The sequence below is a fragment of the Pelagibius litoralis genome, from assembly GCF_011683915.1.
Taxonomy (GTDB): domain Bacteria; phylum Pseudomonadota; class Alphaproteobacteria; order Kiloniellales; family Kiloniellaceae; genus Pelagibius; species Pelagibius litoralis.
In genome coordinates, this window is sequence record NZ_JAAQPH010000010.1 from 57,672 (window position 1) to 229,969 (window position 172,298).

Consider the following 172,298-nt stretch of genomic DNA (forward strand, 5'->3'; position numbering starts at 1 on the left):
GCGCCCCGGCGGTGCAGCTCGTCCGTTGGGCGCAGTCTGCCTTTCCGGCCCTGCTGCCCGGCGGCGTGGTAGACAGCCGTCCGCTCATGCGGCCGGTCGAGATCCCGGTTCCGGATTGGGAGATCGATAATGACGGATAAACCTGCCCTCACCCTTGAGAAGGTCTGCAAACGCTACGGCAAAGCCGAAATTCTGAAGGGCATAAGCCTGACCGTGAAGCCCGGCGAGCGCGTGGCCCTGTTGGGCCACAATGGTGCCGGCAAGACCACCTTGATGAAGCTCATCCTGGGGCTGACGAAGCTGACCGCCGGGCGCATCACCGTTGCCGGTGCCGAACCGGGCAGCGCCGCGGCGCGCAGAGCCTCAACCTATCTGCCGGAGGCGGTCGCCTTTCACAAACTGCTGAGCGGGCGCGAACAACTACGGCTCTTTGCCCGCCTGGCCGGCGAATCGCCGCGTTGTGTCGAGCCGCTGCTGGAACGCGTCGGCCTCGGCGAAGCGGCCGGGCGGCGCATCGGGACCTGGTCGAAGGGCATGCGTCAGCGCCTCGGTCTCGCCCAGGCCCTGCTGGGGCAGCCACGCGTCGCCCTCCTCGACGAGCCGACCAGCGGACTCGACCCGATATCGCGCCATGACCTCTATGCCGTGATCGACGAGATCGCGGCGCGCGGTGCGGCCGTGCTGATCGCCTCCCACGCGCTGACCGAGGTTGAAGCGCGGACCGACCGCATCGCCATCCTGCGCCAGGGCCGCCTGGTCGCCGACGACACCTTGGAGCAGCTGAGGGCACAGGCAGGCCTGCCGATCCGGCTGCGGCTGACGGCGCAACGCGATGGTGCGGAGGAACTGCAAACACGCCTTGGCGGACTCCGGGTGAACGGCACCGCTGTCGAGCTTCACTGCCGGCCGGAAGAGAAAATGGATCGCCTGGCGCGGATTACTGCACTGGGCGGACTGGTCGCCGATGTCGAGATGGCACCGCCGAGCCTGGAGGATCTCTATCGCCACTATTCGGGGGAGGATCGCCGATGATGTCCCGTATTCTGGCTGTTTCGGCCTCGGAGTTCGCTATCGCCCGTCGCAATCGCTGGGTCTTCATGGCAACCGGGATCATGACCCTTTTTGCCCTGGCGCTCACCTTCGCCGGGGCCGCGCCGACCGGTTCGCTCGGCGTCGATCTGCTCACTGTCTCCGTCGCTTCGATGACCACGCTCTCGGTTTACCTGACGCCCCTTCTGGCCTTGTTGATGGCCTTCGACGCGATCGCGGGTGAGGCGGAACGGGGCGGGCTGGCGTTGCTCATGACCTATCCGGTCTCGCGCGGCGAGCTTCTTCTCGGCAAGTTCGCGGCGCAGCTTGGCGTGCTGGCCTTCGCGGTGATGGTCGGTTTCGGCGCCGCGGGCGCGACGGCGGCTCTCGCCGGGGGCGCCGGGGCGGAGAGCCTGGCCGCACTGGCCCGCCTGATCGGCACCTCGATCCTGCTCGGCGGCGCTTTCCTCGCCCTCGGCTACGCGGTCTCCGCCGTCGGCGGCAGCAGCACCGGGGCCGCAGGGCTGGCCGCCGGTCTCTGGCTGGTCTTTGTCGTGCTCTACGATCTCGGGCTGCTGGGCGCGGTCGTCTTCGACGACGGCGGCACCTTTACCCGCACGGTCTTCCCCTGGCTGCTGACCGTAAACCCCGCCGATGCCTTTCGGCTGTGGAATGTGGCCGCCGCCGAGGGGGTCGCGCTGGCGACCGGCATGACCGGCGCCGCCAGCGCCCTGCCCGCCTGGGCCGCCCCGGCGGCGCTCATCCTCTGGCCGCTGCTGGCGCTGGGCCTCGCACGGATCGCCTTTGGAAGGATCGAGCCATGAAACGCGCGCTGCTTGCTTTGCTGATGCTGGCTGCCTGCAACGACGAGGTTGCGGTGGCCCCGGACCCGGTTCCGCTCACCGACACCGCCCTCAGCCATTTCTGTCAGATGTGGATCGCCGATCACGACGGGCCGAAAGCCCAGATCCATCTGGAAGGCATGCCCCAGCCGATCTTCTTCGCCCAGGTGCGCGATGCCCTGGCCTATCTGATCAGTCCGGAGCGCGATGCCTCGATCACTGCCGTCTACGTCAGCGACATGGCGCAAGCCATAAGCTGGGAGGAACCCGGGAATGCCAACTGGGTTGCCGCCGATAGCGCCACCTTTGTGGTTGGTGCCGACGTTACCGGCGGAATGGGCGCGCCGGAAGTTGCGCCCTTCGGCACGCCAGAGGCCGCCGCAGCCTTCGCGGCCCGCCATGGCGGCAGCGTCATGGCGCTCGACCAGATCCCGGCCGAGGCCGTTCTCGGTGCCATCGACATCGGCCTGCCAGGGGAGGATGGGCAATGAAAAACGGCCTGAGCCGGCGGCGCTTCCTCACCATCTCGGCAGCCGCTGCGGCCCTGCCCGGCCGGGCCTGGGCGCAGACCCCCGTGACGCGCTGGCGCGGCGCGGCCCTCGGCGCCGGCGCTTCGATGACCCTGGTCGGCATGACCGGCAGTGCCGCCGGCGATGTTTTTACCGCGGTCGAGGCGGAAGTCGCCCGCCTGGAGGCGATCTTCAGCCTGCATCATCCCGGTTCGGCCCTGAACCGTCTGAACAGGACCGGGCGGCTGGTCTCGCCGCCCACCGAGTTGTTGGAACTGCTCGTTCTGTCGGGCGCCCTCCACCGGATCACCGACGGCGCCTTCGACCCGACAGTCCAACCGCTCTGGGAACTGCACGCTATCAGCGCCGCCAGAGGAGAGCAGCCCACGGCAGAAGCACTCGCCAAGGCTGGCGCGCGCTGCGGCTGGAGCCACCTGCGCTATGACGCCGGGCGCGTATCTTTCGCCCGGAAGGGCATGGCCCTGACCTTCAACGGCATCGCCCAGGGCTTCATCGCCGACCGGGTCGCGGCCCTGCTGCGCACCCGTGGGCTGCGCGACGTTCTGATCGACATGGGCGAGATCGCCGCGCTCGGCAGACGACCGGACGGCGGTCGCTGGCGGGCCGGGGTTGCCACGCCCGACGGTGTGATCGTGCGAGAAGTGAAACTCGCCGAGCGCGCGCTCGCCACCTCGGCCCCGCGCGGCACACTGCTCGATCCCGACGGCCGGGTCGGCCACATCTTCGATCCGCGCAGCGGCCAGCCGGCGGGGCGATGGAGTCTTGTTTCGGTTGCCGCCGGACGCGCTGCGCTGGCCGACGGCCTGTCAACGGCCTTCTGCCTGATGGACCGCAGCGCCATTGCGGCAGCGCTCGCCCAGTATCCGGGCGCATCGCTCGAAGTTCTTCTTTAACCACAGAGACCCAAAGGGGGGAAACAGCATGAAAGCCTTTAGAATCCTTGCTCTCGCCGGCCTTGCCGCCTGCCTTTCAAGCCCGGCGCTGGCCGAGGGCGATCCGGCCAAGGGCGAGAAGGTCTTCAGAAAATGCAAAGCCTGCCATACCGTCGGCGAGGACGCGAAGAACAAGGTCGGCCCGCACCTGAACGGCATCATCGATGCCGAGATCGCCTCGGTCGAGGGCTTCAAGTATTCCAAGGCCTTTCTCGCAAAGAAGACCGAAGGCTTGGTGTGGAGTGAGGCCGAGATCGACGCCTATCTAACCAAGCCGAAAAAGCATCTTCCCGGCACAAAGATGAGCTTTGCCGGCCTGCGTAAAGAACAGGACCGTGCGGATGTGATCGCCTACCTCAAAAATTTCGATTAGGCCGCTTTCGCTGAAAGACCGCGAACCGGGCACCCGGGGCACTGCTTGACTTTCGTTAAGGCCCCGGGACGCGGCGGCGGTCATTCTCGCCTCCATTGGAAAAGACTCCTCGCGGGAGAGCGTAATGCGCGAAGTTATGACGAAATCCATGGCCCGAAACGTCTTCTACGGCGGGTCGTTGTTCTTCATCGTCATCTTCCTCGGCCTGTCGATACACAGCCACATCTACATCGTTAACGTATCGACCGATAAGGCGGGCCTGACGGAGACCGTGGCGCAAGGCAAGCGCATTTGGGAACGCAAGGCCTGCGTTAACTGCCACACCATTCTGGGTGAAGGGGCCTATTTCGCCCCCGAGGTCGGCAACGTCATGGAACGCTGGGGCGTCACCGACGATCCGGAAGCCGCCTTCGAGGTGATGAAAGCCTGGATGGACTCCCAGCCCTCCGGCATCGAAGGGCGGCGCCAGATGCCGCAATTCAACCTGACGGACGACGAGGTCCGCGCCCTTACCCAATTCCTGCTCTGGACGAACACAATCGACACGCAGGGTTGGCCACCGAACGATGCCGGTTGAGGAGATCAAGCGATGAAATACCAAACACAGAAGATCGCACAGATCTATTTCCTGGTCGCCATGGCGCTCTTTGCGATCCAGGTCAGCGGCGGGCTCCTCGCAGGCTGGATTTATGTGGCGCCGAACACGTTGAGCGAGCTTCTCCCCTTCAACATCGTGCGCATGCTGCACACCAACAGCCTGATCGTCTGGCTGATCGTCGGCTTCATGGGGGCAGCCTATTTCCTGATCCCTGAAGAATCGGAGCGAGAGATCCACTCGCCGATGCTGGCCTACCTGCAACTGGCCATTCTTGTCATCGGCACACTGGGTGCGGTCGTGACCTATATCTTCAATCTGTTTGAAGGGAATGTGCTGCTCGGACAGGAAGGGCGTGAGTTTCTGGAGCAACCGCTCTGGGTCAAGATCGGCATCGTCGTGGCGGCACTCATCTTCCTCTACAACATCACCATAACGGTGCTGAAGGGTCGCAAGACCGCCATTTCCAACGTCCTGCTGCTCGGTCTTTGGGGCTTGGCGCTGCTGTTCCTTTTCGCCTTCTACAATCCGGAGAACCTCAGCCTCGACAAGCAGTACTGGTGGTACGTGGTCCATCTTTGGGTGGAAGGTGTCTGGGAGCTGATCATGGCCGCCATCCTCGCCTTCCTGATGCTGAAGCTCACCGGCGTCGACCGGGAGATCGTCGAGAAATGGCTCTACGTCATCGTCGCCACGGCGCTCTTCTCCGGCATCCTCGGCACGGGACACCACTACTACTGGATTGGCACGCCCGCCTATTGGCAGTGGATCGGATCGATCTTCTCATCGCTTGAAGTGATTCCCTTCTTCGCCATGATGGCCTTCGCCTTTGTGATGGTCTGGAAGGGGCGGCGCGATCATCCGAACAAGGCCGCACTTCTCTGGTCGCTCGGCTGTGCGACCCTGGCCTTCTTCGGTGCCGGCGTCTGGGGCTTCATGCACACGCTGCACAGCATAAATTTCTTCACCCACGGCACCCAGATCACCGCCGCCCACGGGCACCTCGCCTTCTTCGGCGCCTATGTCTGCCTGAACCTGGCGATCTTCACCTACGCCTTCCCGATCCTGAAGAACCGGGATCCCTATAACCAGGTTTTGAACATGGTGTCGTTCTGGCTGATGGCCGGCGGCATGACCTTCATGACCTTCGTCCTTACCTTCGCCGGCATCATACAGACACACCTGCAAAGGGTCTTGGGCGAGTACTACATGGATGTGCAGGATCAGGTCAGCCTCTTCTACATCATGCGCTTCGGCGCCGGGGTTGCCGTTGTCCTGGGTGCCTTGATCTTCATCTACGCCGTGCTGATGCCGCGTAAGGAGATCATCGAGCCCGGCCATAGCCGGCCGGTTGCCGCGGAGTGACGACTATGCAGGCACATCGGACACAGGAGGGGGCGACAGCCCCCTTCTACTTTCCACAGGGCGATGAACGCGAGGTCTTTGCCGCTGCCCAGGCAAATGGCCTGCCCCTGCTGCTGAAGGGCCCGACCGGTTGCGGAAAGACCCGCTTTGTCGCCCATATGGCGGCACAGCTTGAGCGGCGGCTTTACACCGTCGCCTGCCATGACGATCTCTCGGCCACCGACCTGATCGGACGCTATCTGCTGAAGGGCGGCGAGACCGTCTGGGTCGACGGCCCCCTCACCCGCGCGGTCCGTGAAGGCGCAATCTGCTATCTCGACGAGGTGGTCGAGGCCCGCAAGGACGTGACCGTGGTGCTCCATCCGCTGACCGACGACCGGCGCATCCTGCCGATCGACCGCACCGGCGAGGAACTGGAGGCCGCCAGCGGTTTCATGCTCGTCGCCTCCTATAATCCCGGCTACCAGAACATCCTGAAAACCCTGAAGCCCTCGACGCGCCAGCGCTTCCTGGCCATCGAGTTCGATTTCCCGAACCCCGAGCAGGAAACCGAGATCGTCGCGGTGGAGAGCGGCCTGCCGGCGCAGCGGGTGGCGCCGCTGGTGCGCCTGGCCGGCAAGCTGCGTGGACTCAAGGGACAGGATCTGGAAGAAGGCGTCTCGACGCGCTTGCTCGTCTACTGCGCCACCCTGATCCGACAGGGCATGCCTGTCGAACGGGCCATCCGGGCCGCCATGATCGAGCCGCTCACCGACGATGAAGACGTAAAACGCGGGCTGCTCGACCTGGTGACCGCCGTCTTCGGATAGGCTTTCCGGTGCCGGACCACAGCTTCGAACCCTGGGAGCCCGAGGAAACCGTCGGCAAACTTTGGCATGCCATCGCGAGCCGGCTGGACGTTGCTGAGATCCATGAGGAAGCCGCGGTCGACCTGCAGGACATCGGCGCGCGCCTGGCGGTGTTTTTTCGCGCCCTCGGCGGAAAGCATTCGGTCGAGATCAAACCCGCCGTGCCGGAGACCAGCGGCCATCGCCTCTCCTGGCGCCGCCGTCTGGGAACCGCCGAAGAGCAGGTTGCGAAAGCCTCCTTTGATGGCGAGGCCCTGCGCCTTCCCGCCCGGATCGCCTATTTTCCGCAACCCGCCGCAAATGCATCGCTGTACTTCTGGCTGGCCGCCGTAACGGCCCATGCGCCGGAGCCGATCATGGAAGAAGATCCGCTGCGCGCCGATCTGCGCGCGCTGGCGGCGGCACGGCAGATGACCAGGGCAACACTGGAAAACTATCCGGGCTTGAACGGCCTCTACAGCAAGCTTGCCCTGGCCTGCCGGTCAGCGCGCCGGCCCCGCAACCTGCCGCGCTGGGAAGCGGCGGTGGAACGAACGGTTCTCACTATTCTCGACAACGACACCCCCCCCGATCCCCCGGCAGCAGATACCCAGAACACTGATTTTCTGACGGCCGCTCTGGTCGACCTTGTCGCGGAACCTGACGCCGACTTCGGCGCGCTTCGGGCGCCCCGCGGATACCGGCCCTTCCTGCCGGTTCCGCTCTGGCCGGACCTGCAGCCGCTTGCACGCAGTGCCGGCGCCACCTTCGACCCACCGGAGACCGGCGGCCCGGTCCAGGACAGCAAGGACGGGGTCCATCGCGCGCGCCGCCAAAAGGCCGATCAGGCCGAACGCCGCGACAGTCTGATCCTGCACAGGTTCGAGGCGATCCTTTCCTGGGCTGAATTTCTCAACCTCAACCGCCGGGTGGACGATGACGATCCGGACAGCGCGAAGAAAGCCGCCGACGATCAGGATGAGATCGCCCTGGGACAGATCACCAAGGCACCCGCCACACGCTTGAAACTGCACCTAGACCTCGCACCTGAGGATGTTAGCCGTGAGCGTCTTTCCGGCGTCCATCTCTATCCTGAATGGGATGTGCGAAGCGGGCTTTACCTGCCCGATCACTGCCGCGTTCTGGCAAGCGACGCAGAATCCGCCGAAGAACCCGCCGCCTTTGCGACCGACCCGCGCGCGCAACGCCGTATCCGCGCGGTCAAACGCCAGTTCGAGGCCTTGAGACCGCGCCGAGTCGTTCTGCCCGGCCAAGCGGATGGCGACGACCTGGACCTGGAGGCCGCCGTGCGCTCACACGTGGAGCTGCGCGCCACGGGGCGGGGGTCAAACCGCATCTGGCGGGCGACGCGCACGCAGGCGCGCGACCTTGCCGTATCGATCCTGCTGGATGCCTCGCGATCGACCGAGAGCGCCGTCACCGGACGCGCCGTCATCGATATCGAGCGCGAAGCATTGACCGCGCTGGCCTGGGGGCTGTCAGCCTGCGGCGACGACTGTGCCATCAACGCCTTTTCCTCGCTGCGCCGCGACCGGGTCTACCTGCTTCGCTGCAAAGCCTTCGACGATCCGATGAGCGCCGCCGTGGAAGCGCGCATTGCCGGCCTTCGCCCGGGCTTCTACACCCGTTTGGGGGCCGCCATCCGCCACGTTTCGGGTGAACTCTGCCAACAGGCGCAACAACGCCGTTTGCTGCTCGTCATCACCGACGGCAAGCCCAACGACCTCGATCACTACGAAGGCCGCCACGGCATCGAGGACAGCCGCATGGCGATCCGCGAGGCCCGCCGCGCGGGACAGGCGGTCTTCGGCGTGACCATCGACGCAACAGGAAAGTCGTGGTTCTCCCGCATCTTCGGGCGTGGCGGCTACGCCGTCATTGCCCACCCCGACCGGCTGTCGGCCGCCCTGCCGGACATCTACCGCCACCTGGTGGGGGCATGAGCGAAGGCGCGACGGAAAGCCGACTGTCGGAATTGCCCGGCGATCTCATGATGTGGGTGCTGATCGTCAGCGAACTCCTGGTGTTCGGCGCGGGCCTCGCCGCCTTCCTGGCCGTGAGAACCACAGACACCGGCGGCTTTGCCGAAGCGCAGGATCTGCTCGACCGGACCGCAGGGGGCATCAACACCGCCGTGCTGGTGACCAGCGGGCTCTGTGCGGCCCTGGCCGTGCGGTGGCGCAGGGCGCACCGTCGCCTGGGCGCAAGGCTCTGGCTCGGCGCGGCGGCCCTTCTCGGCGGCCTTTTCCTCTGGGTAAAGGCGGTCGAATACGGCGACAAGATAGCCGCCGGGATCGGAACCGAGACCCATCCCTTCTTCACTTTTTACTATCTGCTGACCGGATTCCACGCCGCCCATGTCGCTGCGGGCATCATCATTCTTGGCCTGATCGCCTGGCGTGACAGCTTGAACAATCTGGAAACCGGAACCGCTTTTTGGCACATGGTGGACCTGGTTTGGGTCCTGCTGTTCCCCGTAATCTATCTTCTGCGATGATCGGATTGATCGGCGACAGCCTTTGGCGCGGATGGGCCGGGTTGCTCATCCTCAGCCTTGCCAGCACCCTTGCGGCGCAGTGGGTGGGTGCCGGGATTGCCACCCCCCTCATCGGGGCCCTTATCCTTGCCCTGGCTTACTTCAAGGCGCGCCTGATCCTGTCGCGTTATCTTGGATTGGCCGCCACACCCTTCTGGAACCGCGGCTTCGGCATGGTTCTCGGCGGCTACATGGCCGGTTTGCTGGTTCTCTACCTGATTCCGCTCCGGTAACGGGCCTCACACGGCAAGCGCCGGCAGCAGTTTGTCGGGCAGATCGAACTCGGCAGCGACCCGGGCCCGCCCTGCCGGTGACATCTTGCGCGCTGTCTTGGCGACGATGCTTAGAACATGGTCCGGATCACGGCCTTCGGCAAATCCGGCGAAGTACCAGCGCAGAAAGACGAGACAGATGATGTCCTCCAGCATCTGCACATCCGCATCGCGCTTAATCCCTTCCTTGCGCAGCATCTGTGCGACCCGCTCGCCATCGTCCGGCGCATAGCCGGCCTCGATCATCAGGGCCGCAACCCGCTCGCCATGAAAAGCCGCCTGATCCCTGCGCCAGGTGAGGTATCCTTTGCGGCCCTCGGGATAGGAGCTGCGCGGCATCTTCCAACGCTCTATGTGCTGGCCCCTGGCCGCGATCTTCAGATGCTCCGAGGCTTCAGGACACACGCGGCCCAGTTCCGCCGACATCCGCTGCCCATAGAGAAAAGCGGCAGGCCTTTCGTTCTCGCCGTCCCGCTCAAGGGACGGATCGGCCGCGTTGGCCGTATCGATTGCCGCAAGTACCGTCTCAAGCCGGCTGCTCATTGAACCCGGCTCCAGGCCGCGGCGCGGTCCTCGTCGACATAGCCGCGCAGGCGCGCCACGTCAGAGATAGCCGCGTGGTTCTGGCTGACCTTCACGCCGACGTCCTTCAGCCGGGCGAAAGACCGCGACAGGCTCTCGGGTTGCATGCCGAGCCGACCGGCGATCAACACTTTGTCGTAAGGCAAGGTCACGGCACAGGCGCCTTCCGCAATCGGGCAGAGATCGAGCAGGAACTCAGCCACACGCTGGGCGCCGGTATGCGCTTTCAGCTGTTCGACCTGGGCGACCAAAGCGTGGAGATGCCTGAAGGTCGACGCGAGCATCGCCGTGCAAAGCTCCGGCCGCGACTTCATGAGGCCAAGGATGAGACCGGCGCGCACCGGCATCACGCGGCAGTCGGTAACGGCCTCGGCCGCCACCGGATAGACATCGTTTTGAAATGCCGCCGCCTCGCCGAAGCTTCGGCCCTTGGTAAAGACACCAACCACCGCCTCGGCTCCGTTTTGCGAAATTCGGAACAATTTCACCCAACCATCGAGCACTATATAGACACTCTCGGCGATTTCTCCCTGAAGAAAGATCGTCGTGCCTCGGTCGAAGGCCCGGGTTTCTGTATGTGACAGGATGGTTTCGACCAGGTCCTCAGGCACACTTGCCAAGAGCACGGACTGCCTGGCGACATGCCGGTCATCGTTCTTTCGCATGGTGTTCCCCAGTACTGCTTTGGGCAGAAAGGTACCGGAGGTGTGGCAATGCAACATTGAGGTGTGTCAACCAGGCATGGTAACCGCTCAGGGCTCATGCTATGGCAGCGGCCCTGCCATAAACTGACAAAGTCTCTCCTTTAAGATAGAGGTACGGTCGCGGAAACCCGCGGCCGCCGAGACGGACATTCGCTCGCCGAGCCAAGTCATCTACCGCTCAATTTGGGACCAGGTTGCCCAGCTCGCCAACGTTGAGGAAGTGGCGGATCTCATCGGTCTTGAAGCCGAGCGCCATGGGGCGGACGGCACCGGGCAAGGTCACGACGTCATAAAGTTCCTCGACCACGCCCTCGATGCGCAGCCAGTGAACGATATCGCCGCCCTTCAGATCGGTCACCATCAGACCGCAGCGCGCATCGCTGTCGGCCTTGGCCAGGTTGTCGTCCAGCGCCAAGCCGCTGAAGGTGCAATTGCCGCGCGGCCGCGACAGCCCAACCACGGCAAAGTCGCCGATGAAGCTCAGCCCGCGCAGATAGCCGGGGCAGAAGGCCACCCGCTCGAACTGTCCCTTCTTGGGATCGACATAGGCGAAGTATCCGGTACGGGAGTCCAGCAGCCAGTGATCCCTTTGACGCTCGATCTAAGAGGCGCGAACCTTGGCCAGGAAACCACGCATCTCAGACTGCAGTTGGGCGGCCTGCTCGTTGAGCGTGCCCGAGGCCGAGACGACCTCCGTAACCGCCTGGCTCGTCTCGCCCGTGTCCTGACGGACCAAGCCGATGCTCTCCGAGACCGCCGTGGTGCGGTTGGCTGCATTTTGCGTATTCCTGGCAATTTCCTGGGTCGCCGAAGACTGCTCTTCGATGGCAGCGGCGATGGAGGCGGTCACCTCGCCGATGCTCTGAATACGGCAGCTGATGGAAGCGATTGCCTCCACCGCGCCACCGGTCACCGACTGCATAGCGTCAATCTGGCCGGAAATCTCCTCCGTCGCCTTGGCGGTCTGGGTGGCCAGGCTCTTGACCTCGTTGGCGACCACGGCAAAGCCCTTCCCGGCGTCGCCTGCCCGTGCCGCCTCGATGGTGGCGTTGAGAGCCAGCAGATTGGTCTGCTCGGCAATGTCCTGAATCAGTTTTACCACATCGCCGATCTTCTCGGCCGCTTCGGCCATACTCTTGACCGTGCTGTCGGTTGCCGTGGCTTCCTGCACCGCTTGATCGGAAACCTCGTTCGCCTGGGTCACCTGCTTTGAAATCTCGGCAATCGATGCACTGAGTTCCTCAGCTGCCGTCGCGACGGTCTGAACGCTTTGGTTCGCCTCTTCGCAGGTAGCGGTGACCTCCATCGTGCGCTCGTCGGTACGCTTGGTAACTTCAATCATGTGCTGGGCGGTCGATTCCATCTGCCCGGCGCCGCTCGACACGCGACCGGCAATCTGCCCGACCGTAGCCTCAAAGCCGTCAGCCAGTTCACCCAGCGCCCGCTGTTTTTCTTCTGTCGCCCGGCGTTCCGACGCGCGCTGCGCATCCTCCAGGCGATTCTTTTCGATCGCATTGTCTTTGAAGACCTGGACGGTTTCAGCCATGGCGCCCAGTTCGTCACGACGCCCTATGCCGGGAATCTCGACTTCGGTCTCGCCGTCGGCCAGGCATCGCATGACCCCGGTAATGGCCGAGATCGGCCGGGCAATGGAACGATTCATCCCCCAGGCAATGGTCAGCGATGCAAGGAGAACCGCCAAACCGATACCGAAGGAGGTGATCCGGCCCGATGTCAGCGCTGCGTCGGCGGCGCTGCGGTCGAAGCCGATGACGGCAACGCCGATCACATCGCCGCTAAAGTCGGTAATGGGGGTCAGCAGGGTCGCGTGGGCCAGGCCATCGATGACGACCCTTGGCAGAATTGTCGGGTGTTCCGAGGCCGCGGCGGCACGCAGCAACGACTCGTCGAAAGCAACGCCCGCCGGAAAGGTCGTGGCAAAAGTCTCCACAGCCTCGTCGCGCAGCACATAAAGCGCGGCCAAAGCCGCGGAACGCTCCGTAAAACGGTCGAAAAAAGCCTGACCGAAGGAAAGACCGAACTCCACCGAGCCGACCTGGGCGCCGTCATTCAGCACCGGAACGACGCCACGCATGCCAAGGCCGGCGACACCACGCTCAAGACCGGAAACCGGATCACCCAGCGCGTTCACATCGACCACCGTCAAACGGAAGGAGGAAAGGTCGTCGCCGAACTTCTGCGGCTTGTGCACGCGCAGGAAAGAAGTCGCCGGCGCCAGATGGAACTGAAACTGACGAACCCCCTGCTCTTCCTTCATCTTCTTGAAACCAGGCACGAAAATACCGGCCAGGCCGTCGCGGTCCCGGGCCGCAAAGAGCTGCTGGACCTGCGTGTTCTCTGAGACGGTTGTCGCCATGGAAACCGCCCGATTGGCCTCTGCCTCGATGGCGTCGACCAACTGGCTGCGCAAACCGGACAGCTTCTCCTCGAAGGCCTCTTCGCTCATGCCCGCGGCAAGCCAGAGGTTCGCAGCGGTCGTAACCGCAACAGCCAGAAGAGCCGTCAGCGCCAGTGCCATAGCCAGGCGTACACCGATTTTTCGGCTCCGCAGTTTCCGTAGCATGATCTGCCCTTCCCCAACTATCGAAGTGAGTAGCCAGAGTCGGATTTACATATTATTTCTTTTGAATGTATTAAGCGCCCTACATATAGGATCAAGAGCTTATGCTTGCGATCAAAACCAATCGTAATGATTATACAGTCACTCAAGGCAAGTGGTTCTGGAGGCCTCAGCCGAAAGGCTCGCGGCCGGTAAAGTACAAAGCCGAGATCGCCTCACGGACGCCACCGCTTACCAGATAGTGCAGACCGAAGGCCGCACCCAGGAAGATCGAGCCGAGCGCAAGCGGCGCGCTCATGGAAAGAGTCGCCATCCCGGAAATACCCTGCCCGACAGTACAGCCAAGCGCCGTCACGCCGCCGAAACCCATCAGAAAAGCCCCCAGAAGATGACGCCGCATTTCCCGAGCGTCATCGAAAGCCTCAAGCCGCAGTTCGCCTTTGGCCGCCGCCGTCAGGAAAGCGCCGGCAATGGTTCCCAGCACCAATCCGACGCCGAAGTCGATGCTTGCCCCTGAGAAAGTCAGCAGATAGACGATGGTTTCGCCCGGCGGCAGAACATAGCTCAGCGATTCAACCTGCTGTGGTTCGAAGGGATCGGCGCCGACAATCCCCGTCGCGGCGAAGCCGGATGCCACCACGATACCGATGACGACACCCGCGGCAATATCCCGCCGTGCCGAACGAAACCCGGCGCTTCGGAAACACCACCAGAAGATCACCAGAGAGACCGCACCGCCAATCACAAGGCCGGCCAGCGAACGGTCGATCTCCAGGACGTCCGACAGCAGATGGGAAAAGCCCTGCCCGCCGATACCCTTTAAATCCCAATTCAAAGGTTCAATCAGGGATTCGCGCAGGATGCCGGTGAGGCCCCGTGCCGTCATGTAAGCCGTCAGGCCCAGGACCAGGAAGACGACGAAGGCCCGCAGATCACCGCCGCCCAGGCGGACCAAGGTCCCGTAACCGCAGGTTCCGACCATCGCCATGCCAAAGCCGAAGAGCAGCCCGCCGACGATTGCACCGGCCCAGCCGAAGTCGCTGGAGAGATAAAAGCTTTGATCGATGCGGGCGACTCCCCAGGCGTCGAGAAACTGGACGATGATCATGGCGACTGCGATCGCAAGCGCCCAACTGCGCAGTCGCCGGGTATCCTCGGCAAGGATCCAGTCCTCGATTGCCCCGAAGGTACAAAACCGCGCCCCGCGGGCGACCGCACCGACGACAAGCCCGGCCAGCAGGCCGCAACCGGCCAGCAACAGAGATGTCGATATGTCACCCATGGATCAGACCTCGCGGCGGCGATCCCTCACCAGACATCCGCGGACTTACCTTCGGCCTCCAGCCGGGCAAACTTGTCCTGAAGGTAGCGCTGAAACGACTGGACCTGGTGTTGGCCGTCGCGGACATATTCAAACATGGTGGCAAAGTGAAAGGGTTTGAAGTAGCCGGGCATACGGGCCACCTCGCTCGACCGCCCCGGTTTGCCCGCAACGGCCTGCGGATCGTTTGGAAAGAAAACGATGGTCGGCGTGAAATTGATCTGCCATTTGCGCGCCAGCGCGCGCTCTTCAAGCTCTTCGCCATCGAAATCGGTCACCGCCCGACTGCCCCAGAGATCAAGCTGCAGGATATCGAAATTCTGCTGCAGATAGGAAACGATCTTCGGCCGGCTGAGATTGACCGCATGAAGCTCGCGGCAATAGGGGCAGCCGCGCTGCTCCCACAAAATGGCGAAGTGCCGGCCATTGTCCGCCGCGTCGGTCAGGTCTTCCTGCAGATCCAGAAAAGACTCAACGAACCAATCCTGGACATGAAGGCCGTTGTCGCCCACCTCGGGCTCTGACGCCCGCGCCCTGAGCGGGATTGAAAGACAGGTAGCAGCGGCCATAGCGGCCAGCATCAGGGTTCTTCGATCACTCTCCATGACTGTCCTCCCCATCATGAGTTCGTGTCATCGGCTTGAACGCCGGCGCGGCATCTGTCGGCAATCAGACGGTTTCGTCTCTGCGCAGGGCAGTCTTTTCAGACCGAGCGATGACTTATTCTTTTATATTCAAATTATTATATATATAGTGCCTCGGTGACAACAACAAAGCTCTGGGGGAAGCCGGCATCTGCGGAGCACCACAGGGAATACGACGCCTGTTTTACGGCGGCGAGACCATCGATGACCCGGTTGACGCACTGCGTAAAGTCGGACGCGCGCTTGGCAACAGGGGCCCGGGGTCACGGCACCAGCGCTTCGCCGCCAACCGCTTCAATCGCTTAGCAATCGGGAGAACTCTCATGATCCGTTATCCTAGTCTGTGTCTTGCCGCCGCCGCCGCCGCCGGCTTTTCCATCACAACAGCCGCTGCGCAGGATGCGATCGTGACCTTCAAGTCCCTCACCCCAGACGTGGCTGTGGAAGCGGCACAGGCCGCTCTGGAAAGCTGCCGGGCAGAGGGCTATCAGGTCGCCGTCTCGGTGGTCGACCGCGCCGGCAATCTGCAGACCACGATCCGGGACCGCTTCGCCGGCCCGCATACCCCCGACACCTCCTACCGCAAGGCCTGGACCTCGGTCAGCTTCCGTACCGATACCCTGGAACTCGCCAACCTCAGCGAAAAGGGCGAAGCCTGGGGAATCCGCAATGTCTCCATGGCCCTGCCGCTTGGCGGCGGCGTGCAGATCCTGGCCGGCGACGGCAGCATGCTGGGTGCGATCGGCATCTCCGGCGCCCCCACCGGTACGGCCGATGCAACCTGTGCCCGCGCCGGCATCGAGGCCATCGAGGAGAAGCTCATCTTCTGATCCGCCGCAGGGTCACCCGGAACGCACACAACGACAATCGGCAAAAGCCGGATACCGGAGGAAAACAAGTGACCAGATCACTCACCCCCTTCGCCCTTGGTCTCGTGTTGAGCGGATGGCTGTTCTCAGGGCTCGGCCTGGGAAGCCTGTCAGCCGCCGCCAGCGAGCAGATTCCCGATCAATATCCGCAATCAGTGCTCTACGCCAAACCGGTGGAGGTGATCCCCTACGTCTGGTCGGCCATCGGCGCCACCGCACCGCCGGGCTACGAGAATTCCGGGCACAACAACAATCTCTCCTTCATCGTCACCGGCGACGGGGTCATCGTCGTCAACGGCGGTGCCAGCTATCAGCTCGCCAAGGCGCTGCATGAAGAAATCAAACAGATTACCGATGAACCGGTGAAGCTGGTGGTCAACGAAAACGGCCAGGGGCACGCCATGCTCGGCAATGCATACTGGGCCGAGCAGCAGGTGCCGATCCTGGCCCATGTCGAGGCGGCGGAAGAGTTCGAGGACCGCGGTCCGCAGATCCTGTCGCGGATGCAGACCTATAACAAAGAAAAATCGGCGGGCACCGTCCTTCAGGGGCCCACGGAAACCTTCGAGGACGAGAAGGTCATCGAGATGGGCCGCTTCACAGTCGAAGTGAAGAACCTCGGCCCGGCCCATTCCCCGGGCGACATCGTGGTCTGGTTGCCCGACGTGAGCCTGGTGATCTCCGGCGACATGGCCTTTCACGAGCGGATGCTGCCGATTTTCGACGACACGGATACGGCAGGTTGGCTGGAAAGCTGGGAGACCTTCGAAGCCCTGCAGGCGACCTACGTCATCCCCGGTCACGGTCACCCCACGAACATGGATCAGGTGCGGCGCTATACGAAGGACTATCTGGTCTACCTGCGCGGCCTTGTCGGCAAGCTAATCGAAGAAGGCGGCACCCTTGAACAGGCCTACTACGTCGATCAGACGCCCTATGCCCACCTCGATACCTACGAGCAGTTGGCGAAGCGCAACGCCGGACGGGTATTCGAGCAGATGGAGTTCGAGTAGGCGACGGCCTGAAACCGGCCGACTCCCGTTCAGTGAGACAGGTTTGGCAAGACAGGTCGCGCTCTATCTTCGAACGAAATCGGCAACGAGGTCGGCGGCGTCTTCCAGGTAGAAGTCGAGAAAGAAATGATCGGCGTCCTCGACGACGGCCAACCGGACTTCGTTCCCATCGACAAGGGAGCCGAACCGCTCAGGCACCTCGGGTACGACCTGATCAACCGAACCGGCAATGATGAGAACCGGCACCCCGATCGACGGAATTAACGACGGCGTCAAACGCCGCGGCTCCGGACCGTAGTGGGACAGGACGCTGTCCGCCGTCGCCTCGGTATCCTCGCAGTAGGCGAAGCCGGGTAAAGACATCAAGGTCGCGCCCTTCCCCTCGGCGGCCAGCATTGCCGCTTCTTCCAGGACCGGGCCGAGCCCCACGCCAAAGCGCGCACGATACTGCGCCGCGACAGCTTTTTGCCCGCTGCCGACAGAAGGCGCCAGAAGGACGACTCCCGCCATCGCGGGATCGCTTTTCTCCACGGCGAACCAAGCGACCTGATTGCCGCCCCGGCTGTGTCCCAACACGGTCACCTTGGACGCCCCCTCCTTGCGGAGCCACGCCAGCCAAGCGGCGATCTCCTCAACGGCATCGCGATGCAGGTAACGATGCGGCTGCGCACAGTCGTACATGCCGCGCCGCCGGTCGATGCCCAACGAAAGACTATGGGCGAGGCTCGCAATGCCCCGCTCGGCGAGTGCCGCCTGAAGCCCCTCGATGATCTCCATATCCTTGTGCGCCAGGGTTCCATGGGTGAGCAGCACCGCGTCACTATCCAGTGAACCGTTTTCCGGAAGCACCAGATCGCCCAGCAGGACGGTCCCGCGGAAAGACAGCTCGACCTCCCGCACGGCCTGCGCCTGCGCGCCCGCGCTTGCAAGCAGCATCAGGGTCAATACGAGCGACGTGGTGAAACGAGCCATGGGACGGTTCCTTCTATCTGCTGCCTATCTGCTGCGGCGTGACGACCGACCGAAGGCTCACACCCAGGGCGCGCGGCGCCGAGCGAGAAACCTGCGATGTCATCGACAGGATCGAGACTTGGACCGCCGCGGTGTCCTGAACAGAAAAGTCGCGCCGGAGCCCTGCCCCGGCGCAAAGTCTGCGGGGGCAGGATTCAACCGAACATGTCGGCCGTGATTCCGGCATACCAGCCAATCGACTCTTCATAGGTCCGCTTGCGAAGACCGGCCGCCTCGCCGGTCTGAGAGATAAAGCCGTCGACTTTGGCGATTTTCTCCTCGGTAGGCTTATAGGTGGCCCCCACCTTTACGCCGTCGTCAGTCTCGATCAACGACCAGCAGGTATTGGAGAACTTGGCCGGGAAGACCTTCGACCCGGTCAAGGCCGCACGGACCGCCATGGCACAGACCTTGGCCTGGCTGTTGGCCGCGAAACCCGACTTCGGCATATCGCCCTGCTGGGCGGCATCGCCCAGGACATGAATGTTCTCGTCCATGCGGCTCTGCATACTCGCCGGCACCACGGGCGCCCAGCCGGCCTCGTCGGTCACCCCTGCCAGCGCGGCGATGTGTCCGGCCTTCATGGCCGGAATCACATTACAGACATCGACCTTCTCGACCGTGCCGTCGATCACGACTTCCATACTATCGGGTCGGACTTCCACGACATCGCCGCCGAAATCGGGGCCAATCCGGTCGACCATGCCCGCATAATGGTCTTGCCAGCCTTCCTCGAACAGGGCCTGCTTCGAAAACTTGGGTTTGGGATCGACAATCAGGATCTTCGCCGTGGGGTTTCGTGCCTTCAGGACGTGAGCGACCATGGAGACCCTCTCATAGGGCCCCGGCGGGCAGCGGTAGGGATTCGGGGGTGCGACCATGCAGAAGACGCCTCCTTCAGGCATGGCTTCGACCTGCGCCTTCAGGAGTTCAGCCTGCGTACCACCCTTGTAGGCATGGGGCATGGCGTTCTGAGAGGTGAGATCCCAGCCGGGAACGGACCCTTCCTTGAAGTCGATGCCGGGCGAGAGAATCAGACGGTCGTAGGGCACCGAACCGCCACCGGCAAGCGCAACGGTCTTCGCCCCCCGATCCACGCCGATGGCGTAGTCATGCAACACGTTAACGCCGTAGTCGCTCGCCAGCTTGCCGTAGCCGTGGCCGAGCGCGGCCATCTCATGGAAACCGCCGATGTAGAGGTTGGAGAAAAAGCAGGTGTAATACCTGCGGGTCGGTTCGATCAGAGTGACGTCGATCGCCCCTTTGCTATCCTTGGCGACATAGCGGGCCGCCGTTGCACCGCCGGCGCCGCCGCCGATCACGACCACCCTGGGCCTAGCCTGACCGAGGACGGCCGGTGCCGACAACGCCGCCGCCGCACCAACCGTCGTTCCGATGAACTGTCTTCTGCCGAACTTCATTTTTTCCTCCCTTGAACGATTCCGGTTATTCGAGCCCTCCGAAGTATGCCGCCAAGGCGGCAATCTCCTCGTCCGATAAGCGGCCGGCAACCATCCGCATGACGGGATGGGGCCTGAGCTGCTGCTTATAGGCGTGCATGGCCACGACGAAGTTTTCGTGCGGCCAGTTTGTGATCGGTGGAATGCCCTGGTTCGAGCCGTCCGCCTGATGGCAGGTCGTGCATTCGCTGGAGAGATATTCGCCGTAGTCCGGGTCTCCTTCCAGCGTGAGCACCGCAGGGTCCAGGTTAGGGTCGTCCAAACGAAGGGTCGGCTCACTTTCCGGAATGTCCCGCGGATTGTCGGAGAAGCGGCGCAGGTAGGCGAGAACGTCCGCCCGGTCCTGCGCTTTCTTCAAGCCTTGGAAATTCATGCGCGTCGCCGACACCATGGACTTCGGGTTTTCCAGAAAGGCATCCAGTGTTTCGTAAGTCCAGACCAAGCCGTCGGCGCTGGCACGCTGCATGTGTTTCGAGTACTTGAAGCGTTCGACTGTCCCGGCCGTTCGGCCGAACACACCGTTCAGGTGCGGGCCGACGCGGTTTATCGCCGACTTGCCGACCTGATGGCAGGCGCTACATTTGCGAAAGACATCGACGCCGCGTTCCGCATCACCGACGGTTTCTGCGGCGGCACCTGCCGCAACGGCAAGGGTGAAGGCCATGGCCGCCGCAAGGCTTCTCACGAGACGGCTCCATAGATCTGCTGCAGCATCATGGCGGGCCAGGCCGCTGCCTCCCGCGCATTGCTGCACCGCGTCGTCTCGTCCTCTTCGACATCGCTCACGAAGCGCTCGACCGAGGCGAAATGCCGGCCCTCGGGCCGATAGCGCCCGCCCAGCGTCACGGCGTCATCGGGTGTCAGGAAAGTCCAGCACTGGTCCGCAAGATCGATCGACGCCTCGGCAGGATGCCCGGCGACCCGCTCGACAAGGTGAGCGACGGCAAGCCCGGCCTGGGCAATCGCCGAGCCGGCGGATTTGGACATTTCGCCGGCGGCGGCCACGTCACCAACCAGGTAGACATCCGGATCAGTGGCGGATTGCATGCTGATCGCTTCGACGGGGCAGTAGCCGGTTGCATCGGCAAGGCCCGCCCGGATGAGAAAATCGGGCGCCGACTGCGGCGGCACCGCATGGACCAGATCGACCTCAAAAGCCTCGAAGTCGGTTTCGATCAGGCCTTGGCGGAAATCGATCCGTTTGACGCCGCCATGAAACTCTCTTGGAATCCATTCGACGGCATCATCGTAGTAGTCCGCATAGGCCGCTTCAAAGAGCGCCTGCATCGGATAACCGTCTTTCTCGTCGACGATGAGGATCTTCGCCGACGGGTCTCTGCCCTGCAGGCGGTGGGCCAGCAGGCAGGCCCGTTCGTATACCGCCGGCGGGCAGCGATAGGGCTGCGGCGGCGCCACGATCCCCAGGGTGCCGCCCTCCGGAAACCCGGCCAGGCCCGGCAAGCCGGCCGAGCAAGCGGAGCCCGCCGTCCAACAGGGATCCGGCTCGCCGCCTGCTGTTTCGCCATACCTGCCCAGAGAGACACCCGGCGCCGCGATCAACAGATCGTAAGGCAGCTGCGTCCGTGTCTCATTCCTTTGAACCGTCACCTGCTTCCGCCGCCGGTCCAGGGCAATAACACTGCCGGCCATCGTGGCGACGCCGCTTTCGCCCAATCGCAATCCGAGATCCACCGTTGGCGCGGCCTCGCCGAGCAGGCGGCCGGTTTGCAGGAAGGGAGGATAATAGGTCTTGGACGGCCCGGTCAGGACCAGGATATCGGCCTTGTCGCCAAGCTGCTGCACCAGAAGCCGCGCCGCCGTCCCACCGCCGGCACCGGCGCCGATAATCACGATGCGAACACCGCGGGCAAAGGAAAGCGACGGCATCGCCAGAACTGCGGTCGCTGCCGACCCGGCAGTCAGCACCTGGCGTCTCGTCAGTGCCGCAATCCGACCGCTGTTCTTCATTATCGAGACTTCCCGTCTAGAAAAAGAGCGGCTGCAACCGAAAAGGCTGCGTTTGCCCCTGCCTCAGTCGATCCCGCCGTCGCCCTCGCCTTCCGGGGTCACATCCAGGATACGGGCGCGACTGACGATCGTCACCTCGGCTTTGCAGTCCGTCATGCAAGGCTCCGTCTTTGAAACGGTCGCCGTGTCCGGGCGGCCATCATCGATGAAACCCGCCTCGTTGGGCAAGCGGATCGATGCGAAGTTCTGCTTCGACAGCTCGAAATCCTCTTCTTCGACGACATCGTTCATGTAAAGCAAGTAGGCCGTGATGGCATAGGTCTCATCCGGGGTGAGCGACTGAGCCTCGCCGAAGGGCATGGCCCGATAGATGTAGTCGTAGACCGTGGACAGATGGGGCCAGTACGAGCCGATGGTCTTCACCGGGTCTTCGGAGTTGAGGGTGTCCTCCCCGCCGGCCAGCACCGGCCAGCGCCCGGTTCCCTCGCCGAACTCGCCGTGGCAGACGGCACAGAGCTCCTGAAACACGACCTCACCCTCGGCAACCGTTCCGCGTCCTTCGGGCAGGCCCTGCCCGTCCGGCCGCACGTCGATATCCCAGGCGGCAACCTCCGCGGGCTTGGCCTCACGCCCAAGCCCGAGGGGGCCGGCTATCGCCGGGGAAGCGGCGCCGGCAAGGCCGGCCAGCAGCAGCAGGAGCTTAGCTGATCTCGACATTCTCGACCTCGCCGTTTTGCTGCACATGCCAGGTTTGGATACCGTTGTTGTGGTAGATCGAGTTGGTGCCGCGCACGGCACGCAGTTCGTCTTTTGTCGGCTGCACATAGCCGGTCGAATCTACAGCGCGAGATTGCAGCAACAGCGGCTCGCCATTCCAGTCAAACTCGAAATAGAAACGATGCACGGCCTTATCCAGGCTCAGCCCGTCGATCCGCGCGGTGCGCCAGTTCTTGCCACCGTCCAGGGTCACGTCGACACGCTCGACGGTGCCGCGGCCCGACCAGGCAAGGCCGGTCAGGATGTTGTGACCCTTGTGCAGCAAAGGCGCCTGCGGGCTTGGATTGGTAATCACCGACTTGCAGTCCATGTACCAAGTGAAGCGGCGGGAGCGGCCGTCCTCCATCAGGTCGGTATACTTCGACGTTTCCTCGCGGGTGTGCCAGGGCTGGTCGCCGACCTCGATCCGGCGCAGCCACTTCACCCACATGTTGCCTTCCCAGCCCGGTACCACCAGGCGCAGGGGATAGCCCTGTTCCGGGCGCAGGGCCTCGCCGTTCATCTTGAAAGCGACGAGGCAATCGTCGAGCGCCTTCTCCAAGGGGACCGAACGGTTCATGCCGGCGGCATCGCCGCCTTCGGGCATGATCCACTTGGCATTGGTTTTCAACCCCGCCTCTTCCAGGATGAGCCGCAGCGGCACCCCGGTGTACATGACACAGTGGACCATCCCATGGGTGAACTGACAGCCGTTCAACTGCGCCCCGCGCCACTCCATGCCCGTGTTGGCCGCGCACTCCAGGAAATAGACCTTGTTGGTGCGCGGGAAGCGCATGATGTCTTCCATGGTGAAAATCAACGGCTTGTCCACCAGGCCGTTGATCATCAGACGATGATCCGCGGGATCGATCTCGGCGATACCGCTATGGTGCCTCTCGAAACAGAGCCCGTTCGGCGTGAGGATGCCGTCGATTTCGTGCAGAGGGGTAAAGTTCACCGAGCTTTCGGTCGAGGCCGTGAGCCAGGCCACGTTGCGGCGCACGACATGGGCCTCATACTCCGACGGCACGCCATAAGGCCGGGCGTCGACGCCCTCACCCAGGTAGCGCGACCAATCCGGCACATTCGGCGGCAGGTTTTCAGGATTGGCACCGGCAGCCGGCCCGGTCAGACCGCCGATCGCCGCGGCCCCGCCTGCGGCGGCTGCGCCGGAAAGGAATCCGCGGCGGCCCATTACCTGTCCGGGCTTTGGCGATTGGCTCATGGAAAATCCTTCCGAGAAAGGCGATATCGTTGGTTTTATAATATTCAATTCATTGAATATGTAAACTGTAAGCTTCGCCGCTGCCTGCCGCGAATTGCCGCAGCTGCAATCCCATCAAACGCCAACCACCTTCACCGCGTCGTTCGGCGTTACGCTGACCGTGGTGTGGTTGGTGATATAGCCTTCGACGACATCCCAGATCGGCGGGCCTTCTGTACCTTCATTCACGCTGGCCCAACCGGCGACGGTGTAGTTCTTTTCAGCTTCGATGGGCGCGCCCGTGGCCAGGAAGGTCATGTTCGATATGCGCTTGCCGATCTCTTCGCCCGGATCGATGGTGTAGCCCAGGCCGCCGACTCGGACCATATCGCCGCCCTGCTGATAGTAAGGATCCGGATTGAAAAGGTTGTCCGCCACGTCTTCCAACACCGTTTTCAGGAAAGCACCGGTCATTTCGCTGCGATAGGCCGCCGGATAGGTGATCGAGGTGACGTTGTGGACATCTTCCACGGTGATGTCCTGGCCCGGCAGCAGAGAGGCCCCCCAGCGGAAGCCCGGCGAGAGAGCGATTTCCGCATCGCGCTCCTCAAGAAGAGCCTGACAGATCAGATCATCGAAGGTGCCGTTGAAATTGCCCCGGCGGTACAGCAGCGACTCGGTCTTGCCGAGCACGCGGTTCAGCTCTGCTTTGTGGGGCGCACGCACTTCCTCGACAAGCGCCGCGATCTCCGGGTCGGGGGTGACGATGTCGGAGAAGACCGGCATCAGCTTATACCGGTATCCCTTCACCGCGCCGTCACGGACGTCGAGATCGAGCCGCGACAGGAACTTGCCGTGAGAGCCGCTGGCAATCAGCAACGTCTTACCCACGGTGACGGCATCGGGCAGCGCATCATGGGTGTGACCGGTCAGGATCACATCGATCCCCTGCACCCGGCCGGCAAGCTTACGGTCGACATCGAACCCGTTGTGCGACAGCAGAACAACCAGCTCGGCGCCTTCCGCGCGCGCCTTGTCGACCTGCGCCTGAACCGCCTCTTCTCGGATGCCGAAGGACCAGGTCGGGATCTTGTAGCGGGGGTTGGCCACCGGCGTATAGGGAAAGGCCTGGCCGATCACCGCGATCTTGGTGCCGCCCCGCTCGAAGGTGGCGATCCCGTCGAACACGGGTTCTTCCCAATCCGTATCCCGGACGTTGTTGGCGAGGAAGGGAAAGGCGAGCTGTTCCAGCAACTCCGTCACCCTTTCGGTGCCGTAGGTGAACTCCCAGTGCGCGGTCATGGCATCGGTCCCCAGGGCGTTCATCACCCGGACCATATCTTCACCCTGCGTCTGGTAGGATGTGTAAGAACCCTGCCAGGTATCGCCGCCGTCGAGAAACAGGGTGTTGTCCGGCCGCTCCGCGCGCACCGCCTTGATCATCGTAGCCAGGCGGTCGACACCGCCGACCCGGCCGTACTCCCGGGCCAGGGTCGAAAAACCCTGATCGCTCAGGGCATAGGCCTGGGCGCCGCCGGCCTCGAGGCCATACTTCGCCAAAAAGGCCTTCCCGGTGATATGCGGCGGCAGCCCTTTGGACTCACCCACCCCGACATTGATAGACGGCTCCCGGAAGTACAGCGGCACCAATTGGGCGTGAATGTCGGTGATATGCAGCAGCGTCACATTGCCCAGGGGCTCAAAGGCCAGCAGCTCGGCCTCGGTGAGCATGGTGCCGGCAGCAAAAGACGGCCAGGCATTCCCGGCCCCCGACAACGCACCGGTTGCGAGGGCAACCTGCAGAAAATCCCTTCGGGAAAGCATAGTCAGCCTCCTGCCAAATCAGGCGGAAGACCATCCGAAACAAGGTCTCTCCGCGAAAGCCAATCGATAAGCCGCGTACTCAGCGGCAGCGGACGCGCTGCCGGCCAAGGCCCTGGTCACTGCCGTACGGCGGGCGTCTCCACCGGCAGGCCCTGCCCGCGCCAGTTGACGTAGAGTTCAAGCGCCAGAAACTCATCCGATCCAACCTTGTAGGGCTCGGCCCGGACCTGGCTCATACAGCCCTTGAAACGGCGATGGAGCGAACCGAGCTTCTGCCACTTCAGGCGATAGGTCGGAAAACCGTTGGACTGCCCCTGGCTCAAGCGGTCGGCCCGGATGCTCTGTCCGTAGTAGTTCTGATGGCAGCTCGAACAGGCCAGATCCAACTGCCCGACGCGGGTGTTGTAGAGCGTCTCACCCTTTTCGAACCAGGGCTTCATCGGTCCGTCGACCTGCACGTCGACCGGTTTGCCGCGCGACTGGTTGCGCACGAAGGCCGTCATCGACAAAAGCTCGCTGGATTCCCATTTCCAGGGCTTGGCACCCATGCGTTCGCTGCGGCAGAGGTTGATCTGCTGCTCCATGTTCACGGGCTTACCGAGCGCTTCGTTCCACTTCGGCATGGCCGCCCCGGCCTCCGCCATCGACTCCGCCGCGTCGCCATGACAGGACGCACAGGACTTCCCCTCACTGCCGTCGGCCGTTTCCCAAAGATCGACGCCCTGCTCGACCCAGAGGAAACCCGGGTTCTCGAAGTCGTCTTCCTGCAAGGCCTGGGTTTCCGGCGTGCGGAAATGCCAGCCCGAGTAAAGCTCGTCGAGCGGATGGTCCTTCGATGCGGCCTTGACCTGGATCGTATCGACACCCTCCGGCAGGGCGAAGGCATAGCCGCTCACCACCAACCCGGCTGCGACCGCACTCAACAGCGCAATCCTCGTTCTTGTCATCGTCATCCACTTCCCTCCCAGACCCTTTGCACGGCTTCCGGCGCGGCAGGGCAAGGCCTGCCGCGCATCCGGCCGTACTTATGTAACGTCGAGCTTTTGCTTCTTCGTGTAAACAGAGCCGTCATCATCTTCCCAGATGAACTCGAACTCTCCGGCTTCTTCGACGCGCATGTTGAACTGCAGATAGGGGTTGGCGGAAATCGCCGGTTCGATATCGACCTCAAAAACCGACTCGCCGTTAAACTTCGCCGTGAAGCGATTGATGATCTGACGTGGAATCAGATCGCCCTTCTTGTCCTTGCGCTGGCCAGATTCCATCTTGTGAGAGATCAGGGTCTTGATTGCTATGACCTCTCCCTTATCCGCTTTCTTAGGCGCCTTCACGCGGGGCTTGGACTTTGCCATTGCCGGATTCTCCTTTTCTGCTGATCAGCCGCCGCAGCCGCCGATCGTCACCTTGACCATGGACTTCGCCATGTGGAACGAGCCGTCCGACAGCTCGGCGACGGCAATGACGTTCTGCGTCCTGGCAAGGCGCATCCGCGTCGAAGCCTCCGCAACGCCGCTCTTCGGCGAGAAATGGAATGTGGCCACACCCGGGCGCGGATTTGCGTCCGCGACAATCAGAACACGTTTCACATAGTCATCAGCGGTCATCGGGCTGTCGACCATAACAGTCAGAGGCACGGTATTGCCGTTCTCGGCAATCTCCGGCGTCTCCAGCGTCACCCGGCCACTTTCCGCAGCTTCGCCGCCACCGACGAACTTGTTGATTTCGTCCATCGCCGTTTCCTCCGCCGCCAGAACCGGCAGGGGCAGGACGGTGATTGCAACCAGTCCGGCCGCGAACGCCAAGGCATCGCGACGCGTCATGTCCTCCATGGTCTTTCCTTTCAATCCAAGGGCCTTCATCCGGTGTCCTATTCCTTAAGGGTATTCAGGTAGGCGATGACATCTTCGACCTGCTCGGCCGTCAGGATCGGCTTACCCTGAAAGTCTTTAAGCACCCGCTGCCCCTCCAGCACACGGTAGAAACCGGGCATGATCGTCTCCGGCCCGAAAACATCCTTTGAGTTCACCACAATCGCACGCAGCTCTGCTTCCGAGTAACGGTCGGCGACGCCATCAAGAGGCGGGCCGATCTCACCGTGGAAAGGTTCGCTCGCCAGGTCCTTGTTGCCGTGGCAGGCAAGGCAGTTTCCAAGCTTGCGGCTCTTGAACCACTTTGCGCCCTGAACCGGATCGCCCGGCGCGCCGGTCAGCGATGAGCCAAGCTCCGCATCGGTGATCCGCACTTCTTGCGGCTGAAGGCTCGCCGCGTCGGCACCAGCGACGAAAGCGATCAGGGATAATGCCAGACAGAGTCCGGCCGCATGTTTAAGGCCCACCATTTCCTCCCGCTTTCGCGTGGTTTTTTGTTCGGCGCCTTGGTCTTCGCTTGATTCTTTGCGGCGCCGCGTCCCTCACGCCGATAATGAAGAGACATAGCGGCCAAATCAAGAGACATATTGCAATATTTGAATGCGAAATACCTAAGGCCTTGTTATCCAATAGTTCCAAGTGCCGGAAAAGCGTCGAGCAGCCAGTAGGAGAGCGTAGACATAGAGCCGGTTATGAAGAGGACTCCGGTCACCACCAACAGGCCGCCCATGACCTTCTCCACTGTCGCGACGTGACGGCGGAACCGCGCCGCGAAGCGCATGAAAGAACCGGCGAAAAGAGCCGCCAGCAGAAACGGGATACCGATCCCCAGGCCATACAACGCCAGCAGGCCGGCGCCGCGTGCAACGGTCTCCTCACTGCCCGCCATGAAGAGGATCGCCGCCAGAATCGGCCCGACACAAGGTGTCCATCCAAAGGCAAAGGCCAGGCCGATGACATAGGCCCCGGCCAGACCGGCGGGCCGGGAGGCCGGATGGAACCGAGCCTCGCGATAGAGCAGCGGAATGCGGATGACACCGAGAAAGTGAAGCCCCATGACGATGATGACGGCGCCGGCCAGATAGCTGAGCAGTGCCAGGTGTTCGGCCACCAGTTGGCCGGCAAAGCTGGCGCTTGCGCCGAGGGCGACGAAGACCGTCATAAAGCCGAGAACGAAAAACAAGGCGGCAAAAGCGACCCGCCGCCCGGCGTCGGGTCGTGTCTCCTCAGCCATCTCTTCCATGGTCATGCCGGCCACGAAGCAGAGATAAGGCGGCACCAACGGCAGCACGCAAGGCGACAGGAAAGAGAGCAGGCCGGCAACGAAAGCACCGCCAAAACTGACGTCAAAGCCCATGAATCCTCTCTCACCTGGAAATCATATTCGATTCATGATATATGTTTTTCGATGAACTGGGCCATGAAAATGATGCGCTTGGCTTTGGTCGGCGCGGTCATGATTGTTGCGTTGCTCGATCTGCCGAGCCGCGGCGCGGCAGCCGAACTGGTGATGTTCGAAGAAGACGGCTGCCCCTGGTGCGCGGTCTGGAACCGGGAAATCGCACCGATCTACCCGAAGACGGCCGAAGGCCAAAGGGCGCCGCTGCGGCGCGTCGATCTGCATGGCACCTGGCCGGCGGACCTGCCCGAACTCAAGGCCGTCCGTTACACGCCGACCTTCGTGCTGATCGAGGGCGGCAGGGAAATCGGCCGCATCCAGGGATATCCGGGGGAGGATTTCTTCTGGGGCCTGCTTGCCGGACTAATCGAGCAGATGGATCCTTTGGTCGCACCGCAACCGGCATCCAGCGGTGGACAGTAGGCATCGGCGGCGCTATGTCAGAGCTACGAGTATCGTGTTTTGATTAGCAAGAGCAGCGCCATGGCAATAGCCAAGAAACTCCCGGACGCCGGAACCTCGGAAGTCAGCCCCTCGGACATCGGCCCCATGGAGGACATGATGACGAACGCCCGGGAAGCAAGCGACTTCTTGAAGGCGATCGCACACGAGAATCGCCTCTTGATTCTCTGTATGCTTGTGGACGGCGAAAAATCGGTCAGGGATCTCGAGGTCCTGCTCGAATTGCGTCAGCCAAGCGTGTCCCAGCAGCTTGCACGCCTGAGAGCCGACAGTCTCGTCGCCACCCGGCGGGAGGGGAAAACCATTTACTACTCCCTGGCCAGCGAAGAGGCGCGCGAACTCGTCTCGGTGCTCTACAACATGTTCTGCAAGCCCAGGCGCTGAAAAATCACGCCCTCATCGGCCGGCCCTGGGTCCGACACCTGTCGTCGGGACTGACGATAGGAATCAGGTAATCGGGTTTTTTTGTCACGACACCTCGTCAGTTCGCCCATAATCGCATCTGTTCGGATGTTCGGCGCTGGATAGCGGAACACGTCTTGAGACGGGACGCATGACAGCGCAGAGGCGTTTAGACGGTCATTTGAGCAGTATGCGCCGCGCCACAGGCCAAAGAAGCACCAGCGCCGTTAACGCCAGAAGCACAGCGGAAATCGGGTGGCCTGACACAAAGGCCAGGATAGACCCGTCGGTAAGGATCAACCCTTGACGCAGGCTGAGCTCGAAGGCCGGCCCCAGGACCATACCAATGATGAGAGGCGCCATCGGATAGTCCGCGCGGCGCAGAAAAAAGCCCGCAACGCCAGCGCCGAACATCACCAGAAGATCAAAGGGGTTGCCGCGCACGTAGTAAACCCCAAGCACACAAAGGACACCGATGGCGCCCAGCATCAACGGCTCGCGGATGCGCAGGATCGGTGCTGAAATTTTTGAAACGACCATCCCCAGAGGCAACAGCAACAGGTTGATCAGAAAGAACCCCAGAAAAATCGCTGCCATAAGCGTGGGGTTGTCCTCCATCAGCCGCACGCCCGGCGTGATCCCGTGCAGGGTAAACGTCGCCAGCATCACCGCGGTGATCACATCGCCCGGAATACCCAGTGCCAGCGTAGGCACCAGCGCGCCGCCCGTAACGGCATTGTTGGCGCTTTCGGCGGCAATGATGCCGTCCGGCTCGCCCTTGCCAAAACTCTCACCGCGCGGCGAGGAGCGTTTCGCTTCAGCGTAGGATATGAAGGCCGCCGTGGCCGAACCGGTTCCCGGCAGCACGCCCACGCCGCAGCCGATCAAGGTGGACTTCACCAAGCCCGCCAAACGCCCCTTCCAGGCCGCAAACTTCGGTAGCACAAGCCCATCGAACTCTACCTTGTTGCCCCCCCCGTCCGCCCCGTCGGCGATGCGAATGAGGATCTCCGAGAAGGCGAAGATTCCAATCACCACAGCCAGCAGATTGAATCCGGCGATCAGCTGATACTGATCGAAGGTAAAACGCACTTCGCCGGTGATCGGATCGCCCCCCACAGAACTGAGGAAGATACCGAGCGCACCGGCGACCAGCCCTTTGATGACGGAGCCTTTTGAGACAGTCACGATGCAGGTCAGTCCCAGGCAGATCAGTGCAAATGTCTCGATGGGACCAAAGCGTAGAGCGAAGGCCGCCAACTGCGGTGCCGCCATCAAAAGCAGTACGGCCGAAGAGAGCCCGCCGATCACCGAGGCGATGGTCGCCCATCCCAGTGCCTCACCGGCGCGCCCCGCACGCGCCATGGGGGTGCCATCCAGAACCGTCGCGGCCCCTGCCGGCGTGCCGGGCGTATTGATCAGGATAGCCGAGATCGATCCGCCGTAGACCGAGCCGGCGTAGATCGCGAGCAGCAGGATAATGGCGGGCGCCTGCTCCATCGTCAGTGTGAACGGCAGCACAAGAGCGACCGCCACTGTAGACCCGATCCCCGGCATGGCCCCGAGAACGATGCCCAGCGCCGTACCGAGGACCAGCGTGGCGATGCCCTGGGGCGTAAGCAGCAACGCCAAAGCGGCGGGAATCGCTTCCAGCATCAGAAGAGGTAGGAAAAAGGCGAGGTCGGCAACGGCAGACCCAGGCCATAATGAAACAGCAGAAAGATCGCCAGCGGCAAGGCGATTGAATAGCAGAGGACCAAGGTCACGCTACGGATTCCGAGAACCACCAGCACTGTCGCGACGAAGGCCACAGCGGACAAAAGAAATCCCAGCCGCGTCACGGCGTAGACGAAGCCCGCCATGGCAAATGTCACGAGCACGATCTGAAACCAGGACCTGCGCGGCATGCCGCCCGGGACCATACCGCCGGAGATCAGCCCCGAACGCCGCAGGTCGATCGCGAGCGATATACCAGCGACCCCGGCCCAAAACCACAGAACGGTTAACGGAAAAAACAGGGGAGAGAACGCCCCGCCCAGTTCGGCAAACTCCGCACCGACCGACAAAGCGATCAGTATCATCGGCGCGGCAAAAAGCGCCGCGCCGATGATAATGCGTTCGTTCAGGTATTGCCTCAAACGCCCGGACCTTTCACCAGAACGCCCAGCCGGATCAGAGACCCGCAGCCTCGATCAGAGTCTTGTTGGCGTCCCACTGTTGGCGAAAGAAGGCGTCGAAGTCTTCCGGTCCGCGGTAATTGATGACCGTTCCCGTTTTTCCTGCAAACTCTTGAAAAGCATCGGACTTTACCGCTTCGTCACAGGCCGCAGCCAGCTTGGCCGTAACCGCGTCGTCCAGGCCTGCAGGCGCAAAAAGACCACCCCAGAGATAGAGCTCATTCAGGGGCGCCTTGATACCTGCCTCAGTAGCCGTCGGCACGTCGGGCAGCGACGGCAGGCGTTGGTCGGCAAAGACCGCGAGCGGCTTCAGGTCGTACCGCGACATCATCACCTCGGTATCGCCGAAGAACTGAATGATTCCACCCGCCATGGACTTCATCGCCGGGCCTGAGCCCTTGTGCGGCAGATGCTTGACGTTGTCCATGATGCCCAGGCCGTTCATCGCCGCAACCATCGTAAGATGGGTAATCGCGCCGGGGCCGGAGCTGCCGAAGATAAGTGCGTTGGGGTTCGCCTCGGCGGCGCCCTTCACGTCTTCCAGGCTGTTGTACTCGCTGTCGGAGCGCACGTAGAAGAGCGTCGGGGAAGCTGCAACGGAGCAGATCGGCGTCCAACTCTCTTTGTCATAGGGCACGTTCTTGATCTGCGGCTGGATCGTGGACACGGTGATGGACAGATAGCCGAGCGTATAGCCATCCGGCTTCAGCCCAGCGAGGTGCGATGCCGCGACGGTACCGGAGCCTCCCGCCATGTTGGTCACAACGGCGTTGCCGCCAAGCGCCGCGGCGAAGGGTTCCTGGAATCCGCGCAATAACAGATCGGTGCCCCCACCCGCATTGAAAGGAGCGATCAGTGTCACCGGCTTCTCGGGAAATTCCGCCAGCGCAGGACCCGCAATTGCGGCGGTCAAACCAAAGGCCAGGGTTCTCATGAATGCGTTCAATTTCTTATCCTCCCAGATAGTCACTCTGTCATTTTGTTGTTCGTGTCGGCTCTGCAGCCTTCCTAAGCAAACACCTTCTCTCGCGCGCTGGCCGCGACTGTAAAACTTGGTGCGGTGGCGTGTTTCTGAAAGCTGTGGTCCTTCGTTGATAGCGCCTGCCCTCGGTCCGTTCATCGCACGGGAGTCACAGAAAATCACAATAATAGACAATGATGATGCCACAAGTGATCATATCAGTTTAAATGATCTTAGCTGTCAAGCATCACTCGCAAAAGCGCGCGCCAGTGAGCTAAGGTGTCTATCAAAGTATTTGCTAATCCTAATATGTGATTGAATCGCGGAGCTGCTTTCCAAAGATGAGTCTCTCCTCTCCGGAACTAAAACTCATCATATCTGTTGATCTATCACATCTGCAGGGGGTTTGTGAGCGGAGGTGCGGAAACCAAGGTGCTGCCCGGGCATTTCGATGGGCGCTATGGCGCCATTTCAATACAGCGGAGCCGGCCTTCGAGATGGCAGGCCATGTGTGCACGCTCGGACGAGGAGGTGCGTAAAGGCAGGAGCGGAACCTCTCCACGCGTTTGCGCCCAATCGTCACTCGCCCCACAGAGAATATTCTCGATCGGCTTGCGCCGGCCGTCACCGCTGCGCACGAAGAGCGAGCCATCCGCGTTGTCACCCTCAAGGGCAATCATCAGCCGTTCGCCCGGTGCGATCTCGCCAAGCTCATCCGACATGAAGTGAGCGATCACCATGGAACAGCGCAGCGTTCGCTCCCCCGCATTGTCCAGACTGAGGTCGAGGCTGCGCGGCTCCGCGCCGGCAGGCATTGCTGCCGAAAGAGAGCCAACCGCTGCAACCGCCACAATGAAAAGCCTGACAGACATCATCAACCTCTTGGCTCAGAAGGGTTAAACATCGACATGAGCCGGCGCCAGCAGCTCCCGTCCGGCGATGAGATCGCTCGCCCGCTCGGCCAAGGCGATGATGGCCGCGTTCGGCGGCCCGGTCGTGATGCTCGGCATGACGGAGGCATCGACGACATAAAGCCCCTCCAGCCCCCTCACCTTTAGATCAGGGCCGACCACAGCCTCGGCGTCGTCGCCCATGCGGCAGGTGCCGACCGGGTGATGATGGGTAAAGGCCGCCTGTTCCAGGAAGCGCAGGCGTTGGGCCCTGGTTTCGCAGGCCGCCCCCGGCAGCAACTCGCGGTCCCGCCAATCGGCGAGGGCCGAGGTTGAACCAACCGCCTGCGCCAGATCCAGCGCATCGAGATAGGCCTGCCGGTCCGCCTCTTCCGCAAGATAGTTCGGATCGATAAGCGGCCGCTCGCGCGGGTCCGCGGAGGCGAGCCTCAAGGCCCCCCGGCTCCGCGGTTGGGTGAAACCGAACATGATCGTATAGGCCTGGCCCAGCGGCGGCGCCTCGAACATCTCGGTCACCACCGGCGCGACCACACAGGCGAGTACCAGTTCCGGCGGCACATCGGTTTTTCCATCCCGTTCGACGTAGAGCAACGATTCCGAATGCTGATAGCGCGACGGCGGCACAGGGCGGCGGGCGCGGTAAAGATTGCCACCGGACAGCAGATGGTCGTGCAGATTGCGGCCTACCCCGGGCAAATCGAGCCGGGGCGCGATGCCGAGCGGCTGCAATTCGGCAGCCGCGCCAATGCCGGAGAGCATCAGCAGGCCGGGCGAACCGATGGCGCCGGCGCAAAGGATGACACCGCGCTCGGCCAGGATCTGTCGGACCTCGCCATCGGACTCGACCTCGACACCGGAACAGCGTCCGGCGGAATCGAAGAGCAGACGCAGGACAAGGCTGTCGGTCTGCAGCACCAGATTGTCGCGCCCGAGGGCGGGCAGCAGATAGGCGTCTGCGACAGATTGCCGTTTTCCGTCCTTGATCGTCAGCGTGTTGAGGGTCGGCCCGACCATGTGCGGTCCGTTATGTTCCTCAATGCGCTCGAAACCCAACTCCTCCCCCGCCGCCATGTAGGCCTCGACGACGGGATGCGGTTGCGTGGGCGTGAGAAGCGCGATCGGGCCGCTGTCGCCGTGATAAGGCGACGGCCCAAAGGGCGAGCTTTCCGAGCGGATGAAGTAGGGCAGAAGGTCGTGATAACCCCAACCTTCACAGCCTGCCGCCACCCAGGCATCGAAGTCAGCCGGATGTCCACGAACATGAGCCATGGCATGCAGGCAACTGGAGCCGCCGACGACTTTTCCGCGCGGCCAGGCATGCACCCTCTCTGCGCTTTGAGACTGCGGAACGGTCGCAAACTGCCAGTCGATCGACGATCCCTGCAAGGCGATCCATGCAGCCGGATCGGCAACGCGCGGGTCGGACGCAAAGGTCCCGGCCTCAACCAGTCCAACGCGAATTTCCGGCGCCTCGCTCAAGCGGGCCGAGAGCACACTGCCGGCTGAACCGGCGCCGATGACGAGGTAGTCGAACACTTCCATAAAATCGGCCTAGACACCTATAAAATCGACGAAAATTCAGTATAACAACTCCCGTAAAAGAACTGCAGGGGTTATCATTCCAGACAACAAAAAAGCTGGAGGAGGCCATGCAAAATCTTTTCCCGAAACAGCCGGTGATTACCTTGTCGGCGGGCCCGGTTGCCGCCTACCCGCGGGTGCTGCAGGCCATGTCCGGCCCGGTCCATTATGACTACGACACCTACTTCCAAACCTTCTATGAGGCGGTCAGCCGCAAGCTTGCCCGGGCACTGAAAACCGACCAGATACCACTGATCCTGCACTACGAACCGGCGGTCGGATTGGAAGCGGCTTCGGCGTCGCTGATCGGCGCGGACGATGTTGTCCTCAACCTGGCATCGGGGGTTTACGGCAAGGGCTTCGGGTACTGGGCGGCGCGTACCGCCAAAGCGGTGCATGAGGTCGAAGTGCCGTACAACGATTCCATCACCGCCGATCAGGTGGCGGAAGCCCTGCGTAACCGCCCCGAGACGACCGTGGTTTCGATGGTTCACCACGACACGCCGTCCGGCACCATCAATTCGGCGCGCGAAATCGGCAAGGTCGTGCGCGACCACGGTGCGCTGCTGCTGATCGACGCGGTCTCATCCTTCGGCGGCATGGACATTCATCCGGGCGACTGCTTCGCCGACATCTTCGTGACCGGCCCCAGCAAATGCCTGGGCGGGTCACCGGGCTTGACCACCATCGCCGTCAGCGAACGTGCCTGGCAACACATCGAAGCCAATCCCGCTACGCCGCGGGCGTCGGTACTCAGTCTGCTTGATTGGAAGAACGCCTGGCGCAAGGAAGAAGGCTTTCCCTACACGCCCTCGGTCTCGGAAGTGAACGGCCTGGACGCGGTTCTCGATCAGTACCTCGATGAAGGGCCCGAGAAAGTCTGGCAGCGCCACGCCCTGACATCCTCCGCCTGCCGCGCCGGCATCAAGGCGATGGGCCTTTCGCTCTGGGCGGCGCGCGAGGAAATCGCCTCTCCGACAACGACCGCCGTTGCGGTACCGGAGGGCATGAGCGACGAAGAAATCCTGGCCGTCACCCGGAAAAGGTTCGGTGTCGTTTTCTCCCGCGGACGCGGCGATACCCTGGAGAAGTTGATCCGGATCGGACACATGGGTCCGGTTGCCGAGCCGAGTTACGCGATCATCGCAGTCACCGCCCTTGGCGGCGCCCTGCGGGAAATGGGCCACAAGGCCGATGTCGCCGCCGGTGTCGAGGCCTGCATGGCGGTGATCGCGGCCCAGGCCGACTGACCCGCGAAGGGGAACGGCGGCAAAGACACACCGCAAGAAATCATAACAAGCAAGACAGACAGAGGAGACGGGGAATGAAGAATTTCGAAGGGCGCGTGGCCATCGTAACGGGCGCCGCCCAGGGAATCGGCAGGGCCATCGCCGATCGTCTCGCCGCCGAAGGGGCGACCCTGGCCGTTGTGGACATCAACGATGAGGCGGCTCAGGCGGCAGCGGTGGAAATCGGCGGTGATGCCTTTTCCGTCGCCTGCGATATCGGCGATCCGGCATCGGTCACCGCCCTCCACGAGACCATCGTCCAACGGGCCGGCAAGTTGGATGTTCTGGTGAATGCCGCGGCCATCGTGCCCTTCGTCCCCTGGGACGAACTGACCTTTGAGGAGTGGCGCCGGGTGATGCGCGTCAACCTCGACGGCATCTATCTGATGTGCCGGGCCGGCTCTGACCTGATGCGCAAGAACGGCTACGGGCGGATCGTCAACATCGCCTCCAACTCGATCTTCGCCGGCACGCCGAACATGGCACACTATGTCGCCTCCAAGGGTGGCATCCTGGCCTTCACCCGTGCGCTGGCGACCGAGCTCGGGCCCCATCAGATTACCGCCAACTCGGTCTGCCCCGGCCTGACCGACACCGAAGGCGTACAGCAGACACCGCACAAGGAGGCCTTCGAGTTCGTCGAGATGCTGCAGGCCATCAAGGGCCGCGGCAAACCCCAGGACATCGCGCCGGCCGTTGCTTTCCTGGCCTCCGAAGACGCGCACTGGATTACCGGGCAGGCTCTCGCGGTCGATGCCGGGATGATCCGCTGGTAGCGAAAGCTACCTGCCCGACAAGAGAAAGGCCTATCCCCGGGGATAGGCCTTTTTTCTGCCGAAGCTCGGTCGAACTTACTGTTTTATCGACTTACGTCGAAACGGTTCCGGCCCGCTCCCCCTCCCGGCCACCCACCAGGAAAATCGCATTGGGTGGCCGGGAGAGGGAGCGGGCCGGTGCCGCCTAAACCGACAAGAGCTTCAGCTGTAGTACGCCGCACCCGTCTTGTAGTTCGGGAAAGTCTCCCAGTCGTGGGAATAGAACAATTCGGCATCGTGCTTTTCCGCAAGTGCCTTGAGGCGCTCCATCGACTGAATGCTCGCCGTTGGATCGAGGTGGAAACCTGAAACGCACATCAGGTCCATGCTCTTCTGGCTGTAACAGGCATCGGCCGTGAAAAGCATCGGCCGCCGACCGGCGAGTTCGACCATCAGGCTGTAGTGACCGGCGGTATGACCCGGCGTCTCGAACAGCCAGATACCCTTGGCGATTTCCTGATCGCCGCTGACCGTTTCAAACTTCGGGGTGTAGATATCAAGTTCCGGTTCCGACGGCAGTTCGATGCCCCGCTCCTTGGCGTGGTCCGGCGAGAAATTGTAATCGGAATAGCCGAGCCGTTCGAAGGGTTGCGGGCAACCGCAGGCCTCCAGCTCCTTGGTATGACAGACCGTGCAGGCCTCGCTCAGGTACTTGTTCCCGCCGCAGTGATCGAAATGGTAGTGCGAATTGATAACGTAATCGATGTCGCTGGGCTTGAGACCGACCTTGGCGAGCGCCCCGGGGATCGTCTGTTCCGGCGTCTGCAGCGGTTTTTCAAAAGGCAGAACGCGCATCACATGATCGTGGTCGTAGCCGGTATCGAAGATGTAACGGCCGTCCTTGTGCTCGATCAACACCGAATAGCAAGGAAAGCGAACCTCGCCGCCCGGACCGCGATTCCAAAACACCTGGAATCCGTCGACCAGCAAGGTGCCGCCATCGAGTAGGTAAACCTTGGTTTCAGACATGAAAGCCTCCTCAGTTTTCTTTTTCTTTGCGCCGCTTGTTACCGTTCGCCGCGAACGTAGGGGTGACCCAGCGCCGGCGGCAGATAGCTGTGTCGACCGAAGATGACGAGCACCAGCATGACCATAGCAAAGGGCAGCATCTGCACAACATCGGTCGGAATGTTGAGACCGGCCACCTGTAAGGCGGTCGTCAAGGCGAGACTGGCACCGAACAGCAGCGCGCCAAAAAGCACCCACAGCGGCCGCCCCCGCGCCAGCATGGCCAGTACGATACCGATGAAACCGGCGCCGCCGGTCATGAAAGGGATGAAAAGGCCGGCGCCGACGTTGGCCATGTAAGCCCCCCCGATTCCGGCAAGAAAGCCGGTCGACAGCACGGCATAGACCCGCGTCGCGATGACGCTGACGCCTGCCGCATCCAGGGCCGATGGTTTGTTACCCGCCGCTTCAAGGTTGAAGCCGATGAAGGTCGAGCGAAACACCCAACCCAGGGCGAAGACGACCGCGACCGCCAGGTAGACGAGCGGGTGGTGGGCAAAAAGCGCAGAACCCAGAACCGGTATGTCGCTCAGCAGTGGAATCCGCAGGGCGCCGGACTCGCCCAGCCTCGGGTAGGTCCTGCTGAATTGGAAGAAGTGCAGCAGCGCGGTCAAGCCTTCGACGCCCAGGGTGAGAGCGATGCCGATGACGATCTGGTTCATGCCGAAACGCACGCAGAAGACGGCCATCAGAACCGCCACCGCCGCGCCACCCAGGCCGCCGAACAAAAACCCGGCCCAAAAGGATCCGGAATAGTAGGCCGCTGCAAAGCCACAGTAAGCGCCCATCAGCATCATGCCCTCGATGCCGATGTTGAGGACGCCGGACTTTTCCGAAATCTGTTCGCCCAGGCCGGCCAGCAGCAGCGGTACCCCCGCGGTAATGGCGCCGAACACCAGCGACGTGATGAAGGCTTCGGTCAGAAGTGCGCCCATGGCCTCTAAGCCCTCGCCTGCTTGCGCCAACGCTGGTCAAGATATTCGACCAGGGCGAAAAAGATCAGCAGCAGGGAAACCAGCACCAGGACATAGTACTGCGGCACACCGAGGCGCCGCGAGGCGCTCTCGCCACCGATCATAAGAACGGCGAAAAACAGCACAAAGCCGATGGTTGCCGCGCCGTGAAAGCGCGCGAGAAACACCAGCGGAATCACGAGGAGACCATAGGCGGGATTCCAATCGGCGCGCATGGTGCCCCAGACCCCGAGGATCTCCACCGAACCGGCAAGCCCGGCAAGCCCGGCGCTGATGGCGAAGGTGGCATAGGTCAGTTTCCCGACGGCCAGACCTGTGTGAACCGCAGCGCGCGGGTTGGCGCCGACGACCTGGAGCTTCAGGCCGAAGGCGGTCCGCGTCATCATCAAATGCACAAGCAGCAACGCAACCAGCGCAATGAGAACGCCGCTGTGAATCGTGGTGTCGAACAGGCGCGGCAGGCGCTCGTCGACCGGAAGCGTCGCCGTCTGAGGCACCGTGGTCGACGGGTCGTTGAAGGCGATCTTGACCAGTACGTTGGAGAGGCTGATGCCCAGGAAGCTCATCATCAGCGTCGTGATGATCTCGTTGATCCCGTAGCGGACTTTGAGAAAAGCGGGCAGCAACGACCAGGCGGCGGCCACGGCCGTGGAAACCGCAAAGCAGGTCACGATGGTCAAGCCGCGCGGCATGGAGTCCATCAACACAGGCGCCAAGGCCGCGGTGACGACCGATGCCAGCAGGAACTGGCCGTCAACGCCCAGATTCCAGATTCCAGCCCGAAAAGCGACGATCAGGCCGGCGGCGATCAAAAGCAGCGGCGCGATTCGCGTGATGGTCGCTTCCAGACCGCTCGGCGAGAACAAGCCCCGGCTGATGACGTAACCATAGTAGGTCAGGGGATCCTTGCCGAACGACAGCAGGATGAGGGCGCCGACGAAAAGGGCCAGAAAGACCGGCACCAGAACCCGCACGACAGCAAGCAGACTGTCGCGGATCTGTGTCGTGTCGGCGTCCGATCGCTCGCTACCCGTCGTCATGCCGCCGCGGCCCCGGTCATGAGCAGGCCGATTTCTCTCTCGACCCCTTCCCCGTTTTCAACGATACCCGCCAATCGGCCCTGAAACATCACGGCAATTCTGTCGGAAAGCTCAATCAACTCGTCCAACTCGGTGGAAATCAAGATCGTTGCCAGGCCGGACTCCGCACCGCGGCGGATACGGTCGCGCGCGAAGCGCGTGCTCTGAAGATCCAGACCATAGGTCGGCTTGTTGAAAACCACGACCTTTGCCTCGCCGACAAGATCGTCGGCAAGCTCGCGGGCAAGCAGCACTTTCTGAATATTGCCGCCCGACAGCCGGCCGATCGGCGTGCGCTCGGACGGCGTGCGCACGTCATGCTCGCGGATCTGCCCGCGCGCATGGGCAAAGATTCTGTCCCAGAGGCTGATGCCATGGCGCCACAGCGGGGGCTGCCCGATCTCCTTCATGACCACGTTGTGGGCGACGGAGAAAGCGCCGACCGTCCCCTCCCCCAGCCGTTCGTCGGTGATGTAGCGTATGCCCAGTTTGCGGCGGTCGGGAACCCCAAGCCGCTCGATCTTCGCGCCTTCCAGAAAAATCTCGCCCTGCGCCGCCAGCCGCTGGCCGGCCACGGCCTCGGCGAGATGTTTCTGGCCGTTCCCATCGACACCGGCAATGCCGAGGATCTCGCCCGGGAACAACGAAAAGGAAACGTCCTGCAGAGGGCATTCCCCGACGTCGCCCTGCGTCGAAACCGCCCTGAGATTCAGGCAAGGCTCCTCCGCCTGCCGCTCCGCCGACAAATGAGGCCGGCGATGACCGAGACCGGAGAGGGTCTCGGCGTCCTGGTCGTGGCCTTCCGTCGAGCCGAACATGAGCCGTATCACTTCATCGGTCACGGCCTGCTCGTCCATGCCCGAAAGGCGTTCCTTATCTATCGAACCGACCAGCTTTCCCAACCGCAACACGGAGATGCGATCCCCGAAGGCATAGGCCTCCTGCAGTTTGTGGGTAATGAAGACGATGGCCACCCCTTCGTCGCGCAGCCGAACCATGACCTGGCCCAATTCACGCACGCCTTCCGGGGTCAACATCGAGGTCGGCTCATCGAGCACGAGGACGCCTTCGCCGCGCCAAAGCGCCCGAACGATCTCCACCTGCTGTTGCTGGCCGAGCGACAGACGGCCGACCAGGGCATCCGGTGAAATCTCCAGGGCCAGGAGTTCGGAGAGTTCGCGAAAACGTTTCAGCGCCGCGTCCCGGTCGATCCGCCGCCACCAGGCGCCGCCGAGCATCAGGTTCTCCAGGACCGTCAGGCTCTGAACCAGCAGGACGTGCTGGAAGACCGTTCCAATTCCCAACTCCAGGCTCTCGCGTGGCGATCCGATCCGCACGCTCGCCCCGCGAACCCGGATCTCGCCGGCGTCGGGTTGCTGCATACCGGCCAGAATCCCGATCAGGGTCGACTTGCCGGCGCCATTCTCGCCGAGCAGCACATGGATCTCCCCGGGCCTGAAGTCCAGGGAGATATCATCGTTCGCGAGAACGCCGGGAAAGCGCTTGGTTATACCGCGCAGTTCGACAAAGCCTTCGCCGCCCCCACTATGGGCGGCTGTGGCCGCGGCTGCGGGATCTGTGGAACCTGTGTTCATAAACTGAGAGGCCGCCGGCCCGAAAGGATGCCTTTCCAGCGCTTCCGGGCCGGCAGGAACCCTTACTCCCCGGCCTCGACAGAGCTCATGAGTTTGCGCACTGCCTGGGCGTCCGAGACCTGATCAACGGCGATCTTACCGTCGATGATATCCTGGCGCAGAGTCGTCATATCACCCCAGATATCGTCTGGGATATGCGCCGTCTTGAGCAGTTGAACGGAGTTGTCCGCCAAGCCGATTTTATAATGCTTGGTACCGAATTTCCCCGCTTTCAGGTCTTCGACCATGGCGCTGTAGACCGGCACCATGTTCCACATGACCGAGGAAAGCAGATGGCCTTTGTCGATCGACGACTTGTCGCCGATGACATCGATGAACCAGACATTTCCGCCATCAACGGCTTTCGTGGTCTCAACAGCGCCGATCATGCCAAAGCTGGACCCGTTACCCTGACCGAAGACGATATCGGCACCGGCCGAGATCACCGATTCAGTGACACGACGGCCGCCGGCGGCATCCGCATAGGCGGCCGGACCGATCACCGCATAGATGATCTTGATGTCCGACTTCTCGGCCTTGGCGCCGATCGCAAAACCGGCCGATTGGGAATTCCAGGACGGCGGCTCGCCCGACACCACGACGCCGAGGGTACCCGACCGCGACATCCGCGCGGCCATACGGCCTGCGAGATAGGCGCCTTCGTGGCCGCTCAGGGTATAGTCAGTGACCAGGCCTTTCTCCAATGCATCCGGCTGGTCGACGATGGCCACCGGCACGCCGGTTTCCTTGGCGATTTCCGGCGCGGCGGTGTTGTAGCCGCTGGCATGGCCAATCATCAGGCTGGCCCCCTCTTCCGCCAGCTCCCGCAGGGTCGGCCGGACATCGCCATAGCCCAGTCCTTCGGCGGGCAGGAATTCGAGGCCATATTTCTCTGCCACGATACGGGCGGCATCGACACCCTGCTGGTTCCAGCCGAAATCGGTGCCCTGCTCGGGCACGAGAATCGCCAGCTTCTTCACTTCCGCAGCTGACGTCATCGAGGCCATGCTGAAAATCGCCACCGCCATCAAAGCGCCGGAAGCGAAAAGCTTTTTGCTTACCATTTTCCTATTCATCGTCTGCAAGCTCCCCTTGTTGGTCTTTTTTTACGGCCGCCGTTCTTGTTATTCAAAGACTGACCCGTCGCCCCGCGGCTCCTCGACAACGGTGAAATTCATCGCTTCTGCTCGATCACCTCGAGCAGCAGATCGTATTCCTCGGCAATGGACGGCTCTGCGCGCAGCACAGCACCGCCCACCTCGGCAAAGCGCGCCATCATACGCGCCCGGTCATCGGCCGGCAGGTCGATGATCTGGCCGCCGTTTTCCACCCAGGCCTTATTGGAACGCTCAACGTTTGCAATACCCCAGGGCAGGACCGCCTGCTCCGCCGCGCGACCGGCAGCGCGGATCGCCTCGCGAACCTCCGGCGTCTGGGCCTGGAACCAGGCCTCACCGACCACATTCACCGATACGATCTGCTGCGACTGCAGGTTGGTCACATCGGTGGCAACGTCATAGAACTTGAACGCTGTCAGGATCGGCATCCCCGCCAGCATACCGTCGATGTTGCCCGACTGCAGCGCCGGAACCACTTCGCTGAGTGCCAACGGCAAGGGACTGGCCCCCAGATCCTTCAGCGGATCGATCTGCAGGGGCGAAGCGAAGGTACGTATCTTCAGCCCCTTCAGGTCATCCAGGGTTCGAACCGGTTGACGCGACAGCAGCAGCATCGGGCTGTTGAATACCGCGCCGATGACCCGGATACCTTTGTCGAGCGCCAGCGTTTCCAGGTGGTCGCGGTAGGCCGGGTCATGGATTACCCGCGCCACGTGCTCCGGCGAGTCGAAAACGCCGGGGGCGTCGTAAATCTGAAAGCGCGGATCGGTTCCGGGCAGGAAGGCCGTCGGTGTGATGAAGCTCTCCACGGTGCCGAGAAGAACCCCCTCGACCATCCGGGGGATGGTGCCCAGCTGACTGGCCGGATAAATCTCCACCTTGACCTTGTCGCCGACCCTGGCGGCCAGCTCTTCGGCAAAGACTTTCTGCCATTCATGCTGGACGTCGTTGATCGTGGCGCTGGCCAGCTTCATGACGACTTCGGCACGGCCCTCGCGGGCCGGCAGGAACGCCAACGAAGCGAGAATGAGGAGGGCGAAAGCTGCCTTGTAAGTCTTTTTCATTGTTCCTCCACTTGAACGTCGTCCTACAGGGTTCGGGCCAACAGCAACGAAAGCTGGGGCACGAAGGTGATGGCGCCGAGGGCAACCAACTGCACGCAAAAGAAGGGCAGGATACCGCGATATATATCCGCAAGCTGCGCACCCAAGACTGACTGGGATACGAAGATGTTGAGGCCGAAAGGCGGCGTGAACATGCCAAGCGAAAGATTGACCGTCATGATGATCCCGAAATGGATCGGGTCAATTCCCAGGTGCTGGATAATGGGCATGAGAATAGGTGTCAGCACCAGGATCGCCGAGGTCGGGTCCAGAACACAACCCAGCAGAAGCAGAAAGGCGTTGATGACCAGCAGGAAGCCGACCGGCGTCAGATCAAGATCGGCAATCCAACCCAGCGTCGCCTGCGGCACACCCTGCACCGAGAGAACCCAGGAGAACACACTGGCACTGGCGACGATGATCAGAACCTGAGCGGTCAGATAGGCGGAATGGGTCGCCGACTCGAGAATTTCCCCCCAACTGAGGCTTCTGAAGAGAAAGCGCGCTACCAGCAGAACGTAGAGGCAGGCAAAGCCGCCGGCCTCGGTGGGGGAGAACAGCCCGAGGTAAATCCCGCCGAGAACCAGAACCGGCATGAAAAGCGCCGCCGCCGCATCGCCGGACGCACCGGCGAGACGCTCGCCTTCGGGCCGGGGCGAGGTCTGCAGTTGCCGGCGCTGTGCCCACCAGAGAATGTAGACCGCCATGACAAGAGCCAGGAGCAACCCGGGGATGATACCGGCCAGGAAAAGCCGGGGGATGGATTGCTCGGCAGTGGCGCCGTAAAGGATCATCGCAATGCTGGGCGGCACGATGATGGCGATTGAGCCGCTCGATGTGACCAGACCCAGGGAGAAGCGTTCGCCATAACCGGCGCGCTTCAGGTCCGGGTAGAGCGTCTGCCCCAAAGCGGCCACGGTCGCCGGGCTGGAGCCGGAGACGGCGCCCAGCAGGGTGGCGGTCCCGACAGTCGCCAGCCCCAGGCTGCCGCGCAGGTGGCCGACCATCGCCAGAACCCAATGGGTCAGGCGTTCGGCGATGCCGCTGCGCGCCATAAGGTCGCCGGCAAAGATGAAAAACGGCACTGCGAGCAGGGCATAATTATCGACACCGCCGAACATGACCTGGTGCAGCGCAATCGGCGGCACACTCATGAACAGCAGCAGGGCCGTGGCCGCGCCGGCAAGAAGCACGATGTAGATCGGCAGCCCGGCAACGAAGAGCGCCGTCGGTATGGCCAGGAGCGCCCAGGTCATGGCCCTTCCCCCCCTTGACCAGGCTCATCCCGGCCGGCAGGCGCAGTCCGTAGCGTCGCCGCCTGCCTTAGCAGCGCCAGCAGCAACACCAGAGACGACAAGCCAAAACCGACGAGGATCGCAGAGTGCGGGATATAGGTCGGGATTGCGGCTGCCATCGAGCGCTGCCCCAGGGCCGCCAGGCGCCCGACCACCTCAAACGACTGCAGGGCAACGAAGCCGAGCAGGACGATCATGATCAGATCGCCCGCCACCCGGACGAAGCCGCGCAGGCGCGGGCGCAGGGCCCGGCTGACCACATCGAAACTGAGATGCCGCCGGTCGAGCGTGACGAAAGCCGCCCCCAGAAAGACAACCCAGACCATCCCGAAAACCAGCAACTCGTCGGAACCCTCGATCGCCTGGCCCAGAACATAGCGGGACAGGGCGTTCGCCACGTTGAGAAGCACCATGGCGATCAGGAGGACGCCCAAAGCCCTGCGCGCCCAGCGCCCCACCAGCGCGGCGGGGGCCGCGGGATTCCGGTTGGAACCGGGTGGTGTTCCAGGCATCGACGACACGGGCTTTGCGATCTCCCTTCTAGGTTTCCAGGGCTCGGCGGACGGCGACCAGCTTCTTCGCCCGCGCCGCGCGCAGCTCACCGACCTGTTCCGGCGTGTAGTCGAACATCCCGCCGCCGGTCTTCATGCCCAGGTCGCCGCGGCCGGTCTTCTCGGCGATCAGGGCGCTCACATCCTTGCGCGCGCAGAGATCCTCGTTGAGATAACTGCCAACCGCCTGATAGATGTCGAGGCCCGCCATATCGAGCAGCGCCATCGGGCCAACCACGGCCAGCTTGTAACCGATACCCCAGGACACGCAGGTGTCCAGGCTCTCGGCATCGATAACGCCCTTCTCGACCAGATCGACGGCCTCGCGCATGATGGCATAGAGAATCCGGTTCTCGACGAAACCCGGAACGTCCTTTTTCACCAGTACGGGCAGCATGTTGAGCCCGGTAACCGTCTCAACCATCCAGGAAACCGTCTCCGGGCTGGTCTGGGCCCCGGCAACCACCTCTATGATGGGGATGATGTGCGGCGGATTGGACCAATGCATGCCGATGACACGCCCCGGCGCCGAAACGTCGGCCTGCAGCTTGGTAATCGGGATGCCGGAGGTGTCCGAGGCCAGCACACAGGACCCGCTCACCAGAGCATCGATCTGATGCAGCACCTCAACCTTCAGGTCGAGTTTTTCCGGCACGTTCTCAATCACCAGGTCGGCATCGGCGACACAGTCGGCCAGGCTGTCGACAATACGCGGGGCCACATCCCCACCCTTGTCCGGCATCCCCAGGGCATTCAGAACCTGGTTAGCCGCCGATATCGCCGGTAAGGCATTGGCGCGCTGATCCGCGCTCACATCATAGGCCGACACCGCCATGCCGGCGCGTGCCAGGGTCGCCACCATTCCGGTGCCCATTGTGCCCAAACCGATAACGGCGGTCCTGATCATCGTGCCATTCTCCGTTTCGCGCCCGGCCAGTGGGCGCGGCCCACAGTCATGCGGTTGCCTTTTTGAAAGCGTCCCGCTCGGCAACGCGCGCATGCCAGGCCCGCAACCTGGGCAAGGCCGACAGTTCGACCGGGAAATTCAGACAGCGCTCGACGATCGGGCCGAGGCAGATGTCGGCAAGCGACATCTCCGCCCCCGCCAGCCAGCCCCCATCGTCCAGAGCACCGTCCAGAATCCGGAGTTGCTGGTCCAGTTCCTTCCCATGATTGGCAAGGTCCGGCGAACGTTCCTCGGGCGCCTTCTTCGATTCACGAAAGATCGCCATGTAGGGATTGTTCAACGTGGCGAGCTGCCAGTCCATCCAGCGGTCGACTCGGCTGCGGACCGCCGGATCGCCCGGATAGAGCGCGTCGCCGGCCTGTTTGCTGAGATAACGGAGAATGGTGTTCGATTCCCACACGGCAATATCGCCGTCCAGCAGGGTCGGCACCTTGCCGTTCGGGTTCAAGGCAAGATAGGCGGCGTCCTGGGTGTTCCCGAACTGCCGGCCATAGTCCTCGCGTTCATAGGGCTGCCCCGTCTCCTCCAGCAGCCAGATAACCTTTTGAACGTTCCCCGACGTCTTGCGTCCCAAAAGTTTCAGCATCTTTTTTTCTTCTCGTTGCGGACCGCGGCCCCGCAGCGCGGGAACGGCCCAGGTTGGCCTCAAGCCATCAGTCGAGTGGCTTATAGGCAATGGCATCCATTTCGATCTTGGTATCGATGACGGCCCGCGCCTCCACCGTGGTGCGGGCGATGCATCCATCCGGAAAATACTCGGCAAAGACCCGGTTGTAGCGACCGAAGTCCCGAGTATCTTCAAGGTAGGTGGTGACCCTGACGATATCGCCCAGATCGGCACCCGCCTCGGCGAGGATCCGCCGCAGGCATTCGACGGTCCAGCGCGTCTGTTCCTCAATATTGCCGGCACACATGTTGCCGTTCTCGTCCTTGGCGACCTGACCGGAGATGAAAATGAAGTCGCCGGCCCGCACGGCGGGGTGAAACGGCAGGTTCGGGTTCTTCTTACCGATCGCCTCTATGGCCGATCCACTTTTCTTCGCCATTTTCTTCCCCCCCTGTACCCGGTCGGACCTTAAAGGACCGAGGTTTCGATGATGTCGACGCCGTAGTTACGGTCGATCAGATAGAGCAGCCCGCGCGAGTCCATGGTGACGTCGTTCGACGAAGCCAGCTCGAAGCCTTCTGGTGCCTCGACTTCGTAGAAGCCGACTTCCTTGGGTTGATAAGGATCGGCGATGTCGACCAGACGCAGCCCCTGTGCGAACCAGGCGAAGGGAATGATCGTGCCGCTGAAGCGCTCCGAAGGCTGGTGGCAGCCCATCATCGGTGGCTGCGGCGAGCCATCCCGGTCGAGCCCTTCGACCTGAAATGTCGAAATCGGAACCGGGCAGACCTCGTTGGTGATGTCGTAGATCCAGGTGAACGACGGCGCGGCCGGCCACAGCTTGGCGACGTCCTCGTCGGCCACCACCATGATTTTCCGCCCCTTCAAGGGTTCGGGAATCGGCAGGCAGGTATGGGTGGGGTGCGGAAAAGTCGGCGAGGTATTGCCGCCGGAGACCATCTTTGGCCGCGACATGTCGCTGATGTCGAGAATGTAGTAACCATGGTGCCAGTAGCTGACATAGAGCCGGTCGCCCATGCGAAGCGGATGATGGCAGCGCGGCGTCACCCAGTCGTGCCAGGGATATTCCTCACCGCCGGCTTCCCACTGCCCGGGAATCCACCAACGCCCAACCTCCTCCGGCTTTGCCGGGTCCTTGAGGTCGAGGATCATCGTGATATTACCGATGTAGCCCTCTGCCGTCGGCGAGATGTAGGCATAGCGCCCATCGAAGTCATAGCGGTGGACGCCTTTGCCGTGGGTGCGCCACTTGTTGATCAGTTTCGGATTTGCCGGGTCGGCCACGTCGTAGATTCCGAGACCACCGCCGAACGTGGGGTCGCCGTCCTGTCCCAGGCGTTCATGATTGACCACCATGATGCCGTCGGCGGCCCGCACCTTGTGGGAATGCCAACCGGTCGGCAGGTCGATCCGGCTCAGAATCTTGGGATTCCTCGGATCGGCGACATCGACGATGGTCGTGCCGCTGGGATTGCGCATATGACCGATGTAAAGGGTGGTGCCGTCGACCCAGACCTGACCGCCGCCGGGACAGTCGATGTGGGCGAGGTGCGTGGTATTCCAGGTCTTTGCCATAAATCCTATCTCCGCCGCCGGTCGATCAGACCAGCCGGACGACTTCGCCCGATTCCAGGCGGCCATGTTTCTGGTAAAGCGACAGCGCCTTCAACGTCGGCTCGTCGCTGGCAACGAAGAGGATGGCGGGCTCGCTATCTGACTCGTTCACATGCTCGCACCAACTGCCGCCGGGCACCGCAAGGGTGTCGAAGACGCCCCAGTCAAGCTTCTTTCCATCGATAAGACTGTGGCCGCGCCCTTCAAAAGGCGCGCAGAGCAGGCTTGCGTTCTGTTTCAGCGGGCGGGTGCGTTCGCCCGGCCGCAGCATCTGCATGAAGAACGTGATGGTCTTGAAGACCGGCTTGCCGTTGGTCGGATCGACATATTCGACCAACAGGGCCTCGTAGGGATCGCCGTCCCAGTCCCTGAACTTCTCCAGCAGCTCGCGCATCATCTCCCAACGATAGACGTACATGGGCGCGGCATTGCCGGTACCGCGGTGATGCGACACGAAGCGCGGCATCAGTCCGCCGCTACCGTAGACCCGCTGCGAATAGTCGGAAGGGAAGCGCTCGGACTGTACGGCCTTGCGGACCCGCTCGCCCTCTTCGACCTCCGTGTAGTCATGCTCGAAGTAGGTGGCGTTCAAGGTTTCGACGAGGGGCACGTCAAGCACGCTCAGATTGACCGCCGGCTCGTCGCCCTGGTTGCCATGATTGTGCCATGTGTCGTGCGGCGTCAGCACCATGTCGCCGGGACCGAAGGTGATGTTCTCGCCCTCCACGCCGGTGAAATTCTGCGTTCCCGTCAACCCGAGCCTGATGGCATTCGGTGAATGGCGGTGCGGCGGCATGATCTCGCGCGGATCGTTCAGGCGATAAGCGGTGTACATGGTACTGACCGAGGCGCGGCGCGGCGCCAGGCCGGGGTTGACCAGGATCAAGGAGCGCCGCTCGGAGGATTCGGTCGTGATCAGTTCCGCCGAGCGCTGGAGCAGCGGCTCGATATCGCGGTCATACTTCCAGACGAAGGGTATGGCCTTCTTCTTGTCCATGACCTGGCGGTCTTCATCGTGGTCGGCCGTCGTATCGACCGCCCAGAAAGGCGCCATATCCGCGCTGTGAACATCCTCGTGCAGCTTGTCGAGAGCGGCTTTCAGATTGTGATCGGCGGTTTTTTCGATTTCCGGCATCCCATCCACCCTGCGTTTTTTATTGGCCCGGAGCCCTGCCGGACCGATCCGGGATAACCCTATGCCGTCTCACTTGTGCTTCGGCAGCATCCCTGTTTGGTGACAACACGGTAACCAATATCGAAACCAAGCGTCAAGAAACATCTCTCTTTTGGTACCGGTGTTGAGTCATGGCTTGGCAGAACAACCAGACGATGCGCTTAACGAGGTTGCCATCTCCTGGCTCATTCGCTAGATTTTCGAGATTAAAACAGCCAGTATTCAATACCTTTGGCGACAGCTTTCCGGCAACACAAAGCCCTTGCTTTAAACGTAACCATTATGGTACCAATTATATAGTGCTTTCCGCCTTCTACCCCAGGTGACCATATAGGTTCCATTTCGACTTCCCGGCGAGTATTGAGACCAATGATCATCAACACCACAAAGCGACGAGCCTGATGGAACGCTACGAGCATACTCTGGCCAAGCTGCGCGAACTTCTGAACGAAGGCGTTCTGACCAGCGGCGAGCGGCTGCCGCCGGAACGCATCCTGGCAAGCGAACTTCATGTCGGCCGGCGATCGCTGCGCCGGGCGCTTGGCGTGCTGGAGGAAGAAGGACATATCTCGCGCCAGCAAGGGCGCGGCACTTTCGTCAACGACTCGATCAAGGTGCCCAGCCTTGGCATCGACAGCATTCTCGAACACACCAATCCGCTGGAAGTCATAGAGGTCCGGCTGTCGTCGGAACCCGTGATGGCGCGGCTTGCCGCCTTGCGGGCGTCACGCTGCGATATCGAGCGGCTTAACCGGCTGGCGGAGGATACCGAAAAGGCCGAAGGCCCGGTCGAATATGAAACCGCCGACGGGGCTTTCCACCGCCGCATCGCCGAGGCATCGCGCAACGCCCTTTTCCTGTCGCTCTACGATACCCTTAGCGCAAGCCGAAACGACGACGCCTGGCGCCGTCTGGGCGAGAACGCCCATTGCTACAAAAGACAGGCCGTCTATGCCGGCTTCCACCGCCAGATCGCCGAAGCGATCGGCGCGCGCGATGGCGAAAAAGCCGAGGCGCTGATGTACGAGCACCTGAGCGACGTACAACAGCACATCTACCGGCACATCTTTCCACAACGCTCTTAGAACAACGACGAAACCGGGCCGGCTCGCAGGGGGAGACTATCATGGTGAGGGAGTCGGCGTTCGACTACGTAATCGTTGGTGCCGGCTCGGCGGGCTGCACCCTGGCCAACCGCCTGTCGGAAGACCCCGACACCACCGTGCTGCTGCTCGAGGCCGGCGGGTGGGACCGCGATCCCTGGATCCACATCCCGCTCGGCTGGGGCAAGATCCTGCAAGGCCGGTTGCACGACTGGATGTATTTCTACGAGCCGGACGAAACCGTCGACGGACGCCGGGTGGAATGCGCCCGCGGCAAGGTCGTCGGCGGTTCCTCGTCGACCAACGCGATGGCCTACGTCCGGGGCAACCCCGGCGACTACGACCGCTGGGCTGCAGCGGGGCTGAGCGACTGGTCCTTTGACAAGGTCCTGCCGTACTTTCGCAAACAGGAGACCTGGGGCGGCGGTGCGGACGCCTATCGCGGCGGCGACGGCCCGCTTTCAACCCAGTACTGCCGCTTCGAGGATCCTCTTGTCGACGCCTTCGGCGAGGCCGGCGTCTCCGCAGGCTTCGGCTGGACCGATGACTATAACGGCGAGCGGCAGGAGGGCTTCGGCCGCCTCCAGATGACGATCCGCGAGGGACGCCGTTGCAGCGGCGCCTCCGCTTATCTTCGCCCGGTCCTGAAAAGAACGAACCTGCAGATCGAAACGAAGGCGCTGGCAACACGCGTGGTCCTGGAGGGCGGGCGCGCGGTCGGGATCGCCTACCAGCAAGACGGACAACAACTCATTGCGCGGGCGAAGCGCGAGGTGATCCTGGCCGGGGGCGTCATAAACTCCCCGCAGCTTCTCCTGCTTTCCGGCATCGGCGATCCCGACGATCTGCAAAAGATGAACATCCCGGTGCAGGCCGCTTTATCCGGCGTCGGCCGGAACCTGCAGGATCATGTCTCGGTCATCCTGATGTCTCAGCGCAAACAGCCCGGCCCCTTTCTCCGCATGATGCGCGCCGACCGGATCGCGCGTGAGCTGGCGAAGGCCTATCTGTTCGGCAAGGGTTTTGCCGCCGACGTGCCGGGCGGGATCACCGCGTTTCTGAAAAGCCGCGCCGAGATCGAGCTGCCCGATATCCAGTTCCTCTTTACCGCGGCTTCGCTCGGCGCCTGGCCCTACTTTCCGCTTTTCAAGAAGCCCTTTCCCGATTCCTTTGCCTGTCGGATCGTCATGCTGCGCCCTGAAGGCCGGGGCCGCGTCTCCCTGCGCTCCGCAAACCCGGAAGACCCGCCGCTCATTCATCAGAATTTCATGTCGAGCGAAGCCGATTGGGAAACCATGCGCGCCGGCGTGCGCATGGCGCGCAGGGTTCTCGCCCAGCCGGAGATGGCGCCTTTTTCCGGCCCCGAGATTGCGCCAGGTGCGGATAAGACCAGCGATGCCGAGATCGATGCCTACATCCGGGCCAGCTCGATCACCGTGCATCATCCCCTGGGCACCTGCCGCATGGGTATCGAATCCGATCCCCTCTGCGTCGTCGACCCTGATCTGCGCGTCCGGGGCATCGAGGCCCTGCGCGTCGTCGATGCCTCGGTGATGCCGGACCTCGTAAGCGGCAATATCAACGCCGCCGTTGTCATGATCGCAGAAAAGGCGGCCGATCTGATCAAAGCGCCGGCATCAAGCCCGGCAATGGCCGCATCGGCCTGATTGGGCGGACCGTCCACGCGCGAGAGCGACGCGATAGCCGGACCATAGCCGTTAGCCGCTCAAGCCTTTTCCATCCCCGGGTTCCTTCTGTCGGGCAAGTTCGTCGATCACCGTCCCCTTCCATAGCGGTACGCCGGTGCGGTAGGCGGCGCGGCCGATCATGTGAGCGGCAACCGGCGCGGTCAGCAGCAGAAAGACAATAGCCGCCAGGGCGCGCGCGATGATGCCGACCTCACCAAAATGCACCGCCACCGCCACCAGGATCAGGCCGCAGCCCAGCGTTCCTGCCTTGGTGGAGGCATGCATGCGGATCAGCACGTCCGGCAGGCGCAACACGCCGAGCCCTGCCGCCAACGAGAAGAGACCGCCGGCAACCACGAGAAATGCGGTTACGATTTCGGTCATGAGGACTCGCCTCCACTGCCATCCGGCGGCACAGGCCCCCGCGCCTTGCGCCTCTCGGCGAAGCGGGCAAAAGCGATTGTGGCGAGGAAGGCCACCAGCGCCAGGGCGATCGCCACATCGAGGAACGCCGCCTGGCCCGAGGAGACAGCGAAAAGCGCGCAGAAAGCGACCGCCAGGACGGTTATGAGATCGAGCGCGACAACGCGGTCAGGCAGGCTGGGGCCCCGGGCAAGGCGCAGAAAGGCGAGTACCATCGCCGCCATGATCAGGATAAAGGCGATGTCCACCGCCACGGCGAGGATGGAGCCGTCTTCAGGGATCATTGCAGGGCCTCCATGACCCGGCGTTCGATGCCGGATTTCAGTCCCCGGCGCAGGGTCACCGGGTCGTCGACGAACATGGCGTGGACGTAGAGTGTCTTGCGGTCCGGCGAGAGATCCAGGCTCAGCGAACCGGGCGTGAGCGATATCAGGTTGGCGATCAGCAGGATTTCCCCCTCGCCCTCCGCATCCAGCGGCAGGGCGACGATGCCGGGCCGGCTGAGATGGGTCGGGGTGATCACGTCCCACACCACCTGCAGGCTGGAGACGATCAGATCATAGACGAACAGCACAAGCAGACGGAAAACCCGCCAGACCCGCAGGAAATAGCCGCTCTTGCCGAACAAGGGGCTGGCGATCCAGAGCGCCAGGTAACCCGTGCCGTAGCCGATCAGCAGATTGGCCAGCGTAAAACTGCCGACCAGGGCGGCCCAGCTCACCGCCAGGAAGACGTTCAGTACGAAGATGTTCACGGCAGTCCTCCCAAAACAGCGCGGACATAGTCCGTTGGGTCCAACAGTTGTCCGGCCGAGCGTTCGGCGAAGGCGACAAAGGGCTGTGGGAAAAGACCGATAACCACGGTCAGCCCCGCCAGGAAGACCACCGGCAGCAGGAGGGCTGCCAGTTCGGACCGTCCGAGATCTGCCAGTGCCGGCGCGGTGCCGGCAGGGTGAGGCTTCCAAAAGGCCTCGGCCCAGATCTTCGTCATCGAGAAAATTGTCAACAGACCAACCACCAGGGCGGCCGCCGCAACCAGATAGGCCTCGATTTCCAGGCTCGCCTTCACCAGCAGGAACTTTGCCCAGAAACCCGACAGCGGCGGAAAGCCCGCCAGGGAAAAGGCCGGCACCAGGAACAGAACGGCCAACAAGGGGCTCGACTTGTAAAGACCGCCGATGGCCGACAGTTCGAAGGACCCGGTGAGCCGCCTGGCGATGCCGCTGATCAGGAACAGGTTCGCTTTCACGATGATGTGGTGGACAAGATAGAAGACCGCACCGACCAGGGCCAGCGGCGTATAGAGCGCCAAACCCAGGATCATATAGCCGATCTGACTGACGATATGGAACGAGAGGATCTTGCGAAAGTCGCTCTGCGCCGCAGCACCGAGCACCCCGGTGATCATGGTCAGCACCGCCACCCCCAGCAGCAGGCCGTGGGTGTAGTCCGTGTCGTTGGTAAAGACCAGGGTGAACATGCGGATCAACGCATAGACACCGACCTTGGTCAGCAAACCGGCAAAGACGGCGGAGACCGCCACCGGCGGCGTGTGATAGGAGGCCGGCAACCAGAAGAACAGCGGAAAGACCGCCGCCTTGACCCCGAAAGCGACCATGAAGAGAACCGCCACCACCGTCAGCAGGCCTTGGTTCTCCACTTCGCGCACCGCCAGGTGAAGGTCGGCCATGTTCAGCGTGCCGGTGAGCCCGTAAAGCAGGCCGATGCCCGATAGGAACAAGACGGTGGAAACCAGGTTAAGCGTTACGTACTTGATGCCGCCGTCGATCTGCGCCTTGTCGCCGCCCAGCACCAGCAGGCCGAAAGAGGCGATCAACATCACCTCGAACCAGACATAGAGGTTGAAGATGTCGCCGGTCAGGAAAGCACCGCAGACACCGGCCAACAGCACCTGAAACAGGGCGTGATAGCCCAGAACCTCACGCCGGACATCAATGTCGGACAAGGCATAGACGGCAACGGCCAGGCCGGTGATCGTGGTGATGACGACCATGACGGCGCTCAGCAGATCGGCGACCAGCGTTATTCCAAAGGGCGCCGGCCAAGCGCCCATCTGGGCGGCAATCACGCCTTCGTCCAGGACCGCGACCATCAGAGCGGCTGAGGCGAAGAGCAACAACAGGCAACCGCCGATACTGAGCCAACCGCCGACAGAGCCTCTGCCGCGCAGCAGGAACACCAGAACCGCCGTTATAAAGGGCAGGATGATCGGCAGCGCCAGAAGCCAGCTCACGAAGCCTCCCCTTTCGGCTTCGCCGATGCCGCGTCGGGTGCAGTGAGCTTCGGCTCGGCATGACGCATCGCGTCGCTGTCGAGGGTCCCCAATGACTGATAGCCGCGATAGACCAGCACCAGGGCGAAGGCAAAGAGGCCGAAGCCGATGACAATCGCCGTCAGCACCAGAGCCTGCGGCAAAGCGTTTGCCACAACACCGACCGGGCCGGCCATGCCTTCCGGGACCAGAGGCGGAGCGGCCGGCGTCAGGCGCCCGGCGGTAAAGATCGTCAGGTTGGCGGCGTTGCTCAAGAGTACCAGGCCGAACAGGAACCTGAGGACATTGCGGGCCAGCATCAGGTAGACGCTGGCTGCCACCATCACGCCGATCAGCAGCGCCAGAACCGACTCCATGGTCAGACTTCCTCTTCCAGAGCCAGAACCAGAGTCAACACCGAGCCGACGACGACCAGATAGACCCCGATGTCGAACAGCAGCACCGTGCTGATCGGCAGACCTTTGTCGCCTTCCCCCGCGCCGATAAACCACCACTGACCGGTAAACAGGGGGTCCCCGGCAAAGCCCGCCACAAGACCGGACAGCAGGGCAATACCAAGACCGATCATGGCGATGGCGGCAGGGTCGAAGCGCAGGGCTCTGCGCGTTGCGGCGGCACCCTCGGCAATGGCATAGAGTATGAAACCAATGCCGGCGATGAGCCCGCCGATGAAGCCACCGCCCGGCTCGTTGTGGCCGCGCAGCAGCATGTAGACCGAGAAGACCAGCATCAGCGCGACCAGCAGCCGCGTCGCAGCGCTCAGGATCGGTGAGTTCATGGCCGCCCACCTGATTTTTCCCGGGTTCGCCTTGTACCGCGGATCAGGGCATAGGCCCCAAGGGCGGCCACAACAACCACGGCAACCTCGCCGAACGTATCGAGGGCACGGAAATCCACCAGGATCACGTTCACGATGTTATGGCCGAAAGCCTCGGGAACGCTTGCCCCCTCGAAATAGGTCGTGATCGAGCGGTCCATCGGCCCGGCAACGACGGCCAGCAGGGTTGCCGAGACGGCCGCCCCGACGCAAAGCGCCAGAACGGCATCCAAACCGCGGAACCCGGGCGCCGGGTCCCGGCGCAGGTCCGGTAAGCGCAGCATCGCCACAGCCACCAGGACGACCACCAGGGTCTCGACCAGAAGCTGGGTGATCGCCACATCCGGCGCCCCGAACATGACAAACAGCATCGCCACCCCGACGCCCACAACACCAAGCGCGCAGATAGCGGCAAGCCGGGAGTTGACGACAGCCGTCATCATGGCGCCCGCTGCAATCAGCGCGACGACGGCCCAGTGCTTCAGCATCAGGTCCGACCAGGCGAACGAGAAACGCCAGGCATCGGTTACAATCAGCGTCGTCCCAACCGCCAAAGCCAGACTGGCGAAAACAACGAAGAGATAGCGCCGCAGAATGCCGCTCTGCAGCAGTCGCGTCTGCGCGGCGGCCAGCGCTTTCAGCCCGGTCAGCAGACCGTCCCAGGTCCGATCGCCGGTGGTCGGCAGCCGGGCTTCGAGACTGATCAGGATTCGGCGCAGGGGTTGATGGAAGAAGTACACCGACAAGCCAAGCGCAAAAGTAACAACACTGAGCAGCAGCGGCAGATTGATGCCATGCCAAAGCGCCAGCTTCACCGCCTCCGGGCGGCCAAGGATCGCCGTCACTGCCGGCTGGACCAGGTTGTCAGCAATCAGCGAGGGCGTCAGGCCGAAGGTCAAGCCAAGGGCGGCCAGCACCAGCGGCCCGATCCATAAACGAACGGGTGCCTCTTTCGGGGCTTTCGGCGTCACCAGCCGAGCCCCGTAGAACGGCCGCAAAGCAACAATGCCGGCGACAGCGACCATCAAGGCATTGGCCAGAACCGCCGCGCCGGCCACGAACATCGGCTCTGAGGCGATGGCCAGCGCGCCTTCATACTTCAGTTCCTTGCCGATGAACCCAAGGAAGGGCGGAAAACCCGCCATCGACAATGCGGCAGCAGCAGCGGCAACAGCGGTTACCGGCATAACGCCGGCGAGGCCCCGCAACTGCGCCACCTCGCGTGTGCCGGTCCGGTAATCGATGATGCCGACGACCATAAACAGCGCTGCTTTGTAGAACGAATGCACCATCAGAAAGGTGACCGCGGCAGCCACGGCAACGCTCGCCTCCGAGCCTAAAAACATCGTGAGCGTGCCGAGCGCCATGACGGTCGTATAAGCCAGTGCGAGCTTGAGGTCGGTCTGCCGCAAGGCAAGCACCGAAGCCGTCACCGCCGTCACCGCGCCAAAGATCGTGAGACTCCAGATCCACACCTCTGTGCCGCTCAGCGCCGGGTGCATCCGGGCCAGAAGGTAGATCCCCGCCTTCACCATGGTCGCCGAGTGAAGGTAAGCGCTCACCGGTGTCGGTGCCGCCATGGCATTCGGCAGCCAGAAATGGAATGGCACCTGGGCCGACTTGGTGAATGCGCCGAGAAGCACCAGGACGAGGATGGGCAGATAGAGCGCGTCGGCCCGGATCAAATCGCCCTGTGTCAGGATCACCGAAAGCTCGAAACTGCCGGCCGCGAAACCAAGCAGGATCAGACCGGCCAGCAGGGCGAGGCCGCCCGCGCCGGTCACAAGCAGCGCCTGCAGGGCGGAGCGCCGGGCCTTGGCCGAGGCATGGTCGAAGCCGATTAGCAGATAGGAAGCCACCGTGGTGAGTTCCCAGAACACAAAGAGCGTGATCACGTTGTCGGCAAGCACCAGGCCGAGCATCGCCGCCATAAAGAAAAACAGATAGAAAAAGAAACGACCGAGATGCAGATGGCCGGCCAGATAGACGCTTGAATAGAGGGCGACGAAAGCACCGATACCGCTGATCAACAAAGCGAAGGTCAGGCTGAGACCGTCGAGAAGAAAGGAAATGCGAATACCGAGGCTGGGCACCCAGTCATAGGCGATGCGGATCGCCTCGCCGCCGGCGATCGTCGGCAGACAAGCCAGAAAGGCAAGTGCCAGGGCCGCCGGGGGCAGAGCCGAAAGCCAACCAAGTTTGCTTGGCCGGTCAGCAACCATGTTGGGGGACATATGAAACAGCGACTTTCTGTAGGCCGATATCAACGACCCGAATCCGGGCAACTGAACAGATATATCGGGGCTTCAGCTGATTGTTCTAATCATACTTAAAGTTTATTTTGATAGTTTTTTCCTATTAACACTTTCAGCGGCTTCACCGTTGCCGGCCAACCCCGCTATCCACCCTTTGCGCGTAACAACTTCCCGCTCGAGGCGCCTTGATCGCACTCGGGCTCCAGCCGGACGGGCGTTTTGAAGCCGGGCGGCTTAACCGCCAAAACCGAACAGTCGACCTGGTTCAGGATAGCTTCGGCCGTATTACCGACGAAAAGGCCGCGAATGCCGGTGCGCCCGACCGTTCCCATAACGATCAGCTCGACTTTTTTGCCGGCCGCGAACTCCGGGATCACTTGCCGCGCCTCGCCTTTCAGCAAATGCACCTGGCGGCGTCCGCCGGTTTCAGGATAGTCGAACAACAGGCTCTTCAGCTTCCGTTCACTCTGCCGTCGCTTCTCCTCGGTCATCTTTTCAACGGTCTCTTTGGGAACCCTTGTAAAGGCACTGTGGCGCAGGCTGTTTTCACCCTGCAGCCGCCAGACGTTGACGACATGCAGCTCGCTTCTCTCGGCCGCCGACAACGATGTCGCAAGGTCCATGACAAGTGCGTCCAGAGCGGATCGCTGCTCATCCATGGGTTCGGGGTCGACAGCGGCCAGGATCCGGGCGTATTGGGTTTGGCTGCTCTTCTTCATGATCCATACCGGGCAGGGGCACTTGCGCAGAATGTGCAGGTCCGTGCTGGCAAAAAACAGCGGCCCGCCGTCGCCCTCACCAGCCGCCCCCTTTATGACCAGGTCATGCTGGTCACGAAGAACTTTCCGAATGATCTCTATGAAGGCGATTCCCTGAAGAACTACCTCGCTGGTCTCTATGCCTTCGGATTTGATCGGTGCGCCGATCTGCGCAAGCCGGCTGCGGTGGAACGCCAGCACCTCGAGCTCGATGTCCTGCGCGACGTTGCCCGGAAGGGCGCCGTACAGGCTGGCAAGTTCGCCGGGGGCCGCTTCGACAACATCGACCAGGGTAATGCGCGCGTCATTCGATTTCGCCAACCAAATCGCCCGACCGAGCAACGCGTCATGGATGCCGTTTTCATCGCAAATCAAAAGAATGTTCTTGAATCTTTTCATCTCAGAAACGCTCCCACTCCGCGACGCAATCCCACTTATCCGGTTCACCGTCGAACAGCCACTACAGCCAAATCGACTGCCCTGGATGGAAATGGGCTTGAAAAGCTCATTGGCCCAATCGAAGTTAAGGGGCAGTTCGATAGGTTTTATCTTTTGAGTTTTCCGCGCCGAAGGGAAGGACCCGCGCCGTGCCGACTTTGCAGCAACTCCGTTATCTCGTCGCTGTTGGCGAAACGCTACATTTCCGCCGGGCGGCGGAAAGGACGCACGTAACACAGCCGACGTTGAGCGGCCAACTCCGCGAACTGGAAGAAAAGCTCGGCGTTCAACTGGTCGAACGCAGCCGCGCAAAGGTCATCCTGACACCCATCGGCAAGGAGATCGTTGCCCGCGCCAGAACCGTGATACGCGACGTTCAGGACATCGTCGAACTCGCCAGGCAGGGCAAGAGCTTGCTCGGCGGCACCATCCGGGTCGGCGTGCTGCAAACCCTCGGGCCCTATCTGCTGCCGCATATCCTGCCGGAGCTGCATCGCAGCTTCCCCGACCTGAAACTCTATGTCCGCGAAGGAATGCCGCAGGCCCTGCTCACGGCGATCGACGACGGCAATCTCGATCTCCTGTTCTTTCCGGTACCGGTAAAGGGCGCGGATCTGCAGAGCGCCCGCCTTTTTCGCGAGCCTCTCAGCCTTGTGGCGCCGAGCGACCATCGCCTCGCGGCGAAGGAAAAGATCGATCAGGCGGACCTCAAGAACGAGACGATCCTGACGCTGGAGCGCGGCTATCGCCTGCACGATCAGGTACGCGATCTCTGTGAGCAGTATGGCGCCTCCCTGTCGCTGGACTACGAGGGCACCAGCCTCGATACCCTGCGCCAGATGGTCGGCATGGGAATGGGGCTGTCGTTGCTGCCGGCTCTCTACGTCCGCTCCGAAGTCCTTCAGGACGAGCAGGTCGTCGCCCGGCAGATCCGCAGCAAGGCGCCCTTTCGCATGATCGGCATGATCTGGCGCCGCCATTCGGCACGGCAGCACGAATTCCTGGCCTTGGCCGAGATGATCCGCGGCATCCTGAAAGACCGCGTGCCTGAAATCACGGTCATGCAGTAGCCCGGCGCGCCGGCCAGATCGAACAGTTCTATCAAAGCAGGGCGGCCTAACGACTGGCGAACCCTCATGAAAAGGCCACATCGGAAGGTGTCGGCCCCCGCCTTTTCGTCTCGAACGGCGGCGGCCCACAGGAAACCCGAGGACTTGGCAAATGCTGAACAGCTTGATCGCCGCCACCCTGTTGACCGCAGCAGCAAGCCTGCCGGGCTTTGCAGCCGATGCGGAGGTATCGAACTGCTTCGACGATGCCGGATCCTGGCTGCCGGGCACATTGCAAATCTTTGATGCAGGGCAAATCCATGGGGCGGCAGGAACCGCCGGGCCCGCAGAAGCGCTGCAGCCGATGAAACGGCAGCCGGCGGTGCCGGAGTGTGCCCTGGTTTAACGCTTGCGGTCGATCATTGAAAACCGGCACGCCGAAAGGGAGGCCTGCACGAACAACCCATAGGGAATTCCAATCACGGGGCGCGTTGTATCCGTGCCCCCGCACCAGCACATGTGTCGCGAAGGACCGCGGCGGCTGCTGACATCTGCGGGGGAGAAAAGTCATGGCTTCCTATGAGCCGCAAGTGCCATACGCGATCACACAGTTCGAGTTCGATGTCCTCGTGCCGATTCAAATCTTCGGCATCGACGTATCATTCACGACTTCGGCCCAGGCGATGGTGACGACCACTATCCTGGTGGCTTTCTTCATGATTTTCGGCATGCGCAAGCAGGCAATGGTACCCGGGCGTCTGCAATCTGCTGTCGAGTCGGTTTATGTCTTCGTCGCGCGCACAGTCATAAAAACAGCTGGGCCGGAAGCGCAGCACACGATCCCCTTCGTCTTCACGCTCTTCGTGTTCATTCTCTTCGGCAGCCTGCTGGGGCTGACCCCGGTGAAGTTCACTTTGACCAGTCACCTGGTGGTCACCCTGGCGCTTTCGCTGACTGTCTTCATCTACGTGAACACCCTTGCGGTGCGACGGCAGGGCATGGGCTTCTTCAACATCTTCCTGCCGGCGGGCACGCCCCTCTACCTGGCGCCGCTGCTGATCGTGATTGAGGTCATTTCCTATCTCTTCCGGCCGATCACGCTGGGGGTACGGATATTCGCGAACATCCTCGCCGGCCACATCATGATCAAGCTCTTCGCAGATTTCAGCGTGATGATGACCGAGGCGCTCGGCGCTGTGGGTGTCGGCATCTCGCTTCTTCCGGTCACCATGATGGTCGTCCTCTATGGTTTCGAGGTCATGATCTTCCTGGTCCAGGCTTACATCTTCATTCTGATCACTTCGCTCTACATCCGCGACGCGTTGCACGGTCACTAGCGCGCGCCCTCTCTCCAATCTCCCCCTAAAACCAACAAGGAAAACATGACATGACTGATGATGGCATCAGACTCCTGGCAGCGGCGATCGCGCTGCTGCCGCTGCTCGGTGTCGCCCTGGCCCTTGGCAAGATTTTCTCCGACTGGATATCCTCCGTTGCCCGCAACCCCGGCGCCGCGGAAGTAGTGCAGCCGGTCGGGCTGCTCGGCTTTGCCCTCACCGAGGCAATCGCGCTCTTCGCGCTGATCGTCGCCTTCATCATTCTCTTTGTCGGATGATCACTCATCTTTGGATACCGCGCCGGGGACAATCCGGCGCGGCTTTCGACAGAGCGACTGTCAGGCGAGCCGCGCCGGCGTCAGGTCGCTCTCGGCGACACCTGCCTCACACACATCCGCTGGAAGGCGGCCTGAGACAATGAGCTTAGCTGCGGCCCGGCCAACCGAGAAGCCGGATCATCCGCTCCGTTTCGGCCTGCACCGCCGGCATGGCACGCTTCATCAGATCCAGGCGGTCATAGACCGCCGGATCGTCGGTAAAAGCCTGGCGCAGTGACTTGCCGAAAGCCTGGCGCAGGACGGTGCCGATGTTGAACTTGCAGACCCGTGTCCCGGCCAGCCTGAGAATATCCTCTTCGTACAGACCCGACGTGCCGTGAATGACGAGAGGCAGTTGCACCAGCGCCTCGATCTCGGCCAGCCGGTCGTAGGCGACGGTCGCGCCGGGCGCGGAGAGCCGGTGGACATTGCCGACGGAAACGGCCAGGGCGTCCAGTCCCCCCTCCTCCGCCAGGCGGCAGGCTTCGGCGGGATCTGTCAGCTCGGACTTGATGTGATCGCGGCCCTCCGCATAGGGCACCGAGCCGATCTCCGCCTCCACCGAAGCGCCCGCCCCATGGGCATGGGCCACCACCCGCTTCACCGCCGCGATGTTTTCCGCCAGCGGCAGCTGGGAGCCGTCGATCATGACCGAGCTGAAGCCGAGATCCACGGCCTCCAGCACGTCGTCGATCTCATAGGTATGGTCGAGATGGGCGCAGACCGGGACATCAGCCGTCTCGGCGAGGCCGCGAAACAGGCCCGCCACCATCTTCACCGGCATGAACTGGCGCAGGTCCAGGTTGGCCGAGAGAATGACCGGCGCACCCAGCTTTTCCGCCGCGTCGACCACGGCGCGCGCGTCCTCATAGCCGAAGACGTTGAAGCAGCCGACTGCGTAGCCGCCATCAAGGGCCGGCTGCAGGACTTCCGAGAGGTTGACCAGCATCTATTTGAACTTGGCGATCATGTCCTTGATCCCCGGGATCGTCTCGACCTGATAGGCATGTTCCGGCTGGAAGTTCTGCACCAGCGGGCGCTGCGACAGGCCACCTAGGACCGTGAAATAGTACATTTCGTAACCCGGCGCGGCGACGGAAGGATGATAGCCGCCGTCGATGACGAAGGTGGAGCCGTTCTTTACATGGTAGCACTGGCCGAATTCTTCGTCTTCGCGCTGATGAAACTGCGCGCCGAAACCCCAGTCCGGATTGAAACGGAAGTTATAGACCTCGTCGTGGCGGGTTTCGCCCGGCAGATCGTCCGTATCGTGTTTGTGGGAGGGAAAACCCGACCAGCCGCCGGCCCCGACGGTGAAAAGCTCGCTGACCAGCAGACGCCCGACCTTCCCCGCCTGCTTCTGGCCGAGGATGTGCTTGATCTTGCGGTGGGTCTTGGTGTCGTCGGAGCCATACTGGACCGGATCGATCTCCTCCGGCCTGACCACAAAGGGCTCCAGCACCTCGTCGAACTTGGCGCCGGCAACGAAGACCTCGGTGTCGTCGGAAACGCAGGTAAAAGAAGCATCCTTTCCGCTCGGCACGTAGACGCCTGAGGGGTTGCCCTCCCAAAGCGATGGCCGGTCGCCCACGGCCTCGAAAGCCTGATTGCCGACCGTCACGTCGATGGTGCCGTGCGCTGGCACGCAACAGGTCTCGTAGCCCTCTTCGGCATAGCTGAAGGTCTCGCCCTGCTTCAGCTTCACGATGTTCATGTAGACCAGAGGCACCCGCGCATCATTGGCGCCGACGATCGGCTCATTGTGGTTGTCGTAAGGCTTGATGTGCATGGATCATACCCTCGTCGGATTAGAGGTCATCGTCTGCGATGACAGGAAAGTGGTGAGTTCGGCGCTGTCGGGCATGGCCGAGGCGCAGCCGCGGCGGGAGACGACCATCGCGGCAGCCGCGGAGCCGCGCCGGATCGCTTCTTCCAGCGCCGCGCCTTTCAGCAATGCGGCAACCAGGCCGCCCATGAAGGCATCGCCGGCGCCGTAGGGTTTGAGCGCGGTCACCGGAAAGACGCCGCTGTCGATCCGCCAACCGGGCCCAAGGACGCTCGCGCCCTCGCCGCCGCGCTTCAGGATGGCGAGTCGGTCCTCCTCCGCCGCCAGGGCCGAGGCAGCAGCCTCGCCGTTACCGTCGTTCGCAAAAACCGCAAACTCCTCGCTGTTGCCGACGATGAGATCGCTCAGCCCGGCGGCCTGGCCGTAGACTGCGGAAGTTTCCTCCCGCGACGTCCAGGCATAGGCGCGGTAATCCAGGTCGAAGACCGTCACCGTCCCCGCCGCGCGGGCCGCCTCCAGGAGGGCAAGGGTCGCCGCCCGCGACGGATTGGCCACCAGGGCCGTGCCGGTCACGATCAGGGCGCCCGCCGCCGCTACGCCGGCAAGCAGTTCCTCGTCCGCCGTCAGCTGCAGATCGGCGGCATTGTTGCGATAGATGGTGACCTCGCAGTCGTCATCGCGCACCTCGGCAAGGGCCAGACTGGTCCGCGGGTCACCGGCAACGCTGCGGACGTAACGGGTGTCGACCTCGAAAGCCTCCAGGCGTTGGCGCACGAAACGGCCGACAGGGTCGTCCGACAGCGCCGTAAGCAGGCCGGTCTTCACCCCCTGCCGGGCCAGGGCGACCGCGATGTTACCGGCGGAGCCACCGAGATCGCTGGTAAAGGCAGCCGCCTCTGCGATCTTGCCGCCGTCCTCTGCCGGGTAGAGGTCCAGGCCCGCGCGCCCCAACACCAGAGCGCCGAAAGGGCGGCTCCGGTCGAGGCGGTCTATGGCGAGGGGGGCTGCCAAGAGTCAGATACCCCGCCGCTGGTGCCGGCGGCCTTCATCCCAGAGGCGTCCGGCTTCCAGCACGCTCTCGCGCTTGGAAACCTCGGGGATGCCAACCTCCCACCAGGCATCGCCTTCGGTCCAGGCGTGCTTGTCGACCTTCACGGTGATGACGCAGGTGCCCGCCGCCGCCCGCGCGCGCTGAAGGGCCGCCTCCAACTCGGCGATGGAGGAAACCGCTTCGGCCTCGGCCCCCATGGCCCGGGCATGGCCGGCGAAGTCGACATTCACGAACTTCTCGATGCGGCAGTCTTCCAGCAGGTTGTTGAAGGATTCGTTGCCGCTGTTGTTCTGCAGCTTGTTGATCACCGCGAAACCCTGGTTGTCGCAGATCACCACGATCATCTTGTGCCCGGTCAACACCGAGGAATAGACGTCGGAATTCATGATGAGATAGGAACCGTCGCCGACCAGCACGTAGGTTTCGCCGGGCGCACCGGAATCGGCGCTGGCCATAGCCGCACCCCAGCCGCCTGCCACTTCGTAGCCCATGCAGGAAAAGCCGAACTCGATGTCGACGGAGGCAAGGCCCTTGGCCTTCCAGTTGGTATTCAATTCAGCCGGCATCCCACCAGCGGCGGTCAGCACCCGGTCATCCGGCCCGCTCGCCCGGTTCACCGCGCCGATCACCTGGGCATAGGACGGCAGGCTGTTGGTTGCTGCGGTGCGCGCTTCCAGCGCTTTGTTCCAGTCGCCATAGAGTTCCCGCGCCCTGCCGGTCCAGTCCGGCGGCGAGACCCAGTCGCCCAGCAGCGTGTCGAGTTCCGCCAGAGCGACCTTCGCGTCGCCGACAACCCCCTGGCCCCGGTGCTTGGCCGCATCGAAGCGCGCCGCATTGATCGAAACCAGGCGCATGTCCGGATTCTGGAAAGCCGACCAGGAAGCCGTCACAAAGTCCTGCAGCCGGGTGCCGACGGCCAGCACCAAATCGGCTTCCCTGGCCAGGGCATTGGCGGAGTGGGCGCCGGTCGGGCCGATCGGCCCGGCGTTCATCGGGTGATCGTGGGGCAGCAGCGCCCGGCCCGCCAGGGTTTCGACGACAGGGATACCGCGGCTTTCGGCAAAAGCCGCCAGTTCCCGGGCCGCCCCCGAGTAGTGCAGGCCGCCGCCGGCGACAATCAGCGGCTTGCGCGCCGCCCTGACGATCTCAGCCGCCCGCGCCAGATCGTCACTATCCGGCCGGGGCCGCCGGATACGGTGAAGGCGGGGCTCAAAAAACGCCTCGGGGTAGTCATAGGCCCGGGCCTGGATGTCCTGAGGCAGGCCCAGAAAGGCGGGGCCGCAGTCCGCCGGATCGAGTAGGGTTTCGACCATCTGCGGCAGGGATTGCAGAAGCTGCTCCGGCGCCGTGATCCGATCCCAATAGCGGGTCACGGACCGAAAGGCGTCATTCACCGAGATCGAGGGATTGTGGAAATGCTCGACCTGCTGCAACACCGGATCGGGCAGACGGCTGGTGAAGGTATCGCCGGAGAGAATGAGCAGCGGCAGGCGGTTGGCATGGGCCAGCGCCGCGGCGGTCACCATGTTGGTCGCACCGGGCCCCGCCGAGGAGGTCGCGATGCAGATCTGCCGGCGCAGCCGCGCCTTGGCATAAGCCACCCCGGCCAGGGCCATGGACTGCTCGTTCTGGCCGCGCCAGGTCGGCAGATCGTCGCGCACCTCATAGAGGGCTTCACCCAGACAGGTGACGTTGCCGTGGCCGAAGATCGCAAAAACGGCGGCAAAAAGCGGCCATTCAGCGCCATCTATCTCAATGCGCTGGGCCACGAGATAGCGCACCAGCGCCTGTGCCATCGTCAGGGTCAGCGTTTCATCGCCTCTCACCATCGCCGCGGAACCTCCATCGCATGCAACGATCCGCCCTCTTTCCCGAAGACGGAGTGAAGGACGATACTTGACGGACGATCCTATATATCCGATAGAGAGTTTGCAACCGGTTGCAGAAAGAGAACGGTCATGAAGAGCATCGGCGTCGGGGTTATTGGGACCGGCTATATGGGAAAGGCGCACAGCGTCGCGCTGAAGGCTGTCGGCACCGTTTTCGAGACGGCGCTGAAGCCGGTCTGCGAGATGATCTGCGCCACCAGCGAGGCCGGCGCGGCCGAGAAGGCCGCCGCCTACGGTTTCAAGCGCTCCACCGCCGACTGGCGTGTGCTTGTTGCTGACCCCGCGGTCGAGGCCGTGATCATCGCCTCGCCGCAGCGCACCCACCGCGATATCGCCCTGGCCGCCATCGCGGCGGACAAACCGGTGTTCTGCGAAAAACCCCTCGGCGAAACGCTGCAGGATTCCGAGGTCATGACCGCTGCCGCCGAGGCGGCCGGCGTGGTCAACATGGTCGGCTTCAACTATATCCGGACGCCGGCCAGCCAGTTGGCCCGGCAGATCATCGAAGCCGGCGAGATCGGGCGCCTCGTACACGTCCGCGCCGAACACACCGAGGACTTCCTGGCCGATCCGGAAACACCGGCGAACTGGCGCACCCGCGAAGCATCCTCCGGCGCCCTGGGCGATCTCTCGCCGCACATCATCAACGCGGTGCTGCGCCTGATCGGGCCCATCGAGTCTCTCGTTGCCGACATTCAGACGGTGCATGAGACCCGCCCAGGCCCCGACGGACCGGAAAAGGTGGAGAACGACGACCAGGGCCACTTTCTCTGCCGCTTCGCAAACGGTGCCATGGGCTCCCTCACCTTCAGCCGCGTGGCCAGCGGGCGTAAGATGGGCTACGCCTACGAAATCTATGGAACCAAGGGGGCCCTGCGTTTCGACCAGGAAGACCAGAATGCCCTCTGGCTCTGCGACAGCGATGCCGCGCCGGGACGGGAAGGATACCGCAAGATCCTGACCGGCCCGGAGCATCCGGACTATCAGGCCTTCTGCCTCGGCCCGGGGCATGGCACCGGCTACAACGACCAGATCATCATCGAAGCGCGCGATTTCCTAAAGGCTATCGAAACCGGCAGACCGCGCTGGCCCACCTTCCGCGACGGCTGTGACGTTAACCGCGTCGTTGCCGCCGTGGCCCGCTCAAACCAGACACGCAACTGGGTGACGGTCGGCGACCTGCACGCCTGAACCCAGCCCCGACATCGATTTCGACAAGGAACACAAGATGCCCCTCTCCATCGGCAATGCCCCCTGCTCCTGGGGCGTCGAATTTGCGGACGACCCCCGGAACCCGGACTGGCAGCAGGTGCTGGATGACGCCGCAGCTGCGGGTTATGGCGGCCTTGAACTCGGCCCCATCGGCTACATGCCGGAAGACCCGGCGGTTCTGCGCAGGAACCTGGCGGAGCGCCGGCTTTCGTTGATCGGCGGTGTCGTCTTCCGTCCCTTTCACGATCCTGCAAAGTGGGACGAGGTCCAGGCCGCCAGCCGGCGCACCTGCCAGGCCCTGAGCGCCCATGGCGCCAAGCATCTGGTGCTGATCGATTCCATCGCCGCCAGGCGGGCGCCCACCGCCGGGCGCGCGGCCGAGGCCGAACGCATGAGCGAGACGGATTGGCGCGCCTTCATCGACCGCATCCGCAGCGTCGCCCGCATGGGGGCCGAAGAGTACGGCCTCTCGGTCGCTCTCCATGCCCATGCGGCCGGTTACATGGAGTTCGAGGATGAGCTGGAGCGTGCGCTGGGCGAGATCGACGTCGAGCTGCTCTCGGTCTGCCTGGACACCGGGCATTGCGTCTATGCCGGTTTCGACCCGGTTGACTTTTATCGCCGCCACGCCGATCGGGTGAGCTACATCCATTTCAAGGATGTCGATCCCGACGTGAAGGCACGGGTGGTCGAGGAACGCATCGGCTTTTACGATGCCTGCGCCCAGGGTCTGTTCTGCACTCTGGGCCAGGGTGCGGTCGACTTCGAGGCCATGCGCGACGCGCTGACGGAGAAAGGCTTCGACGGCTGGGCGACGGTGGAGCAGGACTGCGATCCCGCCGGCGACACCGCGCCTTTGGCCGACGCCAAGGCAAACCTCACCTACCTGCGCAGCATCGGCCTCGCAGCGTGAGTTGGAGAACGCCATGAGCAAACTTTCCTGGGGAATGATCGGCGGCGGCGAAGGCAGCCAGATCGGCGGCGCCCACCGCGTCGCGGCCACGCTGGACGGCGCCTTCACCTTCGCGGCCGGCGCGCTGGACATCGATCCCGAAAAGGGGCGCGACTTCGCGGTTCGGCTCGGCGCCGGGCAAGACCGCGCCTATGGCGACTGGCGTGAGATGCTAGACGGCGAATCAAGCCGTCCGGACCGTGTTGACCTGGTTACCGTGGCAACGCCGAACAACACCCACTTTGAGATTACCAAGGCCTTCCTGCAGGCCGGCTTCAACGTTCTCTGCGAAAAACCGATGACCACGACCATCGCGGAGGCTGAGGAGATCGTTGCCATCGCGCGGGAGAGCGGTCGCCTCTGCGCCGTCAACTACGGCTACTCCGGCTATCCCCTGGTGCGCCAGATGCAGGCCATGGTGGCGGGCGGCGAGCTTGGCCGCGTCAGACTGGTCGTCGCCGAGTTCGCCCACGGCTTTCACGCCGATGCCGCCGACGCCGACAACCCGCGCGTCCGCTGGCGCTACGATCCGGCCCAGGCCGGCATTTCCTCAGTGGTGGCCGACTGCGGCAGCCACGCACTCCACATGGCCTGTTTCGTCATCGGCCAGGAGGTCACGACACTCTCCGCCGACTTCGCCTCCTGCATCGAAGGACGCAAGCTGGAGGACGACGCGCTCATCGCCTTTCGCATGAACGGCGGCACCGTAGGGCGGCTCTGGACCAGCGCCGTCGCGGTCGGCCGCATGCATGGGCTGACCCTGCAGGTCTTCGGCGAGAAAGGCGGTCTGCGTTGGGCGCAGGAGCAGCCGAACCAGCTGATCTGGACGCCGTTGAACGAAGCCAGCCGGATACTGGAGCGCGGCAGCAGCGAACTTCTGCCGGCGGCACAGCGCGCCTCGCGCCTCGCCATCGGTCACACCGAGGGCATGTTCGGCGCCTTCGGCAACCTCTATGCCAATCTGGCCGAGGCCATCCACGCACAGAAGGAAGGTGGCCGTCCGGACAAGCAGAACCTCTCCTTTCCGACAGCAGAAGAGGGACTTCATAGCATCGCCGCCATTCACGCCGCGGTCGCCTCGGCAAAAGCCGGCGGCACCTGGGTCGCGGTAGAACGCTAGGCTCTTGTCGGATTAGACGGCACCGGCCCGCTCCCCCACCCGGCCACCCAACGCCAGTATCTTAGTGGGTGGCCGGGTGGGGGAGCGGGCTGGAACCCTTCGACGTAAGTCGAAAACGTCCTAGAGCGGCCGGAGCGTGCCACGCTCCACCGCCCGGCAGGGAAAGATCCGGGCCTCGGCACTGCGGCCCGGCTCCTCGACCAGGCGCACGACCAGTTCCACCGCGGCAATGATGATATCGCGAATCGGCTGACGGATCGTCGTCAGGTCGTAGGCCGTCCAATCCGCCATGGCGATGTCGTTGAAGCCGATCAGGCCGATCTCTTCCGGCACCCTCAGGCCGCGCTCGCGGCAGACATCGCGGGCGCCCATGCAGAGAATATCGTCACCGCAGAACACCGCCTCGACGGGGCTCTGATCGAGCAGCGCGGTCATTGCCTGGCGGCCCGCACCATAGCTGTAGGTCTCCGCAAAGCGTGTCTGCGCAAGGCCGATACCAGCCAGGCCGAGCCTTCGTTCGAATCCGGCCAGCCGGTCTTCCGTAGAGGTCGCCGTGCGCGGTCCGCCGAGAAAGGCGACCGAGCGATAACCGCGCTCGATCAACAGGTCCGCCGCCAGCTCGCCGCCATGGACATTGTCGATCCCCACCACGTTCACCTTGAAAGGCGGCGACGGCTTGCCGAAGGCATGCACCACCGGAAGGCGGGTCTCGGCCAGGGCCTTTGAGAACTGCGGCGGCAAGGTCGACGAGGCCACGATCAGGCCGTCCACGCTGTACTGCATCAACATTTCAAGCGAGGCCTGGGGATCGTCCTCGTCGGACTGATTCACCAGCAAGGGCCTCAACCCGCGCTCCTGCAGGCCGGCGGTAAAGAGATCGAAGACCTCCATAAAAGCCGGATTCTGGAAGTTATTGGACAGCAGACCGATCAGCGCGGTGCGTTTGGTGGTCAGGCTGCGCGCCAGGAAGTTGGGGCGATAGCCCAATTCGCGGGCCGCCTTCTCCACCTTCTTGCGCGTCCTCGGCGAGACGCTGGCCCCCTCGGTGAAGGTGCGCGACACTGCGGAGCGCGAAACCCCCGCAGCCTCGGCGACTTCTCTCAAGGTCACCGGCGCATCGCTCCGACCGCCACGATCCCCGCCCCTGTCCAAAACCAATCTTCCCTATCCCTAGATCGGATCATGTTTTGTCGGAACCACTTCGTGGTTCCGACAAAACATGTGAATCCGATCGACATCAAAAGGTTAGAGCAGATTCACCTGGTCGATGGATCGCCTCTGGCGATTCCATTCGACCAGGATCTGCTCTAGGCCCTGCCGATTCTCTCGTCAGGGGCCGAAACGCCAGCGCGCATTTTCTGCCATCGCACGGCCGGCCACAACTCTCCGTCCATCCAGCTATTTTTGCAACCGGTTGCATGACTGATCTGCTCGGGCTAGAGTGCATTAGGCGCCAATCATATGCCTGAAAACATCACGAAGGCGGCTGGGAAATCCCCATACCGTCCCTTGGCCCACGCCGTCCCTTGGGGAGGAACGAATGAAGTCTTTGATGAAGGCCGCCCTTGCGGCCGCCGCCTTGCTAGGCGCAGTTTCCACCGGCACGGCCACCACGGTATCGGCAGCAGAGGTCAAGATCATCGCCGTCGTCCACGGTCAGGCGTCGGACCCCTGGTGGTCGGTCGTGAAGAACGGCATCTCGGAAGCCGCTGAAGCCAACGGTGTCACCGTCGACTACCGGGCGCCCGAGACCTTTGACATGGTCGCCATGGCACAGCTGATCGACGCCGCCGTGAACCAGGAACCGGACGGCATCATAGTTTCCATACCTGACGCCGACGCCCTCGGTCCGTCGATCCAAAAGGCCGTCGCCGCCGGCATTCCGGTGATCTCCATGAACTCGGGCGCCGACGTCTACGAAAAGCTGGGCGCCCTGCTGCATGTCGGTCAGGAAGAATACGCCGCCGGCCTTGCCGCCGGAAAAGCCCTGAAGGCTGCCGGGGGCACAAAGGGCCTTTGCATCAACCACGAGGTCGGCAACGTCGCCCTGGATACCCGTTGTCAGGGTTTTGCCGACGGGTTTGAAGGCCAGGTCGTCGTCCTGCCGACCACCAACGACCCCTCGGAGGTGAAAGCGAAGGTCAAAGCCTCCCTGGAATCCGACGCTGATCTGGATACCGCTTTGGGTCTCAACGCGTCTCTCGCCGGCGAGCAGATCGTCGCAGCGGTCGAGGAACTCGGCCGGGCCGGCGAAATCAAGATCGGCTCCTTCGACCTCTCCGGCGGGTATCTGGAATCGGTGCGCGACGGCGACGCGCTCTTTGCCATCGACCAGCAGCCCTACCTGCAGGGCTTCCTGCCGGTGCAGCTTCTGGCCTTGAACGCCAAGTACGGGGTTATGCCGGCCACGGCCATCGGCTCCGGCCCGAACCTGATCACCAAGGACAAGGCCGCGCAGGTCATCGACCTGGCTTCAAAAGGTATTCGCTAGACAGGGTATTGGGCGGCGCAGGGTTGCGCCGCCCGGCCCTCACACGGGCCGGATCAGAATCTTGCCGCGCTCTTTGCCGCCGGCGACGCCCAGGATGGAGCGTTCCAGGTCGTCCAGTCCCCTGACATCCATGACCAGCCGGTCGAAGGCGATGTCGCCGGCCCGCACCGCCTCGGTCAACAGCTGCACGGTTTCGCTGAATTCCTCGCGCGGATAAACGCGGCTGCCGATGAAGCTTAGTTCCTTCATGATTCCGAAGGCGACGTTGTAGCGCGCAAACCGCTCCGCCGGAAAACCGAGCGAGACGATACGGGCGCGCGGAGCCGCCGCCTCCACCGCCGCATTGATCCCGGCATCGACACCGGAGGTTTCGATGACAATGTCAAAGCCCTCGCCGCCGCTGTGGGCCGCGAGGTCCGAAAGACAGGATTCCCGCAGAGGGTCGAAGGCCGCAAATCCATGGCTCTCCGCGAAATCGCGCCGGGCCGCCACGGGTTCGGTCAGGCCGATGTCGACGGCGCCAAGGCGGCGCGCAACGATCGCGGCAAAAAGCCCGATGGGGCCGCCGCCGATGACGAGCACGCGCTCGCCGGGGCACAGCCCGGCGCGCCGGCAGGCGTGATAGCCGACGGCAAAGGGCTCGGCCAGCGCGGCGACTTCGTCGGGCAGGTCGTCGTCCAGCGGGATCAGACGCTCGGCAGGAACGCTGACGTATTCGGCGAAAGCGCCGTCACGGTTCACGCCGATCACCACCAACTTGGCACAGACGTGCGGCTGCCCCCGCTTGCAGGCCACGCAGGCGCCGCAGGAAACCAGGGGATGGACCGCCACCCGCTGGCCCACCGCCAGGCCCGCCGCATTTTCATCCCGCAGGCCGGCGATGGTTCCCATGAACTCATGGCCGGGGATCACCGGCGTCCTGGCAATCGGAAGATCGCCGTTGAAGATATGCACATCCGAGCCGCAGATGCCGGTCAGGCCCACCTGAATCAGGGCTTCGCCCGCAGCCGGTTCCGGGTCGCTGACCTGGCGCACCGAAAGGCTCTTCCATTGCTCCAAGACCGCCGCCTTCATGCCGTTGCTACCCTTCGGTTCAAAATCAAAACTCTTCCGCCGTCCACCTTAGTGGCTTCATGCTCATAAAACGTTCCCCTGGCCGGCGGCCTTCCGTTTCTCGTCAATCAGCCTTCTGATCTTCTCCCAATCCTTGCTGTAGGACCGCTTCAGCGGGTTGAGCCGCCATGGCAGCCGCCAGCGCTTTCGATAGGTCTTCAATACCCGCTCTTTCACAAAGGTATCGTCCCAGCCGGCCCATTCGCCAGCCGGCGCGTAGAGATTTGCGGAAAAGGCCGGCCAGACTTCGTTGAACATGATCCGATCCAATTCCGTTCCGGCATAGGGAGACAGCGCGCAGACCCGCGCAATATGGTCAAACCTGGAATCGTCCAACTCGGTATCGAGATAGAATCCGCTGCAGGCCAGCCAGACCGGGAGTCTGTTTTCCATGTCGTCCAACGGTTGAGAAAGCATCATCCGTTCGCCCGTATCATGCAGTCAACGGCCGCAAAACAGTTTGAATTCCACGATCGAATGATATCCGAATGGGGAAGACTGCAAAACGGCAGAATCGTTCACTGTGGCCTCTGGCATGACCCTTGGCGAACGGCGAAATCGAACGGCAGGATGCGCCGCTTGTCGAGGTGTAAGCAATCTTATCCAGGCTAAAGAACACGTCACGACTGTGGTTACTCGGAATCATCCGTCTCGACGAAGCAGAGCCGCGGCGCTAGGCTCAAAGAAACGGGGGATAACAAACACTCGTCCCTCCCGGTGAAGAGCATCGAAGCGATGCACCTGACCATAGCGCGCGCAGGCTGCCTAGTTTGTAGCCTGTTTCGGGAGCGCGTACGCGGTCGAAGGCCTCTGAATCAGCGGTCTTTGGCTGCTGGCACAGGAATTGCGGTTTGCGCCGGGATGGGTTCGCTCAACGAGAACGGGGAGATATCAGAGGCATGTTTAAGTTCAAGATCCTGCGCAGCGCCGCGCTTGCAGCCGTCCTTTCACTGGCGGTCACCCAGGCCCCCAATAGCGCCTGGGCCGAGGTGGACATCAAATTCACGCTGGATTGGAAGTTCCAGGGCCCGACGGCGGCCTTCCTGGTCGCCGCCGACAAGGGTTTCTATGCCGAAGAAGGCCTGGACGTCTCAATCGACAGCGGCAACGGCTCGGCCGGCGCCGTCACCCGGGTCGCCGGTGGCGCCTACCAGATGGGTTTTGCCGATATCAACGCACTGGTCGACTTCAACGCCCAGAACCCCGGCCAATCGGTGAAAGCCGTCATGATGGCCTACGACGCGCCGCCCTTCTCGCTGTTCACCCTGAAGAAGAACAACATCAAAACCGCCGAAGACCTGGTCGGCCGCAAGCTCGGCGCGCCGGTTTTCGATGCCTCCTACAAGCTGTTCCCCGCCTTTGCCCATGAAACCGGCATCGACGAGGCAGCGGTGGAGCGGGTTAACATGGACCCGGCGCTGCGCGAAACCATGCTGGTGCAGGGCCAGGTCGACTTCATTTCCGGCCACTACTTTTCTTCCATGCTGGACCTGAAGTCCAAAGGCGTGGCGGAGGAGGATATCCAGTTTTTTCTCTACGCCGACTTCGGCATGGATTTCTATGGCAACGCGGTGATCGCTTCGGGCGATTTCATCAAGGAGAACCCAGAGGCCATTGCCGGGTTCATCCGCGCCACCGTGCGCGGCTGGAAAGACATCATCGCCGATCCTGAGGGTGCCATCACCATCGTTGCCAAGAGCGATCCCCTGATCGACAAGGGGCTGGAGCTGGAGCGGCTGCAACTCGCCCTCGACGTCAACGTCTTGACCGACCATGTAAAGGCGAACGGCATCGGCGACGTCGATGAGGCCCGGCTGCGCAGTTCCATCGCCCAGCTTGCGATCGCCTATGGCCTGACGTCGACGCCCGAACCGGCTGATGTCTGGACCTCGGCTTTTCTGCCCGTGGCGCAGGACCGTATGCTGACGCCCTGAACCCGGCCCCCGCACCAAAAAACAAGCAAAAAGCAAGAGAGTACCGATTCAAACGTGACCAGCTTTGTTGAGCTCGACCGGGTTACCATGACCTATGGCGGCGCCGGCAACGGAACGCCTGCGGTCGCCGAGGCGTCGTTGAAGATCGATCGCGGCGAGTTCGTCGCCATGGTCGGGCCCTCCGGCTGCGGGAAGTCCTCCATTCTGAAGATCGTCTCGGGATTGATGCCCATCGATTCCGGCGCCGCCCGGGTCGACGGCCAGGCCGTTAACGGGCCGCTGACCATGGTCGGCATGGCCTTCCAGAACGCAACCCTGCTGCCCTGGCGAACGACCCTGGAGAATGTCCTGCTGCCGCTCGAGGTCAGCAAGACCCACCGTCGCTCCTTCCGGCGCAAGAAGGCCGCGCACATTGCCGCCGCCCACGATCTGCTGAAAATCGTCGGGCTGGAAGGTTATGAGGGTCATGCCCCGCACGAGCTTTCCGGCGGCATGCAGCAACGTGCTTCGCTCTGCCGGGCGCTGATCCATGCCCCCGACCTCCTCCTGCTCGACGAACCCTTTGCGGCCCTGGACGCTTTCACCCGCGAAGAACTCTGGGGTGTTCTGCAGGAACTCTGGATGCGCAAGAAGTTCACGGTCGTCCTGGTCACCCACGACCTGCGCGAGGCCGTCTATCTCGCCGACCGTGTCTACGTCGTGAGCAAGCGGCCGGGACGCATTGTCTATGAGCGTCCGATCGCTTTGCCACGTCCGCGCACGTTGGAGTCCACCTTCGACGGGAATTTCGTCGACCTGGTACACGGGCTGCGCGACCATATCGGCGAGGTGCGGGCCGCATGATCTCCGCCATCAAGCTCGCGCCCTGGCTGGCCACCATCGGCCTTTTTGTAATCTGGGAACTGGCCTGCCGAGCCTTTGCCATCCCCGAGTTTATCCTGCCGGCGCCGAGCCAGGCCATAGCGGCGCTGATCGAGTATTGGCCGGCGATCTGGCAGAACGCTTTCTATACTTTCTGGGTCACGCTTTTCGGCTTCGGCCTGGCCGTCGTCTTCGGCCTGGCGCTGGGGCTCGTCACCGGCGCTTCCGCCCTGGTCTATGCGGCGGTCTATCCGATGCTGGTGGGCTTCAACAGCATCCCCAAGGTGGCGATCGTGCCCGTGCTGGTGGTCTGGTTCGGCATCGGAACGGTCCCCGCCGTGCTGACCGCCTTTACGATTTCCTTCTTTCCCATCGTGGTGAACGTTGCCACCGGGCTCGCGACCCTGGAGCCGGAGCTGAGGGACGTTCTGCGCTCTCTGGGCGCGCGTAAGATCGATATCCTGCTGAAGGTCGGCCTGCCCCGCTCGATGCCCTACTTCTTTGCCTCTCTCAAGGTGGCGGTCACCCTTGCCTTTGTCGGCACCGTCATCTCCGAGACCGTGGCCGGCAATGCCGGGATGGGTCATCTCATGCTGACCGCCTCCTCCAGCTTCCGGGTGCCGCTGGTCTTCGCCGGGCTTCTCGTCATCGCGGCAATGGGGGTCGGCATGTATGCGATCTTCGCGGTCATCGAACGGCGCTTCGTGGGCTGGGCCTTTCGTGGCGGCGAGGGCGTCTAAAAGCCGGTCAGACTTGTCGGGTTCGACAGTCTCGAGTCGTCGGCAAGCCGCTACGCCCAAGGTGTTATCCCGGGGCGTAGCGCTAGCTTAGGTTAGGATCTGCCTGCTAGAACTGGGCGGCCAACTCTGCCATGCAGGCGCTCGCTACCGAGCGATCCGGATCGCTTGAACCCGGCATGGTCGCCCAGCCGGCCTTCATGAGCATGTCGCTGCGCTTATAGCTGCTGGCTTCCTTTAGCAGGGCCATTGTCTCAACGACCTGCGGATCCTGTTGGGAATTCTGGACGCAGATCGGCACCAAGGCCGCAACGACCTGGAGCTTCGCCTGATCCGAGGCCATGCGATCGGCGGTACCGCCGGTCACCCATCCGCCCCATGAGAAGCCGACAATCGCCAGCGCGACCGCCCCGACCGCTGCACCATAAATTCCGGGTTTCAGCCATTCTGGAACATTCATGTGTGTTTCCTTTATTTAGGGAAACCCATTTTCCCTGTATTCCTCTCAGCATAGCGAAGCACACAGAAATAACACGTGCATTATTTATAAATATTTTTTCTGGAATTTTATTCTGCTTATATTACCTGATTATCTGCTTTTATTCTCATCTCTCAGAAAAATATTTACATTCCGGTCAAAAGGTTAGCTAAAAATCGGCCGCTGACAGAAGGCAAACTCCGTCGCGCGTTCTCGCATAAACCTTGCGGGCGGTGTCATAGATCCGGTCGCGCGCGGCATCGAATGCCTCCAGGTACACGGCTTCCAGGTCGCCGGCCAGGGGATCGGGCTTGCTGAGGGCATTCACCTCCACAAGGAACGAAACCTCCAAAGCACTGTCATATCCCCAAAAACGGATGACGTTTCTTCTCGCGTCATAGCTTCGGCTCTCGTTTGGAAAATTCAGCGTCATGATCGGATGTCCTGCGGAATGGGATCGAATACGACACACCTGTGTCTCAGACAGGTCGCCGGCCATGCGACGCAACATTGACTAATCGGGCCCACAAAGCCGGCCTGCAGGGATTCACCTGCTCAAGGGTATCGACGGTACGGCATGCCTCCCGTCTTCTTGGCCAGCCGTGTCCCTCTCGGCATTTTCGGGGCCGCCTGCTTTGCACCGCATTTCGGACAGTTCGCATCCTTTTTTCCCAGATCATAGTACTTGCAAGCACAATCCGGGCAGGCGTGCTTTCGCCCACGGTCTAGCCTATTCATGTTAGTCGGCTCCTTACTTCTCTCTGACAGCTTAATCGTCTGGCGACGGGTATCGGCACGGTAAGGCACCGACCTGATCCTCGCCCTGTCGGACACAACCTCCGAACTGAGAGTCTAGCGCCTGCTGACGGATGGACTGGACCTTGACGGCACACCACTCCGCCACGCATTCGTACTCTTACAGCGGGAACAGATCCGCTCGCCGGACCAAGTGCTTGAAAATGAACTCTTGCACCTGAGACATTGACGAACCTTGGGGGCGTCCTCGGGGGGAACATCCTCGGGCAGCCGAATGCGGGGTGTATCCGATGCCGGGGCGTAGGTCATGGGTCCTCCTTCGCACGCTCGCAGAGCCGGTTAAGATCGTCGAGCGCATGGTCGATGAGCGCCTTGCGACGCGGGTCCTGGGCCTCCGGCGTGCCGGCAAAGATCCGAATGAGGTACTGCGCCTTGGCTGCCGCCTCGGGCCAGGTCTCCGCCGGCGCGGCCAGAAGAAGTTTCTCGAGTTCTTCCTGACGCTGCCGCAGCGCAGTCTGGTCGGCGTGGAAATCATGCAGCCGCTGTCGGCGCGTCTCCGTCGCCTTTTGGGCGGCCATGCCGCGATGTTCGTCGAGGTCGACCGGATCGTCGTTCATCGTGTCCCAATCCCTCCTCTTCCAATTCTCACGCACACTTCCTTCACCGGGAGCCGCTCCGGGGTCCATAACGACCCGATCGGCCGCGCGGAGCGGCCTTGAATAGATGCGGGCGTCAAGGCAGAAAGCATCTGTCACCTTTCTTGCGATAAGGCCGATCGCAATCCCAATCGGCGCCGGAATAGTCGAGATGAGCGTTTTCCGGCACCCTCACGGCGATGCAAGCTTCCTCAACCGCCCGATGCCCGCGCTCGCAGGTCCAACCCGATCCGAAGGTCGACTCCGTCAGGTATCCGTTCGCCGGAACCTTGATGGCCACGCAGGCCGAGTCAGCCTCGCGGTAGCCCCGTTCGCACTGCCACCAGTCGCCGGAGGAATTCAGGAAGGCATTGCGCGGTACTGCGATTGCGGTACAGCGCTTATCGACCTCCTGATAGCCTCGGCGGCATTCCCAACCCTGTCCGTAAGACGTGTCGGTCGCATAGGCATTCGCGGGCAGCCTGACGGCCACGCAGGCGCCACCGACCTCCCGGTAACCTCGATCGCAGACCCATCCATTGCCATAGCTCTTGGCACTGGCATGAGCTGGTATCCCGGCAGCACTGCTCTGCGCAGAGACAGCACCGGGGACGGCCGCCAGCAGCACCGAAAGAATCAAGGAACGGATGGTCAAAACGGGCAATGGCCGCAGTCTGGGCATGCATCTTTTCCTTCTGACAGGGCCCTTTCACCGGCTCCTGTGGAGTACGCCGGCTGACCAACGTCACCCCTACCAACGTCGCCGGTGAGCCTATCCGTAGAGTTGCAATCCATTCGAACCGAACGGCAACGGCGGAGGGCGCGTGCCCTTTCGACCGCCGGCGGCACGAAGGTTAGGACTTAGAGGCCGGCGCAGCCGCTGCAGATGGCTTCTCGGGCTCTCCCGCAGGGCGCTTGGCCGCCGGCGCGTTTTGCGCCTTGGCGTCAGGGCCGAGTTTGTTCGGCGAGTCTTGTGCGGTGGAAAAATCCTTAAAGGACATTTGCAATGCCTTTCATCAAGGCGGCAATGATTTGCCACATCCCAATATATAGTTATCGCAAGGAAATTTACAATAGTTATTAAAGAAATATCTTATTATTACTCTATTCTTTGATAAAAACATGTTTTCACAGTGAATATAAATAAATAAATCGAGCAATATTATATGAATGATTATTTATTGTATAATTTGAGAATGCGTCTTGTCTGCAAATGAAGTCTCAAGGCAGCACATGCAAAGGCAGCCTCGGCCCAATTCTCCCGCTAAAAGTGGGGCGATCGAACTGCAGGCCGAACATCAGCGCGATTGCGTCGTGGCCTCGCAAATACTGTTCAGTGGACAGTTGCCGCAACACGGGAGCCCGTGGCTGCAGATCTGCTGACCCAGAACTTTCATGAGTTGGTGGTGAACGTCCATGTCCTCGGCACCCCACGCCGCCGGGAGATAGGGCAGGATGCGATCATAGGCCTCGCGCGCGTCGGCTCGCCGGCCGGCGAGCCCCAGACGCCGCAGAACACGCAGATGATGGGTGTCGATCACCAGGGCCTTCATCCGCAGGGTACTGAGATTCAGCGTTGCCGCCGCCGTCTTCCGGCCGACACCGGGCAGACGCTCCAGCCAGGCGAGCGCCTGATCCACACGCCAGTACTGAAGAAAATCGAGCGTCAAGGCGCCGCGCGCCTCGGTGATCATCCGAAGGGATGCCTTGATCCGCCCGGCTTTCACATCGGCAAAGGTTACCGCCGCTATCGTCTCATAAAGCGAGGCCTCCGGCGCATCGCGAACCTGCTCCCACGACGCGAAACGGTCCGCCAAGGCCTCGAAGGCCCCCAGCGAGACGGCCCCATAGGTGCGGCCGCCGACCAAGCCAAGCACCAACTGGCTCATCGGGTCGAGCAGCCGCCAGGGGCCCGGCCGGCCAAACCGCAGCCTTAGCCGTCGATGGATCTCCTCAAGAACCCGGTGCCGCCCGTCTATATCGAGGGCAAGTTGCATCGCCGGACAAATGTCGCGCAAGCATCAGAACAAATCAAGAACATTGATTCAACCCGGGGCGCGACGCCAAGTCACCGGTCGTTACAACAGACGACCGCTGGAATACTCAGATTGCGTGCACGACCTGGCGACCCTCGCCTGCGGTCCGCATTGCCTCCAGCAGGCGCTGGATCGCCTCCAATTCGTCTTTAATCGTCAACTTGCGACGCTTGAGCCGGCGCAACGTCGCCGTATCCGGCAGCGGCCGCTTCAATTCCGTCTCCAGCTTTTCTTCCAGGCTTCGATGGGTCAGCAACAAGGCCCGGAAACGGCTGGCAACACCTGAACCGGGATAGGTCTTCCTGCGCGGGCTCACACCTTGTGGCATTGTGTCTGATCTCCTCATCTGCCGACGGTAACAATCGTATGGCAGACAGTTGGGGGCATCCCAAAACGCGATCCAATCACCGATGGGATGGATTTTGATAGAAAACCTCTATCAAAATCCATCCCTGTTAACGGCAACCAGATAAGGCCAACACTGGCCGACCCTAGAGAGTGACGGGCCGGCCTTCGGCAATCGACTGCTCGGCGGCAGCGCCCATTGCGACGGCTTTCAGCCCATCCTCCAGGGTCACCTCCACCGGGCCATTGCCGAGCGCCGCCTCGCGAAACCGCAGATGCTGGAAGTAGGTCGATCCGTGATGATCGCCGGCCCGCAGCAGGGCTGGATCGACCGGCACGGCTTTGCGCTGCGGGTCAGCCGGGTCGCGCGGCGAGATTTCGATCATGGCCTCGCGTTCCGCACCGCCGCGCAGGCGCAGCGGACCGGGGATCGAGCAGGCAACGCGGCCCTGCTCACCCGTCGCCGTGATCTCCTCCTGAAACCAGGCACCCTCGGCAAACATGCAGAGCTCCAGCATCGCCCGGGCGCCCCCGGCAAAGTCGACCACGGCATAGGCATTGTCGAGGATGTCGGGCCGGCGCCCATTGTATAGCTCGTCCCGATGGTTCACATCCGCCCCACCTGAGGCAAAAACGCGAACCGGTTCGTCCTGCAGGACAAGGCGCATGAGGTCGAAGAAGTGACAGCACTTCTCGACCATGGTGCCGCCGGTATTGGCGTTGAAGCGGTTCCAGTCGCCGACCTTTTCAAGGAAGGGGTAACGGTGCTCGCGGATCGTCAACATACGCAGGCGTCCGGCAGTACCGCCGCGCAGTTCCTCCAACAGCGCGGCCACCGGCGGCATGTAGCGGTACTCCATCGCGACCCAGAGAGGCGCCGGCCAGGTCGCCGCAAGCGCCGCCAGTTGCCGGCCCTGCGCCGGATCGATCACCACCGGCTTTTCCACCAGCAAAGGGCGCGGTCGCCCCGCGAAAACCCGCTGCAGCACATCAAAGTGCGTGTGATTGGGACTGACCACGACGATCGCATCGATATCGTTGCGGGCAACCAGCGCATCGGCATCGCCCAGCAGCGCCGCGCCAGGTGCTGCCTGGGCATTCAGCGCCTGCTGGACCGGATCGGGATCGGCAATCGCTGTCACCGCCGAGCCGGGAATCAACGCCAGATTGGCGATATGCTCGCGCGCCATCATGCCGCCGCCGATGAGGCCGTAGCGCAGAGTCTCTGTCGTCATCGCGCTTCGTCGAGATCGAGCAGCGGCAGTGCGGCGGCGGCGGCGGCCGCTTCCACCCCCGCCTTCACGTCGCCGTAAACGACCGAGACGTGGTGTTCGAGCTGACCGTCGATCAGGGCCCGCCGCGCCGCCCCTGCCCCGCAATCGAAGCGGATCACGCCGGAAGTGCCGGTGAAGGACATCGGCCGGCGCAGGATTTCCCCGCGGCCGACGACCATCTTCAGCTCGGCGCGGGACTGGCTGATCCGCGCCACCGTCACCCGGCCGGGCTTCAGCGGAAACTCGTGCAGCAGGGGCATCTGACGGTTGGTATGGATGGTCGCGCGCGGCGCAAATTCCGGGTCGCAGAAATCGAGCGGCGCAAGGCCGCAGTGCCAGAGCACGGCGCTGTCGTCAGCCGCATCGAAGTCGACGACATCGGTCAGCATCGCCGGGCTGTCGGCTAGGTCCTGCAACAGGTGGGAACCCACGGTGCCCAGCATGTCGGCCTCGCAGGACGCCGGAATGCGCTCGCCGTTCAAGGTCGCCATGGCGCCGCAGACCGCGCAGCCGTAGTCGGTGAAGGTTTCGGGCCAGCAGCGCACGGCAAAACCATCGAGTTTTTGGCTGTCGGCCATATCGCGCAGCGCCGTGTAGCAGCGCAGCGAGCGTTCGACCTGCTCGGCATCCAATGTCGCCACACCCTCAAGACGTTCGGCCGCCTCGGCCTGCAGCCTGCCGATACGTTGGCTGTCCGCTGCCTTGGCCGCGCCGAAGAGAGTTGTCAGATCGATACGCTCCACATCGACCCCGAAGCGCGTCTTCAACTCCGCTTCGTCGAAGGCGCAGGTATCGAAACCGGCGGGATGCTCGCCCACCAGGCCGACACGGCAGGCAAAAGACCGCGCCGCGCCCGGCCTTGCCGGCCGGCTGGCCGGCGCGGCGTCTTCCGACGCGAAAAGCGCGGCAAGATCCGGCGGTGTCGTGGCCGGCGCGTGCAGCCATCCGCAGCGCCGGTCGATCTTGCCCAGGGCGTGGGCGGCCAGGCTGAGGCCGCAGAAGGAATTCAGCCTTAGGCGGCCACCGTCGCGCGGTTCCGGAAAAGCCCAGATGGCAAGGGGCGCCGCCAGAGTCTTGCCGATCGCCGCCGTCATCGCGGCATCACAGAAGGTCGCCTGGATAATGAGCGTGCCATCCAGTTGCTGGGTGGCCAGGGTCGCCAGCCGCTCTTCGACCATCGCCGCATCCATCAGCAGCGTCGCGTCACCCAGAACGTCGGCGCCGCTGACCCTGAGCGAGGCAACGGCCGCCTCGGCAGTCTGCGCCGCCAGTTCGACGTCGAAGGTCGGGCGCGCCAGGCAGAAAACCGCGATGCGCATCATAGCCTGCCTTCCAGGTCGGGGTAGTCGCCCTGCATCCATTCGCTGTCCCAGCCCTCGGGCCGCGCATCATCGAACCAGTTGGTCCAGGGCTGCGCCTTGGCATCCGCAAAGGCATTCAACTCGGCCATATAGGCGGCGGCGGGCCCCTGCAGTTCGGCGGCCATGCGGTCCATATCCGGGAAATGCTGGAAGGCGTCCCACCAGATCGCCCGGCCGGCCAGGAAGCCGCTCGCCCCTGCCTCAAAGGCATAGTGCAGCACATTGCGGAAGGCCGCCTGGGTGGCGCCCGCCGAGAGCATCACCCAGGGCCGTCCGGCAAGGCGCCCCATCTCCTCAAAGAGCGCCGCGGTCTCGCGGTCGCCCGGTGGCGGCACTTCCTTTGCCGGGATCGGGCTTTCCAGCTTGAAGACATCGACGCCATAGTCCGGCGCCGCCATCACCTCGACCGTCTTCAGCACATGATCGGCGCGTTTGCCGGCCTGCTCCACATAGTCCTTGGTCTGCCCGGCATCGCCGGCCAGGGGGTAGAGCAGCATCTCCAGCAGAAAGGCGATGTCGTAGCGCGCGCAGGCCTCGCCCACCCGCTTGGTGAAGTCCAGCTGCGCCTGGCGCGAGGCCGCGTCCTGTTCCGGATGATACCAGGTCAACACTTTTACCGAGTCTGCGCCGGCACGCTTGATCTTGGAGACCGACCAATCATCGATTCCCTTCGACAGCCGCCCGTCCGCGCCTTCGCCAAAGACTGAGTCTTCCAGCGTCACCACAAGACCATGGTGGGGCAAGAGCAGCGACATCGCATCGCAGAGCGCATAGGTCGGATCGGCCAGCACGGCAGAAGCCTGAGGCGCCAGGGCCTCCATCAAGGCCCGCTTCACCGCACGCACATCGCCATAGCGGGATTGATCTTCGCCCCGCGCCGCCGCCGTTTTTGTCTTGATCGGCGGGCGCTGGTCTACGGCCAGCATCTTGAACCGGCCAGCCTCGTCGGCCATGCGTCTGAAGCCCCAGAACTTGCCGGGCGTCATGGTCTGCTCTCCATTATCTGCTCTACCTCTGATCTTGTCGGAAAAGCGTCCAACCCACTTGGCTGCGACACCTTGAGCGCCGCGGCGGCGCTGGCAAAACGCAAGGCCTCGGGAAAGGACAGACCCTCGGCAAGGCCAAGGGCTGCCGCCCCGTGAAATACATCGCCGGCCCCCAGGGTATCGACGGCCCGGACCGGCACGGCAGGCACGTGTCCATTGCAGCCGGCGGCAATCCAGAAGGCACCCTCGGGCCCCGCGGTGACGGCGAATGCGACAGACGGATAGCGCTTTGCCACATCTTCCAGGGCGGCACGGCGATGCTCCCCGCCAGCCAGATCGAACAACGCGCCTTCGCTGAAGATCACGTGGCTGGCCAGCGGAATCATGTCGGCCGCCTGTTCCGGCGCCAGGTCATAGTCCAGCACCGCCGGCAGGCCGGCTTTGGTGGCGGTGGCCAAGCCCAGACGAGCGGCCTCCGGCCACCGCAGGTCACACATCACCGCCGCAGCGCCGGCAAAGCAGGACGCCTTCGGCGTGCCCTCAAAAAGCGCCGGGTCTTTGTGATTGACCAGCATGCGTTCGCCCTGCGGATCGACAAAAACAGCGGAGGTCGAGGTCACGCCGCTGGCCGGTGTCTGCAGACCGGAGCAGTCGACGCCTGCATCATCAAGCACGGCCCGCAAGCGTTGGCCGGCGGTGTCCTTGGCAACGCGGCTGACCAGGCGCGCGGCGCCGCCCAGACGCGCGACGGCCATGGCCGCATTGGCAGCAATTCCGCCGGCGACCTCCCGGCGCGATATCGCCGCGTACTTGCTGGCCGCGTGCGGTAAGACCGCAACCTCGAAAACCTCGTCCAGCACCACGATGCCGACACAAACCACCAATGCCGTCACGCCAGAGCCTCCAACACCGCATCGGCGATCATCGCGCTGACCCTTTCGTTCGATTCCGCGGTAACCCCGGCAATATGCGGTGTGAGGATCAGGTTGGGCACCCCCTGGAACGCGCGAGCAGCTTCTGCATCCAAGGGTTCCACGGCAAAAACGTCGAGCGCCGCACCGCCCAGCCGCCCGGCCTTCAGCGCCTCGGCAAGGGCGGCCTCGTCGACGATACCGCCGCGCGCCGTGTTGATCAGGATGGCATCGCGTTTCATCCGGCCGAGCGCATCGGCATCGAACAGCCCGCGCGTGGCATCGGTCAAGGGGACGTGCAGGCTGAGGATATCGGCTGCCGCCAGCAGCGCGTCAAAGGGCAACAGCGTGGCTTCCGCCGCCTCCGTCACCATCGGATCGTGCGCGATGATCGTCATGCCGAGCGCCCGGGCGCGCCGCGCCGTACGCTGCGCAATATCACCGAACCCCAGCAACCCCAGGGTTCGGCCGGCCATCTCACCACCCTGACAGGCGTCGCGCGGCCATTCGCCGGCTTGCACCGCCTCGGTGGCAAAGAAGGCGCCGCCGCGCAACATCTGCAGCGCCGCGGCGATGACATACTCGGCCACGGCATCGGCATTGGCGCCCCTGGCCGGGTGCACAGCCACCCCACGCGCTTTACAGGCCGCCATATCGATATTGTCGAGGCCGACGCCCAGCCGCCCGACCACTTCCAACGCAGGCGCCTGATCGAGCAGTTCAGCGGTCACCTGGGTACGATTGCGGACGACCAGTGCCCGGGCCCCGGCAAGCGCCGACTGCAAAGCCTCAGGCTGGTCGACAAGGCCAGGGTCATAGGTCGTCGGATGGACCTGCGACAAACGGGCAACCGCCGGCTCATCCATAAACTCCGAAACAACAACAGTCGGCGGCGCCATACCCGTTCCCGGTAGTCAAAAAAAGTCTGATAGGGTTCTCCGGGCAGAGGGTCCGGGGCCTGATTTGGCACCCGAACCCCCACCGGCAATTCTGGTCTTTTCAGTCTTAGGCGCCTACTGGGCCGCGGCAGAGAATTCCGCATCCAGCGAAGCCTGGCAGTCATTCACGGCACCCTGTGCCGCATCGATCCATTCCCGCCCGAAGTTGGTCTCATACCAGTCCCAGACCGGCTTGGCCGACGATTGGAAAGCGGCTTTCTCTGCCGCCGTCGGCGTGTAAATCGTGCCACCGGCATCGGTGAAAGTCTTGAAAGCATCGACCGCCTTGCGCTTGGGAAGCACCCGGGCCGTCATCTTCAATTCCTGGAAGCCGTCATAGACGATGCGCTTCTGCTCGTCGGGCAGGCCCTGGAAAACGTCTTCGTTCATCCACCACAAGGCGCCCATGTAGGCATGGCCGTCGAGGGAGATGTACTTCAGGTGATCCTGGAACTGCATATTCACGATGTCGGTGATGCCGTTCTTGGTGCCCTCGACCACGCCGGTTCCCAAAGAGGTATAAACCTCCGGCCAGGCAATCGGCGTCGGGGAGCCGCCCATGGCCTTCACCAGTTCGATCTGAATGTCGGCGCCGATGGTGCGCAACTTCAGGCCTTTCACATCATCCGGACTTTTCACCTGCTTGGTGGTGGTGGCAATGTTGCGCCAGCCGCCGGTGTTGGAAACCGCCATCAAGCGCGCCGCGCCGACATCCTCCAACACGGCCTGCCGCAGCTTTGCGGTCAGCGGTCCGTCAAAGACGCACTCGGCCACACGGTCGTTGGGGAAGAGATAGGGCAGATCGAGGAACTGGGCTTCCGGGTACCAGCCGGCCAGACCACCGTTGGTCGTGATGTAGATATCCAGGCGCCCGTCGAGCAAGGCTTCGGAACACTCGTCGGCATTCGAGCAGAAGCGGCCGTTGGGATAGATCTCCACCGCCAGGGCACCGTTGGAGGTGGCCTCCACATAGTTCTTCAGCACCAGGGAGCCGTCGAAGTCCTCGTCGTCTTCGGACCCCAGAAAGGCGATTTTCAGGGTGGTTTCGGCGGCCATGGCACCGCTTGCCCCCGCCGTCAGGGCGATTGCGGCGGCCCCCGCCGCCAGTGTCTTCCAGATGCTCATCGTTTCCTCCTTGTCGATATTATCGTTGAACGAAGCCGCGCCTCAGTAAAGGCCCATGGCGCGGGGCAGAAAGAGGACCAGATCCTCAAAGAAGGTGATCAGGAAGATCACCGCGGCTTCCACCGCGAGGAAGGGCAGAATCGCCTTGGCGATAGCCTCGACCCGCTCGCGCGAAATGGATGACGCGACAAACAGCACAAGCCCCATTGGTGGCGTGGCCAGGCCGACCGTCACGTTGACGCACATGATGATGGCGAAGTGGACCGGGTCGAGCCCGATGTGCTCGACGAAGACCTTGGAGAGGATCGGCCCGAGAATAAGGATCGCCGGCCCGGCATCCAGAAACATGCCGACGACGAAGAGCATCAGATTGACCAGGATCAGCAGCAGGTAGCGGTTGTCGGTCAGCGACAGCACGAAGTCGGCCAGCATCTGGGCGGCGCCGACCTGGTCGGCCACCCAGGAGAACGATTTCGACGCCCCGATCAGCATGAGAATGATGCCCGAGGCGACGGCAGCCCGGTAAAAGGTCGCCGGCAGGTCGCCGAACTTGAGAGCGCGGATGACGAAGACAGAGACGATTAGCGCATAGAAGGCGGCGACACCGGCCGCCTCCGTCGGCGTGAAGAAACCGGTCAGGATGCCGCCCAGCAGAATGATAGGAGTCAGCAGCGGCCAGAAAGTCTCCCGCCCGGCGGTCACCACCTCGCGGGCGGAGGCGCGCTTGTTGGCCACGGGGAAGTCGTACTTGATCGCCAGCCGCCAGGTGACGAACATCAGGCCGCCGCCGATCATCAGGCCCGGCACGATACCGCCTGCGAAGAGCGCGGCCGGGCTGACCCCCATGATGAAGGCGTAGATGATCATGATGCCCGACGGCGGAATGATCGGGCCGATCACGCTGGAGGCCGCGGTCACCGCCGCCGCAAAGCGCCGGGTGTAACCCTGTTTTTCCATCGCCGGGATCAGCATGGAGCCCAGCGCCGAGGTGTCGGCGACGGCGGACCCGGAGAGGCCGGCAAACAGCATCGAGCTCAGGATGTTCACCTGGGCGAGGCCGCCGCGCAGGTGACCGATCAGCGACTGGCTGAAACGCACCAGCCGCTCGGTGATACCGCCGGCATTCATCAGCTCGCCCGCCAGGATGAACATGGGCAGAGCCATTAGCGGCACCGAAGACATGCCGGAGAAAACCTGGCTGAGCAGCGAGTTCAGGTCCCGCGGATCGAACTCGCGGCCAAGGTCGTTGGCGACCACGATACCCGATGCCCCCAACAGGCCGAAGATGACGGGAACGGAGAGCGCGAGCGCGGCGAGGAAGAGCCAAAGAAAAGCTGTCTGCATCGGCCTACTCGCCCCGATTGGCGGCGGCGTCTTCGAACGAGCGCACCGGACGCACCAGGCGGTTGTCGGGGTCGAAGAGGCCGATGACGTAACGCAGCAGCATCTCGACGTTGACGGCGACCATCAGCGTGATGCAGGCCGGCAGAACCATAAAAACGTAGCGCCACTCCAGGCCCAGCACCGGAATTTTCATGCGCGCCTTGAAGGGCCGGATGGAGTTCAGGTCGAGGCCGAAGATAGCGTCGAGCAGCAACGTCATCGTATCCCACTTCAGGCCGACCTTGCGCAGGGAAAGGTCAAGCGCAATCAGCAACAGCCCGAGGATCAGAACGTGCAGCAGCAGCGAATGAAGCGGCCGCAGAACCTTCGGCAAGGCATCGTGCAACATGTCCAGCGCAACGTTGGCGGCACGGCGGTAGGCGATGGGCGCGACCAGAAAGGCGAGAGAAGGCAGCAGGATCAGCATGACCTTCTCGGTCCAGGCCGCACTGAAGCCCGTCAACCTGGCCGCGACGGTCCAGATCACCGTTATCAGCATCGCCACGATCACAACCGTGATCAGCGGACGCAGCGCGGCTTCAACGGCAAGATTGATTCGGCGCAGCAGGGCAACGGCCTGTGAAAGCACTGTAACCATTCCACTCCTCCCGTCCTGGCCCGCGCTTCTATGGCACGGCGCCCTCGGCCTATCAGGCAGCCTATCAGGTCATCACCTGGCCGCCATCGACATTGATGCATTGCCCGGTGATGTAGCTGGCATCCTCGCTCAAGAGGAAGCGTATCACCGTGGCAACTTCCATCGGCGCGCCGAAGCGGCCGAGTGGGATCTCCTGCAGCAGGAAATCCCGCCGCCGTTCGATTACTTTCTCCGGCATCCGGGTAAGAATGATCCCGGGTGCAAGGGCGTTCACTGTGGCACGCTGGCGAAACCGCCGTGCCAGCGAGCGGGTGATCCCGACCAGCCCGGCCTTGGCGGCTGAATAGGCCACGCTGTCGATCGCGCCGCGGCGAAACGCCAGGGACGACGTGAAGACGATACGGCCCATGGCATCGCCCGGCAGGCGCTCGTCCATTGCCGTGGCGAAGTCGTAGGCATTGCGCAGATTGTTGGCGATGGTGCGGTCCCAGACCGCCGGGTCGTCACCGAGATCGGGATCGTCCTCCATCGTGCCGGCCAGATGTACGAAACCATGGATCGGGCCGTCAGCCGGCTTCAGCGCCAGCCTGGCTGCGGCAGCGTCATCCGCCGGATGCACACTGGCGCTGGCCCCGAGTTCTTCGGCAAAGGCCAGAACGTCGCTGTCTTCCCGGTCGATCAGATGAAGCCGGCACCCGTTTTCGGCAAGCAGCCGGGAGAGCGCCCGGCCGATGCCGCCGGCGGCTCCGGTAATCGCGACGGTTCCTTCCAGCGCTGTCATCGATCAGCCGTTTCCGATTGTTCGGGAGCCCCCCTCAAACAGACGCTCACTTTCTCAATAAGTAATCGATTACATAAAGTGGTTCTTGCTGCAAGGATGAATCTGGCTGTATCCTTGATATTCACGGTATGTTTTCCAGGTTTCATAAAGATCCCAGATGAAAATACGTAAGCGATTACAAAATCCCGGAGGACGCGCCAGCGTCACCGACGTTGCCGCGGCGGCGCGGGTCTCCACGGCAACCGTATCGCGGGTTCTCAACAAAGCGGCCACTGTGAAGCCGCAGACCCGCAAGGCCGTGGAGGAGGCGATTACCGCCCTGGGCTACATTCCCAGCGGGGCGGCCCGTTCGCTGTCGAGCCGATCCAGCAGGATTATCGGGGCCATCATTCCCTCGATCGACAACTCGATTTTCGCCGCCGGCGTCGAGGCGCTGCAGGCCCACCTCGGCGCGCGCGGCTATCACCTGCTGATCGGCTCCAGCAACTACGATCCGGAAGAGGAATACCAGGTCTGCCGCAGCTTTCTGGAGCAGCATGCCGCCGGTATCATCATGATGGGGGAAACCCACACGCGGAGCTGTCTGGAGCTGCTGGAGCGTTACGACACCCCTTTCGTGAACACCGGCGTCTACGCGGCGGAACACCCGCACCACTGCGTCGGCTTCGACAACGCCAAGGTTGCGGCCACGGCCGTGCGCCACCTGCTGCAGCTGGGCCATCGGCGCTTCGCGATGATCGCCGGCATCACGGCGAACAACGACCGGGCGATCGGGCGGCTGCGCGGGGTCCGCGAGGAACTGGCCCGTGGCGGATTGGATCTGCCTGACGACCGGGTGCTGGAGCGGCGCTATGACATTGCCGAGAGCCGGGCCGCCTTTCGCGCCTTGATGGGCCAACCGGAACCGCCGACGGCGGTGATCTGCGGCAACGACGTTCAGGGCTTCGGGGCCATCCTGGAAGCCCAGCATGCCGGGATCCGCATTCCCGATCAGGTATCGGTGGTCGGCTTCGACGATCTGGTGCTGTCACGCCATCTGAAACCCTCCCTCACCACCATCCGCGTGCCGACCCAGGAAATGTGGTGCCGCGCCGCCGACATGCTTTTCGCCCGCCTGAACGGGACCGACACGCCGCGCGCGGTAGAGATCGAAACCTCGCTGATCCTGAGAGAATCGACCGGCCCGGCACCGAAATAAATTACAAAGATTGCCGTTGACCACAGAGTCCGATGCAGGCCGGCGTCAGTCTCCCGCCGCGATCGCGTCTGCCAGATGAAGTTCGCTGCGGGCGATCCGGCGGGCGATCTTGAAGACGCCGTCGAGGATCTCCAGCAACTCGACTTCCCGCACATAGCCATGCACACCCGGGCCCTTGCCGGCCGGCAGTTGGAGAAAGCTGTCACGCTCTATGGCCCGCGCAATCTGCGACACCCCGCGCTTCATGCCCCGGACCCCGGCCGCCGCGTTGCGATCATGGGTCATGACGGCGGCCAGGGCGCCGGAAAGCGCGCGCGCCACCTCGGCATAGAATGTGTTTATATGTTCAATGGAATCGGCGCGGATCGTCGCGCGCTCGTCGATCCGCTTGCGCGCCGAGGTAACGATGTCCGAGGCAACGCGGTCGGCGACATGTTCCAGATCGTTGGCGATCTCCACCAGTTGCATCAGGATGCGCGCCTGCTCGGCGGAGAGCGAGGTGAGGGAAACACGGCCGAGATAGGCGATGATCGCGCGATGCAACTCGTCCACCGGCCTGTCGAGGGCCTCCAGATCATCGAGTTCCCGGCGGCTTTCGCCCAGGGCCGCAGACTGCGAACGCAATAACATATCGTGCACATAGTCCCCCATCCGGCCGATCTCATGGCGTGCGTTCTGCAAGGCGATCGCCGGCGTCGAGAGAAGATTGTCATCCAGGAACTTGGGCGTCAGCGGCGCCTCGTCCGAGAGCGGCCGATCCGGCACCATCCATTCCACGAGGCGGGCGATCTGGGGCGTAAAGCCGATGAAAATCAGAGTGTTCGCGACGTTGAAGATGGTATGGGCATTGGCGATCTGACGGGGCGCCTCGGCGTTGGCGCCGGCGGCTCCGAGTACTTGGGCGCCAGGCGATATCGAGCGCACCAAGTCCGCCAGCTCGCCGATCAAGCCGATCCAGATCAGAACCCCGGCAACGTTGAACAGCACATGAACCAATGCCGCCCGCACCGCCTCGCGCGGTTTGCCGATTACCGCCAGTCCGGCGGTGGCACAGGTGCCGATGTTGGCCCCCAGCGCCACGGCAATCGCGGTCTCCAGACCGATCAGGTTTTGCCCCGCAAGGACGATGACGATGCCCGTGGTCGCGGCGGAGGATTGTATGACCGCCGTGAAAGCCGCACCGACCAGCGCGGCGGCCAGCGGGTGCGACAGGGTGGCGATGAAATCGATGAAAGGCTCGTAGGAGCGTAGAGGCGCCATGGCGGTACTCATCACGCCCATGCCGAAGAACACCAACCCCATGCCAAGAACGATGCGGCCGTACTCACGCCAGTTCTCGGCCCGCGAGAGGAAGGAAAGCAGAAACCCCGCCGTGATCATCGGCAGCGCGAAGCGTGTCACATTGAAGGCCAGGATCTGTGCCGTCACCGTGCTGCCGATATTGGCCCCCATGATGACGCTGACGCTCTGGGCCATCGACATCAGGCCGGCGGAGATGAAGCCGACGAGGATCACTGTCGTGACCGAGGAGGAATTGACCATACCGGTGACCAGCGCCCCCATGCCGACGCCGACAATGCGGTTGCGCGTGAACTTGCCCAGCAACTCCTTCATGTGATCGCCGGCCGCCCGCTTGAGCGCCCTGGTCATCAGGTCCATACCGAAGAGGAAAAGCGCCAGCCCCCCGAACAGGCCGGTCCAGAGGTCGAAATGATTGAGACCGGTCCCCATCACACCACGCCCGCTTCCGGTGCCTTGACGACCACCACCGGTACCGGCGCGGTCTGTGCAATCCGTTCGGCAACCGACCCAAGCAGAATATGGGGAAGCCCGGTCCGCCCACGGTTGCCAACCACGATCATGGATGCGCCGATGGACTTGGCCATCTCCACCGTGCGCCCGGCGGGCAGGCCCGAAACCAGGCGCACTTCGGCAGACTGCAGTTTGGCTTGATCAGGATTGGCCGCTCTGACCTCGGCCAGAAACTCCTCCATCATTTGTTCGGCCACCTCCGCCATGGGACGAAGCCATTCCTCCTCGACCGCACGGTAAAACCCGGGGCTGGAGGCTGGATCATGAACGACATGCAGCACGACGAGCGCCAGATCCGCCAACGCCGCCTGTCCCGCTGCCCAGGTCAGCGCCGCCCGCGAATCCGACGAGAAATCAACGGCACAAAGGATGGGGCCGGTCATGGAATTCCCTGGACCAGGGAGATGGGCTCGATCATGGCAGCATCACACCCCTGATCATGAAAAAGATCATGGCGCCCAGCACGCCGGCGACCGGCACCGTTATCACCCAGGCACTGGCGATCCGCAGGAGCAGCGAGCGCTTCACCAGTTCCAGGTTATGGATTTTGCCCAGGTCCTTCCGCTCCCTTTTGTGCAGCAGAGCAGGACCCGCCTGTTGCTTCAGCGCCCGCAGCATCGCGTCCTTTTCTTCAACGGTCGCTGCCTCAAAGCGTGTCAGGAAATCGTTCACGGCCTCCGGGGCGTTCGCCTGGTGATGCGCCTTGATTTCCTCAATCTTGCGCGAATAGCTGACCTTCAGGTACTCGCGCAGGAAGCCGACACCGAAGACGCCGCCCACGGCGATGTGCGTGGAGCTGACCGGCAGGCCGAGCTGGGAGGCGATGATAACGGTGATCGCCGCGGCCAGCGCGATACAAAAGGCGCGGGTCTTGTCGAGTTCCGTGATCTCGGTGCCGACCGTGCGGATGAGCTTTGGACCGTAGAGGGCGAGCCCCAGAGAGATTCCGATGGCACCGACCAGCATGACCCAGATCGGGATCCGGGCCTTCTCGATGATTCCGCCGGAAACCACCGCATCGTTGATCCCCGCCAGCGGACCGACGGCATTGGCGACGTCATTGGCGCCATGCGCGAAACTCAGAAGAGCGGCGGCAAAGATCAGCGGGATCGTGAACATATCGTTGACGCCTTCCTTGCTGTTGGGCAGCGAGGGAACAAGGCGTACGACATGGACGCGCATGAGCAAATAGAAGACAGCCGCAATACCGAGGCCCAGCGCTGCCGCCGTGAGAAAGTCGAGTTTCCAGACGCGTGTCAGTCCCTTGAGCACCAGATAGGTGGTGAAGGACCAGGCCATGATCCCGATCAGCAGGGGCACCATCCGCCGGGCGGCCGCCAGTACATCGGCCTGATAGGTGATACTGCGCTTGATGACATAGAGGAAGGCAGCCGCGATGATCCCGCCGAGAACGGGAGAGACAACCCAGGAGGCGGCGATCTTGCCGACCTCGGCCCAATCGGCGATCCCCCAGCCGCCGGCCGCGATCCCCGCGCCCAGCACGCCGCCGACGATGGAGTGCGTGGTGGAAACCGGTGCGCCGACGGCGGTTGCGAGGTTCAGCCAAAGCGCCGCTGCGAGCAGGCCGCCCATCATCAGCCAGATGAAGGTGTCGGTGTCGGCGATGAGTGCCGGATCGATAATGCCTTTTTTGATGGTGCCCACCACATCGCCCCCCGCGATAAGGGCGCCACAGGCCTCAAAGATCGCAGCGATAAAAATGGCGCCGGTCAGGGTTATGGCTTTCGAACCGACAGCCGGGCCGACGTTGTTGGCAACATCGTTGGCGCCGATGTTGAGCGCCATGTAGCCACCGATCATGGCCGCTATGACAAGCAGGGTTCCATGCGTGCCGCCCTCGTGACGCGACACGGCGAACAACATCACCCCGACAATGAACAGAAGCGCCGAACCGAAGCGGAAGAGCTCTCCGCGATTAACGAGAAGGGCTTTCTCGAGCTTGTTGACGTTGACGATACTCATGGATGTCGTGCCTCCGCAGGCTTCCGACTGCGGCGGAGCCACTTCAGGGATGCCAGGAACTGTCGCGAACGTAATAATTCCGTAACAAAAATGAAATGAGATGGATCAATCCCCGGCTGTGGCCGTTTCCGGCCCCACACCCGGCAGGATGCCCGTCGTATTTATACCCGCCGTATCCGCGCACGCCCGACACCATGCTTCAACGCCCTAAGCCGCCTTCACCTCCGGCAGATCGTCATATCGGGACTTGATGGCGGGCAACTTTTCCTTCAATCTGTCTGACAGCCTGACTGCCTGCTATTAGGATCTGATCTGAATGGAAAAGCAGATACCGCCGGCCTCTACCGGCTCCGGGCGTAGCGCCCAGGCCGACGATGCCGCCGGGCACCTGCGCCCGCTGGAAAGCCGCACCCGCGACATGGACGTGCTGGACGCCCTGGCGGACATGATCGCCAAGGCAGGGCTGAAGGTCGGCGACCGCCTGCCCTCCGAACTGGTGCTGGCACAGCGCCTGGCGGTCGGGCGCTCGACCATTCGCGAAGCGCTGAAATCCTGGCAAAGCCTGGGCTTGGTCACCAAGCGGACAGGCTCGGGCAGCTATCTCGCCGCTGACGTCTCTCCCGGCTCTTTCCATATACCCCTGACCATAAAGCTGGAGGGCGAGAGCCTGTTGCGGACACATCAAGTGCGCCGCGCCCTGGAAGTCGCGGTGACGCGGGAGGCAGCCTGCAATGCGACCGACGCTCAGCGCGCCGAAATTCGCGCCCGCTACGAGCACCTGATGGCGGTCTTCCACAGCGGCGAGCATTGGTATGCGGCCGACCATGCTTTCCATCGCGCCATCTACGATGCCTCCAGCAACCCGCTGTTCGGCGAGGTCATCCAGCAGGTGCAGTCGGCATTCCACCGGATCTATACCGAACCCTTCGGCACCACTGCCATCGGCGCAGCATCTTTGGCGCTGCATGGTGCGCTCTGCGACGCAATTTGCGATGGCGACGCCGAACGCGCCGTCGAACAGATCAACATCATTCTCGATGAGACCGAGAAGGACGTGCGCAGAATTCTGGCTACGGGGGTTCTTGATGCGGGGCGGCCCAAGTGAAACAGGATCCCGGCGGCAATCTGGCGGGCAGGTCCGCAAATCTGGCGCGCGAAACCACGCTCGCCGAACCCTATGGCGGTGCTTTCGCTTCGGCGCCGCCGCCGATCGTGCAGGCCTCGCTGTTCATGTTCGACAGCTACGAGCAGCTCGAGGCGCGCTTTACCGGCGAGTCGGATCGCGCGGTCTACAGCCGCGTCGACAATCCGACGGTGCGCGAGTTCGAACGCCTGATGGCCCGGATCGAGGGCGCCGACGTCTCGGCGGCTTTTGCCTCCGGCATGGCCGCGGTTACCGCAGCGGTGTTCTCGCAGGTCCGCCCCGGCGACCGGATCGCCTGCGTGCGCGGCGTCTATCCCGACACCTACCGCCTCTTCGAACGGGTCATGAAACCCTTTGGGGTCGCGGTAAGCTATCATCCGGTCGAGGCCTTCGAGAACGATCCGGAATTGCTGCGCGGCGTCCGGCTCGCCTACCTGGAAAGCCCGGTCTCGATCACCTTCGACCTGCTCGACCTCGATAAGACGGTCGCCCATGCACGGCGCCACGGCGCGGTCACGGCAATCGACAACTCCTGGGCCACGCCGATCCATCAGCGGCCCATCGCCCATGGCGTGGACCTGGTGATCCACTCGGCCTCGAAATACATTTCCGGACACTCCGATGTGGTTGCCGGCGTGGTCTCCGGCAGCGCCGCTGCCATGCAGCCGGTCATCGATACCCAGGTGCCGCTGTTCGGCGCCAAGATGGCGCCCCTCGATGCCTGGCTGCTGATCCGCGGCCTGCGCACACTGGACGCGAGGATGGAGCGCCACGCGCGCAGCACCGAAACCCTGGTCGCACGGCTTGAGGACCATCCCCTGGTCGACCGGGTTCATTTTGCCCGCGCCGGCGCGGTGCGCTCGCTGAAGGGCAACTCGGGGCTCTTTTCGATTGAACTGAATGCCGCGGTTTCCGTGCGGGCCTTCTGCAATGCACTGACGCTGTTCCGGCTGAGCGTCAGCTGGGGCGGCTTTGAGAGCCTCGTCTTCCCGGCGGCGATCGGCAAGGTGCAGAAAGCGGAAGGCAATTCAATGGCTGAATTCGGCGTCCCCGACAATCTCGTGCGACTGAGTATCGGGCTTGAGAACGCTGAGGATCTGTGGAGCGACCTGGTGTCGGCCCTGCAGCAAGGAGCCGCGGCATAGCGGCACTCATCAAGGGAGGTGAAACATGAAAAAACTTCTTCTGGCCGCGGCCTTTGGCACTCTCTGCGCCACAGCGCCGGCAATGGCCGAAACCAAACTGAAGCTGGTCGAGGTGATCACCAGCCCCGAGCGGACCGAAACACTGAAGGGAATCGTCGCCGGCTATGAAGCGGCCAACCCCGGCGTTTCCGTCGAGATCGTCTCTTTGCCCTGGGGACAGGCCTTCGAGAAGCTGGCGACCATGGTCTCCGGCGGCGACATCCCCGATGTGGTGGAGATGCCGGACCGCTGGATGGCGCTCTATGCGGGTTCGGATCAGCTCGTGAACCTGGAATCCCGCCTCGCCGGCTGGAACGGGACGTCGGCTTTGACCGACAAGACCCTGGCCATGGGGCGCCTGGTCGACGGCAATGCCTACATGATCCCCTACGGCTTCTATCTGCGCGCCATGTTCTACAACAAGAAGCTGTTCGCCGAAGCCGGCGTCTCTGCGCCGCCGAAAACCATGGATGAATTCATGGAGGTTTCGCGCAAGGTCTCGGCGTTGGACGGCAAGTACGGCTACTGCCTGCGGGGCGGGCCGGGCGGCCTGAACGGCTGGATCATGATGGCCGCGGCGATGAACGGCACCAACCAGTTCTTCACCGAAGACGGCAAGAGCCGGATCAACGAGCCGGGCTCGGTCGCCGGCATCCAGTTCCTGCTCGATATCTATCAAAAAGGCTATGCACCGAAGGACTCGGTGAACTGGGGCTTCAACGAGATCGTCGCCGGCTTCTACTCCGGCACCTGTGCCATGCTGGATCAGGATCCCGACGCGCTGATCGCCATTGCCGAGCGGATGGACGCCGCCGACTTCGCCGTGGCGCCGATGCCCATCGGCCCCGACGGCAAGGCCTTTCCGACCATCGGCTATGCCGGCTGGTCGATCTTCAAGGCGACCGAGCACGAAGACGAGGCCTGGGCGCTGGTCGCGCAGTTGTCGAGCCCCGAGGCCAACCTCGCCTGGGCCAAGCGGGTCGGCGTGATCCCGATCCACAAGGGCGCCGATCAGGACCCCTACTTCAGCAGCGAGCAGTTTTCGGGCTGGTTCACCGAACTGAACAACGCCGAATATGAACCGACGGTCATGCCGACCTACCTGACCAAGTTCGCCTATTTCGCCGACGTCAAAGCGCTGGAAACCAGCCAGGAGGCTCTGCTCGGCCAACGTTCGGCCCAGGACATCGCCGACGAATGGGCGGCCTTCCTGACCGACGAGTACAGCAAATGGAAAGGCAGGTGACAGCGGCCGCCGGCCGCGCCGCCCCGGGAACCCCACAGAGGACTTCCCGGGGGCGGCGCCTCACCTTGCTGAAGGTGGCGGCGGAACCCTATCTCTACCTGAGCCCGGCGCTGATCCTGCTGTCGCTGGTGATGTTCGTACCCCTGGTGATCGGCATCGGCTATGCCTTCCAGAAGCTGTCGCTGACCGATCCTTTCGACCGCGGCTGGGCCGGGCTCGACAATTTTCGCACCCTCGCCGGCGACCGGCATTTCTGGCGCGCCCTGACCAACACGCTCTGGTGGACAATGGGCTCCCTTTTCTTCCAGTTCTTCCTGGGTCTCGGACTGGCGCTGCTGCTGAACCGCCGGTTTGCCGGCCGCCGCCTCGTGCAGGCGCTGGTCTTCCTGCCCTGGGCGGTGCCGACCTTCCTCTCCGGCCTTACCTGGGCCTGGCTGTTCAATCCGTTGATCGGCCCGCTGCCGCACTGGATGGCCGCCCTGGGCATCCTCTCCGAGCCTTACAACATCCTGGCCGACCCCGACATCGCCATGTGGGGACCGATCGCCGCCAATGTGTGGTTCGGCATCCCGTTCTTCGCCATCACCCTGCTGGCGGCGCTGCAGTCGATCCCCAAGGAGCTTTACGAAGCCGCGGCGATGGACGGCGCGACCGCCTGGCAGATGTTCACCAAGATCACCCTGTCGTTTCTGGCGCCGATGATCGCGATCACGGTGCTGCTGCGCACGATCTGGATCGCCAACTTCGCCGACCTGATTTTCGTCATGACCGGCGGCGGCCCGGCGAACTCGACCCAGATCGTCGCCTCCTACATCTTCACCACCGCGTTCCGGCGGCTCGATTTCGGCTATGCCTCGGCCATCGCCATCGTGCTGCTGGCACTGCTGTTGGCCTATGCGCTGGTCCTGCTGTCGATGCGCGCCCGGCTGGTCAGGGTTTGAGGGGCCGGCGATGAACCAGGCTTTTTCCCGACGTGCCGCCAGCACAGGGCGCAGTCTTGCACTCGCCGGCTATGTGCTCTTCGCCCTGTTCCCGCTGTTCTGGCTGCTGAAGATCGCGGTGACGCCCGGTAAACTGCTCTACACCGAAGGCACCGCTCTCTGGCCGAGCCGGACGACCTGGGAGAACTTCGAGACCGTGCTGTTCTTCTCGGACTTCGTCGCCTATTTCGCCAACAGCCTGATTGTTTCTTTGGGCACCGCCGTGGCGGTCACGCTGATCGCCGCCGCGACGGGCTACGCTTTCTCGCGCTTTCACTTCCGCGGCAAGCGGCTGGTCATGTTCGTCATGCTGCTGACCCAGATGTTTCCGCTGCTGATGATCATCGCGCCGATCTACCGCATCATGGGCGGCCTGGGTCTCCTCAATACGCTTGAGAGCCTGATCATCGTCTATACCGCCTTCAATATTCCCTTTGCGGCCTTCCTGATGCAGTCCTTCTTCGATGGCATCCCCAAAGACCTGGAGGAAGCCGCCATGATCGACGGCTGCACCCGCTTCCAGGCCCTGCGCCGCGTCGTCGTGCCGCTGACGCTGCCCGGTCTGGCGGCAACCCTGGGCTTCGTATTCACCGCCGCCTGGTCGGAGCTGCTCTTCGCACTGATGCTGATCAACTCCAACGACGCGATGACCTTTCCCGTCGGGCTGCTCACCTTCGTCTCCAAGTTCTCCGTGGACTGGGGGCAGATGATGGCTGCCGGCGTGCTGGCGCTGATCCCGAGCTGTCTGTTCTTCATCTTCATCCAACGCTTCCTCGTGCAGGGGCTAACCGCCGGCGCCGTGAAGGGCTGACCGGCAGAACCGGGGGGACTCTCTTGGCCGAAATCGAACTGCGAAACATTGCGAAAAGCTATGGCGATGTCGAGGTTCTGCGCGACGTGAACCTGACCTTCGACGACGGTGAGTTCGTCGTTCTGGTCGGGCCCTCCGGCTGCGGCAAGTCGACCTTGCTGCGCATGATCGCCGGCCTCGAATCGATCACCGGCGGCGAGATCGCAATCGGCGGCGCGGTGGTCAACGACCGCCCGCCGCGCGACCGCGACATCGCCATGGTTTTCCAGTCCTACGCCCTCTATCCGCATATGAACGTCGCGCGCAATATGGGTTTCAGTCTGGAGATCCGTAAGGAGGACAAGGCGCTGATCCGCGAGCGGGTCGCCTTGGCTGCACGAACCCTGGGGCTTTCCGACCTGCTTGAGCGCCTGCCCAAGGAACTCTCGGGCGGCCAGCGCCAACGCGTCGCCATGGGCCGGGCCATCGTGCGCGACCCGGAGGCCTTCCTCTTCGACGAACCCCTGTCCAACCTGGACGCTGCGCTGCGGGTGGAAATGCGCATAGAGATCGCCCGGCTGCACCAGGAACTGCAGGCGACCATGGTCTACGTCACCCATGACCAGGTCGAAGCCCTGACCCTCGCCGACCGTATCGTGGTGATGAACCGGGGCCGTATCGAGCAGGTCGGCACGCCCCTTGAGCTTTATGAGAGCCCGGCCAACCTCTTCGTCGCCACCTTCATCGGCTCGCCGAAGATGAACGTGGTCGACTGCACCGCCGATGAACGGGGGGTGCATCTGCCCGGCGGCGGGATCTTCTGCCCCGAAGCCTGGTCACCCGACTTCCGGCCGGCCCGCCTGGGCGTCCGGCCCGAGCATATCGACCTGACCGCCGGTGGTCAGGGCGACTGCTGCGGCTGGGCGGAGGTGGTCGAGCGGCTCGGCTCCGACACCTTTGTCTATGTGAATGTGGACGACTGGGGCGGCATGGTCGCCCGCCAGTCGGGCAACGCGCCGATAAATCCCGGCGACCGCGTCGGTCTGCACTTCGATCCGGCGCAGGCGCGCCTGTTCGACAACGCCGGCACGGCACTCTATGCATCCGAAACGAACCGAGCCTGACCCCGCCCCCTGGCGTGGCTGCGGATCATTCGCTCCACAAGAAAAAGCTAAACAAAGTTGCGTATTTACCTAGTTAATACAATTAGTACTTGTTTAGCGAATTTCTTGTAGATGGGGAGACCAAGCTAAAGAGGTCTCGTCCAGGTTATGATCCAAGCGGTACCAAAGTCAGCGGCTCTCGGCCTCGTTGCCCTGGCGCAGCTCATCATCTTCGCCTTCATCGGATTTATTTCCTACGAACGCACGCTGGACGAAGAAAGAGATCACTTGGCCGTTGACGCGCGGGCCACCGCCGAGCAGATCGCCCAGGCCATGCGCCAGGTCGAGATCGAACTGGCGCATCTGGTGAAAGAGGTCGAACGTCACGGCCTGCGCGTGGACGAATACAGTAACGCCGCCCTGAGCGCCTTAACCGGCGTCACCAGCGCCTCACCCTACATCGGCGGCGCGGGATTTGCCGATGCCGGCGGTACGGTCAGAGTGCTGGTGCTCTCCGAAAACCAAAAGGTGGTCAGCGGTCCGTTGATCCTGGATCGCGCCTACTTCACCGTTCAGCGGGACAATAAAGCAGAGGGGATCTATCTGAGCGATCCGGTCCTGGGCCGCATCGAAAACAAGTGGATCCTGATCGCTTCGCGCCGCCTGTCGGCGCCGGACGGGACCTTCCTCGGGATCACCATGGTCTCGGTCAATCCTGACTATTTCGCCAGCGCCTTTGCCCTTGAGCGTGATCGACCGATCAGACGCCGGGTGGTCACCAACAAAGGTGCCGTCATCGCAACGGCAGGCCGCCTGGAAGGCGATCCCGCCACCGCCCCCTCCGACCAGCCGATACAGATCGCGCCGGAACAGATCGCGCAGGAAGGGTTCTTCTGGGCCGAGTCCGAGAGTAGCGCAGACACCCTGACGGCCGTTGCCCCGGTACCCGGCTGGCCGCTGGTCGCTACCGCCAGCATGAGCAGCAGCGAGGTCTTTGCGGACCTCTGGACCGACCTTATCGGCCTGGGGCTGGTGCTGACCGCATCGCTGGGCGCCCTCCTGGCCCTCGTCATCAACTTCTATCGCCATCAACAGCTCGGCAGCGAGCACGAGCGTCGCTTCAAATCCCTGATCGAGGATGCCAACGACGGTGTGGTCATTCACGACGTCGGCATGGTCCTCTTCGCCAACGACGCAACGGCTCAGATTCTGGGACTGAGCCATGGCTCGGAAATGCGCGGCCGCACGCTGACGGATTTTATCCCCGAAGAGATGCACAGCGAGGCGCGTACGCGGTGGCGTGCGGTCAAGGAAAGCGGTCAACCAACGACAGAGCGGCGCGCACCCGGGCATCGTGTCGACGGCAAGACCATCTATATGGACGTCACCTCGCAACAGATTGAGTGGGGCGACAAGCTCGCCATCCGGTCTTCTCTCGTCGAAGTAACTGAGCAGGTCCTGCTGGCCAAGCGGGATGAGCGCCGTACCGCGATTCTGGCCGCGGTGAACGATGCCCATTCGATCTACCTCAACCAGACGCGCAATCGCGGCGCCTTTGAAGAGCTTCTCGAGAAGATCCTTGGCCTCAGCGGCTCGGTCTATGGCTTGATCGCCGAAAAGGTAGAAGAGGAAGAAGGCAAGCCCTTCCTGCGCAGCCTGGCCATCTCCGATATCTCCTGGGACGAGGAAACCCGCCGCTGGTACGAAAGCGCCGCCTCGGGCGGCATGGAGTTCCGCAACATCGACAACCTGCGGGGCGAACCGCTTCGTAACGGCAAGATTCTGATCGCCAACGACCCCAGAAAACATCCGGCCTCGACCGGCGTGCCCTGCGGACATCTGGCGATGGACAACCTGATGATCCTGCCGCTGACCCTGGAAGACGAGATTCTCGGCGAGGTGGCGCTCGCCAATCGCCCGGGCGGCTTCGACGAAGCGCTGGCCGAGGAGCTTGGCCCGATCGTTCAGGCGATCACCAGGATTGTCTCGGACTATCGCTCCGCGCGGCTGCGCGAAGCAGCCGAGCAGGCCTCGCGGTCGAAGTCGGCTTTCCTGGCCCATATGAGCCACGAACTGCGCACTCCGCTGGCCGGTGTTATCGCAAACCTCGAGCTTCTGAGCGACACCACCCTGGAGCGTGAGCAGGCCGATCTCGTGGAGGCGTCGATGGGCGCCGGCAAGGGGCTTCTCGGGGTCATCGGCAACACCCTGGATTTCTCCAAGATCGAAGCCGACGAGTTGATGCTCGATATGATCGAGTTCGATCCCGGGACAATGGTGGAGAACGTCCAGTCGATTTTCTCCGGCGCCGCCCAGGATAAGGGGCTCACCGTCACCACCGTCGTCGACGCCCTGGTTCCCAGGAAGGTCATCGCCGACGAGCTGCGTTTGCGCCAGGTTATCGCCAACCTGGTCGGAAACAGCATCAAGTTCACCGACAGCGGCCGTATCGTCATCTCTTTATCGGCCCAGCGAATCAACGACGGACGCGCCCAACTCTGCATCTCGGTCGACGACACCGGTATCGGCTTCGATCCGGAAAAAGCCGAGAACCTGTTCAAGCCCTATGGTCAGGAAACCAGTGCGACCGCCCGCTCCTTCGGCGGCACCGGCCTTGGCCTCACCATCGCCCAACGTCTCATTGAGCTTCATGACGGCGAAATCAATTGCTATGCGGAGCCGGGCAAAGGCAGCAGTTTTCTGGCATCGTTCCCGGTTCCCGTGGTGGAATGGGGCGCAACGGATGTCCGGCCTATGGCTGACCAGAATGTTACCTTGCTGTTCCCTGCCGGCGGACTTCCCGACGACGTTATCCCATCGCTGCAAGCGGCCGGCGCCGTGGTGCATAATGCAACTCAGGTCGAGGCCCTGCTGCCCATCTTGTCCGAGCGGACCGAGCGGCAACGAACCCTGCTGTTGGACTGGAAAGCCCTGGACCCTGAACAACAGGACATGGTTGCCTGTGCCGATAATGGTTTCGATCAGACATTCGCGGCAACCACCAACTGCAATCCGAACGGTCGGCGCCAGGCCCTGTTCTTCAACGAAATCAAGCTGATCGCCAAGCCCCTCTGCGCCATCAACATCTCACATGCGATCCACGGCAACGAGGCCACCCGCTCCGCAAGGCGGGCCGATCAGGCGCAATCAGGTCAAACCGGCTACCAGGTCTTCGAACCCGGCCAGGCGCCCCGAATTCTGGTGGTCGAAGACCAGCCGATGAACCAGCTCGTCCTGAAGCGCCAGTTGCGCCGCCTCGGGATCGACTGCGATCTGGCGGAAAACGGCCGCGAAGCTTTGACCCTGCTGGAAGACAGCGAATACGACATTGTCATTACCGACTGCTCCATGCCTGTCATGGACGGCTTCGAGTTCAGCATGGCGCTACGCGCGCTGGAAGCGGCGGGCCGGCCGCGCAGCGCCATCATCGCCCTGACCGCCAACGCTGTGACCGGCGATGCGCAGCGCTGCTACGACGCCGGGATGGATGCCTATCTTTCCAAGCCCGTCGGCCTCTCCGAACTGTCCACGGCTCTGGAGCAATGGTGGCACCCCTCCATGAGGCAGGCCGAAACCAAGCCTGTAGAACCGGCGCCGCTGCAGGAGCCGCAGGACGCGCCACCCATCGACCGGGCAGGCATCGCCGAACTGATCGGCGACGATGACGCCGAGACGATCGACGCGTTGATCCTGGACTTCTTCGAAAACTGGCAGACCTCGCTCTCCGCTCTGCACGGCCCACTGCAGCAGGGCGATACCGCGGCCCTTTGCAAGGCGGCACATGCGGCCAAGGGGACCGCACGCTACGGCATGGCGGCGATCCTGGCCGACACCTGCGAATCTTTGGAGAAACTGACCGCCGGCGAGGAACTGCAGGGTGCCGACAAACTCATCGAAGCCCTGGAAACGGAAACCGGCCGCTTGAAGGCCTACCTGGGAAAAGCTGGATTGATCCGCGATGATGAACGCCAAAGCGCCTAAGAGCATTCTGATCGCCGACGATCAGGAGTTCGTCCGCACCCTGATGGTGAGGATGCTGCAGCAATTGAAGTACGAGACGCGCGCAGTCAAAGACGGCCAGGAAGCCCTCCTGGCCCTGAAGTTCATGACCGGCGCCCTGATCCTGGATCAGCAGATGGACGGGCTGACAGGCCTGGAAATCCTGCAGCAGGTCAGAACCGGCAAGACGAGCCTCAGCCGCGATTTTCCGGTCCTGATCATCACCGGCAACGCAGACGCCGACGTGGTCCGCCAGGCCAGCGCCCTCGACGTCAGCGGGCTGCTCGGCAAGCCGGTATCAAAAGCGCAGTTGAGCGAACGCCTTACCGCGGCGATGGAACGCAAGATCAAACTGAGGAGCCCCGAGGAATACGACGTCATCAAGGTTGCAAAAGCGCCCGTCAAAGACATTGAATCAGTGAGCGCCCATACCTTGATGGTGAAGCAACAAGACCGGCCGGGATCATCCTCAAGCAGTGGCGATTCACCGCGCAGAATACGCACGAACGTTCACTACAAAGACGCCCAACCAGGTATGACCATCGCCGAGAACCTGGTTTCAGAGAACGGCAAGCTGCTTCTTGGCGCGGGAACCGAGCTGACCGAGGACATGATCGGGCGCCTGGCCTTAAAATGCGAGACCGATCCAAGCCTGCGATTCCTCTCGGTTTTTCTCGCACCCTGATCGGCGAGGCGCGGCTGAACCGAAAGCCGCCGAGCAACGACCTACCGGAGCATGGCTGCAGCACTCTTGCAGAGCCGAAGTCATCCCGGATATAGGAAGTGCCATGAAAAAACCCCTCACGCTTTTCCTCCTCGTCACGCTGCTGCCGGCCGCCGCCTGGGCGCAGGACGGTCCGCCGGCTGGGTATTTCGCCGGCGAGTACGAGGTGGTCGGCCGCACACCGGGCCCCGACGGCACAGCGCTGCTCGACTTGCTGCGCATTCAGGCAGAGGGCGACCGCCTCGTCATAAAGGCCTGCCGTTCCGGCGAGGGCCACTTGTCGCCCAACCCCTCGCCGAGCGAAACCGCAGCGCCCTTGATCGGTACCCTCGGCTCCTGGTCTCTGAGCTGTCACTTCATGGGCGACAGCGACAACTACCCCAGGCTCAGCTGCTATGCGGTGACCGACGACGCGATGGAGGTGCCGGGGCTGCTGAACTTCTGGCCCGCCCGCTGGGAACCACCGGCCCACGCGCAAAATTGCCAGTGAACCGCCACCCATCGCCTGCAGGCAACTTTCCCGAAAGTAACTTGCACCGCTTGCAGACAGGATCTGTCTAAGGCCCATGCAGACCTTCGCGCCTATCACCGGTCGGATATCCTGACGTTCGCTAGATCGGATCAGCGTACAGGGCTGGGGCCGATTCCCAAGGCGCCCACCAATCCCTAAACATCGTTCACTCACACGTTGGCGTTCTTTCAGGGGGTAACCCGCCTGCCTGCCTCGCTTGATTCCCGGATCGCTTCGATAATCCGGATGGTATCGCGGGCTTCCTCCGCCAGCACCGGCGGCGGGCCACCGTTCTCGATGGCCTGACGCAGCAGGGCATAGAACTGTTGGTGGGCGCCGGGGATGCTGGGCTCGAAGCGGCTGCTCCCCTGCTCTCCATCAAAAGTCGTCACCCTGGCCCAGCGGTCCTGCGGCTCGATGCCATAGCCCTCGTCCAGGGGGGTCATTCCGCCGCGCAGTTGGTCTTCCTGAATATCCATGAAGCGCTTCATGTAGGACCCCCGGGTGCCGTGAACGGCATAGCGGGTCGAATGATCCGGCGCGTAGTAATTGCCGAAGAGGTCGATGCGCAGCGCGCCCTTGCCCATGCGGGTGTGGAAGCCATCGGCAATCGCACCGCCGCTGCGCTGGATGACCAGATCGCCTTCCACCCAGTCCGGCAAGCCAAAGAGCTGCAGCGCCTGATCAATCAGATGGGCGCCCAGATCATAGTGGATGCCGACGCCCGGGGCCGGCCTTTCCTGCCAGCGGTCGGCAACCTCGCCTTTGTAGAATTCAAAATGCGCGCGATAGCTTTTGATCTCACCCAATTCGCCGGCTTCGATCAGTTTACGCAGCGTCAGGAAATCGGAGTCCCAGCGCCGGTTCTGAAAACAAGTGGCGATCCGCCCGGCCTTGGCCGCCGCGGCAATGACCTGATCGGCCTCCGCAACGCTGGGGGTGAAAGGCTTATCCGATACGACATGCTTGCCGGCTGCCAGGGCCTCCAGCATCAGCGCCGGATGGGTCGGGCTCGGCGTTGCCAGCACCACGAGATCGATCGACGTATCGGCGAAAAGCGCCGCCGGTGTCGGGTGCACGGTGACGCCGGGATGATCGGCCAGAACCTTGGCGCTGTCGGAAGAGGCGACCGCCGCCAGTTCGATTTCAGCCGCTGGAAACAGCGGCGCGTGGAACGTCTTGCCGGCCAGGCCGTAGCCGACCAATCCAACCCTCAATGCCATAAAACCCTCTTGTCTTGATCTAGTTGATCCGCATTTCCGTCTGCGGATCGAAGAAATGCACCTTATCCATATTGAATGCCAGCGGCACCCGGTCGCCCGGCGCAATACGCTCGCTGGAACGCACCCTTGCCGTTACCTCCTTCTCGCCGAGGCGCGTGACGACGAACTTATCCGCCCCCGTGGGCTCCACGACGTCGATGCCGCATTCCAGCGTTTCAATGAAGCGGGCCGAACGGTCGGCGCTGGAAACGTCGGTCACGTCTTCCGGACGCACACCGAAAACGATATCCCTGCCGGCATGGGCCCGCAGCGCTTCCGAAGGTTCGGAAACCGGCAGGCTGACTGCGCCGATCTGAACCGAAGTTGCGCCATTAGCCTGATGAAGGCTGGCGGGCATGAGGTTCATGGTGGGCGAACCCATGAAGTCGGCAACGAAAACATTGGCCGGGTTCGAGTAAACCTCTTCCGGCGAGCCGACCTGCTGCAGAATCCCGTCCTTCAGCACAGCGATCTGGGTCGCCAGGGTCATCGCTTCAATCTGGTCATGGGTCACATAGACGATGGTGGTGGCCAGTGCCTGGTGCAGCTTCTTGATCTCGGTGCGCATGTCCACACGCAGCTTGGCGTCGAGGTTCGACAGCGGCTCGTCGAAAAGAAACACCTGGGGATCGCGCACCAGGGCGCGGCCCATGGCGACGCGCTGGCGCTGGCCGCCGGAAAGCTGGCCTGGGCGGCGTTTCAGCAGCGGCTCGATCTGCAGCATATCGGCGACCTTGGCCACCGCCGCATCGCGCTCTGCCTTCGCCACGCCGCGCATCTCCAGCCCGAAAGCGATGTTCTCCGCGACATTCATGTTGGGATAGAGCGCATAGGACTGGAACACCATGGCGATATCCCTCTCCGAGGGATGCAGATCGTTCACCGGCCGGCCGGCAATACGGATCTCCCCCGCGCTGACGGTCTCCAGCCCCGCGATGCTGTTCAGCAGCGTGGACTTACCGCAGCCCGAAGGCCCGACGAGTACCAGAAAGCCACCCTCTTCGATGGCGATGTTGATGCCTTTCAGCACATCGACATCGCCGAAGGACTTGCGCAGATTGTGGATTTCGAGAAAGGCCATGGTTACCTCTTGATCCCCTACCCTTTGACGGCGCCGGCCATCAGCCCGCGCACGAAGTAGCGGCCGGAGACGATGTAGACGATCAGCGTCGGCAAGGCGGCGAGGATCGCTCCGGCAAAATGGACATTGTATTCCTTCACCCCCGTGGAGGAAGAAACCAGATTGTTCAAAGCCACCGTCATCGGCTGGCTGTCGAAATCGGCGAAGGAAGCACCGAAGAGGAAGTCGTTCCAGACGTTGGTGAACTGCCAGATCACCGTGACCACGATGATCGGTCCGGAAGACGGCAGCAGGATCCGCTGGAAGATACGAAAGAAGCCGGCTCCGTCGATGGTCGCAGCACGGACCAGTTCGCTGGGAAAGGCATCGTAGTAGTTGCGAAAGAACAGCGTGGTGAAGCCGAGACCATAGACGACATGGACCATCACCAAGCCCCAAGTCGTGCCGGCGATACCCAGAAGCCCGAGAATACGGGCCATGGGGATCAGCACGATCTGGAACGGAATGAAGCAGGAAAACAGCATCAGACCGAAGATGATCCGGTGGCCGCGGAACTGCCACTTGGTGAGGACATAGCCGTTCAGTGCGCCCAGAAAGGTTGAGATCAGTACCGCCGGCACCACCATGACCAGGGAATTGACGAAGTAGGGGGAAAGGCCCGTCGGCTCGACGCCGATCTGCGCTTCGCTCCAGGCCTGCACCCAGGGGGTGAAAGTGAAAACCTCCGGCAGCGCCAGCATGTTGCCGGAGCGGATCTCGTCCAGCGGCTTCACCGAGTTCACCAGCATGACGAAGAGCGGCAACAGATAGTAGACCGCAAAGACGATCAGCACCGCGTAGATCGCTGCCCGGGCAATCGCGCCGCTGCGCAGGGCGACAGCATTGCCGGCCCCGCTCACGTCCGCTTCTCCCGCAGTTCGCTGTAGAGATAGGGAATGATGATGGAGGCGATCATGATCAGCATGATCACCGCCGAGGAGGCGCCGACCCCCATCTGATTGCGGGTGAAGGTGTAGGAGTACATAAAAGTCGCCGGCAGTTCCGTTGCCCGGCCGGGACCGCCGTTGGTCAGGGCGATCACCAGGTCGTAGGCCTTGATCGCCAGGTGGGCCAAGACGACGAAGGCGGAAAGGAAGGCCGGGCGCAGCATCGGAATGACGATGCGGCGATAGAGTCTCCAGGCCGAGGCGCCGTCGATCTGCGCCGCCTTCAGGATCTCGTTGTCGATGCCGCGCAGGCCCGCCAGGAACATCGCCATGACAAAGCCGGAAGACTGCCAGACGGCGGCGATGACGATGGTGTAGATCGCCATATCGCGATCCTTGATCCACCTGAACTCGAAGGACTCCCAGCCCCAGAGGTGCATCACGTGCTCCAGGCCGATGCCGGGGTCGAGGAACCACTTCCAGGCGGTCCCGGTGACAATGAAGGAGAGCGCCATGGGATAGAGAAAGACCGGCCGCAACACGCCCTCGCCGCGTATTTTCTGGTCCAGCAGGATGGCCAGACCCAGTCCGATGACGGTGCAGATGACGATGTAGAGGATACCGAAGATCGCCAGATTGCCGAGGGCGGTGGACCAATGGCGCAGACCGAAGAGCTTGAAGTAGTTGGTGAAGCCGACCAGGTCGAAGGACGGCAGCATGCGGGAATCGGTGAACGAGAGATAGCCGGTAAAGACGATGAAGCCGTAGACGAAAATCAGGATCAGCACAAAGCTGGGCGACAGCACCAGCCGCGGCAGCAGGTCTTGGATCTGATTGCGCAGACGCATCGGCATGGCGAAGTCATCCAGCCCCGAGAAGAGAACCCCTGGGAAAGCGGCGCCCGGGCCGGGCCCGGGCGCCGTTACACTGCGGCAGGGTTACTGCGCGGCTTCCACCGCGTTGATCAGTTCCTCGGCAGCCGTCGCAGCATCGTATTCGCCATTGAAGTGCGCGGTCACCACGTCGTAGATCGCATTCTTCACCGACGCCGGGGCCGCATGGCCATGCGCCATGGACCCGAAGAGCTTGCCGGAATCGCTGGCCGCCGCCAGTTCCTTCATGCCCTTCTTGCCGCAGGCATCGAAGTCCGCATCGGAGACATCGGTGCGCGCCGGAACCGAGCCCTTCACCACATTGAACGCCGACTGGAAGGACGGCGCCATGATGGAGGAGGCCAGCTTCACCTGGGCGTCGCGCCGATCGTCACCGACCGAGAACATGGCGAACTGATCGGAATTGAAAGTCACCGTGCCCTGGGTACCGGGGAAACGGAAACAGAGGAAATCCTGATCCGGCTGCAGGCCGGCCTTCAGGAATTCGCCCTTGGCCCAGTCGCCCATGAACTGAACGCCGGCCTTACCTTCGATCACCATGGCCGAGGCCAGGTTCCAATCGCGCCCGGAAAAATTGTCATCGACGAAGCCGCGCAGGGTCGCCATGCGGTCGAAGGCTTCCTTCATCTCCGCGCCGCCCAAGGCTTTGGGGTCGAGATCGACAAAGGCGGCCTTGTAGAGCTCGGGACCGCCGACGCTCATCACCACCGCATCGAAGATGGTTGCGTCCTGCCAGGCCTGACCGCCATGGGCCACCGCGGTATAGCCGGCCGCCTTGATCTTGGTAAGCGCCGCGACCAGTTCGTCCCAGGAGGTCGGCTGGGCAATCTCCAGTTCGTCGAAGATCTTCTTGTTGGCCCAGACCCAGTTGGTCGAGTGCACGTTCACCGGCGCGGAAATCCACTTGCCTTCGTGCTTGGCAAAACGTTGCAGCGCCGCCGGCACGACCTTGTCCCAGTTCTCAGAAGCCGCCAACGCATTGAGATCGGCAAGTGCGCCTTCCTGGGCCCAGTCCTGGATATCGAAGCCCAGCATCTGCACCGCGGTTGGCGCATTACCGGCAGTCACCCGGGCGCGCAGCACGGTCATGGCCTGTTCGCCGCCGCCGCCGGCAACGGGCATGTCCTGCCAACCGACACCCTTGCCCTCCAGATCTTCCTTCAGAACGTTGAGGGCGGCCGCTTCGCCGCCGGACGTCCACCAATGCAGAACTTCCACGTCCTGCGCCGCAGCGGCCGGGCCTCCGGCCAGACCTCCCGCCAACAGACCCAGTGCAACGAGGCTGGTCGACAGTTTCAAGGCAAAGCGGTTCATTCTTGTCCTCCCAGTTTCTTTCTTGCGATGAACATTCGCAGCTGAACTATCTGTAACGTTACAGTTCATTCCGGTCAACTCTCGCTTGCGGGAACCAAATACGTCACATATTAAATAATTGTTTTTGTTATATATTTTAGATCATACTTCTTCATAATCTCCCTCGGGTCCGATGATCTCTATTGTGATCTGTAACGATACAGGTATATTCGACGAAATCTCGATGGGACCACCTGAGGGCGGCGTTGGACGATTATGGCCCCCAAAAACAAGGCTGAGACAGCGGCGGCAGCGCGCCAGGCGGCGGCGCGCGGTGGAGCGGCTTCGTCCGCCGATCCGGGCAGACGGCCGACCCTGAAAACCATCGCCGAGATCGCCAACCTGGGGGTTACCACCGTATCTCGGGCCCTGAAGGACGGGCCCGAGATCGGCGCCGAGACCAAGAAACGCGTGCGCCGCATCGCCAGCGACATCGGCTACCGCCCGGACCGCGCCGGCGTGCGGCTGCGCACCGGCAAGACCAACGTGATCAGCCTGGTCCTCAATCCCCATGAAGAGGTTGTCGGCTACGGCACCTCGATGATCTTCGGCATTTCGCAGGCTCTGCGCGATACCGCCTATCACCTGGTGGTGACGCCCCACTTCCTGCAGGGCGACCCCATGGAGCCGATCCGCTACATCATCGAGACCGGGTCGGCCGACGGCATCATCCTGTCGCGCACCCGGCCCCAGGACGAACGTATTCGCTATCTCCTGGAGATGGGTTTCCCTTTCATCTGTCATGGGCGCAGCGAACTGGCGACGCCCCATCCGTTTCACGACTTCGACAACTATGCCTTTGCCTTCGAGGCGGTGAAAAGACTCACGCAGAAAGGGCGCCGTCGGCTCTGCATCATCGCCCCGCCGCAGGGCGTGACCTACCATAACCACATGATGATGGGCTTCGAGCGGGCGGCCCACCAGTTCGGCGCCGCCATGGTGCCCGCCCGGGGTATCGACACAGATACCGCGCCGGACGAAATCCGCTCTGCCATCTGCGCCATGATGAGCCAGGACAATCCGCCGGACGGCTTCGTCTGCAGCGGCGACGTCTCCGCCCTGGCTCTGACCGCCGGGCTGCGCGACGCCGGCCTGACCCCCGGCCGCGATACCGACCTGGTTGCCAAGCAGACCTCGCCGGTACTCGATCATACGACCCCGGCGATGGACACGATCTACGAAGACCTGGCGGCGACGGGCCAGACGCTGGCGAGCCTGTTGGTCCGGCGCATAAACGACGAGCCGGTGGAGCAGCTGCAAAGCCTTCGCGAACCGGAGCTGCGTTTCAGAACCCCCTGCCCGCCGCAGGCCGCCAAGAACAGCTGACCGGCAGAAGACGCCGACTGGGAGGACCCGACATGCCAGACCTGCAAACATCCGACCTGAACGACACGATCCGCCAATACATCATCGAAGCCAAGGCCGAACTCCGCGCAAAGCAGAACGTCGTCGCGGCTTTCGCCAAGCTAAGCGAGGCTATGCGCCGTGAGGTCGAAAGCCTGCTGAACGAAGAGGCGAAAGAAGGATCGGCCGTCCCGCAGATCGACTTTGCCGCGGTGCAGGGCGGCAAGGTCTCCGATGCACAGCGCCGGCAGATCCGCCGGCGCGGCGCCGTGGTGATCCGCGGCGTCTTCCCCCGCGCGCGCGCCGAAGCCTGGAACCAGGAGATCGGCGCTTATATCGCCGAAAACGACTACCTGCAGAAAGCGCAGGAAAAGTCCGGCATGGACAAGTACTTCGACCAGTTGAACGCGGGCCGGCCGCAGATCTACGGCCTCTATTGGTCGAAGCCCCAGATCATGGCCCGTCAGGCTGAGGAAATGGCCGAGACCAAGCGCTTCCTGAACCGCTTGTGGGACGTGCGCGGCCCGGTCGGCGACGAGTTCGATGCGGACAACGACTACGCCTATGCCGACCGGACAAGGCGGCGCCAGCCCGGCGACAGTCAGCTCGGCCTCTCGCCGCATATGGACGCAGGTTCCTATGAGCGCTGGATCGATCCGGCCTTTCAAAAGATTTACGAGCCTGTCTTCGCCGGCGACTGGACCGCCTACGACCCCTGGAAAGCCACCTACCGCACCCAGACGCGCGAATACGCCTCCCCCGCGGTCTGCTCCATGTTCCGCTCCTTCCAGGGCTGGACGGCCTTGACGACGCAGGGCCCCAACGACGGCACCCTGCAACTGGTGCCCGTCGCCTCGGGCATCGCCTATATGCTGCTGCGCGCGCTTCAACCGGATGTGCCGGAGGACGCGCTTTGCGGCGCCCTGCCGGGGAAGGCGCTCTGTGCGGACGCGGCCTGGCACGGCGATCTTCTGGAAGGGCTGGTTTCGATCCCGACGGTCGAGCCGGGCGACACGGTCTGGTGGCACCCGGACCTGATCCACGCCGTCGAAGACGTCCACAGCGGCAGCGGCGAGTCCAATGTGATCTACATAGGCGCCTCACCGCGCTGCGCCAAGAACGAGGCCTATGCGCGCAAGCAGGCCGCCCACTTCCTGGCCGGGCAAAGCGCGCCAGATTTCGCGGCGGAGAACTACGAGGTCGATTTCAAAGGGCGCGCCACGCCGGATGACCTGACCGACCTCGGCCGCGCCCAGATGGCGCTTTAGGCGGCGCGGCCTACTCCGCGGTCACGAAGTTTGCTTCGGGCAGTTCGACGGCCTGTCCGCCCTCTTCACTGACCGCCGCCAAGAGATCGAGCCAGTTGTCGAAGTCGAAATGGGCCGGCTCGTCCTTGCCAAAGGTCTCCTCCTGAATCGACGTGAGCAGATTTTTTGCCTCTTCCAGGCGCGCGCTGCGCCCGTCCCAGCCGGTGCCGCCGTGGCGCAGGTCCTCGGTAACCGCCGACAACAGAGCGACCAGGGCCGCCTCGTAAGGATGTATCAGCGGCATCGCCCGCGGGACGTCGACGGGCCAGTCCGCGGCGATGGCCGGGGCATCGTTCTGCCAGGCCCAGATCGCACGCAGCAGCCGCCAGTCCTTTTCCGCCGAAGTGTAGTCGCCCGCCGCATGGTTCAGGCGGGCACGCATATAGTGATAAGGCACCTCGACAATGCGGTCCATGGCCGCCAGCTCGATGGCGGAGCCGACGAGGTGGATCGCCCGCGCCAGGCCTTCCTGTTTTTCCGCTGCTGTGGGGCGCCGGCGTAGCAGATCCCCCTGGGAATCGCGCGGCCGCGAGACCGCCAGCCGGGCCCAGAGGTAGCGCACCAGAGACTCCTCCCAGTTCTTGCGGCCGCCGTCGGCGTAGTGGCTGATACGTTGCAGCGGCTCCGGCGCTACCGGGGTCAAGTCGAAGGCGGCCCAGTCGACTTGCCAGCCGAGGTAGCTGCTATGGGGGCTGGGCTGGCGGTCGCCGGTCGTCATCCAGACCGCGTCGTGGCCCGCTCGTCGCGCCGGATCGGCCAGCACGATACTGGTGAGCTGACTGTAAACCTTGCGCGGCACGCGGCCATAGGCGCGCTCCGCCGTCATCGGATCAGGCGGCGTCGGCATACCCTGGCGCAGCTTCTCCAACGCCCCGTCGCGGCTGGAGGCGAGCCAGTTCATCGCCCAGGTGAGGTCGATGCGGCCCTGGCCGGCATCAGCCTTCAGCGCTTCCGACACCGAGTCATAGCGCGCGTGGGTTTCCAGCCACTTGCCAAAGGTCGGGCTGAAGTGATTGTCGTCTTCGTCGAAAAGACGTTCGGCCATGTCGTGATGCAGGAAATGGTTGGTCTGGGGGACCGCCTCATCCTCGTGTTTCATCACCCGGACCCGCTCGCCGTTCATTTCGATGCGACAGACCTGGCCGGTTTTGGCATCGGAGACGAGGATCGTCCAGGCGGCGAAGTGCTTACTGTCCTTCACCAGATCCACGGCCTCGTCGACCGAGGCCGCTTCGCGCAGCACGCGCTGCTGGACGAAGGGGCAGATGTCGCCATGGCCGAAGAGAAAGCCGCTTTCGAACTGGGTCGTCGAAAGCTGGTGCAGGGAAACCGAGATGCCCGCATCGTTCAGGCCGGAGATACCGCCTGGATAGATAAGGCCCGCCGTGCCGAAGGCAGCATATTTGTGCCAGCCCGCGTTCTCACCGGTTTCGTCCAACAGCGATAGAACCGGTGCCTTGTTCCAATGAAAGAGATCCGCGTCGAGATTGCGGCCATGCAGCAGGCGTCCATCACGGGTCAGAGCGCCGGGCACGGCAAATCCGGTGCAGCCGAAATCAATGCGGTTGTTGGGCCCGCTCATGGCGGCGAGGGCAGCGCCGATGTCGTGCTGCTTCTCCGGTTCGTGCTTTGCTTCTTCCAGGTAGTTTTTAGTATCGGGGTCGGCGAGTGACGGCAGCACAAGCGCCAGAATGGCCGGTGCCCTGATCGCCCGCACGCCGGGGATCTGGAAAATCCGCGACAGGCCGTCGATGATGTTGCCGACCTCGATCGCAATCAAGGCATCGCGCACCTCCAACAGCGAGAATGCGGGATCGTCCAGCCCCGCCATATAGCCTTCGGCGAGGCCATCGACTGCTTTCCGGAACTCGTCACTCGAATCCTTCAAAATCCGGTCGCTGTAGCAGCGATAGAGCGCCGAGGCGACATGGCGCAGGGTCTCGTTCTCCAGGTTCACCCCGCGGGCAATGGTGGAGACGATCTCCGGAAACGCGCCGTCCTGGATCTCCTGGGCCAGCAGCCGCCCATGGTCATAGGCCATATCCGGAAAGCTGCCGCGCTGCTTCAGCACGAAAAAGGGTTGGCCCTTGACGGTCAGGCGCCTGAGGCTGCTTTCCGCACGCCCCTGCCCCGCCGGCAGGATCTCCGGATCCCGGTCCAAGCCCTCAATTGCGTCGCTCATCGCCCTCTCCCTTGCCGATTGCGTCCCTGGTCTTGCTGGGCGCCACCTTAGAGGCTCGCCACCCAGGGGATGTGGGGGAAATCACACTACTCCACCGCTCGCCAGACTAGGCACAAAGGGGGAGAGGGGCCAAAGGGCAAAGAAGTGCCGCCCAGGTCCAGACATACCTCAGTACGGCAGGCCGACGTAGTTTTCCGCCAGCGAGGCCGAAGCGGCCCTGGAAGAGACAAGGTATTCCAGTTCCGCGAGCTGGATCTTCCGGCCGAAACCGCCTTGTTCGGGGAAATGGTGCAGCATCGAGGTCATCCACCAGGAAAACCGCTCCGCCTTCCAGATGCGCGCCAGGGCCTTCGTGGAATAGGCATCAAGACCGGCCGTTGAACTCTCGCCGTAGAATTCGATCAGCGCCTCGGAGAGATAGCGCACATCGCCGGCCGCCAGGTTGAGCCCCTTGGCCCCCGTGGGTGGCACGATGTGGGCGGCGTCCCCGGCCAGAAAAAGACTGCCAAAACGCAACGGCTCCGCCACGAAGCTGCGCAGGGGCGCGACCGACTTCTCCAGCGCCGGCCCGGTCGTCAGCCGTTCCGCCGCCTCCGGGTCAAGCCGAGACCGCAACGCATCCCAAAAGCGTTGATCGCTCCAGTTCCCGACCTTCTCATCGGCCGGGCATTGCAGGTAGTAGCGGCTGCGGGTCATCGAACGCATCGAACAGAGGGCAAAGCCATCTTCGTGGTACACGTAGATCAACTCGTCATCAACCGGCGGCACATCCGCCAGCAGGCCGAGCCAGCCGAAAGGATAGGCGCGCTCGAAGATCTCCAGGGCCCGTTCCGGAACCGACTGCCGGCTGACGCCGTGAAAGCCGTCGCAACCGGCGATGAAATCGCAGTGCAGGCTTTGCGCGACGCCGTCTTTCACGTAACGCACAACCGGTTTCGGCCCGTCAAAGTCGTGCAGCGACACATCGCCGGCTTCATAGACCGTTGGCGCTCCGGCGGCGGCGCGGGCTTCCATCAGATCGCGGGTGACTTCGGTCTGACCATAGACCGTCACCTGCTCGCCGCCGGTCAGGCCGGCCAGGTCGATGCGATGGCGCTGTCCGCCGAAGCAGAGATTCACCCCGCTATGGGGCAGGCCCTCGGCACGCAGGCGCTGATCGCAGCCGGCCCGCGCCATCAGCTCGACGGTGCCACGCTCCAGGACTCCTGCGCGAATGCGCCCGAGGACATAGTCCGCCGAACGCCGCTCCAGGATTACCGTCTCTATACCTTGACGATGCAGCAACTGGCCGAGCAGCAAACCGGCGGGGCCGGCCCCGATGATGGCCACCTGGGTGCGCAAATCCCCCTCCTGTTCCACTGTCGGAGAGCGTTTCTGCCGCTCTCACTTTTACCCCGACCGCAGCATAGGGGGAGGACGGATTTTGACCAAGATCAATGATCTGCCGGGCCTCTCGGGGTCAACTGGATGGCAGGACCACAATCAAACAGGGCTAAACCATGACCCACACCCCCCATGAACTGGCTGAAGAGTTTCCCGAGGCAAGCGGCACGATCCATCGACTAAAGATGGAGTCCGCACACTTTGCACGCCTGGCGGACCAGTACCACACGGTCAATCGGGAGATTCATCGCATCGAGAGCGAAGTCGAGGCTGCTTCGGATCAGCGCAGCGAGACCCTGAAAAAGGAGCGGCTGGCGCTGAAGGACGAAATCGCCCAGATGCTGCACGACGCTTCCTAGCCAGCGCCGGGGGGGGGCTAGAACATACCCTAGTTCACCTGTACCCAGCGCAGGATGAAGAAGTTGTCGGCGCGCTGGGTCATCTCGACGTTCTGCTTCATGCCCCAGACCAGGGGCTGGACGTAAAGCGGGACGTAGGCCACATCCTGCTGCAGCCGGCCATGGACCTCGTCCAGCATCGCCTGGCGGGCGGCGGGGTCGATCTCACGCTGAATCCTAGGCAGCAGTTCATCGATCCTGGCATCGGAAAAGCCGCCGAAGTTCCAGCTGCCCAGCTTCTTCTCCGCATCGGGGGTGGCCAGCAGGAAGCGGACCGGGTGCTCGGCATCGAAAGTGCCGGGCGACCAGCCGAGCAGGTACATGTCGAACTGGTCGGCGCGCAGTTCCGGCCAGTACTGGCGCACCGGCATGGTGTTCAGCTTCGCTTTGACGCCGACCTTGGCCAGCATGCCGACAACGGCGGTGCAGATGCTGGCGTCATTGATGTAGCGGTCGTTGGGGCAGGAAAGGCCGAAGCTGAAGCCATCGGGATAGCCGGCCTCCGTCAGCAGCGCCTTGCTCGCTTCCCGGTCGAAGGGGTAGCGCGCCGCAAGGCCGGGGCTGTAGCCGTGCATCGCCGGGCTGACCAGCAGACTGGCCGCCTCGGCATTGCCCCGCATGACCTTCTTGATCAGGGTATCGACGTCGATCGCCTGATAGACCGCCTTGCGTACCCGTGGATCACGGAAGGGATTGGCGTCAGCCGTTTCGTCGGAGAACTTCAGCGCCGCCGCCTCGTGGGCGAAGCCCAGCATGATGACCCGCGCTTCGATCCCCTGCATGACCTTCACCCCGGCCGCGGCCTCCAGGCGGGGGACGTCCTGCAGCGGCACCGGATTGATGAAATCGACCTCGCCGGAGATCAGGGCGGCGACCGCTGTCGCCTGCTGGGTGACGGGGGTAAAGATCGCCCGGGTGACGTTGTGCTCGGCCTCGCCCCACCACCCTTCGAAGGGTTCCAGCACCGTGCGCACGCCGGGGGAGCGCTCGACCACCTTGAAGGCACCGGTGCCGTTGGCATTCAGGGTGGCGAAACCCTCGCTCTGCGTGGTCGTGCGGGCCGTGCCGTTCTTCTCCGACCAGTCCTTGTCCATGATCATGAAGTTGGCGATGGAATCGGGAAAGATCGGATTGGGCGACCTGGTGAGAAAGTCGACCGTGAAATCATCGACTACCGCCACATCGCGCACCGGCGCGAAGAAGGAGCGGACATCGGCCTCCTCGGCACTGGCGCGCTGATAGGAAAACAACACGTCCTCCGCCGTGAAGGCGGCACCGTCGTGGAAGGTGACGCCGCGGCGCAGATGGAAGCGCCAGCCGTCGTCGCCCAGGGCTTCCCAGCGCTCCGCCAAGGCCCCTTCGATCTTCATGGCGCGGTCGCGGCGCACCAGACCTTCATAGACATTGTTCAGGAAGCCCAGGACCGGGGTCGAGTTGACCGCATGCGGGTCCAGCGTCTGAGGGTCGGTGGTCGCGGCCCAGCGGAATTCTTTTGCCTGGACCGCCGGAGCATGAAACGTCAGGGCGCCCAGCAGGACGAAAAGCGTGAGGACGGATAGGGTCGTCCTCTTGAGATCATAGGCATTCATCGTTCCAGTCTCCTTTCCGCTGGGCTTCCTCGGGGCTTCCCCTGGGCGGTCTCTGTGAAAGTCTATGCCCGACCGTCCCTGGCATTCAACCGCCGGAGCAGATCAGGATGAGGATTTCCCCTTACCCTCCAAGGCCCGCGAAACACGCCGCAGGATCACCCGGCGGGCCTTGTCGTCGGCGGCTTCTTCAAGCCTGTCCCGCAGATTGATCGAGAATTCCGCCAGGTCGTTGTGCCAGTCCAGACCGCGCAGAGACTCGCTCTGCAGGCGATGCGGCACCGGGCGGAACTGCACCTTGCCCTCGCCGGCCAGCAGATCCACTACATCGTCAAGCTGGGGAACGACGATCCGTTCGGCCGGCACCCCCATTTCCTCCAGCCCGTCGCGCAGGGCCGCCAGCCCCGCCTCCTCGCCATGGGTCAGAAATATCGCCGCCTTGACCGGCAGGCGGGCTTTCAGCCAAGCCAGCAGCTGGTCGCCATCGGCATGGCCCGAGTATACGTCGACCTGACGGATGGTCGCCTTCACACGCAGGTCTTCACCCTGGATCTTCACGGTGGAAGCGCCCCTCGACAACAAGGCTCCCAGCGTTCCCGGCGCCTGGTAGCCGACCAGCATAACGGTGGCGTCGTGACGCCAAAGATTGTTCTTCAGGTGATGGCGGATGCGCCCGGCATCGCACATGCCGCTGCCGGCAATGATGATTGCCCCGCCGGCAAAGCGGGCGATCATCTTGCTTTCTTCGACCGACTCGGTGAAGCGGATGTTCGGGCGCCGGAAGAGATCCGGCACGTTGGTTGTATCTTCCAGATCGGCGGCGTTCTTCGCAAAGACCCGGGTGGCCTTGATCGCCAGCGGCGAGTCGAGAAACACCGGCACCTTGGGCAGCAAACCGCGGTCGAAGAGCACCGAAAGGTCGAGCAGAAGCTCCTGGGTGCGTTCAACCGCAAAGGCGGGAATCAGAAGATTACCGCCGCGCTGCAGCGCCGCTTTTACCTCCTGCGCCAGGATCCGGCGGCGCTCTTCAGCGGTGGCGTCAGTTCGCCGGCGCCCGCCATAGGTCGACTCGCAGCAAACGTAGTCGAAGTTTTCCGGCGCCTCCGGGTCGGGATGAAACAGCTTGTGCTCCGGCCCGATATCCCCCGAAAACAGCAGGCGGCAGACCCGCGGGTTGTTCTGCCCGGTGGCGATTTCGATCTCAATCGACGCGGCACCGAGAATGTGGCCGGCGTTCCAGAACCGCGCCCGCACCCCCTCGCCGACTTCCCGCCAGGTTTCGTAGCCGATGATGGAAAAGGCCTCCAACGCCGCCTCCACATCGCGGCCGTTGTACATCGGCTCGACGGTCAGGCGGCCGCGCTGGGCATTGCGCCGGTTCAGTCTTTCGACCTCGCTCTCCTGGATATAGGCACTGTCGGGCAGCATGTAGCTGAGAAGATCGAAAGAGCCTTCGGTGGCGAAGATCGGGCCCTTGAAGCCCTGCTTCACCAGCTTGGGGATCAGGCCCGCGTGGTCGATATGGGCATGAGTCAGCAGGACGAAGTCGATCTTGGCGGGGTCAAACGGAAAGGCTCCGTAGTTCAGCGCCTTCAACGTCTTGGAGCCCTGGAACATACCGCAATCGACCAGAAACTGGCAGCGCTCCGTCCTCATCCAATAGCAGGAGCCGGTGACCGTTCCGGCAGCGCCGCAGAAACTTAGCAACATGAGCTATGCCTGAAATCCGTGTTGGTGCTGAAAGCCCGACACCCGGGCTCATTAACTTAAGATGCGCCACTATGAATAGTGACCCGCGGCAGCGGGTCTGTCACGGCTTCAGCCTCTAAAAACGGTCGATCACCGTAAAGCCCAGGGTATCGAAACTGCCCATGGTCGCCAGAACCGCCCCCGCTTCCTCCAGGGGAACCGTCTTTGTCACCAGGCGTGCCGGATCAAGCCGCCCTGCGGCGACCAGGCGCAGCATCGCGGGAAAATTCTGCGCCGGCATGCCCTTGCTGCCGAAGATCTCCAGTTCCTTGCCGATCACATCGTCGATCGGCACCTCCAACCGTCCGCCGGTCTGCCCGTTGGTCATACCGATCTGCAGATGGCGGCCCCGCTTGGTCAGGCTGTTCACGGCATTGGTGCAGGTCTGCTGGATACCCAGGGCATCGACCGAAACCTGGGCCCCGCCGGCGGTCAGATCGCGCACCGCCGCTGCCGGGTCATCCACGTCGGCGGCATTGATGGTGGCCGTTGCCCCCAGTTCTCCGGCCAGGGCCAGCTTGTCGCTGCCGATATCGACGGCAATCGCCTGGGCGCCGAGACAAGAGGCGATCTCGATCACCGAAAGACCGACCCCGCCGCAACCATAGACAACGATCCATTCCCCGGCGCCGAGCCGCACGCGTTCGGTCAATCCATGGAAAGCGGTCATGAACCGGCAACCCATGCCGGCGCCGGCAAGAAAGCTCACAGCCTCCGGCAGGACCACAAGGTTGCGGTCGGCCTGATCCACCGCAACGTACTGTGCGAAACCACCCCAGGAGCGGAAGCCCGGCATCACCGGGTCGTCGCAGATATGCGGCAGACCGTCGCCACACCAGGAGCAAACGCCATCGCCGCCGCTGAACGGCACGATCACGCGCTGGCCCACCGCGAAGCGTTTCACATCGGGACCGACGGCTTCGACGATGCCGCACATCTCATGACCCAGCACATGGGGCAGTTCCAGGAAGCCCGGCCAGTGCGCGGCCCAGGCATGCCAGTCGCTGCGGCAGATGCCGTTGGCCTCCACACGGATCACCGCACCGGCCTTGCCCGGCTCCGGGTCCGGCACCTCGCACAGGGCGAGCGGCGCGTTGTAAGCTTCCAGGACCGCTGCTTTCATACTCTGCTTACTCCCAGGGATTCATGTTTGAGCCCGATCACTCCGGGTGATCGCTCATTTCAAGATGGAGCGCCTCGCCCTCATAAGGGTGGGCGCGGGCCACCGCCTCGTCCAGCTCCACGCCAAGGCCGGGCTCCTCCGGCGGAATGACATAGCCTGCCTCCCAGCGGATCGGGCGTTTCAGTATTTCGCTGTGGAAACCGCCCCAGGTCTGGATCGATTCCAGGATCAGGAAATTCGGGCTGCAGGTACTGATCTGAATGTTGGCTGCGCCGACCACCGGCCCGCAGTAGAGATGCGGCGCGATCTGGGCATAGAAGGTCTCGGCCATGCCGGCGATCTTCTTGGCTTCCAGGATGCCGCCGACCCGGCCGAGGTTCATCTGCAGGATCGCTGCCGCCTCTGCCCGCAGCAAAGCGGAAAACTCGTACTTCGTGGTGAGCCGCTCGCCGCTCGCCACGGGGATCGTTGTGGCCCGCGCGACCTGGCCCATGGCGGCCGGGACTTCCGGCGGAGTCGGTTCCTCGAACCACAACGGATCATAGGGCTCCAGGCGCCTGGCAAGGCGGATCGCCCCGGCCGGCGTCATCTGTCCATGAGTGCCGAACAGCAGGTCGCAGGAGGACCCCACCGCCTCGCGCAAGCGTTTCACGAAAACCTCGCAGCGCTCCAACGCCTCCAGCGAGAGCTGGCGCGGATCGAAAGCGCTGTAGGGCCCGGCGGGGTCGAACTTCACAGCGGTAAAGCCCTGGGCGAGATACTCGCCCGCCCGCTCGGCGGCCAGATCCGGATCGCTGTAGACCCGCTCTTCCTCATCCGGCTTGGGGTAGAGGTAGGTATAGCTGCGCAGGCGCTCATGCACCTTGCCACCCAGAAGGTCATAGACCGGCCGGTCCAGTTCCTTGCCGACGATATCCCAGCAGGCCATCTCGATCCCGCTCAGCACACCCATCAACGAGGGGTCCGGGCGCTGGCTGTAGCCGCTGCTGTAGATCCGCCGCCACAGGCTTTCAATCTGAAAGGGATCAGCCCCCACCACCATCCGCTCGCAGACGTCGGCGATCATCTTCTCGACGGCCCGGGGATGAAACGGAAGGGAATAGACCTCACCGATGCCGGTCACGCCGCCATCGCTGGTCAGCTTTACGAAGACCCAGTAACGCCCGCCAAAATGCGGCGGCGGCGTCCCGACGACGAATACCTCAAAGGCACTGATCTTCATGCATGGACCCCCGGGCAACCGGGCCCGCCGACAACCGGTGGCGGACTCTCTGAGAACAGCACAGGATTACGCGACGTCACCAAGCCGCCCGTCAAGCCAAGAAACCCATCGACCCGGCCATACGAAGATTCTGGACAGGCTGCGGCGTCCGGGTTCTTCTGCAATTTCCGTAAAACCTTGAGCGGCGAGATCGACATGCGAATTGCCTTTATCGGCCTGGGCAACGTGGGCTTCCCCTTGGCCAGGAATCTTCTGAGAGCCGGCCACCAATTGACCGTCTTCGATCTCGACCCCGGGCGGGCCGCTCCCCTGGTGGAGGCCGGTGCCAGACTGGCCGGGTCCGGCCGGGACGCGGTTGAGGACGCCGAGGTCGCCGTCACCTCTCTGCCCAACCCCGCCGCTGTCTCGGCGGTTGTGCCGGGCGAGAACGGCCTGCTCTCGGCGCTGGCGTCCGGCAGCCTGTGGATCGAGATGAGCACAACCGACGAGGCGGACATGCGCCGCTTTGCCGAGGACGCCGCGGCGCGCGGCATCGATGTTCTGGAGGCACCGATCACCGGCGGCGCCAACCGCGCCTGGACCGGCGAGATCTCGATCCTGGTCGGCGGCGACGAGGCGGTCTTCGAGCGCTACCGCGATCTGCTGGGTGTCATGGGTGGCGCCATCGAACACATGGGGCCGATCGGTTCAGCCTCCGTCGTCAAGGTGATCACCAACATGCTGGCCTTCGTCCATCTCTGGGCCAGCGGCGAGGCCATGATGCTGGCCAAGCGCTCCGGCGTCGATCTGGCCAAGGCCTTTCACGGTATCCGCATCTCCTCCGGCAATTCCTTTGCGCACGAGACCGAGGGGCAGCTTGTCCTGAACGGCTCCTACAACTGCGCCTTTACCATGGCCCTGGCGCTGAAGGACATGCGCCTGGCGATGAAGCTGGGCCAGGAAAGCGAAACGCCCCTGGCGCTGGCGGAACTGGTCAACGGCTACTTCGAACAGGCGCAGCAGGCTTACGGAGCCGACGCCTGGTCCACCCAGGCGGTGAAGGTTCTGGAAGACCGGCTGGGCGATGCCCTGCGGGCGCCGGGCTTTCCGCCGCTGCTGGACGGCATGGGCGACGCCAGGGCAGAAAGCAGCTAGCCTTTTTTACCGGCGTGCCTCCAGCGGCCCGTCAGGAGTCAACGCGATGCCCGTCAGGCGGCGGTCGAGATAGCGGCTGCGCCAGGCCAGAAGCTTCTCGGCCATGGCGAGCCGCGGAGCCAGATAGTCCGCATCATCGGCAAGGTTGCGCAGCTCATCGGGGTCTTCCTGCAGATCGAACAGCAGCGGCGGCAGGCCGGTGAAGTGAACGTACTTGTAGCGCTCGTCCCGGATGACGGCGAGCGAACAGTCGTCGAGCTCGAGGCCCAGAGCCCCCTGCGCGCCGCCGCCGGTCACTTCACGGAAATCGAACTCCCAATGTGCCTCGCGGCGCCAGTCGACAGGCCGCTCGCCGTGCACAAAGGGGCTGAGCGAGCGCCCATCGGCGGGCCCGTCGCGGCTTGCACCCGACAGCTCCACCAGGGTCGGCATGACATCGACAGCCTCGGTGAAGTCAGAAACCCGACCACCAAAACCCTCGGGATGACGCGGGTCCCGCACGATCAGCGGGATGTGATAGGCCTGATCGAAGTAGCCGAACTTACCCAGGGTCCAATGGTCGCCCATCATCTCCCCGTGATCGCTGGTCAGTACGATGATCGTATCGTCCCAGGCGCCCCTGGCCTGCAGCGCCGCCGTCAGCCTCCCGATCTGACGATCCACTTCGGAGATCATGCCCCAGTAGGTGGCGCGAACGTTCCGAAAGGCTTCCTCCGGCCAGTCGGTCAACAGGCTCTCGCCATCCTCGACGAAGCAGAAACCGGCTGCCTTGGCCTGGTCCAGCCAATAGGCAAGATAGGGGTGCTGGGCGGCCTCGGTGGCCGGGTCGACGGCCCGGCGAAAGGCCGGGCCGCTGGCGGGATCGTAGAGCGTGTTGAAGGGCTCTGGCACGACGAAGGGCGGATGCGGCCGCAGAAAGGAGACATGGGCGCACCACGGCCCATCCTTGGGTTGCTCCGACAGCCAGTCGACAAAGGCGTCGGTCAGAAATGCGGTTTCGGTCTCGTCCTGGCTGAAGCGCGGCGGCGCCGTGGTCGGAAATCGGGGTCGGCCTTCGGGTGGCAGGAAAAGCGCCCAAGGGTCTTCGGGCAGGTCATGGCCGCGCGCTGTCATCCAGTCGAACCAGGGTTTATTGTCCTCCGTCAGTTTTGCTTCGGCGGTGAAGCCGGGCAGCACCCCCTCGTAACTGTTGAGACGCGGATCATCGGGCGTCGTGGTCCGAGGATCGATGGACTGGTCGGTATAGCCGAAGAGCCGCGGCTCATAACCGCGGCGCTGCAGTGCCAGGGCAATGTTGTCATGGCGGGCGTCCAGCGGCGTCCCGTTGCGCAGGACACGATGGTTCATCTGGTAGAGCCCCGTGTAGAGCGAAGCGCGCCCGGGCGAACAGGGTGCCGCCTGGGCATAATGCCGGGCGAAGGTAACGCCCCGGGCCGAGAGATCGTCGATGGCCGGTGTCCGCAAGACCGGATGACCCGCAGGACCGAGACAATCCCCGCGCCACTGATCGGCTGTGATCAGCAAGATGTTTGGTGCTTCTGCCAAGCCCGTCTCCTATGAACGTCCCCTGCCTTTCAGCATGCTTTGCAGGGCAAGACAACTCTCCGCCCGATCCTCTTTTGGTGACAGACAAATTCGATCCACACGGCACGTCGAAATACGAAGATCGCATAGAATGTATGTCAAATCGTTTAAACAAAACAAACAAGCTACTTTTGTCATTCAACGGAAACTAAAAAGTTCTTTAGCTTAATCGCTGGCGCGTAAGAACTGGAAACCAGCGAATAGTCAAAACATGCCAAGCCGACAACCCAAGCACAGTGCACCGCTTCGACTTGGCCACAGCGGCGCCTTCCCTGCAGTCGTGCTGCTGGTGCTGATCAGCACGCTGGCGGTGGTCTTTCCACCCGGCATCGATAAGGAAGAGGCCATGGCCGCGGTTCGTGAAAACTCGGAAACCGCGAGCCAGTCGGTGCAGAAGGTCGCGAGCGCATCAGGCATCGTGTCGCAGAACACCCAGGAGCTTGATGACAATCTCTGCAAGCTGCTGGACGGCCTGCGCAGCAACCGCGCCTGACCGGCGCCGGCCCTGGGGCGAGTCCATGGCCCAGGGCTTGTCCGGCGCTATCGCGTCTGACGGCTTGCGCCCGACGCTTCTGCCGCTTATCCCTTGCCGTTGAGTTAAGGCGGCAGCGGATGGATCGGGATTGGCATGAAAGACGCGACGCGGGCTTGGCAACGCATGCTGTCGGGACGACGCCTCGACCTTCTCGATCCTTCGCCCCTCGACATCGAGATCGAGGACATCGCCCATGGTCTGGCAAGGGTGGCCCGCTGGAACGGGCAGACGAGCGGGACCTCGGCTTTCTCGGTCGCGCAGCACAGCCTTCTCGTCGAGCAGATCGTGGGACAGTTGCAACCCGGGTCCAGCGCCGCCGAGCGCATGGCCGCACTGCTGCACGATGCGCCGGAATATGTGATCGGCGACCTCATCACACCCTTCAAAGCCGCCGTCGGCCTCGACTACAAAGCCCTGGAGAAACGTCTGATGACGGCCATCCGGGTGCGTTTCGGCCTTGCCGGTGAAGAGCCCTCTGCCCTGACAACGCTGATCAAGAAAGCAGATCGCACAGCGGCTTTCCTGGAGGCAACGCAGTTGGCCGGCTTCTCGCTCAGCGAAGGGCGCCGGCTCTTCGGGCGGCACAAGCGCTTTGAAAGCATCGAGCTGTCGCCCTGGCCGGCGGGAAAGGCCAAGCGCCTTTTTCTGGAGCGTCACAAAATACTGCTTCGCTCTATCTAATCATTTCGGTCATAATACGATCCTGTTGGGGGAGTAGATGAAAAATACTCCCGCAAAGGTCGCATCTCTGCGATAATCCGAAATCAGAGCTGTGGTCTGCTATTGGTGGCTCGGGAGACAGCATTTCGTGCAGTTTTTAAACCAGCTCGGCGAGCCTCTGCTTGTCGAGCTTTACCAGTACTGGCTGGCCAGGTGCGACGGGCGCCGGGCCCCGGCACGCGCCGATATCGATCCTATCGATATCCCGAAGCTGCTGCCCTATGTGACCTTGACGGAGGTTCTCGGCGATGGCGCGAGATTCCGCTACCGTCTCGCGGGAACCAAGGTTGAAGAGCGTTTCGGTTGCTCTCTGACCAACTGCTTCGTCGAAGACCTTATGCAGGGGGCTTATCTCACCTACGTACAGGATCTCTACAAAAAGCTGTTGGCGAGCTTTGCGCCGCTTTACTCGGAGAGCAGCTTTGGTCTGGACAGGACACCGACATTCCGCGCCAAGCGCCTTATGCTGCCGCTGAGTGACAACCAGCAATCCGCCAACATGGTCCTCTCCGGCATGCTCTACGTGCCCGCCGACCCCAACGACCGCTCCACGGTTCTGCGATCCCTGGACCGTTTCAATCCCCCCGGCCGCGGGGCACTTTAGCCTGGATTCACACCTCTGGCCGGGACCGCAAAAGCGGCTCTGCCCAGACAGGATCCGCTCTTCTGCGCCTCGGGCGCAAAATAGGATTATATTAACACTATCCTTCTTTTGAGCGGCTACACTCACTGGGTTATCATGGTAACCTTGCACGGTCGGTATGCTTGATTTTGTTGAGAGAAGAACCGCGCGAAAGCCTTTTGGGCCGGTTTTGGCCCAGGGCTTGACGTTCATATCCCCAATCCTGGACCAGGCGCTGACCTACTGGACGGAAATCAAACACGGGAACGCGCTTGCGCTGCGTGCCGATCTGTTCCCGGAGAACATCGCGCCTCTCTGGCCCTACACGGTTATCCTGGATGTTGTCGATGACGGATCGGACTATCACGTCAAACTGTTTGGCCGCAGCCTTGTGGAAACCTACGGCGAACAGACCGGGCGTAAGCTTTCTGAGATCACAGCACCGAACCTGGTACGCGAACGATCGAAGGCGTTCTTTGACTTTTGCCGGGAAAGCGCAGCGCCCTGCTATGCTTTCTGGCCGGTGACGGCCTCCGAAAAACGTCCCTTTGTCGACGCTGAGGCCTTGTGCCTGCCGCTGTCGAGCGACGGGTCGTCGCTGGACAAGTTGATGGCCTGCAACGTGAACTCGGTCAGAGACTTCTAGTCCACCACGACCAACAAGATTCCGTGTCCCGGCAAAGCCGATGATTGGCGACAGCCTGCTGGCGCTCTAGTCTGCGCCGGGTGCAGGAATGCCCTCGCCAGACGCTGGCGGCAGATCAAGCCGGGAAACAGTCTATCTTGCCTTCAATACTCATCGGGATCGCCCTGCTGTCATTGCTGATCTGGGGTTACCTGCTGTTCTTCCGCGGTGGTTTCTGGCGCTGCGCCGAGCGCCTGGACCCTTCGGCACCGGCACCCAGCGAATGGCCGGCGGTCACCGCGATCGTTCCGGCGCGCGACGAGGCCGACGTGATCGCCACGGCGATTGCCTCTCTTCTGGACCAGGACTATCCCGGGCCCTTCTCAGTCATCCTTGTGGACGACCACAGCCAGGACGGAACCGCCCGCATCGCCAGCGAGACTGCTGCAGCCAACCCCCGGCCCGATCGGTTCAAACTGCTGCAGGCAACGCCCCTGCCGGCCGGATGGACCGGCAAGCTCTGGGCCCTGGATCAAGGCCTGCAAGGCGCAGCCCCCGAAACCCGCTATGTCTGGTTCAGCGACGCCGATATCGCGCAGCCCCCAGCCGCCCTGCGGCAGCTTGTGGCCAAGGCGGAGGCAGAGCAGCGGGATCTCGTATCCCTTATGGTGGCGCTGCGCTGTGAAGGATTCTGGGAGCGCTTGCTGATCCCGCCCTTCATTTATTTCTTCCAGAAGCTCTATCCGTTTTCCTGGGTGAACGATCCGGGCCGGCAAACCGCGGCAGCCGCCGGCGGATGCATTCTGCTGCGCCGCGATGCCCTGACCCGAATCGGCGGGCTCTCCGCCTTGAGCGATGCCCTGATCGACGACTGCAGCCTGGCGGCAAAGGTCAAGCAGAGCCGCACGGCCAACAGCCGGGGCCTCTGGCTGGGTCTGGCCGAGGCAGCCCGCTCGATCCGGCCCTATGCGGGGCTCAGCACCGTCTGGGACATGGTGGCCCGCAGCGCCTATACCCAGTTGAACCATCAGCCGCTGCTACTGCTCGGCACCCTGCTTGGTATGTTCATTACCTATCTTGCACCGCCGCTCGCCGTTCTGAGCTATCCCTGGCACCTGCAACCAACGGCGGCCCTGCTGGGCGGCGGCGCCTGGATTGCCATGTCGTTCTCGCTGCTCCCGGTGCTGCGCCTTTACGGCCAGAGACTCTGGCTTGCGCCTTTGCTGCCGCTCTCCGCTGCCCTATACAGCGCCATGACCTTCGATTCGGCCTGGCGTCACTGGCGGAGCCGGGGCGGAACCTGGAAAGGGCGGGTACAGGCAAAACGCCGTGAACTGGATTGAACCGGCCTGTCAGGCTAAATTCCCGTGGTAACTGCTCAATCCCGATCCGGGGCAGCGCAGATCCCGGCAGCCTGCGCGCTGTAGAAGGAGACTCTCAATGACGCTGGCAAGCGTCGAAACACCCTCCGGCAAGGGCGCCGGGAATGAGAACTTTCCGGTCGGCTCCTGGCTGCTGCCGGCGGCGTTGCGCCCCCATGTCGCGACCTACTATGCCTTTGCCCGCGCCATCGACGACATCGCCGACAACCCGCAGCTCGGGCCCCAGGAAAAACTCGACCGGCTCACCCGCTTCGATGAGGCGCTGCGCTTCAACGGCGAGCATCAGCCCGGCCTGGAGAAAGCCGAAGCGCTGAGGTACAGCCTCACCGAGACCGGCGTTTCCACACAGCGCGGCAGCGACCTGGTTGCCGCTTTCAAACAGGATGCCGTGAAGTCGCGCTATGAAGATTGGGACGAACTGTTGGGCTACTGCCGTCTCTCCGCCAATCCCGTCGGCCAGTACCTGCTCGATCTGCATGGCGAAAGCCGAGAGGGCTACAGGTCTTCGGACGCGCTCTGCACGGCCTTGCAGGTGCTCAACCATCTGCAGGACTGCCAGGATGACTATCACGCGCTCGACCGTGTCTATCTGCCACTTGATTGGCTCGGCGCCGAGGGTCTGGACGTGACGGTTCTCGACTCCAGCACCAGCCCGCCCGGCCTGCGCCGGGTGCTGGATCTCTGCCTGGACCGGGTCGATGACCTGCTGGTAGAAGCGCGGCGCCTGCCCGCCCAGCTTCGGTCGTCGCGTCTGGCCATGGAATCCGCTGTCATCGTGAGACTGGCGACAAGGCTCAGCCGATACCTGCGGCGCGGCGATCCCCTGGCCGGCCGCGTCGGCCTTGGCAAAGCCGACTTCATCCTGGCCGGCTTCGGCGGCATCGTCGGCGTCCAGGCCCAGCGGCTGTTCAACACACCACAAACCGCAGGCCGGGCCGGATGACCGCCATCCGCGCAGTGAACGGCAATGCAGCCCAGGCGATGGAGCAGGTGCGCGCCATCGCAACCGGCTCCGGCTCCTCCTTCCTCTGGGGCATGCGTCTGCTGCCAAAGCCGCGGCGCGACGCCATGTACGCGATCTATGCTTTCTGCCGCGCGGTCGACGATATCGCTGATGACGAAGGTGCCGCCGCGGACAAGCTCAGCCGTCTCGCCGTCTGGCGCGAAGAGATCGAGCGGCTTTATGGCGGCACCCCGCAGACGCCCATAACCCTTGCCCTGCAGCAGCCGGTCCGGGACTACGGATTGCCCAAGGAGGAGTTCCTCGCCGTCATCGACGGCATGGAGATGGACGCGCGCGAAGATATCTGCGCGCCGGACATGGCAACCTTCCGCCTTTACTGCCGCCGCGTCGCCGGCGCCGTCGGCGTGCTGTCGGTGCATGCTTTCGGCGCCACCGAACCCGAAGCGAGAGACCTGGCCTTGGCCGAGGGCGACGCCCTGCAGTTCACCAACATTCTGCGCGACATCGCCGAAGATGCCGGGCGGGGCCGCCTCTATCTGCCGCGCGAGATACTGCTGCGCCACGGCATCGACAGCCGCGATCCGACGACGGTGGCAGCGGACCCGAGGCTGCCTGCCGTCTGTTTCGATCTGGCGGCCATGGCGCAGGAGCGTTTCACCGAATCCCGTCGTCTCATGGCCGCCTGCCGGCGCGGCCCCATGCGTCCGGCCCGCATCATGCTGGCGGTGTACCAGCGCCTTCTGACCCGCCTGCAGCAGCAGGGTTGGAACGACATCAGCCTTCGCGTCCGCCTGCCCAAGGCGGAGAAGCTCTGGCTCGCGCTTCGGAACGGGCTTTAACGTCTTGGTGCAGGCCGCATGACCGCAGACCGCGGCACCCCCCATGTTCACATCATCGGCGCCGGGCTGGCCGGGCTTTCCGCCGCGGTGCGCCTTGCCGAACGGGGCCACAGCATCGCCCTCTACGAGGCGGCGGCCCAGGCCGGCGGCCGTTGCCGCTCGTTTCACGACGCCAAGCTCGACCGGCTGATCGATAACGGCAACCATCTGATGATGACGGCCAACACGGCCATCCTCGCCTATCTGGATTTGATCGGCGCCCGGGGCGGCCTGACCCATCCCCAAGCGGCCGTCTTTCCCTTCCTGGACCTGGCGAACGGCCGCTCCTGGAATCTGAGGCCGAACCGCGGGCCGATCCCCTGGTGGGTCCTGGACCCGAAGCGCCGGATCCCGGGAACCGGCGTCTTATCCTACCTGAAGGGTCTGCGCCTTGCCTTTGCCGGAAGCGAAGACCGGGTGACCGACTGCCTGGATACGCAGGACCCGCTTTGGCGTTGTTTCTGGGAACCCTTGGTGATCGCCGCACTCAACACCCCGGCCAATGAGGCCTCCGCCCGCCTGTTGCGGCATGTCCTGGCCGAGACTTTCGCCAAGGGCGAAGGCGCCTGCCGTCCCCTCGTCGCCCGCCATGGCCTGGGGCCGGCCCTGGTCGATCCCGCCCTCGCCTTCCTGCAGGACAGGGGGGTGGCGATCCGTTTCAACCAGCGTCTGCGCCGTCTGGACACCACGGGCCGGCGCATCACCGCACTCGATTTTCCGAATCAGGCCGTCGAGCTTCAGGAACAGGACTGGGTGATTCTGGCGCTGCCGCCGCAAGCCGCCCAGGCATTGCTGCCGAACCTTGCCGCACCGCTGGACCATCATGCCATCGTGAATGCCCACATCCGCCTGCCCAAAGCGCCGGACTGGCCCTTCGCCGGGGCCGAAGGGCCGGTGCCCGAGGTTCCCTTCCTCGGCCTGATCGGCGGCACCGCCGACTGGCTTTTCCTGCGAGACGATGTTGTCAGCCTGACCGTCAGCGCCGCCAGCAGGCTCGCCGAGCGGCCGAACGATGAAATCGCCGCGGCGCTCTGGTCCGACACCGCCCGGGCCCTGGGGCTCGACGCCGGCGACCAACCGCCCATCAGGGTGATCAACGAAAAACGGGCGACCTTTGCGCAGACCCCGGCGGCGCTGCGCCTGCGCCCGGCACCGCGTAGCGCCTGGGACAATCTGCTGCTGGCCGGCGACTGGACCGATACCGGCCTGCCGGCCACCATCGAATCGGCCGTTCGATCCGGCGAAGCGGCCGCCAAGGCACTGACTTTGCCATGAAAATGCCCGATTCCAAGGGCTTGCCAGCAACCGGCGGCTTCTTCACAATCGCCGCTATTGAACCAGCGAGTCGGGGGATTCGAATCCGCCGGCTTTGGCGGTTGTTTATTGACTTGATCGGGGTTCTTTCCTTGCTCATTTCCGGGCGGCGGTACATCAAATCGACATGACGGGAAGCAACGCAATCAGAAACGAGAGCGCGCTGGCGCGTTCGGCGGAAGCCGAACTGCCGGATCTGGAAGCTGTGGATCGTCTGGTCACCGACATGACCAAGGCGCTGCTGGGCCAACAGCGGGCCGACGGGCACTGGCTTTTCGAGCTGGAAGCCGATGCGACCATCCCGGCCGAGTATATTTTTCTGCAGCACTTCATCGGCCGCATCGAGACGCCGGCCTACCAGGCGGTGGAGCCGAAGATCGCAAAGCACCTGCGCGCCGTTCAGGGCCGCGACGGCGGCTGGCCCCTATTCCACGACGGCGACATGGATCTGAGCGCCAGCGTAAAAGCCTACTTCGCACTGAAGCTGGCCGGCGACGACCCCGATGCGGCCCACATGGCCCGCGCCCGCGCGGCAATCCTGGCGCGTGGCGGTGCCGCGCAAAGCAACGTCTTCACCCGCATCGCCCTCGCCCTCTTCGGCCAGGTACCCTGGCGCGCCGTGCCCGAGATGCCGGTCGAGATCATGCTGCTGCCGCGCTGGTTTCCGTTTCACCTCTCCAAGGTGTCCTACTGGTCGCGCACAGTGATCGCCCCGCTGTTGATCCTGATGGATCTGAAACCGCAGGCGGTCAATCCCCTGAAGGTGTCGATCGGCGAGCTGTTCGTGCAGCCGCCGGAGCGCGCGCAGTATCCGATGAACGCAACCGGCAGTCCGCTGGGCGCGATCTTCGCCGGCATCGACCGGGTCCTACGCATGAGCGACCCGCTGCGCCCGCGCGCCCAGCGGCGCAAGGCGATCAATGCCGCCATCGACTTCGTGAAGGAACGCCTCAACGGCGAAGACGGCCTGGGCGGTATTTTCCCCGCCATGGCCAACGCCGCCATGGCCTTTCACGCCCTGGGCTACGACTGGGACGAACCCAACTACCGCATGACCCGCGAGGCCATCGACCGCCTGCTCATCGCCCGCGATGACGACCGGGTGACCTGCCAGCCCTGCCTTTCGCCGATCTGGGACACCTGCCTTGCCGCCCACGCTCTGCTGGAAGCGGGCGAGCCCGGCGACAACGACAGCTTTGACAGGGCCTTCGACTGGCTGCTGCAACGGGAGATCACCGAGGTGCGCGGCGACTGGGCCTGGCGGCGCCCCAACGCGCCGAGCGGCGGCTGGCCGTTCCAATACCAGAATGCCCACTACCCCGACGTCGATGACACGGCCGTGGTGGTGATGGCGATGGACCGGGCCAAGTCCGAAGCTTCCCAAGGCGCCGTCGAGCGTGCTGCCGAGTGGATCATCGCCATGCAGAGCAAGAACGGCGGTTGGGGTTCTTTCGACGCGGACAATGCCTTCGACTACCTGAACCACATCCCCTTCGCCGATCACGGGGCCCTGCTGGACCCGCCGACGGCTGACGTATCAGCGCGCTGCCTTTCGATGCTGGCGCAGCTCGGCTACGGCCGCGACCATACGGTGGTACGCCGCGGTCTCGACTATCTGCTGCGCGAGCAGGAGCCCGACGGTTCCTGGTACGGCCGCTGGGGGGTCAACTATGTCTACGGTACCTGGTCGGTACTCTCGGCGCTGAATGCCTGCGGCGAGGACCTGGCTTCCGCGCCGGTCCGCCGGGCCGTCGCCTGGCTGGAAAGCCGCCAGCGCGAAGATGGCGGCTGGGGCGAGGACTGCGCCACCTACTGGGCGGCGCGGCGCGACGAGGCCAAGACATCCACCGCCGCGCAGACGGCCTGGGCCCTGTTGGGCCTGATGGCCGCCGGCGAGGTCGACAGCGATGCGGTGCGCCGCGGTGTCGCCTTCCTGCAGCGCTTTCCGCGCGACGACGTGCGTTGGCTGGACGGCCACTGGACCGGCACCGGTTTCCCGCGGGTCTTCTACCTGCACTATCACGGCTACAGCGCCTATTTTCCGCTGATGGCTCTGGCGCGCTATCGCAACCTGATTCGCGGAAACGAGCGGCGCGTTACCGTCGGCATGTAGCCGTGGGCCATCTGTGAGCGCCCGCCCCGCCAAGCTTGGAATCATCACCGGCCTTGCCGCCGAAGCCCGCTTGATCGCGGGTGGTATCGGAATTTCCGTTGTCTGCGCAGGTGCCGACAGCGCCCGCGCCGAGAAGCTGGCCGGGCAGATGCTGGCGGAGGGCGCCACGGCGCTGATGAGCTTTGGCATCGCCGGGGCCCTCGATCCACGGCTGACAGCCGGCGACCTTATCCTTGCGGAGACCGTCGTGACACCCGGCGGGCAGCGCCATCCCTGCGACCGGGTTTGGCTTCAGGCGGTGAGCGAAAACCTCAGGGAGGGCGGAGCCGTCGCCATCGGCGGTTCAATCCTGGGCTCCGCGAAAGTATTGCTGTCCACCAATGACAAAGCGGCCGCCTTTGCGGCCAGTGCCTGCCAGGCGGTCGATATGGAGAGCCACGCCGTGGCAGCCGTGGCAGCCCGCAGCGGCGTCCCCTTTCTCGCCCTGCGCGCCATCGCCGATATGGCAGGCGATGCGCTGCCGTCTTTCGTCACAAAGGTCGTTACCTCCGAGGGCGAGCCGGACAGGCTCAAGGCCTCCGCCGCCCTGTTGCGCCGGCCATGGGATCTGCCGGCAGCCCTGCGCCTCTCCCGGCGCACTGACAGGGCACTGGCGACGCTCCAGAGTCTCGGTCAGGAAACGGAGGTTCTATTCGGCGGCTTCGGTTGAAGAAGCGCTGCCCTTGGCGGCCGCTTCGGGCCGTTGGGTCGCGGCTTCGGCGACGAATTCCTCGAAGGTGTAAACCGCCGGACGCTGCTTGCTGAGGTCGATCTCCGGCGCCATCTCGCCTTCGGTAGCGGGACCTTTGAGCGCTACCCTCAGTGCCTTCAAGGGATGCTTCACCGTGTCGGCAACCGCCGTGCCCTCAAAGCCGCAGTGGACCATGCAGTTGGCGCACTTCTCGTAATTGCCGGTGCCGTAGCCGTCCCAGTCGGTCTCTTCCATCAGGGCTTTGAAGCTGGGCGCATAACCCTCGTTCAGCAGATAGCAGGGACGCTGCCAGCCGAAGACGTTGCGGGTCGGGTTGCTCCAGGGCGTGCAGTGATAGCTCTGATTGCCGGCCAGAAAATCCAGGAACAGGCTGGATTGGGAGAAGCGCCACTTGCTGTCCTTGCCGCGGCGGAAGACGTCGCGGAACAGCTCCTTGGTCTGGCGCCGGCTGAGGAAGTGTTCCTGGTCCGGCGCCCGCTCATAGGCGTAGCCCGGCGAGATGGTGACGCCCTCGACGCCGAGGTCTCGGGCGAAGTCCAGAAACTCCGAAACCTCTTCCGGCTTGGCGTTGTTGAAAAGGGTGCAGTTCACGTTCACCCGGTGGCCACGGTCGCGGGCCGCTTCGATCGCCTTTACCGCGCGCTTGAAGACGCCCTTCTGGTCGACCGCCCGGTCGTGCTCTTCCTCCAGGCCGTCCAGATGGATGGAGAAGGTCAGATACTTGCTGGGCTTGAAGAGATCGAGTTTCTTTTCCAGCAGCAGCGCGTTGGTGCAGAGGTAGACGAAGCGCTTGCGCTTCACCAACTCGGCGACGATCTGGTCCATTTCCTTATGGATCAGCGGCTCGCCGCCGGGGATCGAGACGATGGGCACGCCACTTTCCTCGACCGCCTCAATGCATTCCTCGACGCTCAGGCGGCGGTTCAGAATCTCGTCCGGATAATCGATCTTGCCGCAGCCCGGGCAGGCCAGATTGCAGCGGAACAGGGGCTCCAGCATCAGCACCAGGGGATAGCGCTCGTTGCGCATCAGGCGCTGCTTCATGATGTAGGCACCAACACGCAGCTGCTGTATCAGGGGAACCGCCAAGGCGAGACTCCAAAAAAGGTCAGGAAATCGGGAACCGAACCGCGCCAGTCTAGCGATTTTGCGCCGCAACACCACCCCAAACGCCGTGGGGTTATAGGGCCAAAATAGGGCGCTAACCTAAATATCCCTCGCGCTCGAACCACTCGACGGCCTCGCGGATCGCCTCGTGTGCCGGGCGCGGCTGGTAGCCAAGATCACGCGCCGCCTTGTCGTGGCGGAAATACATCGGTTTGGCCGCCATTTTCAGCCCATCGACGGTCAGCATCGGGTCTTTGCCCCCGCTGACCCTGGCCCAGGCCTCGGCCAGGTGGGCAAAGGGCAGAAGCGGCCTGCGCGGCAGGCGGATCTTCGGCGCGCGGCGTCCCCGCAGCGCGGCGACGACAGACAGGATTTCGGAAAGCCCGAGGTTTTCGCCGCCCAGAAGGTAGCGTTCCCCGATCACGCCCTTGTCATACGCCAGTAGATGCCCGGCGGCGACATCGTCGACATGGACGACATTCAGTCCGGTGTCGACGAAGGCCGGCACGCGCCCCGCCGCCGCCTCCACCACCAAACGCCCGGTCGGGGTCGGCTTTACGTCGCGCGGTCCGATGGGGGTCGACGGATTGACGATCACCACCGGCAGCCCCGCGTCGCGCTGCATCCCGCGAACTTGTTCCTCGGCCAGGAACTTGGATCGTTTGTAGACGCCGATCATGTCGTCCAGCCCGACCGGCGTATCCTCATCGGCCGGTGCCCCGCCCGCCACCTTGCCCAGCACAGCGACCGAGGAAGTGTAGACCACCCGTCCGACGCCCTGGCGCAGAGCCGCCTGCATCAGCTGCTTCGTGCCTTCGACATTAGCCCGGTTCATCGCCGCCGGATCGCGCACCCAGATGCGGTAGTCGGCAGCGACATGGAACAGGGTGGAGCAGTTCCTTAGCGCCGCCTCCAGCGAGTCGGCATCGGTCAGGTCGCCCTCGACCAGATCGACCGCCAGCCCGTCGAGGTTGCGCCGGTCGCCACTGCGGCGCACCAGGCAGCGCGGCCGCTCCCCCCGGGCAATCAGCGCCCGTACGACGGCGGAGCCGACGAAGCCCGTGCCTCCGGTAACCAGTGTTGTCATAGCCGCCAGCTTGCCCGCGACGACAAGGCACGGCAAGCGGCGGGAGTGGGCGGGGGAATAGAAAATTCCTTGCAGACCGAACATTCGTTCGTACATCTGATGAGATCCGGAAACCGAGACCTGCTATGAAACTGCCCAACTTCCGCGCCCTCGCCTTTCTAGCCTGCGCCTTTCTGGTCGCCGCCACACCGGCGGCGGCGCAGGAGAGCGCCAGTGCCCCCGTGGAGCGCCTGAATACGGCCCTGCTGGAGACGATGCAGAGCGCCAAGACCTTGGGCTACCAGGGCCGCTACGACCAATTGGCCCCGGAACTGCGGGAAGTCTTCGACTTCGCCACCATGGCCCGCATCACCCTGGGCCGCCATTGGCGCGATCTGAAACCGCCGCAGCAGGAAGCCTTCACGGCGGCCTTCGGCGATTTCAGCATCGCCGTCTTCGCCGACCGCTTCGACGGCTTCTCCGGCGAGCGCTTCGAGGTCCTGGGCGAACAGCCGGCACGGCGCGGCGCCGTGCTGGTGCGCAACCAGATCGTGAAGAGCGACGGCGAAGCGGTGCCGATCAACTACCTCGCCCGGCCCGGCACGGACGGCGACGGCTGGCGGCTGGTGGACATTCTGCTCGATGCCAAGTACAGCGAGCTGGCCGCCCGGCGCTCCGAATACAGCGGCATCGTCGAACGCGAGGGCATAGACGCCCTGATCGCCGCGCTGAAGGAAAAGACCGCCGGCTACGCTGCGCCCTGATTCCACCCTCTTGTCTGAACGCACAGCCCTGGCGGCCAGCGGACCGCTTTGCTAGCGTTGTCGCCGTGACCGACTGAGGAATTCGGGGGAGTCCGGAGATGCCGCTGCTGACCACCACCATCGGGGCCTACCCGAAGCCGGAGAGCGTGAAGGTACCGGACTGGTTCGATCCCGGCGCCATGGACAGCTCCGTCGCCACCACGGCCTATACAACGGCCCTGGAGCGCCTGGGCGAGGAGGCCGAGACGATCTTCACCGAGGGCACCCGCCAGGTGATCGAAGACCAGGTGTCCTGCGGCATCGATATCCCGACCGATGGCGAGGTCCGGCGGGAGAACTACGTCCACTATCACTGCCGCCATCTCGACGGCTTCGACTTCGAGAAACTGACCCACCGGGTGCTGCGCGGCGGCGCCTATGAGACCGACCTGCCGACCATCCGCGGCCCGATCGCGGCGCGCGAATCCTTCCTGCCCCATGACTGGAAGGTCGCCCAGAGTTTCACCGAAAGGCCGGTGAAGATCACCCTGCCCGGCCCCATGACCATCGCCGACACCACAGCGGACGAACACTACGGCGATGCCCGGGCGCTGGGGCAGGACCTGGCCGCGGCGCTGAACGCCGAGGTGCTGGCCCTGGCCGAGGCCGGCTGCCGTCACATCCAGATCGACGAGCCGCTCTTCGCCCGCAAGCCCCAGGCTGCCCTGGACTATGGTCTGGAGCATATCGACCGCTGCTGGCAGAACGTGCCCGACCACGTTACCAAGACAATGCATATGTGCTGCGGCTATCCCAACCACCTGGATCAGGAAGACTATGCCAAGGCCGACCCCCGGGCTTACTTCGAACTGGCCGAGGCGGTCGATGCATCGCGCGTCGATGTGGTCTCCATCGAAGACGCCCACCGCCACAACGACCTCAGCCTGCTCGACTGTTTCAGGGACACCGGGGTCATCTTCGGCGTCATCGCCATCGCCCGCAGCCGCGTGGAAAGCGTGGCGGAACTGCGCGAGCGGCTGCAGGCGGCCCTGAAGCACCTGCCGCCGGAACGGCTGATCGCCGGCCCGGACTGTGGGCTGGGCCACCTGGGGCGGGACCTGGCGATGCAGAAACTGCGGGTACTATCGGAAGCGGCGAGGGACCTTTAAATGGCACTGCATGACGAACAGACCGAGACAAGGGCACAGGCCCTGGTGGTTCGCCCCGCGGAAGAAAGCGATGTTCCCGCGCTCTGCGACCTTCTGAACGAGATCATAGGGATCGGGGGTACGACGGCGAACGAAGTGCCTTTTACCCACGGCACCTTCCGCGATCACTTCCTCGGCGGAGCAGACCACATAAGCTGTCTCATGGTGGAAGACGCCGCAGGGTCGGCGGCAGGCTTTCAGATCCTGGTACGCAACAGCAAACTGCCCGACGGCTGGGTGGATGTCGCGACCTTTGCGAGGGTCCATCCCAAGACACGCGGCGCCGGCACCGCCCTCTTCGCCAAAACCGTACCGCTTGCCAGGGGCCTCGGCTTCGCGGCGATCAACGCCACCATTCGCGCGGACAACACGGGCGGGCTGGCTTACTACGACAAGATGGGCTTTCGGACCTACAGCGTCGAGCCCGGCGTTCCGCTGAACGACGGCACACCGGTCGACCGCGTCTCCAAGAAGTACACCGTCGGATAGGGCGCAGCCTCAGGCCTTCAGCGCCAGCTCCAGATCCTCGATCAGGTCGGCCGGGTCTTCCAGGCCGACGGAGAGGCGGAGCAGGCCTTCGCCGATCCCCAGCTCGGCACGTTCCTCGACGGGCAGGCGCTGGTGGGTCGTGGTCGCCGGGTGGGTGACGAGGCTCTTGGCATCGCCCAGATTGTTGGAGATGTCGATCACCTCCAGGGCGTTCAACAGGCGGAAAGCGCGGGCCTTGCCGCCCTCGACCTCAAAGGCCACCAGGCTGCTGCCGCCCTTCATCTGGGTTTTCGCCAAGGCCGCCTGAGGGTGGCTGTCCAAGCCGGGATAGAGTACCCGGGTAACACCCGGCTGCTGCTCCAGGAATTCGGCCACGGCCAGGGCATTGGCGCAGTGGCGCTCAACCCGCAGGTCCAACGTCTCCAGACCCTTCAGCATGACCCAGGCATTGAAAGGGCTCATGGAGGGGCCGGTGTGGCGATAGAGCATCTGCAGATGATCTTTGATGAAGGCCTCGCTGGAGAGGATCGCCCCACCCAGGGTGCGGCCCTGGCCGTCGATGTGCTTGGTGGCGGAATAGACCACCACATCGGCACCGAAATCGAGGGGCCGCTGCAGCATCGGCGTGGCAAAGACATTGTCGACCACCACCGTCGCGCCGGCGGCATGCGCCAGATCGCAAACCGCCTTCAGGTCGATGATCTCCAGGGTCGGGTTGGAGGGTGTTTCCAGAAATACGCAAGTCGCCCCCGGTTTCAGCGCCGCTTCCCAGGCATCCAGATCGGTGCCGTCGACAAGCTGCGTTTCGATGCCGTAGCGCGGCAGCATCTCGGCGACGATGTAATGGCAGGAACCGAAGAGCGCACGGGAAGCAACGACCCGGTCTCCCGCCTTCAACTGACAGAGCAGGGCGGCGAAGACGGCGCTCATGCCGCTGGCCGTCGCGCGGCAGGCCTCGGCCCCTTCCAGCAGGCGCAGCCGCTCCTCGAACATCGACACGGTCGGATTGGCATAGCGCGAATAGATGAAGCGGTCTTTGTCGCCTTTGAAGGCGGCCTCCGCCTCTTCAGCCGAGGCATAGACGTAGCCGGAAGTCAGGTAGAGCGCTTCGCTGGTTTCATCGAAGCTGCTGCGGGCCTGACCGCCGCGCACCAATTCCGTCTGCGGGCGCCAGCGCCGCGTCGTGTTTGAATCCTTAGGCACTTTCATAGTCCTGTTCTTGCAATCCTGCCCCGCATTGAGCGCGACGTTCAGCCCCCCGTTCAGCCCTGGGCCCAGGGCAGGCCGGCCACCTTCCAGCCGCCGACGGAGCCGCGATGCAGGGTATCGTCACGGTCGCCCTCGAAACCCTCGGCAACGTTGTAGCAGGGACCGAAGCCCTCAGCCGTCAGCGCCATGGCCGCCGAACGCGACCGCACGCCGGAGCGGCAGATCAGCAGCACGGTCTGGTCCTTGGTAACCCCGCGCGCCGCAACCTCCGCGGCGAAACCGGCATTCATGGCCATATCGGGAAAGACCTGCCAGGAAACACAAACCGTCTCCTTGCCAAGGCTGTCCAGCCGGGGCAGACCAACGAAGTTCCACTCCGGCATGGTGCGCACGTCAACCAACACCGCCTGGGGGTTTTCCTTCAACAGGGCCCAGGCCTCCGCCGGGCGCAGATCACCAGCATAGCCGTCTTGCATAACGCCTCTTCCACTCCATATCGATTAAGGTCCGGCCGGGCGGCGATGCCGCTCCGCCAGGCCGCCTCAAGCCTTTTGGGGTTGCGGAGTTTAGGCGTCCCGGCGGCAGACGCAACCGCCTTTCTGAAGCAAATGCTAAGATATCACCGCATAGTCGCCCGCCGAAAGCAGGGTCGAGGGATGCAGGCGAAAACCCCTCACCCGCTTCGACATCACGGTGACCACGGATAGCCAGGCCGGCTGCACCATAGGACCAATATCCTGTACGCGTTGCTCCAACTGCCGCAGGATGGCGCGGCGGGCATCCACATCCAGCGTCGCTTCTGCCTCCTGGATCAGCGCATCGACCTGAGCATCGGAGAAGCCGGTACTGTTCCAGGGCACGCCGGAGCGCAGGGTAAGGCTCATCAGCATGAAGCCCAGGGGGCGCGGCGCCCATTCGACAAAGGCAAGCGGCGCCTTGTCCCAGACATCCCAGAAGCGGGCCGCCGGCAGGATCTCGATGGCGCAGCGAATGCCCGCTTGACGATACTGCTCGACCATGACCTGAACCGCCGAAGCTTCCCAGCTTGGCCAGTTCTTGCAGGTGATCTCAATGTCGATACCATCGGGATAGCCGGCCTCCGCGATCAGGCGCCGCGCCTGATCGACATCACGCCGCAGCGGCGGCAGCAGTGCATAGTCAGGATGAATAGGCGATACCAGATGATGTTCCGCCGGCGTCCCGAAGCCTCTAAGCGCCAGCCGTGTGATCTCCGCCGGATCGATGGCCAGGCGCATGGCCCGGCGCACACGAAGGTCGTCGAAGGGAGGCCGGGTTACCTTCATCTGCAGCATCGCCGTCGCCGCCGTGGCACTGCGGTGCACCTGGAAACCGGATTGCCCCGCCATGCTTTCGGCCACCGAATAGTCGCAGCGGTCCAAACCGTCGATCTGGCCGGACAGCAACGCCGCCGTCGCCGCAGCAGGCTCGTCGCCCAGGTCGATCAGGGCGAGTTCGTCAACACAAGGGCGCCGGTTGGACGCAGTCCGCGCAGCGCCCAGCAATGCCCGCTCGCCGACAACGAGCTCCCGCAGGGTGAAGGGACCGGTTCCGTTGGAGCCGACGCCGAAGCGTCCGTTCTCTTCCGGATCGAGCATCACATCGGTGTAGTGGAAGAGATGTTCCGGCACGGCGACCTGCGGGCGCTTCAGGTTCAGCCTGACCTGGAAGTCGTCGACTCTCTCGATCGCAGAAGCATCCCACAGCGGGGGACCATCCGGTTCCCCGGTAGGACCGTCTGTCAGCATGTACGACTGCATGATCCCCATGGCCGAAGAACCGGTCGCCGGGTCGAGCAGATGACGCAGGTTCCAGATAACGTCGTCGGCGGTGAAGGCCCTGCCGCTGTGCCAGGTGACATCCCGACGAACGAAGAGATCCCAGGACCGCAGGTCGGGCGAAACCTTCCAGGAGGAAAGCAGATAGGGGCGGGTCACATTGTCGAAGCCGGTCCAGGTCAGGGGCTGGCAGACCTGATGGACAAGGTTGGCCGGCGGCAGCCAGCTGAGCGCGTGAGGATTCTCGACCTGCTGAACGCGCATCCCCAAAGTCAGGCGGCCGCCGGAGGGTTCCGTACCGGAGGTTGTCGCAGCGACGGCTTCACTACCGGGAAGACCTGCCATTCGATAGGCAAGCGGCGCCGCGACGCCAAGCAGAGTGGCGAAACGCAGGAACCCACGCCGACTGAGCGCCCCCTCCGCAAGCCGGCGCCTGAGCCGGTCGAGCAGCGGATGCTCTTGGTTTTCATCCATCGCCGATCCCCGAAAGGCGAGCGGCCGTCTACAACGGCACTTCCGACCAAGCTGCCACTTATGCAGCTTTCCCCAGAATAGAAAGATAGATCAGCCTTTGGAAATGTCCAATCCCGCGCCCGGTTACGACGCCGACGGGTCTTCCGGCTGGCCTGCAGAAGGGGATGGGCGCGCGGTAGAGGGGGGTGCCGCGGACTGGGCCGCCTGATCGGCAAAGTGAACGACGGACTGCGGAAAGGGGATTTCGATCCCGGCCTCACGGAACGATCGATCGATGTCGAACCGCAAGTCGCTGGCGATGATGACGCGATAGCTGATTTCATTTGTGAAACAGCGCAGTTCGAAATCGAGGCTGCTGGCGCCAAAGTTCATGAACAGCACATGGGGTTCGGGCGAGGTCAGAACTCTCTCGTGGCGCGCCGCACAGCCCAACAGAACTTCCCTCACTTTCTCGACGTCCGAACCATAGGCCACGCCGATAGGCACCTCGATGCGCCCATAGTGATCCTTGTGGGTCCAGTTCACCACCGCGGTCGAGATGAAGTCCGAATTGGGAATGATGACGGAAGCACGCTGAAAGGTCTGCAATTCCGTCGAGCGCACGGTGATCTGTTTGACGTAGCCTTCGTTGGCGCCGACCATCACCCAGTCGCCGACTTTGATCGGCCGTTCGATCAGCAGGATGATGCCCGAAACGAAATTACTGACAATCGTCTGCAGACCAAAACCGATACCGACGGAAAGCGCGCCGGCGATCAGGGCAATGTTGGAAAGGTCGATACCCAGGGCGGAAATACCGAAAACCGCCGCCAGGATGATGCCGACATAGCCAAAACCGGCAGCGAGCGAATGCTGGACGCCAGAATCGAACCCCGTCTCCGGCAGGACCTTGGTGCGCAAAAACCGCTGACTCAAACGGGTGACGATGAGTATCAGCGCAAAGACAATAATGGCCGCCAGCACGTCGGTGAAAGCGATGGTCACGCCGCCGATGGTGAAACCGGTGAGCAGCCTGCGGGCCTCGGTCCAGAACTCGCCGAAGGGCGATGACCAGAGAGAGGCAATCAGGAAGGCCCCGGCCACGGCAAAGACCGCATCCAGCAAAGTGCGCAGCCAGAACTTGATCCTGTTGCGGGCGACATGGCGAATTTCCAGGTTGTCGCGCATGAAATCGGACCGCAGGAAAGCGCCGATAAGCTCTCGCCCCAGCCCCCGCAGGATAACGATGCCGCCAAGACTGATGGCGCTCAAAACCAGGTTCGACAGCAGGAAGTCGCCAAGATCCGCGTAGCCAACCAAGGAAGCCAGGATGCTGGCCGCCGCCAGTATCATGGTAAGGCGCCGCACCAGGCGCCAGAACCCCGACTGGACGAACATCCTCGGTTCCGGCGGCCCGCCTTCCTCCTGACCCCCTTCCTTCTGACTGCCTGCCTCCGCAGCCATGAACCACCACCGGCGGCGGGTCATATCGATCAGCACAAGGGCCGGCAGAGCATTCAGAGCGAAAGTCGCCAGGGAGAAGTACGTATCCGTCACGCCGATCTGGCTGTGCGCCTCGGTCATGAAGATCTCGACAGCAAAAAGCGCGGCGAGCAGCGTGAATCGGCGTCCCAGGACGCGGGCATTGTCGGGCGATACCGGCAGCAGCCGCCACTGCGGCATGTCCGGCGAGAGCACCGCATAGGGCAGCGCCCAGGCCAGCGAGAAGAAAACCATGACCGCGAAGAACAGCGAGACGAGCGCCCAGAACAGGCTCTGGTCAGGCGCCCGGCTGGCGAGGGCGAGATAAAGCAGGCCGCCGAACAACAGGGCCGGTACGATACCCCGCGCCATTGCGTTGGCGATGGCCGCGACCAGCCGGCGGCTGTAGCTCGGTTCCGAAAGTGCCGGATCGCGGTCGTAGCGGGTGAGCAACCAGCGGCGCAGCAGCCAACCAATCAACACGGCCACGATGATAATGATCGCTATCCGGTAGGGTACTGCATTGCGACGCTCTTCGCTCTCCAGGCCCTGCCACCAAGTCATGGGGGAGCGAGCAATCTTCTCGATGACAACGAAGAACTCGGGCACACCCTGGATCCAGGTATCCGGTGACCAGGGAAAAGGATAGACCTGGAAAAGGGCCTCAAAACGCTTCTTCTGGGACAGCGTGCCAACCAGCCGGTCCAGTTCGTCGGAGCGGACGATGGCAAGGTTGGCCTGGGCCAGGCGCGCTCTCAGGCCCTTCAATTCCTGATCGAGAGCCTGGCGCCGCTCGGCGACCTCCTCCGCCTCCGCCTCTTCCGCCGTTTCCGGGGCAGGCCCCAGAACCTCCATCCGGCGCTCCAGCCCGCTGATTCTTTCCTGCGCCAGCGTCCTGATCTCAGTCGCCTCTCTGCGCACCCGCGCCGTCAGGTCCAGAAACCGCCGGGCGCTCTCTGCCGTCGTGTCGGCACGGCGCAGTTGCTGTTCGACGAGATCAAGCGTTCGGGTCCATTGATCGACCAGAACCGATGAGGTGTCAGCCGAGGTGGTCGTCTGGGCATGGGAAACCGACGGGAGGAACAGGTCCAGGCAAAGCGCGGAGACAAGAAAAAGAGCAAGGGCGGCGGAAAAGCGCAAAGTCATTACCTCACCCGGCGAAGGCCGGCGGGAGAAAATCTAGCACGCCCCCGGCAGGCTGTGGAAGCGCAGCGGCAAAGCCGCCGGCCCTTTGCCCTACAGATCGCGCAGGGGCAGCGGTCCGGTAAATCGGATCGCCAATCTGGTCAGAGTCAGGGATAGTCGCAGCGGTCGGCGGTTACACTCAGGAAGCCGCGGGCACCGGGCAGGAAGGTGAAGCGATACTCGTTGCTGCCGACGACAACGGAGTGATGCAGCGGCAACGTTCCTTCGGCTGTCACCGACTTGCCACCCAACGCCGTGAAGGCCACGGACACCGGCTGACCCGGATCGTACCAGGCCTCGATATTGCCGCTCGCATCACGCGCTGCAGTGCCACTGCCGGTCACCGTGATACTACGGTCGGCAAAACTCACCGCGTCGTTGGCCCCCTTTTGCAAAGGGGTCGTGACGATGAAGCGTTTCGTTTCCGGCTGGTCATCACAGGCGCGCGGTTTCTCCGCAGCCGAGATCAGAAAAGCCAAACGCTCTTCATCCGCCCCGGCCTTGAGCTTACTCTGCACCATGGCCATCAGCTCCCGCACGAAGCCTGTGGGCACTTCCTGCTCGTAGCGCGCCTGCCAGGCCGCAATGGCCTCCTTGGACTTGGCGAGTTCGGCGGCCAAAGCCGACGACTGCCCCTCAAGGCCGGCGACCTCGGCTGTCAGCTCGACAATGCGCTGCTCGGCCTTGGTCACATCGCGCGCCGCCAACTGCGACCCGATGCGGTAGGAATAAGCTCCGGCCGCCACGATCAGGGCCAGCGCCAGCGACCACTTGGTCACCCCCCACCAGAAGCGCCGGCGGCGGCGTACGCGGTTTTCATGCAGGCCCAGAGACATACTCGGTTAACACTCTCGCTTACTGTTCTACGCCCTGTTCTCGCAAGGCGATTTCAGCGGGGTCGGCGGGAAACTGGCCCGGGCTTGCCGGATCGCAGCTCTAACCAATTGAAATCGCGCATTCTTTGATCGAGACGGGAGCATTTTCTACCACCCTGCCCGGCGCCAGGCAAGCCGCCAAGCGGGGCAAATCCTAGCTTATAGACAAACGGAAGGCGTTAACGAAAGTTTGCCCTTTAGCCCGGTAGAGTGACAAAAATGAGGCAGGCGGTCTGCACCTCAGGAAACCAGCAAGCGACCCGGATGAGCGGTTCTTCAGAAGATCTTCGTCGGCACCTGCTAAGTCAGTTGAGGGCCCTGCGCGGGCGTATTGACAAACGCGTCCTCAATCACGTCTTGACCAAAGTCGATGGCTGGGAGCCGTACGACCAGGAATCCGCGGGCGAAGCGGTGCGACAGTTCCTGGCAACGCGACAGGACGGCGGCAAGTTTCAGGACCGCCTGCGCGGCGCGATGGCGAAGAAGAAAGACAGCGACTGATCCACGGCGATACGCTGCCGAGGTCGTATCACCCAGCCCAAACAGCGGGTCGTTACCCATGTCGCTTGAACTCTGGTTCGCTTACGCTCTCGCTACGGCGGACCTGAAGGCAGATTGTGTCTGCGTCGCTGTCAGGCAGCGCTTAGCCCCTCTCCGCTCAGCCAGCGCCGGTCGGCAGCGAAGAGCGCCTTCAGGGCATCGGCCAGAGCGCGGACGACCGGCTCGCGCAGCATGTCGCGGTGGCTCAGCAGGTGCTGGCGTCGGCCGAGCCCTTCGATCGGCGGGGTCAGGCGTTCCAGGCGCGGGTCGTCGTCGGCCAGGCAGCAGGGCGCGACACCCAGGCCAACGCCTTCCGCCAGGGCCTCCAACACGACGTCCATATCGGTGGTGCGCAGACGCGGCGGCCGCGCGAGGCGGCTGTCCAACCACTTCTTCTGGGTGGGAAAGAACAGCCGGTCTTCACTGAATCCGATCCAGTCGCAGTCGGCATAGCGCGCCTCGCTGCGGGCCGCCGGCTGACGGGCAACCAGATCCCGCGCCCCATAAACGGCATAGCCGATATCGCCCAAGCGGCTGACGATCAGGCTGGCCCCCTCCGGCAGGCATTCGCGGATCTGCAGATCGGCTTCCCGGCGCCAAAGGTTCACGTCGGCATGGGCGGGCAGGATCTCGATCTCCACCCCCGGTGCGGCTGCAAACAACTGATCCATGCGCCGGCTCAGGTAGCGAGAGACCGTCTCCATGGCCGAGATCCGCACGGTTCCGCTGGCTGTTGCCGGCAATGCCGGACGCAGACGCGCCACCGCATCCGCGGCCTTCGCCATCTCGGCGACCAGCGGTATCAGTTGCTGGCCCGCCAGGGTCGGCGCCAGCCCGCTGGGCAGCCGCTCGAAAAGGCGCGCGCCCAGCATCTCCTCCAGCGCGCGCAGGCGGCGGCTCGCCTTCGGCTGGCTGATACCCAGGTGCCGGGCTGCCGCCGAGAGGCTCAGACTGTCGGCGGCGGCGTTGAGGACCCTCAGGTCATCCCAGTTCATTGCGGCTAGTCCGGCCTGCTCCATGGTGCTCCCCTGCCCTCTCTTGCTCATTCACTGGTGAATGGCAGATATACAATAAATCTATATTCCATGCACAAATGATAGAGCGCATGATATCGGAATGGCAACCGCCCAGGCCGGGGCGCGCGCCTTCCCGAATCGACAAAACCGGAGGAAAGCGCCGCGTGTCGCGCGATCTCGTCAAAGCCATGGCCTGGGTGACCCTGGGCGCCTTCCTTTTCGCCTTCATGTTCATGCTGCCGAAGCTGACCTCGGCAGCGGTGGCACCGCCACAGGTTGCCTTCCTGCGTTATCTGGCGGGTTTTCTGATCATCCTGCCGTTCTTTCTTCAGGCCCACGGCCACCGCGGCGCACTGCCGGAGCTGATCGCCCCCACGCGGCGGCGCCTGAACCTGCTGCATGGACTGCGCGCCTGCTGCGGGGTGACCAGCGTCGCCTTCGGCGCCTATGCGGTCATCCACATCCCGCTTGCCAATGCCCAGGCTATCGCCATGGCCAACGGGGTCTTCGCCGTGCTCTTCGCCGCCCTCTTCCTGAAAGAGCGGCTGACCTCGAGCGACCTTGTGGCGGGAGGCGTCTGTCTTGCCGGCGCCGTCGTGGTGGCCGGGCCGGACTTCGATGCGCCCGGCTGGATATCCCTGGGCGCCGCCGCCGCCGTCGTGCAGGCCGTCGCCTGGGGGGCCGAGGTGGTGCTGCTGCGCTTCACGGCGGTGAACGACACGACCCAGCGCACCCTGACCCTGGTGAACGGCGGCGCCAGCCTGCTGCTGTTGATCCTTACCGCCGCCTGGTGGAACAGGCTGCCGCTGAGCGACATCGCGACCCTCTTGGCCATGGGGCCGGTCGCCATCATCGGCCAGTACTGCAACATCCGGGGTTTTCGTCTGGCCGCCGCTGCCGAACTGGTGCCGATCAAGTACAGCGGCGTGGTCTTCGCGGCGCTGCTTGGGATCGTCTTCTTCGATGAATGGCCCCACCTGACCGCCGTCCTGGGCGCCGTGATGATCTGTGCCGGCGCCGGCTATCTGGCCATGACGAAGACGGCTTAGTACGTCACAAGGCCTTTCTATACATTGGACCGCGGTCTTGAAGACTCCTCGAACCACCGGGCCAGGGTTGCGCCATCCACCTCTCCTGCCGCGAGGGCGAGAATCATATGGACGATGGCCGTTTCCTCCGGCTCGAAGTCATAGCCGTTCAACGTCAGAAAGACCGCGCCGGCCAGAATGCCGCTGCGCTTGTTACCATCGACAAAAGGATGGTTGCGGACAATGCCAAGGCAGTACTCAGCCGCCAGCGCAAAGAAAGAGACATCCTCCTCATAGGCGGCGCGGTTACGCGGACGGGCCAGTGCGCTTTCCAGCAGACCAGCATCACGAACGCCGTCACTGCCACCAAAGCGCGCTATGGACTCGCGGTGAAAGGCCATCGCCATGGCGATGGTAAGCCAGCGACGATCCATCACTCCGCCAGTTTTTTCATGGCGTTCGGGTAGCGGCGGATAAAGTCACCGGCAGCTTCCAGGGCCTCGGCAAAATCCGGATCGAAAGGGGTGAGCTCAATACCGTCGCGGGTCTGCACCACATAGAGGCTGTCACCTTCCTTGAGCCCCATCGCCCGGACGTGCTCGGAAAGGGTCACGCCAAGAGAGTTGCCGATCTTGCGGATTTTCACGGGTTCAGACATCCGTCCGGCGTCCTTCGGTTGCTGAAAAATTCGACTCATAATACACTACATAATTATACAATTGTATAATTATGTAGATCTAAGGTCTCTAGCTCAGCAGCAGGGAATCGCTGTCCAGTTCCTCGCCACGCACCTGGGCGAAGAGGGCCATGAGGTCACCGACCTCAAGCCGGGATCGCTCCTCACCCGCCACATCCAGCACTACCTTTCCCTCGTGCAGCATAAGGCTGCGGGTGCCCAGCGACAGCGCCTGGCGCATGGAGTGGGTGACCATCAGGGTGGTCAACTGCTCCGCCGCCACCAGATCGCGGGTGAGGTCGAGGACGAAGGCCTGCATGCGCGGGTCCAGGGCCGCCGTGTGCTCGTCCAGCAGCAGGATCTTGGTCGGCCGCAGGGTCGCCATGACCAGACTGACGGCTTGGCGCTGGCCGCCGGACAGCAGGCCCATACGATCGCCGAGCCGGTTCTCCAGGTTGAGGCCGAGGCGCGCGATCCTGTCGCGGAATTCCCCCCGCCGAGCGGCAGTGAGCGCCTTGTCCAGTCCGCGCCGGGTGCCGCGTGCGGCCGCCAGGGCCAGATTTTCCTCGATCGTCAGGTCTTCGCAGGTGCCGGCCAGCGGGTCCTGAAACACCCGCGCCACCAGCGCGGCGCGGCGCGGCGCGGCCCAGCCGGTGACGTCGATGCCATCGATGACGATGCGCCCGGCAGAAGGCGCCACCTCGCCGGTCAGGCAGTTCAGCAGGGTCGACTTGCCGGCCCCGTTGGAGCCGATCACCGTGACGAATTCGCCGGCGGCGATTTCCGTGCTCAGCCCCTGCAGGGCACGGGTCTCCATGACGGTTCCCGCATTGAAGGTGACCTGCAGGTCCTCGGCGCGGATCATGGTTTTGCCCCCCGCGTAAGCAGACCCTTCAGTGGGTTGCGGACGCCGGGCAGGATCAGCGCCAGGGCGACCAGGACGGCGGTCACCAGATTCAGGTCCGCCGCCTTCAAGCCCAGCACGTCGGCGTTCAGTGCCAGCGCAATCGCCAGGCGATAGAGGATCGAGCCCAGCAGGCAGGCGACCACGGCGATCACCACGCCGCGGACACGGAATATCGCTTCGCCGGCGATCACCGCGGCCAGGCCGACGACGATGGTGCCGGTGCCGATGGTGACATCGGCAAAGCCGTTCATCTGGGCAAAGAGGGCGCCGCCCAGGGCGACCATGGCATTCGACAGAGCCATGCCGACAGCCGTTACCCGGGCCGTGGCAATGCCCTGGGCCCTGGCCATGCGCGGGTTCGCCCCGGTGGCGCGCATGGAAAGGCCGTAGTTGGTGATCAGAAACCAGGCGATCATTGCTGCAACGATCGCCACCACGACAAAGCCCAGCAGCGGTTTGAGGTAGAGCCCGGAAAGACCCAGGCCTTCAAAGGGCGTCAGCACCGTCGGCTCGGTAATCAGGGCTACATTGGGCCGGCCCATGATGCGCAGGTTCACCGAGTAGAGCGCGATCATGGTGAGGATGGAGGCCAGCAGATGCAGGATACCGAAGCGCAGGTTCAAGACCGCGGTCACCAGCCCGGCCAGCGCTCCGGCAACCACCGCGGCCAGCGTCGCGAGATAGGGATCGACCCCGGAGACGATGAGCGTCGCCGCCACCGCCGCCCCCAGCGGGAAGCTGCCGTCAACCGTCAGGTCCGGGAAGTTCAGAATACGGAAAGAAAGGTAAACCCCCAGGGCGACGAGACCGTAGACCAGACCGATCTCGATCGCCCCAAGGAAGGAAACCAAATTCATAGGCGTTACGGGTCCGCTTGCGGCGGCACGGCCCCAGCGCTGGGGAGCCGGCTAGCGCACGACCTCCTTGGCTTGCTGGATCAGCGCCTCCGGAATGGTGACGCCCATCTTTTCCGCCATTCCCGGGTTCACGTAAAGCTCGGTGATGTCCACACCCTCGACGGCGATGTCGCCCGGCGCCTCGCCCTTCAGGATACGCACCACCATCTTACCGGTCTGGCGGCCGACATCGTAGTAGTTGAAGCCGAGGGCGGCAACGGCGCCGCGCGGCACCGAATCCGTATCGCCAGCGTAGACCGGAATCTTGTTGTCGATGCCGACTTTGACCACGGCTTCGAACGCCGAAATGATGGTGTTGTCGGTCGGCACATAGATGACATCCGCCTTGCCGACCAGGCTCTGCGCCGCCCCCAGCACCTCGGATGTCTTGGTGGCGGGGCCCTCGACCACGCTCAGCCCGCGGGCCGGCGCCTCCTGCTTGATCAGTTCCAGAAGGCTGAGGGAGTTGGCTTCGCCGGGATTGAACATCACACCGACGGACTTGGCATCCGGCGTGATCTGCTTGATCAGGTCCAGGTGCTTGCCGATCGGCGAAAGATCGGACATGCCGGTCACGTTGCCGCCCGGCTTCATCGGATCGCCGACCAGCTTGGCGCCGACCGGGTCGGTCACCGCGGAAAAGACCACCGGAATATCCTTGGTCGCCGAGACGACGGCCTGGGCCGAGGGCGTGGAGATCGGCACGATCACATCCGGCGCCTCACCGACGAACTTGCGGGCGATCTGCGCCGCCGTGGCGGGATTGCCCTGAGCGCTCTCATAAAGGAACCGCAGGTTCTCGCCCTCCACATAGCCGGCGGCCGCCAGCTCGTCGCGCACCCCGTCGCGCGCAGCATCCAGGGCTGGATGTTCGACAATGGCGGTGGTCGCGACGACAACGTCGGCTGCCTGGACCGCCGCAACCTGAACTGTGGTCGCGGTCAGCAGCGCGAGGGAGAGGGATGACAGCAAGCTTCCAAAGCGCATGGCGGTCTCGCTCCTATTCCAGAGTTCAAAATTGTTACGCTTTGGCTTAGCACGCGTCCCAGCGGCAGTCCAAGGCCGAAGCTGTTTCAGTTATGCAACAGATGTGGCGGAAGGTTGCCCGACCGGCAGGGATCGGACTACACTCGCAGCGTCATTTCAGCCCCCAGACCGCCCAGCGATAAGCTCCCGCAGCGAGGATCCCCATGGATATGCGCAAACTCGGCCGTTCCGGCCTGACCGTCTCCCCCATCTGCCTCGGCACCATGATGTTCGGCGACCAGACCGAAGAAGCCGAGGCCAAACGCATCATCGACCATGCCCGCGACCAGGGCGTGAACTTCATCGATACCGCCGATCAATACGCCAACGGCGCGTCGGAGGAAATCGTCGGCCGCGCCATCGCCAAGAACCGGGATTCCTGGGTGCTGGCCACCAAGGCCGGCAATCCCATGAAGGGCGCCGATGCCAATGGCTCGGGCCTGGGGCGCAAATGGCTGCTGAAAGCCATCGACGACAGCCTCGACCGCCTGGATGTCGACTATGTGGACATCTGGTATCTGCACCTCGACGACTACACCACGCCGCTGGAGGAAACCGTCAGCGCGGTGGCGGACGTCGTCGGCTCCGGCAAGGCCACATACTGGGGCGTCAGCAACTTCCGGGCCTGGCGCATCTGCGAGCTGATCCGCCTGGCGGAACAGGCCGGGCTGGACCGGCCGGTGGTCTGCCAGCCCTACTACAACGCCATGACCCGGGTGCCGGAAGTCGAGATCCTGCCGGCCTGCGAATACTACGGCCTGGGCGTGGTACCCTATAGCCCGCTGGCCCGCGGCGTGCTGACCGGCAAGTACGCCCCTGGCGCAACCCCCGCCGAGGGCACCCGCGCCGCGCGCAAGGACACCCGCATGATGGAGACCGAGTTCCGCGAGGAATCCCTGATCATCGCCCAGAAGATCAAAAAGCATGCCGAGGCCAAGGGCATGACCGCCGGCGACTTTGCCGTGAACTGGGTGCTGGCCAACCCCATCGTGACCTCGATCCTGGCCGGCCCGCGCACCATGGAGCATTGGGAAGGTTACGTCGCCGCCCTGGCCCACACCTTCGACGCCGATGACGAGGCGCTGCTGAACGACCTCGTCGCGCCCGGCCACCCCTCCACCCCCGGCTACAACGACCCGCGCTATCCCGTCACCGGTCGGCCGGGGTGGTGAGAACTCGCTGACTGAATATGCGAAAGCCGAATGTATGGACAGATAAATGGATCACGATTGGGACCGCCAGTTTCAGGAGACCGAACGAGCCTATAATGATCTGCGGCGCAAAGCTGTGGATTTCGAGCCGAGTTATAAGCTCGATCTCCAGTTCTTTCCCGGTACCGCGAGCCCGGATCGCGACGGCTTCGCCGCGGCACTGCGGAAGGCCGGCTACGAAGTCAGCTTCTATCGTGACGACTCCACCGTCGAAGCCACAACCGCGCCTCTGTTATTGACCGTCGATTCGATCTGGGCGCATGAGCGCAAAGCGACAAAGATCGCTTTGCGCCATGGCTTCAAGCCGGATGGCTGGGGGTTCATGGAAGCCTAGAGCAGATCGGGGTTGATGGACTAACGCCGGGGGAATGGAACTCATCAAGAGGGGTTCGGATTAACCCGGTGATGCGCCGCTCAACCGCCGTCACGGACCAGCAGAACATCGTAGATCGCCTGGACCAGTGTAAAGGTGTCGCCCAGCGAAACCGACTCAAGATCCGCGTGATCGAGGCCGTCCAGCAGATGGACCCGGGCGCGCGATGCTTCGCCGGGCCGCCTGACCGCCGCGGCCAGGGCGAGGCTTTCGCTGTAGGGAACGATCGAATCGTCACGGCCATGAACCAGCACCATCAGAGGTCCGGGGCCGCTTAGTTCCTGCGCCGAGAGATCCAAGGCTTCCATCTCCCCCCGTACACCGGGCGGCAAAGCCTCAATCAGATCTGCGGCCCGCGCCGGATCGCGGTTGTTCAGAAAATCGGCGACGGCTTTGCCGTCCGGCCCCAGCCGGTTCTCCAAATCTTCCAAAGGCGCTGCTGGATCAGCCAGCTTGCGGTCCGCCATCGCCGCCAGCAGCCATTGGTCGCGGGGTTCCTCCAGCCGCCCGGCGTTGGCCCGCACGAAGACCCACTTGCCGTAGCTGTTGGGTTCCAGATAGCGCCGGGTCTGAGTTTCCGGATCGTTGAAATAGCCGGTGGTGAAAAATGTCGCCACGGCGGCGCTGTCGTAGTAGCCGCCGATGGCGACCATGACATCGACCCGATCACGCAGGTCCGGCTGGTGAACCGCCAGGGTGGCCGGCCCCACGGCATAGGAAATGGCAACGGCGCCGAGCGGCCGGTCGGCGCCCTGCTGTTGTTCGAGGTACTTCAGGGCATCGGCGATCACCTGGGTATCGGCGGAAGAAATCGTAAGCCGGCGCAGGTTCTCGATCTCCGGCACCAGAACAGCGAAGTCAGCATCGGCCAGGGCCGCGGCAAAAGCCACGACTCGCGGATCGTCCCGGCCCTGGGGGCTGGCCCCGGGAACGACGACGAGCCCGGCCCGCGGCTCATCCGTCTTGCTTCGATAGAGATCGCCGGCCCCGGGACGCCCGTCGATACGGTAGCTGACGCTCTGCCGCTCTACATCGGGAGACACTTCCCCGGCAGCGATATCGGCGAGCAGGCTCGCGGACTCATAGGCGCGCAGCGGCGAACAGGCGCCCACAACGAGCGCGGCGAGGATTATCAGACACCAGCGCTGCGCCATCGCGGCGACGCCGGTTCCGGTGGAAGCGGATTGATGCATCGCGCGGCCTTTGTCTTGTCGCCCGTTACGCCCAGGTTGAAGGGGCTGCTCTAAACGTGGTCCCTAACAGGTAGTTAGGCAGCCGTATACGACAACGTTATTCGCCACCGTTGTCCGGCCAGCCGCAGTCTCTGCTGAATGATCGGTCAGGCTTAGCCGCCCAGGCCACCGGCGGCCTGAGACCTGTCCGGGGACACCAGATCATCGACGGAAACGAAGGTCAGCGTCTGTTCCTGCATCGTAACGGCGTTGAGATCGACCAGCGATTTGCGCAGGGTAGCACCGACGATGCCGCCGGCCTTCTCTCCGTCGTCGGACAGCGGCAGGGCAAGGCGCTGGCCCACGGCCATGCGGTCGGTGCAGCGGTATAAAGGACCGCTGGCGATCATGGCCGCTTCCTCTTCGATCACCCGCAGGAAGTTCGCGGTCACCGTAGGGAAGTGATCAGGGGCCACAAGCTCTGAAAGCAGGTGCCCGGTCACCGAGCGGCCGAAGGCATCGTTCACTTCCTCGCCGGCAATCCGGTAGCGGAAGGTGCCGGCGGCGGGCTCGTGCTCCATCACCCAGATGATCGGCAGGACGGGGCCCAACTTCAAGGCATCGATGTCACGGCGTGACGGCATCCGTCTGGAACCGCGAGCCTCCAGATAGTGGGAAAGCAGGTTTCGCAGAGGCCCGCTCTCTATCGACTGTGTCACGATGCTCCCATTTCCCTGGCGTCAGGGCGGGCCCCCACCTGCCCTCACAGTCGCCCCAACGACTGTTGCAATATTACGCGAGGACCTTAACACAGAAGGAACGATCATGTCGCCTGCCCCGGCGAGCGGGCGCAAGCCCGCTGCGCGCTCTACCCGTGGGCGCTGGAGGCCGCCCAGAGGTTGATGCCACCATCGGTTGCCAGCTTGTCGATTTCGGCAAGCTCACCCTCTGTAAAGGTCAGATGATTGAGCGCGGCCACGCAGTCCTCGACCTGCTCCACCCGGCTGGCGCCGATCAGCGCTGTGGTGATCCGCGGGTCCCGCAAAACCCAGGCCAGGGCCATCTGCGCCAGGCTTTGGTTGCGGCGCTTGGCGATTTCATTCAGGCCGCGGATTTTCTCCAGGTTCTCTTCGCTCATGTGTTCCGGGCGCAGGGACTTGTCGGCCTTGGCGCGGCTGTCGTCCGGCACATCCTTTATGTACTTGTCCGTCAACATGCCCTGGGCGAGCGGCGAAAAGGCGATGCAGCCGATACCCTCATCGTCCAGCGCATCCAGCAGCCCCTCGGTCTCGACCCAGCGGTTCAGCATCGAATAGCTCGGCTGATGGATCAGACAGGGAGTGCCGAGGTCACGCAGAATTTTCGCCGCCTCCCGGGTTTTCTGCGGTCCGTAGGAGGAGATACCGACATAGAGCGCCTTGCCCTGGCGCACCGCGGCATCGAGCGCGCCCATGGTCTCTTCCAGCGGCGTGTTGGGATCGAAGCGATGGGAGTAGAAGATGTCGACGTAGTCCAGGCCCATGCGCTTCAGGCTTTGGTCCAGGCTGGCCGTCAGGTACTTGCGGCTGCCCCAGATGCCATAGGGACCGGGCCACATGTCGTAGCCGGCTTTGGAGGAAATGATCAGCTCGTCGCGGTAGGGCGCGAAATCGTTCTTCAGCAAGAGTCCGAAGTTCGACTCGGCGGAGCCCGGCGGCGGCCCGTAGTTGTTGGCGAGATCGAAATGAGTGATGCCGAGATCGAAGGCGCGGCGGCAAATGGCCCGGCCGGTCTCGAAAGGACGGTCACCGCCGAAGTTGTGCCACAGCCCCAGGGAAATCGCCGGCAGATCCAACCCGCTGCGGCCACAGCGGTTATAGGTCATGGCGTCGTAGCGCTCACCGTTGGCCAGATAGGGTGAAAATGCGGACATGGCGGTCTCCTCCTGCGATCGGGGCCGCCTGGGGGGCGGCCGTAGAGTGTTATGCCGTCTTCCAGGCGACGGGCCGCAAGGTATCGCCAACCGCAGCGCCAAGGAAGGAACAAAACCCAGAATACAACCAGAGTCTCTTAAAGCACAACTTAGTGTATGAAAGTTCAGGCGACCGGCTTGGCCGGCTGTTCGAAAACCTGGGAGCCCGCGTGACGGAGAAGCGAAGGGCGGTGCTTTCCGTCACGCGAGCCCACAGAACGCGGCCACCTTGGATGGGAGGAAGGTTGGCCACTCACTTGGGGAGTGTGGCCGGAAGATGGTGGTGGAACGGAAACTTGACAAACGAAAAGAACTAAGCTGAGACTAAGTTTAACTTATCTATGAGGTACCCTTGGCCCGCGACCTGCCACCCTTGATTGCCATGCGCGCTTTCGAAGCCGCCGCGCGCCAGGGCAGTTTCACCAAGGCCGCCACGGAACTGAACATCACACCGGCGGCCGTCAGCCAGCAGGTACGCCACCTGGAACAGCAGCTTGGCGTCACCCTGTTCCTGCGGCAGGCCCGCGGCATCACCCTGACCCCCGCCGGCAAAGACTACACCCAGGCCCTGGGGCCGGCCCTGGACCAGATCGCCGAGGCCACCCGCCAGGCCCGGGGCGCCGACCGCAGCGGCCGCCTGACCGTCGCGACAACGCCGTCTTTCGCGGCCAAGTGGCTGGTCCAGCGCCTGGCGCGCTTTCAGGCCGAGCAGCCCGACCTCGACGTCCGCCTCTCAACCTCCAACGCCCTGACCAGCTTCAGCGAGGACGACATCGACGTGGCCGTGCGCTTTGGAACCGGGCAGTGGCCCGGCGCGGTGGCGCGGCTGCTCATGACCACCGAGCTGTTTCCGGTCTGCAGCCCGGGGCTGCTGCGCGGGCCGCGGCCGCTGCGCCGGCCGGAAGACCTGCAGCACCATACGATGCTGCGGCTGATGTTCCCGGACTGGACGAAGTGGTTGGAGGCAGCGGGTTTGCAGAACCTCGCCCAGAGACGCGGCCCGCAGTTCAGCGACGCGGGCCTGATGATGCAGGCAGCGATCGATGGCCAGGGCGTGGCACTCGGCCAGCGCGTCCTCGTTGCCGACGACCTGGCGGCCGGCCGGCTTGTGGAACCCTTCGATCTGCGGGTGCCGAGCGAGGTCTCCTATTTTCTGGTAACGCCCCAGGCTGCCCTCGTCCGCCCGAAGGTCGAGGCCTTCTGCGACTGGCTGGAAGAAGAAGCCCGCGCCGCCCAGTCCCCATCGCGCTAAACCCCGGCAGGCCCATCCGCAGCATCACAGCGCTTGACCAAATAGAACGACCGTTCTACTCATGAAAAATGAGCAAGAAGCGCGATACACTGATCGCCACGGCCGACCGGCTCTTCTACACCGAGGGGTTTGCCGCCACCGGCATCGACCGCGTGGTATCGGTTGCCGGTGTCGCCCTGGGCACCCTCTATCGTCACTTCGATGGCAAGGCCGGCTTGGTGGTCGGCGTGCTCGACTACCGGGAAACCGCTTTCTTCGCCCGGCTCGACGAAACGGCCGCGGGAAAGGAAGGCAGGGACCGGGTTCTTAGTCTGTTTGACGGTTTGTTGAGTTGGGCCGAGCAGAAACCCGGCAACGAGAACGGCTGCCTTTTTCTGCGCGCTGCATCGGAGCACCCAGAGGAGCCGGCAATCCGCACGCGCGTTCTGAAGCACAAAAAGACCTACCTGACGTTTTGCCGCAAACACCTGCGCGAAGGCGGCTGGGACGCCGCCGCCGCCCGCCGGCTGGCGCCCAGGATTTTCCTTCTGCTTGAGGGCGCCGTGGCGACCTGCGGCTTTCTGGGAAACAGGATCGCAATCAAACAGGCCCGCGACGCCGCGGAGGATCTGTTGAGTCAGGATCCATCAACGCCAGCAATGCAGAACCGTTCATGAAGCGCGCCCTGCTGGTGACGCTGCTGCTTGAAGCCGCCCTGGTCATTGCCTGGAGTTCCGGCTTCATCGGCGGCAAACTTTCCGCCGATACGCCGGGAGTCTTTCTCGTCCTGTTCTGGCGTTTCCTGATCGCCAGCCTGCTGCTCATCCCCTTTCTGTTTCAGGCCCTGCGCAGAGGCCTGAGCGCTGCCCAGTTCCGCCGGCAGGCCATCATCGGATTCTTTGGTATGACCGTTTATCTGGCCGCCGGGTTGAAAGGAATCGAACTGGGCGTGCCCGCCGGCCTGGCCGCCCTGATCGGCGCCCTGCAACCCATGGCGACCGCTGTCCTTGCCGGACCGCTGTTGGGGGAAAAGGTGGGACGGCGTCAATGGTTCGGCCTGCTGCTCGGTTTCGCCGGTGTTACCCTGGCCGTAGGCGGCAACAGCGGCGATGCCCCCGTCTGGGCCTATGGTCTCTGCCTGTTGGGCATGGCGAGCCTGGTTGGGGCGACGCTCTATGCCAAGGCCCGGGGGGATACAACTGCCATGCTGCCCACCCTCGCCATCCACTGCATTGTCGCGACGCCCGTTTTTCTGGTCCTGACGCTGCTGGAAGGCAACCTCGTCCCACCTTTGGAAAGCGACTTCGTCTTTGCCGTGGGCTGGTTCATCGTCTTTTCGACCTTGGGCGGCTACGGCCTCTATTGGGTCTGCCTGAAACGTACCACGGCGACGCGGGTCTCCAGCCTCATCTACCTGACACCGCCGGTGACCATGATATGGGCCTGGGCTATGTTCGGCGAAGCCCTCAGCGCCGCCGGCTGGGCCGGCTTCGCCCTTTGTCTTCTGGGAGTGGCGCTGGCAAACCGACGCCGACACCAAGGAGACAGTCTGGACGGCGCCGTCGGTATTGCGCCAGCTTCGGATCGATCTGCCAGATCTCCATAACCAGATCATCGCCGCGGCAGGTCAGCACATAGCACGCTGGAATGGTTTTTGAGATGCCTGGGCACCGTGTCTCACGGAAAAGCCTCTTTAAACTCTCAAACCCCGAGATCGCGCAAAAGAGTTGTCGTGCGATTGAGCCTTCGCGCCAAGTCGCGTGCGATCAGCTTGTGGAACACCGAAGCAATCTCAGGCTGGTCTCTTTCCAAGGTTTCCATGCGATCCATATCGATCCGCAACAGCTCTGACGGCGCGTCCGCGATAATGTCGGCGGATCTGCTGCGCCCGGAATAATATGCCATTTCTCCGACAACAAAACCTGGGCGGATCTGTGCCACAACCGCGGTCTGGCCATCACTGCGCGACACCACGACCTTCAGTTGACCCGAGCGTAGCAGGTAGATGTCGTTCGAAAACGCGCCACTCTCCACAACCACAGCGCCTGCATCCAGCGTCATCTGCTCGGCATATCCATCCAATGTGTTCTCCGTGAACAACGCCTCCATACGGTTTAGAATGCTTTCTTCACTTGCGAGGTCATCGGCTTCTGTTTGCGCTAGAAGTGTGTCTTCGAGATGCACTAAAGCCTCGTCGAGCGAACTGAAGAAGCCGACGTCTTGTGGACCCAGGCATTCTCGCAACTCCGATTCCACTGGAGTTGTAAGACTTGCCAACGTCAGGTGCACTTCTCTCTGCGCGCAGTCTGATACCAGTCGCTGCAAGACGCGCAGCGTGGAGACATCAACGCCGGTAACATGCTTGAAATCGATGACCAACCAACGGACCTGTGGGCCGTCGCCGTCCATCACAGTTTGCATACGCTGGCGCAGTACGTTGGAGGAGCCGAAAAAGAGAAACCCGGACAGTTCCACAATTCGTGCCTGAAGGCCTGCTTCAGCCAAAATGCGCAATTCGGTGTCGGGGCGCTCAACACAAGACCGCCTACCCGCCAGGTTGCTATGCGAACGGATCAAATCGAGTTTTGCGTAAGCGATCACAAAGAAGGCGCAAGCGGCTAACAACCCCACGGCAATGGCGGTCAGGAAGCCATAAGTGACGGCAATGATGGGGATCAACACGACAATCGCATAGTCGCGCATGCCTAGACGCCGCCGCTCTTCCCAGAGCCATGTGTAAAGCAGATCGAGGCCCAGAAATGCGATCACTGCGGCGAAAAGGCCGACGGGCAGGGCGGACATCATACCCGCTCCCAACAAAAGGACCAAAGCGCAACCGACGCCACTGCTGATCCCAGCAATCGGTCCGACCAGACCGAGCCTGTTGGCCAGAATGGACTCGCTCAGACTGTGATAGCCCGGAAGACCCCCGACACAAGCGCTTATCATATTGGCAATACCAGCGCCTTTCACCTCTCGGCTGATGTCGAAATCCCTCCGAAAGGCCAGTTCCAAGCCTGATGCGTTGAGCGTCTTGCCAATCATGGCAGTCGCGATGATGGTTAGGATTACGGGTGCTTGTGACATGATGGCAAGCCAGTCGGCTTGGATCAGAAGCGCGGGGTCGATGCCCAACAAGAAGCCTCCGTCCTGGAACGGTCCAAGCAAGAGCCCTTTTTCGCGTGCCTCGGCCATGGACAGACCAAAGACCCAGAACAAGATATAGTACCCAACCGCCGTGGCTATCAGGGCCAACGGCAACGTGATGTGACCTCTAAAAACGCGCGTAGCGATGACAATCGTGACGGCTGCGACCAGAGCAGGTAGCCATTTGAACAGGGTATCGGGCATCACGTAAACAGCCCACCCGCCCGCGTTAACCGACGAACCCACGGCCACGCCGATACCGCCAATCAAGAGCAAAAGCCCGGTCGCCGCCAAAAATCCGGCGAGAACCGGATAGGGCACGAAGCGTGCGATATAGGCTAGTTTCATCTGTCCGATCAGCAAACCAGCCGCGCCTGTCGCCAGGGAGGCGACAACGATCAGACAGGCAATGGTCGCGAAAAGCTCCTCGCCTGAGAGTTCGCCCGCCGCGACGAATGTCGCAGCGGCACCTGCAAGCAAGATGGCAGGCACATCCTGTGGGGCGAGAATGGAGCCGCGGAAGGAAAGTGTGAACGCGCCCGTCACAGCAATCACAAAACTGCCCAACAAAGTCAGCCCAATACCGCGATCAAGATACTGGGCCAACTCGCCAGTGTAGATGATAGCGGCAAAAGATATGGCGAAGACCGCCGAGACTAGGGCGATGAAAAACGCCCCAAAGGTAGTTCGAACTAATGCTGACAACTGCATTACTCCCTGAATCCTGGTTTTCCCAAGGCTTCCATTTAGAACGCCTTGCTTTTCTCAATGTTGCTGATGGTGATCCCTGTATGGTCAATGCGGACGTTTCAGCCAGGCGGTCCTCGTCAGCGCGGCAGCGCCGGCCGCCGGCAGGTCGTTGCGCAGGTAAAAGACCAAGCGACGCCCCTGACCGTTCTCGTACATCAACAGGGCCGCCGGCGCGTGGTCGCCGACCATCAGGCGGCCACCAACCAGTTCGAATCCAAGATCGCCGAGCCGGGGAATCCGAAAGGCCATGCCCATGCGGTTGGAGAGCCAGATCGAGAGATGCTCGGCCTCCGTGGCTGCGACCTCTGCCGGATGACGATTGTCCGGCGCGTAGACCACATAGGCGGCGGCATCGGGGTTGCGCGCCAGACTGCGCGCAAAGCGCCTGAGATGCGGAATTTCCACGATCAGTAGGGAACGGTTCCTCAGCATGGTTGAACGATCCTTCGGAATTTCCCTTGAGATTGCTTGGTTTGAGCAGCGCGGTTCCCCTATCTACGTGCCGAGGGCCGGAACGACTTCAGCCGCAAGGCATTCAGGCGCAGATTCTGAGGCAGACTGTTTCAGTTCTTCACGGCAGCGACCCGCGGCCTGAAACCGCTTCGAGGTAAGCCGAAAAGGCTCAAATCCGCCGGGGCAAGGCCCCGGCGGATCCCCAAGCGGCGCGAAGGCAAGCCTTCCGCTCACTTCATCCAGCCATCCGATGCGAAGAGCCTTGCCGCTTCGGGGCCCTTGAGGAAGATTAGAAAGTCGGTGGTCACCGGGTCCGCCTCGGGCGAGAGAACCACATTGGTTACCCGATAGATGCGCCGCTCTTCTTCAAGCTCCACAAATTCGGCCGCGTCGGGATGATTCAGAGGCCAATGCACCCAGGTCAGCCAGGCATCCGCCTGACCCGCCGTAAAGGATCGAAAACTGGCGCCGCTGCCCTTCTCGACGAAGGCAATATTGCGGCGCAACCGTTTAACGTCCTCAAGAGCGCCGAGCCGACCGGCGATATCCTCCCAGACGCCCGTGCCGGAGGTGTTGTAGACACCCTTGCCTTCGGTCACCACAACCCGCATGCCGGGCTGCAAGAGATCGGCGAAGCCTGATATCCCTTTGGGATTGCCCTTGGGAACGACGATGACCGAGCGGCGGATGAACAGCGGCTCGACGGCGCCGCTTTCAACGAAGCGGTAGTTCTCCAGAAAGGCTGTCATAGACTGTTCGGAGCTGCCGAAAATCATGTCGGCACCGGCCTGGGCATCCTTGGTCCACTTGCTTTCCGGGCCGAAGACGACCTCGACCTTGACACCGGTTTTTGCTTCGAACGCCTTGGCGGCCTTGAGGAAAGCGGTGTGCGGCCCGCCCGGGCCGAAGATGCGGATGACTCCGTCCTTAGGCTGGTGGGCGATGCTGGGGTCGTAGAGATCGGAAGCCTTGGCAAGGCCGGCCGTGGATAACAGCACCAGCGCAGCGGCGGCACCGAAAAACACAGATCTGCTCATGAGGCGAATTCCCTTCGCTTGGTCAAAGAAAGGCGCCAGGCAGCCGTCCTTGCCGACACTGACACCTCTGACCTACGCGCGGGGAGCCGGGATTATTTCACCGCCACCGCCGCCGGTGCATCACATCGCTGTGAGGCCCCTCTCCTCACCGGACCGAAGGATCTGCGCTTCCTGTCTGCGGCAACGGGGCCAGCGCTGTTCACGCCGCGCTGATACCGCCGTTCACGGAGATCGCCTGGCCGGTAATCCTGGCCGCCGCCGGGCTGGCCAGAAAAACGATGAGTTCGGCCAGGTCCTCAGCCGTGGTCGGGCCAAGGCCGGCGAGGGGCCGCGCCTTCTCAAAGAGCTTCCTGGAGAAGGTGCCCTCGGCCATCAGGCGTTCGGTAAGCGCCGTACCCTCGACCAGCGAAGGGGTGATGGCGTTGGCGCGGATGCCGTTACGCTTGCCCTCGATGGCCAGACCGCGGGTGAACTGAATAATGGCCGCCATGACCGCACCGATGACGGTCTCGCCCGGTGTCGCGACTTTTCCGGCGTCGGAAGCGATGGTCAGGATACAGCCGCCGCCGGCCTCCATCATCACCGGCAGGACTGCACGACAGGCGTTCAAGCTCGGCGCCAGATCCTGCAGCAGTGTGTCGTTCAGTTGGGAAATGGGCTGGCGGAACAGCAGTTCCGGCAGGTTGTTGCCGCCGGGCGAGCAGACCAGCAGGTCGACCCCCGCCATGCCCTTGGCCGCCGCCGCAGCCATCTTTTCAGCCTCCGCTCCATCACTACAGTCCAGGACCAGGGCGCCGACATCCGCTTTCTCGTCGATGCGCCGCAGGTCATCGACGGCAAAGGCAGCCCGCTCCGGATTGCGCCCGACGACCCGCAGGCGCGGGACCCCGGCCTTCAGCAAGGCCTCAGCCGCCGCAAACCCGATGCCTGAAGTGCCGCCGACAACCAGTGCCGACATGTCCGGGAAGTCTTTCACCTTGGCTGTCATTTCCTGCTCCCTGACTCAAACCGCTTTCTGCAAGGGGAGCAGCTTGCGCCGCAGAGCGCAAGAAGCGGATAGAGCCTTCTCATGAAGCAGGGCAATGTCGGGCTTAGACAACAACCCCGGAGCTACTCATGCCCTCATTGCGATTCATCGCGCTGGACAGCGAGACCGTGAAAAGCCTCCGCAACGGCGGCAAGGATGCACATGGCCAGGAGCCGGAGCGTCAGGTTTCCGACGGCGGCGGCAATCCCTGCCGCCACTGCCTGGAAGATATGCCCGAGGGAGCCCCCTTCCTGGTACTGGCCCACCGCCCCTTCCCGGACCTTCAACCCTATGCCGAGGTCGGCCCGCTCTTCGTCCATGCGGAGGATTGCACACGCTACCCAGAGACCGCCGGTCCGCCGGCCTATTTGAAAACACGCGAAGCGATACTGATTCGCGGCTACGGCACCGACAACCGCATCCTCTATGGCACCGGGCAGATCGTGCCTCCGGAAGACATCGAAGCAATTTCAGCCAAGCTGTTCGAGGACCCGAAGATCGCCTACATCCACGTTCGCTCGGCCAGCAACAACTGCTACCAGTGCCGCATCGAACGGGGGTGAACGGCTACTCCCAGCGAAGCTTGCGCTCCGCATCGCGCCGATAGCCCGCCGAATAGGAAAGCAAGCGGGCGCGCAGCAAATGCAGCCGGCCGTCCCGGGTTCGCGTGTTTATGATTTCGCAAGGTCCGATGCGCCGTTCCCAGGCGCGCTTCAGCTTTGCCAGGGCAAATTCGTTCGCGCTGATGACATCGGGAACGGCGTGATAGTCGGTCTGTTTCAGCCAGCCGCTGCGGTGATGGCGGACCAGGATGTGCCGTGGGTTCTCGATCGGGGCGAAGAAAACAACCATGGCATCGGCGAAGGCGACTTCGTCATGATGCAGCCCGCCGGCAAGGCGGCAGAACTTCTGACCGAGGACCGATTCCTCTTCGACCCGAACATCCAGGCTTTTTCTCGGCGTATCCAGGATATCGGCGACGGACAGGCCGTCGAGAAGGCAGCGGCCGATCTCGGCCATGTAGCGAAGCGGCGAGCCGGCCCGGATGCTGCGCATAATCGCCCCACCGTGATAGGCACAGGCAAGCAACAGCGCGGCACCAACAATGACCAGCCAGGTCTTAAGCCCAACCTCAAGAAAATGGAGACTATAGGCCAGAATCTGGATCACCAGACCAATAAGACCAACCAGCAGCCAGGAAGAGCCGAACTGCACGATCCCCTTATGGCCTTGCGGTTGCGGCAGAACCGCGCCGGTCGCCGGCCGTTCGATACCCGAGCTGCCGAGAAAAACGCTGGCCCAGGCCCGGGCGACATGGGGCCGGTCGGCGGCCCTCGCCGCCATGGTCCTGTTCCAGTCCGACGCGGTCTGCTCGTTCCAGCGGGCTGTCGCGATTCCAAGCCGGGCGATGCCCGACTCGATCACGGGGAGTTCGGAATGGGATACCCCGGCGAAGGTCTTGAAACGGCGAAAGACGGCCCAGGCATCCTGGCCCAGAGAAAAAGGGTCGCGATCCAGGCGGCCCTGGGCCGCGTTTTCCTGCCGCGTGAAGTTCAGCGCTTCCCAGAGCGATGACTGACTGGTCGCAAGGGTCGTGAAAGGCGGCAGTATGGTCGCCAGGTGCCAGATCGCCGCCACCTTATCCGGATCTTTTTTCGATACTCTGATCGCCCGCCCGCGCATCTGGTTCGACAACATGAAGGACTTGACCGAGGTCGCCAGGATCAGGGAATTGATCGAGGGTGCATCCCATCCCTCACCCAGAAGCGCCGCCGTCCCGACCAGGCAGCGCAGGTGGCCTTCCTCGAAAAGATGGGTGATCACGCGCAGGCGCAGCGCGGCTTTACCTGCGCTGGCATCGACCTTGGACCAACCGGGAACGTGCTGCAGCGGCTTCAATGTCAGCGCGGCTTCGGACAACCCCTGTTTGGCGGCCTCGGACCGAAAGGCCGGAATGACATCATCGGGTATCACCACCCAACTGCCTGTCATCAGTGCCGGCCGCAGCGCCGGTGCCAGGCCGGCCTGCCCCAGGCGCCGGAGGACCGGCCCGGCGCCCAGGGTATCGCTGGAGCGGTCGGCAGGGCGCGACAGCGCCGAAGACCGTATGAAGTCGGTGAGCACGACAAGACGCAACCTATCGCCCAGGGCCGCCAGTTCGGCTTTGGCAATCGCTTCTATGCTGTCCAGCTTGCCGGCGGTTCCGGCCAGCGCACGGACAAGCTGCTGCTGCTTGCGCAGACGAACCCGCCCTCTCCACAGCGCGCCGATCGACTGCAGTTCGCGGCGCAGGCGCTCGGTCAAAGGGCCACAGTCGAATTGCCCGTCACCGTTCAGTATCTCCTGAAAGAGTGCTTCCAGCACCTGCGCGCGCGGTTCGGGAATCTCCGGCTCGCTGATACCCAGGATGGCCGGCGCGATTTCGGGAATCTCACGGCCATTCAGTTTCATGATCGCCAGCAGGCCGCAGAAGACGGCGGGCTTGGCGAGAATCTCCGGCTCGAATTTCTCCGGCTCGACAAACCACGCGAAGGCAGTAATCCAGGTCAGCAGCGTTTCGTCGTGCGCCCACTCCCAGGCCAGGGCATCGGCCTCTCTTGCGAAGGCTTCCAGACTATCGATCGGCTCACCCTGGGCGACGCTGAAATGAAGAAAATCCTGGTGCGGACAGAGATCGCCCTGCTTGACCAGTTCGGGGATCGAGATTTCCGCATCGACCGGTCCGCAGACCTCGGCATAGCGGTCCCACTCCTCCTGCTCCACATCGTAGGGCGGGGTGGCGGTAAGGCTGACTATATGGAAGTCGGGCCGCCGCGCCTTCAGATAACCGATGACTTCCTGCAGGCTTTCCCACCAGGCACGGCGCAGATGATGGGCCTCGTCGAGCACCAAAGTCTCGATCCCGGCGCGCTCCAAAATTTCCAGCAGCGCCTCCCCGGCCAGGCGGGCGGAATCGGCGCTTTCCTCATCGTCAATTTCATCCTGTTCGTCCTCGGCGTCGCCCTCTTCACCCCCGGTATCGCCATCCAACAGGCCGCGCAGGGTGGTGTGCAGGGACTGATAGGTGGTCGAGGTCAACCAGCCGGGCGCTGCGACATCAATGCCCAGACCCGGAGGCCAGACCGCCGCCTCCGGTTCGAAGAGTTCACGCAGGCGCATGACCCACTGGTCGCGAATGGCCCTGGTCGGGGAAAGGATCAGGGTCGGGCGGCCGAGGCGGCGTAACACCTCCAACCCCAGCACCGTCTTGCCGGCGCCGGGGGCCGCAACGATGTTGAGGCGCGCGTCGTCGAGATGGCTTTCCAGCTCACCCAGCACCCGTGCCTGATAGGCGCGCCACTGGCCGGCAAATTGGAAGGCCGGGAACACGGCCGGCTCTGTCTGTAAGGTCGCGTCCACTCGTCCCCCGAAATGCCTGCGTAATACAGACCGAGAGACTAGAGCAGATCCCGGTCGAATGGAATTGGCCCGATAGAATTACCCGGGGCGATCCATCGACCGAGTGAATCTGCTCTAGGGTCTGTACCCAATTAGGGGATTCCAGTTGAGTTGGATTTGTGATTCAAGTTTCCAAGGATAGGAGGCTTGAATGGCAAGGCAGCTGTTTTGGTTGAGTGAGGAGGAATGGGCGCGCATTGAG

General features: G+C 63.2%; 169 protein-coding genes (1 of these 169 only partly in view). 66 read left to right on the forward strand and 103 right to left on the reverse strand.

The features are described from left to right. From HBA54_RS13960 to HBA54_RS14015, 12 genes are all read left to right on the forward strand, one after another. Nucleotides 1-140: the 3' portion of a nitrous oxide reductase family maturation protein NosD gene (locus HBA54_RS13960; protein WP_167225580.1), read on the forward strand. The gene continues 1,126 nt to the left of window position 1, outside the view; the window shows 140 of its 1,266 coding nt (coding positions 1,127-1,266); its start codon lies off the left edge, out of view; it ends in the stop codon at nt 138-140. Beyond that, the gene (locus HBA54_RS13965) at nt 130-1,032 is read left to right on the forward strand and encodes an ABC transporter ATP-binding protein (RefSeq protein ID WP_167225582.1); all 903 of its coding nucleotides are present in this window, start codon (nt 130-132) and stop codon (nt 1,030-1,032) included. Before HBA54_RS13960 ends, HBA54_RS13965 begins: the two co-directional genes overlap by 11 nt. After that, entirely contained in the window at nt 1,029-1,853 is an 825-nt protein-coding gene (locus tag HBA54_RS13970) for an ABC transporter permease (RefSeq protein ID WP_205944646.1), read from the forward strand. The genes HBA54_RS13965 and HBA54_RS13970 overlap by 4 nt, the downstream gene beginning before the upstream one ends. After that, a complete protein-coding gene (locus HBA54_RS13975) occupies nt 1,850-2,362 on the forward strand; it encodes a nitrous oxide reductase accessory protein NosL (RefSeq protein WP_167225584.1) in 513 nt (170 codons plus the stop codon). The genes HBA54_RS13970 and HBA54_RS13975 overlap by 4 nt, the downstream gene beginning before the upstream one ends. A 140-nt stretch (nt 2,363-2,502) precedes the next feature. Continuing rightward, complete coding sequence (locus tag HBA54_RS13980) at nt 2,503-3,294, forward strand: FAD:protein FMN transferase (protein ID WP_437126196.1); 792 nt, start codon at nt 2,503-2,505, stop codon at nt 3,292-3,294. Nucleotides 3,295-3,322: 28 nt separating this feature from the next. Then, nucleotides 3,323-3,706, forward strand: coding sequence for a c-type cytochrome (locus tag HBA54_RS13985; RefSeq protein WP_167225587.1), 384 nt, complete (start codon nt 3,323-3,325; stop codon nt 3,704-3,706). A 124-nt stretch (nt 3,707-3,830) separates the two neighbouring features. Continuing rightward, entirely contained in the window at nt 3,831-4,283 is a 453-nt protein-coding gene (locus tag HBA54_RS13990; protein WP_167225588.1) for a c-type cytochrome, read from the forward strand. Between the two features lie 12 nt (nt 4,284-4,295). After that, complete coding sequence (locus HBA54_RS13995) at nt 4,296-5,666, forward strand: cbb3-type cytochrome c oxidase subunit I (protein ID WP_167225590.1); 1,371 nt, start codon at nt 4,296-4,298, stop codon at nt 5,664-5,666. Nucleotides 5,667-5,671: 5 nt separating this feature from the next. Continuing rightward, a complete protein-coding gene (locus HBA54_RS14000) occupies nt 5,672-6,475 on the forward strand; it encodes a CbbQ/NirQ/NorQ/GpvN family protein (RefSeq protein ID WP_167225592.1) in 804 nt (267 codons plus the stop codon). Between the two features lie 8 nt (nt 6,476-6,483). Continuing rightward, nucleotides 6,484-8,457: a nitric oxide reductase activation protein NorD gene (locus HBA54_RS14005; protein WP_167225594.1), complete on the forward strand. Its 1,974-nt coding sequence runs from the start codon at nt 6,484-6,486 to the stop codon at nt 8,455-8,457. Then, nucleotides 8,454-9,011, forward strand: a complete 558-nt coding sequence (locus HBA54_RS14010; RefSeq protein WP_167225596.1) for a cytochrome c oxidase subunit 3 — start codon at nt 8,454-8,456, stop codon at nt 9,009-9,011. Before HBA54_RS14005 ends, HBA54_RS14010 begins: the two co-directional genes overlap by 4 nt. Beyond that, nucleotides 9,008-9,283: a nitric oxide reductase F protein gene (locus tag HBA54_RS14015; protein WP_167225598.1), complete on the forward strand. Its 276-nt coding sequence runs from the start codon at nt 9,008-9,010 to the stop codon at nt 9,281-9,283. Before HBA54_RS14010 ends, HBA54_RS14015 begins: the two co-directional genes overlap by 4 nt. A gap of 6 nt (nt 9,284-9,289) precedes the next feature. Here HBA54_RS14015 and HBA54_RS14020 read toward each other — a convergent pair whose 3' ends face one another. The 6 genes from HBA54_RS14020 to HBA54_RS14045 all read right to left on the reverse strand — a co-directional run bounded on the left by HBA54_RS14020 (nt 9,290) and on the right by HBA54_RS14045 (nt 15,115). After that, on the reverse strand, nt 9,290-9,865 hold the full coding sequence (locus HBA54_RS14020) for a DUF4202 domain-containing protein (protein ID WP_167225601.1): 576 nt from the start codon (nt 9,863-9,865) through the stop codon (nt 9,290-9,292). Then, nucleotides 9,862-10,569 carry a Crp/Fnr family transcriptional regulator gene (locus HBA54_RS14025; RefSeq protein WP_167225603.1) on the reverse strand — a complete coding sequence of 236 codons (708 nt, stop codon included), beginning with the start codon at nt 10,567-10,569 and terminating at the stop codon, nt 9,862-9,864. Before HBA54_RS14025 ends, HBA54_RS14020 begins: the two co-directional genes overlap by 4 nt. Before the next feature lie 217 nt (nt 10,570-10,786). After that, entirely contained in the window at nt 10,787-11,209 is a 423-nt protein-coding gene (locus HBA54_RS14030; protein WP_167225909.1) for a DUF4915 domain-containing protein, read from the reverse strand. Continuing rightward, complete coding sequence (locus HBA54_RS14035) at nt 11,210-13,192, reverse strand: methyl-accepting chemotaxis protein (RefSeq protein WP_167225605.1); 1,983 nt, start codon at nt 13,190-13,192, stop codon at nt 11,210-11,212. Between the two features lie 166 nt (nt 13,193-13,358). Then, entirely contained in the window at nt 13,359-14,471 is a 1,113-nt protein-coding gene (locus HBA54_RS14040) for a YeeE/YedE family protein (RefSeq protein ID WP_167225607.1), read from the reverse strand. Nucleotides 14,472-14,497: 26 nt separating this feature from the next. After that, nucleotides 14,498-15,115, reverse strand: coding sequence for a thioredoxin family protein (locus tag HBA54_RS14045; protein ID WP_205944648.1), 618 nt, complete (start codon nt 15,113-15,115; stop codon nt 14,498-14,500). Nucleotides 15,116-15,477: 362 nt separating this feature from the next. Between HBA54_RS14045 and HBA54_RS14050 the strand changes: the two genes are divergently transcribed. Further along, complete coding sequence (locus tag HBA54_RS14050; RefSeq protein WP_167225609.1) at nt 15,478-15,984, forward strand: GlcG/HbpS family heme-binding protein; 507 nt, start codon at nt 15,478-15,480, stop codon at nt 15,982-15,984. Nucleotides 15,985-16,052: 68 nt separating this feature from the next. Next, nucleotides 16,053-17,036: an MBL fold metallo-hydrolase gene (locus HBA54_RS29675; RefSeq protein ID WP_205944649.1), complete on the forward strand. Its 984-nt coding sequence runs from the start codon at nt 16,053-16,055 to the stop codon at nt 17,034-17,036. 63 nt (nt 17,037-17,099) lie between these two features. Here the strand turns inward: HBA54_RS29675 and HBA54_RS14060 are convergent, their stop codons facing one another. The 12 genes from HBA54_RS14060 to HBA54_RS14115 form a co-directional block, all read right to left on the reverse strand. After that, nucleotides 17,100-18,008, reverse strand: coding sequence for an alpha/beta hydrolase (locus HBA54_RS14060; RefSeq protein ID WP_167225611.1), 909 nt, complete (start codon nt 18,006-18,008; stop codon nt 17,100-17,102). Between the two features lie 194 nt (nt 18,009-18,202). Continuing rightward, nucleotides 18,203-19,468, reverse strand: coding sequence for an NAD(P)/FAD-dependent oxidoreductase (locus tag HBA54_RS14065; RefSeq protein WP_167225613.1), 1,266 nt, complete (start codon nt 19,466-19,468; stop codon nt 18,203-18,205). Nucleotides 19,469-19,493: 25 nt separating this feature from the next. Beyond that, entirely contained in the window at nt 19,494-20,192 is a 699-nt protein-coding gene (locus HBA54_RS14070) for a c-type cytochrome (protein WP_205944650.1), read from the reverse strand. Next, nucleotides 20,189-21,475, reverse strand: coding sequence for an FAD-dependent oxidoreductase (locus HBA54_RS14075; protein ID WP_167225615.1), 1,287 nt, complete (start codon nt 21,473-21,475; stop codon nt 20,189-20,191). The genes HBA54_RS14070 and HBA54_RS14075 overlap by 4 nt, the downstream gene beginning before the upstream one ends. A gap of 63 nt (nt 21,476-21,538) precedes the next feature. Further along, nucleotides 21,539-22,192 carry a c-type cytochrome gene (locus HBA54_RS14080; protein ID WP_167225618.1) on the reverse strand — a complete coding sequence of 218 codons (654 nt, stop codon included), beginning with the start codon at nt 22,190-22,192 and terminating at the stop codon, nt 21,539-21,541. Then, nucleotides 22,176-23,456, reverse strand: a complete 1,281-nt coding sequence (gene soxC / locus HBA54_RS14085) for a sulfite dehydrogenase (RefSeq protein WP_167225620.1) — start codon at nt 23,454-23,456, stop codon at nt 22,176-22,178. The genes HBA54_RS14080 and soxC overlap by 17 nt, the downstream gene beginning before the upstream one ends. Before the next feature lie 114 nt (nt 23,457-23,570). Then, nucleotides 23,571-25,259, reverse strand: coding sequence for a thiosulfohydrolase SoxB (soxB, locus tag HBA54_RS14090; protein ID WP_167225622.1), 1,689 nt, complete (start codon nt 25,257-25,259; stop codon nt 23,571-23,573). A gap of 116 nt (nt 25,260-25,375) precedes the next feature. Further along, the gene (gene soxA / locus HBA54_RS14095) at nt 25,376-26,212 is read right to left on the reverse strand and encodes a sulfur oxidation c-type cytochrome SoxA (protein ID WP_240932682.1); all 837 of its coding nucleotides are present in this window, start codon (nt 26,210-26,212) and stop codon (nt 25,376-25,378) included. Nucleotides 26,213-26,284: 72 nt separating this feature from the next. After that, entirely contained in the window at nt 26,285-26,611 is a 327-nt protein-coding gene (soxZ, locus tag HBA54_RS14100; protein ID WP_167225624.1) for a thiosulfate oxidation carrier complex protein SoxZ, read from the reverse strand. Nucleotides 26,612-26,635: 24 nt separating this feature from the next. Then, nucleotides 26,636-27,118 (reverse strand): thiosulfate oxidation carrier protein SoxY, encoded by a 483-nt coding sequence (gene soxY, locus HBA54_RS14105; protein WP_240932683.1) that lies wholly within the window; start codon nt 27,116-27,118, stop codon nt 26,636-26,638. 8 nt (nt 27,119-27,126) lie between these two features. Continuing rightward, a complete protein-coding gene (gene soxX / locus HBA54_RS14110; RefSeq protein WP_167225627.1) occupies nt 27,127-27,597 on the reverse strand; it encodes a sulfur oxidation c-type cytochrome SoxX in 471 nt (156 codons plus the stop codon). A gap of 152 nt (nt 27,598-27,749) precedes the next feature. Beyond that, nucleotides 27,750-28,484 carry a cytochrome c biogenesis CcdA family protein gene (locus HBA54_RS14115; protein ID WP_167225629.1) on the reverse strand — a complete coding sequence of 245 codons (735 nt, stop codon included), beginning with the start codon at nt 28,482-28,484 and terminating at the stop codon, nt 27,750-27,752. Between the two features lie 63 nt (nt 28,485-28,547). On the opposite strand from HBA54_RS14115, the gene HBA54_RS14120 reads away from it, so the two are divergent. Together HBA54_RS14120 and HBA54_RS14125 are read left to right on the forward strand one after the other, a co-directional pair. Next, nucleotides 28,548-28,949 carry a transcriptional regulator gene (locus tag HBA54_RS14120; protein WP_240932684.1) on the forward strand — a complete coding sequence of 134 codons (402 nt, stop codon included), beginning with the start codon at nt 28,548-28,550 and terminating at the stop codon, nt 28,947-28,949. Between the two features lie 60 nt (nt 28,950-29,009). Next, nucleotides 29,010-29,372, forward strand: coding sequence for an ArsR/SmtB family transcription factor (locus tag HBA54_RS14125; RefSeq protein ID WP_322096039.1), 363 nt, complete (start codon nt 29,010-29,012; stop codon nt 29,370-29,372). A 195-nt stretch (nt 29,373-29,567) separates the two neighbouring features. Here the strand turns inward: HBA54_RS14125 and HBA54_RS14130 are convergent, their stop codons facing one another. The 5 genes from HBA54_RS14130 to HBA54_RS14150 all read right to left on the reverse strand — a co-directional run bounded on the left by HBA54_RS14130 (nt 29,568) and on the right by HBA54_RS14150 (nt 34,981). Then, nucleotides 29,568-31,046, reverse strand: a complete 1,479-nt coding sequence (locus HBA54_RS14130) for a tripartite tricarboxylate transporter permease (protein ID WP_167225631.1) — start codon at nt 31,044-31,046, stop codon at nt 29,568-29,570. Further along, the gene (locus HBA54_RS14135) at nt 31,046-31,528 is read right to left on the reverse strand and encodes a tripartite tricarboxylate transporter TctB family protein (protein ID WP_167225633.1); all 483 of its coding nucleotides are present in this window, start codon (nt 31,526-31,528) and stop codon (nt 31,046-31,048) included. Before HBA54_RS14135 ends, HBA54_RS14130 begins: the two co-directional genes overlap by 1 nt. 34 nt (nt 31,529-31,562) lie before the next feature. Continuing rightward, nucleotides 31,563-32,723, reverse strand: a complete 1,161-nt coding sequence (locus HBA54_RS14140; protein ID WP_205944651.1) for a Bug family tripartite tricarboxylate transporter substrate binding protein — start codon at nt 32,721-32,723, stop codon at nt 31,563-31,565. 263 nt (nt 32,724-32,986) lie between these two features. After that, the gene (locus tag HBA54_RS14145) at nt 32,987-33,400 is read right to left on the reverse strand and encodes a hypothetical protein (RefSeq protein ID WP_205944652.1); all 414 of its coding nucleotides are present in this window, start codon (nt 33,398-33,400) and stop codon (nt 32,987-32,989) included. Between the two features lie 24 nt (nt 33,401-33,424). Next, a complete protein-coding gene (locus HBA54_RS14150) occupies nt 33,425-34,981 on the reverse strand; it encodes a GMC family oxidoreductase (RefSeq protein ID WP_167225637.1) in 1,557 nt (518 codons plus the stop codon). A gap of 107 nt (nt 34,982-35,088) precedes the next feature. Here HBA54_RS14150 and ppaT point away from each other — a divergent pair, with 107 nt between their 5' ends. Next, on the forward strand, nt 35,089-36,270 hold the full coding sequence (gene ppaT / locus HBA54_RS14155) for a pyridoxamine--pyruvate transaminase (protein WP_167225639.1): 1,182 nt from the start codon (nt 35,089-35,091) through the stop codon (nt 36,268-36,270). A gap of 74 nt (nt 36,271-36,344) precedes the next feature. Then, on the forward strand, nt 36,345-37,085 hold the full coding sequence (gene pldH, locus HBA54_RS14160) for a pyridoxal 4-dehydrogenase, SDR-type (protein WP_167225641.1): 741 nt from the start codon (nt 36,345-36,347) through the stop codon (nt 37,083-37,085). A gap of 201 nt (nt 37,086-37,286) precedes the next feature. On the opposite strand, the gene pldA is transcribed toward pldH, so the two are convergent. From pldA to HBA54_RS14225, 13 genes are all read right to left on the reverse strand, one after another. Continuing rightward, on the reverse strand, nt 37,287-38,093 hold the full coding sequence (pldA, locus tag HBA54_RS14165; RefSeq protein ID WP_167225643.1) for a 4-pyridoxolactonase: 807 nt from the start codon (nt 38,091-38,093) through the stop codon (nt 37,287-37,289). A gap of 38 nt (nt 38,094-38,131) precedes the next feature. Then, on the reverse strand, nt 38,132-39,067 hold the full coding sequence (locus HBA54_RS14170; protein ID WP_167225645.1) for a putative B6 ABC transporter permease subunit 1: 936 nt from the start codon (nt 39,065-39,067) through the stop codon (nt 38,132-38,134). A 5-nt stretch (nt 39,068-39,072) separates the two neighbouring features. Next, the gene (locus tag HBA54_RS14175; protein WP_167225647.1) at nt 39,073-40,146 is read right to left on the reverse strand and encodes a putative B6 ABC transporter permease subunit 2; all 1,074 of its coding nucleotides are present in this window, start codon (nt 40,144-40,146) and stop codon (nt 39,073-39,075) included. After that, entirely contained in the window at nt 40,143-41,780 is a 1,638-nt protein-coding gene (locus HBA54_RS14180) for a putative B6 ABC transporter ATP-binding protein (protein ID WP_167225649.1), read from the reverse strand. Before HBA54_RS14180 ends, HBA54_RS14175 begins: the two co-directional genes overlap by 4 nt. Nucleotides 41,781-41,842: 62 nt before the next feature. Further along, entirely contained in the window at nt 41,843-42,883 is a 1,041-nt protein-coding gene (locus HBA54_RS14185; protein WP_167225651.1) for a putative B6 ABC transporter substrate-binding protein, read from the reverse strand. 110 nt (nt 42,884-42,993) lie between these two features. Beyond that, nucleotides 42,994-44,001 carry a TRAP transporter substrate-binding protein gene (locus HBA54_RS14190; protein ID WP_167225653.1) on the reverse strand — a complete coding sequence of 336 codons (1,008 nt, stop codon included), beginning with the start codon at nt 43,999-44,001 and terminating at the stop codon, nt 42,994-42,996. Between the two features lie 23 nt (nt 44,002-44,024). Continuing rightward, complete coding sequence (locus tag HBA54_RS14195) at nt 44,025-45,296, reverse strand: TRAP transporter large permease (RefSeq protein WP_167225655.1); 1,272 nt, start codon at nt 45,294-45,296, stop codon at nt 44,025-44,027. After that, nucleotides 45,293-45,847, reverse strand: a complete 555-nt coding sequence (locus HBA54_RS14200) for a TRAP transporter small permease (protein WP_240932693.1) — start codon at nt 45,845-45,847, stop codon at nt 45,293-45,295. Before HBA54_RS14200 ends, HBA54_RS14195 begins: the two co-directional genes overlap by 4 nt. 28 nt (nt 45,848-45,875) lie before the next feature. Next, nucleotides 45,876-46,793 (reverse strand): 5-formyl-3-hydroxy-2-methylpyridine 4-carboxylate 5-dehydrogenase, encoded by a 918-nt coding sequence (gene fhmpcd1, locus HBA54_RS14205; protein WP_167225659.1) that lies wholly within the window; start codon nt 46,791-46,793, stop codon nt 45,876-45,878. Between the two features lie 46 nt (nt 46,794-46,839). Beyond that, nucleotides 46,840-47,439, reverse strand: a complete 600-nt coding sequence (locus tag HBA54_RS14210) for a glutathione S-transferase family protein (protein ID WP_167225661.1) — start codon at nt 47,437-47,439, stop codon at nt 46,840-46,842. A gap of 67 nt (nt 47,440-47,506) precedes the next feature. Next, a complete protein-coding gene (locus tag HBA54_RS14215; protein WP_167225663.1) occupies nt 47,507-47,899 on the reverse strand; it encodes a RidA family protein in 393 nt (130 codons plus the stop codon). A gap of 29 nt (nt 47,900-47,928) precedes the next feature. Continuing rightward, nucleotides 47,929-49,056 (reverse strand): LVIVD repeat-containing protein, encoded by a 1,128-nt coding sequence (locus HBA54_RS14220; RefSeq protein WP_167225665.1) that lies wholly within the window; start codon nt 49,054-49,056, stop codon nt 47,929-47,931. A 25-nt stretch (nt 49,057-49,081) separates the two neighbouring features. After that, nucleotides 49,082-50,230, reverse strand: coding sequence for a cupin domain-containing protein (locus HBA54_RS14225; RefSeq protein ID WP_167225667.1), 1,149 nt, complete (start codon nt 50,228-50,230; stop codon nt 49,082-49,084). 440 nt (nt 50,231-50,670) lie between these two features. On the opposite strand from HBA54_RS14225, the gene HBA54_RS14230 reads away from it, so the two are divergent. Next, nucleotides 50,671-51,354, forward strand: coding sequence for a FadR/GntR family transcriptional regulator (locus HBA54_RS14230; protein WP_167225669.1), 684 nt, complete (start codon nt 50,671-50,673; stop codon nt 51,352-51,354). A 41-nt stretch (nt 51,355-51,395) separates the two neighbouring features. Further along, on the forward strand, nt 51,396-53,039 hold the full coding sequence (locus tag HBA54_RS14235; protein WP_167225671.1) for a GMC family oxidoreductase: 1,644 nt from the start codon (nt 51,396-51,398) through the stop codon (nt 53,037-53,039). A gap of 51 nt (nt 53,040-53,090) precedes the next feature. Here HBA54_RS14235 and mnhG read toward each other — a convergent pair whose 3' ends face one another. The 8 genes from mnhG to HBA54_RS14275 all read right to left on the reverse strand — a co-directional run bounded on the left by mnhG (nt 53,091) and on the right by HBA54_RS14275 (nt 60,004). Continuing rightward, nucleotides 53,091-53,444 (reverse strand): monovalent cation/H(+) antiporter subunit G, encoded by a 354-nt coding sequence (mnhG, locus tag HBA54_RS14240; protein WP_167225673.1) that lies wholly within the window; start codon nt 53,442-53,444, stop codon nt 53,091-53,093. Next, nucleotides 53,441-53,767: an MrpF/PhaF family protein gene (locus HBA54_RS14245; RefSeq protein WP_205944653.1), complete on the reverse strand. Its 327-nt coding sequence runs from the start codon at nt 53,765-53,767 to the stop codon at nt 53,441-53,443. The genes mnhG and HBA54_RS14245 overlap by 4 nt, the downstream gene beginning before the upstream one ends. Further along, nucleotides 53,764-54,237: a Na+/H+ antiporter subunit E gene (locus HBA54_RS14250; RefSeq protein WP_167225675.1), complete on the reverse strand. Its 474-nt coding sequence runs from the start codon at nt 54,235-54,237 to the stop codon at nt 53,764-53,766. Before HBA54_RS14250 ends, HBA54_RS14245 begins: the two co-directional genes overlap by 4 nt. Beyond that, a complete protein-coding gene (locus HBA54_RS14255) occupies nt 54,234-55,736 on the reverse strand; it encodes a Na+/H+ antiporter subunit D (RefSeq protein ID WP_167225677.1) in 1,503 nt (500 codons plus the stop codon). Before HBA54_RS14255 ends, HBA54_RS14250 begins: the two co-directional genes overlap by 4 nt. Beyond that, complete coding sequence (locus tag HBA54_RS14260) at nt 55,733-56,131, reverse strand: Na+/H+ antiporter subunit C (RefSeq protein WP_167225679.1); 399 nt, start codon at nt 56,129-56,131, stop codon at nt 55,733-55,735. Before HBA54_RS14260 ends, HBA54_RS14255 begins: the two co-directional genes overlap by 4 nt. A 2-nt stretch (nt 56,132-56,133) precedes the next feature. Further along, nucleotides 56,134-56,553 carry a Na+/H+ antiporter subunit B gene (locus HBA54_RS14265; RefSeq protein WP_167225681.1) on the reverse strand — a complete coding sequence of 140 codons (420 nt, stop codon included), beginning with the start codon at nt 56,551-56,553 and terminating at the stop codon, nt 56,134-56,136. Further along, the gene (locus HBA54_RS14270) at nt 56,550-58,826 is read right to left on the reverse strand and encodes a putative monovalent cation/H+ antiporter subunit A (RefSeq protein ID WP_167225683.1); all 2,277 of its coding nucleotides are present in this window, start codon (nt 58,824-58,826) and stop codon (nt 56,550-56,552) included. The genes HBA54_RS14265 and HBA54_RS14270 overlap by 4 nt, the downstream gene beginning before the upstream one ends. Before the next feature lie 164 nt (nt 58,827-58,990). Beyond that, nucleotides 58,991-60,004, reverse strand: a complete 1,014-nt coding sequence (locus HBA54_RS14275; RefSeq protein ID WP_277345378.1) for a universal stress protein — start codon at nt 60,002-60,004, stop codon at nt 58,991-58,993. Nucleotides 60,005-60,192: 188 nt separating this feature from the next. On the opposite strand from HBA54_RS14275, the gene HBA54_RS14280 reads away from it, so the two are divergent. The 4 genes from HBA54_RS14280 (at nt 60,193) to HBA54_RS14295 (ending at nt 62,707) form a co-directional block, all read left to right on the forward strand. Beyond that, nucleotides 60,193-61,113, forward strand: a complete 921-nt coding sequence (locus tag HBA54_RS14280) for a hydrogen peroxide-inducible genes activator (RefSeq protein WP_167225687.1) — start codon at nt 60,193-60,195, stop codon at nt 61,111-61,113. Nucleotides 61,114-61,264: 151 nt separating this feature from the next. Next, nucleotides 61,265-61,498: a hypothetical protein gene (locus HBA54_RS14285; RefSeq protein WP_167225689.1), complete on the forward strand. Its 234-nt coding sequence runs from the start codon at nt 61,265-61,267 to the stop codon at nt 61,496-61,498. Between the two features lie 163 nt (nt 61,499-61,661). Then, entirely contained in the window at nt 61,662-62,429 is a 768-nt protein-coding gene (locus HBA54_RS14290) for a F0F1 ATP synthase subunit A (RefSeq protein WP_167225691.1), read from the forward strand. Nucleotides 62,430-62,479: 50 nt separating this feature from the next. After that, the gene (locus tag HBA54_RS14295) at nt 62,480-62,707 is read left to right on the forward strand and encodes an ATP synthase subunit C-like protein (RefSeq protein ID WP_167225693.1); all 228 of its coding nucleotides are present in this window, start codon (nt 62,480-62,482) and stop codon (nt 62,705-62,707) included. Nucleotides 62,708-62,852: 145 nt separating this feature from the next. Here the strand turns inward: HBA54_RS14295 and HBA54_RS14300 are convergent, their stop codons facing one another. The 4 genes from HBA54_RS14300 to iolD are packed head-to-tail and all read right to left on the reverse strand — an operon-like array spanning nt 62,853 to nt 67,412. Beyond that, nucleotides 62,853-63,695, reverse strand: coding sequence for a class II fructose-bisphosphate aldolase (locus HBA54_RS14300; protein ID WP_167225695.1), 843 nt, complete (start codon nt 63,693-63,695; stop codon nt 62,853-62,855). Continuing rightward, nucleotides 63,696-64,535: a 5-deoxy-glucuronate isomerase gene (locus HBA54_RS14305; protein ID WP_167225697.1), complete on the reverse strand. Its 840-nt coding sequence runs from the start codon at nt 64,533-64,535 to the stop codon at nt 63,696-63,698. A gap of 3 nt (nt 64,536-64,538) precedes the next feature. Next, the gene (gene iolC, locus HBA54_RS14310) at nt 64,539-65,543 is read right to left on the reverse strand and encodes a 5-dehydro-2-deoxygluconokinase (RefSeq protein WP_167225699.1); all 1,005 of its coding nucleotides are present in this window, start codon (nt 65,541-65,543) and stop codon (nt 64,539-64,541) included. Between the two features lie 3 nt (nt 65,544-65,546). Then, a complete protein-coding gene (gene iolD / locus HBA54_RS14315; protein ID WP_167225701.1) occupies nt 65,547-67,412 on the reverse strand; it encodes a 3D-(3,5/4)-trihydroxycyclohexane-1,2-dione acylhydrolase (decyclizing) in 1,866 nt (621 codons plus the stop codon). Nucleotides 67,413-67,541: 129 nt separating this feature from the next. Between iolD and HBA54_RS14320 the strand changes: the two genes are divergently transcribed. Genes HBA54_RS14320 through HBA54_RS14330 form a run of 3 tightly spaced genes read left to right on the forward strand, consistent with a single transcriptional unit; the run spans nt 67,542 to nt 70,756 of the window. Next, the gene (locus HBA54_RS14320; RefSeq protein ID WP_167225703.1) at nt 67,542-68,663 is read left to right on the forward strand and encodes a Gfo/Idh/MocA family protein; all 1,122 of its coding nucleotides are present in this window, start codon (nt 67,542-67,544) and stop codon (nt 68,661-68,663) included. A 37-nt stretch (nt 68,664-68,700) separates the two neighbouring features. Continuing rightward, nucleotides 68,701-69,597, forward strand: a complete 897-nt coding sequence (locus HBA54_RS14325; protein ID WP_167225705.1) for a TIM barrel protein — start codon at nt 68,701-68,703, stop codon at nt 69,595-69,597. A gap of 13 nt (nt 69,598-69,610) precedes the next feature. Next, nucleotides 69,611-70,756 (forward strand): Gfo/Idh/MocA family protein, encoded by a 1,146-nt coding sequence (locus HBA54_RS14330; RefSeq protein ID WP_167225707.1) that lies wholly within the window; start codon nt 69,611-69,613, stop codon nt 70,754-70,756. Between the two features lie 120 nt (nt 70,757-70,876). Here HBA54_RS14330 and HBA54_RS14335 read toward each other — a convergent pair whose 3' ends face one another. Beyond that, nucleotides 70,877-71,866 carry a LacI family DNA-binding transcriptional regulator gene (locus tag HBA54_RS14335; RefSeq protein ID WP_167225709.1) on the reverse strand — a complete coding sequence of 330 codons (990 nt, stop codon included), beginning with the start codon at nt 71,864-71,866 and terminating at the stop codon, nt 70,877-70,879. A gap of 430 nt (nt 71,867-72,296) precedes the next feature. Between HBA54_RS14335 and HBA54_RS14340 the strand changes: the two genes are divergently transcribed. Continuing rightward, nucleotides 72,297-73,247 carry a sugar ABC transporter substrate-binding protein gene (locus HBA54_RS14340; RefSeq protein WP_167225711.1) on the forward strand — a complete coding sequence of 317 codons (951 nt, stop codon included), beginning with the start codon at nt 72,297-72,299 and terminating at the stop codon, nt 73,245-73,247. Nucleotides 73,248-73,286: 39 nt separating this feature from the next. On the opposite strand, the gene HBA54_RS14345 is transcribed toward HBA54_RS14340, so the two are convergent. Both HBA54_RS14345 and HBA54_RS14350 read right to left on the reverse strand, forming a co-directional pair. Further along, nucleotides 73,287-74,321: a zinc-dependent alcohol dehydrogenase gene (locus HBA54_RS14345; protein WP_167225713.1), complete on the reverse strand. Its 1,035-nt coding sequence runs from the start codon at nt 74,319-74,321 to the stop codon at nt 73,287-73,289. 63 nt (nt 74,322-74,384) lie between these two features. Next, on the reverse strand, nt 74,385-74,753 hold the full coding sequence (locus tag HBA54_RS14350; RefSeq protein WP_167225716.1) for a DUF7079 family protein: 369 nt from the start codon (nt 74,751-74,753) through the stop codon (nt 74,385-74,387). 506 nt (nt 74,754-75,259) lie between these two features. Here HBA54_RS14350 and HBA54_RS14355 point away from each other — a divergent pair. The 3 genes from HBA54_RS14355 to HBA54_RS14365 are packed head-to-tail and all read left to right on the forward strand — an operon-like array spanning nt 75,260 to nt 77,895. Next, nucleotides 75,260-76,294 (forward strand): ABC transporter substrate-binding protein, encoded by a 1,035-nt coding sequence (locus HBA54_RS14355; RefSeq protein ID WP_167225718.1) that lies wholly within the window; start codon nt 75,260-75,262, stop codon nt 76,292-76,294. A 54-nt stretch (nt 76,295-76,348) separates the two neighbouring features. Continuing rightward, nucleotides 76,349-77,137: an ABC transporter ATP-binding protein gene (locus HBA54_RS14360; RefSeq protein WP_322096040.1), complete on the forward strand. Its 789-nt coding sequence runs from the start codon at nt 76,349-76,351 to the stop codon at nt 77,135-77,137. After that, nucleotides 77,134-77,895, forward strand: coding sequence for an ABC transporter permease (locus HBA54_RS14365; protein WP_167225720.1), 762 nt, complete (start codon nt 77,134-77,136; stop codon nt 77,893-77,895). Before HBA54_RS14360 ends, HBA54_RS14365 begins: the two co-directional genes overlap by 4 nt. A gap of 106 nt (nt 77,896-78,001) precedes the next feature. Here the strand turns inward: HBA54_RS14365 and HBA54_RS14370 are convergent, their stop codons facing one another. The 16 genes from HBA54_RS14370 to HBA54_RS14445 form a co-directional block, all read right to left on the reverse strand. Beyond that, nucleotides 78,002-78,352 carry a hypothetical protein gene (locus HBA54_RS14370; protein ID WP_167225722.1) on the reverse strand — a complete coding sequence of 117 codons (351 nt, stop codon included), beginning with the start codon at nt 78,350-78,352 and terminating at the stop codon, nt 78,002-78,004. Between the two features lie 187 nt (nt 78,353-78,539). Beyond that, entirely contained in the window at nt 78,540-78,803 is a 264-nt protein-coding gene (locus HBA54_RS14375; RefSeq protein WP_167225931.1) for a DUF1488 family protein, read from the reverse strand. A 122-nt stretch (nt 78,804-78,925) separates the two neighbouring features. Next, nucleotides 78,926-79,108: an FYDLN acid domain-containing protein gene (locus HBA54_RS29880; RefSeq protein WP_167225724.1), complete on the reverse strand. Its 183-nt coding sequence runs from the start codon at nt 79,106-79,108 to the stop codon at nt 78,926-78,928. A gap of 323 nt (nt 79,109-79,431) precedes the next feature. After that, nucleotides 79,432-79,743, reverse strand: a complete 312-nt coding sequence (locus HBA54_RS14385; protein WP_167225726.1) for a hypothetical protein — start codon at nt 79,741-79,743, stop codon at nt 79,432-79,434. Between the two features lie 115 nt (nt 79,744-79,858). Beyond that, nucleotides 79,859-80,443, reverse strand: a complete 585-nt coding sequence (locus HBA54_RS14390; protein ID WP_167225728.1) for a hypothetical protein — start codon at nt 80,441-80,443, stop codon at nt 79,859-79,861. 616 nt (nt 80,444-81,059) lie between these two features. Beyond that, the gene (locus tag HBA54_RS14395; protein ID WP_167225730.1) at nt 81,060-81,758 is read right to left on the reverse strand and encodes an endonuclease III domain-containing protein; all 699 of its coding nucleotides are present in this window, start codon (nt 81,756-81,758) and stop codon (nt 81,060-81,062) included. Between the two features lie 106 nt (nt 81,759-81,864). Continuing rightward, a complete protein-coding gene (locus tag HBA54_RS14400) occupies nt 81,865-82,125 on the reverse strand; it encodes a YdcH family protein (protein WP_167225732.1) in 261 nt (86 codons plus the stop codon). 163 nt (nt 82,126-82,288) lie between these two features. Next, on the reverse strand, nt 82,289-83,377 hold the full coding sequence (locus HBA54_RS14405; RefSeq protein WP_167225734.1) for a Gfo/Idh/MocA family protein: 1,089 nt from the start codon (nt 83,375-83,377) through the stop codon (nt 82,289-82,291). Further along, on the reverse strand, nt 83,374-84,738 hold the full coding sequence (locus HBA54_RS14410) for an L-fucose/L-arabinose isomerase family protein (protein ID WP_167225736.1): 1,365 nt from the start codon (nt 84,736-84,738) through the stop codon (nt 83,374-83,376). The genes HBA54_RS14405 and HBA54_RS14410 overlap by 4 nt, the downstream gene beginning before the upstream one ends. Further along, nucleotides 84,735-85,763 carry a tagatose 1,6-diphosphate aldolase gene (locus HBA54_RS14415; protein WP_167225738.1) on the reverse strand — a complete coding sequence of 343 codons (1,029 nt, stop codon included), beginning with the start codon at nt 85,761-85,763 and terminating at the stop codon, nt 84,735-84,737. Before HBA54_RS14415 ends, HBA54_RS14410 begins: the two co-directional genes overlap by 4 nt. Then, the gene (locus HBA54_RS14420) at nt 85,760-86,656 is read right to left on the reverse strand and encodes a PfkB family carbohydrate kinase (RefSeq protein ID WP_167225740.1); all 897 of its coding nucleotides are present in this window, start codon (nt 86,654-86,656) and stop codon (nt 85,760-85,762) included. Before HBA54_RS14420 ends, HBA54_RS14415 begins: the two co-directional genes overlap by 4 nt. Beyond that, nucleotides 86,653-87,573: a hydroxyacid dehydrogenase gene (locus tag HBA54_RS14425; protein ID WP_167225742.1), complete on the reverse strand. Its 921-nt coding sequence runs from the start codon at nt 87,571-87,573 to the stop codon at nt 86,653-86,655. Before HBA54_RS14425 ends, HBA54_RS14420 begins: the two co-directional genes overlap by 4 nt. Before the next feature lie 114 nt (nt 87,574-87,687). Then, complete coding sequence (locus HBA54_RS14430; protein ID WP_167225744.1) at nt 87,688-88,737, reverse strand: TRAP transporter substrate-binding protein; 1,050 nt, start codon at nt 88,735-88,737, stop codon at nt 87,688-87,690. A 42-nt stretch (nt 88,738-88,779) separates the two neighbouring features. Then, nucleotides 88,780-90,081: a TRAP transporter large permease gene (locus tag HBA54_RS14435; RefSeq protein ID WP_167225747.1), complete on the reverse strand. Its 1,302-nt coding sequence runs from the start codon at nt 90,079-90,081 to the stop codon at nt 88,780-88,782. A gap of 4 nt (nt 90,082-90,085) precedes the next feature. Continuing rightward, nucleotides 90,086-90,718: a TRAP transporter small permease gene (locus HBA54_RS14440; RefSeq protein WP_167225749.1), complete on the reverse strand. Its 633-nt coding sequence runs from the start codon at nt 90,716-90,718 to the stop codon at nt 90,086-90,088. Nucleotides 90,719-90,782: 64 nt separating this feature from the next. Further along, nucleotides 90,783-91,499 carry an SDR family NAD(P)-dependent oxidoreductase gene (locus tag HBA54_RS14445; protein ID WP_167225751.1) on the reverse strand — a complete coding sequence of 239 codons (717 nt, stop codon included), beginning with the start codon at nt 91,497-91,499 and terminating at the stop codon, nt 90,783-90,785. Nucleotides 91,500-91,656: 157 nt separating this feature from the next. Between HBA54_RS14445 and HBA54_RS14450 the strand changes: the two genes are divergently transcribed. Next, nucleotides 91,657-92,697, forward strand: a complete 1,041-nt coding sequence (locus HBA54_RS14450; RefSeq protein ID WP_167225753.1) for a LacI family DNA-binding transcriptional regulator — start codon at nt 91,657-91,659, stop codon at nt 92,695-92,697. 45 nt (nt 92,698-92,742) lie between these two features. Here the strand turns inward: HBA54_RS14450 and HBA54_RS14455 are convergent, their stop codons facing one another. The 3 genes from HBA54_RS14455 to HBA54_RS14465 are packed head-to-tail and all read right to left on the reverse strand — an operon-like array spanning nt 92,743 to nt 96,492. Continuing rightward, nucleotides 92,743-94,428, reverse strand: a complete 1,686-nt coding sequence (locus tag HBA54_RS14455; RefSeq protein ID WP_167225755.1) for a Na/Pi cotransporter family protein — start codon at nt 94,426-94,428, stop codon at nt 92,743-92,745. Beyond that, nucleotides 94,428-94,892 carry a universal stress protein gene (locus tag HBA54_RS14460; RefSeq protein WP_167225757.1) on the reverse strand — a complete coding sequence of 155 codons (465 nt, stop codon included), beginning with the start codon at nt 94,890-94,892 and terminating at the stop codon, nt 94,428-94,430. The genes HBA54_RS14455 and HBA54_RS14460 overlap by 1 nt, the downstream gene beginning before the upstream one ends. Before the next feature lie 31 nt (nt 94,893-94,923). Then, nucleotides 94,924-96,492, reverse strand: a complete 1,569-nt coding sequence (locus HBA54_RS14465; protein WP_167225759.1) for an inorganic phosphate transporter — start codon at nt 96,490-96,492, stop codon at nt 94,924-94,926. Between the two features lie 316 nt (nt 96,493-96,808). On the opposite strand from HBA54_RS14465, the gene HBA54_RS14470 reads away from it, so the two are divergent. The 9 genes from HBA54_RS14470 (at nt 96,809) to HBA54_RS14510 (ending at nt 108,152) form a co-directional block, all read left to right on the forward strand. After that, nucleotides 96,809-97,597: a FadR/GntR family transcriptional regulator gene (locus HBA54_RS14470; protein ID WP_167225761.1), complete on the forward strand. Its 789-nt coding sequence runs from the start codon at nt 96,809-96,811 to the stop codon at nt 97,595-97,597. Then, the gene (locus HBA54_RS14475; protein WP_205944654.1) at nt 97,594-98,781 is read left to right on the forward strand and encodes a PLP-dependent transferase; all 1,188 of its coding nucleotides are present in this window, start codon (nt 97,594-97,596) and stop codon (nt 98,779-98,781) included. The genes HBA54_RS14470 and HBA54_RS14475 overlap by 4 nt, the downstream gene beginning before the upstream one ends. A gap of 25 nt (nt 98,782-98,806) precedes the next feature. Next, a complete protein-coding gene (locus tag HBA54_RS14480) occupies nt 98,807-100,066 on the forward strand; it encodes an ABC transporter substrate-binding protein (protein ID WP_167225763.1) in 1,260 nt (419 codons plus the stop codon). Further along, nucleotides 100,063-101,007 carry a carbohydrate ABC transporter permease gene (locus HBA54_RS14485; RefSeq protein ID WP_322096041.1) on the forward strand — a complete coding sequence of 315 codons (945 nt, stop codon included), beginning with the start codon at nt 100,063-100,065 and terminating at the stop codon, nt 101,005-101,007. Before HBA54_RS14480 ends, HBA54_RS14485 begins: the two co-directional genes overlap by 4 nt. A 10-nt stretch (nt 101,008-101,017) precedes the next feature. Then, nucleotides 101,018-101,857, forward strand: coding sequence for a carbohydrate ABC transporter permease (locus HBA54_RS14490; RefSeq protein ID WP_167225768.1), 840 nt, complete (start codon nt 101,018-101,020; stop codon nt 101,855-101,857). Nucleotides 101,858-101,880: 23 nt separating this feature from the next. Next, the gene (locus tag HBA54_RS14495; protein WP_167225770.1) at nt 101,881-102,960 is read left to right on the forward strand and encodes an ABC transporter ATP-binding protein; all 1,080 of its coding nucleotides are present in this window, start codon (nt 101,881-101,883) and stop codon (nt 102,958-102,960) included. A 147-nt stretch (nt 102,961-103,107) separates the two neighbouring features. Next, nucleotides 103,108-106,920 (forward strand): ATP-binding protein, encoded by a 3,813-nt coding sequence (locus tag HBA54_RS14500; protein WP_167225772.1) that lies wholly within the window; start codon nt 103,108-103,110, stop codon nt 106,918-106,920. Continuing rightward, complete coding sequence (locus HBA54_RS14505) at nt 106,898-107,623, forward strand: response regulator (protein WP_167225774.1); 726 nt, start codon at nt 106,898-106,900, stop codon at nt 107,621-107,623. The genes HBA54_RS14500 and HBA54_RS14505 overlap by 23 nt, the downstream gene beginning before the upstream one ends. Before the next feature lie 103 nt (nt 107,624-107,726). Continuing rightward, nucleotides 107,727-108,152, forward strand: coding sequence for a hypothetical protein (locus HBA54_RS14510; RefSeq protein ID WP_167225776.1), 426 nt, complete (start codon nt 107,727-107,729; stop codon nt 108,150-108,152). 209 nt (nt 108,153-108,361) lie between these two features. Here HBA54_RS14510 and HBA54_RS14515 read toward each other — a convergent pair whose 3' ends face one another. The 5 genes from HBA54_RS14515 to HBA54_RS14535 all read right to left on the reverse strand — a co-directional run bounded on the left by HBA54_RS14515 (nt 108,362) and on the right by HBA54_RS14535 (nt 113,649). Continuing rightward, on the reverse strand, nt 108,362-109,396 hold the full coding sequence (locus tag HBA54_RS14515; protein ID WP_167225778.1) for a Gfo/Idh/MocA family oxidoreductase: 1,035 nt from the start codon (nt 109,394-109,396) through the stop codon (nt 108,362-108,364). Between the two features lie 19 nt (nt 109,397-109,415). After that, entirely contained in the window at nt 109,416-110,516 is a 1,101-nt protein-coding gene (locus tag HBA54_RS14520) for an ABC transporter ATP-binding protein (RefSeq protein WP_167225780.1), read from the reverse strand. A 17-nt stretch (nt 110,517-110,533) separates the two neighbouring features. Continuing rightward, on the reverse strand, nt 110,534-111,415 hold the full coding sequence (locus HBA54_RS14525) for a carbohydrate ABC transporter permease (protein ID WP_167225782.1): 882 nt from the start codon (nt 111,413-111,415) through the stop codon (nt 110,534-110,536). Continuing rightward, a complete protein-coding gene (locus tag HBA54_RS14530; protein ID WP_205944655.1) occupies nt 111,412-112,296 on the reverse strand; it encodes a carbohydrate ABC transporter permease in 885 nt (294 codons plus the stop codon). Before HBA54_RS14530 ends, HBA54_RS14525 begins: the two co-directional genes overlap by 4 nt. A gap of 84 nt (nt 112,297-112,380) precedes the next feature. Continuing rightward, a complete protein-coding gene (locus tag HBA54_RS14535) occupies nt 112,381-113,649 on the reverse strand; it encodes an ABC transporter substrate-binding protein (protein ID WP_167225784.1) in 1,269 nt (422 codons plus the stop codon). Nucleotides 113,650-113,904: 255 nt separating this feature from the next. On the opposite strand from HBA54_RS14535, the gene HBA54_RS14540 reads away from it, so the two are divergent. Both HBA54_RS14540 and HBA54_RS14545 read left to right on the forward strand, forming a co-directional pair. Beyond that, nucleotides 113,905-115,014, forward strand: coding sequence for a LacI family transcriptional regulator (locus tag HBA54_RS14540; protein ID WP_167225786.1), 1,110 nt, complete (start codon nt 113,905-113,907; stop codon nt 115,012-115,014). A 32-nt stretch (nt 115,015-115,046) separates the two neighbouring features. Next, nucleotides 115,047-116,300 (forward strand): YbiU family protein, encoded by a 1,254-nt coding sequence (locus HBA54_RS14545; RefSeq protein ID WP_167225788.1) that lies wholly within the window; start codon nt 115,047-115,049, stop codon nt 116,298-116,300. 10 nt (nt 116,301-116,310) lie between these two features. On the opposite strand, the gene HBA54_RS14550 is transcribed toward HBA54_RS14545, so the two are convergent. Further along, nucleotides 116,311-118,521, reverse strand: coding sequence for a C45 family autoproteolytic acyltransferase/hydrolase (locus HBA54_RS14550; RefSeq protein ID WP_167225790.1), 2,211 nt, complete (start codon nt 118,519-118,521; stop codon nt 116,311-116,313). Between the two features lie 168 nt (nt 118,522-118,689). Continuing rightward, nucleotides 118,690-119,862 carry a 4-hydroxybenzoate 3-monooxygenase gene (gene pobA / locus HBA54_RS14555; protein WP_167225792.1) on the reverse strand — a complete coding sequence of 391 codons (1,173 nt, stop codon included), beginning with the start codon at nt 119,860-119,862 and terminating at the stop codon, nt 118,690-118,692. A 158-nt stretch (nt 119,863-120,020) separates the two neighbouring features. Between pobA and HBA54_RS14560 the strand changes: the two genes are divergently transcribed. Beyond that, nucleotides 120,021-120,263, forward strand: coding sequence for an HP1242/YdcH family protein (locus HBA54_RS14560; protein ID WP_167225794.1), 243 nt, complete (start codon nt 120,021-120,023; stop codon nt 120,261-120,263). A 29-nt stretch (nt 120,264-120,292) separates the two neighbouring features. On the opposite strand, the gene HBA54_RS14565 is transcribed toward HBA54_RS14560, so the two are convergent. From HBA54_RS14565 to HBA54_RS14580, 4 genes are all read right to left on the reverse strand, one after another. Beyond that, on the reverse strand, nt 120,293-121,891 hold the full coding sequence (locus HBA54_RS14565) for an ABC transporter substrate-binding protein (protein ID WP_167225796.1): 1,599 nt from the start codon (nt 121,889-121,891) through the stop codon (nt 120,293-120,295). A 102-nt stretch (nt 121,892-121,993) separates the two neighbouring features. Next, on the reverse strand, nt 121,994-123,598 hold the full coding sequence (locus tag HBA54_RS14570; protein WP_167225798.1) for an MBL fold metallo-hydrolase RNA specificity domain-containing protein: 1,605 nt from the start codon (nt 123,596-123,598) through the stop codon (nt 121,994-121,996). A 115-nt stretch (nt 123,599-123,713) separates the two neighbouring features. After that, nucleotides 123,714-124,760 (reverse strand): zinc-dependent alcohol dehydrogenase family protein, encoded by a 1,047-nt coding sequence (locus tag HBA54_RS14575; RefSeq protein ID WP_167225800.1) that lies wholly within the window; start codon nt 124,758-124,760, stop codon nt 123,714-123,716. Nucleotides 124,761-124,797: 37 nt separating this feature from the next. After that, nucleotides 124,798-125,982 (reverse strand): mandelate racemase/muconate lactonizing enzyme family protein, encoded by a 1,185-nt coding sequence (locus HBA54_RS14580; protein WP_167225802.1) that lies wholly within the window; start codon nt 125,980-125,982, stop codon nt 124,798-124,800. A gap of 195 nt (nt 125,983-126,177) precedes the next feature. On the opposite strand from HBA54_RS14580, the gene HBA54_RS14585 reads away from it, so the two are divergent. After that, complete coding sequence (locus tag HBA54_RS14585; RefSeq protein ID WP_167225804.1) at nt 126,178-127,116, forward strand: NAD(P)-dependent oxidoreductase; 939 nt, start codon at nt 126,178-126,180, stop codon at nt 127,114-127,116. A 6-nt stretch (nt 127,117-127,122) separates the two neighbouring features. Here the strand turns inward: HBA54_RS14585 and HBA54_RS14590 are convergent, their stop codons facing one another. Beyond that, nucleotides 127,123-128,661: an alkaline phosphatase family protein gene (locus HBA54_RS14590; protein ID WP_167225806.1), complete on the reverse strand. Its 1,539-nt coding sequence runs from the start codon at nt 128,659-128,661 to the stop codon at nt 127,123-127,125. 250 nt (nt 128,662-128,911) lie between these two features. Between HBA54_RS14590 and HBA54_RS14595 the strand changes: the two genes are divergently transcribed. The 10 genes from HBA54_RS14595 (at nt 128,912) to HBA54_RS14640 (ending at nt 138,562) form a co-directional block, all read left to right on the forward strand. Next, nucleotides 128,912-129,193: a hypothetical protein gene (locus HBA54_RS14595; RefSeq protein ID WP_167225808.1), complete on the forward strand. Its 282-nt coding sequence runs from the start codon at nt 128,912-128,914 to the stop codon at nt 129,191-129,193. A gap of 135 nt (nt 129,194-129,328) precedes the next feature. Then, nucleotides 129,329-129,916 (forward strand): HD domain-containing protein, encoded by a 588-nt coding sequence (locus tag HBA54_RS14600; protein ID WP_167225810.1) that lies wholly within the window; start codon nt 129,329-129,331, stop codon nt 129,914-129,916. Between the two features lie 127 nt (nt 129,917-130,043). Further along, nucleotides 130,044-130,559, forward strand: a complete 516-nt coding sequence (locus HBA54_RS14605; RefSeq protein ID WP_167225812.1) for a PAS domain-containing protein — start codon at nt 130,044-130,046, stop codon at nt 130,557-130,559. Between the two features lie 220 nt (nt 130,560-130,779). Further along, a complete protein-coding gene (locus HBA54_RS14610; RefSeq protein WP_167225814.1) occupies nt 130,780-131,223 on the forward strand; it encodes a PAS domain-containing protein in 444 nt (147 codons plus the stop codon). 137 nt (nt 131,224-131,360) lie between these two features. Then, nucleotides 131,361-132,545 (forward strand): glycosyltransferase, encoded by a 1,185-nt coding sequence (locus tag HBA54_RS14615; protein ID WP_167225815.1) that lies wholly within the window; start codon nt 131,361-131,363, stop codon nt 132,543-132,545. Nucleotides 132,546-132,642: 97 nt separating this feature from the next. Continuing rightward, the gene (gene hpnC, locus HBA54_RS14620) at nt 132,643-133,527 is read left to right on the forward strand and encodes a squalene synthase HpnC (RefSeq protein ID WP_167225817.1); all 885 of its coding nucleotides are present in this window, start codon (nt 132,643-132,645) and stop codon (nt 133,525-133,527) included. Further along, nucleotides 133,524-134,387 carry a presqualene diphosphate synthase HpnD gene (gene hpnD / locus HBA54_RS14625; RefSeq protein WP_167225819.1) on the forward strand — a complete coding sequence of 288 codons (864 nt, stop codon included), beginning with the start codon at nt 133,524-133,526 and terminating at the stop codon, nt 134,385-134,387. The genes hpnC and hpnD overlap by 4 nt, the downstream gene beginning before the upstream one ends. An 18-nt stretch (nt 134,388-134,405) precedes the next feature. Then, on the forward strand, nt 134,406-135,701 hold the full coding sequence (gene hpnE / locus HBA54_RS14630) for a hydroxysqualene dehydroxylase HpnE (protein ID WP_167225821.1): 1,296 nt from the start codon (nt 134,406-134,408) through the stop codon (nt 135,699-135,701). 166 nt (nt 135,702-135,867) lie between these two features. Then, nucleotides 135,868-137,853: a squalene--hopene cyclase gene (gene shc, locus HBA54_RS14635; RefSeq protein WP_167225823.1), complete on the forward strand. Its 1,986-nt coding sequence runs from the start codon at nt 135,868-135,870 to the stop codon at nt 137,851-137,853. A gap of 13 nt (nt 137,854-137,866) precedes the next feature. Then, nucleotides 137,867-138,562: a phosphorylase family protein gene (locus HBA54_RS14640; RefSeq protein ID WP_167225825.1), complete on the forward strand. Its 696-nt coding sequence runs from the start codon at nt 137,867-137,869 to the stop codon at nt 138,560-138,562. On the opposite strand, the gene hpnH is transcribed toward HBA54_RS14640, so the two are convergent. Both hpnH and hpnA read right to left on the reverse strand, forming a co-directional pair. Next, nucleotides 138,542-139,693 (reverse strand): adenosyl-hopene transferase HpnH, encoded by a 1,152-nt coding sequence (gene hpnH, locus HBA54_RS14645; RefSeq protein WP_167225827.1) that lies wholly within the window; start codon nt 139,691-139,693, stop codon nt 138,542-138,544. The genes HBA54_RS14640 and hpnH overlap by 21 nt on opposite strands. Before the next feature lie 112 nt (nt 139,694-139,805). Then, on the reverse strand, nt 139,806-140,798 hold the full coding sequence (hpnA, locus tag HBA54_RS14650) for a hopanoid-associated sugar epimerase (protein ID WP_167225829.1): 993 nt from the start codon (nt 140,796-140,798) through the stop codon (nt 139,806-139,808). Between the two features lie 125 nt (nt 140,799-140,923). On the opposite strand from hpnA, the gene HBA54_RS14655 reads away from it, so the two are divergent. The 3 genes from HBA54_RS14655 to HBA54_RS14665 all read left to right on the forward strand — a co-directional run bounded on the left by HBA54_RS14655 (nt 140,924) and on the right by HBA54_RS14665 (nt 143,217). Beyond that, nucleotides 140,924-141,541 carry an ABC transporter substrate-binding protein gene (locus HBA54_RS14655; protein ID WP_167225831.1) on the forward strand — a complete coding sequence of 206 codons (618 nt, stop codon included), beginning with the start codon at nt 140,924-140,926 and terminating at the stop codon, nt 141,539-141,541. 98 nt (nt 141,542-141,639) lie between these two features. Further along, the gene (locus HBA54_RS14660) at nt 141,640-142,689 is read left to right on the forward strand and encodes a cobalamin-independent methionine synthase II family protein (protein ID WP_167225832.1); all 1,050 of its coding nucleotides are present in this window, start codon (nt 141,640-141,642) and stop codon (nt 142,687-142,689) included. Continuing rightward, nucleotides 142,690-143,217 carry a GNAT family N-acetyltransferase gene (locus HBA54_RS14665; protein WP_167225834.1) on the forward strand — a complete coding sequence of 176 codons (528 nt, stop codon included), beginning with the start codon at nt 142,690-142,692 and terminating at the stop codon, nt 143,215-143,217. It begins immediately after the preceding gene. Nucleotides 143,218-143,226: 9 nt separating this feature from the next. Here the strand turns inward: HBA54_RS14665 and HBA54_RS14670 are convergent, their stop codons facing one another. The 5 genes from HBA54_RS14670 to HBA54_RS14690 all read right to left on the reverse strand — a co-directional run bounded on the left by HBA54_RS14670 (nt 143,227) and on the right by HBA54_RS14690 (nt 150,178). Beyond that, nucleotides 143,227-144,426, reverse strand: a complete 1,200-nt coding sequence (locus HBA54_RS14670) for an O-succinylhomoserine sulfhydrylase (RefSeq protein ID WP_167225836.1) — start codon at nt 144,424-144,426, stop codon at nt 143,227-143,229. A gap of 53 nt (nt 144,427-144,479) precedes the next feature. Beyond that, entirely contained in the window at nt 144,480-144,902 is a 423-nt protein-coding gene (locus tag HBA54_RS14675) for a rhodanese-like domain-containing protein (protein ID WP_167225838.1), read from the reverse strand. Between the two features lie 135 nt (nt 144,903-145,037). Next, a complete protein-coding gene (locus HBA54_RS14680; RefSeq protein WP_167225840.1) occupies nt 145,038-146,696 on the reverse strand; it encodes an ABC transporter substrate-binding protein in 1,659 nt (552 codons plus the stop codon). Nucleotides 146,697-146,819: 123 nt separating this feature from the next. Beyond that, a complete protein-coding gene (locus HBA54_RS14685; RefSeq protein WP_167225856.1) occupies nt 146,820-149,303 on the reverse strand; it encodes a mechanosensitive ion channel domain-containing protein in 2,484 nt (827 codons plus the stop codon). A gap of 146 nt (nt 149,304-149,449) precedes the next feature. Beyond that, on the reverse strand, nt 149,450-150,178 hold the full coding sequence (locus HBA54_RS14690) for a hypothetical protein (RefSeq protein WP_167225858.1): 729 nt from the start codon (nt 150,176-150,178) through the stop codon (nt 149,450-149,452). 258 nt (nt 150,179-150,436) lie between these two features. Between HBA54_RS14690 and HBA54_RS14695 the strand changes: the two genes are divergently transcribed. Continuing rightward, nucleotides 150,437-150,718: a hypothetical protein gene (locus tag HBA54_RS14695; protein ID WP_167225860.1), complete on the forward strand. Its 282-nt coding sequence runs from the start codon at nt 150,437-150,439 to the stop codon at nt 150,716-150,718. 131 nt (nt 150,719-150,849) lie between these two features. On the opposite strand, the gene HBA54_RS14700 is transcribed toward HBA54_RS14695, so the two are convergent. Then, complete coding sequence (locus tag HBA54_RS14700) at nt 150,850-151,752, reverse strand: LysR family transcriptional regulator (protein ID WP_205944656.1); 903 nt, start codon at nt 151,750-151,752, stop codon at nt 150,850-150,852. A 185-nt stretch (nt 151,753-151,937) separates the two neighbouring features. On the opposite strand from HBA54_RS14700, the gene HBA54_RS14705 reads away from it, so the two are divergent. Next, a complete protein-coding gene (locus HBA54_RS14705; protein ID WP_167225864.1) occupies nt 151,938-152,822 on the forward strand; it encodes a DMT family transporter in 885 nt (294 codons plus the stop codon). Between the two features lie 17 nt (nt 152,823-152,839). On the opposite strand, the gene HBA54_RS14710 is transcribed toward HBA54_RS14705, so the two are convergent. From HBA54_RS14710 to HBA54_RS14730, 5 genes are all read right to left on the reverse strand, one after another. Beyond that, on the reverse strand, nt 152,840-153,235 hold the full coding sequence (locus tag HBA54_RS14710) for a type II toxin-antitoxin system death-on-curing family toxin (RefSeq protein WP_167225866.1): 396 nt from the start codon (nt 153,233-153,235) through the stop codon (nt 152,840-152,842). Next, nucleotides 153,235-153,459, reverse strand: coding sequence for an AbrB/MazE/SpoVT family DNA-binding domain-containing protein (locus tag HBA54_RS14715; protein ID WP_167225868.1), 225 nt, complete (start codon nt 153,457-153,459; stop codon nt 153,235-153,237). The genes HBA54_RS14710 and HBA54_RS14715 overlap by 1 nt, the downstream gene beginning before the upstream one ends. 88 nt (nt 153,460-153,547) lie before the next feature. Further along, nucleotides 153,548-154,342 (reverse strand): ABC transporter ATP-binding protein, encoded by a 795-nt coding sequence (locus tag HBA54_RS14720; RefSeq protein WP_167225870.1) that lies wholly within the window; start codon nt 154,340-154,342, stop codon nt 153,548-153,550. Then, nucleotides 154,339-155,241 (reverse strand): ABC transporter permease, encoded by a 903-nt coding sequence (locus HBA54_RS14725; protein ID WP_167225872.1) that lies wholly within the window; start codon nt 155,239-155,241, stop codon nt 154,339-154,341. The genes HBA54_RS14720 and HBA54_RS14725 overlap by 4 nt, the downstream gene beginning before the upstream one ends. A gap of 51 nt (nt 155,242-155,292) precedes the next feature. Then, complete coding sequence (locus tag HBA54_RS14730) at nt 155,293-156,267, reverse strand: ABC transporter substrate-binding protein (protein ID WP_167225874.1); 975 nt, start codon at nt 156,265-156,267, stop codon at nt 155,293-155,295. 203 nt (nt 156,268-156,470) lie between these two features. Between HBA54_RS14730 and HBA54_RS14735 the strand changes: the two genes are divergently transcribed. Next, complete coding sequence (locus HBA54_RS14735; RefSeq protein WP_167225876.1) at nt 156,471-157,478, forward strand: aldo/keto reductase; 1,008 nt, start codon at nt 156,471-156,473, stop codon at nt 157,476-157,478. A gap of 46 nt (nt 157,479-157,524) precedes the next feature. After that, on the forward strand, nt 157,525-157,851 hold the full coding sequence (locus tag HBA54_RS14740; protein ID WP_167225878.1) for a ribonuclease E inhibitor RraB: 327 nt from the start codon (nt 157,525-157,527) through the stop codon (nt 157,849-157,851). Nucleotides 157,852-157,931: 80 nt separating this feature from the next. Here the strand turns inward: HBA54_RS14740 and HBA54_RS14745 are convergent, their stop codons facing one another. From HBA54_RS14745 to mgrA, 3 genes are all read right to left on the reverse strand, one after another. Continuing rightward, on the reverse strand, nt 157,932-159,083 hold the full coding sequence (locus HBA54_RS14745) for an alpha/beta hydrolase family protein (RefSeq protein ID WP_167225880.1): 1,152 nt from the start codon (nt 159,081-159,083) through the stop codon (nt 157,932-157,934). 152 nt (nt 159,084-159,235) lie between these two features. Then, on the reverse strand, nt 159,236-159,781 hold the full coding sequence (locus tag HBA54_RS14750; protein ID WP_167225882.1) for a PAS domain-containing protein: 546 nt from the start codon (nt 159,779-159,781) through the stop codon (nt 159,236-159,238). A 149-nt stretch (nt 159,782-159,930) separates the two neighbouring features. Then, nucleotides 159,931-160,974, reverse strand: a complete 1,044-nt coding sequence (gene mgrA, locus HBA54_RS14755; protein WP_167225884.1) for an L-glyceraldehyde 3-phosphate reductase — start codon at nt 160,972-160,974, stop codon at nt 159,931-159,933. Between the two features lie 391 nt (nt 160,975-161,365). Here mgrA and HBA54_RS14760 point away from each other — a divergent pair, with 391 nt between their 5' ends. The 3 genes from HBA54_RS14760 (at nt 161,366) to HBA54_RS14770 (ending at nt 163,850) form a co-directional block, all read left to right on the forward strand. Then, nucleotides 161,366-162,265 carry a transcriptional regulator GcvA gene (locus tag HBA54_RS14760; RefSeq protein WP_167225885.1) on the forward strand — a complete coding sequence of 300 codons (900 nt, stop codon included), beginning with the start codon at nt 161,366-161,368 and terminating at the stop codon, nt 162,263-162,265. A gap of 68 nt (nt 162,266-162,333) precedes the next feature. Beyond that, a complete protein-coding gene (locus HBA54_RS14765; RefSeq protein WP_167225887.1) occupies nt 162,334-162,921 on the forward strand; it encodes a TetR/AcrR family transcriptional regulator in 588 nt (195 codons plus the stop codon). After that, the gene (locus HBA54_RS14770) at nt 162,918-163,850 is read left to right on the forward strand and encodes a DMT family transporter (RefSeq protein WP_167225889.1); all 933 of its coding nucleotides are present in this window, start codon (nt 162,918-162,920) and stop codon (nt 163,848-163,850) included. The genes HBA54_RS14765 and HBA54_RS14770 overlap by 4 nt, the downstream gene beginning before the upstream one ends. Nucleotides 163,851-163,945: 95 nt before the next feature. On the opposite strand, the gene HBA54_RS14775 is transcribed toward HBA54_RS14770, so the two are convergent. From HBA54_RS14775 to HBA54_RS14790, 4 genes are all read right to left on the reverse strand, one after another. After that, nucleotides 163,946-166,102, reverse strand: coding sequence for a SulP family inorganic anion transporter (locus HBA54_RS14775; RefSeq protein WP_167225891.1), 2,157 nt, complete (start codon nt 166,100-166,102; stop codon nt 163,946-163,948). An 84-nt stretch (nt 166,103-166,186) separates the two neighbouring features. Continuing rightward, on the reverse strand, nt 166,187-166,573 hold the full coding sequence (locus tag HBA54_RS14780; protein ID WP_167225893.1) for a hypothetical protein: 387 nt from the start codon (nt 166,571-166,573) through the stop codon (nt 166,187-166,189). Between the two features lie 251 nt (nt 166,574-166,824). Further along, nucleotides 166,825-167,631, reverse strand: a complete 807-nt coding sequence (locus HBA54_RS14785; protein WP_167225895.1) for a substrate-binding domain-containing protein — start codon at nt 167,629-167,631, stop codon at nt 166,825-166,827. Nucleotides 167,632-167,830: 199 nt separating this feature from the next. Further along, nucleotides 167,831-168,619 carry an SDR family NAD(P)-dependent oxidoreductase gene (locus tag HBA54_RS14790; protein WP_167225897.1) on the reverse strand — a complete coding sequence of 263 codons (789 nt, stop codon included), beginning with the start codon at nt 168,617-168,619 and terminating at the stop codon, nt 167,831-167,833. A 128-nt stretch (nt 168,620-168,747) separates the two neighbouring features. On the opposite strand from HBA54_RS14790, the gene HBA54_RS14795 reads away from it, so the two are divergent. Beyond that, nucleotides 168,748-169,221: a DUF1203 domain-containing protein gene (locus HBA54_RS14795; protein ID WP_167225899.1), complete on the forward strand. Its 474-nt coding sequence runs from the start codon at nt 168,748-168,750 to the stop codon at nt 169,219-169,221. A gap of 4 nt (nt 169,222-169,225) precedes the next feature. Here the strand turns inward: HBA54_RS14795 and HBA54_RS14800 are convergent, their stop codons facing one another. Further along, a complete protein-coding gene (locus tag HBA54_RS14800; RefSeq protein ID WP_167225901.1) occupies nt 169,226-172,057 on the reverse strand; it encodes a DEAD/DEAH box helicase family protein in 2,832 nt (943 codons plus the stop codon). Nucleotides 172,058-172,298: the final 241 nt, after the last annotated feature.

What these genes read in the sequence shown, in the direction of transcription:
- HBA54_RS14365 (WP_167225720.1), top strand. Translation starts at nt 77,134, where the DNA reads ATGATCTCCGCCATCAAGCTCGCGCCCTGGCTGGCCACCATCGGCCTT.
- HBA54_RS14330 (WP_167225707.1), top strand. Translation starts at nt 69,611, where the DNA reads ATGAGCAAACTTTCCTGGGGAATGATCGGCGGCGGCGAAGGCAGCCAG.
- HBA54_RS14175 (WP_167225647.1), bottom strand. Translation starts at nt 40,146, where the DNA reads ATGACGACGGGTAGCGAGCGATCGGACGCCGACACGACACAGATCCGC.
- HBA54_RS14375 (WP_167225931.1), bottom strand. Translation starts at nt 78,803, where the DNA reads ATGACGCTGAATTTTCCAAACGAGAGCCGAAGCTATGACGCGAGAAGA.
- HBA54_RS14190 (WP_167225653.1), bottom strand. Translation starts at nt 44,001, where the DNA reads ATGAAAAAGACTTACAAGGCAGCTTTCGCCCTCCTCATTCTCGCTTCG.
- iolD (WP_167225701.1), bottom strand. Translation starts at nt 67,412, where the DNA reads ATGGTGAGAGGCGATGAAACGCTGACCCTGACGATGGCACAGGCGCTG.
- HBA54_RS14185 (WP_167225651.1), bottom strand. Translation starts at nt 42,883, where the DNA reads ATGGTAAGCAAAAAGCTTTTCGCTTCCGGCGCTTTGATGGCGGTGGCG.
- HBA54_RS14260 (WP_167225679.1), bottom strand. Translation starts at nt 56,131, where the DNA reads ATGGAGTCGGTTCTGGCGCTGCTGATCGGCGTGATGGTGGCAGCCAGC.
- HBA54_RS29880 (WP_167225724.1), bottom strand. Translation starts at nt 79,108, where the DNA reads ATGAATAGGCTAGACCGTGGGCGAAAGCACGCCTGCCCGGATTGTGCT.
- HBA54_RS14455 (WP_167225755.1), bottom strand. Translation starts at nt 94,428, where the DNA reads ATGGGGACCGGTCTCAATCATTTCGACCTCTGGACCGGCCTGTTCGGG.
- HBA54_RS13985 (WP_167225587.1), top strand. Translation starts at nt 3,323, where the DNA reads ATGAAAGCCTTTAGAATCCTTGCTCTCGCCGGCCTTGCCGCCTGCCTT.
- HBA54_RS14765 (WP_167225887.1), top strand. Translation starts at nt 162,334, where the DNA reads ATGAGCAAGAAGCGCGATACACTGATCGCCACGGCCGACCGGCTCTTC.
- HBA54_RS14275 (WP_277345378.1), bottom strand. Translation starts at nt 60,004, where the DNA reads ATGAAAAGATTCAAGAACATTCTTTTGATTTGCGATGAAAACGGCATC.
- HBA54_RS14770 (WP_167225889.1), top strand. Translation starts at nt 162,918, where the DNA reads ATGAAGCGCGCCCTGCTGGTGACGCTGCTGCTTGAAGCCGCCCTGGTC.
- HBA54_RS14065 (WP_167225613.1), bottom strand. Translation starts at nt 19,468, where the DNA reads ATGAAGTTCGGCAGAAGACAGTTCATCGGAACGACGGTTGGTGCGGCG.
- HBA54_RS14740 (WP_167225878.1), top strand. Translation starts at nt 157,525, where the DNA reads ATGGATCACGATTGGGACCGCCAGTTTCAGGAGACCGAACGAGCCTAT.
- HBA54_RS14440 (WP_167225749.1), bottom strand. Translation starts at nt 90,718, where the DNA reads ATGGTTACAGTGCTTTCACAGGCCGTTGCCCTGCTGCGCCGAATCAAT.
- HBA54_RS14690 (WP_167225858.1), bottom strand. Translation starts at nt 150,178, where the DNA reads ATGTCTCTGGGCCTGCATGAAAACCGCGTACGCCGCCGCCGGCGCTTC.
- HBA54_RS13995 (WP_167225590.1), top strand. Translation starts at nt 4,296, where the DNA reads ATGAAATACCAAACACAGAAGATCGCACAGATCTATTTCCTGGTCGCC.
- HBA54_RS14320 (WP_167225703.1), top strand. Translation starts at nt 67,542, where the DNA reads ATGAAGAGCATCGGCGTCGGGGTTATTGGGACCGGCTATATGGGAAAG.
- hpnA (WP_167225829.1), bottom strand. Translation starts at nt 140,798, where the DNA reads ATGACAACACTGGTTACCGGAGGCACGGGCTTCGTCGGCTCCGCCGTC.
- HBA54_RS14080 (WP_167225618.1), bottom strand. Translation starts at nt 22,192, where the DNA reads ATGTCGAGATCAGCTAAGCTCCTGCTGCTGCTGGCCGGCCTTGCCGGC.
- HBA54_RS14585 (WP_167225804.1), top strand. Translation starts at nt 126,178, where the DNA reads ATGCGAATTGCCTTTATCGGCCTGGGCAACGTGGGCTTCCCCTTGGCC.
- HBA54_RS14595 (WP_167225808.1), top strand. Translation starts at nt 128,912, where the DNA reads ATGCCAAGCCGACAACCCAAGCACAGTGCACCGCTTCGACTTGGCCAC.
- HBA54_RS14195 (WP_167225655.1), bottom strand. Translation starts at nt 45,296, where the DNA reads ATGACCTGGGCGCTCCTGGCCATACCGACGGCGCTCTTCGTTGCCGGG.
- HBA54_RS13975 (WP_167225584.1), top strand. Translation starts at nt 1,850, where the DNA reads ATGAAACGCGCGCTGCTTGCTTTGCTGATGCTGGCTGCCTGCAACGAC.
- HBA54_RS14535 (WP_167225784.1), bottom strand. Translation starts at nt 113,649, where the DNA reads ATGAACCGCTTTGCCTTGAAACTGTCGACCAGCCTCGTTGCACTGGGT.
- HBA54_RS14445 (WP_167225751.1), bottom strand. Translation starts at nt 91,499, where the DNA reads ATGACAGCGCTGGAAGGAACCGTCGCGATTACCGGAGCCGCCGGCGGC.
- HBA54_RS14370 (WP_167225722.1), bottom strand. Translation starts at nt 78,352, where the DNA reads ATGAATGTTCCAGAATGGCTGAAACCCGGAATTTATGGTGCAGCGGTC.
- HBA54_RS14570 (WP_167225798.1), bottom strand. Translation starts at nt 123,598, where the DNA reads ATGTTGCTAAGTTTCTGCGGCGCTGCCGGAACGGTCACCGGCTCCTGC.
- hpnE (WP_167225821.1), top strand. Translation starts at nt 134,406, where the DNA reads ATGACCGCAGACCGCGGCACCCCCCATGTTCACATCATCGGCGCCGGG.
- HBA54_RS14300 (WP_167225695.1), bottom strand. Translation starts at nt 63,695, where the DNA reads ATGCTGGTCAACCTCTCGGAAGTCCTGCAGCCGGCCCTTGATGGCGGC.
- HBA54_RS14670 (WP_167225836.1), bottom strand. Translation starts at nt 144,426, where the DNA reads ATGAAAGTGCCTAAGGATTCAAACACGACGCGGCGCTGGCGCCCGCAG.
- HBA54_RS14790 (WP_167225897.1), bottom strand. Translation starts at nt 168,619, where the DNA reads ATGACAGCCAAGGTGAAAGACTTCCCGGACATGTCGGCACTGGTTGTC.
- HBA54_RS14405 (WP_167225734.1), bottom strand. Translation starts at nt 83,377, where the DNA reads ATGACGACAGAGACTCTGCGCTACGGCCTCATCGGCGGCGGCATGATG.
- HBA54_RS14515 (WP_167225778.1), bottom strand. Translation starts at nt 109,396, where the DNA reads ATGGCATTGAGGGTTGGATTGGTCGGCTACGGCCTGGCCGGCAAGACG.
- HBA54_RS14345 (WP_167225713.1), bottom strand. Translation starts at nt 74,321, where the DNA reads ATGAAGGCGGCGGTCTTGGAGCAATGGAAGAGCCTTTCGGTGCGCCAG.
- HBA54_RS14680 (WP_167225840.1), bottom strand. Translation starts at nt 146,696, where the DNA reads ATGGATGAAAACCAAGAGCATCCGCTGCTCGACCGGCTCAGGCGCCGG.
- HBA54_RS14775 (WP_167225891.1), bottom strand. Translation starts at nt 166,102, where the DNA reads ATGCAGTTGTCAGCATTAGTTCGAACTACCTTTGGGGCGTTTTTCATC.
- HBA54_RS14745 (WP_167225880.1), bottom strand. Translation starts at nt 159,083, where the DNA reads ATGCATCAATCCGCTTCCACCGGAACCGGCGTCGCCGCGATGGCGCAG.
- HBA54_RS14045 (WP_205944648.1), bottom strand. Translation starts at nt 15,115, where the DNA reads ATGGAGAGTGATCGAAGAACCCTGATGCTGGCCGCTATGGCCGCTGCT.
- HBA54_RS14655 (WP_167225831.1), top strand. Translation starts at nt 140,924, where the DNA reads ATGAAACTGCCCAACTTCCGCGCCCTCGCCTTTCTAGCCTGCGCCTTT.
- pldH (WP_167225641.1), top strand. Translation starts at nt 36,345, where the DNA reads ATGAAGAATTTCGAAGGGCGCGTGGCCATCGTAACGGGCGCCGCCCAG.
- soxB (WP_167225622.1), bottom strand. Translation starts at nt 25,259, where the DNA reads ATGCTTTCCCGAAGGGATTTTCTGCAGGTTGCCCTCGCAACCGGTGCG.
- soxA (WP_240932682.1), bottom strand. Translation starts at nt 26,212, where the DNA reads ATGACGATGACAAGAACGAGGATTGCGCTGTTGAGTGCGGTCGCAGCC.
- HBA54_RS14215 (WP_167225663.1), bottom strand. Translation starts at nt 47,899, where the DNA reads ATGGCGAAGAAAAGTGGATCGGCCATAGAGGCGATCGGTAAGAAGAAC.
- HBA54_RS14560 (WP_167225794.1), top strand. Translation starts at nt 120,021, where the DNA reads ATGACCCACACCCCCCATGAACTGGCTGAAGAGTTTCCCGAGGCAAGC.
- HBA54_RS14120 (WP_240932684.1), top strand. Translation starts at nt 28,548, where the DNA reads ATGAAAATGATGCGCTTGGCTTTGGTCGGCGCGGTCATGATTGTTGCG.
- HBA54_RS14725 (WP_167225872.1), bottom strand. Translation starts at nt 155,241, where the DNA reads ATGAATTTGGTTTCCTTCCTTGGGGCGATCGAGATCGGTCTGGTCTAC.
- HBA54_RS14170 (WP_167225645.1), bottom strand. Translation starts at nt 39,067, where the DNA reads ATGGGCGCACTTCTGACCGAAGCCTTCATCACGTCGCTGGTGTTCGGC.
- HBA54_RS14230 (WP_167225669.1), top strand. Translation starts at nt 50,671, where the DNA reads ATGGAACGCTACGAGCATACTCTGGCCAAGCTGCGCGAACTTCTGAAC.
- HBA54_RS14700 (WP_205944656.1), bottom strand. Translation starts at nt 151,752, where the DNA reads ATGAACTGGGATGACCTGAGGGTCCTCAACGCCGCCGCCGACAGTCTG.
- HBA54_RS14295 (WP_167225693.1), top strand. Translation starts at nt 62,480, where the DNA reads ATGACTGATGATGGCATCAGACTCCTGGCAGCGGCGATCGCGCTGCTG.
- HBA54_RS14245 (WP_205944653.1), bottom strand. Translation starts at nt 53,767, where the DNA reads ATGATCCCTGAAGACGGCTCCATCCTCGCCGTGGCGGTGGACATCGCC.
- HBA54_RS14795 (WP_167225899.1), top strand. Translation starts at nt 168,748, where the DNA reads ATGCCCTCATTGCGATTCATCGCGCTGGACAGCGAGACCGTGAAAAGC.
- HBA54_RS14050 (WP_167225609.1), top strand. Translation starts at nt 15,478, where the DNA reads ATGATCCGTTATCCTAGTCTGTGTCTTGCCGCCGCCGCCGCCGCCGGC.
- HBA54_RS14225 (WP_167225667.1), bottom strand. Translation starts at nt 50,230, where the DNA reads ATGCCGGAAATCGAAAAAACCGCCGATCACAATCTGAAAGCCGCTCTC.
- fhmpcd1 (WP_167225659.1), bottom strand. Translation starts at nt 46,793, where the DNA reads ATGATCAGGACCGCCGTTATCGGTTTGGGCACAATGGGCACCGGAATG.
- HBA54_RS14035 (WP_167225605.1), bottom strand. Translation starts at nt 13,192, where the DNA reads ATGCTACGGAAACTGCGGAGCCGAAAAATCGGTGTACGCCTGGCTATG.
- HBA54_RS14500 (WP_167225772.1), top strand. Translation starts at nt 103,108, where the DNA reads ATGATCCAAGCGGTACCAAAGTCAGCGGCTCTCGGCCTCGTTGCCCTG.
- mgrA (WP_167225884.1), bottom strand. Translation starts at nt 160,974, where the DNA reads ATGTCCGCATTTTCACCCTATCTGGCCAACGGTGAGCGCTACGACGCC.
- HBA54_RS14710 (WP_167225866.1), bottom strand. Translation starts at nt 153,235, where the DNA reads ATGGATCGTCGCTGGCTTACCATCGCCATGGCGATGGCCTTTCACCGC.
- HBA54_RS14470 (WP_167225761.1), top strand. Translation starts at nt 96,809, where the DNA reads ATGGAAAAGCAGATACCGCCGGCCTCTACCGGCTCCGGGCGTAGCGCC.
- HBA54_RS14465 (WP_167225759.1), bottom strand. Translation starts at nt 96,492, where the DNA reads ATGAGTATCGTCAACGTCAACAAGCTCGAGAAAGCCCTTCTCGTTAAT.
- HBA54_RS14180 (WP_167225649.1), bottom strand. Translation starts at nt 41,780, where the DNA reads ATGAACACAGGTTCCACAGATCCCGCAGCCGCGGCCACAGCCGCCCAT.
- HBA54_RS14780 (WP_167225893.1), bottom strand. Translation starts at nt 166,573, where the DNA reads ATGCTGAGGAACCGTTCCCTACTGATCGTGGAAATTCCGCATCTCAGG.
- HBA54_RS14695 (WP_167225860.1), top strand. Translation starts at nt 150,437, where the DNA reads ATGAGGCAGGCGGTCTGCACCTCAGGAAACCAGCAAGCGACCCGGATG.
- HBA54_RS14355 (WP_167225718.1), top strand. Translation starts at nt 75,260, where the DNA reads ATGTTTAAGTTCAAGATCCTGCGCAGCGCCGCGCTTGCAGCCGTCCTT.
- HBA54_RS14430 (WP_167225744.1), bottom strand. Translation starts at nt 88,737, where the DNA reads ATGAGCATCTGGAAGACACTGGCGGCGGGGGCCGCCGCAATCGCCCTG.
- soxZ (WP_167225624.1), bottom strand. Translation starts at nt 26,611, where the DNA reads ATGGCAAAGTCCAAGCCCCGCGTGAAGGCGCCTAAGAAAGCGGATAAG.
- HBA54_RS14540 (WP_167225786.1), top strand. Translation starts at nt 113,905, where the DNA reads ATGGCCCCCAAAAACAAGGCTGAGACAGCGGCGGCAGCGCGCCAGGCG.
- HBA54_RS14660 (WP_167225832.1), top strand. Translation starts at nt 141,640, where the DNA reads ATGCCGCTGCTGACCACCACCATCGGGGCCTACCCGAAGCCGGAGAGC.
- HBA54_RS14530 (WP_205944655.1), bottom strand. Translation starts at nt 112,296, where the DNA reads ATGCCGATGCGTCTGCGCAATCAGATCCAAGACCTGCTGCCGCGGCTG.
- ppaT (WP_167225639.1), top strand. Translation starts at nt 35,089, where the DNA reads ATGCAAAATCTTTTCCCGAAACAGCCGGTGATTACCTTGTCGGCGGGC.
- HBA54_RS14480 (WP_167225763.1), top strand. Translation starts at nt 98,807, where the DNA reads ATGAAAAAACTTCTTCTGGCCGCGGCCTTTGGCACTCTCTGCGCCACA.
- HBA54_RS14735 (WP_167225876.1), top strand. Translation starts at nt 156,471, where the DNA reads ATGGATATGCGCAAACTCGGCCGTTCCGGCCTGACCGTCTCCCCCATC.
- HBA54_RS14505 (WP_167225774.1), top strand. Translation starts at nt 106,898, where the DNA reads ATGATGAACGCCAAAGCGCCTAAGAGCATTCTGATCGCCGACGATCAG.
- HBA54_RS14720 (WP_167225870.1), bottom strand. Translation starts at nt 154,342, where the DNA reads ATGATCCGCGCCGAGGACCTGCAGGTCACCTTCAATGCGGGAACCGTC.
- HBA54_RS14785 (WP_167225895.1), bottom strand. Translation starts at nt 167,631, where the DNA reads ATGAGCAGATCTGTGTTTTTCGGTGCCGCCGCTGCGCTGGTGCTGTTA.
- HBA54_RS14115 (WP_167225629.1), bottom strand. Translation starts at nt 28,484, where the DNA reads ATGGGCTTTGACGTCAGTTTTGGCGGTGCTTTCGTTGCCGGCCTGCTC.
- HBA54_RS14075 (WP_167225615.1), bottom strand. Translation starts at nt 21,475, where the DNA reads ATGAAGAACAGCGGTCGGATTGCGGCACTGACGAGACGCCAGGTGCTG.
- soxX (WP_167225627.1), bottom strand. Translation starts at nt 27,597, where the DNA reads ATGGTGGGCCTTAAACATGCGGCCGGACTCTGTCTGGCATTATCCCTG.
- HBA54_RS14210 (WP_167225661.1), bottom strand. Translation starts at nt 47,439, where the DNA reads ATGCTGAAACTTTTGGGACGCAAGACGTCGGGGAACGTTCAAAAGGTT.
- HBA54_RS14130 (WP_167225631.1), bottom strand. Translation starts at nt 31,046, where the DNA reads ATGCTGGAAGCGATTCCCGCCGCTTTGGCGTTGCTGCTTACGCCCCAG.
- HBA54_RS14415 (WP_167225738.1), bottom strand. Translation starts at nt 85,763, where the DNA reads ATGACGCCCGGCAAGTTCTGGGGCTTCAGACGCATGGCCGACGAGGCT.
- HBA54_RS14200 (WP_240932693.1), bottom strand. Translation starts at nt 45,847, where the DNA reads ATGCCTGGAACACCACCCGGTTCCAACCGGAATCCCGCGGCCCCCGCC.
- HBA54_RS14425 (WP_167225742.1), bottom strand. Translation starts at nt 87,573, where the DNA reads ATGGCGCCGCCGACTGTTGTTGTTTCGGAGTTTATGGATGAGCCGGCG.
- HBA54_RS14010 (WP_167225596.1), top strand. Translation starts at nt 8,454, where the DNA reads ATGAGCGAAGGCGCGACGGAAAGCCGACTGTCGGAATTGCCCGGCGAT.
- HBA54_RS14395 (WP_167225730.1), bottom strand. Translation starts at nt 81,758, where the DNA reads ATGCAACTTGCCCTCGATATAGACGGGCGGCACCGGGTTCTTGAGGAG.
- HBA54_RS14390 (WP_167225728.1), bottom strand. Translation starts at nt 80,443, where the DNA reads ATGCCCAGACTGCGGCCATTGCCCGTTTTGACCATCCGTTCCTTGATT.
- HBA54_RS14235 (WP_167225671.1), top strand. Translation starts at nt 51,396, where the DNA reads ATGGTGAGGGAGTCGGCGTTCGACTACGTAATCGTTGGTGCCGGCTCG.
- HBA54_RS14290 (WP_167225691.1), top strand. Translation starts at nt 61,662, where the DNA reads ATGGCTTCCTATGAGCCGCAAGTGCCATACGCGATCACACAGTTCGAG.
- soxY (WP_240932683.1), bottom strand. Translation starts at nt 27,118, where the DNA reads ATGAAGGCCCTTGGATTGAAAGGAAAGACCATGGAGGACATGACGCGT.
- soxC (WP_167225620.1), bottom strand. Translation starts at nt 23,456, where the DNA reads ATGAGCCAATCGCCAAAGCCCGGACAGGTAATGGGCCGCCGCGGATTC.
- HBA54_RS14350 (WP_167225716.1), bottom strand. Translation starts at nt 74,753, where the DNA reads ATGGAAAACAGACTCCCGGTCTGGCTGGCCTGCAGCGGATTCTATCTC.
- HBA54_RS14325 (WP_167225705.1), top strand. Translation starts at nt 68,701, where the DNA reads ATGCCCCTCTCCATCGGCAATGCCCCCTGCTCCTGGGGCGTCGAATTT.
- HBA54_RS14575 (WP_167225800.1), bottom strand. Translation starts at nt 124,760, where the DNA reads ATGAAAGCAGCGGTCCTGGAAGCTTACAACGCGCCGCTCGCCCTGTGC.
- HBA54_RS14685 (WP_167225856.1), bottom strand. Translation starts at nt 149,303, where the DNA reads ATGACTTTGCGCTTTTCCGCCGCCCTTGCTCTTTTTCTTGTCTCCGCG.
- HBA54_RS14565 (WP_167225796.1), bottom strand. Translation starts at nt 121,891, where the DNA reads ATGAATGCCTATGATCTCAAGAGGACGACCCTATCCGTCCTCACGCTT.
- HBA54_RS14270 (WP_167225683.1), bottom strand. Translation starts at nt 58,826, where the DNA reads ATGTCCCCCAACATGGTTGCTGACCGGCCAAGCAAACTTGGTTGGCTT.
- HBA54_RS14020 (WP_167225601.1), bottom strand. Translation starts at nt 9,865, where the DNA reads ATGAGCAGCCGGCTTGAGACGGTACTTGCGGCAATCGATACGGCCAAC.
- HBA54_RS14510 (WP_167225776.1), top strand. Translation starts at nt 107,727, where the DNA reads ATGAAAAAACCCCTCACGCTTTTCCTCCTCGTCACGCTGCTGCCGGCC.
- HBA54_RS14435 (WP_167225747.1), bottom strand. Translation starts at nt 90,081, where the DNA reads ATGCAGACAGCTTTTCTTTGGCTCTTCCTCGCCGCGCTCGCGCTCTCC.
- HBA54_RS14545 (WP_167225788.1), top strand. Translation starts at nt 115,047, where the DNA reads ATGCCAGACCTGCAAACATCCGACCTGAACGACACGATCCGCCAATAC.
- HBA54_RS14460 (WP_167225757.1), bottom strand. Translation starts at nt 94,892, where the DNA reads ATGACCGGCCCCATCCTTTGTGCCGTTGATTTCTCGTCGGATTCGCGG.
- HBA54_RS14675 (WP_167225838.1), bottom strand. Translation starts at nt 144,902, where the DNA reads ATGCAAGACGGCTATGCTGGTGATCTGCGCCCGGCGGAGGCCTGGGCC.
- HBA54_RS14450 (WP_167225753.1), top strand. Translation starts at nt 91,657, where the DNA reads ATGAAAATACGTAAGCGATTACAAAATCCCGGAGGACGCGCCAGCGTC.
- HBA54_RS14145 (WP_205944652.1), bottom strand. Translation starts at nt 33,400, where the DNA reads ATGTCTGTCAGGCTTTTCATTGTGGCGGTTGCAGCGGTTGGCTCTCTT.
- hpnD (WP_167225819.1), top strand. Translation starts at nt 133,524, where the DNA reads ATGACCGCCATCCGCGCAGTGAACGGCAATGCAGCCCAGGCGATGGAG.
- mnhG (WP_167225673.1), bottom strand. Translation starts at nt 53,444, where the DNA reads ATGACCGAAATCGTAACCGCATTTCTCGTGGTTGCCGGCGGTCTCTTC.
- shc (WP_167225823.1), top strand. Translation starts at nt 135,868, where the DNA reads ATGACGGGAAGCAACGCAATCAGAAACGAGAGCGCGCTGGCGCGTTCG.
- HBA54_RS14385 (WP_167225726.1), bottom strand. Translation starts at nt 79,743, where the DNA reads ATGAACGACGATCCGGTCGACCTCGACGAACATCGCGGCATGGCCGCC.
- HBA54_RS14265 (WP_167225681.1), bottom strand. Translation starts at nt 56,553, where the DNA reads ATGAACTCACCGATCCTGAGCGCTGCGACGCGGCTGCTGGTCGCGCTG.
- HBA54_RS14340 (WP_167225711.1), top strand. Translation starts at nt 72,297, where the DNA reads ATGAAGTCTTTGATGAAGGCCGCCCTTGCGGCCGCCGCCTTGCTAGGC.
- HBA54_RS14520 (WP_167225780.1), bottom strand. Translation starts at nt 110,516, where the DNA reads ATGGCCTTTCTCGAAATCCACAATCTGCGCAAGTCCTTCGGCGATGTC.
- HBA54_RS14410 (WP_167225736.1), bottom strand. Translation starts at nt 84,738, where the DNA reads ATGATGCGCATCGCGGTTTTCTGCCTGGCGCGCCCGACCTTCGACGTC.
- HBA54_RS14600 (WP_167225810.1), top strand. Translation starts at nt 129,329, where the DNA reads ATGAAAGACGCGACGCGGGCTTGGCAACGCATGCTGTCGGGACGACGC.
- HBA54_RS14285 (WP_167225689.1), top strand. Translation starts at nt 61,265, where the DNA reads ATGCTGAACAGCTTGATCGCCGCCACCCTGTTGACCGCAGCAGCAAGC.
- HBA54_RS14305 (WP_167225697.1), bottom strand. Translation starts at nt 64,535, where the DNA reads ATGCACATCAAGCCTTACGACAACCACAATGAGCCGATCGTCGGCGCC.
- HBA54_RS14490 (WP_167225768.1), top strand. Translation starts at nt 101,018, where the DNA reads ATGAACCAGGCTTTTTCCCGACGTGCCGCCAGCACAGGGCGCAGTCTT.
- HBA54_RS13990 (WP_167225588.1), top strand. Translation starts at nt 3,831, where the DNA reads ATGCGCGAAGTTATGACGAAATCCATGGCCCGAAACGTCTTCTACGGC.
- hpnC (WP_167225817.1), top strand. Translation starts at nt 132,643, where the DNA reads ATGACGCTGGCAAGCGTCGAAACACCCTCCGGCAAGGGCGCCGGGAAT.
- HBA54_RS13970 (WP_205944646.1), top strand. Translation starts at nt 1,029, where the DNA reads ATGATGTCCCGTATTCTGGCTGTTTCGGCCTCGGAGTTCGCTATCGCC.
- HBA54_RS13980 (WP_437126196.1), top strand. Translation starts at nt 2,503, where the DNA reads ATGACCGGCAGTGCCGCCGGCGATGTTTTTACCGCGGTCGAGGCGGAA.
- HBA54_RS14125 (WP_322096039.1), top strand. Translation starts at nt 29,010, where the DNA reads ATGGCAATAGCCAAGAAACTCCCGGACGCCGGAACCTCGGAAGTCAGC.
- HBA54_RS14015 (WP_167225598.1), top strand. Translation starts at nt 9,008, where the DNA reads ATGATCGGATTGATCGGCGACAGCCTTTGGCGCGGATGGGCCGGGTTG.
- HBA54_RS14550 (WP_167225790.1), bottom strand. Translation starts at nt 118,521, where the DNA reads ATGAGCGACGCAATTGAGGGCTTGGACCGGGATCCGGAGATCCTGCCG.
- HBA54_RS14715 (WP_167225868.1), bottom strand. Translation starts at nt 153,459, where the DNA reads ATGTCTGAACCCGTGAAAATCCGCAAGATCGGCAACTCTCTTGGCGTG.
- HBA54_RS14040 (WP_167225607.1), bottom strand. Translation starts at nt 14,471, where the DNA reads ATGGGTGACATATCGACATCTCTGTTGCTGGCCGGTTGCGGCCTGCTG.
- HBA54_RS13965 (WP_167225582.1), top strand. Translation starts at nt 130, where the DNA reads ATGACGGATAAACCTGCCCTCACCCTTGAGAAGGTCTGCAAACGCTAC.
- HBA54_RS14580 (WP_167225802.1), bottom strand. Translation starts at nt 125,982, where the DNA reads ATGAAGATCAGTGCCTTTGAGGTATTCGTCGTCGGGACGCCGCCGCCG.
- HBA54_RS14000 (WP_167225592.1), top strand. Translation starts at nt 5,672, where the DNA reads ATGCAGGCACATCGGACACAGGAGGGGGCGACAGCCCCCTTCTACTTT.
- pldA (WP_167225643.1), bottom strand. Translation starts at nt 38,093, where the DNA reads ATGTCTGAAACCAAGGTTTACCTACTCGATGGCGGCACCTTGCTGGTC.
- HBA54_RS14730 (WP_167225874.1), bottom strand. Translation starts at nt 156,267, where the DNA reads ATGCGCTTTGGAAGCTTGCTGTCATCCCTCTCCCTCGCGCTGCTGACC.
- HBA54_RS14665 (WP_167225834.1), top strand. Translation starts at nt 142,690, where the DNA reads ATGGCACTGCATGACGAACAGACCGAGACAAGGGCACAGGCCCTGGTG.
- HBA54_RS14150 (WP_167225637.1), bottom strand. Translation starts at nt 34,981, where the DNA reads ATGGAAGTGTTCGACTACCTCGTCATCGGCGCCGGTTCAGCCGGCAGT.
- HBA54_RS14025 (WP_167225603.1), bottom strand. Translation starts at nt 10,569, where the DNA reads ATGCGAAAGAACGATGACCGGCATGTCGCCAGGCAGTCCGTGCTCTTG.
- HBA54_RS14060 (WP_167225611.1), bottom strand. Translation starts at nt 18,008, where the DNA reads ATGGCTCGTTTCACCACGTCGCTCGTATTGACCCTGATGCTGCTTGCA.
- HBA54_RS14220 (WP_167225665.1), bottom strand. Translation starts at nt 49,056, where the DNA reads ATGGCAAAGACCTGGAATACCACGCACCTCGCCCACATCGACTGTCCC.
- HBA54_RS14400 (WP_167225732.1), bottom strand. Translation starts at nt 82,125, where the DNA reads ATGCCACAAGGTGTGAGCCCGCGCAGGAAGACCTATCCCGGTTCAGGT.